This window comes from Leclercia adecarboxylata (assembly GCF_006171285.1).
Taxonomy (GTDB): domain Bacteria; phylum Pseudomonadota; class Gammaproteobacteria; order Enterobacterales; family Enterobacteriaceae; genus Enterobacter; species Enterobacter barmai.
On record NZ_CP040889.1, the window covers coordinates 802,291 to 1,032,455 of the forward strand.

Below are 230,165 nucleotides of genomic sequence, written 5' to 3' on the forward strand. Positions count from 1 at the left end.
CTTCTTCATTGCCAACTAAGTTTGAATCGATATAAGACATTTTTTTATCCATCAAATATTGAGGATAAAATCATAACATCGCATTTCAGATTATTTCCAATTGAAAATCTAGCCACCCATTCCTGTCCTACCTATTCTGGTATAACCCACATCATGGTTTACATCTATCCCAGACGCTCGGGTCTCAGTCACCTTCATTCCTGGCGGAGCATTTTCAAACTGGACAGTCACCTTTCCTTGAGGTTGAGCAGATGCCTGCTTAATCTGATAGGGGTTGTAGCCTGAGCTTGCCACCCCCGCGCCATAAGCACCGTAACCACCCGCCCCCCACTGCGCAGCATTAGCCGCAGCGACGGTATCACTGGCCCCATCACTAAACCACTCGATGATGGGCTTTAATTTGTCCCACATATCCTGGAACCATTTAACAACGGGTCCCCAGTTATTGATGACCATACCAAGGGGAGTCCAGCTGAAAACCTTTTTAAATAGCTCCCATCCCGCATTGAAGTAAGGTCCGATTGTGTCCCATAATTTTTTAAAATAGGGGCCAATTGCATCCCAGTTCGCAATAATCAGCCCTGCAGCAAGAGCAATGCCACGAACAATAAGCCCAACCGGAGAAGCAGTGGCGACGAACGACATCACTTTTAAAGCTGCGCTGGCCCCCATTGCCGCCAGCCGAAGAGTTGCAAAACCAACAGCGGCGCCCAGCAACGCTCTGACCATGCCAGGATTCCGGGAAATATAATCTGTCACCTTATTTATGAGCGGCATCATCCCCCTGGCACTGGCGTTGATTTGCGGCAGCAGCGCATTCCCCAGGGCAACGCCGGCATGAGTAGCCTGATTGCTGAGTAATTGCAGTTGGTTAGCTGTGGTTGCCGCGCGCGCTTCATATTCCTTTTGCATTGAACCGGTGTACTGCGATGCGTCGCCAACCATATTGAAGTTTTTCTTCAACAGGTCCAGGTTTGCCAGCAGGGGAGCTATTGCCCCCATTGATTCCTTACCAAATAAGACGTTAAAAGCGGCTACCTGCCGGGTTTTATCAAGTCTGGAAATTTGCTGCAGCACAGTAAGCATCGTTCCCTGCGCATCTTTCTGCATAGACGCAGCCAGCTTTGTTGATGACAGGCCAAGCTCTTTCAGGCCAGCCTGCTGCTGTTTCGTGGCACTTTTGCCGGCAGTAAGGGCGATCATGAAATTCTTGATACCTGTTGCCGCTACCTCCTGTTCAACACCCACTCCAGCCATTGTCGCGCCAAGAGCAGCGATTTGACCCGATGTAACCCCGGCGATAGATCCCAGCGGGCCGATTCGGGTAACGATGTCGGAAATCTGCTGTGCGTTCGCAGCGCCATTGTTGGACAGATAGTTAATTTTATCCGCCAGCGCCACAACTTCGCCCTGGGTCATTTTGAACGAGGTTCGCCACTTCGCCATCATGTCGCCTGACTGGTCGGCTGACTGGTCAAACGCAACGCCCATTTTCAGGGCGTCTTCAGCAAATTGCCTGAGATCCTGCCGGGCAATGCCCGCCTGACCGCCAGCAGCAACCAGTTTTGCAATATCACTGGCCGCCATTGGCAGGCGATCGGACATTTTTAAGATGTCCTCTCCCATTTCGGCAAATTGCTTAGGGGTGTCAAAATCCACCACTTTCCGCACATCTGCCATCTGCGACTCAAAATCTATCGCGGCTTTAGCTCCGGCAATAAATGGAGCGGCGAGCGCCCCGCCACCAATCAGATCGCCAACAGAGAAATCCGCCAGCCCACTGGATTTAATGCCCTTCTGAAAACCTTTAATCTTCTTCTGCATTGAGGACAACGCAGGAGACAGCTTATCGACCCCGGTGATCAGGGCTTTCAGTTCAAATGTAGCCATCGGATTCTCTGTTAATGCGGTTGGCCTGGGTGGCGAGGAGCTCTAATGCCGAGAACGGCTCGGCAAGGAGATCGATGGGGTTTATTTTCCAGTACTTCGCACAGTCGAAGTAATGGTTCAGGAGTTCTCCTGCGCTGATGTCCCGAGGAAAAAACCAGCCACTTCCCAGCTGATGCTGTTCAGATCTGCAGGAGACATAGCGTCAACAGAACTCAACGGGATACCCGCCAGCCGGGAGACATATTTAGCAATGACGCCGGCATCGAGTTTGATGCCCGCGTCGCCGGTGGTGACGTATGGAAAGCCCAGTTCCCGAACGTCTTTCCCGGTAGGCTCGCGAAGCTCGAGCACAAACAAATCCTCGCCGTGGGCCCGCACTGCGGTTGTAAGCTGGATCTCTTTCATTACTGATAACCTCCCTCTGTTCCGTGGAATTCGAGATCAACCGTGCCTTCTTCCGGGTTGTGGTTGGCTTCGCCATGAAGCCAGGCTTGCGACAACACGTAGACCTGACCATTGGCCAGTTCCGATGTGATCGTCATTTCGGTAGATTCCGTGATTTTGTCCACCGGGAAATCTTTGGGGACTTTCCCGGTAAATTTGGTGTAAGGCGCACGGTGGGTTTCTTTAAAGTCCACCCCACCGCTGAGATCGACAATGTCATCACGCACCTTAAGGTTCATGGGGACTTCAATGCCCCCGGTTGGCGACAGCTGAAGACCGTCGACTTTGATAAAACAGGTACCAGCAATGCGCGGCATTATGCGCTCTCCTCTGCATACTGAAGACGGAACTGGTTAAGCAGCGCGAAGACACGCAGCTGGTTAACGTAGTCAGGTGGGTACAGCACGTTGATGCGGGTCGGATCATTTGCATCGCGCTCAACGATCAGGTGCGCTTTGAACAGGTCATAGTTTTCGACGATCCCCTCGCGTTCCATCTGCCGGTACGTCGACAGCAACTCCCCTTTGATCACCGCCGGGGTGACGATTGCCTGGCCGGGGCCAAAGCGGGTACCGTCGTTCGCCAGCTTATGGCGCCCGTACTTACTGGTGATCACCGTCTTCAGGCGACGCAGGACGTATGCGCTGGTATGAAGCGTTTCACTGTCCAGATAGCTGTTATCGGCAACGCCGTAAGCGTTTTTCTTATAGGTGGTGATATCACGCTGGATGCGCAGCAACCCGCCTTCGGTGTAGGCCGTCGCGATCCCGTGCGTTAACAGGGATTGCTGCTCGGTCTTGATGAAGCGCTTGCCGGTTGGCGGTGGCAGCATGCCCACCAGTTCGCCGGTCTGCGTCGGGCGGGCCGGGTCGATACGCAGGAATACTGCGGCGCGGGCGGTGCGGCTGGCCGCCAGCTCATCAGCGCAGGACTGCACCGTTTTTTCGTACCCGGCGATCGTCAGGTGTGGGTCATTGAACATGTCCCCCACGGTAATCAGATCGCTCACGACGGCAATTTTTGCGGTGTAGACGTGGCCGTAAATCTGGCGTAACCAGCTCCAGCGGCCGCTTGTATCGTTCATTTCCTGGCTGATGGTGTTAACGGACGCCGTATCGTTAAACGGATGGCCGATATAATCGAATGGCTCATCCCCCATCGCGGCGATCGTTCCGGTCAGCACTGGCGCACCGGTACCAGAAACGCCGGTGGCGATCGCGATATTCACGCCAGATGGCAGGGATTCGCCACCGCTAAAACCGTAGTAGTTCAGCGTCACCGGGATGTCATTTGCCCAGGTACCTTTATGGCGCGCTGTCAGGGTAATAACACCCGCAGAAGCCGCAGCGGTATATGGCGTTCGCCCGTCAGCGTTAATGGCGCTGACAATAGAAGCGGCAATTGCCGCCACCGCGTCGCTCGCGCTCACTGATGCCTGAATCCGGCGGTTACCGATATAAATCGAAACCACGCCTGCAGCCAGTGCAGATCCTGTTACCGTCAGGGTGACCGTTGCTGCCGTTCCGCCAGGCTCCGGTACCGCAATAACCCAGAGTTCACCGAAGGGGTCGGTTTTGCGGTACGCCTCAACCATGCGCGCCAGCTGGCTACCGGCACCAGCCACACGAACCGCGTAATCGGCTGACGGCATGAATACCAGCTGGTTGGTTGCAATGCTGGCGCCAGCGTTAGCGTGGCCGATCAGCAGCGAAGGAGCGCTGGTCTGGGCAGTGTTCGCTGCGCTGTTGTCCATCTCTGCATAAAACAGCGGAACGCGGAGATCAGACGGGATGGTGTTCATCGATACAGTCATTTAGTGCTCGCCTTATTTTCCGGTTCGCCGCCTTTCACCGGCTGAACAATTTCAATATCCCCGTCGATTTCCCGACGGTACCAGTACTGGCTGTCTTCAACGTTTCGCCCTTCCTCAGGCAAAAGGTCGCCCCGGGCCGGGTCATGGACAGACCGCCCGTTTTTCGGTTTTACAAACATGGTTTTCCTCAGGTGGGAAGGTTGATTTCAATGTGGTGTTCGATCTCACCGTCCGGCCCCTGGCCCGGATCGATAAAATCAACATCAATTGACAGGGTTTTGAACTCATCCAGCGCGTTCAGATCGTCCTGCTGTCGGGTGTCGTCTTCTGTCAGTTCAGTCTCAACCACGAAGTCGAACTGATAGCTCAGCTCGTGGCGGTTCACATCCAGCAGCGTGCCGCCGTCGTAGGTGATCGGGTTGCCGTGTTCTTCCGGGTTCCAGCCAAGTAGCGCTTTGAATAGTGCCTGGCGAACCTCGTGAACCACGTCGAAAGAAGCAAACTGGCCGCGTTCGTCCCGGCTGTTGCTGACAAACACGATTACAGAGAAGCCCTCACGCAGCGTCTGCCAGTAATCGGTCTGGCTTTTCTGTTCGCCCGGCGAATCATCGCCCGGCACAACATACGCCGCCGGCAGCAGCATCTTGCCGACCTCCGGCAGATCCTTAAATTGCGCGGCACCGGCCACCCGGTTCTGAAATAAAGGGCAGTGGGCACGCAGAGTGGCAATAACGGGCGTCAGTTTCATCGGCGGCGTTTCTCCGGTTTGAGTGAGAGGCGCAGCTCGCGCGCCAGGTAGTAGCGCGTCCACGGGCTGTTTCTTTGTAGCGTTTCGATCATGAAGTTGTTACGCGGCGCCAGCCGCCAGCCACTACCCCCGGAAGCGCCCCGATGGTGCCCGCGCCGACGTTTAGCGCCTCCCCGCACGCCGTAAAACAGGAATGCCGGGTAGAAGTCGCCGGTGATGAGCCGGTTACCCTGCCCGTTTCGCTGGTTTGGCGCGATACGCGTCATAAACCCCGGCCGGTTCTTGCTGGCCCTGGGCACCATGTAGCCGATAGATTTCGCCAGCCGTCCGCTCTGATAACCCGGGTTTTCGCCAGGCTCGGAACGACCGCGGCGCATCACCAGGCGGCGTGCATCACGCATATGGCGCTGCCCGATATGGATGAAGGCCCGGCGGACGCGCGCCCGGTTGAAACGCATCTCCCTGGGCTGCTGAATATCAACGTGAAAAAAGGGAGTTGCCATTAATGTTCCCTCCGGTTGTCGCTGGCTCGGTGCCCAGTTCGGTACACTCGAGCAGCAGATAACGCCGCTTACTGTTCAGATCGCGGGCCCGTCTGACGCGGTACACCTGCTCACCCTGCACCACTTCGAAATCACTGGTGATCCCGCGGCGCCAGCGAACGGTGATGTAGTGCGTGATCGCATTATCGGTCTGGGCCGTTTCCTGGTAAGTGGTTGCACTGGTCTGGACAACCTTTGCCCAGACCGGAAAAGACACGGGGTAATCAGGCCGGGTACCGAGATCAGCCGCTGGCACATCGACCCGTTTCCGGAGCAGCACCCGTTTATCCAGCTCACCCGGATCGGGCAGCAGGTAGGTCGCGCTGGTTTGCGCCTGGCGAAGTTTCATAGCGGTATGAACCGATAGGGGCCGACAAGCCAGGTGAATGACTGCGGCATCTCTGTTTTTTCGACTTCTGAAACAGATGAGCGGTTTTCGTAAAAGTGGGTGGCCAGCAGCAGCATCCCCAGCCGGATATCGTCCGTCATAACCAGCCCATCAGGATCGGTATCCGGGACGCCAGCATCTGCTGCATACAGAGTCCGATTTAGAAAGCTCACCGTTCTGGCCTGAACCGCACTGCCTATCACCGTCAGCAACTCATCCTCTTCGGTGTAATCGTCCTCCAGCCGCAGCTGGAGCTTAATTTCACTCAGTTTGAGCAGCATATAAATCTCCATGCCCGCCAGATGACGGGCATAAAAAAACCGCTTACGCGGCATCATGTAAAACAGGTGCGTTATTACGGTGTAGCCGGCTTGCCCTGCAGTGCCTTGATGGCGGCAGTATCCTCCAGTACGCAGTCGAAGCGGTGGAAAGCCAGGAACGCCGTCTGATCGTATTCGGCGTAACGCTCAACCAGGCGTTTCAGGGTCATATAGGAAACGCGACGAACGATGAAGCGGTTAAAATCCCCCAGGAAAATGAATTTCTTACTCGCTGCCGCCGCATCAATTGCCTGATCGATCACATACGGAATACCCAGAACGGTCGCCGGGGAACCGCCCACAACATCCGGCAGCCACAGCGGGCGTTTCTGATCATCAACCATCTCTTCAATTACCTGAAGCGTACCGTCATTAAATGCCCAACGGAATTTAGGTCCGCCGCGATATGCCGGATCAATTGCATGCTTCAGGCTGTTCATTTCCTGCCAGGTAAACGTTGCCGCCGCTGCCGCAGAGACGGTCCCGGTTACTGAAGCCGCCAGACCCTTTGGCTGCAGCGGTGTACCTGCCCCCGTACCCTGGACCAGGTATTTAGCTTCGCCGCGGCCAATGCGCTGTGCAATACGCCCCGCCAGGTAGGCCTCGATATCTACGCCGCTGTCCTGCAGCAGTTCGTTGGAGACGCGGATGATTTTGGATGACAGCTTTTTGGCGCCCAGGATCGCCGTGCCGAACGTCACATCACCTTCACTGGCCGCAGAGTTTTCTGCGAGCAGTTCGCCTTCTTCTGAGGTACCGTCGGAAGTGGACCAGGTAATATCCTGACCGTTCGAGGTATTGAGAATCTGAGCAACGCTCGCGATCCCGCCATAGGCCTTCATCGCATCGATGATGGTATTGCGCATCTGGGTGGGTACGGTATAGCCCCCTTTATCATCAGGAGACGTACCCTGCGCGCGCAGTTCTTTAACGGCCTGACGCTCTTCGGCAGTGAGTTCACCGAAGCCGTGGCGGAGAAGGCGATCAAATGCTGCGGCGCGGCGCTCATCTGCCTGCTTCTCCGGGTTAATCTGGCGCTGACGCTGCTCCGGCTCCTGCTCGTCAACGTAGCTCTGATCGTGACGGCGCAGCTCTTCTTCGCGGCCGATTTGTTCGTCGAGCGCATCCAGCTCGTGTTTTGCTTTATTCCACTGAGTGCGCTGCTCCTCAGTCCAGGTAGTGTTTTCAGGGATCCCCTCATGCAGCGCACGCATTTCACGGGCGATGGTGTTACGTTTCTGCTTCAGTTCATGCAATTTCATGGTTTTTCCTTACGCGTTAAGAAGAGTCAGCATGCGCTCGCGCGCCGTTCGTTGATTAATGGCTTGCGCCAGCGCGCCGCTGTCGCGCGCCTCCTGCCAGGCTTTCATGGAGCGAACTCCGGAATCGGCATCCTGATAGGCCGGGTAGGTCACCGGGCTTACATCAAAGAGCCGGGAAAAGCGGTTAATCTCGCGAATGACGATACCCTCATCGTCCTGGTACCAGTGCTCGCCGTCGTGGGCGATCCGGAATGCGAAAGACGACTGAGTAATATCGCCGCGCATCATCGGTGCCAGCACCAGATCACGAATGGTCTGGGTGTCAGGGGCCGCGATGTCGTAGCGAAGCCCTTTATCATCGACGCTGACGCTCAACGTACCGGAAGCGCTGCGGCCAAGGATAAAGTTCGGGTCGTGGTTAAACAGCCCACGGATATCGTCGCCCAGCACGTCATCGAAAGCGCCGGGCTTAATAATCTCGCGGAATCCCCATAGGGGTTCGGAGCGGCTGTTAAACACCGATCCGTAACCGATAATGCGCGTGGGCTGTTCCCCCAGCTGTTCGGCACGGACCTCACCGCTGTAACAGCGAGTCTCGCGATCACTCATCGGTTTTTTCCTTTTCGGTTTTGGTGGTTTTGAAATCGTCCACCGAGTTGGCGGCGTTGACGCTGACAAGCATTTCATCCAGGCCGTCGACCGGGTTCATATCCTCGAAAGCGCGGGCTTCGTTGCGGCTCATCCAGCCATCGGTGATCGCAAAGTGGTAGAACTGTGCGCGTTCCTGCGGGGTGCCGCGTAGCAGGCCAGTGAGGTTAAACCTGACGTAATACCCGGCGGCCAGTTCGGCACGGGTAAACAGGCGGCGGTTAAGCTCCTGCTCCCAGTTCGTCACCCAGGGCATCATCGAGTAGCGGACAAACTGAATGGCCTGCTGCGTAATGTTGCTGAAGGTGGCTTTTTCCAGGTCGTTAATCATGTGCGCCGGCACATTAAAGATGCCGGCAATCATCGAACGGTTGAGCTTTGACATGTCGATGATCTGGGCATCAATCGGCGACACGGTCAGCGCCTTGTAATCCAGATCGGCAGGCAGCAGCATGGTTTTGTTTTCCTGGCTGCGTAACGCCTGCGCCGCTTTCTGCCACTGTTCTTTAAGCCAGCCCCAGCTTTCCTTAGTGAGTCCGCTCTTAACGGACACGATCCCCGCCGGGCGGGCATTGCCGCTGAAGAAGCTTTCTGTGTACTTCTGCCCGCTCATACCCATGCCGATCGTTTCGGCGTGCTGCATCACCGGGCTGAGGCCCATTTTCTGGTTATTCCCCAGCGCCCGTATGTGGATCATGTCGTCGGGGCTGATGGCGAATGCCCCCTCTTCGTTGTAGAGCCCGTAGGTATAGCGCCCGCCGGTATTAATCAGGGTCGCTTCCCACGGCATGCAGCAGTCCAGGGAGGTCACTTCACCGCGACGGCTGCGCTTAACCCAGGTGTATCCATTCCCCCAGCCGAGGATGTGGCGTTGCTTCAGTTCGCGCCACTTATAGCTGGTCTGCCAGGTGTTCGGTTCATCATGGACCAGATAAAACGCCGGATGATCCCGCGCTGGCTCGACCCTGCCGTTGTGCTTTCGCATGACATGCAGCGGCATCTGCGCGAGGTTTGATGACAGGACGTAAATGCAGGCATATACAGCCGCCAGCTTCATCGCCGTTTCAGGGCTTACGTACACATCCGCCCTGAATAGCCCCTCCATATCAACTGCATCACCAGTTATTGGCGTGCCGGGATTTTCGAGCGATTCACTTCTGAACAGAGAATCAAGCAGCACGCTTCCCCCTTCTGGCCATAACCAGTCCCGCCACCAGCAGGAGCCCGCCGGAGAACATCAGTGCCGGAGCCAACCCGAACTGCAGGTAAAATCCGGACGTGAGCAGGCCGTAACCGGCCAGCCCGATTACATCGGTGATAAGTGATTTCATAGAATTAAGAACTCTTCGTCTGAATCGAGAGATGAAAGGAAATCACCAGGCTCTTTGAGCATTGCCCGCCCGATCGCCATGATCAGCGCAACCGCGCCGTCGATTTTGTTTTCGTTCTGCTCTTTGATGGGTTTAACCACATCGTCGTTACCAGGCAGATACTTGCCGACGACGTTACTGATACACCAGCTCATGATCGGGTTGCCGTCATGATGAAAGCGACCCGACTCAATGGCGGCTTCCAGCTCCTTCATCGGGTCAGACATATTGGTGTAGTTCTGGATGATGGTGACTGGGTTTAGCCCTTCATCGGCCAGATCGTGTGAAAGGCCGGTAGCGCCAAACGGGTCAATCGGTGACTCACTTACCGGGTTCAGCTTATTCGCCGCCTTCGCCTCTTCAAGGATGTAGCGGTAATCCACCTCCGCCCCGTCAGTTACCGTAAGTAACCCCATCTCTACCCATTTCTGAAAACGTTCAGCAGTCCGGCGATCCTCGTTTTTTTCGACGCTGTAAACCGTGTCATACGGCACCCAGAACCGCGGCGCCACGCAGTAATAATGCGTTTTCCCGTCAATCTCCCGAGTAAACAGTCGCGGCATGCTGTTCATGTCCAGTTTGCGCGCCAGGTCAAACGCCAGTATGCAGGGCTGGCCCTCGAACTGTTCCAGCGTCAGCGTCTTGTCTTCGCAGTTCTGCCAGGACACCAGGTTGAAGAACGCGGCCCGGGCAGCGACCCAGATATTGAGGTGCTTCGTTTTGAACACGCCTGCCTGGCGGGCATTATTGATAGCGCGCTGTTGTTGACTCAGCAGAAAGTCACGGTAGACCGACACTCCCATATTCGGGTTTGCCTTCTCAAGCACCTTCGGGTCGGTCCAGTCATCACCGTCATCGACTGTGTAAACCACGCCGAACAGCTCCTCGTTGGGCACCGAGCCGTTCAGCATCTCAATCACTTCTCGCCGCTTGTCGTAGCAGGGCCCCTCGATGTTATAACCCGCGGTGGTGATCGCCCACATCAGCGGCTGCCGGCGGGCACCCATGCCCGTCAGCATTGTGGTGTACAGCGCATCGGTCGGGTGCTCATGATATTCGTCGACTATCGCGCAGTGTGGCGAGGCCCCGTCGCCAGGGTTGCCGATCAGCGGCTCGAAGCGGGCGCCGTCTTCCGGTCGGTTCAGGTTTGAAGCGTTGACCTCGATGCCGAATGCCTCCACCAGCAGTGGGGTGCGTTTGCACATCAGGCGCGCAGGCCGGAACACTTCCCACGCCTGTTTTTCTGTCGTGGCGCCAGAATAGACCTCGGCACCGAACTCATTGTCACAGGTGAAGCAGTACAGCGCCACGCCGGCAGAGATCGCTGACTTGCCATTCTTGCGGGGGATCTCGGTATAAACCTCCCGGAAACGGCGAAGCCTTGTCCCCTTCTGCACCCAGCCAAAGGCACAGCAGATGATAAAGAGCTGCCAGGGTTCCAGGGTGATCGGCATCCGCTTGAATGCCCACTCCCCTTTGGTGTGCGGCAGCAGTTGAATAAACTTCGCGGCCTTCTCCGCAATGTCTTTGTCAAAGCGGTACCGGAATTTCTTACTCTTTTCGGCCGCCATGTCGTCGATATGGCGCTGGCAGGCCTGAATGACATACTGGCACGCCGGGATCTTCCCCCGCACAACGTTGCGGGCGTACTGATTCGCGGCGTTAACGTTGGGATACGACTTCCGGCTCATGAGCTGATCATCTTCAGGAATGGGTTGGATGTTTTCTTCTGGCCTGCAAGGCCGACCAGACGCTGGCGGCTGCTGGGGTCGAGGCCCAGCATTGAACCGGTAGAACTCATCTCCGATTCCTGTTCTTTCTTCGCGGTCAGCTCAGGGTTCTTTATCTTGCCGCCCATCGCACCGGTTATGGACAGGCCTTCCACGGCGATATTCTTTACCGCCCGGCGCCAGAATTCGTACGCGACACACCAGCGCTCGAGCACGGCGAGATCGGTAACGCAGATCAGGCCCTGTCCGCATAATTCTTTTGTGGTCAGTTCCCACATGATCGCCGCGAGCGGCAGATTCTCTTCTTCAAACCAGTCCGGCGGCGACACACCCTTGATGGGGGTGAACACCGGCTCATCTTTGTTCAGGGCTCGCTTACCGGGGTTTCCGGCCAGCTCCTTGCGCGCCGTTGGCTTTGGGCGGCGCCCGGAACGCCCCGCCGTTCCAGCCATAAGCGACACTCCTGGTTAAATTTGATTTTTCGCGGGTATAAAAAAACGAGGAGGCGGGCAGTCCGGAAGGCGGTCGGCAGCAGGGATTTGACCACCCCCTCCCCGGGCCCGATGCATTCGAGAATCACTCTCATTTGATGCGGTCGCGCGCGGTCTTCTTGGCATGGCAGGACCAGCACAGGCTCTGCAGGTTGGAGTCAGCGTCATTGCCGCCGTGTGCCTTCGGAGTGATGTGGTCAACGCACGAGGCTGACTTAACGACACCCTGCTTCAGGTGGTCCTGGCAAAGCCCTTTGTCACGCTTCAGGATCCGGGCACGGATAGTCTCCCACTTCGTGCCGTAGCCGCGCTGGTGTCGTGTTTGTCCGGGCTTGTATTGTTTCCAGCCTTCACCCTTGTGTGCTTCGCAGTAGCCTGATGGGTCTGTTGTTGTCGATCGGCATCCGCGAACGCGACAGGCCTTTGGTGTGCGTGGCGGCATGATCTCTGACTCCGTTTTAGCCCTTACAGGGTATATTTATGATTTATCCGCTATAGCCATTATTAAGCCCACCAGCCGATGAGCTTTGGAATGGCTACTCTTCAAGCTGAAGCACGCCACCCTCTTCAAAATCGGAGTATGCAATAAGCCCGGTGTAGCCAGGTAAGTTGCCACCATCGTCGGTTTCAAACTCTGGGATTTCAGCCTGAGTAATGGTGTAGGCTGGCTGCCCATCTGCCTCGGCAAATTCAGCGAGGGATTTAATTTGCTCTGCTGTAAGAACTAACGGTGTCATAGCTTCCCCTTCATTGGTCATAAAAAACCTCGCTAATGCGAGGCTCGGTGTTCATTTCACAGCGTTGTACCAGGCCTGCCAGCGATACTTATCGAGGCGCAACTGGCGCAGGCATTCCGCAGTTTCGATATCAGCCTGCAGATCGTCATCGCTATTGGTGCCAGCGTTACTTCCCCTGCACGGCTCCTGCATCAAATCCGCTGATGGAGTTGGCAGCGTCGATTGCACGCTGGCGCAGCTGCACAGCAGCATCGTCAAACTGGCACACAGTACGATCCGGAGACTGAACATATTTCACCACGTCGCGGGTAATGGTCCGGTAAATCACTTTGCTTTCGGCGGTGGCCGCAGCGGCTTTCTCTTCTACCGGCTGAATAATCTTCTCGGCTTTTTCCTTCTTCTTTGCCGCCAGCGCGTTGATATGGTCAGCGTGCGCACTCCAGCCAGAACGCCAGGCGATCGCCCCGGTGACCGAGACAGCGACCACCAGCGCCAGCAGAACGTAACGCAGCTTCATGACAGCGCCGCCAGCGCGCGGCTGTAACGCACCTTCCGGTCAGCCACCCCATTCTGCCCACCGTTGATGATCTGCGTGACACGCACAATATCGCCGGAGTAAAGCAGGCAGCCGCGTAACGCAAAGAACCAGGCAGCCGACCGGGCAGCGTGTCGCTCCTGTACCAACAGCTCCGGCGTGCTTACCAGATCCAGCTTCAGGGCAACTCCGCATTTGGTGTAGTTCTCACGCCCGGTGATCTGCAGCAGGCCACGGCCACGATACTTCCAGCCATCGCCCGGGCTGTTATTGCCCATGCGATCGCCATATACCAGGTTGGCAATCTGCGGCTGGTGGGCAACCTGCTTACCATCAATCCGGCCCAGCATCTCGCACTGGTACGGCGTAAGGCGCTTACCGAAAGTTTTCTTCAGGCCGTCGACCGAATAGTTGAAGCTCTCCACCAGCGAGTTAAAGCCTGCCGACTCGTGGCCCAGCTGCGCGATGAACATGGCCTGATCGTTAACTGCGGTGATACCGAACTCTTTCATTGCCGCGTCGATATGCGGATACCAGCGCGCAGCTAACCCGGCGCTTAGCTCAGCCGCCTTTTGAAATTGTGCCTGATTCATAGGGTTCCTTACTTGGTGTCACCACCAAAGCGGACGTTGATAACTCGGTTTGCCACAGAACGGACCTGCTCGACGCCTACAAAGCCCAGCGCCCCGCCGATTGCAATGGAGAGGGATTGAGGAAGGTTTACGTAATCCAGAGCGGATACAGCCGTTAACGTCATGGCACCGCACATCAGTCCTTCCAGCAGCATCTTTTTCCAGCCACCGCCGCCGTAAGCAATTCTCAGCACTGCCATTACAACCGACAGCAGTACAGCGCCAATAGGTGTTTCACCACGCCACCAGCTGTGGAGCAGATCGATTAACTCCGTCCAGGAGTGAGGGTCATTATGCATTTTCATATCTCTCACCTCGCTGGTGCGCGGGTGTTGTGTTGAAAGGATCAGGCTCTCCGGATGAATTAACGACAAGACGAGTGATGGGGGGATCCGGGAACCTGAAATTAAAAAAGGCCGCCGAATGGCAGCCTGTTTAAGAAATTAATTTTTGCAGATGCGTTTCGTGTGATGGGCTGTGCGTTTGTTTATATTCTGGTAAATGTTAATGGCAATTGCTCATCGTTTGATCCAAATCGCATACACTTTAAAAATTTTTGGATAAAGGTAATGAGCCAGTTTCAGCTGGCTTTACTACACAGGAGCTAAAATGCTTTCAGCAAAAGAAGAAGCTTTTATCTTGAAAAACGACGGAACCAGAGTGGGTCCTTATAAAGCAAAATTTGCCGGAGACACAGTCATAGTAAATGACAAAATGGCTGACGTAGATGATGGTGATACGGTAGTTCGCGTGCTTCCGAACGGAAAAGAAGAACACAAGGAAATTTATAAAGCGAATTTCTACGATACCGGCATAGGAGGGTTCGGTCCTCACTATCAGCTTAAAGTTGGTCCTAAGAAGACCATGCCTGCCTTCTCATCACAGCAGATCAATATTCACGGCGGCAATGTTCAAATTGGTAATCACAATCGTCAGGAGATCACCACTAGCATTGAAACGCTCATTAGCTTAATTGATAACTCAAATGCACAACCACAAGAAAAAGAAGAAGCAATAAGTCTTCTTCGGCGGTTTGCTGAACATCCCTTGGTTACATCTATCGCTGGCGGGGCAATAGGATTGCTTTAAAAATTAAAAACCCGCTTGGTGGCGGGTTTCTTAACTCTGAACATACAACGCCCATCGTTAACGTCAAATTTACACAAAAACGGCAACTTTGCAAGTAACGTGGCGCTAAATAGTGAGATTTATATCGAATTATGCGCTCTAGTTACTTTCTTTAGCTCAGCATCAGCATTGCTTTCTTCCTGAAAACATTTTGTCACCAGGCTTTCATAGAACGGTTTCCAGCTGTAGCGCCATGTACGATCGGGAAGGCTATCCAGCTCGGCCAGAACGCCGCGGTACGCCACTGAGGATTTAGGTCTGCTGTACCCTCTTCCCTCGCACCGTTTGCACTCCTTATAAACGGGTACGCCCTGAAACTCAGTTTCTTTACGGTCGAGGGTTTTCCCCGTTCCGCCACACTGGCAGCGCTTACTCAGTTGGCCCGTGCCGTTGCACTTGCCGCACAGCTGGTGGTCCACATCCTTAACCTGACGGGAGACCTTGAAGTCAGATGGAGACTGGCCCAGATCCTTAGCAAACTGAGGCAGGCGCATGGTGTAATGGCTTTTGGTAATCACGCTGGTTTTGGTGATGATGCCTTTGCCCTGGCATTTTGGACAATCGACACTGTCAGCAGCTGATGAGGCATAGTCTTTGAAGGCGAAACGGGCGAGGATCCGCATGCACAGCGGGAACTTTTTCCCCGCAGCTTTACGCACCGCCATCGGCGCATGCTGTTTGGCGTACTCGGTCAGCCAGGATATCGCGGCTTCTTTATCCTGTGGGCTGATGCCTGCCTTCCCCAGATACATGGCGAGGCCGATCCCGGCATCTGCCTGAGTCATGCCCAGCGCCGCCATAATGTCGGTTACGGTTAACTGATCGCCCGCAGTGGCGCGGACACTATCCGAAATGTGCATACCTTTCGGTGCAAAAAATTTTAAAACTCCATCCAGATTCATCGCGTTCTCCACTCCGTCTACGCCAGTACGCCGATAGCCAGCGCCCGGTCTAATGTTTTCAGCAGCAGCTCCGGCTGCGTGCCGTATTTCGCTTCAAATGCCACGGCGTCAGCGTGTAATTCATCGTGGTGCGCTCTGCACAGCGGGATCACGAACAAATCATGCGCTTTGGTACCCATCCCACCCATGCCGTGACCGATCAGGTGGTGGGGGTCGTCTGCTGGTTTCTGGCAACATGCACACGGCTGCGCCTTTACCCAGCGGGTGTACTTCTCGTTCTGCCAGCGTCGGCGCTTCGGCCTCAGCATGTAGGATTCCGGCGTCTCTGGATCCACCTGCAGCGCCAGCACCTTTTCAACAGCCTCCTCTACAATGCTGGTGGGCGGTACCGACGGCACAATGTCAGCCTCACGCATCACCGACTGCATTTTCTCTGCCGGAATACGCAGGATCTTGCGAGCCACCGTCTCAGGTATGACATGGGCGAGCTTGTTAAGCGTCAGCCACCAGCACAGTTCTGGCAGTGTCACGGCGTGTGAAGCATCGAAACCCAGCCCCGCACGAACAACCGACAGTAGCCAGGCTACCAGGTTCTCCCGCGCAATGCCCGCCAGTTCGTTAGTAAATTGCTCTCGCACCCGGACATCGCAGGCCCAGCACAGCCGCAGCACGCCGGGTGCATGCCTCATGGTGACCATTTCGTGGTGGTGGTAGTCGCTGTGTCGGTACTGGCAGCCAGATTCACGCATCAGCCAACCTTCGAGGCATGACAGTCCACCAGCCCGCTGAATGACATCGGCATGCTCAAACACGGGCACCATTAATGGGTCCTCTGCCAGCGGCTGGCCTGCCGCTGGAAGTTCGCCGGTTGGCAGGTTGGCCAGGCGCTCCGGTTCGTTCTCCAGCAGAATGCGCCCGCGATGGAAATGCGGCATGAGTTCAGGACCAGGCCGGAAAGCCACGATCCCGAACTCCTTCACGACGACAGGGGTAAGTAACGCTCTCACGCAGCATTCCCTTTAGCGATATGCTCTGCCCATAACCCACCAATCCACTTCACCCCTTTAGCCGTGAAGCGCGCCTGACTGAAGGCATGGTTGGAAGTGTTAGAAGTCCCGGTTTTAACTTCAAAACGTCCGGCGTCGATATGCTGGTGCCGCGGCGTCAGCGCGCCGCCGAGCCGGTACATGATGTCGTTCTCGATCAGGAAAAGGCGGAATTCTGTTTCTTTGGCTTTAAGCAGCTTTGCCACCTGGCGGAATGAAAGTGAGCCGTTGGCGGTACAGTAGCGATCGACAAATTCGACTTTTGGTGCCGCGGCGGCCAGCTCCAGCGCCAGCCTCTCTTTTTGCTCGGCAAGATCAGCAGCAAGACGCAGCGCCTCTGGCAGGGTCTGAGGTACGCTCATCTGTTGGCCGCTCTCCAGTTCCTGCCAACGGTCAACCAGGCGGGCAGTAAATTCGGGGCAGAGCTGCGCAACAATCACATAGCTGTCACGCTTATTCACCTGGTAGTGGTGATACTCCTGGCCGTTCTGCGGATGGGTGTACGGCAATGCCGTATACCCATCGATGACTCCTTTACCCATCAGTCGCTCGATAGTAATGCACACATCAGGGTGACGTGAACCTACAAGCGCGGCGATATCCCGGCTGGACATTGTCATTGTCTGGCTTGCTGCTACAGCGTGATGTGTAGCGCAAAGAGTGAATATAGTTGTCTGGTTCATGCGTTTCTCCACTTATCAGGCGGCTGCACCCGCCGGTTCGTACTTACTGATCGTGATTTCGACCTTTCCTTTCTGCGTTACTGGCCCCCACTCCACCAGCATTCGCTTAATCTGGCTGTCGTCCTCCCAGATGCCCGCGTGAGTCAGCGCGTCGAACAGGGCTTTGTTGTAGTTGTCGATGTCGCGGCACCGCGCGTCTGGCGGGAAAAGAATGATCTCCACCGCCGCTGGCGCGCTGCTGGGCTTCGGTAATCTGCGCAGTTGCTCAATGATCGCAGCGCAAGCATCGCTCTGGTACGCACGCCCTTTGGCGCTGATGAGGTGGCGACCGGCCAGCGGCCCCTTATTCGGGGCGCGCCAGTAGGTGTTTACGCTCGGAGGGAACGGCAGCACCAATTTCATTTACCCTCCGGGATCAGCTGAGATGGCTGGCTGTTGATTTTTATGCCGCGATGCGCGCCCGGGACTATCGTTATTGCCTCTTTGCGCTGCAACGCACGCAACTGCAGGGCGGCCGCATTCGGCGACACAACTCCCATCAGGCGGGACAGCTCTGAAATAGTCGGCGGATAACCATGCTCGCTCTGGTATTTCACCAGCAGATCGAAAACCTCCTGCTGGCGCACCGTTAATGATTTATTGGCCACTGCTACCCCCTACATAACCGCAACGATATCGCTGACGGTTTCGCGTGTACTGGATTTACTGGATATCGCGCGCCGGGCGCGGACGTATTTGAGTTCAAAGCCGTGCTGCTGGTACAGATCAATGATGCGGGGCGCTGATGAATTGCTGATCACCACTCTGGCACCCCGCTGGTGGGCGGCAATACAGCACTCCGCCAGGGCAATCTGGTCGTCCCAGCTAAAACCGCCTGGCGCATAACTGGTGAACCCGCTGGTGCCCGGCAGCGGCTCATAAGGCGGATCGCAGTAAACGACATCGCCCTCGCCAGCCAGAGAAAGCGTGCGGCGGAACCCGGCATTCATGAATACGCAGTTGCTCGCCAGCGCAGTGAACGCCTCGATCTCTTTTTCAGGGAAATATGGATTGGGGTATTTGCCCCAGCCAACGTTGAACTTTCCGGCGAGGTTGTAACGGATCAGCCCGTTGAAGCAGTGCCGGTTCAGGTACAGGAAAGCTGCGGCGCGCTCCGACCCGGCCAGCAGCTGCCCGTTGAAATCTTCGGCGACTTCGGCATACCCGGCGGCGCTGTTTTTGGTGCTGAACAACAGGCGGGCTTGATGAATCACGACATCCGGTACCACAGCCAGCATCTGGTACAGGTGGATCAGGTCTGCGTTGATGTCCGCCAGCAGGAAAGTGTCGTGCTTATGGGAGTTGATGAACACAGAACCTCCACCAACAAACGGCTCAATCAGGCGCTGGCCGGTGGGGATCAGGCGGTCGATATCCGACAACTGGTGGTATTTTCCACCAGCCCACTTGAGGAAAGGGCGCTGCCAGGTGCGGGCTGGTGGTGATGCTGGCGACGCAACCAGCTTTGTCTCTGTCAGTTTCGCGGCGATACGCTCACCAATCCAGCGCATCACTGGTACCGCCATGCTGTTGCCGATAGCTTTGTAGCGCGGGCCATCCGGGCAATCATCTGCATCCTTTCCGCGCCAACTGATCAGGGTGTAATTGTCATGGAAACCCTGAAGGCGCTCGCACTCTACCGGCGTTAGTCGACGCACTGCTACGCCATGCATTACCGCTGGAGCAAGGTTGGTTCCACTGCTGGCGCTGGTTAAAGTCGGAGATTGCTCTTCGGCATAACCAATTCCGCCTGCTTTAGCACCCTGCTCAGCCTTGAATGCATACGCAATAGCTGGGGGCTGCCCGCTGTTGGCATGGCTTTTATCGTGGTTGCCTGCGCGAATCGTTGGAGACAGATCCGGCGTCGCATCAGCCCCATTATCTTTGTAACTAAATGCAATGCAGGCGTTTTCCTGTCCATTGTTGCGTCCAAGCGTGTGCGCCAGTTCTCGGTTAGTGTCAGGATCCTGCGTCCCGTGCACTGCGAAGGTTTCCACTTCAAAATCTATTCTCTGTCCTTTCGCAGTCAGGCAAGCAGCAACATCGATGTTTCCACTGGTGTTTCCACCGCCGAAAGCCACAACTGGAACTCCTCTCCCGGTTCCGTCCTCACTGCCATCAAAGCCTTCACCCTTCAATGTGTGGCTAACGTCACCATTAGCGCACTGAGCTATCAGGTGTCCAGCTTGTGCCTGATTGTCGTCTGCGCCACACGTTCCAACGCCTCGTGCAGTAAGGGCGGCAATAGCCTTTTGCGTTTCTCGGCGCGGCGCAGAATCCCGGCGCACGCTGTCGAGCTCAAAAAGTACCGCTGCGGGATCGAATCCTTTTCGAGCACTTGCGACAACGAACACACGGCGGCGGCGTTGGGCCACTCCGAAAAATTGAGCATCAAGGACGCGCCAGGCAATAACCCTTTCTGGTCCAGACACACAACCTGCGTGCGTCCATTTTCCCCCTGCTGGCTGCAATTCACGGCTTTCTCCGGCAAGTCCTGCCAGAAAACACCCGAAGGCATTGTCTTTGCTGCTGAGTACGCCGGGGACGTTTTCCCAGACGATGATAGATTCTGGCTCACCGCGCTCGCGGCGTTTTGCGTCGATTGCATTGGCTAATTCCACGTAAGAAAGGGTTAACTGGCCGCGCGTGTCGGCGAGACCGTTGCGTAATCCAGCAATGCTGAATGCCTGGCACGGTGTACCACCCACCAGTACATCAGGAGCTTCTACGGCACCGACCCGAATGGCCGCCGCAATCAGGGTCATATCGCCCAGGTTGGCAACCTCAGGCCACCGCGCCGCCAGAACAGCTGACGGGAACTTCTCTATCTCGGAGAACCATGCCGCCTCCCAGCCAAGGGATTCCCAGGCAATGCTCGCCGCTTCGATACCGCTGCAAACAGATCCGTATCTCATCCCCGGAACCCCTCTGGAATAGTTTTATCAACAGGGCCGAACTTCATCGGATCCGCCTTACGCTGGCCCCACGTTTCGCGCGCCGGGCGCCCTGCAGCGTTCCACTTGTTCGCCGATTGCAGGTAGCCGGGGAATTTGGAAGGCAGGAACAGGGTCGTTGGGCGAAGATATTCGGCCATTTTCAGATCGTCGCCCCACTTCTCGACGCTGTAATCAACCACCAGCGTAAGCTCGTCAGGCGTAAACCCTTCAGCCAGACGGCCGCGAATGTTTTCCAGGGACGACTTGCAGACCTGGTACCGAGATCCAGTGGTCTGGTTCAGGTGAGATAAAACCTGTTTCGCCTGATCAGTGATCACCACGGCAGGGTCGGGTTGCGGCGCAACCGGACAAGAAGGTTTTTTATCTGATGGATCAGTAGTTGATTTTACTGACGGATCCCCGCCAGATTCTGACGGGTCAAAACCGCCTTTTTGTCCGGATTTTGACGCCTCAAATTTTGACGGGTCAGATTTTGAGGCGTCAGAATTTGACGTGTCAGAATCTGGCAGGTGAGACAGTGCCGCAGTACGGAGCTTTGCCACATTCAGCTGATAGATATTGGATGCGTTACGGTTACCCTGGCGGCGCTGAGTGCGCTTCAGCCAGCCGTCTTTCTCAAGTTTCGCGATCGCCGTTCGCACAGTGCTTGGCCCGGCACCGAGCTGCCGCGCAATAGTTTCGATGGAAGGCCAGCAGACTCCCTCATCGCTGCTGAAATCAGCCAGGCGCGCCATGATCGCCACGCTGGACAATTTCATGCCGGAAGCCGCGCAGCCGTCCCAAACGTAGCTGCTTAATTTAGTGCTCATCCATCAACCCTTTTAAATTTCTCCCGGAACCGGTCAACAGGCTGCATGCATTCATGCTCGTAGCCTTTTCGCAGGAAGATAACTTGCCGCCGTTCGCGGTCGTATCCGATGACATTGACTTCGACTCCTCGGTTGTCTCGGTAACGCCGATCAAGAGGTTCCATGCTTTACGCCCTTGGTCATTCATTGCTGCAAATGTCCCTACCACATCGCTCGGTGACTGGTAGTTGTGGGTACCGTCGGCTGTTTGTATTCTTTCCACATAGCCGAACGGGGCATTTCGCCCTACCAGCGGCGGGCAACGGAATTGCTTAGCTGGTCTGAATCGGTTTAAACTGTTCATGCGTTAGTTTCTCCACTGATACGACACGCCACGACGCCCGGAGCTGCACACTCGCGGGCGTCATTTCTTTTGGCTTTTCTTACGGCTGAACAATGCGACGATTGCGCGAATTTCTTCTTCACGCGCAGCCAGATGGCGTCGGTGATGTTCCTGAATTTCTTCAGCTTCATGTGCTTCGATTACCCCATCTTCCAAAGCAGCCTGGATAATTTGATCTACGCGCCCGCGTGCAGCTGCCGTACGCATGGCTCGAGTAAAAAGATCCACACGGTCGAGATCATCAAGCTGAGGCACATCCACCAGCAGCGCGCCGCGGCGTTGAGCGAAGTAATCAGCCAAAAATGAGGTGTTCGAGATGTCCTCCATCGCCTCCAGCTCGTTCACTTCAAAGAAGCGGCAGCCGTTCTTCTCGTACAGGTTGTTATTGAACTGAGACAGCTTCATACCCAGAGCGCCTGCCATCGCTTCACGCCCGCCCGGATAGGCTTTGCACATCGACTTAACTACATCTTTCAAACTTTGCTCTACCATGTTGTTTTTCCTTTGGTAGTTCATCAATTCGGCTTAATTGTGTAACGTTAGTTACGCACTAAACTCTCGGTTAGCTGTCACGCTTCGGACAGTCTTCCAGCTCTGGCCACATATATTTCCAGCGATCGGGGTGAAGCTTTTTACGAGTTACTTCACCGTTGCTATGCAGCTCGATCGCCACTGAAAGTTCTGTACCCAGAGCCGAGTTTTTTGCGAGTGCCACGCGCAGCGAATTCAGCGTAGTGCCACACTTTTTTGCGAACTCGCGTTGCTCTGCCAGCGTAAGGCTGTTCAGAAAGGCCCTCAGTTCGTCCATTGCTTTTCCTCTTGATGGTTTATGCCCTCAAGAGAATATACCCATAGGTAAAGTAAATTTCAATACCCATGGGTTATTTACCACAAGGTAAACTTCGCTATGCTCATGAGCATGGATAAATACGAAAAACGAAGGCTACGCCTCATTCAGCTGAGGGATGATTACTGCGACGGCAAGGCGGTAAGCATCGCCCGCAAAATTGACCGGGAACCATCCTATGTTTCACGGATGTTATACCCTGAAGGAAAATCGGGTAAGAAACGTATCGCCGATGATATGGTTGAGATAATCGAAAGATCTTTTGACCTACCTCGCGGTTGGATGGATGGACTTGTGGCTCAAGATGTGCAAAACATACGAGTTACAAAGCAACCAAGCCGAATGAAGGGATATCCATTGATAAGCTGGGTTCAAGCTGGGGCATGGTCTGAAGCCCTGGAACCATATTCATTAAACGACATTGACGAATGGCCAGAATCTTCCGCCCATGTAATGGGTCCGGCGTTCTGGCTGAAAGTGCAAGGCGACTCCATGACTTCGCCTGTTGGGCTTAGCATCCCTGAGGGTATGATGATTTTCGTCGACACAGGGCGTGAGGCCGAGAACGGAGACCTCGTGGTTGCTAAGCTTGAAGGCTCTGAGGCCACCTTCAAAAAATTAATCATCGACGCAGGGCAGAAGTACCTTAAGCCTTTAAATCCTATCTATCCCATGATCCCCATTAACGGTAACTGCCGAATCATCGGTGTGGTTATCGAAGCCAGGATCATGCTGAAGTAGTTCTTTCGGCGGCCCAGCGTCGCCGTTTTCCTTCCCCCTTTCTGATTTCCTATAGCGCCATTTTTTAATGGTCGTTTACTCATTCTCAAAATATTTACCCGCAGGTATTGATTTAATTATATACCTGCGGGTATGCTTAAATTCACGACACAACATGTAAGCGCACTCCTTCAAACCAGTTATGGGTGACAGGTGTGAAAACAGCGGAGTGCGCTTCCAGTTGTGGTGAATTGCAGCCGCTCCGACGGCAACCAGAAGATCAGCGTCTGGCCCACAACTTGTAACCTGTAAAAGCTGCGTTGCTGTCTTTGGCGGCATCTGTCTCTACCCGTGAGGATGCCGCAATTTTTTTACGCAACACACAAGAGCATCACCGTAGCGACGGCTCATAACCCAATCGCACGGGCTGTTCCACCAGCAGATGCTCTTCTGTGTTGTGTGGAGAAACTAACCCGGCTGTGTCAGCAGCCTGTTTTCAGAGGGTATACCCGATGAGTAATGAACGTTTGACCGATGTGCCCGAGTTTATGGGCGAACTGGACGGCGGCGTGTTCCAGAACAAGATCGCCGTGGCACTGAGTGAGGTCGCCTTCGGCGTTCTCAACAACGGCCAGAAGGGAAAAGTTACGTTGACGTTTGAGCTGGACCGCATGAGCAACTCAGTCGAAGAGAAGCGCGTGATGATCAAGCACAAGCTGGCTTATGTACGCCCTACCCCTCGAGGCAAATCCTCGGAAGAGGACAGCACCGAAACGCCGATGTACGTCAACCGCGGCGGCAAGCTGACCATCCTGCAGGAAGACCAGGGGCAGCTGTTCAGCCTCAAAGGCGATCCGGATGCGAAGCTGCGCTCGCAGCAGTAACCTACCATTCACCCACGTTAAGGAAATACCATGTCCCACTCTTTAGACTCCGGCGCGATTGAAAAAATCCAGACTCTGGTGTTGTCGCAGTTCGTCGAAGAGAAGTTGTCATCTGTTGACTGCCCGGCTGCCGTCTTACCAGCTGGTGCCAGCATCGAAAACCTGGAGCGCCTGTCGCTGGAGCGCTACCGTTTTCGCGGCAAAATGCAGACCGCCAGCATTGACGACTTTGCCCGCTACTCTATCGGCTATGTAGTTGAGGGTACCCGCTGCTTCATCAATGCCGATGAGATGCGCGCGGCTGCCGTGTTCAACCTGGGCACGCTTAATAATCCGGGCCACGCTGATAATACTGCCCTGCTGGCGCTGAAAAAGACCGCCCCGTTTGCCTCCCTGCTGTCCATCAATGGCTATCGCCACAGCCAGAAAGAACTGGCTGAGTGGCTGGAAGACTGGGCAGAAAATCTGCTCGGCTTTGATGCCGACGGCGAAACGATCGACGCGAAGAAGTCTGCGGCGGCGATCCGCAAGATCACTATCGAGTCCATCCAGAAAGCTGACTACGAGGATCAGGACTTTAGCGGCAAGCGCTCTCTGATGGAAAGCGTTGAAGCTCGCACGCAGGACATCATGCCGGTGGCGTTCGAGTTTCGCTGCGTGCCGTTCGAAGGCCTGGCGGAGCGTCCATTCAAACTGCGGCTGAGCATCATCGGCGGCGATCGCCCTACTCTGGTGCTGCGCATTGTTCAGCTGGAAGCCCAGCAGGAAGATATGGCCACTGAGTTCCGTGATCTGCTGGTCGAGAAGTTCAAAGACAGCCAGGTGGAAACCTTTATCGGTTCTTTCAGCGCTTAATTACGTTGCCTTAAATGCCCCGCATCAGGGGCATTTAGTGAAGCGAAATTAAATTAACGATCGCCAGCAGGCGAGGGATTCGCTCAACCAAAAATCAGGCGCGGTGCAGCGCGTATTAATGGAGAACACGTAATGTCATATATTCAGACACTATCCGGGAAGCATATTAACTACCTCAATATTCATCACGAAGATATCGTGATCGAGGATATTGCCACTGCCCTTTCTCACATCTGCCGCTTTGCCGGCCACCTGCCGGAGTTCTACAGCGTCGCGCAGCATTCAGTGCTGGTCAGCCAGCTGGTACCCGCAGAGTTCGCGCTTGAAGCGCTGCTGCATGATGCTGCTGAAGCGTATTGCCAGGACATCCCGGCGCCGCTGAAACACCTGCTCCCGGATTACCAGCGTATCGAGGCGTATGTCGATAGCGAAATCCGTGCGAAGTTCGGATTACCGACCCACCAGCACGACACGGTTAAGTATGCCGACCTGGTTATGCTCGGTACCGAACGCCGGGATCTCGATATCGACGACGGTACCGTGTGGCCAGTGCTCGAAGGCATCCCAACGACCGACATGTTTACCGTCATCCCGCTTCGCCCACGTCAGGCTTATGGCCTGTTCATGGCCCGGTTCAATGAACTGACGGGGATCCGCAAATGCGCCTGACCAATATCCAGTTAATTCACGCCGCCCACCACGCTGCACGCTATTTGCCGAAAGCGTCGGGAGAACTGGTAAGGGAGCTGGCCACACGACTGGATGTTGCACTGGTGGCGCAACGCGAAGCGACTAAGCAGCGGGATGCGCTAGCGGCGGAGAATGCCGGGCTGAAGCAGTTCCCTGACCAGATTGTTAATTTCATCGGAAAACTTGGTACTAGCGAAATCGGTAGCAGTACGAGAGAGGCGATAGAAACTGGAGCAAAACGAATCAAAACCCCGGCCACCGACGCCCACCAGGCTGAACTACGCGCTCAGGGCGTGGAGATGTTTGCCCGGGAGATACACGCAGACATTAGCGAGGCCGATGCTATCGAGTTCGCCGCCCAACTTCGCCAGGATGCCAACACCACAGAACTGGTAGCCGCTGGCATCCTCGTCAGCATCAACGGGGAGGGCTGATATGATCCACTATCACGGCGGTCCCATTACGCCGGATACGTGCGCGCTGAAGGCGTGGAAAGGACGGCATGCCTTCATCTCGTTCGCACACTCCGGCCAGATCGATCTCGCAGCTGAATACTGTCAGTCTTTTGCCTTGGACAATGGAGCATTCACCGCATGGAAGGCCGCGGGCAAAAACAAAATCGACTGGGGAGACTACTACGCGTTTGTCTCGCGCTGGAAGAATCACCCTGGATTTGACTTCGCCATCATCCCTGACGTTATCGATGGCGGGGAAGAAGAAAACGAGGCGCTTTTACAGGAGTGGCCGCACGGTGAATTCTTCGGTGTTCCGGTCTGGCATATGAACGAGAGTGACGACCGCTTTATCAAGCTATGCAACGAATATCCCCGCGTGGCGATCGGCAGTTGCGGAGACTATGACGTCAAGCGCCCTAATCTCGCTGTGGCTAGGATTAAAGACCTGATCCGCCATGTCACTGATGACTATGGCCAGCCAGTCACGAAGTTACACGGTCTGCGCATGTTAAATCCTTTGATTTTCACAAAACTACCGCTAGCCAGCGCAGACAGTACGAACGTTGCCAGGAATATCGGCATTGATAAGGCCTGGTCTGGGGCGTATGCCCCGGCGTCTAAAGAGACTCGCGCTGCGCTCATGGTAGAGCGCATTGAATCGCACAACAGCCCCGGATCTCTCGCGTATTGCGAGCAGCGTGACCGTTTCGACATGCAGTTGCAATTAGCAGTATAAGGACTCACTCATGACATTCACCAAAGAGCAGTTGATCAATCAGGCGCGTGAAGAAGTTGCTTTCTGGCGCGAGCGTGACGAGCTTATTCCGTCTCAGCAAACAGCTATACGCCTGCGCCTGGCTGAAACCACGCTGGCAGCGCTGACAGCTGAGCCAGTGTATCAACTCATAAACTACGACTGGTACGATACAACCAAAGAAGTTTATCAGAGTGTTGTTAGCGCAGGTGGCAGAGGCCGCATAGTTTACGCAGCCCCTCCAGCGCCGGTAGTGCCGGAAGAAATTAAGCATCGGCTAGGTGGGTTGGATTGGGGTTGGGAGGGCGAATTTAATCGCGGCTGGAACGCCTGCCGCGCGGCGATGCTTCAGGATAAAGCCGAACCACGGCAAGCTGTTCGCATTGAGCATGCAGAATGGTCACAGTCTACGTTTGGCGATGCTGGCCCTGTCGGCCCGCTTAAGCACCTTTCTAAGGAGGCTTTAGAAGCAGCGGCCGAGCCTGGCGACCTCAGCGAGTGGGCTGATATGCAATTCTTGTTGTGGGATGCTCAGCGCCGTGCAGGAGTCACCGACGAACAGATTACCCTGGCGATGATTGAGAAGCTGGCGATCAACAAAGCTCGGCGCTGGCCGAAGCCAAAAGATGGCGAACCACGCCTGCATATTAAAGAAGTACCGCAGCAGGAGGACCCGCAAATAAAAAAGTAAACGGATGTGGTAGTTGTTGTGACTGGTTCCGCAATGGTTGCGGGACCTGTATTTTCAAAGAATGACCGGGTGCAGCCGGTAAAGTGGAGGAATTATGCTGAACCTCGATTGTGTGCCTATCTCAGCTTATTGCAATGAAACTGGTGAGAGCATTGATGCCATTAATAAGCGCTTACAGCGCGGAGTTTGGCGTGAAGGTGTTCAAGTTCTGAAAGTGGAAGGCGTTAAGGAGAGATGGATCGATTTGAGTGAGGTAGCTAAATGGGCAAGACAGAGTCGCCTAAACTCCCGCGCGGCGTGACCATCAGGAAGCACAGCCAGGGTGAAACCATAAATATCACGTTCACTTATAAAGGGGTGAAATGCAGAGAACCCCTTTCAAATTTAGAGGTGAGCGCTAAAAACTTGAAATACGCCGAGCGGACCCTCGGCGAAATTCATAATCAAATCGAGCGTGGAACATTCGTTTATGCAGAATATTTCCCTCGATCTGCACGGTTAAAATTATTTGGCAATGCGGCCGCTGGAAAGACAATAAAAATGTACCTGGACGAATACATTCAAATCTGTGAAACGCGAAAACTTTCGCCGTCTACCATCGGCGGTTATAAAAAATGTCGTAGCGCGCTGGCAGCTCTTCACTCACTACCTGCAAGCGAGCTTACACCGGCTGCAATGAAGGCGTGGATCCAGAGCCGCACCACTACGCTGAAGACAATTCGCAACCAACTTTCTTTCTTGCGATCAGCGCTTGATGAGGCTGTAACAGATGGCGTCCTCCAACTCAATCCTGTATCCCTGATAACGGCATCCCGGTATCAAAGCGACAAATCGACTGCTGACAGCGATTATATTGTCGATCCGCTTTCACCAGCAGAAGTGGATGCCCTCCTCTCCTCTGCCACAAATAAGCAATGGGGCAACCTGTTTATGTTCGCGATCCAGACGGGTTTACGCAGCTCGGAGTTATGCGCACTGCGCTGGCGCGATATAGATTTCATCGGGAAGACGGCGCACGTTCAGAACGCGAGTGTAGTAGGGGTTATTAAGGGGACGAAAACAAAGGCAGGAACGCGCAAGGTGGAACTTAACGATGCGGCGATGGCTGTGCTGGCGAATCAGAAAACCTTCACCTTTATGAAAGACGCCACGATATTCGAGGATCCGAAAACGAATAAGCCATGGGCCAGCGCAGACGCAATCCGCAAAAAAGCCTGGGTTCCGACATTACGTAAAGCGGGGATCAGATACCGTAACCCATACCAGACCAGGCATACCTTCGCGACCCGCCACATCAGCCAAGGCGCCAACCTTTTCTGGCTCGCCGGACAGATGGGGCATAAGGGGCCAGAGATGCTATTCAGGCATTATGGATCATATTTGAAAGAGTACGACGGGAACACTGAGCGAAGACCACTCCTTGCCAGTGGCGGGACGCGAAAGGAGCCGTAAAGGAGCCGCGGCAATTTTCACGGATAATTAATCTTTCTTTATTATACGGTTACGGAGTTTCGGACACGGGTTCAACTCCCGCCAGCTCCACCAAAATTCTTTGTTAACGGTCACCAGAGCCTGATACGAAGTCCTGAAAGCCCGCATGGCGCAAGCCTGCGGGCTTTTTTGTATCCAGAAAAATCAAGACACAAAGCTTATTCCAGCCCCTCTAACGCAAAGACCGCACGTGAAAAAGCATCCAGCGCCAGCGCCACATCTTCAGCATTAACCGACTCTGCGGGATGGTGACTGACTCCCCCTTTACAGCGCACAAAGAGCATTCCCACCGGCCAACGTCCGGCAATAGCAATGGCGTCGTGCCCGGCACCGCTTGGCAAGGTCAGTGAACGTCCCTGCACTGCATGCACCGCGTCGCGGAGTACCTGCTGTAAACGGCTGTCGCAGGCGGTAGCGGAAATACGATAAAACGTCTCGGCGCTAAATTGTAACTGGCGGCGGGCAGCAATCAGCTGCGCCTCAGCCAGTAGCGCATTCAACAGCGAATCAAGCGGCTCGTTAGCTGGCCCGCGAATATCGAGCGTGAGCGACACGTCACCGGGGATAACGTTTACCGCACCCGGTGCGAGGCGCAGCGTGCCCACCGTAGCAACCAGATTTCCGCCCCTTTCGCCGGTCATGGTCTCAATGCGCATCATCCACTCGGCGGCGGCGGCCAGCGCATCTTTACGATGACTCATCGGTACCGTCCCCGCGTGTCCAGCCTCACCGGTAAAGCAGCAGTTCAGGCGACGCGCACCGTTAATCGCCTCGACGACGCCCAGGGCCAGATCTTCCTGCTCCAGACAAGGGCCCTGCTCAATATGCAGTTCGAGATAAGCGGCAAACTCCTCTGCGCGACGTGCAGCATGGCTGATGCGCGCCGGATCCAGCCCTGCCTGCACCATCGCCTGCGCCACGCTAATCCCCTGCGCATCGGTCTGCGCCAGCCAGCCTTCAGGCCAGGTACCGGTCAGCCCCCGACTGCCGAGCAGCGTAATGCCGAATCGCGTTCCCTCTTCATCGCAAAAGCCGACAATCTCTATAGCTTTCTCCAGATGCCGACCCTGCTGATGCAGATTGTGGACCACCTCGATCGCCGTGAGTACGCCCAGCATACCGTCGTAACGCCCGGCATTGCGCACGGTATCAAGATGGGAGCCCAGCAGAATGGCCGGCGCGCCCTCCTGCTGACCTTCGTAACGTCCACAAATATTGCCCACGCTGTCCTGCCAGACGGTCATTCCGGCCTGACTCATCCACAGCGCGACCTGCTGATTGGCCTGAAGGTGTTGAGGCGATAAATAGACACGCGTCAATGCTCCTGGCGTCTCGCTGATGGCGGCCAGCACGTCGGCACGCGCCATCACTCTCGCAGCAGCCTGCTGCCACTCCGCCTGCTGGCGTATTGGTTTACTCATTGCCCGCTCTCAGTACAGTAGTGATCCCATGCAGCCTGCATCGCGGCGCCCTGGGTTGTCGGGAACCTGAGATAGTTCAACACTGATTCCAGCGCGCTGAGGGTCGTCATTACGCACGCTTTACGCGCGTTATAGCCCATGGTGCCAATACGCCACACCTTACCGTGAAGCGGTCCGAACGACGTACCGATCTCAATACCGAAATCGTCGAGCATCAGTTTGCGCACCTGATCCCCGTTGATACCCTGAGGGATCACCACGCCGAGCACGTTATTCATCTTATGTTTGAGGTCGCCGAACGTCTCCAGCCCCATTCCCTGAATACCTTTCACCAGCGCATCACCGTGCAGCTTATGACGGGCAATACCGTTATCCAGGCCTTCCTGAAGGATCAGACGCGCACATTCCCGGGCGGCAAACAGCGCCGACGTGGCTTCAGTATGGTGATTGAGTCGCTCCGGCCCCCAGTAATCCATGATCATCCCAAGATCGAAATAGTTGGAGTACACCATTTCATCAACACCATCGAGATGCGCATCGGTGCGAATACCTTCTTCAACGCATTTGCGGCGGCGAATAACCTCCTCCATGCGTGCGCTGAGCGTAATGGGCGAGGTACCCGACGGACCGCCAAGGCACTTCTGCATCCCGGCCGAAACGGCATCCAGCTGCCAGGCATCGGTTTCCAGCGGATTGCCGCCCAGCGAGGCGGTGGCATCAGTGTAAAACAGCACATCGTAACGACGGCAAATTTCTCCCAGCTCCGCCAGCGGCTGCAGCATGGTGGTGGAGGTATCTCCCTGCACCGTCAGTAGCAGACGCGGACGTACCCGTTTGATCGCGTCTTCAATCTGGTCCGGGGTAAAGACCTCTCCCCAGGGGACGTCGATGGTGTGCACCTCCGCCCGGCAGCGGCGGGCAATTTCGCACAACAGATGGCCGAAGCGACCAAACACCGGCACCAGCACTTTATCCCCGGGACGGATCGCTGAAACCAGAATCGCTTCGATCCCCGCCCGCGAGGTGCCGTCCACCAGCATCGTCCAGCGGTTCTCAGTGCGGAATACGCCACGGTAAAGCGCCATCACCTCGTTCATGTAATGCGTCATCGCCGGATCATACTGACCGATAAGCTGGCTTGACATGGCACGCAGTACACGAGGATCGGCATTAATTGGGCCAGGGCCCATTAGCAGCCGCGACGGCGGGTTGATTTGCGAAAACTGAGAGATATCCATCTGAAAATCCTTACGTTAATTGAGACCGCGCACGGAGGAGATAAACTGCTTCAGTTCGCTGGTCTGCGGACTGGCGAACAGCGTTTTGCTGTCACCCTGCTCCCAGACGCGCCCCTGATGCATAAACACCACGCGGTCGCCCACTTCGCGGGCAAAATTCATTTCATGGGTCACGAGAATCAGGGTCATACCCTCCGCCGCCAGCTGCTCCAGCACCTTGAGTACTTCGCCCACGAGCTCAGGATCCAGCGCTGAGGTGATCTCGTCACAGAGTAAAACTTTTGGCGACATTGCCAGGGCGCGGGCAATCGCCACCCGCTGCTGCTGGCCACCGGAAAGGCTGGAGGGATAGTAATCCAGCCGGTCACCGAGACCGACCTTCTCCAGCATACGTCGGGCCAGGTCACGGCACTCGGCGGCGCTTTTTTTTAGCACCCGACGCGGGGCCAGCATCACGTTCTCCAGCGCCGTCATATGCGGGAACAGGTTGAAGTTCTGGAATACCATCCCAATTGAACGGCTGATTTCCCGCGCCTGGGAATCGCGGTCGGTAATGGTCATCCCGCCGAGCTTGATACTGCCGTCCTGATAACCCTCCAGGCCGTTGATGCAGCGCAGCAGCGTGCTTTTACCTGACCCACTGCGGCCAATAATCGAGATAACTTCACCCATATCGATATCCAGATCGACGCCCTTGAGCACGTGGTTATCGCCGTAATACTTCTGCATCTGGTTAATGGTGATGAGAGGCATTGAATTTATTCTCCAGATAGCGGCTGTAGCGGGACAGCGGGTAACACAGAATGAAGTAGCCCAGCGCCACCAGCGCAAAGACTTTAAACGGCTGATACGTAACATTGGTCAGCATCGTCCCGGCCTTCGTCAGTTCGATAAAACCGATGATTGACGCCAGCGCCGTTCCCTTGATCACCTGAACGGCAAAACCTACCGTTGGGGCGATAGCGATGCGCATCGCCTGGGGCGCAACCACCCGACAAAGCGTCTGACCAAAGCTCAGGCCCAGGCAGCGGGACGCTTCCCACTGCCCTTTTGGCAGGGCACGAATGCTGCCAAACCAGATATCAAGCAGAAAGGCGCTGGTGTAAAACGTCAGCACCATTGACGCTGCGGTCCAGGCTGAAACGTCAATACCAAACAGCGCAACGCCGAAAAAGGCGAGGAACAACTGCATGAGCAGCGGCGTCCCCTGAAACAGCTCGACATAGCCGCGGATCAGGCGTTTCAGCTGACGGCCTCCGGTCAGACGCAGCAGTAAAAGCGGCAATGTGACCAGCCCGCCGCCCACAAAGGCCACCAGGGAGAGCAGCACCGTCCAGCGCCCGGCCAGCAGTAAATTGCGGACAATGTCCCAGTCGGTAAAGGTTGTCATCATGCCTGTACCCCCAGCCATTTTCGCCCCGCCGCCATCAGCAGCTGACGCATCGTTATCGACAGCACCAGATAAATGCCCGTCGTGACCAGATAAACCTCAAAACTGAGGAATGTGCGCGACTGAATCAGGTTGGCAGCGAAGGTCAGCTCTTCATAAGAGACCTGTGACACTACTGACGATCCGAGCATCACGATAATGCACTGGCTAACCAGGGCAGGATAAATGCGCTGTAACGCAGGCGGCAGAACAATCTGGATAAACGTCTGCATCCGGCTCAGCCCCAGTACACGCCCCGCCTCCCACTGCCCTTTTGGCGTCACCTGAATACCGGCGCGGACAATTTCGGTACTGTAAGCCCCGAGGTTCACAATCATCGCCAGCAGCGCGGCTTCGCCGGCGGTCATCTTCAGGCCCAGATTCGGCAAGCCAAAGACGATAAAAAAGAGCTGAACCACAAATGGCGTGTTGCGGATCATCTCCACATACCCGCCCCAAATCCGGCTTAACCACGTAGGGGGCCCGCTACGAATGGCAGCGCCGACAATCCCTGTCAGCAGACCGCCAGCTGTCGCCAGTACGGTCAGCTGAACGGTGACCCACAGTCCCGCCAGCAGCTCCGGCCACAGGGGCCAGAGCGCAGAAAAATCAAGTTGCTCCGTCATGCACCAGCCTTATACGCCGAGGCTGGCAGGCAGCGGGGCTTTCAGCCACTTCTCAGACAGCGCGTTAAGGGTGCCGTCTTTCACTCCCTGTTCAATCAGCGCATCCACCTTCGCCTTGAGCGCTGGTTCGTTCTTTTTCAGGCCGATAAAGCAGGGCGAGTCCTTGAGCATAAAGCTCGGCACCGGGGCTTTGTCGGCGTTCTGCCGGGAAATGGCCGCGACCACCAGATTACCGGTCGCCACGTACTGCACCTGGCCGGAAAGATAGGCCGACAGCGTGGTGTTGTTGTCTTCATAGCGCTTAATCTGCGCCTCTTTCGGCGCTACGCTGCTCAGCACCATGTCCTCCACCGCGCCGCGCGTCACGCCAACGCTTTTGCCGCTGAGCGCCGCCGGATCTTTCAGCTCAGCTCCTGCAGGACCGAACACCCCCAGGAAAAACGGCGCGTAGGCGCGGCTAAAATCAATCACCTTTTCGCGTTCGGCGTTTTTACCCAGGCTTGAAATCACCAGGTCGACTTTATCGGTTTGCAGATAGGGCACCCGGTTGGCGCTGGTCACCGGCACCAGCTGTAGTTTGAGTTTCATCGCCTTAGCCAGATAGCGGGCCGTATCAATGTCATAGCCCTGCGGTTGAAGATCAGTACCCACCGATCCAAACGGCGGGAAATCCTGCGGTACCGCAATGCGGATCACACCGCGTTTTTCAATATCCTGCAGCTGGTCAGCCTGTGCCGCCGAAAGGTGGGTTAACAGGCTGGCAGCCCCAACCAGGGCAATAAGCAATTTCTTCATGAGGGTTCCCCGTTACGTTAGCATGAAACAAAAGATTCTTATGAATCAGTTTTGCAACTAATGTGCCAAAAAGAATTCAGCCTGACGCAAGGGGTATCAATGGGATTAAATGCAGTGAGAACAGAGGGAAGAGACCAAAAAGGAGGAAAGACCGCAGGCATTCCTCGCACTATTTTCGCACCAACAAGATGCAAGGCACCATGCTGGCGCCCCATTATCGGTGTTCGAGTTCATCCAGCTGCTGGTAAAGCGTGGCGATGTCGTGGATCCGCGGTCGGCCTTTATCGAGAATTTCATGCAGGAAGGCGTTCGCCAGCAGATTGATCAAGCTATTGACCGAGGCGTAGCTATCGTAAGCCGATACGCTATCCAGCGGGGCGCAAAGCTGCCAGCGCGCAAGCGGAAAGAGGCCATGCGCCTGCGGCTCGCACATCAGCAGGACCGGAATACCCTTGCTCTGTAGCTGCTGTAACAGCGGACGGATAATGCGCGGACGACGGCGGAACGCCAGCACCACCACCAGATCCTCAGCGGTTAAATCAACCAGCTCTTCACTCAGGCTCTGCCCAGGCTGAGGCAACACCAGCACCTGTCCCCGCGCCTGCAGGAGCTGCTGACGCAGATGCAGCGCCGCAGGCCAGGAGTTGCGCATGCCGACAATAAAGATGCGCCGGGCGGCGACCATAGCCTGAAGCGCACCGGCAAACTGCTGCACATCCAGCGCGTTGACCCACTGGGTCAGATTCGCCATCTCCTGTTTATAATGTCTTGCCAGCAGCGTGTTGCCCTGCACCGCGTCGCGATTGTCGGTAATCGGCATTCCGCTCTGGCGCAGGGTCCGCAGTTCATCCCGCATCTCTTTATATTTTTCATAGCCCAGTCGCTTAAACAGGCGGCTGACCGTCGCTTTAGAGACGCCGCTCAGCTGCGCCAGTTCGGCGCTGTTATAGCTGATGAGATCGTCAAAATGATCGAAGATAAAGTCCGCCACCCGCTGCTCCTGTGGCGATAAAGACGCATACTGCTCTTTCAGGCGTTCATCAAGCTGTTGCATAAGGCCTCTGTAACTTTTGTTTCACTGCACTATACCGTTAACCCCCTTCATAATGCATGCCAGTTCCGCAAAATGCCCTCATTCTGCAGCGAGTGAAACTTTACGTTCAAAAATGGAACAGCTTTTGCAACGCTTCGCACACAAACGGTTATCAGAGGACACGCCATGCAAAGTCATGTTGCCACCCAGGGGATGGCAGTTACTCCCCATCACCTGGCCAGCCAAAGCGCGCTGGCGATTCTGCGTGAAGGAGGCAGTGCCATTGAGGCAATGGTCGCCGCCGCATCAACCATTGCGGTGGTTTATCCGCACATGAACGGCCTGGGGGGCGATGGTTTCTGGCTGATCGTCCCTCCTGATGGCGATCCCATCGCCATCGATGCCAGCGGTGCGGCGGGGGCGCGGGCAACCCCGCAGGCCTATGAGGGGTTGGCGCACATTCCCCATCGCGGCCCGCAGGCTGCGCTTACCGTGGCCGGTACCGTCAGCGGCTGGGAAGAAGCACTCTCGATTTCCCACGATCTCTGCCGGAGCCACCTGCCCCTGACCCGCCTTCTTGAGGATGCTATCGGCTACGCCACTCACGGCATTCCGGTTACCGCCTCTCAGGCCAGGGCCACCGCAAGCAAACTTGACGAACTGCGCCACCAGCCCGGATTCGCCGATACCTTTCTGGTCAACGGACAGCCACCCGAGGCGGGTAGCCGCTTTTTGCAACCGGCGCTGGCAAACACCCTGCGCCGGTTAACGGAGGAAGGGTTAGACAGTTTCTACCGCGGGCCGCTGGCCGGACATCTGGCCCGCGGCATGGAAAGGTGCGGCATGCCGGTTACCCTCAGCGATCTGCATCAGCATCGTGCCCGCCGCCCGCTTCCGCTCAGGCTCGATCATCAGCACGGCGAGCTGTGGAACCTGGCGCCGCCGACCCAGGGGCTGGTCTCCCTGGCGATCCTCGGGATAACCGATCGTCTCGGGATGGCCGATGCTGACGATGCGCTGACCATCCACCGCATTGTTGAAGCCACCAAGCTGGCCTTTGGCCTGCGCGACGCCCACATCACCGACCCACGTCATCTTGATGTTGATATCCAGAGTCTGCTTACCCCTGCGGCGCTGCAGCCGCTGGCAGAGAAAATAGACGATCAACGCGCGGCCCCCTGGGGAGCAGGCAAAGGACCGGGCGATACCGTGTGGATGGGCGTTATCGATAAAAACGGTCTGGCGGTCTCCTTTATTCAGAGCCTTTACCATGAATTTGGCAGCGGCGTGGTCCTGCCGGACACCGGGCTGGTCTGGCAAAACCGCGGAGCCTCGTTCAGCCTCGACCCGGCGCATCTTCTGGCGCTGGCCCCGGGCAAACAGCCGTTTCACACGTTAAACCCCGCCGCGGCACGCCTGAACGATGGCCGGGTCATGGTATATGGCTCAATGGGGGGCGACGGACAGCCGCAAACCCAGGCTGCCCTCTTCACCCGCTACGTCATGCAAAATATGCCGCTGCAGGAGAGTATCTCCCGCCCACGCTGGCTGCTGGGACGCACCTGGGGACAGACATCCGATTCACTCAAGCTGGAAGGGCGCTTCAGCGCAGAGAGCATCGCCCATCTGCGACAGCTGGGGCATGAGGTTGACGTGCTGGCAGATTTCAGCGAAGCCATGGGCCATGCCGGGGCGATTGTCCGCCACCCTGATGGTCTTTTAGAGGGAGCCAGCGATCCGCGCAGCAACGGCTCCGCAGCCGGATATTAGGAGTTCACCATGACGACACCACAAACCGAATGGGATGCTTATCTCGCCCAAATGGAACACTTGCTGGCACTGGAGCTGGACGACGCGCGTCGCGCCGAGCTCAGCGTGCAGTTTACCCGCATTGCGGCGATGGCTGAGCCGTTGCTGGCTTTTTCCCTCGACGACCGCGTCGAAATCGCCGGAGTCTATAAAGTATGAAGCTACCTGAGATGACGATCGAAGAGATACGGCGTGCGTTAACCTGCGGCGAGCTGAGCGCCGTGGAGATTGCCCGCCACACCCTGGAGAATATCGCCCGCGTCAATCCGCATATCAACGCCTGGACCCACATCAGCGAAAAGCGGATGCTGGCTGAGGCGGAGCAGATTGATAGCCTGCGCCGGGACAAGCGCCCCCTGCCCGCGCTGGCGGCTGTTCCCTTTGCGGTAAAAAATCTGTTCGATGTCGCCGGACATACCACCCTTGCCGGAGCAGAATTGTTCAGCAAACGCCCCCCCGCCGTCGCCGACAGCCGGGCGGTGCGACAGCTGCATGGCGCGGGGGCGCTGCTGTCAGGGATGCTGAACATGGATGCCTACGCCTACGGTTTCACCACCGAAAACAGCCACTACGGGGCCACGCGCAATCCGCACGATCTTTCCCGGATCGCTGGCGGCTCTTCCGGCGGGTCGGCAGCTGCGGTGGCGGCCGGGCTGGTCCACTTCTCGCTGGGTAGCGATACCAACGGATCGATACGCGTTCCGGCTTCGCTGTGCGGCATCTTTGGCCTGAAGCCGACCTTCGGTCGTTTGTCCCGCGCCGGCAGCCACCCCTTTGTCGCCAGCCTTGACCACATCGGCCCGTTTGCCCGCCGTGTCAGCGATCTCTCGACGGTATACGATGTGCTGCAGGGCCAGGATCCCGCGGACAGTTTTCAGGCCGACAGGGCCAGCGAGCCCACGGCGAACCGGCTCTGCCGTGGGCTGGAGGGCCTGCGCTGCGCCACGCTTGGCGGCTATTTCTCCACCTGGTGCGATAACGACGCCCGTGCGGCTGTCGCCCGCGTCGCCCGGGCGCTGGGCGTTCAGGAGGAGCTCATTTTCCCGGAAGCGGAGCTGGCCCGCTCCGCAGCCTTTATTATCAGCGCCTCCGAGGGGGGAAATCAGTATCTTCCAGCGCTACGCCGCGAGCCGGAGCGTTTTGAGCCCAACTCCCGGGAGCGCCTGCTGGCGGGAGCGATGATCCCCGCCAGCTGGTATATCCAGGCCCAGCGCTTTCGCAACCATGCCCGGCAGGCGTTTAACGCCCTGTTCGCCCATGCTGAGGTGCTGATCGCCCCCGCAACCCCCTGTGCCGCTACGCCTGTCGGGGCGCAGACCATGGAGATCAACGGCCAGCCCCTGCCGATCCGCGCCAGTATGGGAATGCTGACGCAGCCCATCTCCTTTATCGGTTTGCCGGTCACCACGGTTCCGCTTCGCACGGCGGGCGGGCAGCCGATTGGCCTGCAGTTAATTGCCGCGCCGTTTAACGAGCAGGCCTGCCTGCGCGTGGCCCGGGTACTGGAAGAGATGGGTATCACCGATGCCAGCCCGGCGGAGGTGGCAGCATGATGACCGGAGAAGAGATTAACCGCCCGCAGGTGCTTGCCGAGGTGACGGCGGCGTTTTATCGCTACGAAGAGGCACTGGTCAGCAATGATATTGCCGTACTGGATGAACTTTTCTGGCACGACGCCCGCACGGTAAGGCTGGGGGCCGGGGAAAACCTGTACGGTATCGACGAAATCCGCGCGTTTCGTGCCGCCCGCCCTGCCGCTGGCCTGCAGCGCGAGCTGCGGCATACCACCATCACCACCTTCGGCGAGGATTACGCGGTGTGCAGCACCGAGTTTACCCGCGAGGGCAGCGAGCGTATTGGCCGTCAGCAGCAGACGTGGGTACGCTTTCCCTCGGGCTGGCGAATTGTCGCCGCCCAGGTGAGCCTGATGCTCTAATGTGCTGGAAATACCCTCTTCCTGGACGGGAGAGGGTAAAGACAGGGCTATTGATTTTGTGACGCCTGGTACGGATGAAAGTCACGCCAGCGATCGGCAATCTGCTGACGGGTACAGATCCAGACGTTGTCATGCTGCTGCACATAATCAAGAAAGCGCTGTAGCGCCCGAAAGCGGCCCGGCCGTCCAAGCAGGCGGCAGTGCATCCCAATGGACATCATTTTCGGCGCAGACTCGCCCTCCTCATAAAGCACATCAAAGCTGTCTTTCAGGTATGTGTAAAACTGCTCGGCGGTATTAAAGCCCTGGGCGGTGGCAAACCGCATGTCGTTCGCATCAAGCGTGTAAGGCACAATCAGATGCGGTTTGCGCGTGCCGTCACTGCACGCCACCTCGCTCCAGAACGGCAAATCATCGCCATAATAATCGCTGTCGTAATCAAAGCCGCCGTGCTCCACCACCAGCTGGCGGGTATTGGGGCTGTCGCGGCCGGTGTACCAGCCTGTGGGGGGCTTGCCAAAGAGATCGGTGAAGACCTGCACCGCTTTATTCAGATGCTCACGCTCCTGCTCAATGGGCATGTTCTGGTAATGGATCCAGCGCCAGCCGTGGCTGACCACGTCATAACTGGCCGCTTTGATCGCCTCCACCACATCCGGATGACGCGCCAGCGCCATTGCCACACCGAACACCGTTAGCGGCAATCCACGACGGCTGAACTCCCGGTGGATCCGCCAGAAACCGGCGCGGCTGCCGTACTCATATAATGAATCCATCGACATATGCCGGTCAGGGTAGCTGGCGGCACCGATAATATCGGACAAAAACTGTTCTGAACCGGCATCGCCGTGCAGCACATGGTTTTCGGAGCCTTCTTCATAATTAAGCACAAACTGCACGGCAATCCGCGCGTTGTGCGGCCACTGCGCGTGCGGCGGCTCCCCTGCGTAACCGCGCAGGTCGCGCGGGTAATCGTCTGCCAAAAATGCCATCTCCCACCTCTTCTCGTCAGAATGAATTTAATGTCTGAAATTTGCCGCTTAACGTCTTGGCCTCCGGATAAGCTAAATCGCCCTGCTTACTGGTGGACAGCCCGAGCGCCACCAGCGACTCCACCATCTTCACCGCCGCGCTGACGCCGTCGATCACCGGCACGCGCAGTTCACGGGTCAACGCCTGGGCCAGCGTCGCCATTCCGCCACAGCCCAGCACAATCGCCCCGCAGCCATCCTCCTTCAGCGCCTGGATACAGCGGGCGCGCACTTTCTCCTGCGCCAGCCCGCTGCCATCCTCCAGCGCCAGAACCGGGAGATCGATGGCGTGAAGAGCGGCACAGTGGTGTTCAAAGCCGTACTGACGCAGAAGATGGCGGGCGATAATCAAGGTTCTCGGCAGCGTGGTCACAATTGAAAAACGGGTCGCCACCAGGGTCGCCATATGCATTGCCGCTTCGGCAATGCCTATCACCGGCCCCTGCGCCAGTTCGCGCGCCGCCAGCAGGCCGGGATCGCCAAAGCAGGCAATCACGTGGCCATCCACACCCTGCTCCCGACCGGCTTTGATCTGCTCCAGCACGCCGACCGCGGCGATAGCTTCATCAAAATGGCCCTCAATGGATGCCACCCCGTCTTCGGGACAGACCGCCAGTATCCGGGTGCGCGGCGCGGCAACCGCTCTCGCGGCAGCGCCGATGGTTTCCGTCATGCCCGGGCTGGTATTGGGATTGATCACTTGTATACAAATAGCGGCCATTATTGCTCCTTAAAACCGGCAAACAGCCGGGCGAAATCAGGCAGAGTGACGCCAGAGCGCTCAAAACAGAGGCTGGCGGCGATATGTTCAAAATGGTGCGTCAATGCATCGCTGAGGGGCTGTAGCGCTTTGTCCCGCAGCAGCTGAATAAGCTGGTCGTGATCGTTGCAGCGGCAGCCCTGACGCCATGGCGATCCCCAGGTCGCAATCACTAAGGAGGAGCGCTGACTCAGATGGGTCACCATTTCCGTGAGCACCTGATTGCAGGAGATCGCCTGCAGCTGAATATGAAACCCGGCGGAGTAGCGGAGCGCCGCCGGACCGTCGTAGCGTTCATGGGCCTGCTGCTCCTGGCGGACAATCGCCTCCAGCCCTGCCAGGTGGGTTGGCTGGCAGCGGGCCAGCACATCAGGCAAATTCGCGACCTCCAGCAGGGTACGGGTACGAAAGATCGCCTGCGCCTCTTCAACCGTCGGGCTGGCGACCTGTGCACCACGTTTGGGTGCCAGCGTGACCATTTGCACCGTTGCGAGTCGCTGAAGCACTTTTCTGATCCCCGTCCGGCTTACGCCAAATACCTCCGACAGCGCCTCTTCCGGCAGTCTGCTTCCCGGGGGAAGCTGATGCTCGACAATGGCCGTCATCAGCGCCTGGTAGATGGATTCGTCCTTATCATGCAGCTCTGGCGCGGCCTGCAGACGATGTTGGTTGCTCATTCATTACCCCAGCTTTTACTTTTAGATAGCATCTTGTATACATACGATTAAATTATTGTATACAAAATGAACGATTTCTGGCCTGGATCCTGCAACGCCTCAGTAAGCCACTTAAAACGGGTTTCACTTACAGGAGCAGATTTCATGCCAAACAGACAAAACACGCATCAGGTTAATGACGCCGATCCTCACGCGGGTTACAGCCCACGGCTCTGCAATGAAGATCTGGCCCCGACACGCGATCAAAACTGGAGCTGGTACAACATCTTTTCGTTCTGGATGTCAGATGTGCACAGCATGGGAGGCTACGTGGTGGCCGCGAGCTTCTTTACCCTCGGCCTGGCGAGCTGGCAGGTTCTGCTGTGCCTGCTGGTGGGAATTTGTATCGTCCAGCTGTGCGCTAACCTCGTGGCGAAGCCCAGCCAGATGGCGGGCGTTCCCTATGCGGTGATCTCCCGCCAGGCGTTTGGCGTCTTTGGCGCTAACATCCCGGCGGTGATCCGCGGGCTTATCGCCTTCGCGTGGTATGGCATCCAGACCTGGCTGGCGGCCAATGCGCTGATGCTGGTATTACTGAAATTCTGGCCATCGCTGTCGGCGCTTACCTCAGCCAGCTTCCTGGGTCTGTCCCATCTCGGCTGGCTCTGCTTTGCTACCATGTGGCTGCTGCAGGCGATGGTGTTCTGGCACGGAATGAGCGCGATTAAGCGCTTTATTGATATTGCCGGACCGGCGGTTTATGTGGTGATGCTGGCGCTGGCGGGCTGGATTGTATACAAAACCGGGCTCGACGGGATCTCCTTTACCCTCGCCAGTAAATCCCTCACCACCGGGGAGCAAACCTGGCAGATGATCACGGCCATCGCGCTGGTGGTCTCCTACTTCTCCGGCCCGCTGCTCAACTTCGGCGACTTCTCGCGCTACGGCAAAAGCATGGGCGAGATCCGCCGCGGCAACCGCTGGGGTCTGCCGTTCAACTTCCTGCTGTTCTCTGTCGTTACGGTGGTTATTGTCTCCGGTACTCAGTCCCTGTTTGGCCGGATGATTACCGATCCGATTGAAACCGTCAGCCGCGTAGGCAACGACCTGGCCGTCGCCATCGGCCTGCTGACCATGATCACCGCCACCATCGGGATCAATATCGTGGCGAACTTTGTCTCCCCGGCGTTCGATTTCTCAAACTGTTCGCCGCAGAAGATCAGCTTTCGCACCGGCGGAATGATCGCCGCCGTCGGCTCGGTCCTGCTGACGCCATGGAACCTGTTTAACTCCCCGGAGCTTATCCACTACACCCTCGACGTGCTGGGGGCGTTTATCGGCCCGCTGTTCGGCATTCTGCTGGTGGATTTCTATGTGATTAAGCGCGGTCAGGTTTCAGTTAACGACCTGTTCGACGATACGCCAAAAGGGAAATACTGGTATCGCAACGGCTTCAACCCAAAGGCCATCGCCGCGCTGGTTCCCTCCGTCGCCATTGGTCTGGTCATCAGCTTTATTCCGGCCCTGCATGAAGTGGCTAACTTTAGCTGGTTTATTGGCGTCTTTGTGAGCGCTGCCGCCTACCGATGGATTGCGCGGGAGGATCGCGCCGCTGCGCCTGCCCGTTTTGGCGCCCTTGCCCAGAAAGAGTAATTCAGCCCCGCCGCGGCACTCCGCCGCGGCGCGCCCTCCTTCCGGATAAACTGGCATCAATTTTGCTCGCTCTGTTTACCCTTTCGTTTAGCCACAAGGCAGAGACTGATGGACTACCATATCGCCCTTCGCGGCGCCTTTTTCGACATCGGTACCGTTGCCGATTGCCCTGACGATATCGCCCGTCACGCACGCTACGTGGAGGATGGCTTACTTTTTATCCGGGACGGGTGCATTGTGGCGCTCCTCCCCTGGCTGGAGGGGGAGCAGTACCTGCAGCCACTGAAAGGCTATCGCGATCTGAGCGGGAAACTGTTACTCCCCGGTTTTGTCGATGCCCACGTCCACTATCCGCAAACCGAAATGATTGGTGCTTTTGGCGAGCAGCTGCTGGAGTGGCTCACGACCTATACGTTTCCGGTGGAGGGTCAGTTTTCCGACGCCGGTTACGCCACGGAGATCGCACAGTTCTTTATCAGCCAGCTCCTGAGCCATGGCACCACCACCGCGCTGGTATTTTGTACCCTGCATCCTGAATCGGTGGACGCCCTTTTCAGCGAAGCGCTGAAGCTGAATATGCGCCTGCTTGCCGGTAAGGTGATGATGGACCGTCATGCCCCGGACTATCTCAGCGAAAGCGCGGAGCAGAGCTACCGGCAAACCCGGGAGTTGATTCAGCGCTGGCATCAGCGCGGGCGCCTTGGTTACGCCATTACCCCCCGCTTCGCCCCCACCTCCACGCCAGCGCTGCTGGCTGCGGTGCAACAGCTGCGGGAGGAGTTCCCCGACACCTGGCTGCATACCCATCTGAGCGAAAACCTCAGCGAAGTCGCATGGGTAAAAAGCCTGTGGCCGGAGCATGAACACTATCTTGATGTCTACCATCACTACCAACTGACCGGCGAGCGCAGCGTTTTTGCCCACGGTATCCATCTGGCGGACGCAGAGTGGCAATGCCTGCACGATACCGGTTCCGCCGTGGCCTTTTGCCCCACCTCTAACCTGTTTCTCGGCAGCGGGCTGTTCCGTTTGCCCACCTGCTGGCAGAAAAAGGTGCGAATGGGGATCGGCAGCGACGTCGGCGCAGGCACCACGTTCAGCATGCTGCGAACGCTGGGGGAGGCTTATAAAGTGGGCCAGTTGCAAAGCTATCGCCTGCGTGCCAGCGAAGCCTTCTACCATGCCACCCTCGGCGGTGCGCACGCCCTGCGTCTTGATGACAGGATTGGTAATTTCCAGCCGGGTAAAGAGGCCGATTTTGTGGTCATCGACCCGGCAGTCACGCCGCTGCAACGCTTACGCAGCGGACGCTGCAAAGATATCTATGAGCAGCTGTTCGTGTTGATGACCCTGGGGGATGAGCGCAATATCAGCGAGACCTGGGTGAACGGCAAATGCGTCTGGGGGGAAGCAGAGGGGGAGTAACGAGGGTACCGGCGTCTGACATGACGCCGGTAAAAGACTGCGTTAACTTCCGCGATAGGTAGACCAGCCGCCAGGGGCAATCAAAAACGGCAGATGGTAGCGATCGCCCGCCGTCTCCCGGATGGCAAAATCAATCTGCGCGCTCAGAAAGATCGTCTCCCGGCCACCGGCGGCAAACCACTCTCCAGTCGCCGCCGTCAGGCGGTAGCGCCCTGCCGCCAGTTGCCCGGCGCCGAGCTCGCCGATTCGCCCGTTCTCGTCCGTCACGCCTGCGGCAATCTGCGCGCCTTCCCGCTCCAGCGTCACCTTCACCCCCTGCGCCGGTCGGCCGGTAGAGATATCCAGAATATGGGTGCTTAAGGTACTCATTCGCCAATGGCTCCTTCCAGTCGTAATAACGTAATTTCGCGCAGCTGCGCTAACGCATCCTGCACCTCTGCACTGTCGCTGTTGTCTAAACGGCGCGACAGCGCCTGTAGAATATCCTCCCCGCTGCGCCCTTTAGCGCGGATCAGAAAGACCCGCCCAAATCGCGCCTCGTAGCGGGCATTGCCCTCCCTGAGGGCCCGGGCCAGGGCGGCATCGCCATCGTTAACGCTGGCCTGTTCCTGACGCGACAGCGCCGCGTGCTGCTGCTCACCCGCGGGCTTTTCTCCGATGCGCGGATGGGCGCTCAGGGCCTGGTTCAGCTCAACTTCTCCCCAGGAGGCCATCAGCTGCTGCGCGGCATGCAGCATTGCCTCACGGGAGCGCCAGGGGCGCCCCTCAGCCAGCGCCGTCGCCCAGCCGGGAACGGCGACGCAGGGAGCCAGCAGGGTAGCGGCCTCTGCGACGCTCAGGCGGTTAAAGTGATTCAGCGTGATCATCAGCGCTCCTTTTTACCGCCGCGGCGGTTGATGTCTCTTCCGGGATAATCAGATTGAGGATAATCGCGACCAGACCACCGCTGGTGGCCGCTGAGCCGAACAGGTTCTCAACCACCGGCGGGAAATGGGCCAGGAATTCAGGCACGGCTTCGATACCCAGCCCAAAGCCAAATGCCAGACCGACAATCAGCATATCGCGGCGGGTCAGCGGTTTCTGGGTCACGATGCGGATCCCCGCCGCGACCACGCAACCAAACATCACCATGGTCGCGCCGCCCAGTACCGGCGCCGGGATCTGACGAAGGAGCTCGCCAAAGGGTGGGAACAACCCCAACAAAATCAGGATCCCACCGATATAGCGGCCAACGTAGCGGCTGGCAACGCCGGTCATCTGGATCACGCCGTTGTTCTGCGCAAAGGTGGTGTTCGGAAAAGCGCAGAGCATCGCCGCCACCATACAGCTGATCCCGTCCGCCATAATGCCGCCTTTCAGACGCGTACGAAAGGCACGATCGTCGATGGACTGCTGCGAAATCAGGCTGTTGGCCGTCAGATCGCCGACGGCTTCCAGAATGCAGACCAGCGATACCAGCGCAATGGGCAAAAAGATCGCGCCGTTAAACTCAAAGCCAAACGGGAAGAGCTGGGGCAGGCGGAACCAGACGTCGCCAACGGGCTTAAGCTGGAAACTTCCGCTCAGGGCGGCCGCCAGGCAGCCGACGGCGATGCCTGTCACCACCGACGAAAGTCGCAGCCAGCGGTTTTTCATGCAGCTGAGCAGGACGATGGTGCCCAGCGTCACGGCGCCGAGCGTGATATTGCCCATACTGGCGAACTCTTTTGCATGCTCCCCGCCGCTCCAGTTGACGATGCTGACCTTAATCAGGCTCATGCCAATCAGCGCAATAACGCTACCGGTAATAATCGGGGTAAAAATTCGCTTCAGGGGTTCGATAAAGCGGCTGACGATACAGGGAACCAGTGCGGCAACGAAATTGACGCCAAACAGCATAGCCATAATATCCTGCGGCGTGCCCCCCTGCCCCTTTACCCACATGCCACCTGCGATCGCCACCCCGAGAAAAGCAAAGCTGGTGCCCTGCATACAGATCATGCCGGCGCCAACGCCCCACAGGCGGTTAGATTGTAAAAAGGTGCCGATACCCGATGCCAGCAGGGACATGCTGATTAAATAAGGCAGCCACTGCTCTAACCCTAATGCAGCCCCGATAATCAGCGGCGGCGTAATAATTCCCACCAGCCCGGCAAGCACATGCTGTAGCGCGCTGAAAATAGCCGGAACCGGCGGAATCTGCTGCTCAAGGCCGTACAGTAAGCCACCGTTCTTTTCCTCTGACATAGTCTTTCATCCCGTTGCGAATAAGCGTGCAGTGGCAATTGCATAAACCAGGCCAGATTTGCTCACTTTTTGTCACTACTGGATTTACACCTTTAATATCAGTTAATTAATCGCTTCCTCAGTCAATAACCAGCGGTCTGAAACGCACCTGCCTCATGAAACATTAGATTCTTAATTAGCTTTCAGGAAACTATTGATTCACAAAAGAGCAACATTTACCCCATTACGCCCTCCTTTTGTGCAAACGCCGCCGTAAAAGACGCCGGAAAGCGCCAGATGCCTCCGATCGTCATTGTGGTACGCAAATTGCTCAAGGCTATTACAACGCAAAACAGGAGAAGAATATGAAAGCACTGGTGATTGGGGGCGGGATTGGCGGTCTGAGCGCGGCGGTGGCGCTAAAAAATGCGGGTATCGAGTGCGAGGTCTTTGAGGCCGTAAAAGAGATCAAACCGGTGGGCGCCGCCATCTCCATCTGGCCGAATGGCGTAAAATGCATGCGCCACCTGGGTATGGGCGAAATTATCGACAGCTACGGCGGCCCGATGCATTTTCTGGCCTATAAAGAACACCGCCGGGCAGAGACCCTCACGCAGTTCAGCCTTGCTCCGCTGGTGGAGCGCACCGGCGGACGTCCCAGCCCGATATCCCGTGCAGAATTGCAGCGCGAGATGCTCGACTTCTGGGGACGCGATGCCGTGCAGTTCGGTAAACGCGTGACCCGCTGCGAAGAGAATGCCGACGGCGTCTGCATCTGGTTCACCGATGGCTCAACGGCACAGGGGGATTTCCTGATTGCCGCCGACGGTAGCCATTCCGCGCTGCGCCCGTATGTGCTCGGCTACACTCCGCCGCGCCGCTACGCGGGCTACGTTAACTGGAATGGGCTGGTGGATATTGATGAAACCATCGCCCCCGGCAATCAATGGACCACGTTTGTCGGCGAGGGAAAACGCGTCTCGCTGATGCCGGTCTCCGGCGGCCGCTTTTACTTTTTCTTCGACGTTCCGCTGCCGCTGGGCCTCCCGGAAGATCGCAGTACCCTGCGCGCTGACCTTAGCCGCTACTTCAGCGGATGGGCGCCGCAGGTGCAAAAGCTGATCGCCACTCTCGACCCGCAGACCACAAACCGGATCGAGATCCATGATATCGAACCCTTCGATAAACTGGTGCGCGGGAAAGTAGCGCTGCTGGGGGATGCGGGGCACAGCACCACACCGGATATCGGCCAGGGCGGCTGCGCGGCAATGGAGGATGCGGTGGTGCTGGGGGATCTGTTCCGCCAGAGTCAGGACATTTCACAGGTGTTAGGCCAGTATGAAACGCTACGCCGGGACCGGGTCCGCGACCTGGTGCTGAAGGCGCGCAAACGGTGCGATGTCACCCACGGTAAAGACAGGGCGCTGACAGAGGCGTGGTATCAGGAGCTGAAGGCTGAGACCGGAGAGCGGATCATCAATGGCCTGTGTGAAACCATTCAGGGCGGGCCGTTGGGCTAAACGCGGCGGCTGTTCGGGCTTTTGTGGACAACACCGGTTAGGGCGCAGCCTGCATCATCTCCATAACCCCGGTCAGCTTCTGGATAGCCATCTGCGCCGGGCGGGAAAGCTGGCGCGAGGGTGCGGTGCACAGGGCCAGCGTCAGCGGCCGCAGCAGCTTATTACGCAGCGGTATAAATGCCAGGCGCCCCTCCTTCACCTCATCCAGAACATCCAGTCGGCTAAGGACGGTAACGCCGCTGCCTTTCAACAGCAGCGATTTAATCAGCCGGATGTCGTTGCAGCGCACGCTATTTGCCGGGGAAAAATCATAATGGCGATAGAGCATCGACACCCGCTCATGCACGATGAGCGGTGCCCCGGCAATGATATGCCGCTCGTCGCTTAATTCCCCCAGTGAGAGCATCGCAGCCTGAGCCCGGGGATGATCCGGGCGCATCACCACCCCCATCTCCAGCTCGGCAAATGCCAGCACGCTCAGTCCGGCCTGGCCTTCGGGATCGAGGATCAGGCCAAAATCGAGATCCGCCTGCCGCACCCGCTGGCTGACGGTATGGCTGTCCGCCACCTGCAGGTTCAGCTCCAGCCAGTGCCAGCTGCCAATAATCTCCGCCAGCGCGGCGGCAAAACATCCTTCCGCCAGGGCCTGCACCATGCCGACGCTGACGGTGCCGCGCTTCAGCCCCTGAAGCTCATCAAATTTCTGCCGCGTAAGCTGAAACTCCTTTTGCCAGCGCAGCAGATTTTCATACAGCAGCTCGCCAGCCGTGGTCATACGCAGCCCTTCGGGCAGACGCTCAAACAGCGGCGTACCGAACGCCTCCTCGGCCTGCAAAATTTGCCGGTTAATCGCCGAGGCGGAAATATGCAGTTTTTCCGCCGCCCGGCGCAGGCTACCGCTGCGGGCCACTTCGGTAAAATAGACAGCAAAACGCGAAAATGGACTCATTCTGGCCTGTTCTCTTTTTTGCAACGCATAGCTGAATTAATGGCGATGGATGTCAACACCCTAATATGGCAACAATAAACTCACAACAATTAAACAATTATTTGTGTGAGCAGGAAAAGACGCCATGAACAGAACGCAACCCACGCCCCCCGCCCATTGCACCTTTGAGCCTGACGACTGGCTGCGTCTGGCGAAATGCTGGCACCCGGTCGCCCGCGCCTGCGATATCGGCCCGGCGCCAGTAAAAGCCACCCTGCTGGATGAGCAGCTGGTGATCTACCGCATTAAAGGCCAGGTGGTGGTAGCCCGCGATGTCTGTCCCCATCGCGGCGTACCGCTGACGCTCGGTTTTCACGATGAAGAGGGGATCGTCTGCCCCTATCACGGGCTGCGCTTCGGCGAAGAGGGCCGCTGCAATCGCATCCCCTCCAGTCCCGATCAGCCGGTTCCGGCTAAGCTTCATCTCACCGCATTTGCGGTGGAGGAGCGCTACGGCCTGATCTGGACCTGTCTGGACTTCGATCCGCAGGATCCTGTGCCGCTGCCGGTCATGCCGCACTGGCACGATGAGGGCTTTCAGCAAATCAACTGCCCGGGGTTTGAGGTCAAGGGTTTTGCCGGTCGTCAGGTCGAAGGGTTTCTTGATGTGGCCCACTTCGCGTGGATCCATACCGACACCTTTGCCGATCCGGATAATCAGGTCGTGCCGACCTACAGCACCCAGGAGACACCGTCAGGCTTCAGTGCCGATTACTGGAGTTCGGTGAGCAACTATCCCCCGAGCGCCGGTTTTCGGGCGCCGGAGGGTTTCCAGTGGCTACGCCATTTTGAAATGCATCTGCCCTTTACCGCCACCCTGACCATCCATTTCCCCGGCGATGATCGGCTGGTGATCATGAACGCCGCCTCGCCGGTCTCCTCGCGGATCACCCGCATGTTTGCGCCCATCGCGCGTAATTTCGATCTGCACGTGCCGGTGGAAGAGGTGCACGCCTTCAATCTGCGCATCTTTGAGGAGGATCGCCTGATGGTGGAGACGCAGCGTCCGGAAAGATTGCCGCTGGATTTAACCCTTGAGGCCCACATTCCCGCCGACCGCAGCTCCATCGCCTACCGCCGTGGTCTTAAGAAAATGGGTTTCGGCGACTTTTTCCTTGTCTGAAGGAGCACCATCATGAGCGAACTACTCGATGTTGTTGTGGACGGCCTCTGGCGACAGGGGAGCCACAGCCTCGCCGTCAGGCTGGTGGCCGAAAACGGTTTGCCGCTCCCCGTCTGGCAGCCCGGCGCGCATATCGATGTGCATCTGCCCTGCGGGCTTATCCGCCAGTATTCCCTCACCGGAGCGCAGCGCGAGCAGGACGGGTATCTGATTTGCGTGGCGCTGGAGAGCGGATCCCGCGGCGGGTCCCGCTATATTCACCAGCAGTTGCGCCCCGGCCAGAGGCTGGCTATCTCCCGCCCGCGAAATCTGTTCCCTTTACTGTCGGCAGAACGGGTGATGCTGCTGGCGGCCGGGATTGGCATAACGCCGCTGTATGCCATGGCATTGCAGCTGGAGGCGCAGGGGGTGCCCTTTACCCTGCACTATTATCTGAAAACCCGTCATCACGGGGCCTTTGTCAGGGAGCTGCAGCAGGCGTTCAACATCGGGAGTGTAGTGATTCACTGTTCGAGTGAGGGGAGCAGCGCCCGCCATCACCTGTCCGCCGCGCTGGCAGAATCAACATCCGGGACCCCGATTTACCTTTGTGGACCCGCTGGCTTTATGGCGCATGCACGTCACGCCGCGCTGGAACAGGGCTGGCCGGAGACGCTGATCCACAGCGAAGCCTTCCAGCCCCTCGCAACGCCTGCCGACGCGCAGGCGGGAGAGACCTTCTGGGTGACCCTCGCGTCATCCGGTGAACGGTGGCCAGTGCCCCCGCATCAAACCATCGCCCAGGTCCTTCAGGAGAACGGCATCGACGTTCCCCTCTCCTGCGAGATGGGGATTTGCGGGGCCTGCCTGACCCCGGTGCTGGAGGGGATTATTGACCACCGCGACACCGTCCAGTCGGCGGCTGAAAAATCGGCCAGCACACAGCAGATTGCCCTTTGCTGCTCGCGCAGCCGGTCAGCGGATCTGCGTCTGGATATGTAAGTGTTCCGGCGGCGTCTGCGTCAGAACCCTTCCAGCACAATCTTCCCGACCGCACGCCCGGTCTCTAACTGAGCATGGGCTTTCTGCAGATTTTCCGCCGAAATCGCCCCGTAGTGTTCACCCAGCGTCGTGGTGATAATTTTATCGTCAATCAGCCCGGCAACCCGGGTCAGCAGTTGGTGCTGCGCAACCATATCGGCGGTCTCAAACATAGACCGGGTGAACATAAACTCCCAGTGCAGGGAGATGCTTTTTGCCTTCAGCGGGCGGGCGTCCAGCGTCTCGGGATCGTCAATCAGCGCCAGTTTCCCCTGCGGTGCCAGGGCCTTAATGATCTCCGCGTAGTGCGTCGCGGTGTGGTTAAGGCTGGCGACGTGGGTCACCTCTTTGATTCCTGCGGCGGCGAGGGCTTCCGACAGCGGTTTGCTGTGATCGATAACATGATGCGCCCCCGCCTCCTGCACCCATTTCTGGCTTTCGGGACGTGACGCCGTACCTACGACGGTCATTTTCGTCAGCTTACGCGCCAGCTGGACCAGGATCGAACCCACCCCGCCTGCGGCACCGACGATCAGCAGGGTATCGCCTTCGTTACCCTGCTCCTGAACGCCCAGGCGATCGAAGAGCATTTCCCACGCGGTGATGGCGGTTAACGGCATCGCCGCGGCAGCAGCGTTATCCAGGGTTTTGGGCTTCAGGGCCACAATACGCTCGTCCACCAGCTGGAACTCGCTGTTGCTGCCCGGCCGTCCCAGCGCCCCGGCGTACCAGACTTCATCCCCCGGGGCGAAAAGCGTCACCGCTTCGCCCACCGCGGCAACAACCCCTACCGCATCCCAGCCGAGCACCCGTGGGGTATCGCCGCTAAACCCGGCGCGGACCTTGGTATCCACCGGGTTAACGGAGATAGCTTTTACTTCAATCAGCAGATCGTGACCTGTCGCCACCGGCTGCGGCACTTCGATATCCTGCAGGTAGGCGATGTTGTCAGGGGCGGAACGGGTAATGGCAATGGCTTTCATAATCTCTCCGGCGTTTTATCGTGTGAGTCGCAATAATTTGATGGTAAAGCGAAGCTGTGACGGGAAAAATAGCCTCGCGGAGACAAGACTTATACTCGGGAGATGAAAATGTTTCGGCTTGAAGATTTGTTACTGTTCGTGCGGGTCTCGGCGCTGAGCAGCTTCAGCGATGCGGCGCGTGAAGCGGGCGTCCAGCCGGCGCAGGTCAGCTCCGCCATCAAACGGCTGGAGTCGTCTCTCGGCATCCGGCTCTTTGCGCGCTCCACCCGCAGCCTGCGCCTGACGCCGGAGGGCGAAGCCTGGCTTCCCTACGCGCGCCAGATGCTGGATGCGATGTACGCCGGAATGCAAAAAATACGCGCGCCCGAAGAGGAGATCTCCGGCACGCTGCAGATTGCCGTCCCGTCGGATCTGGGCCGCCATCTTCTGCTCCCGGTGTTTCAGGCGTTTGACCAGCGCTACCCGGCATTGCGGCTGCGCATCTTTTTCTCCGACCAGGTGGCCGACGTGTTTAAAGATCCGGTTGATATCGCCTTTCGCTACGGCACGCCGGAAGATGCATCGTACATTTCGCTCCCGGTCGCGCCGGATAACCGCCGCGTGCTGGTGGCCTCTCCGGAGTGGGTCGCCCGCCACGGTGAGCCCTCGCACCCCGATGAGTTAAGCCGGGTCAACGCCCTTACCTTTGTCCTGCGCGGTCGCCTTCACGATCGCTGGACCTTTTTCCGCGACGGCGAAACCCACAGCGTGAGCGTCAGCGGCACCATGATGAGCGATGATGCCGAGGTCATCCGTCGCCTGGCGGTCTCCGGGGCGGGCGTGGCCTATAAATCCAGGCTGGACGTCGCAGAAGATCTCCGCGCCGGTCGGCTGCAGATCTTGATGAAGGGGTATGAGGGGGAAAGCGTGCCGCTGAATATGATCTGTCCGCACCGCAAACAGCTGTCTGCGGGGGTCAGATTATTGTATGAGGCGGTTAAAGCGTGCTGTGAAGGTCAGTCAGCGCACGATGATGTAATTTGATCACCGCTTTTTTGACCGTCCCGGGGTGAGTGGTAAAACAGCCCGGCTTATGGGGTTCGCCCGGCATAAAAATGGCAAACATCCCCGGCTTCAACGTTACGGACTGCTGATGTTCAATGCGGTCGCAGAGCTGATAGTCCTCCTCCTCGTGCCACTCATCACAGTCCCGGGCGCTTCCCGCCAGGCCGAAATAGATGTGCTCTTCCCCCTCCAGCAGGATCTGAATATCGATATACGCGCGGTGCAGCTCCGCGCGTTTTTCCTCTGCGCGCTGGGTCGCAAACTGCATCACATTCACCCACATCTCTTCACCCTGCAGCGGATAGCTGCCCGGTGCCAGCTGCGACAGCCCCGCGCTCAGCACCTGGTCGATCGCCTGACAGAACACCGCCGACAGACCGGCAGCCTGCATGCGGTTGATATCCCCCAAAATCATTGCCACGCTCCTTTTGCCCACAATGCCGCGCCCAGCAGCCCCGCGTCGCCGCGATGGCGGGCTGAACAGAGTTCGGTCTGATAAACGCCTGGCTCCTGCGCCAGGTAGTGCTGCACCTGCGACAGATAGCCGTCGGCGAGGCCAATACTGCCGCCAATCACCACCCGCTGGCAGTCGGTCAGGGCTTTCAGATCGGCAATTAACCGCGCCAGCGTGCGGGCAGAGCGCGCAATCAGCGCCACCGCCTGGGCATGCCCCTCTGCGGCATGGGCAAAAATGGCTTTCGCATCCAGCCCGCAAAGCTCTCCTTCTGCCGCCGCGGCGATGCCCCGGCCCGAGGCGATGGCTTCCACGCAGCCGATCCGCCCGCAGCCGCAGCGCGGCCCGTTCGGGTCGGCCAGGGTGTGGCCGCAGTGCCCGGTCAGCCCGCCGGAGCCGGTCACCAGTTTGCCGTTATGGACAACCCCGCCCCCCACGCCGGTCGACACGGTGATAAACACCATATCGCGGACGGCGTGCGGCATGTGCTGATACTCCGCCAGCGCCGCGGCCTGGGCATCGTTCAGGGCTACGCCGGGAAGCCCGGTCAGAGCCGACAGATATTTCACCAGCGGGAAATGCGACAGCCCGCCGAGGTTTGCCGGGTTAATCGAGGTGAGCACGCCCTCCTGAATAATCCCGGTCGAGGCGACAGCGAAGTGCTGCGCCCGCGGGTAAAGCGGCGTCACCAGTTCACTCATCGCCGCTTCCAGCGCATCCGGCGTTTTGCTGGCGGGAGTGGGGATCTCCCGGCGCTCAATAATCTTCAGCTCGCTGTCCACCAGCGCCGCGGCGAGTTTGGTCCCGCCGATATCCATCGCCAGCGTAATCATTTTGTTGCTCCCTGCAGGGCATCGCGATACCACTGGCAGATATGCTCCAGCCGGGTGATGGCAGAGCCGACCGTCACGGCCCATGCCCCGTGCTCAATGGCCTGCGCCGCCAGCTCCGGTGAGTTGTAGCGCCCTTCGGCCACCACCCGGCAACCGGCCTGACTCAGGGTAGAAACCAGCGCCAGATCCGGCTCGACGGGGGTGACGTCTGAGGTGTAGCCCGAAAGCGTAGTGCCAATCAGCTCAACCCCCAACTGGCGGCAATACAGCCCGTCCTGCTCTGAGGAGCAGTCTGCCATGGCGATCAGCTGATGGTGGCGAATGCGCGCCAGCAGGGCCTCAACCGGTACAGGGCGCGGGCGCTGCGTACCGTCAAAGGCAATGATGCTGGCCCCCGCCTCGGCCAGCGCATCCACATCCTCCAGCCACGGCGTAATGCGCACCGGGGTGTCGGGCAGATCGCGCTTCACGATGCCGATAACCGGCACGCTCACCACTGCGCGTACCGCCCGCAGGTTTTCAATCCCTTCGATGCGCAGCCCCACGGCACCCGCCTGCTCTGCCGCCAGCGCCATCGCCGCCACAATCTCCGGCTTATCCAGCGGGCTGTTGGGTACCGGCTGACACGAGACGATCAGCCCGCCCCGGGCCTTAACGTTTGCATCCAGTTCATCAAGGAACGACATAACTCCTCCGTTAAAAATTCAGCCTTTGTGTCTGGCGAGCTGGCTGGCTTTGTCGCCAGCGATAATGGCGCCGCTGAACGGTTTACCGTCGATGGCATCGTGGGTACGCAGGGCTTCAGGATGCAGCCAGCGTTGAACGCGGGACGGCATATCAAAGCCAATCAGCAGGATGACGACGAACGTCAGGCCAAACGACAGCGAGCAGAGCGCGGTGCCCAGATCCAGACGCTGGGCGATAAACGCCCCCAGAACCGGGGCCAGTGCGCCGCCGAGCGCGCCGACGTTATAGGTAAACCCGAGCCCCGCCGCGCGCTGTTCGGTATCAAAGTAGCCACCGATCAGTTTAGGCAGGATCCCGGAGATACCCTGGCCAAGCATCTGCTGGAAGAAGAGCAGCAGGCCCAGCACCCAGACGCTGCTGCCGCCAATGGTGAAGACCGGAACGATCAGCAGCTGGGAGGCCAGCAGGCTACAGACATAGGCCTTGCGCGTGCCCAGCCAGTCGCCAAGGAACCCCCCGGCGCAGCAGCCAGCCGCCGCGCCAAAGCCGCTGAAGAACAGCACCTGGGCAACGGTTGCGGGGTCGTAAGCCAGATCGGTTTTCAGATACGTCGGCAGCAGGGCCTGAATCGGCCAGGAGTATAAGAAGGCAAACAGCACCACCACCATCAGGGTGACGCCGGTCGGCCAGCGCTTGCCGCTGCTTTGCACCATAAAACTGATGAAGATCCCCGCGCACAGCAGACCGAGAATGGCCACAATCGCGGCGCTCTCCAGCTGGCCTGCGAAGCAGAACCACAGCGAAACGGCGGCCACCAGGGTCATGGCGATGTTGATAAACCGGTGTTCGCCGCGATAGAGAATATCCACCATGGTTTTCACCGGCGTATTGCTCTGCTGCTTCTCTTTCCAGTCTTCCGCCTCCGGGATATTTTTTCGCAGCCAGAGGGCAAACACGATTGGCAGAATGCCGATGAAGAACAGCGCCCGCCAGCCCCACTCCGGCACCACCAGGCTGTAAACCTGCGCCGCCACTACCGCGCCCACGGAGAAGCCCGAGATCAGGAAACCGCTGGCTTTATTACGCAGGTGTTTGGGCCAGCTTTCGATCACGTAGGTGGCGCTGGAGCCATACTCCCCCGCCATCCCCATGCCGATCACCAGCCGGGCGATAAACATGGTGGTGTAGCCCTGGGCCAGACCGCAGGCCAGCGTCCCGACGGAAAAGAGAACAATGCTGCTGACCATCGCCAGACGACGACCGTAGCGATCCCCCATCGCGCCCAGTACCAGGCCGCCGAACCAGCGGGAGATAAAGGCGGCGGAGATCAGACTTGCGGCGTGCAGGGTGGTCAGGCCGAATTCGGTTTTTATATCGGTTAAAACAAGGGCGATGAGGACAAAATCAAAACCATCAAGAACATAACCGACCCAGGCGGCAGAAAACGCGCGCCACTGCTGACGGTTAAGGCAACGATACCACGGGACATTTTGTGTCATTGTATTCATGTCAGTCTCCGCAATGGGTAAACCCATACGCTGTTTTGTAGGATACAGCTTCAGTGATGCCGGGTATGCCCGGCATCCGGCGTTGTCTTATTGTTGTTCTTGTTCCTGCTGGAGCAGCTGCGCTAACGCCCGCAGCTCAGGCAGGTACTTCTCATCCACAGGGGAAAACGGCTTGCGGCACAGCGGAACATCAATCACGTCCATATAGTGCAGCACCGTTTTCAGGCCACGGAACACGCCCACTTTGATCAGCAGGTCGATGACCTCGTTACATTTTGTCTGCAGCGCGCTGGCGGTGGCGATATCCCCCTCCTTCAGCGCTTTAACGATCCCCTGATAGCGCCAGCCCATGATGTTATAGGTGCTGCCGATCCCGCCATCCGCGCCCGCAAGCAGGCCGGAGGCGAAGATCTCATCGTAACCGTTGTACAGCACCAGATCCGGATGCGCCCGGCGGATCTGCTCCATCTGGAAAAGATCGCCGGAAGTCTGCTTCAGCGCGCCGACGCCCGGCAGGGTCACCAGGGTGTTGATCTGATCGAGCGAGAGCTTGACCCCGCTCAGGGCCGGAATGTTGTACACCACCATCGGCAATCCATCCGCCGAATCAATAATTCCCCGGTAGTGATCGCAATGCTCTTCAAAGCTGAACGGATAGTAGAACGGCGTGACGGCAGAGACGGCGTCATAGCCAAAACGGCTGGCGACCTGGGCCAGCTGCTGGCTCTCATGGGTGCTGACGGTGCCGACATGGGCAATCAGGGTCACTTTGCCTTTGGCCTCTTCGGCGACAATCTCCAGCACTTCCTGACGTTCGGCACTGTTCTGCACAAAGGCTTCACCGGTGGAGCCCCCGACATACAGGCCGTCTATCCCCTGAGCGATGTTGAACCGTACCAGCTGGCGCAGGCTTTGCGTATCCAGCTTCTGCTGGCGATCGAAGGGGGTAAGAAGCGCGGGCATAACCCCTTTAAGCGTGACGGACATAGATACCTCGAATGTGTTGTGATGACGTTTTAACGGTAGACCTTTATACCTGTTATACCAGACAGATTAAAAACAGCGCGATCGAAATGCGCGGAACGCGATCTACTTCACTAAACGATCGAGGTTATTTACGGCGCTTTTTGCCCTGCTCGAAGGCGTGCCAGGTGGCAAAAACGCTGGTGAGGTGGGCCTGTAACGCCTGTTCAGCGGCATCGGGATCGCGGCTGCGGATGGCGTTAAAGATGGCGATATGTTGTTGATAGCTGGTGTTATTGTGCTCGTGCAGCGCCTGCTCAGGTACGGCAGGACGGGCGGCGATCAGCCAGTCGATCAGCGCCACGTGGATCGACATAAAAATAGGGTTGTTGGGGATCTCCGCCAGCACGCGGTGAAACTCCACGTCGGAGCGGATAAACAGGGCATTGTCATCCAGCGACTGGCTGTTCAGCTCCAGCGCTTTTTCCAGCAGGGCAATCTGTTCATCGCTGGCATGCTGGGCGGCGTGGCGCACCAGGCTGGATTCAAAGAACAGGCGCAGCTGCTCAAAATGGGCAATCCCGCCCGGATGGGCGAGAAAATCTTTCGCCATACCGGAGAGTTCGCTGATGATGGTATCCGCAGACGGACGCGAAATACGGGCGCGCTCGCCGTTCTGGATCTGCACCAGCCCTTTACGCTTTAACGCCGCCAGCGCTTCGCGCACCGAAGGCCGCCCGACGTTGAAAAAGGCCATCAGTTCGCGTTCGGAAGGCAGCTGCTCCCCTTCGGCGAACTCGCGGCGGCGGATCATCTGCTCCAGCTCTTCTTCCACCATCTCGGACAATTTTTTGCGCGCCAGCGGGCGGCGACGCAAGGTGCGCCCAATGGTCTCAGAGGAGATTTCTGTCTGTTTTTCGCTGGAAAGAGTCATAGACGTTACATCGTAAGAAGTTGAGTTAAGGAGTTCTTTATCATACCACAGGCGTTTGTGCCAGGTGTTATGGGTTACGCAGGCGGCGGGGATAACTGTAGTGCAGACATCGACTTATATAGCGCTGGGCCCGGGAATATTGCCAATGGTATAATATCGGAATAATTCTCAATTGCAGATATTACTCTTTTTAAATATCGCCCTCGCCATTTAAAGATTATTAAACTTGACCAGGCGTTCAAATATTACTTCGCAGAGTAATATTGTTTCCCAACCGAAAAATTTAAAATAAATTTGCACGCTAAATAGCCCCAGGTTTTTTAAAGCCGAATAAAAAAAGAATTTCTGAAATATAGACAGCAAGAATAAAGATGTACAACTCCGCGCAACCGGTTTCAACGGTGCGCACTCGCACGCCCGTTGTCGCGCCGGGCATGACAGCTTTTTTAATAAGCAGGCGAAGCAATGTAAATGCCCCTGCGCTGCCTCTTAAATAAATTTAACAACGGCAACAACGGGGTAGAAAAATAATAAACAAACTTTCAGGCGCTCATAAAAAAGTATTATTGTCGGAAGATAAAGACATTCCATAGTTATCTCCATAGCGGGACTGTAACATGTGATAACACTTTTACACATCCGTTAAGCCACGCTAAAACATTGTCATCTCTGTGACCCTAACCCTTTGAATATCTCTGCATATTCTAAGCGCCGAGTCCGTTAGTGATTTTATTTATCTCTCCGCGGGAGGGATAAATAAACTTACCCAAAATTCTTTCCCGACCACCCAGAAATATTGGGCGAAAGCGTATTGTCATTAACGACTTAACACGGAGCACATTAATGCCATCGCAAACATAAAAATCAATCCCGTACGACCCGGCGCATTCTTTTCGCACAATTTTTAAACAGCGAAAACGAATGATGATAGCGATCCAAGCTTGAGGTAATTATTTATGGCCGAACAATATGATTTTACTGTCACGCTGCATGACCTCGAATTTATTCTGAAGCAGATCAAGATCTCCGAATCGGCCACCAAAGCCGACGGGACGATCGACGGCGACGCGCTGCGTGATGCGGTGGGCGACCCGCTTCTCCCCTACGGCATACGTACCGTCGACGGCTCCTGGAACAACCTGATCCCCGGCCAGGAGATGTACGGCTCAGCCGACCAGAATATGCCAAGGCTGGTGCCGCTGGATCTGGAGGCGATTAAAAACGACCCCGAGCTGGCTAAATACCTGACCGCCTCCGGCCCGAACAGCATGGTGACGGACTCCGACCCGCGCACCATCAGTAATATTATCTCCGACCAGACCGCCAGTAACCCGGCGGCGGTCGAGGCGGCGGAAGGGCTGAAAGACGCCCCCGGCGGCGGCACCAGCGAGAACGGCAGCCTGTCGATCCCTAACCTCTCCCCGGACGTTGGCCTCTCTCCGGCCTTTAACGGCTGGATGACCTTCTTCGGCCAGTTCTTCGACCACGGTCTGGATCTGATCCCCAAAGAGGGCAACGGGATCGTGTTTATCCCGCTGATGCCTGACGATCCGCTGTATGTCCCCGGCTCCCCGACCAACTTCATGCTCCTCACCCGGGCGAAGGTGGACGCCACCCACAACACCGTGAACACCACCACCCCGTGGATCGACCAGAACCAGACCTACACCTCCCATCCGTCGCACCAGATCTTCCTGCGCGAATACACCTTCATCGATGGCAAACCGGAGCCAACCGGTCATCTGCTGGATGGCGTACACGGGATGGCTACCTGGGGTGAAGTCAAAGCGCATGCCCTGCAGTTCCTCGGCATTCAGCTGACCGATGCGGATATCTTCAACGTGCCGCTGCTGGCTACCGACCGCTACGGCAACCTGATGCTCAGCGCCAGCGGCAAGGTGCAGATCGTTACCGCTCACGGGCTGGTGGAGGCCGACGGCGGACGCCTGCCGCCGGACACGCTGCGTACCGGCCACGCCTTCCTCGATGATATTGCCCATACCGCGGTGCCAAAACTGGACGCCAACGGCAATCTGCTGGCCGATACCAATGATGTGATCGGCGGCGCACCGGAAGCGGGCACCTACGATAACGAGCTGCTCGATCGCCACTTCATCACCGGCGACGGTCGCGGCAACGAGAACATCGGCCTGACCGCCGTCCACTCGGTGTTCCACGACGAACATAACCGCCTGGTGGAGCAGTACAAAGCCACTATTCTCGGGTCAGGCGATATCAGCGTGATCAACCAGTGGCTGATGCCAAACCATCAGATCACCGAGATCCCGGCGGATACCAGCACCCTGGTGTGGAACGGCGAATACCTGTTCCAGGCCGGTCGCTTCACCACCGAGATGGAATACCAGCACCTGGTCTTCGAAGAGTTCGCCCGTACCGTCCAGCCGGCGGTCGACCCGTTCGTCTTCTCGAACACCGCCGACATCAACCCGGCGATCTTCGCGGAGTTCGCCCACGTGGTGTACCGCTTCGGCCACTCGATGCTCACCGAGACCGTGGATCGCACCACCTTTGACATGCAGAGCGACGACCTCGGGCTGATCCAGGCCTTCCTCAATCCGCTGGCCTTCGATAACAACGGATCGCTGGATAATCAGGCGGCCATCGGGGCCATCGTGCGCGGCATGACCCGTCAGGTGGGGAACGAGATCGACGAGTTCCTGACCGGGGCGCTGCGTAACAACCTGGTCGGCCTGCCGCTGGATCTGGGGGCACTTAACATCGCCCGCGGCCGCGACACCTTCATGCCGACCCTCAACCAGGCCCGGGAACAGTTCTTCACCCTCACCGGCAACAGCGAGCTGAAACCCTATGAGAGCTGGGCAGATTTCGCCGCGAACCTGAAAAACACCGCCTCGATCCTCAACTTTATGGCCGCCTACGGCCAGCATCAGCTGATCCTCAATGCCACGACCATCGCCGAAAAACGGGCTGCGGTTGAGTTCCTGCTGTTTGGCCCGGCCGATGACGCCACCCGCGCCGATGCCTTTGATTTCTTCAACAGCACCGGGGCGTGGGCGACCAAAGAGTCCGGCCTGAACATGGTCGACTTCTGGATTGGCGGCCTGGCGGAACGGAAAATGGAGTTCGGCGGCATGCTCGGCTCCACCTTCAACTTCGTCTTTGAGACGCAGATGGAGATGCTGCAGGACGGCGACCGCTTCTACTACCTGAGCCGTACTCAGGGGCTGAACATGCTCAACCAGCTGGAGGCCAACTCGTTTGCCGCGCTGGTGATGCGTAACAGCGACCTCGGCGACGAAGGCTCGTCCCACGTCCATGCAAAACTGTTCATGACCCCGGACCATGTCCTGGAGGTGAACACCGGAGTGCAGCTCGGCGCCGATCCAAAATGGGGTAACGCGCTCAAGGATCTGCTCACCCCGCTGGTGATACGTAAAGCGGCCGGGGCGGATGTTGACGGCGACGGCAAAGCGGACGGGGCCTACCTCAAATACTCCGGTCCCGGCCATGTGGTGCTCGGCGGCTCGGCCGGGAACGACACCTTAATCGGCGGCCTGGGCATCGACAGCCTGTGGGGTGACGGCGGCAACGACCGTCTCGACGGCGGCGACGAAGCCGATACCGTTCACGGCGGCGACGGGGACGACATCATCACCGACACCGGGACACCGGTGGGCGGCGCTGACTTCCTGCACGGCGATGCCGGGAACGACGTCATCTTCTCCGGCAACGGTAACGACCTGAGCTTCGGCGGCAGCGGTCAGGACTTTATTGTCGTCGGCGAAGACGCGCAGGAGGTGTTCGGCGGGCTGGATAATGACTTCATCCTCGGCGGCTCCGGCGGCGACGCGCTGCTGGGCAACGAAGGCGATGACTGGATCGAAGGCGGCGACGGCTTTGACTCCCTGACGGGCGAAAACTCCGAGCTGTTCTTTAACAGCACCATCGTCGGCCACGACGTGCTGAACGGTCAGGGCAACGACACCGACTACGACGGCGAAGCGGGCGACGACATCATGGTGCAGGGCGCTGGCATCCAGCGTAACAACGGTATGGCGGGCTTTGACTGGGCGATCCACAAGGGCGACGTGGTGGGGGCCAACTCTGACCTTGGCATCCCGATCTTCGTTAACCAGCAGGAGTTTATCCTGCGCGATCGCTTCGACCTGGTGGAAGGCCTCTCCGGCTGGAAGTTTGACGACGTGCTCACCGGCACCGACCAGCCTGTGGGTACCGCGCCGGTGCAGGGCACCCCGCTCTCCAACAACCTCACCCTGGAAGGTGTCGCCCGCATCAACGGGCTGGATAAGGTGGTCGGCAGCACTCTCATCAACGGGGCCGTGGATGGCGTGGTGCTGAACCCGGACAACGGGGCGGACATCCTGCTTGGCGGCGGCGGCAGCGACCGCATCATGGGTAAAGCGGGTGATGACATCATCGATGGCGACGCCTGGCTGAACGTGCGGATCGAAGTCAGAGACAAACTGGATCCGACCAAAGTGATTAAAAGCGTCGACAGCATGAACGAGCTCAAAGCCGAGATGCTGAATGGCACCCTTAATCCGGGCCAGCTGCACATCGTGCGTGAGATCCTCTATGACGGCAACAAGGGCGAAACCGACGTGGCGCTCTACCGCGACGTGAACGGTAACTACAACTTTACCCGCAACGTCGACGGCAGCCTGACGGTCAACCATGCCACCGTTTCAGCCAACCTGCCGCTGGGTGACGGCACCGACCGCCTGCTCAATATCGAGCAGCTGGAGTTTGGCGATGGCGTGAAGCTGAAAGTGGCCGCGGAAAAAGCCACCGGTAACGTCAACATCAGCAGCCAGGCGCCGGGCGTGGGCGATCTGCTGCGCGTCAACACCGTGGACCTGCTGGATGCCAACGGTCTGGCGGACAACCTCCCCATCACCTACACCTGGCAGGCGCTGATTAACGGAGAGTGGCGCGACCAGGCCACCGGCACCGAGTTCCGGGTGGGCAACGGTCTGGCCGGACGGCAGCTGCGGGTCACCGCCAGCTTCACCGACCGGATGGGCGATGCGGAATCCCTGGTATCGGCGGTGACAAGCGCAGTAGGCCCTCGCGATCAACCGACCCAGGGCGTGCCGGTGATCAGCGACCTGACCCCAACCCGCACCCTGGCCCTGACGGCTGACGTGTCGGGCATTACCGATGGCGACGGCCTGACCAACGGCAACAACTTCCGCTACCAGTGGCAGGTGAGTCTCGGTCTGGGCTTCGTCAACATTGCCGGGGCAACGGCCGCCACCTACACCCCAACCCAGGCGATGGTGGAGCAGCGGCTGCGGGTGATCGTCACCGTCACCGACGATGAAGGCAACCCGTCCGTCACCCTCACCTCCGCCCCAACCCAGGCGGTCGGCAACATGCTGGTCGGCACCAACGGCGCGAACACCCTGTTCGGTACCGCGGGCAGCGACTACATCGACGGCGGCGCGGGCAACGACACCCTGTTCGGGCTGGCGGGCGACGACGTGCTGATTGGCGGCACCGGCAACGACGCCCTGGACGGCGGCGCGGGTGCCGACCAGATGACCGGCGGCGTCGGGAACGACACCTACTACGTGGATGATGCGGGTGACGTGATTATCGAGGGCGTCAACGAAGGGACCGACAGCGTCAACGTGACCGCCGCCAGCTACGTGATGGGCAATAACCTGGAAAACCTGACCTACACCGGGACAGGCAACTTCAACGGCACCGGTAACGCACTGGCTAACACCATGACGGGCGGCAGAGGGAACGACACCCTGAACGGGATGGATGGCGACGACACGCTGTTCGGCCTGGCCGGTAACGACACCCTGATTGGCGGCAACGGTAACGACGGCATTGACGGCGGCCAGGGTGCCGACGCCATGACCGGCGGTCTGGGGAACGACACCTACACCGTGGACAACGCGGGCGATACGGTCGTTGAGGGGGCAAACGGCGGCAACGATGCCGTGAGAACCACCCTGACGACCTACACCCTGGCGGAAAACGTGGAAGTGCTCTCCTTTACCGGCATCGGCGGCTTCAACGCCACCGGTAACGCCCAGGCGAACACCATCACCGGCGGCACCGGCGTAGACCGGATCAACGGTGGAGGCGGGAACGACACCCTGACCGGTAACGGCGGCAACGACGTCTTTGCCTTCGGCGCCAGCTTCGGGCAGGACGTGATTACCGACTTCGACAGCAACGCCGCAGGGGGCCAGGACTTCATTAACCTGGCAGGAAGAGGCCTGACGGCGGGCAATTACCTGAACAGCATCTCGGTAACGGCCAGCGGTACGTCGACGGTCCTGAACTTCGCCAGCGGGGAGCGGATCACCTTAATGAACACCACGGTGAGTGCGATAACGGCAACGGACTTCCAGTTCAGTTAACGCACAGCGTAAACCCATAACAAGACCTCATTGATGTAATAAGGAGCACCCTATGCCGCGCCAGTATAAGTCAACAGAACTGAAAAATGCCCTGAGGGGAACCAGGCCTGCATTTATTACCCTGCTGTTTTTTGGCAGCGTCATAAATATGCTTATGCTGGCGCCGGCAATTTATATGCTCCAGGTGTACGACCGGGTTCTGGCCAGCCAGAACACCACCACCCTGCTGATGTTAACCCTGCTAATCGTCGGGTTATACGTGGTTATCGGGATGATTGAGTTCGCCCGTTCCAGCGTGATGACCCGGCTCGGCAACCGGCTGGACGTCAAATTAAACCAGCTGGTCTTTAATGCCGCCTTTAAGCGCAAAATTGCGACCGGGGATAATAACCCGGCGCAGGCGCTGAACGAGCTGGCCCAGATTCGCCAGATCCTCTCCGGCAACAGCTTATTTGCCCTGCTCGATATTCCCTGGACGCCGTTCTATTTACTGGTGGCGTTCCTGGTGCATCCGCTGCTGGGCTATTTATCGCTGGGCGGGATCCTTATTTTGCTCTGCCTGACTGTCTTAACGGAACTCTCCACCAAAACGCCGATTCAGCAGGCGCATATGTTAAGCGTCAGCAATTCGATCATCCTCAATAAGCAGCTGCAGAACTCCGACACCATCGAAGCCATGGGGATGCTCGCCACTCTGAAAAACCACTGGCTGGAGGGACACAGCAAAGTGATGGTGCTCCAGACGCGCATTGCCGATAAATCTGCGGTCTACAGCAGCCTGAGCCGGTTTGTCCGCGTGCTGCTGCAGTCCATCTCGCTGGGCGCAGGGGCTCTGCTGGTCATCGCAGGCGAGATCACCCCTGGGCTGATGATTGCCGCCTCGATTATCCTCGGTCGCGTGCTGAGCCCGGTGGAGCAGATCATCGGCAGCTGGAAGCAGTTTGTGCAGTTTCGCAGCGCGTGGAAACAGCTGACGAAGCTGCTGGAGGAGTACCCGGCCCCCAAAGCGAACCTCACCCTGCCGACGCCGAAAGGCATCATCAGCGTCGAAGGGATCTTTGCCGCCCCTCCGGGGCAGAAAATCGCCACCCTGCGTAACGTCTCGTTCCAGCTGGAACAGGGCGAAGTGCTGGGGATCATCGGGCCGTCCGCCTCCGGCAAAAGCTCGCTGGCGAAACTGCTGGTAGGCGTATGGCACCCGCTAAGCGGCAAAGTGCGGCTGGACGGGGCCGACATCTGCCAGTGGGATAAAAACCTGCTCGGCCCGTCGATGGGCTATCTGCCGCAGGACGTGGAGCTGTTTGACGGCAGCATCGCCCAGAACATCGCCCGCTTTGGGCCCGCCGACAGCGAACTGATTGTCGCCGCCGCCCAGCTTGCCGGGGTCCACGAGATGATTTTACGTCTGCCGCAGGGCTACGACACCCCGCTCGGTGCCAGCGGCCACCAGCTCTCCGGCGGGCAGCGCCAGCGCATCGGCCTGGCGCGGGCGGTGTACAACAACCCGGCCTTTATCGTTCTTGATGAGCCCAACGCCAACCTCGATGACGCCGGGGAGATGGCCTTAATCAAAGCGATTACCGTCCTGCGCGAGCGCGGGCAAACGGTGGTGCTGATCTCCCATCGCCCGACCCTGCTCGGGGTGGTGAATAAAGTGCTGCTGATTAATGAAGGTGCCGTCCAGGCGTTCGGCCCGCGCGAACAGGTCTTTGCCAACCTGCGCCAGGCCAACATGCTCAAATCGGTTCCCGTCGCCCCCGCCGCGGAAGGCCAGCCAGAGACCCAACAACCACCCCGTGAGGCATTATCATGAAAAACGATAACAAGAGCTCAGCAATGCCAGACGCCGAGATTGTCGATATCAATATCTGGCCGCCGTTGATTCGCGGTCTTGCGGTAATAATCATTGCGGTCGGCGGCTTTCTGCTCTGGGCGGTAAAAGCCCCGCTCGATGCCGGGGTGGTGGCCGACGGCACGGTGACGGTCTCCAGCAACCGCAAAACCATTCAGCATCTCAGCGGCGGTCGGGTGACCGACATCTATATGAAAGAGGGCGAAGTGGTGAAAAAGAACCAGGTTCTGATGCGCCTCGACACCCTGCAGCTGGACATGCGCTACAGCGCGTTAAGCGCCCAGTATATTTCGGCGAAAACCAGCGAGGACCGCCTGCTGGCGGAACGCAACGGCGACGACACCATTACCTTCAGCGACGGGCTGGTGAAAAACTTTGCCGGGAATAAACGCCTGGCCGAGAGCCAGCAGCTGCAGGCCAAACTTTTCGAGACGCGGCGCAAGAACATTCAGGACGAGCTGTCGATGATCGACGAGTCCCTTGACGGTCTGGTCGGGCAGACGGAGAACCTGAATAAAATTAAAGGCTACCGCGAGCATCAGTTCACGCTCATCAATAAAGAGCTGGGGGCCATCCGGGCGCTCAGCGAGAAGAACTACTACCCGAAAGCGCAGCTGATGGTGCTGGAGCGCGAGGCGGCGGAGATCTCCAGTACCGTGTCGGAGGATATTCTCAACATCGCCAAACTGAAATCCCAGCAGAACGAACTGCGGATCAAAGCCTACCAGGTGCAGCACCAGTACCTGCGGGAGGTGGAGTCTGAATTAACCCTGAAGCAAAAAGAGGTGGCGATGCTGGAGGACGAGCTGCAGTCCACCCGTCACGAGCTGGATAACACAGTGATCCGCTCCCCGATTGACGGGGTGGTGCTCGACGTCAAAGTCAGCACCGTGGGCGGGGTGATCCAGCCGGGCGAACACCTGATGGATATCGTCGCCGCCGGCCAGCCGCTGCAGATCGACGCTAAAATCCCGGTGCAGGCGATTGATAAAATGGCCCCCGGGCTGACCGTCGACGTGATGTTCCCGGCCCTGAACCACGCCCTGCTGCCGACGGTGCCGGCCCGGGTGCTGACGGTCTCGGCCGACCGCCTGACCGATAAAGTGACACAGCAGCCCTATTATCTGGCCGAAGTGCAGGTCTCCCCGGAAGGGGTGCGCCTGCTGCGCGATCACAAGATCAAAGCCGGGATGCCCGCCAGCGTGACGATAAAAACCGGAGAGCGCACTTTCCTGAGCTACCTGTTTAAACCGCTGATGGCAAGGCTGGAGCTGGCGTTTAAGGAGATTTGACGCGGTGAAATGCCGGGGGCGCTTCGCTTGCCCGGCCTGGAAGGTCTGAGGATGATGCCTAACGCCGGGGGCGCTTCGCTTGCCCGGCCTACAGGTCTGGTTTCGTAGGCCGGGTAAGGCGTAGCCGCCACCCGGCGATGTCTTACCGGTGCGGCCTGATCCCCTCACCCCAGCCCTCTCCCATAGGGAGAGGGAGCAAACATTAAAAACGGCAACGTCGTTGCCGTTTTGCATTTACCTCCGCTCCAAAAACTTTCCAGAACTGTGACCTCACCACAAACGCATAAATGACAATGCCCTGAAAACCCTTGCCGACGCGCTTGCGCCTTTCTACGCTTATCTCACGCAGGGCAACCCCTTACACCGAATAAACCTGCCACCTGATGCGTTAACTTTTATCTGTGAAAGGGAGAGCCCCTATGCTGCGCCTCGTTCTTCTGCTGGTCGTCACGCTCGTTTGCCCGTCGCTCTACGCGGCTCCCCTGGTATACACCATCGACACCCAGAAGACCGCCATCAAACTGTCGTGGCGCGCGTTCGGCGGGATCCCGTCGTGGGCGAATCTCAATGGCGTGACGGGGACGGTGACGCTGAACCCGGACAACGAATTTGACGATCGTATCCAGGTGACGGTTCCGGTCGCCACGCTTAAGGCCTCCAACAACCTGCTCACCTGGCAGCTGAAGAGCAACATGTTTTTTGACGCCGCGCGTTATCCGACCATCACCTTTTCCAGCACCCGGGTGGTGAAGCTCAAAGAAGATCACTACCGCGCGTTCGGCACGCTGACCGTGCGGGATCTTAGCCGTCCGGTGATCCTGGAAGCCACGCTCGATCCCCTGCCGGGTGAGGCGATCGCCCTGCACGCCACCACCGCTATCTCACGTTCGGCCTATAAGATGGATCGCTTTGCGTTGGTGGTTGATGATCGCATCGCCATTGCCATTGATATCCAGGCGAAACCGTCCCGCGCCTTATGACAGCGCGGCCTGATATTCACTTTATTCGATAATATTTATTAATAATTGACCCGGCAAAAACCGTATATTTACTCTATACTGCCTGACCACAAAGTGCGGCAAGAGATAAAATAATACGAACGTCGTAGGGCACCCCGCAAAATACGTTATTTACAGGAAGAAAAATCATACTTTTGTATTATTACAAATCTCAGCGGCAACTCTATTAGCTAACCTGAAAAAGATGTCAACACCGCAAATAAGAATCACCAGGCCTTTATAAATATAATGCACATAATACTGCCCTGCTCCGCATTTAATTAATAAAAACGGCAATTTTATCGCGATAAATTGTGATCGACCGCAATCTCCACAACCTGAAATCTCTATGAGGTAATCACCGCAAAGCCACACCCGGCAAGGCCTGCGGACTTATCACCCTCTGTAAGTCGCCTTCTTAACTGTGCTACATAAAAGGTGAACGATCGGCTATCCTTTATTTCACCGCTTCGTCATTTGCGCTTTTAGTCCTTTCTGTCTATATCCTTTTAAAGCAATAATGAGACGCTAACAATATTAATAACAGGGATGACAAACCTGTCCGGCAGCACAAAAAACATTACAGCAGGTCACTATTTCTAACAAATAGTGTCTCCTTCGGGACGCTTAAATTCTGCTGACCAAAAACGAATTTATACACACAGCATGTCATTACACTCTGGTGGGAGTAATACAAATGAGTAAATTCACTGTCATCTCCAGACTGACGCATCAAGAAACCGTGGCAGAAGGCAACCAGATCGTTCTGGGCGAAGATTCCGTCATTAAGCTCCAGGCTGGCAGGGGTGATATTGCCAGTTATTCCCGCAGCAATAACGATCTTCTGGTCAGAATGACCAACGGCGAAACCGTGACCCTGAAGAACTATTACGTCAATAACCACAAGCTGGTGCTGGATGAAAACGGCGCGCTGTGGTGGATTGACGATCCGCTGGCGGTAGAGCGTTACCAGTCGATCCCCTCCACCGATGCGCTGATTGCGGGTAACGTCAGCAACTCATCAAGTGATACGCCAATCTGGCCGTGGGTGCTCGGCGGCGTGGCCGCAGCGGGCGGTATTGCCCTGGCAGCAGGCGGAGGTGGCGGCGGTGGCGGCGGCGGCGGTAGCGATCGAATCGATCCAGGTCCGGCCGTGCTGGATACCACGCCACCCGGCGCGCCGACCAACCTGCACTTCGCCAACGGTAACACCCAGCTTCTCGGCAGCGCCGAAGCCAACAGCACGGTAACCATCACCGATGCCAGCGGTAACGTAGTGGGTAAAGCCAAAACCAACGGCAACGGCGAGTTCACCGTCGAGCTGGGTACGCCTTACACCAACGGCGAAACCCTGACGGCGAAAGCTACCGACGGCTCCGGCAACGTCAGCCCGCCAACCAGCATTACCGCGGCGGACACCACGGCCCCGGATGCGCCAATGATCATCATCGCTGACGATGACGTCGGCAGCATCACCGGGGCGCTGAACAGCGGCGCGACCACCGACGATCCGCGCCCGGTCTTTAGCGGCAGCGGCGAGGCCGGTTCGACCATCACACTCTATGACAACGGCAAAAACATCGGCAGCACGGTGGTGAACAGCGACGGCAGCTGGACGTTTACACCAACCTCCGATCTGGCTGAAGGTCTGCATCAGATCACCGCCAGCGCCACCGACCCGGCAGGCAATACTGGACCGGACTCCGAGGACTTTATCCTCACCATCGATACCATTGCGCCAGATGCGCCGGTGCTGCAGGTGATGGACAGCGTGGGCAACATCCAGGGGTTCGTCACCTCCGGCGGCTTTACCGATGCCACCCAGCCGGTGCTGAGCGGCACGGGCGATCCCGGCAGTACCATTACCCTCTACCATAACGAGCTGCTGCTGGCGGAGATCATCGTCCCGGACAACGGCTCCTGGAGCTACACCCCTGTTGAGCCGCTGATTGAAGGGGAGCACAGCTTCACCCTGACGGAGACGGATGTCGCGGGCAACCTGAGCCCCACCTCCGCGCCGTTTGAATTTACCGTTGACCGCACGCCACCGGCCGCGCCGAGTGGCCTCGCGATCAATGCCACCGGCACCATCCTCACCGGCAGCGCCGAGCCCAACTCGACGGTCACGGTCACCAATAACCTGGGCGAAAGCCTCGGCACCGCCACCGCCGACGTCAACGGAGCGTTCACGCTGACCCTGACTACCCCGCAGACCAACGGCGAAACGCTGAGCGCCGTTGCCACCGACCGGGCGGGTAACGAAGGCCCTGAGGCCCCGCTGATCGTACCGGATACCACCGCCCCGGCGGCGCCGACCGCCCTTGTCGTCGCCGAGACGGGGGACAGCGTGAGCGGTGAAGCGGAAGCCAACGCCCGCATCTCGATTCGCGACGCCACCGGCCAGGAGATTGGTACCGGCACCGTGGAGGCCGACGGCAAGTTCACCGTCAACATCTCCCCTAACCAGCTCAACGGCGAAGTGCTGACGGTCTACGCCTTCGACACCGCCAATAACCAGAGTCCGCCTGCTCAGGCCACGGCTAATGACTCCACGCCGCCGGCCCCGCCTGCCGGACTGGATGTTTCTGACGATGGCCTGGCGCTCACCGGCACTGCGGAAGCGGGCAGCACCGTGGTGATCATGGAAGGCACCAATAAACTCGGCGAAGTGGTGGTTAGCGAAACGGGGAGCTTCTCCTTCACGCTGCCTGTCGCCAAGCTGAACGGCGAGATCATGAGCCTGACCGCCACCGATCACGCGGGCAACACCAGCGATCCGAGCACGGTTGAAGCCGATGACATCACGCCACCGGCCACACCAATCATCACCAACGTGGCGGATAACGTGCCGGACATAACCGGTACCGTGGTGAGCGGAACCTTAACCGACGACCGCACGCCGCTGATCTCCGGCACAGGTGAGATCGGCACCAAAATTTTTGTCTACAGCGAGGCCATTCAGATCGGGATGACGGAGGTGGATTCGTCGGGCAACTGGTCGTTCCAGGTGCCCGCCAGTCTGACCGATGGGATCCACTCACTGACCGCCGATGCCGTTGACCGCCGGGGCAATCACAGCCTGATCTCCGAGACCTGGACGATAGACGTTGATCCGGCGGCCCCAAATCCGCCGACCACCACGACGACCGCCGCGGCGTTTGCCCTGAACGCAGAGCCCACGGGTGAAACGCTGATTTACAACGTGCTCAGCGACAACGGCGGCGATCACGTCAGCAACTTCTCGCTGGCGGAGGGCGATAAAATCGACATCAGCCAGCTGCTGGTGGGGTGGAATGGCGATCGCGGCACGCTGGGGGAATATCTCCAGGTCAACAGCAGCGATGGCAACACGGTGATCAGCATCGACCGGGATGGGACGGGCACCAGCTATGCTCCGGCCACGCTGGTGACGCTGGACGACGTCCAGACCACCTATGAGGAACTGGTGAACCAGAATCACATTATTACCGGCTAGTACGGACGATCCCCTCTCCCCTGCGGGGAGAGGGTTAGGGTGAGGGGCATCAGGCCGCACTGCAGCGCCGGATGGCGGAGGTAAATGTAAAACGGTAACAACGTTGCCGTTTTTAATGTTTGCTCCCTCTCCCCATGGGAGAGGGTCGGGGTGAGGGTATCAGGCCGCACTGCAGCGCCGCCGGGCAATACACCGCGCACGACATTAAAAATATATCCCCCCATTAAATCAATAAATATCCTGACATTTATCACAATAATATCATTGCTACTAAATACCCTGGTTGCCTTAACTTATACCCTCATCTAAATAGCACAACACTTTATTATTTCAACCCCTGTAATTTACCCCTCCAAATATATCATACTGACTATCAAGTTCATTACCGCTTAATTATTAATTCAGCCACGATGAAATATTCACCAAGGTTATTTCATCATGCATAACATTCCCATCTTATTAAATTTCCAGAATAAAACCGCCGTCACGCCTTGGTCCAGACGCCCAGCGAACCCGCACCGCGCCTGACCCCTTCTTTACCCCTTTGTAAAAAAATAACATTTTCAATCCTGCTAAACACTTATTCATTCCGGCTTAATTTGCGCTTCTGGTACTTTCTGGCTATATCAAAGTTAGTCAATCACGAATTCTCGCCATTATTTAAGACAAGGATTTTACCACCAAAAATATATTCCCAACCGAATTACCCATTAAGAAGCTAGGGCTATATACCGCTGCCACCATCGCTATATCGGCAGCCCGTAATCACTTTTAAATAATTACCCTGGGTCACTGTTTTAAATAAACACTTTCCCTTCGGGTGGAGCTCAATCTGCTGAAAAGAAATGGCTAAAAATGCGCGCCATTTCACTGCACACTGCCGGGAGTAACACACATGAGTAAAATCACTGTCATCTCCAAACTGACGCACGTGGAGACGGTAACCGACGGGTCTCAGGTGACACTGAACGACTCCTCCATCGTGAAAATTAACGCCGAACGGGCCGACATTCTCGAGTACAACCGCAACGGTAACGACCTGATTATTAAGCTGGTCGATGGCGAAACCATTACCGTCAAAAATTTCTATGTCAGCGGAGATCAGGGCATCAGCCAGCTGGTGCTGGAAGAGAATAACGGCGCGCTGTGGTGGATTGCAGACCCGATGGCAGGGGAAAGTTACCAGTCGATTGCTTCCATTGACGCCCTGCTGGCGGGCACTACCGCATCAACAAGCGAAGGCGCGGCGATCTGGCCGTGGGCGCTGGGCGGGGTGGCGGTTGCAGGGGGTATTGCCCTGGCCGCAGGTGGCGGCGGCGGCGGTGGCGGCGGTGGGAGCGACAGCGACGGCGGCAATAACAACGGTGGTGGCGGTGACAACGGCAACGGCAATGGCGGTAACCCAACCCTGCCGGGCACCGACCCGAACGACACCACGCCGCCGGGCGCGGCAGGCAACCTCAGATTCTCAGCAGACGGCACTAAACTTAGCGGGAGTGCCGAAGCCAACAGCACCATCACCGTGACCGATGCCAACGGCAACGTCATCGGCCGTGGCCAGACCAACGGCAACGGTGAATTCACCGTCGATCTCGGCAAGCCTTACACCAACGGCGAGACCGTCACCGTCACGCCGACCGACGGGGCAGGCAACGTCGGCCCGGGCACCCCGGTGACCGCCGCAGACACCACCCCTCCTGTCGCGCCGGTCGTTGCCAGCGTGACGGATGACGTGGGCAGCGTAACCGGATCGCTCACCAGCGGCCAGACCACCGATGACGCCCGCCCGACCTTTAGCGGCAGCGGCGAACCGGGTTCCACCATCACGATTTACGACAACGGCAACGCCATCGGCACCGCGCAGGTGAACACCGACGGCAGCTGGACCTTTACCCCGGCCACCGCACTTGGCGACGGGGCGCATCAGATTACCACCCGGGCTACCGACAGCGCGGGCAATACCGGACCGGCCTCCCCGGCCTTCAGCCTTACCGTTGATACCGTCGCGCCGAATGCGCCATCTGGCGTGACGGTGAATGACACCACCGGCAGCGTGCAGGGGCAACTTACCGCCGGGCAGAGCACCGACGCCAACCGCCCTTCCCTCAACGGCACCGGCGAGGCGGGCAGCACCATCAGGATTTATGACAACGGTCAGCTGGTAGGCCAGGCCACCGTGGGCGAGGACGGCAAATGGAGCTTCACGCCGGATAACCCGCTTGCCGACGGGCCGCACGCCATCACCCTGACGGAGACCGATCTGGCGGGCAACACCAGCGCCGCCTCCGAGCCGTTCGCCTTCACCATCGACCGCACGCCTCCGGCCCTGCCGACCATCAGCCTGATCCCTGGCGGCACCGAGGTCATCGGCACCGCCGAGCCGGGCAGCACCATCACCATCACCAACGGTGCAGGGCAAGAGATTGGCACCGGTATAACCGATGCTAACGGCGAATTCCGGGTGGAGCTCAGCGAAGCGCAAACCGAGGGGAATACCCTCAACGTGGTGGCCACCGATGCCGCCGGGAACGCGAGCCAGCCCGCTAACGTAGTGGTGGGCGATGTTACCCCGCCTCTCGCCCCGACCGACCTTGCGATCTCAGAGGACGGCTCCAGCGTCACCGGCAGGGCCGAAGCGGGCAGCACCGTCACCATTCGCGACGGCGATGACGTGATCGGCAGAGGCGTGGCTGATGCCGACGGTAACTTCGATATCATCCTCTCCACCCCAAGACTGAACGGCGAAGAGCTGGCGGTCACCGCCACCGATGCGGCGGGCAATACCGGGCCGGAAAACACCGTGACCGCCCCGGACGTCACCCCGCCTGAGGCCCCGGTCATCACAAGCGTAGTGGATAACGAGGACGACATCACCGGCGTGGTTCTCGACGGGCAGGTCACCAACGACACCCATCCGGTCATCAGCGGCACCGGTGAACCGGGCACCACCATTTACATCTACAGCGGCGAGGATCAGGTTGGTTTCGCCGAAGTGGACGCCGAGGGCAACTGGTCTACCGAGCTGCTGCTGGTCGACGACGGCGGCTACGTCCTGCGGGCGGAAGCGGTTGACCGTTACAACAACCACAGCCAGCCGTCCAACACCTGGAGCATCATTGTCGATGCCACCGCGCCGGACGCCCCGGCCATTACCCAGGTGATTAACGATCTGCCTGACTCCGCTGGGGTGATTACCAACAACAGCACCACCAACGACAACCGCCCAACCCTGTACGGCACCGGTGAGGCCGGGTCAACCATCAGCATTCGCGTGGACGGCGTGGAGGTCGGCACCGCGCAGGTGGGCAACGGCGGCGAGTGGAGCTTCACCCCCGCCACCGCCCTTGAGGATGGTCCGCACGACATCAGGGTGGTGGCGAAAGATGCCGCCGGTAACAGCAGCGCCGAATCCGGTGCCTTTACGTTAACCGTGGATACCACCGCCCCTGAGGTGCCGGTCATTACCCGGGTGGAAGATAACACCGGCAGCGTGCAGGGCGATGTGACCAACAACGTGCCGACCGACGAAACCCGTCCGGTGATCCACGGCACCGGCCCGGCAAACTCGCAGATCAGCCTCTATGAAGGCACCACCCTGCTCGGCACCGTTACCACCAATGGCGACGGCGTCTGGAGCCTGCAGCTGGCCACCCCGCTGGTAAATGGCACCCACGCGATCGTTGCCACCGTCACCGACGCGGTGGGCAACACCTCCACCTCGGAGAGCTTTAACCTGGTGGTGGATACCCTGGCTCCGGGCACCCCGGCGTTGCCGACGATCACCGTCAACCCTGACGGCGGCGAGCAGCAGCCTCTCTCCCCCGGCGGCAGCACCCGCGACACCACCCCAACCCTGAGCGGTACCGGCACTGAAGGGGATGTCGTCACCATCTACAACGGCACCACCCCTATCGGCGAAACTACCGTGCAGCCGGACGGCACCTGGACCTGGACCCCGCCGGACGGGCTGCCGAATGGCACCTACGATCTCAGCCTGACCGTGACCAACAAAGACGGCGCGGGTAACGAGAGCGCCCCGTCGCAGTCGGTGAGCATCACCATCGATACCGAGGCCCCGGACCAGCCTGACGCCCCGGTCATCACCGATAACGTCAGCGAAATCACCGGCCCGGTGGGCAACAACGGCGCGACCAACGACACCCGCCCGGTGATCAGCGGCACCGGCACCCCGGACGACATCATCAGCATCTATGACCAGACCGCGGCGGGCAACGTCAAGGTGGGCGAAGCGGTGGTCGACGTCAACGGCAACTGGAGCTGGCGTCCTGCCGATGAACTGGCCCAGGGGCAGCACAGCTTTACCGTCACCGCCACCGACGAGGCGGGTAACGTCTCGGTGGTCTCTAATACCGTCACCGTGACCGTCGACAGCCAGATCCCGGCGATCCCGACTATCGGCAGCGTGGATGACAACGTTGGCCCTGTCACCGGCAACATCCCGGCGGGGAGCAGCAGTAACGGCAATACCCCGACCGTGACCGGCACCGGCGAAAACGGCACCACCGTGATCCTTTACAGCAACGGCGTGGAGGTCGGGCGTGGCCTGGTCACCAACGGCAGCTGGAGCATCACCACCCCGGAACTGAAAGATGGCCCGACCACCCTGACCGTGGCGGCGGTGGATGCCGCCGGCAACGTCAGCGGTCAGGGCAGTGATTTTGCCTTCACCGTCGACACCGTACCGCCGGGGATCCCGCAGCTGCTGGAGATCTCCAACAGCATCCTCGCCGACGGCACCCTGTACGTGAACAACGCCACCCCAACCCTGAGCGGCAGCGGTGAGCCTTTGAGCACCATCACCGTCTTTATCGACGGCAATTCCGTGGGCCAGGTCCAGGCCAACGCCGAGGGTCAGTGGACGCTGCCGCTGCCTGAGGGCACCGTGCTGGCGAATGACAACCACACCATCACCGTGGTGGCGAGCGACGCGGCGGGCAACACCAGCGAAAGCACCCCGGTCAGCGTGGTGGTGGATACGCTGCCACCGGCCGATCCGGTGGTCACCGGCATCGTCTCCGGCGGCACCCCGCTGAACGGCACCGCCGAAGCGGGCTCCACCGTGACGGTAACCGGCCCGGGCGGCGTGGTGCTGGGCACCGGCGTCGCTAACGAACAGGGGGAATTCTCCGTCGCCCTGACCCCGCCGCAAAGCGACGCGGTGACCCTGAGCGTGACCGCCAGCGATCCGGCGGGCAACGTCAGCGATGCGGTGGACTTTGATGTGCCCGCCACACCACCACTGCCTGCGGTTCCGGTCATCAACGAGATCCTGGATGACAACGGCACCGCTGGCGACGTGAACGTCAAGGGCGGCAGCTCCAACGACACCACCCCAACCCTCACCGGTACCGCCATTGCGGGCAGCCTGGTGACCATCTACCTCGACGGCAGCGCTACGCCGCTGGGCACCGTCACCGCCGACGCCGAAACCGGGGCCTGGACATTCCCGATTGAAACCGCCCTGAGCGCAGGCAACCACAGCTTCACCGTCACCGCTACCGTGGGTGCGGAAACCAGCGGCCAGTCGCCGGGGGCGACGGTCAATATCGATCTTACTGCGCCAACCGCTCCGGCGTTTGGCACCGTCATTGACGACGTCGGCACCGTTTCGGGCGCTATCGTTAGCGGCAGAGCGACTGACGATGACCTGCCGACCTTCAACGGCACGGCGACCCCGGGGGATGTCATCACCCTCTACTCGGGGGATACCGTGCTCGGTACGGCAACGGTGGGCAACACCGGGGCCTGGAGCATCACCCTCGCCCAGCCGCTGGACGACGACACCTACAGCCTGACCCTCACCGCCACCGATCCGGCGGGTAACGAGAGCCCGCGCTCGGCGCCGTTCACCCTGGTCGTGGACACCACCGCGGGCGAAGTCCTGATCACCGGCGCTAGCGACAACGTCGATCCGGTCAGCGGCAACGTGGCCGACGGCGGCAGCACCAACGACAACACCCCAACCCTGACCGGCACCGCGGAAGCGGGCAGCAGCGTGGCGATCTACGATGGCATTAAGCTGCTTGGCACCGTCACCGCCAGCGCCCAGGGCACCTGGACCTTCACCCCTACCAGCGTGCTGGCGGAAGGTCAGCACGTCTTTACCGCGGTCGCCACCGACAGCGCGGGCAATGTCACCCCGGTATCAGGAACCTACACCCTCACCGTCGACATGACCCCACCGGCCACCCCGGCGATCGTCAGCATTAGCGATGACGTGGAGGGCAGTACCGGCCTGCTGACCAACGGCCAGGTCACCAACGACACCCGCCCGGAACTGACCGGTACCGGCGTGGCGGGCAGCACCGTGCATATCCTGGATAACGGTCTGGAGATCGGCACCGCGCTGGTGAGCTCTACCGGCAACTGGAGCTTTACCCCTGCCAGCGATCTGGCGCCGGGGCCACACGACCTGCGCGTCAGCGCCACCGATGCGGCTGGCAACGTCTCGGGCACCTCGCCGGTCTTTAGCATAAACATCGATACCGCCGCCCCACTGGCACCGGTACTGCTCACCGCCGTGGATGATGTCGGCACCACCACCAGCACCCTGGCAAGTGGCGATACCACTAACGACGCCCGCCCAACCTTCACCGGCAGCGGCGAAGTGGGTGCCACTATCCATATCATTGTCGACGAGCAGGAGATCGGCACCGCTGTGGTGAACGCCACGGGCAGCTGGACCTTCACCCCTGAAGCACCACTCGGGGAAGGCACCCGCAGCATCCGCTTTACCGCCACCGACACCGCCGGGAACACCGGTGAGGCCAGCGAGCCGTTTATCCTGACGGTGGACACCGTTGCCCCTGCGGCACCGACCCTGACCGCCATCAGCGATAACGTCGGCCCCATCCAGACGCCGATCGCCACCTCCGGCCAGACCACCGACGACACCACGCCGACCCTGACCGGCCGCGCCGAAGCCAACGCCACGGTCACGATCTACGACAATGGCGCGGTGCTAGATACCGTGCAGGCTAACGAAACGGGCGACTGGACGTACACCCCAGCCGAGGCCCTCAGCAGCGGCAGCCACACCTTTACCACCCGCGCCACCGACGCGGCGGGCAACCTCAGCGAGCTCTCGCCGGGCTTCACCCTGATTGTCGATACCCTGAAGCCGGTTGCGCCAACCATCGCGCTGGCCCAGGACGACGTCGCCCCGGTGACCGGCTCCCTCACCAGCGGGAGCAGCACCAACGACAACCTGCCGGTGCTCACCGGCACCAGCGAACCGAACGCCCGGGTGCAGATCTTTGAAGGAGATACCCTGCTCGCCGAAGGCGTGGCCGATGCCAGCGGCAACTGGTCCATCCCGCTCACCGAAGCGCTCAGCGATGACCAGCATACCTTCACGGCGGTGGCGATCGATGCGGCAGGCAACGCCAGCGATCCGTCTGCTACCTTCATCCTGACGGTGGATACCGTGACGCCAGAAGCGCCGGTGCTGGTGTCGGTCACCGATGACGTCGGCACCACCGTAGTGCTCGATAACGGCCAACTGACCAACGACGCTAACCCGACCCTGCGCGGCACGGCGGAAGCCGGGTCGACGGTGAGCGTGTATGACGGCACCACCCTGCTGGGCACCGCCCTTGTCGGGGCCGACAACGCCTGGATCTTTACCCCGCTCAGCCCGCTGGGTGACGGGGAGCATACCCTGACGGTGACCACCACCGATGCGGCAGGCAACGTCAGCCCGCCGACCGGCGGATTTGTGATCAACGTGGATGCCACCGCCCCGGTTGCCCCAGCCATCGTCTCGATTGTGGATGACACCGGCTCGGTACAGGGGCCAGTCCTCAGCGGCGCTCCGACCAACGACACCCGTCCGACCCTCAACGGCACCGCCGAAGCGGGTGCCATCGTGCGCATTTACGACGGCGACACGCTGGTGGGCGAGACCATCGCCAACGGCGAGGGCCAGTGGACCCTGACCCAGACCACTACCACCCTCACCGACGGGGTGCATAACTTTACCGCCACCGCCACCGACCCGGCGGGCAACATCAGCCCGGCGTCGCCGGTGACCTCCATCACCGTTGACACCATCGCCCCGGGGGCACCGGACAGCTTCACTATCCTCAATAACGGCAACACCCTTACCGGCCGGGGCGAAGTGGGCAGCACCATCACCGTGCGTGACGGCGACACCGTAGTGGGTACCGGGGTAGTCAATGACGACGGTAGCTTCTCCCTCACTCTCACCACGCCGAAACTGAACGGCGAACTGCTGACGGTAACGGCCACCGATATCGCCGGGAATACCGGCGCGGAAGGTCAGGTAACCGCGCCGGACACCACGCCGCCGGCCGTTCCGGTGATTACCGACGTGGTGGACAACGTGACCGACTTCACCGGCACCGTTAACGACGGGCAGACCACCAACGACAACACACCGCTGGTGCGCGGGACCGGCGTTGCCAACGCCACCATCCTGCTCTACAGCGGCACGGAACTGATTGGCACCACCCAGGTCAGCGCGGGCGGTACCTGGGAGATCCAGCTTACGGCCCCGCTGCCTGATGGCGGCCACGTCCTGACCGCGCAGTCGGCGGACGCTGCGGGCAACAACAGCGCGCCGTCCAACAGCTGGAGCATTGTGGTTGACGCCACCGCCCCGGACGCGCCGGTCATCACCCAGGCGATCAACGATCTCTCCGGCACCCCGGTGGCGATCGGTAACAACACCGCCACCAACGACACCCGGCCAACCCTGAGCGGTACCAGGGAGGCGGGCACCACCCTCAGCATCCGGGTGGATGGCGTGGAAGTGGGTACCACCCAGGTGGGGGCGGGAGGCGAATGGACCTTTACGCCTGAGGATCCTCTCGGTGAGGGGCTGCGGGTCATCACCGTGGTGGCGAAGGACGCCGCGGGCAACACCGGCGAGCCGTCCGTAGCCTTTAACATCACCATCGATACCGTGCCGCCTGCCGCGCCGGTTATCACCCTGGCGGAAGACACCACCGGCACCGTGACCGGCGACGTAGTCAGCGATCAGCCGACCGACGAAACCCAGCCGCTGATCCGCGGCACCGGCCCGGCGAATTCGCAGATTAACCTCTACGAAGGCACCACGCTGCTCGGCACCGCCACCACCAGCGCCACCGGGGCATGGAGCATACAGCTCGCCACCCCGCTGGGGAACGGCACCCACGCCCTGACCGCGACGGTGACCGATGCGGCGGGCAACACCGCCACCTCCGGCACCTTCAACCTGGTGATTGATAACGTGCCGCCTGCCACGCCGGACATCCCGGCGATCACCGTCAACCCTGACGGCGGCGGCGAAACCACCCTCACCGGCGGAGGCAGCACCCGCGATACCACCCCAACCCTGAGCGGCACCGGGAACGAGGGCGATATCGTTACCATTTACAACGGCACCGATCCTATCGGCCAAACCACCGTCCAGCCGGGCGGGACCTGGACCTGGACGCCGCCGGATGGGCTGCCGAACGGCACCTACGATCTCAGCCTGACCGTCACCAACAGCGACGGCGCGGGCAACCAGAGTGCGCCATCCCAGCCGATAAGTATCACCATCGATACCGAGGCCCCGGATGCGCCGGAACTGCCGGTGGTCACGGATAACGTCAGCGACATTACCGGCCCGGTTGATAACAACGGTGCCACCAACGACACCCGTCCGGTGCTGAGCGGCACCGGCACGCCGGACGACGTCATTACCATCTATGACCAGACCACAACCGGTAACCTCGCGGTGGGCGAAGTGGTGGTCGACATCAACGGCAACTGGACATGGCGTCCGGATCTGCCGCTGAGCGAGGGTTCCCACAGCTTCACCCTCACCGCCACCGATCCAGCAGGCAACGAATCGCCGGTGTCGGGCGCCATGACCGTCACCGTCGACAGCCTGGTGCCGGATATCCCGGTTATCAGCAGCGTCAATGACAACGTCGGTCCGGTCACCGGCAACGTCACGGCGAACGGCAGCAGCAACGACAACACCCCGACCGTGACCGGCACCGGGGAGAACGGCACCACGGTCATTCTTTACAGCAACGGCGTCGAGGTGGGACGCGGCCTGGTGAGCGGCGGCACCTGGACCATCACCTCGACGGCGTTGAGAGATGGCCCAACCACCCTGACCGTGGCGGCGCTGGATGCCGCCGGGAACCGCAGCGAGGCGGGGAGCAACTTCGCCTTTACCCTCGACACCGTACCGCCGGCTATCCCGCAGCTGCTCGACATCTCTGACAGCACCCTGGCGGGCGGGCAGCTCTACGCCAACAGCAGCACGCCAACCCTGAGCGGTACCGGCGAGCCGCTCAGCACTATCAGCGTCTATGCCGACAACACGCTGATCGGCGAGGTACAGACCAACGCCCAGGGCCAATGGACGCTGCCGGTCCCGGCCGGGACGCCGCTCACCGATAACCCGCACACCTTGACCCTGGTGGCGAGCGATGCGGCGGGCAACACCAGCCAGAGCACGCCGGTGAACGTGATTATTGATACCCAGGCACCGGGCGTACCGGTGGTGACCGGGATTGTCTCCGGCGGTACGCCGCTGAACGGTACCGCCGAAGCGGGCTCCACTATTACGGTGACCGGCCCGGGCGGCGCGGTGCTGGGCACCGGCGTCACCAACGATCAGGGGCAGTTCTCCATCGCCCTGACTCCGCCGCAAAGCGACGCGGTCACCCTGAGCCTGACCGCCAGCGACGTGGCGGGCAACGCCAGCCTGCCGGGATCCTATGAGGTTCCGGCTACGCCAGCCCTGCCGGACGTGCCGGTTATCGACGCCATTGTGGATGACAACGGCACCGGCGGCGGCGTTAACGTGAAGGGCCTCAGCTCCAACGATGCGACGCCAACCGTGACCGGTACGGCGATCCCGGGCAGCGTGGTCAGCGTGTATCTCGACGGCAGCACCACGCCGCTGGGGACCGTCACCGCCGACGCCACCACCGGGGCCTGGTCGTTCCCGATTACCACGGCCTTGGCTGAAGGCAATCACAGCTTCAGCGTCACCGCCACCGTGGGCGCAGAAACCAGCGGCCAGTCGCCGGGGGCGACGGTGAATATTGACCTCACCCCGCCTGCCGCACCGACTCTCGGCAGCCTGGTGGACAACGTCGGCACCGTGACCGGATCGGTGGTCAGCGGCACGCCGACCAACGACAACCAGCCAACCCTGAACGGCACCGCGACGCCGGGCGACGTGATCACCATCTACTCTGGTGACACCGTCCTTGGCACCGTACCGGTGAGCGCCACCGGGGCGTGGAGCTTTACGCCGCCAGCAGCGCTGGACGATGGCACCTATACCCTGCTTATCACCGCCACCGATCCGGCGGGCAACCAGAGCCCGCCTTCTGCACCGTTCTCGCTGGTGGTGGATACCGTGACGGCGACCCCGGTCATCACCGGTGCCAACGATGACGTCGGGCCGGTGACCGGCAACGTGGCCAGCGGCGGCGTCACCAACGACAACACCCCAACCCTCTCCGGCAGCGCGGAAGCGGGCAGCAGCGTGTCCATTTATGAAGGCACCCGTCTGCTCGGCACCGTGGTCGCCAACGACAGCGGGATCTGGAGCTTCACCCCAACGGTGGTGCTGGCCGAAGGCTTGCACAGCTTCACCGCTATCGCCACCGACGTGGCGGGCAACGTCAGCACCGCGTCCGGGGCCTACACCCTGACCGTCGACATGACGCCACCGGCAACGCCTGTACTGGTGAGCGTTAACGACGACGTGGCGGGCAACACCGGGGTGCTGGTCAGCGGCCAGCTCACCAACGACGCCCGTCCGGAGCTGATCGGTACCGGCGTGGCGGGCAGCACCGTGCACATTCTGGATAACGGCCAGGAGATCGGCACCGTGCTGGTGGACGGCACCGGCAACTGGCGCTTTACCCCGACCAGCGATCTGGCCCAGGGGCCGCACGAGCTGCGCATCAGCGCCACGGATGCCGCAGGCAACCTGTCGGGCACCTCCCCGGCCTTCTCCCTGACCGTGGACACCGTCGCCCCGCTGGCACCGGTTCTGGCAACCGTCGTGGATGACGTCGGGACCGTCACCGGCCCGGTGAACAACGGCGGCGTCACCAACGACACCCGCCCAACCTTCAACGGCACCGGCGAAGCGGGCTCCATCGTGAGCATTCTGGTTGACGGCCAGGCGATCGGCACCGCGGTGGTTAACGCCTCGGGAAGCTGGACCTTCACCCCGGACACCGCCCTCGCCGAGGGGCTGCGCAGCGTCACCCTGACCGCCACCGATCCGGCGGGCAACACCGGGCCTGCCAGCGCCGCCTTCACCCTGACGGTGGATACCACCGCCCCGACGGCTCCGACCATCGTGGCGGCGGCCGATAACGTGGGCAGCATCCAGACGCCAATCACCGTCTCCGGCCAGGTGACGGACGATGCGACCCCAACCCTGACGGGCCGCGCGGCCGCCAGCGCCACGGTGACCCTCTATGACAACGGCGTATTGCTTGGCACCGTGCAGGCCAGCGCCGCAGGGGACTGGACCTTTACCCCTGAGAACGCCCTCGGCAACGGCAGCCACACCTTCACCGCCAGCGCCACCGACGCGGCAGGCAACCTGAGCGAAGCCTCGGCGGGCTTCACCCTGATTGTCGATACCGTCAAACCGCTCGCGCCGGTCATTACCCTGGCGCAGGATGACGTCGGCACCGTAACCGGATCGCTGATTAGCGGCCAGCGCACCGACGACACCCTGCCGGTGCTCACCGGGACCAGCGAAGCGAATGCCCGGGTGCAGGTCTTTGAAGGCGACACCCTGCTGGGCACCGCTACCGCCGATGCCAGCGGCAACTGGACCCTCCCGCTGACCACGCCGCTCACCAACGCCACGCACAACTTTACGGCGGTGGCGACGGATGCGGCGGGCAACGTCAGCGATCCGTCCAGCACCTTCAGCCTGACGGTGGATACCCTGCCGCCAGCGGTGCCGGTGCTGGTATCGGTCGTGGATGACGTCGGCACCGTAACCACGCTCACCAGCGGCCAGTTGACCAACGACGCGAAACCGACCCTCAGCGGCACGGCGGAAGCGGGTTCGACGGTGAGCATTTACGACGGCGCCCTGCTGCTTGGCAGCGTGGTCGCCGACGCCAACAGCGCCTGGAGCTTTACCCCGGCGAATCCGCTGGCCGACGGCCTGCACAGCCTGACGGTGACCGCCACCGACGCGGTGGGCAACGTCAGCCTGGCGACCGCGGGCTTTACGGTTAACGTCGATGCCACCGCCCCGACCGCGCCGGTCATCACCTCGGTGGTGGACGACGTGGGCACCATTCAGGGGCCGGTGCTCAACGGCAATCCGACCAACGACACCCGTCTGACCCTCAACGGCACCGCCGAAGCGAACAGCGTGGTGCGCATTTACGACGGCACCACCCTGGTGGGCGAGGTGACGGCCAACGCCCAGGGTCAGTGGACCCTGGCGCAGACCACCACCACCCTCACCGACGGGGTGCATAACTTCACCGCCACCGCCACCGACGCGGCGGGCAACCTGAGCGCGGCGTCACCGGTGACGGCGATCACCGTAGATACCATAGCCCCGGGGGCACCGGGCGGCTTCAGCGTGCTGGAGAGCGGTGGCCGGGTTAACGGCACCGCCGAGGCGGGCAGCACCGTCACCATTCTCGGCACCGACAACGTCACCGTGCTGGGAAGCGGCGTGGCCGACGCGAGCGGGCGCTTCAGCATCGCGCTTACCACGCCGCAGGTTAACGCCGAGCTGCTGCACGTCTTCGCCACCGACCGGGCCGGTAACGCGGGCCTGACGGTGGATCTGCGGATGCCGTACTCGGTGATCCCAACGGCACCGGTTATCACCAGCGTCAACGACAACGTCGGCAGCATCATCGGCAATCTGCTTAACGGCCAGAGCACCGACGACACCACCCCAACGCTGACCGGGACCGCGCAGCCGCTCTCCACCATCACTCTGTACGACAACAACGTGCTGTTAGCCACGGTGACCACCAACGCGGCCGGGGTCTGGACCTACACCCCAACCGTGCCGCTGGGTAACGGCTCCCACGCCTTTACCGCCACCGCGGGCAATGCGGTCGGCACCAGTCCGGTCACGCCGCTGAGCACGGTGATTGTGGATACCGTTGCGCCGGGCACGCCGCAGGGAACCTTCAACGCCGACGGCAGCGTTCTGAGCGGGACTGCCGAAGCGGGCAGTACCATCACCCTGCTGCTGAGCGATAACAGCGTGGTCACCACCACCGCCAACGCCCAGGGCGGCTGGAGCTACACCTTCCTCGACAAGCAGTCCGAAGGGGAGCGGATCACCCTTTCCGCCACCGATGCGGCGGGCAACACCTCCGCGACCGGGACGGTGATTGCGCCAAACCTGCCGCTGTCGGCCAGTGACAACGTGGTGGGTCTGGCCCTGACCACCAACGCCACCACCAGCACCGCCCAGTACAGCGACTACGGCGTGCAGCTGGTGGGCGGCGTCGGCAACGTACTGTCGCTGCTGGGAGATAACTCCGCCCAGGTGACCTTCACCGTGCCAACCGGCGGTAGCGCGGATATGGAGATCAACGCGAGCGCCACCGGCATCGTGCTCTCCCTGCTCAACACCCTGGAGATCATTGTCCAGCGCTGGAACGGCACCACCTGGACCACCGAAGTGGATACCGGCCTGCCGCAGTTCGCTAACCTGCTGACGCTCGGGGCCAGCGGCGTCACGCTGAACCTCACCGGGATGCAGGGCGGGCAGTACCGCGTCCTGAGCTACAACTCCAACCTGCTGGCGACCGGGTCCTACACCAGCCTCGACGTGGACGTGGTTCAGACCACCGCGGGCACCCTGAGCGGCTCGCTGGTGACAAGCGGTAACGTCATCACCGATACCGATCCGGTCAGCGGCAGCGACAGCGCGCCGAACGGCACGGTGGTCACCAGCATCACCAACGCCAGCGGCGTCACCGTCAACGTGGCGGCGGGCGCGGCGGGCACCACCATCAACGGGCTCTACGGCACCCTGACCCTGCACGCGGACGGGAGCTACACCTACACCCTGACCAACACCAGCGCCTCGGTGCTGGGCCGGACCGACACCTTCACCTACAACATCGCCGGGAAAGGAGCGACGGACGACGCCCGCCTGGTGATCACCCTGGGTGAAAACACGGTGCGCAACAGCGTGACGGCGGTGGACGATACCGCCTCCCTGACCTTTGGCACCGAAGTCCACGCCATCGACTACGGTCCATCGAGCCAGGGCGGCTTTACCGTAGTGGGCGTCAACCTGGGTAACGTGCTGAACCTCAACCTGCTGGACGATCGCAGCGAGAGCGTGAAGTACAGCGTGGCGGAGGGCACCACCCGCACCATGACCATTCAGAGTACGGTGGGTGGGGTTGCTCTGGCCTCGGTGTTTGACCTCTATATCTACAAGTTCAACCCGGCGACCCAGAGCTACGAGCGGATGCGTACCGAAGCAGGCTGGCTGCGCGCGCCGCTGCTGGGCGGCTCCTCAGCGCCGCTGACCCTGACCCTGCCGGCCGGGGATTACATCTTCCTGTTGAACACCGTCTCGGGGATCACCGCCCTGACCGGCTATCGTCTGAACGTGCTTGAGGACCACGTTTATGCCGTGACCAGCACCACTGCCGCCACCACCGGGGACGTGTTGCAGAGTGACATTGTTCCGGCAGGCACCCATGTGACCCAGGTGAACGGCGTGGACGTGAACGCCACCGGCACCACCCGCATTGACGGACAGTACGGCACCCTGCTGATCGACGCCGACGGGAAATATACCTACACCCTGCGTGCCGGGGTGGGCGCGGACCTTATCAGCACGCCGGACACCTTCGTCTATACCGTGACGGCACCGAACGGCGATAAGGACACCGCTTCACTCAACATCACCCCGACGCCAGTGGCGCTGGATGCGGTCAACGACGTCAGCCGTGAGATGGTGGTGGATGCCACGCCGCAGGTCGCCGCCTATCGCGATGATACTGTGGGTGTTGCCACCTGGAACGCGGCCCTGCTGGCCTCTACTTCAGGCCGGGGCAGCGGCACGTTTGAGGTGGCGGCCAACACCGCCCTGCATGACGTCGTCCTCCACTTTAACGTCGCCTCCCTGTTGTCGCTGGGCGGCCTGAATGTGACCTGGACCATTACCGGGGCAGGGGTGACCCGAAGCGGTTCCTTCAACGGCGGTCTGCTGCTGGGGGGCACAGCCACCATCAACCTCCCGGATCTGGATCTGAACGCCGGGACCTACACCCTGAGCTTTACCGGGTCTATGGGTCCGCTGGGGGTTGGCCAGATCTCCATCACCCCTTACGTCACCGGTACCACTCTGTACCTGAACAATGAGCTCACCACCGCGGGCCACACCGTCACCGGCAATATCTTCGACGGTACGGATTCGCTGGGCGTGCTGGATCAGGTGCATTCGGTGGACAGCCGTCTGAGCATTACCGGCTATAACGGCACCACCACAACGCTGGATCCGTACACCACGGCCACCGCCACCGCCACCGTTCAGGGGCATTACGGCGTGCTGACCATTGGGGTGGACGGCAACTACACCTACGCCCTGAACAGCGGCGTGTCGCTGGCATCAATGACGAGCAAGGAGACCTTTACCTACAAACTGACCGGCGATAACGGCACCTCCGATACCGCCACCCTGACCATCAACATGGCACCGAAATTTGTCAGCTCGGAGCATAACGATACCTTCACCGGTAGCGCCTATGGCGACACGCTGATTTACGAAGTGCTGAACAACACGGCGGGGAACGGTACGGCAGGCAACGGCGGCAACGACCACTGGACCAACTTCTCACTGACACAGGGAGACAAGATCGATATCAGCGATCTGCTGGTGGGCTGGAACGGTGATAACGCGACGCTGGGTAACTATTTGCACGTCACCAACAGCAATGGCAATACCGTGATCTCCGTCGACAGAGACGGAGCGGCAAATACTTACACGAATACTACACTTGTAACACTGGATAACGTTCAGACAACCTACGAGGAGCTGGTTAACCAGAATCATATCATCACCGGATAGCGCTAATAACAAGACCCGGGCGCCTGTCGCCCGGGCTTAACATTATAAAGTTGTTCAGTTTTTTTAGGGATAATGCCATGAACAAAGTACCTTGCTGGTGGCTTGGGTGCTGCCTGTTGTCTGCGCAGGTCCTGGCCGCCGACTCGCCTGCGGTCATCAGCTTTGGGCAATTAAATGAAGATCGGGAGCTACCCGCCCTGGACGGACGGGTCGCCCTGCCGACCAGCCAGGCCGCACCCGGTACCTTAACGCTGGGCGATGCGGTGACCCGCGCCGTTAACTGGCATCCCACCATTCGCGAAGCGGTGGGCAAACTTTACGAACAGATCCAGCAGGTGGATGTCGCCAAATCGAAATATTACCCGCAGATCAGCGCCGGGTTAGACAACGGCTACAGCAACAACTCCAGCGATACCGGCTTTACTCCTTCCGTGGTGGTCTCCCTCTCCCAGATGCTCTATGACTTCGGCAAGGTCGCCAGCCAGGTGCGCGCCGAAGACGCGGGCGTGGTCCAGCAGCAGGCCAACGTTCTGCTGAGCATCGACACCATCGCCCGGGACACCGCCACCGCGCTGGTGCAGGTGCAGATGTGGCAGCAGATGGTGGAGACCGCTCAGGAGCAGCTTGAGGCGCTGGGCGCCATTGGCAGCCTGACCCGCCAGCGTAACGACGAAGGGGCAACCTCGCTCTCGGACGTGGTGCAGACCGACGCCCGTATCGAAGGGGCGCGCTCGCAGCTGATGCAGTATCAGGCCAACCTCGACAGCGCCCGCGCGACGCTGATGAGCAACCTCGGCTGGAGCAACCTGAACGGGGTCAGCAACGCCTTCCCGGAAAAACTCACCCGCAGCTGCGACATCAAAGAGCCGGACGACCGGCTGGTGCCTGCGGTGCTCGCCTCCTGGGCGCAGGCCAACGTGGCGCAGGCGAACCTCGATTACGCCAACGCCCAGATGACCCCCACCGTCTCCCTTGAGCCGCAGGTGCGTCACTACATGAACAACCGCTACCCCGGCCACGACACGCTGGACAAAACCCAGTACAACGTCTCGGTGAACGTCGAGATGCCTATCTACCAAGGCGGCGGCCTGAACGCGCGGCGTAATGCCGCCAGCCACGCGGTGGAGGCGGCGCAGTCCAATATTCAGCGCACCCGGCTGGACGTGCGGCAAAAGCTGCTGGAGTCCAAAAGCCAGGTGATGAGCCTGATGAGCACCCTGCAGATCCAGTCCCGCCAGGAGACGCTCAGCCAGCGCACCCGCGAGCTCTATCAGCAGCAGTATCTGGATCTGGGCTCCCGCCCCCTGCTGGACGTGCTGAACGCCGAGCAGGAGGTCTACCAGGCCCGCTTTACCCAGTGGCAAACCGCCGGGCAGCTTCGCCAGCTGCAGATCAACTGCCTGTATAACACCGGGCGGATGCGCAATGCCTTCGGCCTTGAAAACCACACCATTCAGTCAGTGGAGATCCAGCCATGATCCGAGACGATATCCTTTACGAGGACACACTGACGCAAGAGGCGCTGGAGCACTGGGCGCAGGCGTTTGGCTATGTCGCCACCCGCTACCGGGTGGCCTGCTCCCCCGGCGCGCTGGTGGCCGGTGCCCCCTGGCTGCAGGGTAAAAGCAAAATCCCGGCGCTGACCGGGCTGGCTCGCGAGGCAGGGCTCTCCTTTCAGCTGCTGACCAACGGCCAGGAGTCGATCAACAGCTGGCGTCTGCCGGTGGTGGTGGAGCTGGATGACGGCAAGATCGGCGTCATTGAGCACTTCGACGGCGAAGATATGCTGGATGTCTGCTTCTTCGACGGCAAGGCGCAGACCAACCGCATCTCGCTGGCGAAGATGTTACCGGCCATTCACCAGGTGGTGGCCCTGCGTCCGCTGGCGGCGCTGAAAGACAGCCGCGTGGATGCCTATATCTCAAAGTACCGCCCGGACTGGCTCTACCGGCTGGTGATGCGCGACCTGCGCCCGTACACCTACGTGATGCTGGCGGCGCTATTCATCAACCTGCTGTCGCTGGCGGGTATTCTGTTTTCGATGCAGGTCTATGACCGGGTGATCCCCGCCCAGTCCTACCCCACCCTGTACGTGCTGACCATCGGGGTGCTGATCGCCACCCTTTTCGGTTTTATTTTGCGCATTGCCCGCTCCCACATTATGGATCTGCTGGGCAAACGCGCCGACATGCGCGTCTCTGACCGGGTATTCGGCCACGCCCTGCGCCTGCGTAACAGCGCGGTGCCCCGCTCCACCGGCAGCTTTATCTCCCAGCTGCGCGAGCTGGAGCAGATCCGCGAGATGGTCACCTCCTCGACCATCTCCACCATTGTCGACCTGCCCTTCTTCTTCCTGTTCGTGATTGTGCTGGCGATCATCGCCCCGTCCCTGGCGTGGATCGCCCCGGTGGCGGCGGTGCTGATGGTGCTTCCGGGCCTGCTGCTGCAGAAAAAGCTGGCGGCGCTGGCGAAGCAGTCGGCCCATGAATCGACCCTTCGCAACGCCGTGCTGGTGGAGAGCGTGCAGGGGCTGGAGGATATCAAGCTGATGCAGGCGGAGAACCGCTTCCTGCAACAGTGGAACAGCTACATTCAGATCACCGCCGAGTCGGGCCTCAAGACCCGCGAGCTGACCCAGGGCTTAATCAGCTGGGGGATGACCATTCAGAGCCTGGTCTACACCGCGGTGATTGTGGTGGGTGCCCCGATGGTGATCGAAGGTGAAATGACCACCGGTGCGGTGGTGGCCGCCTCGATGCTGGCCTCACGGATGATCGCCCCGATGGCGACCCTCTGCGGCGTGCTGGCCCGCTGGCAGCAGGTGAAGGCCGCCAAAGAGGGGCTGGACAACATTATGCAGCTCCCCACCGAGAACCAGCGCGAAGAGACGCCGATCCGCCAGGACGTGCTGCGCGGCCACTACTTCTTCGATCAGGCGCAGTTTGCCTACGCCGGTGAGGTGCAAACCCCGGCGCTGCGCATCAACCGCCTGGAGATCAAACCCGGCGAGCACGTGGCGATCCTTGGCCGTAACGGCGCGGGCAAATCAACCCTGCTGCAGGCGATGGTCGGCGGGATGGATCTGATCGGCGGCGAGCTGCGGCTCGACAACCTCAGCCTGCCCCATCTCGACATGGCGGACGTGCGCCACAACGTCGGCCTGATGAGCCAGAACGCGCGGCTGTTTTATGGCACCCTGCGCGAGAACATTACCCTCGGGATGCCGCGCGCCACCGACGAGGAGATCTTTGCCGTGCTGGAGATGTGCGGCGCGGCGAGCTTTGTGCAGAAGCTGGCGAAGGGGCTGGATCACCCGATTATGGAGAACGGCGTCGGGCTCTCCGGCGGCCAGCGCCAGTCGATTTTGCTGGCGCGTATGTTCCTGCGCGATCCCAACGTCGTCCTGCTGGACGAACCGACCGCCTCGCTGGATGAACACACTGAACGGGAATTTATCCAGCGTCTGGGCCAGTGGCTGGGCAACCGCACCCTGATCGTCGCCACCCATCGCGTACCAATGCTGGAGCTGGTGGATCGCGTGGTGGTGCTGAAAGAGGGAATGCTGGTGATGGACGCGCCGAAGGCGCAGGCGCTGAGCAACAGCCGAATGCAGCAGCAACAGCAGGCGAATGGCCGGGAGTGGAAAAATGAAAACCAATCAGCGTGACGTTGCGGCGATGGACGACCTGGATAACGCCCTCGGCTCCGAGAGCGGCTATACCGGGGCAAGAAGCATTGTGTTATTCAGCCTGCTGCTGTTTGTCGCCGCCGGGGTGTGGGCGTGGTTCAGCATTCTGGATGAGGTCTCCACCGGCACCGGCAAGGTGATCCCCAGCTCCCGCGAGCAGGTGTTGCAGTCCCTCGATGGCGGGATCCTCGCCGAGCTGAAGGTGCACGAAGGCGACCAGGTGCAGGCCGGTCAGGTGCTGGCGCGCCTCGACCCGACCCGCTCTGAATCCAACGTCGGCGAAAGCGCCGCCCGCTACCGCGCGTCGCTGGCCTCCAGCGCCCGTCTGCATGCGGAGGTGAACGATCTGCCCCTGACCTTCCCAGCGGAGCTGAAGAAATGGCCCGATCTGATCGCGGCTGAAACCCGGCTCTACAACTCCCGCCGCGAGCAGTTAGAAGACTCCCGTCGCGAACTGCGCCAGGCGCTGGAGCTGGTGAATGCCGAGCTGGCTATCACCCAGCGTTTAGTGAAAACGGGTGCCGCCAGCCACGTCGAGGCCCTGCGTCTGCAGCGCCAGAAGAGCGACCTGGAGCTGAAGCTCACCGACCTGCGCTCGCAGTATTACGTTCAGGCCCGGGAGGCGCTGTCCAAATCGAACGCCGAAGTGGACATGCTCTCGGCGGTGCTGAAGGGCCGTGAAGACTCGGTGACCCGCCTGACGATGACCTCCCCGGTGCGCGGCATCGTGAAGAACATCAAGGTGACCACCATCGGCGGCGTGATCCCGCCGAACGGCGAGGTGATGGAGATAGTGCCGGTGGACGACCACCTGCTGATCGAAACCCGCCTGTCGCCGCGCGACATCGCCTTTATCCACCCCGGCCAGAAGGCGCTGGTGAAGATCACCGCCTACGACTACGCCATCTACGGCGGGCTGGACGGCGTGGTGGAGACCATCTCCCCGGACACCATTCAGGATGAAGCCAAACCGGAAGTGTTCTACTACCGGGTGTTTATCCGCACCAGCCAGGATTATCTGGTGAACAAGGCGGGCAGGCACTTCTCGATTGTGCCAGGGATGATCGCCACGGTGGATATCAAGACCGGCGAGAAATCGGTGATGGATTATATGATCAAGCCGTTTAACCGTGCGAAAGAGGCGTTAAGGGAGCGATAGCGGAGGTAAAGGCAAAACGGCAACCTTGTTGCCGTTTTAAGTGTTTGCTCCCTCTCCCGGTGGGAGAGGGTCGGGGTGAGGGCATCAGGCAGCACCGTGGCGACCGCCGGGTGGCGGCTACGCCTTACCCGGCCTTAGGCCACTAGCCTGGGTTGTAGATCCCTGCAGTGGACTGTGCCGTCTCTAAATTTGCCAACAGCGCCACGGTAATGAAGTGACCTTTACTGTTCATGTAACGAGGGATTACTTCGGCGATATCCATCGCGACGACGATAAAGATTCCTTTCATCTCTTATCGCCCCACATCCATGTCACAGCGCATACGATCCCAGCCGGTATAGTTTTTCACTTCGGGGACTGTATCGGGTAAATCCTGCCAGTTCGTTTTAAGTTGTTGCGAACTGCCTTCAAGCCCTTGCTTAGTCATGTAGATCATCCCCCAGGACCAGCCAGGAGATTGGGGTTCCAGTTTCCCGTGTACATTATTTCCCATACCGTCATCGACGGTATATTTAATCCCAGGTCCACCAGGCAGAATACGCGGATCTTCAAACGGCTTTGACGACATATAGAGCCGATGTTTGGTCTGCAAAAAGCCCTGATCGTTGACAACGGTAAAAGATACGGCATCTTCGGCAGGCGCTCTGTTATCCCCGTTCGGTTCATTATGTCCGGGAGCAAAGCCAACCGCCCTCCAGGTTTCGCCATAATCTTTCGAAACAAGGAATCCATCTACCTCCCAGTTTGGGATAGAAATATAACGTTCTGAAGGATGAATAAATTTGCGGGTGAATATTCGATAAAACTGAAAGTAAGGCTGTGAATGAATGCCACGCTTTGTATCGGTATACCAGAGCTCTCCCTGACAATCCCAGCCTTTGAGTTCCAGATAGCGATGGTTATCGAACCGATAAACCACCTGAGTCGGCGGCTCTTTCGCGATACCCTTCGCAGTCAGTAGAATAGTCATCACTGCGAGAACAGCACATAATCCTTTCATCTCTTATCGCCCCGCATCCATGTCACAACGCATACGATCCCAGCCGGTATAGTTTTTCACTTCAGGGACTTTGTCGGGTAGGCCCTGATAGTTTACTTTAAACTGGGCCGTATCATCTTTTAGAGCTTGTTTAGTAATATAATCCAGCCCCCAGGCAAGGCCAGAAGAGCCAAGTTTCAGTTTCCCATGTACAGTGCCTCCCATACCATCGTCTACAGTATATTCAATGCCTGGGCCGCCAGGCAGAATACGCGGATCTTCAAACGGCTTTGACGACATATAGAGCCGGTGTTTGGTCTGCAAAAAGCCCTGATCGTTGACAACGGTAAAGGACACGGCATCTTCGGCAGGCGCTCTGTTATCCCCGTTCGGTTCATTATGTCCGGGAGCAAAGCCAACCGCCCTCCAGGTTTGACCATAATCTTTCGAAACAAGGAAGCCATCTACCTCCCAGTTTGGGATAGAAATATAACGTTCTGAAGGATGGATAAATTTACGGGTGAATATTCGATAAAACTGAAAGTAAGGCTGTGAATGAATGCCCCGCTTTGTATCGGTATACCAGAGTTCCCCTTCACAACCCCACCCCTTAAGCTCCAGGTAACGATGATCATCAAACCGATAAACCACCTGCGTAGGTGGCTCTTTCGCCAAACTATTCGCAGTCAGTAAAATAGTGGCCACTGCGAAAACTATACATAGTCCTTTCATCACTTATCGCCCCGCATCCATGTCACAGCGCATCCGATCCCAGCCTGTGTAGCCTTTAACTTCAGGTACTTTGTCGGGTAGGCCCTGATAGTTTTGTTCATGGCTTACCACTTTTCCTTCAAGCCATCCCTTTGTGAAGTACACCATTCCCCATTTCCAACCGGGAAAGTCTGGGCTTATTGACTGGACGGTTCCATCTTCAAGGGTGTATGTGATACCTGGACCACCGGAGACAACGCGTGGATCATCAAACGGCTTTGACGACATATAGAGCCGATGTTTGGTCTGCAAAAATCCCTGATCGTTGACAACGGTAAATGATAATACGTCTTCGGCGGGAGCGTAATCATCACCATTTGGTTCATTATGCCCTGGAGCAAAGCCAACCGCCCTCCAGGTTTCGCCATAATCTTTCGAAACAAGGAAACCATCCACTTCCCAGTTTGGGATAGAAATATAACGTTCTGAAGGATGAATAAATTTGCTGGTGAATATTCGATAAAACTGAAAGTAAGGCTGTGAATGAATGCCCCGCTTTGTATCGGTATACCAGAGTTCCCCTTCACAACCCCAGCCCTTTAGCTCCAGGTAACGATGATCATCAAACCGATAAACTACCTGCGTCGGCGGCTCTTTCGCGAAGCTATTCGCAGTCAGTAAAATAGTGGCTACTGCGAAAACAATACATAATCCTTTCATCATTTATCGCCCCGCATCCATGTCACAGCGCATCCGATCCCAGCCTGTGTAGCCTTTAACTTCAGGTACTTTGTCGGGTAGGCCCTGATAGTTTTGTTCATGGCTTACCACTTTTCCTTCAAGCCATCCCTTTGTGAAGTACACCATTCCCCATTTCCAACCGGGAAAGTCTGGGCTTATTGACTGGACGGTTCCATCTTCAAGGGTGTATGTGATACCTGGACCACCGGAGACAACGCGTGGATCATCAAACGGCTTTGACGACATATAGAGCCGATGTTTGGTCTGCAAAAAGCCCTGATCGTTGACAACGGTAAAAGAGAGAACATCTTCATAGGGCGCATAATCATCCCCATTCGGTTCATTATGACCTGGCGCAAAGCGCACACCTGCCCAAGTTTTTCCATAATCCTTCGATACGCGAAAGCCATCTGCGCCCCAACCAGTTATTGCAATATAACGTTCTGAAGGATGGATAAATTTTCGGGTAAATAGACGATAAAATTGCGAGAAAATTTGTGAACGAATCTTTTTTCGGGTGTCTGTATACCAGAGTTCACCTTCGCAATCCCAGCCTTTCAGCTCAAGGTAACGATGATCATCAAACCGATAAACCACCTGCGTAGGTGGTTCTTTCGCGAAACTATTCGCAGTCAGTAAAATAGTGGCCACTGCGAAAACTATACATAGTCCTTTCATGCTCAATCCTTAAGCCAACTGGCTGTCACTTTTAGGTTTTGGCAATTCCCATTGCAATAACTTCCTTTCCTGAAAGTCTTCTGTTTTGAAAACGCCCATATCGACATACTTTGGGTTACGAACATTAGGTCGGATACCGGCATAATCATTCTTTACGCCGTAATTACCTTGAGGCAGCACTTCATCAGGTCTATTCATATAGTTTTTAGTGGTACCTATTGGTAACCTACCTGTCCGAAAGTACTCTTTAACTTCACTATTTTTATTTAATGGATCTCGCCAGTCCGCCAGATGTAACAACTCCTCCCAGAACTTCCCTGCCTTAAAATCAAACGATTTGCACTGCCCAATCGCAAGGTCAAAGGCCATCGCCTGAGACGGCGCAAACTCGCTCATCACTATGGAAGAGTGCTGGCTGTACCCTACCGGGTCGGTTTTCTGCCACTCTTTTTCCAGCTCTTCACGGGTTTTTAACCAGGTAACAGACAGTACCGGATACTCTTTTGAACCCGTAACCTTGCCTTCAATGACTGTATGTTTACGGGCAATACTTTCAATCTCAAGTTCATCAGGCGTTAAGACATGCCCCGGCTTCCAGCTAATACGCTGATAGCTGTTGAGCATATACATTGCACAGTCCGTGCGCTTAATAGCGCTGGCTTTGGCGGAATAGGAGATGTAAGCGTCCGGACTGTCCGGATCGATATAATAGGTATAAGGTTTGTCACTGGTTTTTGGATCGTTATCAGGACGGTTATCCTGCCCCTGGAGTTTAAACATAAACGGCTCCGGTAATTCCTCGCCATTAATCACCACATCACGAAAGTTATAACTGCTGTTCGTCAGGAATGCATATTCTGCATCCCCCTCCTTTTGTGGCGGTAACTTAAAAGGATTTGCGTCCGGGGCTTTTCCCACCTCACCGTGCTGGTAAAAGACGCGCTGATACAGATTAGGAATATCACGGGCTATTTTCTGAGGGATGCCCCGCCAGCCGAACCCCTGCACATTCTCCAGCGACACGACGCCGTCGTTCGGGCAAAAGTAGTTGTACACCTTGCCGTCATTGCTCCGGCAATATCGGTCATCGGTTCGCAGCGGGTTATCGGAAGGTTTACGCAGGGTACAGGAGGCTTCAAGCGCCAGTATTTCACTCTCCGATATATTCCCCCCCCCTTTCCATTGCGTATACATCAGGTTGCAGAAGTTTTTGAAGGTGTTCTGTCTTGCGGCGTTGGTCTGTTGGTATCCAGGCTGAATATTTTCAGCCACGCGTGATTCCAGAGAGTATGGGGAGTGGTTAAGAATGACACAATTTACCGGATCATATCCGGCTTGTTTAACCAGCATATTTGCAAGCATAGTAATAATCGTGCCCTGACTGTGCGCAACGATATTGATTACGTCGTTGCGCGTCACCAGCGGCTGACGAATCTGAATAATCAAATCCGCCAGTCGTTGAGCGGCAAAAAACTGATAAATGCGGTGCGGGTTTTCATAAACAGGATGCGTAAAGTCCCCTCCATTCAAGTGCAGAGAAGCAAATCCCGCTGCGGCCACACCGAACCCACCCGCACCCGGCCCTAACATATCCGGGATAGTGGTGGTGGCATTAGCGAAGGTCCCGCCATTTTTGGCAAAGTGCATATCGAGCACATTTTTGAAGTTATCGTTCTGGTACTTAAAGGGTCCTATACCATCATTACCCAGCGCCTTTTTATTCTCCGGGTTATGTTCCTGATACGCATCATAGGGCAGACGGGCGTTATCACTCAGCTTTCCGACCTCTTCCCGGTAGCGCTTCTGGTCTGCCCGGTAGTCGTCAAATGTCACCGGTTTATATCCCCAGTAAAACGGGATGATGGGCGAGCGACCGGGGTCGGCGATTCGGTAGTCTTTCCATTCATGGGGATAAAAATCCTGCCGGTTAAGCCGTTTCCCCAGTCCTTTAAGAATTCCCTTCTCCTGATTCTGGTAGGCTTCACCCACGTCGTTCACCCCGTGAACCAGAATCACGATACCCGGCATCGGGCGCGGCACCCCGACACTTCGCGTCTGCGCAACTTCTCCCAGACTTTTATGTACCGGAATATCGCCCTCAGAAATCACACGCGGTGCGTAGGGTCTGGTCTTCGTCTCCGTCATTCCATCAGCTCCATTTTGTAATAATAGTCTCTGTCCAGCGAAGGCTCGCTTAATTCCTCTGTTCCTGTAAATGAATGAACATCAGGAATAATGTTTTTGTTATGAGTTATATATAATAAATATCGATTTAGATGGCCTACTGCTGAACTGCTTCGGTTTCCCTGCCATAGTCGAGCATCCTTTAATAAATGGTAAGTTTATTTTAAATAATAAACCCAAGCCTGTTATTAAAATATGATTTAGATAAGCAGAATCAGATATTGTCGAGATAAAGGCATTCACTCAATAAATTTACAACAATAGATTAATTGCGCAAATATAAAAATAAGCGCCTTCATAACCAATTTAAATAACAAAATGATGAACAGATTATTTAACCGGCAGCTTCATTCGCCGGGTGGCGGCTGCGCCTTACCCGGCCTACGAAAATGCACGCCCTTGTAGGCCGGGCAAGCGAAGCGCCGCCCGGCAAACAGACCGCACCCAAGCTAGATCCTTTCCTCAAACCGTAACAAACGCCCCGCATTCCCCAGCACCAGCAGGGTACTCATATTATGCAAAATCGCGGCGATCACCGCGCCGGAAGCGCCTAACCAGCCAAAAGCGGCGGCGGCGACGATAACCAGCGTCCAGCCGAGGCCTATCATCACGTTGATTTGCAGGGTGCGGCGACAGCGGCGGCTTAAGCGCACGCAGGTCCCGAGACGGCGCAGGTCGCCGCCAATCAGCACGATATCCGCCGATGCCATGGCGATATCCGACCCGCCCGCCCCCATCGCTACGCCGACCACGCCCGCTTTTATCGCCAGCGAATCGTTGATGCCATCCCCGACCACCATCGGGCGAAAGCCGTTGTCGATCTGCACTCTCACCTGATGCAGCTTGTCAGCGGGCAACGCCCCGGCAATCACCTGCTCAATGCCAACGCTGCTGGCGATGCGCTGCGCCACCGTCTCGCGATCGCCGGTGAGCAACAGCTGCTGCTGAAGCCCCAGGTCGCGCAGCTGCGCCATCGCGTCGGGCGCCTCGTCGCGCAGGCTGTCGGCAAGCAAAATCCAGCCCAGAAAACGCCCCGCCAGCGTCAGGCCCACTATCGGCCCGTCGTGGATCGGTTGTGGCGGGATATCCACGGCCCGGGTGGTTAATAATTCAGGCCTGCCGAGACAGGCCTCCCCCGCCGCTGTCGTGGCGGAGACGCCCAGCCCCTGATGCTCGCGCACGTTTTCAAGCGGCGGCCAGGCGCTTTGTGGCGCGATGCTGACCAGCGCCCGGCTGACCGGGTGGCTGCTGGTGGCACCGAGACTGGCCGCCAGCGCCGCCAGCACTTCCGGCGACTCACCCGCCTGCGGGCGCAGGGCATGAAGCTGCAGTTTGCCGTGGGTGAGCGTGCCGGTTTTGTCGATAATCACCGCGTTGAGTTCGGCGAGCTCTTCGAGGAACGCCGCGCCGCGAATCAAAATACCGTGGCGCGCGGCGACGGTCAGACCGGCGACAGAGGTCGCAGGCGCCGAGAGCACCAGCGCGCAGGGGCAGGCAGCAACCAGCACGGCGAGCATCGCCTGGTTATCCTGGGTCAAAAACCAGGTGCTGGCGGCGATCAGCAACACCAGCAGCAGGTAGCGCGCCGCGTGGCGCTCCAGCAGGCGGGCGATCGGCGGGCTGGCCTGCTCCGCGCTCTGCATCAGGGCGATAACGCGCCCGAGGGTGGAGGTTTCACCGGTGCGCGTCACTTCGATACGTAACCGCCCGTCGAGGCTGATCGCCCCGCCGTAGACCTCCATACCCGGTTTCACCTCCAGCGGCACGGATTCCCCGGTGATCGGCGCGGTATCGAGGCTCGCCTGCCCGTCCAGCACGCGGCCGTCGGCGGGCAAGCGGTCCCCCGCCCGCACCTCAACAACATCCCCCGCCACCAGCTCCTGATTGTCGATATCCTGCAAATTGCCGTCGGCATCAACGCGCCGGGCGCGGCTGCGGGTGAGTTTGCTGAGCGCCTCAATCGCCTCCTGCGAACCCATCACGCTGCGCTCTTCAAGAATATGCCCGACGGTCATGATCAGCGGCAGCACCGCGGCGGTAAGCAGATCCCCGGTCGCCCACGAGCCCAACAGGGCCAGCGCCACCAGTTGATCGGTGATGCCGTGCAGGCTGGGATGACGCAGGCTGTAAAAGGCGTGGCGCAGCAGCGGAATGCCGACCATCAACGAGGCGACCCCCAGCAGCACATCCGCGACGGCAACCTGTTCCGGCGCCAGCCCGCGCCACAGCAGGCCGAGAATTAAGGTGCCGCTGGCAAACAGGGCCAGAACCAGCTGACGGGCGATGTTGCGCTGTTCCTGATGGCTTAACGCACTTCCCGGCGTGAGAGAATCAATGCTCATTTTGAAGAGGGTTCCTTTTGCCCGGCCGCCTGCAGGATCAGGTTTGCATCATCCTGCGGTGAAACGGTAATGACGGAGGCGGCCTGGGCGAGGATCGCCGCCATGCGTTCACGGTACACGCGCGCCAGCAGGTCCGGGTCGTGCGGCGCGTTGGCTAATCGGGTGATCATCGCGGTGTCGGCCTCGGCTTTGGCGACCTTTTCTCGCGCCTGCGCCTGGGCGGCCTGGCGCGTCTGGTCGGCCTGCTGCGTGGCTTTTTGCCGGATGACGGACGCATCGGTACTGGCGGTGGCTATCGCCTGAGACGCCTTCTGGCTGGCGGTGAGTACCGCATTAAACGCGGCGACCGTGGTGGCAGGCAGCGTTGACTGCACGGTGACGCGCTCCAGGGTAATGCCGGGCGAACTGCCCGCCTGGGCGAGGCGCTGCAGATTTTGCTCGATATTACGCTGCACGTCGCTACGCAGACGTTCACGCTGCCCGGCGAGGTTGGTCTCGTTGCTGACCATTTCCGGGCGTGCCACCAGGATGGTATCGAGATCGCGCCCGGCGCAGACCGCCACCGCCGCGCGCTCCACCAGCCGGTCGAGGGCGGGGATCACATGTTCCCCCTGCAACACATACTGCTCAGGGTCGTTGACGCGGTAAAACACGCTGATATCCAGCTGCACCACCCCCGCATCTCCGGTCAGCAAATAGCCCGAACCGGCTAACGCATCGCTGTTGTTGTCATCGCGCATATCCGCATGCAGCGCCTCGGGGGAGCGCAACAGGGCGCTAACGCGATGCTCGATCACGCGATCCGGTGCCGGAACCATCACCACCTCATCAACCGGCTTCGGCCAGCTCAGCAGTAAGCCGGGTTCGGCGACACGCTGCAGAGCGCCAAAATGCAGCACCACGGCGCGGCTGTCAGCGGGCACCTGGCGGATATTCGAAAACAGCCAGCTTGCGGCAGCCAGAAGGGTCAACCCGAGCAGGGCATAAAAGGCGAGCCGGATGGATTGCGTCCAGGGCCCGGCAGGCGTTGGCATCTCACTCATGGGTTTTATCCAGCTTCGGGCCATCCACTAACAGATGGAACGGCGCGGCATCGGTGCGCAACACCAGCCGGGTACTGGAGTTCACCACTCCGCTCAGGGCATCGAGCTGGCGTAACAGGCTGTAAAGCTCTGGCGAGCTGGCGTAAGCCTTGCCGTAAATGTCCGCCGCCTGCGCCTGAGACTGCGCTTCAATCCCGGCGGCCTGAACCTGGGCCTGGGCCTGCAGAATGCGCGCATCGCGCTCTGCCGCCGAGCGGATCTCTGCCGCGGCACGTTTGCCTTCGGCGGTGCGCTCGGTGGCGATGGTTTCACGCTCGGCGCGCATCCGGTCGACGGTGGCGCTCAGCGTAACCGCCGGGAGCGTCAGGCGTTCGGTGCCCACCTGCACCAGGCGAATACCGTAGCTTTCCAGCAGCGGCTGGCCGATCTGGTCCTGCAGATGGGATTCAAACTGGCCGAGCTGCACCTGCTTACCGTCGGTATTCACCAGCTGCGACAGGGAAAAACCGCTGGCGGTGGTCTCCAGCGCCGATCCTAAATAAGCCCGGATCTGCCGGGCCGCCTCGTCGGGCTGATTCTGTACTGCCCGCAGGAAGCGCTGCACATGTTCCGGCGTGTTATCGACCTGCCAGATAGCGTAAGACTGGACGATAATGCGCAGCCCGTCGCGCGTGCCGACATCCTGCAGGCCGCTCGAAGTGGTGCGCATGCGTAAATCCACGGCTGTGGCCATTTCAAACGGCGCGGGCAGACGCCACGCCAGGCCCGGGTTGAGCAGCACGCGCACCGGGTTGCCAAAGCGGGTGATAATCAACGACTCCCCCGAGCGGACCTGGACCAGACTGGCCGCCGCAATAAGCAGCAGCACCAGCAAACCGGCTCCGGCAAGGCGCTTCCAGCCGCCCGTTGCAGGCGTATCAGCGTGATGGCTGTGGCTACAGCCGTGGCTGCAACCGTGATGATGTGAATGGCTCAACGGGAAGGCTCCTGGGTCGGTTTTGCAGGCGCATCGCGGCGGGCTGCATCGTTCAATGTGGGAAAGTCGCGCAGGTCGATGGTCGGTGGCGTGCCCGCACCAATGCGGCTGTCGATAATCAGCAGCGGGCTGTGGCCGAGCGTCTGGCGCAGCTGGCTAAACCATAATTCGTCGATAAAAACCTGGCCGGATTGCGCGGCGGCCTGCTTTTGCGCCGCAAAGCGCACCGCCGTGGCCTGCGCCGTGCTGACGGCATCGGCGGCGTTCATCTGCGCCTGATTCTGGCGGGTGGTCGCCTCGATTTGCGCGCTGGCCGCCAGGTCTGCGGCATGTCCGCGCTCGCGTGACACCAGCGCCTGAGCGGAAATTTGTGCCGCCTGCACGCCGTGAAACGCATCGGCGGCCCCGGCCGGCGGGTGAATGGCTTCGACCACGGTGGAGAGCAGCTCCACACCGCTGTGCAGGGCGTTGAGTTTTTGCTGCACCGCCCGGTTAATCTGGCTGGCCAGCAGGTTGCGCTGCTCGCCAAGGAGCTGTTCCAGCGTCATGGAGGAAAACTGATGCACCAGCACCTGGCTGGCGGTGCTGCGGATAAGCGCGGGCAGATCGTTGCTGCGATAGGTGGCGGCCAGCGCGGCGTCATCGCTTAAGCCGATGCGCCACATAAACCGCACGTCGCTGTTGATGATCTGCAGGCTTTGCTGGTCATCACTCTGGCTGGCGATGATCTGGGCTTTATCAAAGCTGTGGATAGCATCCCAGAGCCGGTCCGCACTTTGCGGGGCGTTACCTTCGGCGCTGGTCAGCGGCTCGGCGGCGGTATCCGGCTCTTCTCCGGCGGCCAGCTCATGCACCTGACCGTTCTCGGTCAGCATCACCCGGCCAAAAGGCCACGGCAGCCCGTAATGCAGCCCGGCGGGTAACACGGCCACCGGCTTACCAAAGCGTTCGTAGATCCCGCGTTGGGTCGTGGCAACCTGCTGGAAGCCGGTCAGCAGCCAGCCGCAGATCGCCATTATCGTCATCACCGGAATAAACGCCCGCTTCAGCACCCTGAGCGCCCAGAACTGGCGCAGGTCGATGCCGAAACGCTGATGGATCTCGTGCTGTAAAAACAGCAGCGGGCGCGGGGGCCAGACAAGCTGTGCGGCAAGCTGGCTTTTAGCCAGATAAAGGGGTTCAGCCCCTTCTGCTCTGGGAGGCATAAACAGCGAGAACATGCCGCGCAGCAAAAACTCCAGCGCCACCAGCAGCACCAGAACCGCGGGCAGATTAATCAGCAGCGCCGTGTTGAGCGTCGGGAAAACGAACGCCGGTAACGAGAGGCACTGCACCGCCATCACCAGGCGCAGCACCGGCGCGATAGCCTGTGCTTCCGGCCAGGCCTCGCGGGATGTGGCAGCCAGATGACGTTCGGCGACCAGGGTGATGAATATCGCTGCGGCAATCACCCCCACCGCAATCCAGCGCAGCCTGCCGTCATCCAGCGCGACGTAATGGCTGCCCCACCCTGCCAGCACGATAAACATCACAATGGCGGCCATCATGACGAGTACAGGTCCGTCGCTGGTTAGCAGGACACCGAGGCGCTGATAAAGCCATGACGGCGGGGGTGTGTCTTCCGGCGCGTTCTCAGGGTTCGGCGGATCGACGATATTCGCGCGCCACTGGCAAATTCGCTGGGTGTGATACCACGCGACGGCTAACAGCGTCAGCGCGGCGGCGTTGCTGCTCAACAGCGAAGGCCAGCGCGAAGATGGGGCAAAGAATTGCACCATCAGCGCGGCGAGCAGCATGAGGAAAACGATTGTGCCGAGCCCAAAAACTACCCGGGCGGCAAGCCTGGCCTGCGAGGACGCTAATGAATATCGAGCAGAGGAGTGCATGAGGTTTTACTTTCAGACGCAAAAGGTGTGCGTCACCGTGGCTTATTGTTACCGTATAACGTATCACGACCATAAATAAGCAGTAAACGAAGCGCAAGTAACCATTTGTACAATGTGGAGGTAAATGCAAAACGGCAACACAGGTTGCCGTTTTTGGTGTTTGCTCCCTCTCCCCGTGGGAGAGGGCCGGGGTGAGGGCATCAGGCCGCGCCGTGGCGACCGCGGTATCGCCGGGTGGCGGCTACGCCTTACCCGGCCTACAAAACCCTGACTTTGACCTTGTAGGCCCGGCAAGCGCAGCGCCGCCGGGCGTTGCCGCATCCGGCACGGAATAACCTCCAGTGCAGCATGTTCCCCTCACCCCAGCCCTCTCCCCAAAGAGGAGAGGGAGCCGACCGTGCCAATATTTACCCACGGGAGGGCATCAGGCCACACCGCTGAAGCGCCGCCGGGCGTTGCCGCATCCGGCACGGAATAACCTCCAGTGCAGCATGCTCCCCTCACCCCAGCCCTCTCCCCAAAGAGGAGAGGGAGCCGACCGTGCCAATATTTACCCCCGGGAGAGAGCATCCCGCCTGGGATATCACCGAAACATCAACGGCAAGGTTTCGCCAGGCTTCTGCGCTCGGGATGCCCCTGCCTTAAAGGATGGTTCGATAAAATCAGGGTGATGAACAATATGATTCGTCGCCAGATTAAGCGCGCAGTTCATCTCATACAGCAGCCTTTCCTGTTCAGAGGCGCTGCTGCCCGCCAGGTTTTGCGTATACCCTTTCACCTGTATCAAATTTTCCGTCATGCGCAGGTTCGCCAGCTTGCACTCCTCGGCGTGCTGACCGGCGGACTTCAGCTGTCCCCGGCTCTCTTCCAGCGCCGTTTCAAGCTTATCAACCTCATTGGTGAGTCGGGAAACCATCAGGAAGAGGATGGCGACGCCTGCAAGGACCGGAACGATTAACCACCATGACACAAACATGTGAATCACCCTGAAAGATAATTAGCGTAGTTACAGTCTTATTAGCAGGGTGATTTAGAGCAATAATAGGAATTCATTAGAAGCGCCCGCGCGCCTTTACTTCTTCACCGCAGATTGCCAGTACAGCGGCGTGCCGAAAAATTCCACGTAGTAATCAATCACCGCCCGCACATTTAACGGCGGGTGCCGCGCATTGGGGTAGATCGCCGAGATGTTCTGCGGCTCGGTATTGATAGCGGCCTCGTGGCCCGGCAACAGTTTCACCAGCTCCCCGCTCCTGAACCGGTCGCCGATAAGCCAGTCCGGGAACAGCACCATCCCCATCCCGCCCAGCGCCGAGGTCAGCAGGGTTTCCGCGTTATTCGATGACAACAGCGGCGACACGGGATAGTGAACCCACTCCCCGCCGGGCTCGCGCAGCAGCCAGCGGTTTGGACCGGACGAACCGCGATAGACAAGGCATTTGTGACGGGTAATGTCATCCGGCACCTCAGGCGCACCGTATTTGCGCAGGTACGCAGGCGCGGCGGCGAGGTGATAAAACTGCGGCCCGAACACCCGGGCGTGAAAAGAGGAGTCGGTCAGCATGCCGATGCGAAAGATCAGGTCGGCGGCATCCCGATGGGGATCGATATAGTCATCCGTCAGCGTCAGCTCAATGCTGAGCCGGGGATAGCGCTCCGCCAGGCCCGCCAGCCCGGGGGCGATATGCCGCTGGCCGAAAAATACCGGGGCGTTGATGCGCAGCAAACCGGACGGCTCCTGCTTGCGCTCATCCAGCTCCCGCCGCGCGTCGTCAAGATTGCCGAGCATCAGGCGGGCATAGCGGATAAAGAGATGGCCGTTTTCGGTGGGAATGATCGCCCGCGTGTTGCGGTAGAAAAGCTGTTGGCCGAGCGCGTCCTCAAGCTGATGGATAACCCGCGAAACCTGCGACGCGGCCATCCCCTCCCGGCGCGCCACCACTGAAAAGTTCAGGGATTCATAGACCTCTTTAAAGATAAGCAGCCAGCGGATGCTGATGTTGGCGGTGTCTGGCATTGATGCATTTCCTGCACAAGTGTTTAGTGCATTATGGCATTTTTCTCACGGATGTTCAGGGGTACGCTTCCCGGCCTGAATACAAGAGAAGAGTCACTATGCGACATCTATTGATTTTACTGGTTATTGCCGGCGGGATGGGCCTGTCCGTCGAGGCGGGCTTACTGGGGCCATTGGGAGGTGAAGTGGGCGATCTGTGGGCAACGTTCAGCATTTTCGGCGTCGGTGCCGCCCTAACGTTTCTGCTGATGCTGTTTTTCAGCCCCCGCAACAGCCCATCGTTTTTCGCACAGCCTGCATGGCAGCTGCTGGGCGGCGTCCTCGGGCCAATCTACGTGGTTATTCTCACCGTGGCGACGCCTGCGATCGGGATCGCCATGACCATGATTGGCATCCTGGCAGGCCAGGTGTTTAAAAGCCTGATCATCGACCACTATGGCCTGCTGGGCACGCCACACCGAAAAATTGACACCAGACGCATCATCGCGCTGATATTTATTATTGCTGCGCTGGTTCTGGTTGCACAGGGGTAACACTATGACATTTATCATGATTATTCTGGCGGTGATTGGCGGCGCCACGCTGAGCGTTCAGGCCGCCATCAACGGACAGCTGGGCAGCAAAGTGGGCGTGTTCAAAAGCGCATTCCTGACCTTTTCCGTCGGCGCGCTTATCACCGCCCTGCTGATCGTCTTCTTTGAAACCCCGCATGCCGTCACGCTGATGGACGTGCCGAAATGGCAGTTGCTTGGCGCCCTGCTCGGCGTGCCCTATATCGTGATTATGGTGCTGGCCGTGCAGCGGATCGGGACCGCCGTCGCCACGGTGGCGGTGATCTTCGGCCAACTGACCATGAGCATGCTGATCGACAATTTTGGCTGGCTGGGCAATGCGGCTATCCCCTTCTCGATGAGCCGCCTGGGGGCCGTGGTCTGTCTGGGACTTGCGCTGTGGTTTATCTACTCCAGCAGCAAAGTGCCAAAAACTGAAGAAAAGGTATCTGTCAAAGAGGATGCTTGTTCATAATAGCCAACGTGAATCCCGCGAAATGGCTAAAAAGGTGTTGATGTGATGGAAGAATCCACATTAGAAGATGAGTTTAACCGCCGTGTTAAGCAGCTTAGCGAGCGCGCGAAAGCAGCCGGTACCAACGTCAGCGAACTGTGCCGCATAGCTGGCGTCAGCCGCACTACGCCCGAGCGGTGGAATAAACGGGTTCCGAAGTCCATCACCATTTTTGATTCGGTTTTCCAGGCTCTGCTGGATCTCGAAAGAGCCAAAGGAGAGGAGGAAGAGGCGTTTAAAAATCTCCCGCTTCGCGAGCAGGAACGCCTTAAAGCCCAACGAAAAGAGCTCGAACGGGAAAAAGAAAAAGAGCACCGTTTAAAGCGCAATGAGGCGCGCAGGGAAAGCCGCGCGCGACTGAAAAACGCGCAGCAAGACTAAGGGCGACGCAGGCTTATCTTGTGGATAGCCCAGCAAGTACGCAGGTTGCGGCCACGCTATAAAGTTACTTGTAATATTTGCTACTGATGAGAGCCCTCATTTATCATCTGACTTTATATTCAGATGCCGCAATATTGCCGGCACATAGCTGCGACTTATTATCAGAAGTGGATTAATAAATGAACAGACTCGCTCTCATTGCGTGCAGGCGCATACTTTTCCTTGAGGTTGAGGAGGCGGCGACCCACATTGCCGAAGTCTCTCAGCGCACCTGGCGTTACTATGAGTCTGGTCGCACCCAAATTCCTGGCCATCTTGCTGAGAAAATGGAAAAACTTCTCCAGTATCATACTGTTATGAAAGATCGCATGTCGAAAGAAGCGGACGAATATCGTCAGAAAGGGGAAGGCAGACAGGCCGTTCCGTATTATCTGACCTTCGAGGACTATCAAAAAGAGACGGGTCTCGATGATGTGATCGCTTTTCGTCTCGATCAGTCGGTTAAGGCTGCGCTCTACCTGGAAGATAAAGTCGTCTTCTATTAAACGTTAACCAGCCGCACTACTGCGCGCATGACTCCTTCGCTGTAACTCTCTTTATCGCTCTCTGCCTGCTCTCACCACACTTCTGATTTCCGTTCTCCGCACGGGCCCTGCTCCTGGCTTGCCATCCTGGCAAACCGCTGTGCCAACGTGGCACAACCTTTCACATCTTAATTGTATATATTTGTAATCGTCACACTTTAATTAATCATAAAAGATAAATATAAAGTTCCTAAAATGGAACTTTAACAATAGATGTTAAATAAAGAAATGTTTCTATAACAGATATGTTATTGCCAGCACCCTGCCGAAAATCACGCAAACTCTTTTTAATCATTTCATTCGAAGATTCTCTACAGCCAGCAATGACAAGGCCTTAAGATTAAGCCATACAAATAAAATGTTTTGAGAAATTATTAAGTTAGTTGAAAGGCTATTTTCAAAAGTAAAAAATCATTAAAAAGGATATTGCCGCCCTACAAAATTACGAGCAGTCTCCGTTCCGCTTATGGAACACCCAGTCAGCCTCCTGCAAAACGGAGCATGACAAATGGCCGCAACACGTGGCGTTCGGGCGGGAGTATCGGCAAATGCGAACAGTGAATGGGTCGTGTTTACCGCGAAATTGCCCCAGGCATTAAAGAAGAAATTAAAGATTGCAGCCGCTGAATGCGGCCAGAAGCAGCAAGAGATTGTTGCTCAGGCTGTTGAGATGTGGATGGCGGCGAACGGCTTCAATAAGTAACCGACAGATTAGTAGTAACCGACAAAACAGTAGTAACCGACAAAACCGACAAGAAACGAAGATATCAAACATGAAAAAAACAGTATTAGCAGTGCTCGTTGCCACCGCGACAGCCTCTGGTGCAGCCCAGGCATCTAACGTTGATGTGGACAATGTCATCAATACGGTTGGTGCAGGCACTAGCAACATCTCTGCTCCAGTCACGCCGACGCAGGCAGAACTTAAAGCCCGCTTTGCAGAGTTGAAGCACCAGCAATTCGAAGGTAAATCCCGCGAAGCGCAGAACCGTATGCGTGTTGAGGCCCAGGGCCAGCACGTTGATTACAACGCGGTGGTCGTGGCGGCTCACGATGCTCAGGCTCAGATTGTGAAAAGCAATATTGAAGCAGCCCGCATCAAGGCTGCTGATACTGCGAAAGGTGAAGCCCTCACTCAGGACAATATCGACCGCACTGCGTCTCAGAATGGCGCACTGGCTAACGCCCGTGAAGCGTCTCGCATTCAGCCCCAGATTGATGCGAAAGAGCGTGTTGTTGGTCTGGCTAAAAAAATAGACAACGTGAACCGTAACCACGATCAACTCGTTGCCTTAATGCAGGCGCAGGAAGTTTCTCGAACTGCCAGCCAGCGTGTAAACGTTGACCAGGCTGCTGCTGATGCCCGCCTGAACAGCATGAAGCCGGTTGTTGACCAGGCGGCGGCTGATTCTCGTCTGGAGAGCATGAAGCCGGTTGTCGGCGAAGACGCCGCTGTTTCCCGTCTGAACAGCATGAGCGTCGATCCTAATGCGAAGATCGTGGCTGCGCATGATGCCGAAGTTTACCGCGTCACGACTCAGAATCAGGCCCGCACTGACCGCCTGAACAGCATGAAGCCGGTTGTTGACCAGGCGGCGGCTGATTCTCGTCTGAACAGCATGAAACCTGTTGTCGGCGAAGACGCCGCTGTTTCCCGTCTGAACAGCATGAGCGTTGATCCTAATACGAAGATCGTGGCTGCGCATGATGCCGAAGTTTACCGCGTCACGACTCAGAATCAGGCCCGCACTGACCACCTGAACAGCATGAAGCCGGTTATCGGCGAAGATGCCGCAGTTTCCCGTCTGAACAGCATGAGCGTCGATCCGAATGCGAAGATCGTTGCCGCGCTGATCGTCTGAAGTGAAGCCGTTGCGAAGGCCGCTGACCGCCTGAACAGCATGAGCGTCGATTAATGATCGTGCCGCGTGTGCGCATGAAGGGGGAGCGCCCGATCGTCTGAACAGCATGAGCGGTTGTCGGCGAAGATGCCGCAGTTTCTCGTCTGAACAGCATGCCGAGCGTCGATCAGCCGAAGTGCCGCCCACGATGCGAAGACCGTGTCACCACGCAGAACGGGCGCGCCGATTCTCGTCTGAACAGCATGAAGCCGGTTGTCGGCGAAGATGCCGCAGTTTCCCGTCTGAACAGCATGAGCGTCGATCCGAATGCGAAGATCGTGGCCGCCCATGATGCCGAAGTGTACCGTGTCACCACGCAGAACCAGGCCCGCGCTGATCGTCTGAACAGCATGAAGCCGGTTGTCGGCGAAGATGCCGCTGTTTCCCGTCTGAACAGCATGAGCGTCGATCCGAATGCGAAGATCGTGGCTGCCCATGATGCCGAAGTGTACCGTGTCACCACGCAGAATCAGGCTCGTGCTGACCGTCTGGACAGCATGAAACCTGTTGTTGACCAGACTGCAGCTGATTCTCGTCTGGAGAGCATGAAACCGGTTGTTGGCCAGGCAGCTACTGACTCTCGTCTGAACAGCATGAGCGTCGATCCAAATGCGAAGATCGTTGCTGCGCATGATGCCGAAGTTTACCGCGTCACGACTCAGAATCAGGCCCGCACTGACCGCCTGAACAGCATGAAACCAGTTGTTGATCAGACTGCTGCTGATTCTCGTCTGGAGAGCATGAAGCCGGTTGTTGGCCAGGCTGCTGCTGACTCTCGTCTGAACAGCATGAAGCCAGCTGTTGACCAGACTGCTGCTGACTCTCGCCTGGACAGCATGAAGGTTGATCCGAACGCCGAAGTCGTCGCGGCGCAGGATACCCAGGCTTATGAAGCGGCTCAGGGTGCGGCACGCCAGGCGGATAACGCTAACCGTACCTCAACCATGCAGGCTGATACCAACGCGGTCGCTATTGCTGACACCGCTGCGGGTGTAGCGGCCAACAAAGCGGGTGTTGAGCAGACCAACGCAAAAATTGACTCTGTGACTTACGATATCGCTGGTAACCGTCGTGCGATCTCCAGCCTGGCGACTCGCGCCGCTGATACCGATGCCCGTATCGCGGAAACGAAAGCTGAACAGGCTAAGACCAATGAACGCGTATCAGCTAACAGCGCGGCCATCGCTGACCATGAAAGCCGTATTGAATCTCTGGAAAGCGAAACCACCAGCAAATTCTCCAGCCTGAAAAATCAGGTTGATGACAACCGCAAACGCGCCTCCGCAGGTATTGCTGGCGTCGCAGCAATGGCGAACATCCCGCAGGTTATTCAGGGTCAAACCTTCTCTGTTGGCGCAGGCGTGGGTAACACTGACGGCGAAAGCGCACTGGCTGTGGGTATGTCTGCACGTGCTGGCGAAAATGTCGTTGTTAAAACGTCTGTCTCTAACGACACCCAACACAACTTCGTCGTTGGCGCAGGCGTGAGCTACGGCTGGTAAGTCTTAACGCCCCGCGTCGGCGGGGCTATTAGCTCTCACGAGCGATCAAAAGTGCCTTGTGATTACGTACTGCTAACCCTCAATCCACCGCAGTAATAAGTCATCAACATGCAAGATTTCCCCGTCTTCGGACGGGGCTTTTTTTCTACAGACGAAAAAAAGGCCAGACAAGCTGGCCTTCTTTCCAAATTAGTAACCGACAAGAAACTAACTTTGTCCGATGCGCATCGGACGGCCAGAAGAATATCGCATTCCCTGGTGCAGCGCAAATCAGGCCCCCTGTCAGGATCTGAATGCCGCCGGACACCCGTTCCCCAGCCCGATTCGCCAGCCCCCTTCGAATTAGTTATGATCCCCCTCTTTTTTGCCTGCGGTTAGCCTGATGTCTGTGATTATCGATAATTTTATTGCTCCGCCCTGTCATGAGGCGATAGAAACACTCTGGCAGGACGAGCATCTGGTGCTGATCAATAAGCCCAGCGGGCTGCTCAGCCTGTCGGGCAAAAACCCGCAAAACCTCGATTCGGTGCATCACCGGCTGGTACAGATCTTCCCCGGCTGCACTCTGGTGCATCGCCTCGATTTTGGCACTTCCGGGGTGATGGTGATTGCCCGCAACAAGGCGATCAACGCCGTCCTCTGCCAGCAGTTCAGCCAGCGCAGCGTGACGAAAATTTACACTGCCCTGCTCTGCGGGCATCTGCCTGACGACGAAGGGGTGATAGATGCGCCGATTGCCAAAGATCCGGCGCTGTTCCCATTGATGTCGATTTGCGCCCTTTACGGCAAGCCCGCCCGCTCCCGCTATCGGGTCACTGAGCGTTTTTATTATCAGGGAGGCGTGCCGGTGACGCGGGTTGAGCTGACGCCTGAGACCGGGCGCACCCACCAGCTGCGCATTCACTGCCGGGAGCTGGGCCACCCGATTTTAGGCTGCGATCTGTACGGCGGTTTGCTGATGCCCGGTACAGAAAACACGCCGCGCCTGATGCTGCACGCCAGCGAGCTTCGGTTTGCGCATCCGGTGAGCGGGAAGGCTGTTCACGTTCATAATGCCAGTCCGTTCTGATATCTGCGTTTTTGAAACACGGGGTCAGCTGATATGGTGAGATGTCCTCTGCATAACCCAGGTAAAAAACAATGCCAGAAGCGCTGAAAGATAACGATATCAACACCCTGTTTCAGAAACTGAACGCCATTGCCCAGACCGGATTGACCTATTCCAGAGATGTGTTTGACCAGGAGCGCTATGAGGCGCTGCGCCAGATCGCTACCGAGCTTGTCGGGACGCGCTTTAAGATCGACGGCGAGACGCTGCATCACGTCACCGAGTCCGGTTACGCCACCCCGAAAACGGATGTCCGCGCCTTTATTCTGCGTGACGGCAAGCTGCTGATGGTCCGGGAAGCGGAAGACGGCCTGTGGAGCCTGCCCGGCGGCTGGGCGGATGTGGGCGACACCCCTTCCACCGCCGTCTGCCGGGAGGTTGCCGAAGAGACGGGGCTTGAGGTTAAGGCCACCAAACTGCTGGGCGTCTGGGACCGCAATCTGCATGGCCATCCGCCCCTGCCGTGGCATGTCTACAAGCTCATTTTTCTGTGTGAAGAGACCGGCGGCAGCCTGGCGGTAAATCACGAAACCACCGGCATCGGGTTCTTTGACATTAATGAACTGCCCGATTTATCGCTGACGAGAATTGTGGCGGAAGAGCTGGAAGTGAGTATGGCGATCGCCACCAGCGATCGCCCGACCTGGTTTGACTGAGGCTGACTAATGAAAAGACGCTATGCCGTTGCTGATGTATTTACCGATCAACCCTTCCTGGGCAATCCCGTCGCGGTTGTTTTAGATGCAGAAGATCTGAGCACAGAGCAAATGCAGCGGATCGCCGTGGAGTTTGGCTACAGCGAAACGACCTTTGTGCTGCCGCCGGAGGATGCTGCCCACACGGCGCGGGTGCGGATTTTTACCCCCTCGCGTGAAATTCCTTTCGCGGGCCATCCTAACGTCGGTACGGCGTATGTGCTGGCAACCTGTGATTCGTCGCTGCCTGACACGCTGCTGTTCGAGGAGATTGCGGGTCTGGTTCCCGTCAGGCTGTTAAAAGAGAACGGCACGGTGACGGGCGCGGAGTTACTTGTGCCGGAAGCCTTATCCTGTCGCTCAGAAGTCCGCCCGGAACAGGTCGCCGCCTGCCTGTCGTTAACGGCAGAGGATATCCGCACCGAAGTTCATAACCCTGTTGTCGCGTCGGTTGGCCTGCCGTTTCTGGTGGCCGAGCTTGCAACGCGGGATGCGCTTCGCCGCTGCGTGCCGAATTTACAGGGATTTCGCGCGATACTACCGCTTGATGGCGCAGTCTCGATTTATGCCTATACCCTGGATAAGGATGCCAGTGAACAGGGCGATATTCAGGCGCGGATGTTCACGCCCCGGATGACGGAAGATCCGGCGACCGGCAGCGCCACCGCAGCGGTAACCGCTCTGCTGGCACTGCATCAGGATAAAACCACGCTCTCTCTTGCGGTCAACCAGGGGGTGGATATGGGCCGGGCCAGCGTGCTCCGTTCAGGGTTTGATGCCTCATCCGGAAAGGCCGTTGTACGCGTGGGCGGCAGCTGCGTTATCACCATGGAAGGGACGTTCAGGTTGTAACCTTGTGCCAGCCATTGCCGGGTGGCGGCTGCGCCTTACCCGGCCTACAAGGGCTTTTGACCCTCCAGGCGCAGCGCCATGGGGCAATCAGGCGGTACCGGTGCAGAGATGCTGGCGAAGAAAAAGGCGCAGTCTGTGGCGTAGCGTTGTGGCACATCCGTGAGCGGGCCCATTATTTCCTCCCCCTTCGTTTACTCTCTTAGAAGTAGCATTTTCATGAGTGACTGTAATCCATACATAATATACACCGCCGCTTCGCATGATTATTTTTCATCCAATCAACAGGGCGACTAATAATATATAAAAAACCAATTAAGATTATTCCCAAGTACATCTAATTAATATGCACTATACGCTCGATGACCCATTTGTAAACTTGCGTAAAGAGCCCCGTCACGCCTGGACTCGACCGTTTCAGCGAAACATAAAAAAAGCGAAAAAGCAGAAGTGTCGGAAGGTCGTTTGTTTACATCACCTTGGCGGTAAATATTTATAAAACAAACGAAGCGTCATTTTCAGTTAAATCTTAAAATGAAAAGGATATTATTTAAAAAAGCCAGTTTGACTCTTCGAAAATAGGGGCTAAATTTAATCCTGAACGACAACGGATACGAATACCAACGTATCTTAACTGACATAAATGATGTAAACGAGGAAACATAATATGGCAGAGCAACGTGGTTCAGGTAATTCTTCGCAGGATCGTGAAAGAGCCTCAGATACGGGTAAGAAAAGCGGACCGCAGAGCGGCGGTAATTTCAAAAACGATCCGCAGCGTGCTTCCGAAGCAGGTAAAAAGGGTGGTCAGCACAGCCATGGCGGCGGACGTAAGTCTGACAACTCTTAATTCATCTCATTATTAAAGCCTGTTCTTCACTTTAATCGGAAATCTGCGAGTCCGCGGGCTCGCAGAATTTTTACGTCACTGGAGAAAATTTATGAATATGAAAAGTATAGAGGATGTTTTTATTCATTTACTATCCGATACCTACAGTGCAGAAAAACAGCTTACCCGCGCGCTGGCTAAATTGTCCCGCGAAGCGTCCAGCCCTGAATTAAGCGCTGCGTTTAAAGCGCACCTGGAAGAGACCCACGGCCAGATTGAACGTATCGATCAGGTAGTGGAAAAAACGCCTAACCTTAAACTGAAAAGAATGAAGTGTGTGGCGATGGAAGGCTTAATCGAAGAAGCCAACGAAGTCATTGAAAGCACAGAGAAAAATGAAGTGCGCGATGCGGCCTTGATCGCAGCGGCGCAAAAAGTCGAACACTACGAAATTGCCAGTTACGGCACGCTCGCCACCCTGGCAGAGCAATTAGGCTATACCCAGGCAGTGAAATTATTAGCCGAGACGCTGGAAGAAGAGAAATCCACCGATCTTAAACTCACCGATCTGGCCGTCGGTAATATTAACCAGAAAGCAGAAAAGTAAGTCTGAATTAACCGAACCCGAGGAAGAAAATATGAATCACGTAGAACACTACCATGACTGGCTACGCGATGCTCACGCCATGGAAAAGCAAGCCGAATCTATGCTCGAATCAATGGCGAGCCGCATCGATAATTACCCTGATGTACGCGCCCGAATTGAGCAGCATATTTCTGAAACTAAACATCAGATTACCCTGCTGGAAGAGATCCTCGACCGTAACGATATTTCCCGCTCGGTTATTAAAGACTCCATGAGCAAAATGATGGCGTTCGGTCAGTCGATGGGCGGCATGATGACGTCCGATGAAATTGTGAAAGGCTCTATTAGCGGCTACGTTTTTGAGCAGTTCGAAATTGCCTGCTACACCTCCCTGCTGGCCGCGGCGAGAAAAGCCGGGGACGTGGCGTCGATCCCTGCCATCGAATCCATCCTCGCGGAAGAGCAGCGCATGGCCGACTGGCTGATCCAGCATATCCCTGACACCACTGAACAGTTCCTGCTGCGTTCAGATGCAGACGGCGTGGAAGCAAAAAAATAACTCAGGAGTGAGCCTATGTTTCGACACGTAAAGCAGTTGCAGTACACCGTCCGCGTTGCCGAGCCTAATCCAGGCCTGGCAAACCTGCTCCTTGAGCAGTTTGGCGGCCCTCAGGGCGAGCTGGCCGCCGCCTGCCGCTACTTCACGCAGGGGCTGGGCGATGACGATCCGGGCCGCAGAGAGATGCTGATGGATATCGCCACCGAAGAGCTCAGCCATCTTGAGATCATCGGCACGCTGGTCGGCATGCTGAATAAAGGCGCCAAAGGCGAGCTGGCCGAGGGGACGGAAAGCGAAGCGGAACTTTACCGCTCGCTGACGGCCAACGGCAACGACAGCCACATTACCTCCCTGCTGTACGGGGGCGGGCCATCGCTGACCAACTCCGCTGGCGTACCCTGGACCGCAGCTTACGTCGACACCATTGGGGAAGCCACCGCCGATTTACGCTCGAATATCGCGGCGGAAGCGCGCGCTAAGATCATTTATGAACGCCTGATCAACGTCACCGACGATGTCGGAGTGAAAGATGCCCTGGCGTTTCTGATGACCCGTGAAGCCGCGCACCAGCTCTCGTTTGAGAAAGCATTGCAGTCGATTCGCAACAATTTCCCACCGGGGAAACTGCCGCCAATCGAACAATATGCGACCACCTACTACAATATGTCTGCAGGTGACGATCTTCGCGGCAGCTGGAATAGCGATGAAAACTTTGAGTACGTTGCCGATCCGCAACCCGCCGTTGACGGTGGAGACGGCAGTGCTCAGGTCAAGCTCTCGAAGGAGCAGACTGCTCTGCTCAAAGCGATGGCGAAACGCACCGAGTCGGATCCGAAAGCCGATCCACTCACTGGCGCTGAGCTGGGTGCCGGAAAGAAAAAACCGTAACCCTGCCCGATAAGCTGTACCACGATGCCCCGTTTCTTACGGGGCATTTCGCTGACAGGGGATAACGATGCTGGAACTCGATGCGTTTCATCTCGCCAGGCTTCAGTTCGCCTTCACGGTCTCATTTCACATTATCTTTCCGGCGTTGACCATCGGCCTTGCCAGTTATCTGGTGGTGCTGGAGGGGATGTGGCTGAGGACCAAAAACGACGTCTGGCGCTCGCTGTACCACTTCTGGTTAAAAATCTTTGCCGTTAACTTCGGGATGGGCGTGGTCTCCGGCCTGGTGATGGCCTACCAGTTTGGTACCAACTGGAGCGGCTTCTCGCAGTTTGCCGGGAGCATCACCGGCCCGCTGCTCACCTATGAAGTGCTCACCGCCTTCTTCCTCGAAGCGGGTTTCCTCGGCGTGATGCTGTTCGGCTGGAATAAGGTCGGGCCCGGCCTGCATTTTTTTGCCACCTGCATGGTGGCGCTGGGCACCTTGATGTCCACCTTCTGGATCCTCGCCTCCAACAGCTGGATGCATACCCCGCAGGGCTTCAGCATTGAGAACGGCCAGGTGATCCCGGAAGACTGGTTCGCCATCATCTTTAACCCCTCCTTCCCGTATCGCCTGATCCACATGTCCATCGCCGCTTTCCTCAGCAGCGCCCTGTTTGTCGGTGCCTCCGGGGCGTGGCATCTGCTGCGCGGCAATGACACCCCGGCGGTGCGCAAGATGTTCTCGATGGCGCTGTGGATGGCGCTGCTGGTCGCGCCGATCCAGGCCTTTGTCGGGGATATGCATGGCCTGAACACCCTCGAACACCAGCCGGCTAAAATTGCCGCCATCGAAGGCCACTGGGAAAATCCGCCCGGCGAGGCTACGCCCCTGCTGCTGTTTGGCGTGCCGGATATGGAGGAGGAGCGCACGAAGTACGGGCTGGAGATCCCGGCGCTTGGCAGCCTGATCCTCACCCACAGCCTGGACAAGCAGGTTCCGGCCCTGAAGGATTTCCCGAAAGATGAGCGGCCCAACTCGCTCATCGTCTTCTGGTCGTTCCGCGTGATGGTGGGCCTGGGGCTGCTGATGATCCTGATGGGGGTCACCAGTCTGTGGCTGCGCCGCCGTCGCCGACTGTACCACTCCCGACCGTTCCACTGGTTTGCCCTCAGCATGGGACCTGCTGGCGTGCTGGCGATCCTGGCGGGCTGGATCACTACCGAAGTGGGCCGCCAGCCGTGGGTGGTGTATGGCTATCTGCGCACCATTGACGCGGTGTCGCTGCACAGCACGCTGCAAATGAGCATCAGCCTGCTGGCGTTTATCGTGGTCTACTGCTCGGTGTTCGGCGTGGGGCTCGTCTATCTGGTGCGGTTGATTAAAAAGGGACCGCAGCCTGTCGACAACCTCTCAGTGAAGACCGACGGCAGACCGGCACGTCCGCTCTCGGCGGCAGAACCGGTACCGGAAGAGGAGAAACTGTAATGGGCGTCGATATCTCAGTCATCTGGTTTGCGATCATCGTTTTCGCCACCCTGATGTACATCATTATGGATGGTTTCGATTTGGGTATCGGCATGCTCTTCTACTTTGAGCGCGACCCGGAGGCCCGCGACGTGATGGTCAACAGCGTCGCTCCGGTATGGGACGGAAACGAAACCTGGCTGGTGCTGGGGGGCGCAGGGCTGTTTGGCGCCTTCCCGCTGGCCTATGCGGTGATCATCGATGCCCTGACGATCCCCCTCACCGCCATGCTGATCGGCCTGATCTTCCGCGGGGTGGCGTTCGAGTTTCGTTTTAAGGCCACGCCATCGCACCGCGCCTTCTGGGATTACTCCTTCGCTGGCGGCTCGCTGCTGGCGACCTTCAGCCAGGGGATTGTGGTGGGGGCGATGATTAACGGCTTTGACGTCGAAGGCCGCCGCTTTGCCGGTTCGGCGCTGGACTGGCTGACGCCGTTTAATCTCTTTTGCGGCCTGGGGCTGATGGTGGCCTACACCCTGCTGGGCACGACCTGGCTCATCATGAAAAGCGAAGGGGCGCTGCAGAACCATATGCGCGATCTGACCCGCCGCGTGCTGCTGGCGCTGCTGGGCGTGGTGGCGGTGGTGAGCATCTGGACGCCGCTCGGCTGGCAGTTCGTGGCCGACCGCTGGTTCACGTTGCCGAACTTCTTTTACTTCCTGCCGGTGCCGCTGCTGGTGGGGCTCTTCGGGCTGTGGATCTGGCGACTCACCCGCAACCCGCACAGCCACACCCGGCCGTTTATTCTGACGCTCGGGCTGATCTTCCTCGGCTTTAGCGGGCTGGGCATCAGCCTGTGGCCGAATATTATTCCGCCGCGCATCACCATCTGGGACGCCGCCGCACCGCCGTCCAGCCAGCTGTTTATGCTGGTGGGAACGCTGCTGATCATCCCGTTGATTCTGGTCTACACCGCCTGGAGCTATTACGTGTTTCGCGGCAAGGTGACTGACACCGAGGGGTATCATTAAGCATAGCGGCATTGCGCGCAATAAAACGCCGGGTGGCGGAGGTAAATGCAAAACGGCAACTCAAGTTGCCGTTTTTAGTGTTTGCACCCTCTCCCAGTGGGAGAGGGCCGGGGTGAGGGCATCAGGCCGCACCCGGCCTACAAAACTTTAGACCTTGTAGGCCGGGCAAGCGAAGCGCCCCCGGCATTTGACACCGACAGGAACCTAAGGTGAACGGAACCACCACCTCATCCGCATGTTCCCCTCACCCCAGCCCTCTCCCCAAAGAGGAGAGGGAGCCGACCGCGCCAATATTTACCCACCAGGAGAGAACAAATTTATTTCCGCCGGGTAATAAGCCTGCCGACCAGCAGCAGCCCCGCCAGCGCGGCGCTACCCAGCAGCACCTTCCCCGGCACGCCGGAGGTGATGGCCGTGGCGCGGGTTCTGGCCTCGCTGGAGAACCGTCCGTGCACCTGATGCATACCGCTGACCGGGGCGGAAAGGTCATCCTGCCGCCCGGGAGGATTGAGCTCGCTGGTCATCTGCCCTTCCCACGCCTTTTTCACCATCATGCGGTCGAGAAAACTGGGGAACAGGAACTGGCCGATAATCGCCTGCACGGTGCTGCGCCCAACCCATAGCTCCCGCACCGGACGCCGGGTGATGTTGAAAATCGCCTCGGCGGCCACCTCCGGTTCATAGACCGGCGCGACCGGACGCATGGCGAAGGCAAACTTATTCCGCGCCCAGTTAAACTGCGGCGTATTGAGCCCCGGCATCTGCACCATCGACAGCTGAATGTTGATCCTCTCGTGGATAAGTTCGGTGCGCACGGCATCGGTAAAGCCGCGGATCGCCGCTTTCGCCCCGCAGTAGGCCGACTGGAGCGGGATCGAGCGGTAGGCCAGCGCGGAGCCGACCTGGATAATCTGCCCGGTATCGCGCGGGGTCATTACCGCCAGCGCCGCCCGGGTGCCATTGACGTAGCCGAGATAGGTAACGTCCGTGACCCGACGAAACTCGTCGTCGTTCATGGTGCGAAACGGCGCCAGTACCCCGCACATGGCGTTGTTGACCCACACGTCGATCGCCCCGAGCTGCTGCTCGAATTCGTTCGCCGCCGCCATGATAGCCGACGCGTCCGCCACATCAGCATTTACCGCGTGGCACTTTACGCCGTAATATTCGATTTCGCCCCGCGCCACCTCCAGGCTGTGGTCATCGCGGGCGATAATCCCCACGTCATAACCCGCCTCTGCAAATCGCAGCGCCGTAGCCTTGCCTACGCCAGCCGTCGCTCCGGTGATCACCACAACGCTCATCATGCTCTCCTTAATGCAGTTGCTTTTTCCAGTGCGGGATCTGCCGCAACAGTTCGGAAAGCGCATAGCGAACCGCTTTCTCAATCACGTCTTCACACTCGCCGGTGAAATGCTGTACGGCGGTGGTGACTTCGCCGTGAAAACACCAGCCAAACCAGACCGTGCCTGCCGGAGTGCCGTCCTCACCGCCGTCCGGCCCGGCATAACCGCTGATGGCAATGCTGATATCGGCGTCGGCAAGCTTCAGCGCCCCTTCGGCCATCTCGCCCACCGTCTGGCTGCTGACGGCGGTGTATTTTTCAAGGGTGGCGTTACTGACGCCCAGCACCTTGTGCTTGGCTTCATTGTTAAAGGTGACCACGCCGGTACCAAAGAACGAGGCGGTATCCTCTTCTGCGCACAGCGCCGAAGCCAGATTGCCGCCGGTGCAGGACTCCGCCGTGGTAAGCAGCCAGCCCAGGTCGATCAGAACGGTGGCAACCTGGCTTGTGAGCTCCTTGGTGGTTTTAGCCTGGTTCCAGATATTGTCTTTCATGATGCACTCTCTTCAGGAACAATCGAAATATGACCATTACGTTCAAGTATGGCGTATTTAATTTTTTTCAGTTCCGTTATGCCATGATTCTGACGGGCAGAGACCAGAATATCGTCGCAGGAAACATCCACCTTTTTTAATTTTTCATTTTGCAATTCACCGTGAACCACCAGAATAACCGGGGAGCCATCGAGCATCGATTCCGCACCGGAAATATATTTTTTCACCATGCCGAACAGCATATCCACCACCACCAGCGTAATAATGGTGAGCATGGCGCCGGTGACGGAAAAATCGTCCCCCAGCAGCGCCTGCTGGGTGGCTTCGCTGATAATTAACAACAGAATAAGATCGAAGCTGGTCATTTGCAGCAGCGCCCGTCTCCCGGCAATTTTAAATACCACCAGCAAAATCAGATAAATCGCCACCGCCCTGAGTATCATTTCCATACTGTTGCCTTAGGGATAGATAAATTGCCAGAAAGAGAGAGCCGGTTGATTATTGACCGTCACAGAGGTATTGGTTTTACCCGGGCGATGCGGCGTGGTGTAAAGCCAGACGGTAAAATCCCGGCGCGGCTTCTGATAAACCAGCACCATCTCCCCGCCCTCGCTGTACATTGCGTCGGGCTGCGGCCAGATATTATCGGTCTGAATTCGCGCCATATAGTCACCGCCAATACGCAGCGCCAGCGGAGCAGGATCCGCGCCCGGAACGGTAATTTTTAACTCGACGGGGGTTTGCAATCGGCCAAAACGCTGATATTCCACCTGCAGGCTATTTTCAGCGCTGCTTTTTGTCGCCTCGCTAAAATAGCCGCCGGAAAAAAGCCCCAGCAGCGCAGCGGCAATAATGAGTAATAACAGAACAAAACCGAAGCGGTGGGCATCGTATTCAAACTGCAGGGCGGCATGGCTTTGTTTCACGCCGGGCAAAGCGGGGGGATTTTCTTTTGCTTTTGCCATATATCACCTCACCGTCTCGTTAATTAATATTATGCAGCCAGATGATTTTTATCGATAAATTTGATTAAGACAGTTCCTGTTTGCAAAATAAAAAATAGCAACCAGGCTTAATCTGTCAAGCAGGCTAAACCAAGGAGGTCGTATGAAATTATCCGTCGCACCCTTATTGTGTTGTCTAATAATTCCGGCAGCCTATGCCGATGATAACGGTGGACTGAAGAAAGATACTGCCCCTCCTCCACCGCACGCGCTGGATGACGGTTACCGCGGCACCGAGGATGCCCGAACCATGACCGTAGAGCAGGCAAAAGAGATGCACGACGGGGCAACCATTTCCCTGCGCGGTAATCTTATTGACGGCTCCGGCGGCGACAAATTTAAATTCCGCGATAAAACCGGCACCATTGATACCATTATTCCCCAGGCGGTATTTGATGGCCGCAAGGTCCAGCCCGATAATATGATCAGCATTAACGGCAGCCTGGACAAAAAATCCTCGCCTCCGGTGGTTCGCGTCGACCGCATTCAGAAATAGCCATAAATTTCACTTAAGTTTCTCGTGGATATTTCCTGATATCCACGAGTAACCTGCGTTATATATTCTCCACGCCTGAACCTACCAGATTTAAGGAGCCTCAAACTCGGATAATTCCGGGCTTTAGGATTAATCCCCCTTTCATTCCCGCCCTAATACTTAAACAATTTTACACAAATTCACATTGTATTCACTTTGCTTACACAGCACGGATTCGCCGATGATCGCCCGACACAATATCGCCATAATAATAGCGACAGCCGCTGGCCTGCCTTTAATTCTCCCTGCCCATGCCGCGCCGCCGGATAATCAATTCATTATTCAGCAACAGCGCCAGAGAGCCCTGGAGCAGCAATTAACCCCGCCGGTGCCGGACGTGCGTCTTTCTGAGCCCGCCTCCGGCTTTGGCAGAATTGCCTTTCCGACCGAAACCCCCTGCTTCCCGATCAACCGCGTCGAGCTGAGCGGTCAGGAGGCCCTGCCCCACTGGGTGCCGCTGCAGCGTATCGCGGATCAGGCCCGGGGGCGCTGTCTGGGCGGTAAAGGGATTAACCTGCTGATGAGCACGATGCAGAACCGCATCGTCGACCACGGCTGGATCACCACCCGCGTGCTGGCCCCGTCTCAGGATCTGAAAAGCGGCACCCTGAAGCTTGCCATCGTGCCGGGCACCGTCCGCCAGGTAAAACTGACGCCAGAGAGCGACGACTATATCCAGCTGTACAGCGCCTTCCCGGCGCATGAAGGCGAGCTGCTGGATCTGCGCGATATTGAACAGGGGCTGGAAAACCTGCAGCGCCTGCCGACGGTCGAGGCCAACATGGAGCTGGTGCCTGGCGAAAACCCGGGCGAGACCGACGTGGTGATCAGCCGTAAGCAGAGCAAAATGTGGCGCATCGGCCTGTCGCTGGACGATGCCGGAACCGAAACCACCGGGCGTTATCAGGGCGGCGTGACCCTGTCGCTGGATAACCCCTTATCCCTGAGCGATCTGCTCTATGTCTCCGCCAGCCACGATCTGAATGACAAGGGCGGCAAAGGCAGCAAAAACGTTACCGCCCACTACTCGGTGCCCTTTGGCTACTGGCTGCTGGGCGTCACCGGCAGCGACTACGACTACCACCAGACCGTTGCCGGCCTGAACGAGGACTATCGCTACAGCGGTAAAAGTAAAAACCTCGACGTTCAGCTCAGCCGGGTGCTGCACCGCAGCGGCTCGCAAAAGACCACCTTTACCTACGACGTGCTGGCGCGGGAAACCCGCAACTATATCGACGATACCGAAGTGGGCGTCCAGCGCCGTCAGACCGCGGCCTGGCGCATCGGGCTGGATCATCGCCACTACATCGGCCAGGCGACCCTGGACGCGGGCATCAGCTATCAGCGCGGCACCCGCTGGTTTGGCGCGCAGCCTGCACCGGAAGAGTACTGGGGCGATGCCACGGCGCTCAGCAAAATTACCCTGTTGAGCGCCCAGCTCGACCTGCCGTTTGCCATCGGCACGCAAAACTTCCGCTATAACGTGCAGTACCTGCGCCAGATCAGCAACACGCCGCTGACGCCGCAGGATCAGTTCGCCATCGGCAACCGCTGGACGGTGCGCGGCTTTGACGGCGAGCGCACCCTGAGCGCCAGCCACGGCTGGTACGTGCGTAACGATATCGCCTGGCGCACGCCGCTGCCGAACCAGGAGTTCTACCTGGGTGCCGACTACGGCGAAGTGGGCGGTTACAGCTCCGATCTGCAGGTGGGCAAACACCTGGCGGGCGGCGTGGCGGGCCTGCGCGGCAATGCCTTTAACACCGGCTACGACCTGTTCGCCGGCACGCCGTTCTCGAAGCCGGACGGCTTTGAAACCAGCGATCTGACGCTCGGCTTTAACCTCAACTGGAGCTGGTGATGCGCGTCGGCAATCTGGATATCAAAGCGCCGCTGATCCTCGGCGGAGAAGAGAGCGAGGCCGAGGTGCTCGGCGCTACCGTCTGGCTGTGGATGCACTCCCCGATGCACCGGGATGCGCCCCTGCACGCCCTGCCCACCCTGCTGCTGCCGATCATCAAGCGCCGCCAGTACGTGCTGGTGAGCGAAAACGGCCGGCCGATCTTTTTCCTCAGCTGGGCCTGGCTGAACGAGGAGGCGGAAGCCCGCTACCTCACCCGCCCCGCTATCGAAATGAAAGAAGCGGACTGGGACAGCGGGGATCGGATCTGGTTCTGCGACTGGATCGCCCCCTTCGGCCACACCGCCGCGATGTATAACCTGATGCGCCGCGACATCTTCCCCGACCACGTCTGTCGTGCCCTGTATCACCGGGGCGCGGAGCGTGGCAAGCGCGTGATGCTGTTCCACGGCAGTCACGTCAGCCGTCAACATGCCAGAGAGTGGCAACAGAATCACCCGCTAGCTGTGCGCCTGCCGGAAGCGTTTAAAGGAACGAACCATGAATAAGAACCTGTACCGAATTGTCTTTAACAAAGCGCGCGGCATGCTGATGGTGGTGGCAGATATTGCCCGCTCCGGCCGCGCCGGTTCGTCCCGTTCTTCCGGCATCGGTCATACCCACAGCCAGCTTATCGGCAAGGTGAGCGCCCTGAGCTTCAGCCTGTGGCTGGCGATGGGGGCGGTGCAGACGGCGCAGGCCAACATCGTGGCCGACGCCGGTGCGCCCAAAAACCAGCAGCCGACGGTGATTAACAGCGCCAACGGCACGCCGCAGGTCAATATCCAGACCCCGTCCAGCGCCGGGGTATCGCGCAACAACTACACCCAGTTCGACGTGGATCAGAAAGGGGCGATCCTCAACAACTCGCATAAAAACGTGCAGACCAACCTCGGCGGCATGGTGGCGGGCAACCCGTGGCTGGCGAAAGGCGAAGCCAAAGTGATCCTCAACGAGGTGAGCTCCCGCGATCCGAGCAAGCTGAACGGCATGATCGAAGTGGCGGGTAAAAAAGCCCAGGTGGTGATCGCCAACCCGTCGGGCATCACCTGTAGCGGCTGCGGCTTTATTAACGCCAACCGCGCCACCCTCACCACCGGCCAGCCGCAGATGAAAGACGGCGCGCTGACCGGGTTCAACGTCGAGCGCGGCGAAGTGGTGGTCGACGGCGCGGGGATGGATACCTCCGGCGCGGATTACACCGACATCATCGCCCGCTCGGTAAAGGTGAATGCCGGACTGTGGGCCAACGACCTGAAGGTAACTACCGGGCGCAACAAGGTAGATGCCGCCCACGAGGTCATCGAAAAAGGCAGCGACGATCCGGCCACCCGCCCGCAGCTGGCGGTGGACGTGGCCAGCCTCGGCGGCATGTATGCGGGCAAGATCCGCATGGTGGGCACCGAGCGCGGCGTCGGGGTGCGTAACGCCGGAGCCATCGGCGCCCAGGCAGGCAGCGTGACGATCTCCGCCGACGGACGCATCGAAAACAGCGGCACCGTGCGGGCGGCAGAGAGCGCCAGCCTGCAAACCGCAGGCGAACTCAACAACAGCGGCGTAATCACCGCCGCCAGTAACGTCCGGGCGAACGCGGCCAGCCTCACCGGCAGCCAGCAGAGCGTGCTCGCCGCCGGGGTGAAGAGCGACGGCACCTTCGCCGATGCGGGCGATCTGGAGCTGAGCACCAGCGGCCAGCTGAGCGCGCACGGGCAAACCCTGGCGGGAGGCAATCTCAGCGCCAGCGGTCAGGGAGTGGACGTCAGCGGCGGCCAGACCCAGGCCAAACGCCTGCTGCTGGACGGCGGCGCGGGGGATGTGAACACCGCCAGCGCGAAGGTGAACGCCAGCGAACTGACTATCCGCAGCGAGAAGTTGCTCAACAACAGCGGCGGCAGCCTGAGCGCGGAGACAATTAACGTCAGCGCTCACGACCTCAACAACCAGAAGGGCAAAATCGTCCAGCGCGGCAGCGACGCCCTGCGGGTGGATCTGCCGGGCAATCTCGATAACCAGCAGGGGCAGATTGGCGCGGCAAACGGCGTGCAGCTGAAGGCGGCGACGCTCGACAACACCGCCGGGCAGATCGTGGCGGTGGCGGGCACTACCCGTCTCAACGCCGACACGGTGAACAACCAGCAGGGGCTGATCTCCGCCGCGGCGGGTGACGGTGAAATTACCAGCCAGCAGGCCGTCAACAACGCCAAAGGCCGCATCGAGGCGGCGAAAACCCAGCGCATCAGCGCCGGGAGCCTGAACAACCAGCAGGGGGTGATTGTCGCCGACGGCGCAACCCTGGCCCTCAACGGCGGCGAGTTTGATAACCGTTCCGGCTACCTGCTCTCTCAGGGCGGGCTGAGCGTGGAGAGCGGTGCCCTGAATAACCAGAGCGGCTTCCTGGCGAGCGACGGCGACTTTAGCCTGCGCGCCGGGAACATCGACAACACCGACGGTCAGATTGGCGCTAACCAGAGCTTAAGCGCCAGCTTCGACGCCCTGAGCAACGACGGCGGCGCGCTGAAATCGGTCGGGGCCATGACCCTGTCCGGCGGCCTGCTGGACAACCGCCACGGCACCACCTTCTCCGGCGACAGCCTCAGTTTCAACGGCGGCACGCTGAACAACGCCGCCGGGCAGCTGGCGGCGACAGACAGCGTCTCCCTGGGCACCTCGCAGCTTATCAACGCGCGCGGCGTGCTGCAGGGCGATGGGATCAACGTCACCACCGGCTCGCTGGATAATGCCTCGGGCACCCTTAACAGCCTGGGGGCGCTGAACCTCTCGGCGGACAGGCTCGATAACCAGGCGGGCACCCTGGCGGCGAGCGGCGCGGCGGACATCGCGGCCACGGAACTCGATAACCGCAACGGCGGGCGCATCATTGGCGAGGCCGATACCGCCCTGCACACCACCGACCTGCAAAACGGCGGCGGGCAGATCCAGTCGGTGGGCGATCTGCTCCTCGACAGCGCCCGGGGAACCGTGGATAACGTCTCCGGGCTTATCCGCAGCGGCAAAAGCGTGACCCTGAATGCCCTGAACTTTGTTAACCACACCACCCTCGGTAGCAATCAGGGGCTGGAAGGGCAGAGCCTGACCCTCAACACCGACACGCTGGATAACCAGAGCGGCAGCATCCTGGCTAATCACGCGCTGAACATTGATACCCGCGGCGTGCTGAACAACAGCGCCGGAGCGCTGGCATCGGGCGAAACCCTGAGCCTGAGCGGTGACGGGCTGAAGCTGATCAACGCCGGGGGTACCCTCAAGGCGGGTGAGAACCTGAGCGTGGAGGCGGCGTCGCTGGACGCCAGCGGCCAGCTGCTGTCGCTGGGGGATATGACCCTTCACAGCATCAGCGGGGTGAACAACAGCGGCACCACCCTTGCCAACGGCAACCTGAGCTTCTCCACCGACGGCGATCTCACCAACAGCGGCCAGCTGATGGCGGGCAGCGCCCTTAACGTGCAGAGCGCGAACCTGAATAACCTCGCCAGCGGCGAAATTAACGCCGGAAGCACCACCCTGAACACCGCAGGCACCCTGGTTAACCGGGGCCTGATCGACGGGATCGCCACCCGCATCAACGCCAACACCCTGACCAACACCGGCACCGGGCGGATCTACGGCGATGCGGTGGGGATCAATGTGGATACCTTTAACAACCTCGCCGAAAACGGCACCGCGGCAACGCTGGCCGGACGCGAGCACGTGAGCCTGGGCGTGCAGACCCTGAACAACGCCGACCACGCCCTGATCTACAGCGCGGGCAGCATGAGCATCGGCGGCGCGCTGGACGACAACGGCGCCGTCACCGGCCGCGCGGGCACGATCAATAACCACAGCTCGACCATCGAGTCTGCCGGGGATATGGCGATTGCCGCCGGGCAGATCAACAACATCAACGATCGCTTCTCCACCGAGGTGGTGCGGGTCTCCGAGGAGGAGCTGACGGATTATCAGCACTCCGGGTCAACCAACCGCTGGAGCTCGACGGAGAACGGCGTCTGGGTGGATGACAACTCGTCTGACGGCCTGAAAAACCTCAACACCCCGGAGCGCTCCGGCCACGGCAACGACAATTTCAACCAGTACGACTACACCCGCACGATTGACGAAACGCGCATCAAAGAGAGCGACCCGGCGAAGATCCTCGCCGGGGGCAACCTGCTCCTGACCGGCGACAAGCTGTTTAACGACAAGAGCCAGGTGATCGCCGGCGGCACCCTGGCGATTGACCAGTTGGGCAGCGTGCAGAACGACGACGTAACCGGCCAGCGCTTTACCACCGACGAGGGCACCGTCACCCACTACTACCGCATTCGTCACAAAGGCGACGATGAGCAGGGGCGCGATCGCACCGCCTATACCCCGCCGACCACCATCCAGAGCATCTCCCTGAAGCCGGGCCAGCTGGTCAGCAACGGCAGCGTCGAGGGCAGCAACCTCAGCATCACCCCGCTGGTACTGCCGGGTACGGACGTGGCGATTGGTCAGGCCGCGGGCGTTACCCCTGCGCCGCAGCAGACCGTCTCGCCGGGCGAGCCGGTGACGCCGCCTGCCGGTCAGCAGTTTGAAGTGACCCCGGCCGACGGCGCGATCCGCATTATCGGCCCGAATACCACCCTGCCGGACAACAGCCTGTTTAAGGTGAACCCGTCGGCGGAGGTGCCGTATCTGGTGGAGACCGATCCGCGCTTCACCAACGAGCGCCAGTGGCTCGGCAGCGACTATATGCAGGACGCCTTTACCACCGATGGCGACATGACCCAGAAACGGCTGGGGGATGGCTACTACGAGCAGCGCCTGATCCGCGAGCAGGTAATCGGCATCACCGGCCAGCGCTATCTGGACGGCTACAACAATGACGAAGAGCAGTACAAAGCCCTGATGGATCGCGGCATCACCTTCGGCAAGCAGTATGACCTGAAGATCGGCGTGGCGCTGACGCCAGCGCAGATGGCGCTGCTGACCGGGGATATCGTCTGGCTGGTGAACACCCGGGTGAAAATGCCGGACGGTTCGATGGAGAACGTGCTGGTGCCGCAGGTCTACGCCAAAGTGAAAGCGGGCGATATTGACGGCTCCGGGGCGCTGATTGCCGGGAACAACGTCTCGATCAAGCTCAACGGCGACCTCTTTAACCGTGGGACCATTGCCGGGCGCAAAGTGCTGCAGATCGACGCCGACAACATCACCAACCAGACCGGCACCATTCAGGGGGCGGACGTTAACCTCAACGCCCGCACCGATATCAACAACCTCGGCGGCGCGATGGTGGGCGACAGCAGCCTGCTGGCCAGCGCCGGGCGCGACATCAACCTCTCCACCACCACCACCAGCGCGTCCAGCGTCAACGGTGAGAACAGCTTCGCCCGCACCACCATCGACAGCGTGTCGGGCATTTATGTCCAGGGTGACGACGGCAAACTGGCGCTGCAGTCCGGGCGGGATATTAACCTGACCGGCGCGCAGGTGATCGCCAGCGGCGAGAACGGTAACGCCCAGCTGGTGGCCGGGCGCGACATGAACCTCAGCACGGTGCAGACCGCCAGCCGCGATAACCTGGTGTGGGATGCCGACAACAGCCTGAAGCAGGGGCAGACCCAAACCGTCGGCAGCGAAGTGACCGGCAAAGGCGACGTGACCCTGGCGGCGGGCAACGACCTCAACGCCCGCGCCGCTGCCCTCTCCGCCGGCGAGGCGCTGAACGTCAGCGCCGGGAATAACCTGACCCTGACGGCGGGTGAAAACACCCAGGATCTGGACGAACGGCACAAAGTGGTGGGCGGTAACGGCTTCCTGTCGAAAACCACCACCACCACCCGCGACCAGATCGCGCGTCAGACGGTGCAGAGCAGCGAGCTGAACGGCAACACGGTAAACCTCACCGCCGGAAACGATCTCACCGTGCGCGGCAGCAACGTGGCGGGTACCGGCGATGTCGCCCTGCTGGCAGGCAACAACCTGAGCGTAGAGACCCAGGCCGAACGCAATAACGAGCTGCATCAGAAGCAGGAGAAAAAATCGGGGCTGCTGAGCTCGGGCGGGATCGGCTTTAGCGTCGGCACCCAGAGCATCAAAACCACCGACACCGGGGCGGACGCGACCCAGGCGGGCAGCACCGTAGGCAGCGTCAACGGCGATCTGACCCTGCGGGCGGGGGATCGCCTGACGGTGAGCGGCTCGGATCTGGTGGCCGGTCAGGATATGACCCTCAGCGGCAAAAACGTCGATATCACGGCGGTGAATAACCGCAGCCAGCAAACCCACGAGGTGGAACAGAAAACCTCCGGCCTGACCCTGGCGCTCTCCGGCACCGTCGGCAGCGCGCTGAACAGCGCCGTCGAGGCCTCCCAGCAGGCGAAATCCTCCGGCAGCGGCCGCCTGCAGGCGTTGCAGGGCGTGAAGGCGGCGCTCTCCGGCGTGCAGGCCGCGCAGGCCGCGCGGATGGATCAGGCCCAGGGCGCGGACGCTGGCAACACCAACACCGTGGGTATCAGCCTCTCTTACGGCAGCCAGTCGTCGAAATCGACCCAGACAAGCGAGCAGAACACCGCGCAGGGCAGCACCCTGAACGCCGGGCGCGATCTCAGCGTGATCGCCACAGGCAGCGGCGAGCGCGGCGTGGACGGGGATCTGACCGTGGAAGGCAGCCAGCTGAAAGCGGGCAACGACCTGACTCTCGCCGCCAACCGCGATCTCTATCTGCGCTCGGCGCAAAACACCCAACTGCTGGACGGCAAAAACGAGAGCAAGGGCGGCAGCGTGGGCGTGGGCATCGGCGTGGGCTCCGGCGGCTTTGGCCTGAACATCTCCGCCAGCGTCAACCGTGGCAAAGGCAACGAGAGCGGCAACGGCACCACCCACAGCGAAACCACCGTGGACGCGGGCCGCCAGGTGAATATCCTCACCGGACGCGACGCCACCCTGACCGGCGCCCAGGTGAGCGGCGAGACGGTGAAAGCGGACATTGGCCGTAACCTGACGCTCACCTCCGAGCAGGACAGCGATCGCTACGATTCAAAACAGCAGAACGCCAGCGCGGGGGGCAGCTTCAGCATCGGCTCTATGACCGGCTCGGCCAGCGTCAACCTCAGCCGCGACAAGATGCACAGCAACTACGACTCTGTCGTGGAGCAGACCGGGATCTTCGCCGGGAAAGGCGGCTACGACGTGACCGTAGGCGAACATACCCAACTCAACGGGGCGGTGATTGGCTCCACGGCGACCGCCGATAAAAATCGTCTCGATACCGGCACCATCGGCTTTAGCGATATCGAAAACCGCGCCGATTTCGAAGTGGAACACCAGAGCGTGGGCATGAGCACCGGGGGCAGCATCGGCAGCCAGTTTGCCGGGAATATGGCTAACGGCCTGCTGGTGGGCGCGAACCGCGACGGGCACGACAGCAGCACCACCCACGCGGCGGTATCGGACGGCACCCTGATTATCCGCAATCAGGATCGTCAGGTTCAGGATGTGAATCAGCTCAGCCGCGACGTGGAGCACGCCAACCAGACGCTCTCCCCTATCTTCGATAAAGAGAAAGAGCAGGAGCGGCTGCAGCAGGCGCAGCTCATCGGTGAGATTGGCAATCAGGTGGCGGATATTGCCCGCACCGAGGGCAGCATCCGCGCCACCAACGCGGCGAAAGAGAAGCTGAAAAACGTCAACGCGCAGGATCTGCTGGAGGCAAAAGCGGCGTGGGAAAAAGCCAATCCGGGCAAAACCGCGACCCTGGAAGACATCAACGGCCAGATCTATCAGAAAACCTATAACGACGCGCTCAGCGCCTCCGGCTTTGGCACCGGCGGGCAGTATCAGCAGGCGATCCAGGCAGCGACGGCAGCGGTTCAGGGGCTGGCCGGGAGCGATCTCAGTGCCGCCCTCGCGGGCGGTGCCGCGCCGTACGTGGCAGAAGTGATTGGTCACTACAGCGGCCTGAACGACGCGGGCAAAGTGGCGGCCCACGCGGTGGTCAACGCTGCGCTCGCCGCCGCCCAGGGCCAGGACGCGCTGGCGGGAGCCGCCGGAGCCGCCACGGGCGAACTGGTGGGGATGATTGCCACTGATATGTACGGGAAACCGGCCGACGAGCTGGACGAAACCCAGAAGCAGACGGTCTCAGCGCTGGCGACGCTGGCGGCGGGATTGTCCGGTGGACTGGTGGGCGACAGCTCTGCCTCCGCTGTGTCGGGAGCGCAGGCGGGTAAAACGACGGTTGAGAATAACTATTTGAGTACGGCGGAAGCTCGCCAGTTGGATAAAGAGCTGCTGGAGTGTAAAGCCTCCGGCGGTGACTGCATGAAAGTGGTTGAGAAGTACCTGGCAATCAGTAATGAGAAAAGTAAAGAACTTGTGGACGCCTGTACTGGCGGAGGAGTGACCTGTGTCACCTGGCAGGAGCTAATCCAGGCCTCGACTAACGTGGCCAACGATCCGCAGCCGGGCCAGTTCCGCCTGGATGAAAAACTCAAAGATCCGACGGCGGCAGCACTGGTGAATTATCTTAACGGCGCGGACCTGAAATTCCTGCAGGACAATATCACCACGGGAGATCGCGTTCTGTCTGTGGTTATGGATCCTACCTCCTGGCCGGTGATCGTCATGGGCGGTCGGGCAATTCTGACCAACGCCGTAAACAACAGCAAAGAGCAGCTTATCGCTGTGGGCGTGGGTGTCGGTTTAGGCGCGGGTATTCAGTACAAGACAACGGGTGAAGTCAAACTTGCCGATCTCATTGGGTCCGGCATTATCGGGGCGATCACTGCGGGTAAAGGCTACAACCCAACCGTGACATGGAACGCAGCAGGTGGTTACTATCAGGCTAAAATCAATGGCGACGATCCTATGCTCGCGGCTTTACTGAGTAAAGCGGGTGCCTCTGCAGGTTTTGCTACAGGGAACTTGATCAAAGTGCCGTTTGATAAAATCTTCAATCCGGTATCAAAACAGTACGAGTGGGTTCCAACAGGCGTCTGGACAATCACCAAACCTGTACCACAACACCCGTTACCTTCAATACTGGGTAACGCAGGGGACTCTGCAATGTCGGGTATGGTTTCAGACAAGCTGAAAGAGAGCGATAGTAAGAATGAAAAACAGCACTAAATCGTTTATTAACCTTGTTTACCTGTGCTGTGCGATAGGTCTGGCCGTGTTTATCCTGACGCTCTTTGGCCGTTTGGTTGGCGCAGCGTTAGCGTGGAATGTGAAGGAGGGTTTTCCCTTCTCTTTCCGGGACGTGCTGATATGTCTTGAGCTAACCTGGCTGGGACTGCCTGCGGGATTGGTTATCTGGTTTTTTTATCACCGGTAAAAAGCTCAGGGAAGAGAGCATTGTCAATCACCCCGCCCCTTCCGGCGGGGATAGGTATATTTCAGGCGTCACCGGAGATGCGTTGCAGATAAAAGAATCAGGTTGTGAACATGCAGCTAAATAAATCCAGAAAATCCATCTGGGTACTTATGGGCATATGCTTTTTAATGTGCATTGCTTTGATGATGATTGGAACGTTTTCTTATCTTCTGAAAGGCTGGTTGATTTGGGACTTTGAGAAGCCCCTTCCTTTCGGAAAAAAAGAAATTATGACTATCCTAAAAATCAGTTTCTTAGGTATACCAATGGGGATGGTGTTCTGGATTTTTGGCATTCGTTAAGACCATGAGAAGCCGCGAAAGCGCCAACCGGGAAATGCAATTAACCACCTGATATATTTGAGCTTCTTATCATAAGGCGACGCAAATGAAAACATTCCCAATCTTGTTCTGTTTCATGCTCAGCGGCTGTGTTGTCGGCAATATGGACTCAACCGACTACCAATATGTTCGCTATGCGCAAACTTTTCAGAAGCCAGGTCCCGGCGGTTACACCGATAATGAACAGCGTAAAAAAGATCTCTACAGCTGTGGTGTACCCAAATACGCCAATCTCGATGATGGCAGCTGGAACAACGGCAGCGCTCGCCCGGAGCAAACGCTTCAGGATATCGTTGCCAGGAATGATAAAATCTCAGGCTGCATGAAAAGTAAAGGCTATAAGGTTTACGGTTACGATGCGTGCGGCCCACTTAAAGCGCCGACCGGACTTTGCCCTAATTAATATCACCAGCCAGGATAGACTTTTCCTGTGCTGATTAACAGCTAATATGTTCACACTAAATTAAATTAATGGAAAATAAATGGAAGAATTAGACCATTTGCATAATAAAATAGCGCAAACATTAGTTGATGCCGGTCCTGCTGATGCGAAGAAAATCATTGCACGCGCAAAATTAGCACTGGATGGAGAGTCATGTGAGTATGAATATGATTATGTTGATCAACAGGATAAGGAAAACTGGTTCATTCCGGATAAGTTAGTCAGTTACCACCTGAGACTCTTGTTAGTTACGATGCGGGATTATTATATGCAAAATAATATGACCAATGGCAATATACCATGGACCGGTTGCGAAATGATCGTTGAAATACCCGCTGAGAAAACAATCATCAACCTTAAATATGATGAATAGTTGTGTTGCCCTACCAATATAGGGGAGGCAAATTCCAGGACTATTCCGGCCTTTAAGATTATTCCCTATTTCATCACCCGCTAAAAAATCCAACAATTTTATCGCTTTATTTGCAGTGGAATATCTTCGGTCTCACGAAAGAATATATCCAATAAAACACACAAAAAATGGCGACAAGGATTACGGAAAGTGAAAAAAATAACTCTGGCGGTACTGGTTGCGGCAAGTCTGGCAAGTGGCGCTGCGCTGGCAGATAATCACACGGTCTCGGTAGGTTATGCGCAGAGTAAAGTCGAAGACTTTAAAAATATCCGCGGCGTGAACGTGCAATATCGCTACGAGTGGGAATCCCCGCTCAGCCTGATGGGTTCATTTACCTATATGAGCGGGGATCAGGACGAGCATTATTATCTGTTCTCTGACTCCGTTAAAAACCACGTCGACGTGAAATATTACTCCCTGCTGGCAGGCCCGGCGTATCGCATTAATGATTTCGTTTCCCTGTACGCGCTGGGCGGTGTGGCTCGCGTGAAAGCCGACGGCCATACCACCTGGGTGAACGGCGGTGACAACTACACCCAGCGCGACGGCATCGATGAGAAATCTACCTCGTTTGCCTACGGTGCGGGCGTGCAGTTTAACCCGACGCCTGAACTGGCAATCCACGTTGGTTACGAAGGCACAACGGCCGACCTGGGCGATGATTACGGGATCAACGGCTGGAACCTGGGCGTGGGTTACCGTTTTTAACCCTCACCCTAACCCTCTCCCTGGAAGGGAGAGGGGACAGTCTGTGCATGCTTCATGATGTGGGCGATAAATTGGGTCAACTTCGGCAACGGGCGTAAATCCTGACGCCACAAAAGATGCACCGGTCGGGGCTGTGGCGTGTAATTTTCTAAAACACGAATCAGCCGACCACTCGCCAGTTCGTCCGCCACCAGCACCTCCGGTTGTAACAATAACCCAGCCCCGGCAATCGCCGCCATTCGCAGCCCGTATCCGTCGTTACAGCGCAAAATCACGTCGCGCTTCCAGCGCACCTCCCCTTCCATGCCCGGCAGTCGCCACTCATTGCGCGCGGTCCAGACGGTGTGGGACAGACAGAGATGATCCACCAGATCACTCGGCGTTTGCGGCGTGCCGTGGCGGGCTAAATAGTCCGGCGCGGCGCAGATCACCATCCGGTACGGACAGAGGTATTTCGCCACCAGATCGTCGTTATGGATGTCGCCAATGCGGATCGCCAGGTCTACCCCCTCCTCCACCAGATCCACCATCCGGTTGGTCAGATCCAGCTCGACGCGCACCTCCGGGAAGCGCTGTAAAAAAGTGGCGGTCAGCGGGGCGATCACGCAGCCGCCGAACGACGTGGGCGCGGTCACCCGCAGCGTGCCCGCAGGCGCCGTACGTAAGCGCTCCACCGCGCTTTCGGCGATGGCGACCTGCTCCAGCGCCCGCTTCGCCTCGTCAAAGTAGACCCGCCCGGCATCGGTCAGGCTCTGGCGGCGGGTGTTGCGCTCCAGCAGACGGGTACCGAGCTGGCTCTCCAGCTGGGCGATGGACTTGCCCACCATCACCGCCGAAACCGACAGCCGCGCAGCGGCACCGGTAAAGCTGCCGCTCTCCACTACCGCGATAAAGGTCTCCATGCCGCGAAACTTATCCATATTACAAACCTCTGGTTAGTGATGTTCTAACTTTAGCCCAGTTTATCCGGCTGCAGGTTTGTTAAACAATGAGGACTCACAACATGAAGGAGTCGGCTATGAAAATCGTCATTATTGGTGCCAGCGGTACGGTGGGTCGCGCAGTCACAGAGGAGTTGAGTCGTCGTCATGAAGTCATTCGCGTGGGTCGCACTAAAGGCGACGAGCAGGTGGATATCACCTCCCAGGCCAGCGTCCAGGCGCTGTTCGAAAAGATCGGTCCGGTGGATGCCATTGTCTCCGCCAGCGGCGGGCTGCATTTTGGCCCACTCTCTACCATGACCGATGGCGAGTTTAACCAGGGGCTACAGGACAAGCTGCTGGGCCAGGTGCGGCTGGCGCTCACCGGCCAGCACTACCTGAACGAAGGCGGGTCGATCACCTTAATCAGCGGCATCGTTGCCCACGAGCCTATTGCCCAGGGGGTGAACGCCACCACGGTGAACGCCGCGCTGGAAGGGTTTGTCCGCGCCGCCGCCTGCGAGCTGCCGCGCGGGATCCGCATCAACCTGATTAGCCCGACGGTGCTGACCGAATCCGCTGAAGCCTATGATGGTTTCTTCCCGGGCTTCGAAAGCGTGCCCGCTGCTAGCGTGGCGCTCGCCTATCGCCGCAGCGTCGAAGGGGTGCAGAGCGGGCGGGTGTATAAGGTGGGGTATTGAGTCGCTTGTGGTTGCCGGGGGCGCTTCGCTTGCCCGGCCTACAAAGGCTGCCGCGATGACGTAATTAATGGAAATTAATATGTTACAGCCACGCCCTGGTCCGGCTGTAAATCGCTGAGGCGTTTCCTGAAGGCCGGGACGAGGCGCATGGATGCGCCGAGAGGGCGTGACCTGCATGGATGCAGGATCGCGCCCGACCCGAAGCCGGAAGGAATAAGCCGAAGGTATCGCGTAGCGACGATTTTCTTGCCGGGAGCCCGGGTTGCCAGGGCGGCGGCGATTGAGCCGCCATGGCACGTTCACCGGTTCGGTCATTTCAGAGTAGCAAGGAAGGTAAAGTGAACGGAACCACCACAGGTGCCAGTATGTTCCCCCTCACCCTAACCCTCTCCCTCAAGGGAGAGGGGATCGTCCGAGTCCTCAACCCACCGTACCCCACACCAGATTCCCGTTATGGAAGGTTGCGGTGCGCGGGGAGATGCGCGCCACCGCTTCGGCGGAGCAGGAGGCATCCACCAGCACAAAGCTGGCGGCATCCTGCGCTTTCGGCCACACGCGCTCGCCGTTGTCGTTCAGCGGCAACACGTCGCCGGTGGCGATACCTAATGCGCGCGACAGCGTCTGCTCGTTCGGGCGGATGTAGAGCTGGGCGTAAAGGTTGGCTTTTTCCAGCATGTCGCCGAGTCCATACGGCGACCAGTGGTCGATCACGCTGTCGGTGCCGGTCATGACAAATACGCCCTTATCGCGCAGCTGTTTGAGCGGCATATGCAGGGTGCCAATCGGCACCGTGGAGGCGATAGTCACCTGCTGCGCCGCCATGCGGGTGGCGATCTCATCCACCTGCTGCTCGTTCATCGTCGCCAGGGCAAAGGCGTGGCTGATGGTCAGCTTGCCCTTCAACGCCGGGGTTTTCTCCACGGTCTGCACCATGTAGTTCACCGCCGCCACGCCCGCCGGGCTGGTTTCGTGCAGATGAATGTCCACCCCTTTGTCGTAATCCAGCGCAATCTGGAACATGGTGTCGAGGGATTTCTCCATCGCCCCGTCGACGCTGGTCGGATCCAGGCCGCCGACGTAGTGCGCCCCGGCCTGCATTGCCTCGCGCATCAGCTTTTCAGAATTAGAGAGCAGTAAACCGTGCTGCGGGAAGGCCACGATCTCGCAGTCGAAACCTGCGCGTCGCCGCGCCAGAACCGCCTGTAAATTTTCCAGATTTTTCAGCCCGGAGACCGGTTCGATATTGCAGTGGCTGCGGGCGATGGTGGAGCCCTTCGACTGGATGAGGTCGATCAGCTTTTCCGTCCGCTCCTGGGTGTGGGGCTGTAACTCCGGGAGCAGCTTTTGCTCCAGGCGGATCATGTCCTGAATGGTGGTCCCCGCCGGACGATTGAGCGAACGCCACGGGCCGCCGTAGAAGGTTTTATCCAGATGGATGTGCATGTCGCGCATCGCCGGAAGCAGCAGTTTGCCGCCGGCATCGTAGTGCGGCAGGGTGGCGTCGGTGTGGCTTTTATTGTCCAGCTGCGCGGCGATCTTTCCGTCCTTGATCTCCAGCGTTTTCAGCTCGGTACGGGTGCTGACGGCCACGTTGCCGTCGAAGTTAAACCCGGCCTCCAGCAGCACGTTGTCCAGATAGTAGTGAGTCGCGGTGATGTTCATCGGTTTGCCCGTCTCGCAGGTCGGTTTGGCTGTGTCAGCAGCATACGCGACGGAGCCGGTCGCGCCAAACAACGCGCAGGCGGTGGCAGCGGTGGCGATTTTGCCGCTCTGGCTGAGAAACTCCCGGCGGCTTTTATTCTCTGTCATTGTCTCTTCCTTTTACTCAAGTATTCGTACCCGACGGGCTGGAAGCCCGCCGGGGTTAGGCCACGATGTGTGTCCCGGTTTCCCCGCGCAGCGCGGCGGGCAGGCAGTCCGGCGAGGTGATGATCACCCGCTTGCCGCCGTGGCGCAGGAATTCCAGGCTGGCATCAATTTTCGGCAGCATGCTGCCCGCCGGGAAGTGGCCCTCTTCCCTGTAGCGCGTCATCTGCGCCACGTTGACCGTCTCCAGCGCCTGCTGGTTCGGCGTGCCGAAGTTAATGCACACTTTCTCCACCCCGGTGGTGATCACCAGCACGTCGGCGCGGATCTCCCGGGCCAGCAGCGCGGTGGAGAGATCTTTGTCGATCACCGCGTCCACGCTCTGGTAGTCGCCCCCGGCAGTGCGCACCACCGGAATGCCGCCGCCGCCCGCACCGATCACCACAAAGCCTTTTTGCGTCAGGGCCTTGATGGCATCGGCTTCGACGATGCGTACCGGCTGCGGCGAGGCCACCACCCGGCGGTATCCGCGCCCTGAATCCTCGACGAAGTGCCAGTCGGGATGGGCGAGCTGCAGTTCATCCCGCTGGGCTTCGCTGAAGAACGCCCCAATGGGTTTGGTGGGATGGGTAAAGCCGGGGTCGTTTTTATCCACCTCCACCTGTGTGACCACCGTCACCGCCTTTTGCTCGCCGCGGGCGGCAAGACGGTTATTGAGCGCCTGCTGGATCAGGTAGCCGATGCCGCCCTGGGTATCGGCCACGCAGTTTGCCAGCGGGGTGAGCGGCAGCCCTTCCCGCTCGTGCGCAATCTCGGCCCGGCGCAGATCCAGCCCCACCTGGGGGCCGTTGCCGTGGGTGAGGACGATGTCATAGTCCGAGGCCAGCATCTCCAGCACCGACTCCGCGACCGCTTTCAGCGCCTGGGCCTGATGTTCAATCGACTGGCTGGCGTTATCTTTGATAATGCTGTTGCCGCCGATGGCAACGACCATGAGTTCTTTCATGTGTTTTCCTTTGGGAAAAGTGCGGTCTGGGCCCCTCACCCCGGCCCTCTCCCCATAGGGGAGAGGGAGATGGTAAGGGGACAAATCAGGCTTCAGAGATCGGCGTAGCGGCTCGCGCCTCTTCCCGGCTGTCCAGGACATGCTTCACCACAAACATGCCGCTCATCATCAGGTAGGCCAGCACGAAGGTCAGCGAACTGCCTTCCGCGAAGCCCACTACCGGGGCGTGGATCACCCCGAACAGCGCCAGCAGCGCGCCGACGGCGGCGGCAACGGCTCCGCGCAGCGGTTTGTTGACGATGGCGAAGATGGCGATACAGCCCCACAGCATGCTGGCGAGCGGCGCGCCGTTCCCCAGATGCATCAGCCCTTCGTAGTAAATCCCTTTGCTGTGCAGGACGTCGGTGCCAATTTTCGCCGCACTGGTTCCCGCCGCCCCCATCACGCTGTTCATCATGGTCAGCGCCCAGTTGGCGATCCACGGGAACAGACAGATAAAGATGACGGGTACCTCCACTTTGGGCGTTTCCCTCACCACCTGGTTGGCGGTGACCACGCCGATAAAGACCAGAATCGGTACGATGGCGGTCATCGGGATGATGGCGAGCATAAAGGCCCCCAGCCCGAACAGCGGAACGATAAACATGGTGACGCCGGACGCCAGGGTGTAACCGATGCTTGCCCCCATCGCTTTCCAGCCCGCGTGGCCGACGTAGACCGTCACCGGGAACGGGTTGCCCATCAGGCAGCCGAGCATCGAGGAGAGACCGTTAGCCAGCATCACCTTGCGGGTCGGGTACTCGTCCCCCGCCGCGTGGGCGCTTTCGATGTTCTCGAGGTCAAAGATGTAGTTCGCCAGCCCCAGCGGAACGGCAGAGGCCAGGTACGGCAGCGCGTGCGGCAGACCCTGCATAAAGCTGTCGATATGCACTTCCGGCGGGTTAAAGCCGAAGGAGGACATCGAGGCCTTGATCGCTTCCGGGCTTTGCAGGCCGGAGATCCACGCCAGGGCGGTACCGGCGATCAGCAGCAGCAGGCCGGTAGGGATGCGGGCGAAGATCGGCTTTTTGCCAAACCAGTTGATGAAGATCAGCAGCAGCACGATGAAGGAGACCGTCGGCGCTTCGAACGCCTGCAGCATCGGGTTCATCGCCAGCAGCAGCAGGCCCAGACCGGACAGGCACGACAGCAGCACGGTACGCGGGATCATCTTGCGGATGGTTTCCCCTAAAAACGAACCGCCCGCGAGGATCATCGCCTCCACGAAGCACCACACCAGGCCAATCTGGATGGCAAAGTCGGCGTCGCCGGTCTGCTGATAAACCGGCATCAGCACCAGAAAGGTAACGGTGAAAATCGACGGCGCGCTGGGCCCCGACGGTAGCGCGGTGACGTCGCTACGCCCGGTCTGGCGCGCCATTTGTAAACCGAACCACGCGTAGCAGATGCTCGCCACCAGTACCGCCAGCCCGAAGGCCGGCGCAATACGTCCATAAACAATCTCTTTCGGGATGCCGACGACAAAAATGAGCAGCCCCATCATGGTCAGCAGGTTCGTCAGGTTGTTGGTCATCAACCCGAAGTACGCCGCCCAGTCACCTCTTTTCCACTCCAGTTTCATGCTTTTCATGGATGCTTACCTTATAAGAAGTAGCGATCGCGGAAGGTCAACAGCGCCTTTTCAAAACAGCTAAACGGCGGGTGAACGATGCCCGCCCCAATCATGCCGATGCCCGCATCTTTGTGGGCGATGGCGGTGTTGATCACCGGCAGGATGCCGCTGCCCGCGACTCTGGTGATGTCGATGGCGGTCGGGATCCCCATAAACGAGAGCAGCGGAATGGTGACGTTCGGGTTTTCGCCCAGGGTTATCTCGCGCATCTGGCGGGAGAAGTCGATGGCTTCTTCCACCGTGCCGCCCACCAGGGCCACAATCGCCGGGGCCGTCGCCATGGCAAAGCCGCCGATGCCGTAGGTTTCGGTGATGGCGCTGTCGCCGATATCCAGGCCGGAGTCCTCCGGCTTGTAGCCCGCGAACATCGGGCCAATCACCTGCTGCGCCGGGCCGGTGAACCACTGCCCCGGCAGGCCGGAGACGCGCAGGCCAAACTCGTAGCCGTTACGCGCCATGGTGGTGACCACGGTGCTGTACTCGATGCCGTGGGCGGCATCCAGCGCGGCTTTACACATTGCCATCCACGTCGGGCCGGAGAAGTAGTCGCTGCTGGCGACAAACTCAAACACCTGGTGCTGCTGCTCCACCGGGTAGCCAGCCTGGATCAGCCCCGGCGTCAGGGCCTGGATCAGCAGCGTGGTGCCCGCGTTGTTGCGGTTGTGGCACTCGTCGCCCATGTGTAGAGCCTGGGCCAGCATCAGGCGCAGGTCGATTTCGCCGATGATTTTCATCGCATCGCGCAGCATCGGGCCGAGCACGTCGCGCATCCAGTTCAGACGGTCGATGACGCTCTGGTCGTTGGCCCCCATGCGCAGAATCTTCGCCATCTGCTCGCTGAGGTTGGTGAAGGCGCGGTTGCCGTAGGTTTTGTTCTCGACGATATGCATAAACATCGACGCCGAAGTGACCCCCGCCATCGAGCCCACGCAGTCATGCTCGTGGCACGGCGAGAAGGTGATTTCCCCGGAGGCCGCCAGCCGCGCCGCGTCTTCCAGATCGGTTGCCAGCCCTTCAAACACCAGCGCCCCGGTCACCGCCCCTTTCATCGCCCCGCACATGTTCTCCCAGGCCACCGGCGGACCGGCGTGCAGGATGGTGGTGCGGGTCATGCCCGGCACAACGTTGATCGCCTGATCGAAGCCCACCAGCACCGGATGGGACTGAATAATGCGCTCCAGGGCGAGTTTGTTGGCGGCGGCAATTTTTTCCGCCAGCGGTTTATCCGCCAGCTGATCCAGCGCCTCCACCACCTGCATATTGCCCTGCCCCGGCGGGGTCCAGTCGAGATGGGTAACCGGGACGTGCTGCTTCTTCAGATCGTCGCTGAACATCGCGATACCCACGTTAATGACGTTCAGCGGCTGGTTAAATAAGGTGGTCATCAGGCTTTCTCTCCTTTGAAGACAAATTCACGTGCCAGTAATCCGGTGTTGGTGCTGCTGCTGGCCCAGATCACGCCCGCGTCGGTCAGGAGCTGGCACTGCTGGCTCAGGGACGGGGTATCCTGGTCGGTGCCGAGCACGTAGCCGAGGATCTCCAGCGGGCGGTTATCGGCTTTGGCGATCGCCTGCGCCTCCTTGATCGCTTCGATCATCACGCCTACCGGATCCTCGTGGGATCCGAAGCCGAGGACGAAATCCATCACGATCACGCCCACTTCTGGATCGCGCGCCTCCTGCAGCAGGCGGCTGATGCGGTTGGTCGGGTCGATCATCGGGTGCGGCTTGCCGTTGGTGAAGTCGTCATCGCCAAAATCGAGGAAGGTGTGGGCCTGGCTGACGTTGATATCCGCAAGCCGTCGGGTTGGGTCCGGCTGGATGTTGCTGTAGACGTCATCGTATTTTTCCAGCGCGGCGAACATCGCTTCGTCGCACAGGGTGCCGCCGCAGAACAGGCCGCGAATGTACTTCTGCTGCGGGGTCAGGCGGGCGCGCACCTCTTCGATCAGCGGCCAGTTGAGCGGATGCAGATCCAGCGACTCTTTTTTGATCCCGGTGAGCAGAACCGCTTTCAGCGCCGCCTCTTTGGTGCCGCGGGCAAACTGCAGCCCCTCTTCATCGGCCGGGGGTTGGTTGCGGCCGAGGAAACAAACAATGACCGGTTTGCGGCAGGCGCGGGCGCGGGCCAGCACTTTCTCGGCCACCGCAGGCGCAGGGGGTTTGGAGATGAGTGCGATGACCTGGGTGGCGTCGTCCGCCTCCAGCATCGCGATGGCGTCGAGCATCATCAGGCCGCCGATCTTTTCGCTGAGATCGCGACCGCCAGTGCCTATCAGCTGGGAGATGCCGCCGCCGAACTCGTGGATGCGTGCGCTCAGCTCCTGGCTACCGGTGCCGGAGGCACCCACAATCCCAATAGGGCCGCGGCGCACCGCGTTGGCGAAGCACAGCCCGGCACCGTTAATAATGGCGGTGCCGCAGTCCGGCCCCATCATCAGCAGCCCTTTCTCGTGAGCCAGTTGTTTCAGCGCCAGTTCGTCGTCGAGGGAGACGTTATCCGAGAACAGCATCACGTTAAGATCGTTCTCCAGCGCCTGACGCGCCTCGCGGGCGGCGAAGGTGCCGTTGACCGAGATCACCGCCAGATTACTCTCCGGACGATGGGTTTTAGCGCTGGCGAGGGTGGCGTAGCGCGATTCGTGTGAGCCCGCGCTCTCTTTGCGGGTGAACAGCGCCTCGATAGCGGCAAGGGTTTCGTCGTTCGCGGCCTCGCCTTTAATGACGATCATCAGGTCGCCGTTTTTAGCGTCCTCTAACTCCGGCGTCAGCAGGCCGAGATTTTTTAAGACGCCTTTATTCATTTCGGTGGCCATCGCCACGAAAGCCTGCTCGACGCCGGGCAGCTTATTGGCTTTGGTGGAAACCGACATCAGCGAAACAGAATCAAAATATGTGTTCTTTTTTATGACGATTTTAGTGGGCATTACGTCCTCCTGAATGCGGGCAAAAGGGGGCCATATCACGCCCGAAGGCATGATGGGGAAAGGCTATTTTTATTTCAGGCCAGCGCGAAACGGCTGGCCACAGGGTTTACGCGCCGGCGGCGATCAGCAGGTCGGCAATGTCGCTGAAACCTTTTTCCCGCGCCAGTTCGAGGGGGGATTTGCCGTATTTATCGGTCATGTGCGGGTTGGCGCCGTGGTCGAGCAGCAGCTTAATAATCGCCTGCTGGCGAGGGCCGCCGTCGTTTAGCACTATGGCCTCCAGCAGCGGCGTCCAGCCAACAAAGTTGGTGTGGTTGACGTTGATGTCGGTGTGGGCCAGCAGCTCCTGCACCACCTCCAGATGGCCTTTCTCGCTGGCCGGGGTGATCCCCACGCCGCCAAAACGGGTCAGCCTGTCGAGGTCCGGTTTGGCCGGCAGCACCAGGCGCAGCAGGGTGATATCGTTGGTGAGGCAGCTAATCAGGAACGGGTTGAAACAGGTCTCATCCTGCTGGTCGATATTGGCGCCTGCGGCAATCAGCAGCTCCACGCAGGAATAGTGTTTATTCAGGCTGGCGATAATAACGGCAGTTCTTTTCTGCCGGTTGGTGGCGTTAATATCCACCCCTTTCCCCAGACAGGCTTTTAACGCGTCGGCATTACCCTGTTCGGCAGCTAACAGAAATTCGGTAACGAGTTCATTGTTGGACATTTCCACACTCCTGGTTTTCCTTTCTGATGGACTGAGCATAGCAACGGCCTGGTCAGAAAAGAATCCGCTTAAAAATGATTCATCGACAGGCAATTCATTGTTGAGATAAATTTAACAGTCCGGTCAAAATGTGCGTCTGTGCAATCTTTTCCTTATGTTTTGCCGCTATTTAGCCTCGCAGGCTGCATTCTGCTTATGTTTACGCAGACCTTGTCCGACGCGGCTCTCAGCTATTTGGCAGAACTGTGATCGGCTTCAAATGCGTTGTAACCACTTTGTTAAAATATGTTCAAAACTGATGGGTGCCGGGAGCGATAATATGAATTCCATCTTTACCGAAGAGAACCTGCTGGCGTTCACCACTGCGGCACGTTTTGGTAGCTTCAGCAAGGCCGCCACCGAACTGGGGGTGACCACTTCGGCCATCAGCTACACCATCAAGCGCATGGAGACCGGCCTCGACGTGGTGCTGTTTGTGCGCAACACCCGCAGCATCGAGCTCACCGAGTCGGGCTTCTACTTCTACCGTAAAGCGATCGATCTGCTGAACGATTTCCATGCCATTAAACGTGGGATAGATACCATCTCTCAGGGGATCGAAACGCGGGTGCGGTTCTGCATCAACCAACTGCTCTACACCCCGCGCCACACCGCCCGCCTGCTGCAGGTGCTGAAGAAACAGTTTCCCACCTGCCAGATTACGGTGACCACCGAGGTGTATAACGGGGTCTGGGATTCGATCATCAATAACCAGGCGAATATCGCCATTGGCGCGCCTGATACCCTGCTGGATGGCGGCGGGATCGATTACACCGAGATTGGCGCTATTCGCTGGGTGTTCGCCATCGCCCCGGATCATCCCCTGGCGCTGGCCCCGGAGCCGCTGGCCGAGAGCCAGCTGCGTCTGTATCCCAACATCATGGTCGAGGACACGGCGCACACCATTAACAAGAAAGTGGGCTGGCTGCTGCACGGCCAGGAGGCGATCCTGGTCCCGGATTTTAATACCAAGTGCCAGTGCCAGATCCTGGGGGAAGGGATCGGTTTTTTACCGGAGCATATGGCCAGAGAGGCCGTAGACGCAGGGCTGCTGGTGACGCGGCGCATCAATAACCCGCGCCAGGACTCGCGCATGCTGCTCGCCACGCAGCATGCGGCAACCGGCCTGGTCACCCGCTGGATCAAACAGCAGTTTGCGCCCCAGGGGGTGCTGACCGGGATCTACAGCGATTTGCTGTGGCGGGATTAGCCGCGGCTCTGCACCCAAAACGCGTGGATAAGACCGGGGATGTAGCCCAGCAGCGTCAGGATGACGTTGAGGATAAACGCCCAGCCAAACCCTTTGCCCAGCAGGACGCCAAGCGGGGGAAGCAGGATAGTAATTACGATACGCCAGAAACCCATAAATTCTCCATACAAGCAATCAGGTCATTGTAAAAAAAGAGATTTTCTCTTTAAGAGTAGCGAGTCTACGCACGGCTGCCAGCGCTGGCGCGAAGTTTTACCCTCTTTTACCCTCTTTACACAGGTTTAGGCAGACGATTAAGGGGTATTCCCCCTGCAACCCTGTACCGCGGCCTGCGCCTGGGCTAAGCTCGGAGCTCATCCATCATAAGGAGGTAACTATGTTTTCTGTTGGCGATCTCGTTCAGCCGCGCATGGGCGGACCAAAACTTAAAGTGATCGAAGTGCATGAAGATCAGATTGTGGCGGTGCAGGCAAGCAACGAAGACGGGGATAAATACACCCTGAAGGCAGCGGATGTGACGCTGTATAAAGAAGATGGCGATTTTGGCGTCTGCTGAGAGCAGCCGCTACCGGGCGGAATAACGCCGCCCGGTCTGCACGGATTAAATCAGGAAATCATCCAGCGTTTTTCCCTCTGCCAGTGCAGTGGCGATTGGCTTCGGCGTACGAACCTGGCCGGTCCAGGTTTTTTCGCTGCCGTCGGCATCGGTATAGCGATATTTTGCGGCACGCGGTTTACGTTTTTTAGGCTGCGCGCTGGTGTTCAGCAGCTCAGAGCCCAACAGGTCTTCAGCAGAAATACCGTCGGCTTTCATCATCTCCAGCAGGGCGCTAATTTTCTGCTGCTGTTCGGCACGCTCCTGCTCCAGTTCAGACTGTTCATTACGTTTTTCTTCTGTGACGATGCGCAGCTTTTCCAGCATATCTTCCAGTACGTCCAGTGAGAATTCACGCGCCATCGCACGGAGTGTACGAATATTATTAAGATTCTTTAATGTCGAAGTCATATAATATGAAAACCTTTTCAAAGTCGTTTAAATAATCAATTCCCGGCCATGGTAATTCATTTGTTTATGAACATCCAGACGAAACCGCACGAAAATATAATACAGGTCAAAGGTGGGGGAATTAACAATATATAATGACGATTATTTTCACTTTGTATGATTTATTCAGAATAAGCGTTTAAGCATTATTTATTTTTACTGTGATATAACCGCCGCCTGAGGCAGTTCCCCTCTCACTCCACAATGAATACCCATTCATATAACCTGCATAGAACACAACAACCCAATCCAGAGCATTACGCTGGATAACATCCATTTAGCAACATAACCCGCAACAAAATCGCCGCATTCTGCTCACCGGAAGGCAGGTCATGCGGTGCGCGATAAAAATAAAACTTAACTAATTGTTTATTAACATAAAAAATGACAAACAAAAAGAAAATAACGCAATGCTGGTAAAACCGGTTCGTTTAGAGAATTTTACGGACAAAACGCCAGTAAATAAAAATTTATCGCTAATTGAGAGTTTTAATGTAGAGCGATACGCTATACACGAAAAAAAAAGCAAACTAAAGCACTATTCAGAAGCGCTTTAGCCTCTTCATCGTATCATTTTCAGGAGTCAGAACATGTTCTCACGGCAGTCTCGCCTGCGCCACGCTGTAGCGGACACATTTGCAATGGTGGTCTACTGTTCGGTGGTGAACATGCTGATTGAAATATTCCTCTCCGGAATGACCTTCGAGCAATCACTTTCCTCGCGCCTGGTGGCCGTCCCGGTGAACATTCTTATTGCATGGCCGTACGGTTTCTATCGCGATGCGGTGATGCGTTTTGCCCGCCGCTACTCATCCACCGGCTGGATGAAAAATCTGGCCGACGTGGTGGCGTACGTCACTTTTCAGTCACCGGTATATGTCGCGATTTTATTAACGGTGGGGGCAGACTGGCACCAGATCGCCGCTGCGGTAAGCTCAAATATTGTGGTGTCGATGATGATGGGCGCGGTGTACGGCTATTTCCTCGATTACTGCCGACGTCTGTTTAAAGTGAGCCAGTACCATCAGGTCAAGGCGTAAGGCACGGCGACTGGCGAAAGCCAGTCGCGTCGTTATTGCGAGTCGCCAAACAGGCCTTTAAGAAAGCGTTCCAGCGCCATGCGGGAACTGAATCCATGCGGAATACCATAATGTTCCTGATTATTGCCCCCTAAATAGAGCGGGAACTGCTGGTAATGGTCGCTGGTTTTCATCTCTGAAGCAGGCTCCGCGAAGGAAAGACTTCTCTCTTTCAACGTCGGATGAATGATCAGCGCAGTGCGCCCCATGCGGGCTTCACGGTTCACATAAACATAATTATCGCCGCGACGATAACCGTATGCTTTTTGTGTTACCACATCCACGGTAAATCCCGCTTTTTCCAGTTCGCGCGCAACCTCATCGGGTCGTAAATACATATTCTTTCCTCGTTATCATTTCCTGCCGGGCAACCTTACCGTATTCAGCATTAGCAGTGCTTTCAGAAAAATCCATAAACGGCCTGATAAGCCGTGACCGGCTTCAGATATTAAAAAGGTGGTCTAAACTGTTAATTACCGCAAATTCAAGGGAGAACTTTATGTTTAGCCGATCAAACCGAAATGACGTTGATGACAATGTTCAGGATATCCAAGACGATGTGAGGAAATTAGCGGATTCGCTGGAAAGCGTTTTGAAATCCTGGGGATCGGATGCGAAGGGCGAAGCGGACGACGCCAGACGTAAGGCCAAATCGCTGCTGCGAGAAACCCGTGCGCGCCTCCAGGGCCGCTCTACCGGCAAGCAGGCCGCCTGCGATGCCATCGGCTGCGCTAACACCTTTATCCGTGAACGCCCGATGTGTGCAGTAGGTACCGTTGCGGCGGTCAGCATCTTCATCGGCGCGCTGCTCGCTCTGCGTAAGTAACGCCCGTCTCTGACCTGTCCCCTGTGACCCCAATGCCCTGCGGTGTTGGGGTTTTTCTTTTTTAAGCCCATAGCAATCCCTCTCCCGTTGAGCTCATCACCGGCAGCAAACCTATCTGATTTTCCCATATCTTGTGTGGTTGAAACTTTAGATAACTACATCTAGTATTCCTTTTAGCAAGACAGACTCCTGGTGACGCGTTGAATCGCGTCGGACACCTATTCTAAATGGAAATACGAATCATGCGCATTATTATTTACACTCGTAACGACTGTGTGCAGTGCCATGCCACCAAACGCGCCATGGAGAGCCGCGGTGTGAGCTTCGAAATGGTGAATGTAGACCTGGAGCCGGACGCGGCAGAGACGCTGCGTAACCTGGGGTTCCGCCAGCTTCCCGTGGTGATCGCCGGGGAGACCAGCTGGTCGGGGTTTCGTCCGGACCTGATTAATCGTCTGCAACAGCCTGTGCAGGCCGTCCGGGCATGAGCCTGCTCGTCTACTTCTCCAGCAGCTCGGAAAACACGCACCGCTTTATCGGGCGCCTCGGGCTGCCCGCCGTGCGTATTCCGCTGAACGAGCGGGAGCGGATCCAGGTGGACGAGCCTTTTATTCTGGTGGTGCCGAGCTATGGCGGCGGCGGAACGGCCGGGGCGGTACCGCGCCAGGCGATCCGCTTTCTCAACGACCCGCATAACCGGGCGCTTATCCGCGGGGTGATCGCCGCCGGCAACCGTAATTTCGGCGATGCCTTCTGCCGCGCCGGGGATGTCATTTCACAAAAGTGCGGCGTGCCGTACCTCTATCGCTTTGAGCTGATGGGGACGGAGCAGGACGTCGACAACGTGCGTAAAGGAGTGAACGAATTTTGGCAACGACAACCGCAGAACGCGTGATGCAGGGCTCGCAGGATTTCCATGCCCTGAACGCCATGCTGAACCTGTATGATGCTGACGGGAAGATCCAGTTCAGCAAAGACGGTGAGGCGGTGGACGCCTTTTTTAACGCCCACGTGCGCCCCAACAGCGTGACCTTCGCCAGCACGCAGGCGCGTCTTGACTACCTGGTCAGCGAGGGCTACTACGACCCCCGCGTGCTGGCGCGCTTCGACAGCAGCTTTGTGCTGGGTCTTTTTGACCACGCCCACGCCAGCGGTTTTCGTTTCCAGACCTTCCTCGGCGCGTGGAAGTTTTACACCAGCTATACGCTGAAAACCTTCGACGGGAAGCGCTATCTCGAGAGCTTCGAGGATCGGGTGGTGATGGTCGCCCTGACCCTGGCTCAGGGGGATGAAACCCTGGCCCGCCAGCTGACGGACGAGATCCTCGCCGGGCGTTTTCAGCCCGCCACGCCCACCTTCCTCAACTGCGGCAAGGCGCAGCGCGGGGAGCTGGTCTCCTGCTTCCTGCTGCGCATTGAAGACAACATGGAGTCAATTGGCCGGGCGGTGAACTCCGCCCTGCAACTCTCCAAGCGCGGCGGCGGGGTGGCCTTTTTACTCTCGAACCTGCGGGAAGCGGGCGCGCCCATCAAGCGCATCGAGAACCAGTCCTCCGGGGTGATCCCGGTGATGAAGATGCTGGAAGATGCTTTCTCCTACGCCAACCAGCTCGGGGCGCGTCAGGGGGCGGGAGCGGTTTATCTCCATGCCCATCACCCGGATATCCTGCGCTTCCTCGATACCAAACGCGAAAACGCCGACGAAAAAATCCGCATCAAAACCCTTTCTCTGGGGGTAGTGATCCCGGATATCACCTTCCGGCTGGCAAAAGAGAACGCCGAGATGGCGCTGTTCTCGCCTTATGACGTGGAGCGCATCTACGGCAAGCCGTTTGGTGATGTGGCGGTGAGCGAACTGTACGACGAGATGGTGGCGGATACGCGGATCCGTAAAAAATACCTGAATGCCCGCGACTTCTTCCAGCGGCTGGCCGAGATCCAGTTTGAGTCCGGCTATCCCTACATCATGTATGAGGACACGGTGAATCGCGCCAACCCCATAGCCGGGCGCATCAACATGAGCAACCTGTGCTCGGAGATTTTGCAGGTCAACAGCCCCTCGACCTATGACGAGAACCTGGACTACGCCCGCACCGGGCATGATATCTCCTGTAATCTGGGCTCGCTGAATATCGCCCACACCATGGACTCGCCGGACTTTGGCCGCACCGTCGAAACCGCGGTACGCGGCCTGTCGGCGGTATCGGACATGAGCCACATTCGCAGCGTGCCGTCGGTGGAGGCCGGGAATGCCGCCTCGCACGCCATCGGCCTCGGGCAGATGAACCTGCACGGCTATCTGGCCCGGGAAGGCATTGCCTACGGCAGCCCGGAGGGGCTGGACTTCACCAACCTCTACTTCTACACCATCACCTGGCACGCCCTGAATACCTCGATGATGCTGGCGCGGGAAAAGGGGCAGCGGTTTGCGGGCTTTGAGCAGTCCCGCTATGCCAGCGGAGAGTACTTTACCCAGTACCTTCGCGACGACTGGCAGCCGAAAACGGAATCTATGGTCACTCCCGTTTTTGCAACACCGATTTTGACGACAAGTTGGCTTGCTTGAATCTATCCGGCGTCTGAATGGGATTTTATTCCCGCGCCTTGATGAGTTCCGCGCCTGATGAACCTCCAGAAAATATACGGCTTCAATGAGCCTTTCCGTTTTACAGGTTCCTCAACAGGCCGGTGGGCCGTTAGTATCATCAATATCAGTATTCGCAAAACCAGATCAGTAATTCTTTAAACCGGTGTATTTCTGCCGTTATGCTACATAAGTTTGCTGTCGTGCCGTTAGGGCCCAGGCTATTCTGGCCAGCTTATTTGCCAGAGCACAAGTGACGACAAAGTTGCTTTTCCGGCACAGTAAATCCCTGACCCAATCGGCCAATTTGCCAGACTGGTGTTCCAGTTTTTGTATGAATACCCTGGCACATTGAACCAACAAAGTTCGGATCTTTTTATTACCTCGCTTACTAATTCCCAGCAATGTCGTCCTACCTCCCGTGCTGTACTGCCGAGGTACAAGCCCTGTTGCCGCCGCAAAGTCACGGCTGCTGGCGTACTGCTTCCCGTCGCCAATCTCAGTTGAAATAGTACTCGCTGTCAGTGTTCCGACGCAGGGAATGCTCAGCAAGCGCTGTCCAACCTCATCTTCGTCCAACTTTCGTTTCAACTGGGATTCCAAATCTTTAATCTGCTCAACAAGATAGTGATAATGCTGTTGTAATTTCAGCAATAACTGGCTGAGGTAAAGAGGCAAACTATTATCCTCAAGAATGGTACTCAGTCGGCTAATAACGGCAGCTCCTCGGGGAACGCTAATGCCAAATTCCAGCAGAAAAGCATGCATTTGATTGGTTGTTTTACCTTATCCTGAACCAGGGATTCACGGACACGATGCAGAGCCCGCATTGCCTGCTGAGATTCCGTTCTGGGCTGCACAAAACGCATAGACGGACGCGATGCAGCTTCACAAATAGCTTCGGCGTCGACAAAGTCGTTTTTATTGCTTTTAACGAACGGGCGGACAAATTGTGGTGATATCAGCTTTGGGGAATGCCCCAACTCTTCCAACTTGCGTGCCATAAAGTGAGAACCGCCACAGGCTTCCATTGCGATGGTTGTAGCGGGGCATGTCGCCAAAAATTCGATCAACTTTGGCCGGGTAAATTTTTTACGGTAAACAGCCTTCCCGCGACGATCCTGGCAATGAATATGGAAAGAGTTTTTACCCAGATCGATACCAATGAGCGCAATGTTTTCCATGATAGTTCTCCGAATGAAAGCCTGTCCTCAGCATAGTACCGGGAAGGAGGGAGTGACCATCTCATTAAAAGTGCGCGCGCTATTTGCCCGCGCCGGGGTCAGCTTGCCGACGCGGGCGATGTGGCAGCAGCTGCGCGACGACGTGATGCGCTACGGCATCTATAACCAGAATCTGCAGGCGGTGCCGCCGACCGGGTCGATCTCCTACATCAATCATGCCACCTCGAGCATTCACCCTATTGTGTCGAAAATTGAGATCCGCAAAGAGGGCAAAACCGGGCGCGTCTACTACCCTGCCCCCTTTATGACCAACGAGAATCTGGCCCTGTATCAGGACGCCTATGACATCGGCCCGGAGAAGATTATCGATACCTACGCCGAGGCGACAAAACATGTCGATCAGGGGCTGTCGCTGACGCTCTTCTTCCCGGATACCGCCACCACCCGCGACATCAACAAAGCGCAGATCTACGCCTGGAAGAAAGGGATCAAGACTTTGTATTACATTCGCCTGCGCCAGCTTGCGCTGGAAGGCACCGAAACAGAAGGCTGCGTGTCCTGCGCGCTGTAAGGAGAGAGCATGAAACTGTCACGGGTGCACGCCGTTAACTGGAACAAAATTGAAGATGATAAAGATCTGGAGGTTTGGAACCGCCTGACCAGCAACTTCTGGCTGCCGGAGAAGGTGCCGCTGTCGAACGACGTTCCGGCGTGGGAGACGCTAAGCCACGCCGAGCAGCAGCTCACCATCCGCGTCTTTACCGGCCTGACGCTGCTCGACACGGTGCAGAATACGGTGGGCGCGCCTGCGCTTATCGCCGACGCGCTGACGCCACACGAAGAGGCGGTCATGTCGAACATCAGCTTTATGGAGGCGGTGCATGCCCGCTCCTACAGCTCTATTTTCTCGACCCTCTGTCAGACCAAAGACGTGGACGCCGCCTACCGCTGGAGCGAAGAGAGCGACTCTCTGCAGCGTAAAGCCCAGCGGGTGCTGGAACATTATCGCGCCGATGAGCCGCTGAAGAAGAAAATTGCCAGCGTGTTTCTGGAGTCGTTCCTCTTCTATTCCAGCTTCTGGCTGCCGATGTACTGGTCCAGCCGGGGCAAGCTGACCAACACCGCGGATCTGATTCGGCTGATCATCCGGGATGAAGCGGTACACGGCTACTATATTGGCTATAAGTATCAGAAAGGACTGGAGAAAGTCAGCGAGGCCGAGCGCGAGGCGTTAAAGGGTTTTGCGCTGGATCTGCTGATGGATCTGTACGACAACGAGCTGAGCTATACCGATGAGCTGTACGCCGGAACCGGCTGGGAGGAGGACGTGAAGGCGTTCCTCTGCTACAACGCCAACAAGGCGCTGATGAACCTCGGTTACGAGGCGCTGTTCCCGCCGGAAATGGCCCAGGTGAACCCGGCGATCCTCGCCGCGCTCTCGCCGAATGCCGACGAAAACCACGACTTTTTCTCGGGGTCGGGCTCGTCGTATGTGATGGGCAAAGCGGTAGAAACTGAAGACGAAGACTGGGATTTTTAAGCGAAATATAACGATCGTTAATTTACGATATATTACGTTATTGCCTGACAAATATTTCTCTGTGTTCTACGCTGTAATTCTGCGGTCATATTCGCCTGAATCCTTGTGATCCAGGCGAAATTCCCCGGCCGCGTCATAAAAATCTCAAAAAAATTCATTTCCCGCTCAGCCCTTATCTCATGGGAAATTCAGCGATATTATCCGCATGCAAACCACGGCAAAATTCGTGCCACACGCGGCGCAAGGGTTGTCTCAGATTCTGAGTATGTTAGGGTATGGCCTGCTTATTATTTCACTGGTAATTCTATCGACTTAAATAAATAACGGGACATTCTCTATTGCATGGCAATTAAATTAGAAGTGAAAAATCTCTACAAAGTATTTGGCGAGCACCCGCAGAGGGCTTTCAAATATATTGAAAAAGGTCTGTCAAAAGAACAAATTCTGGAAAAAACCGGGCTGTCGCTTGGCGTTAAAGACGCCAGTCTGGCCATTGAAGAAGGCGAGATTTTCGTCATCATGGGGTTATCCGGTTCGGGTAAATCCACTATGGTTCGCCTTCTCAATCGCCTGATTGAACCCACCCGCGGACAGGTGCTGATTGACGGCGTGGATATCGCCAGAATATCGGACGCCGAGCTTCGCGAGGTGCGCAGAAAAAAGATCGCGATGGTGTTTCAGTCATTCGCTCTGATGCCGCATATGACGGTGCTAAATAACACCGCCTTCGGTATGGAATTAGCGGGTACTCCTGCCAGTGAGCGCCAGGAAAAAGCCCTGGATGCGCTGCGTCAGGTAGGGCTGGAAAATTACGCTCATGCTTATCCGGATGAACTCTCCGGCGGCATGCGTCAGCGTGTGGGATTAGCCCGCGCATTAGCGATCAATCCCGATATATTATTAATGGATGAAGCCTTCTCGGCGCTCGATCCATTAATTCGTACCGAGATGCAGGATGAGCTGGTAAAACTGCAGTCCCGGCATCAGCGTACCATTGTCTTTATTTCCCATGACCTCGATGAAGCCATGCGAATTGGCGATCGTATTGCCATTATGCAAAACGGCGAAGTGGTTCAGGTGGGCACCCCGGATGAAATTCTCAATAATCCGGCAAATGATTATGTGCGCACCTTCTTCCGCGGCGTGGATATTAGCCAGGTGTTCAGCGCCAAAGATATTGCCCGCAGAACGCCTAACGGCATTATCCGGAAAACGCCAGGTTTCGGCCCACGCTCGGCGCTGAAGCTGCTACAGGACGAAGACCGTGAATACGGCTATCTGGTTGAACGCGGCAATAAATTTGTCGGCGTTGTCTCCATCGACTCCCTGAAAACCGCCCTCGGCGAAAATCTGGGAATCGATGCGGCGTTAATCGACGCACCGCTTGCCGTGGACGCCGAAACGCCGCTCAGCGAGTTGCTCTCACACGTAGGCCAGGCACCGTGCGCGGTACCGGTGGTCGGAGAGGAACAACAGTACGTCGGCATCATCTCAAAACGCATGTTGCTGCAGGCTTTAGATCGCGAGGGGGCAAACAATGGCTGATCAATCTAACCCGTGGGGTACCACAGAAGCGGCGGACAGCGCGGCGCAATCCGCAGACGCGTGGGGTTCTTCTACACCCGCACCCACTGACGGCGGCGGGGCCGACTGGCTGACCAGCGCCCCTGCCCCCGCGCCGGAACATTTCAATATTATGGATCCGTTCCATAAGACCCTGATCCCGCTCGATAGCTGGGTGACCGAGGGGATCGACTGGGTGGTGACCCATTTCCGTCCGGTGTTCCAGGGCATTCGCGTCCCGGTGGATTACATCCTCAACGGCTTCCAGCAGCTGATGCTGGGGATGCCTGCTCCAGTGGCTATCGTCCTCTTCTCGCTGATTGCCTGGCAGTTTGGCAGCGCGGGGATGGGCGTGGCGACATTAATCTCGTTGATCCTGATCGGCGCGATCGGGGCGTGGTCCCAGGCGATGATCACCCTGGCGCTGGTGCTGACTGCCCTGCTCTTCTGCGTGGTGATCGGCCTGCCGATGGGGATCTGGCTGGCGCGCAGTCCGCGGGCGGCGAAAATTATCCGCCCGCTGCTGGATGCGATGCAGACCACCCCGGCGTTTGTCTACCTGGTGCCTATCGTGATGCTGTTCGGCATCGGTAACGTGCCGGGCGTGGTGGTGACCATCATCTTCGCCCTGCCGCCGATTGTGCGTCTGACCATTCTTGGCATCAACCAGGTGCCGGCGGACCTTATCGAGGCCTCACGCTCGTTTGGCGCCAGCCCGCGCCAGATGCTGTTTAAAGTTCAGCTCCCGCTGGCGATGCCCACCATTATGGCGGGTGTGAACCAGACCCTGATGCTGGCCCTGTCGATGGTGGTGATCGCCTCGATGATCGCCGTGGGCGGTCTCGGTCAGATGGTGCTGCGCGGCATTGGCCGTCTCGATATGGGGCTGGCAACCGTCGGCGGCGTCGGGATCGTGATCCTCGCCATTATTCTTGACCGCCTGACTCAGGCTGTCGGTCGTGATTCACGCAGTCGCGGCAACCGTCGCTGGTATACCACCGGCCCAGTCGGGTTAATCACCCGCCCATTCATAAAATAAGGAACAACGATGCGACATAGCGTAATTTTTGCCACAGCGTTTGCCACCCTTGCCTCCACCAGCGTGTTTGCTGCCGATCTGCCGGGCAAAGGTATTACCGTGCAACCGGTACAGAGCACCATCTCCGAAGAGTCGTTCCAGACCGGGCTGGTCAGCCGGGCGCTGGAGAAGCTGGGCTATACGGTCAATAAGCCAAGCGAAGTGGATTACAACGTGGGCTATACCTCGATTGCCTCTGGTGATGCCACCTTTACCGCCGTCAACTGGCAGCCGCTGCATGACGATATGTACAGCGCTGCGGGCGGCGACAAAAAGTTCTACCGCGAAGGGACCTTTGTCACCGGTGCGGCCCAGGGCTACCTGATCGACAAGAAAACCGCCGACCAGTACCACATCACCAATATTGAACAGCTGAAAGATCCGAAGATTGCCAAACTGTTCGATACCAACGGGGATGGCAAAGCCGACATGATGGGCTGCTCCCCAGGCTGGGGCTGCGAAGCGGTGATTAATCACCAGAACAAAGCCTTCGACCTGGCGAAAACGGTGGATGTGAGCCACGGCAACTACTCCGCGATGATGGCCGACACCATCGCCCGCTTCAAAGAGGGCAAACCGGTCATCTATTACACCTGGACACCGTACTGGGTGAGCGACGTGCTGAAGCCGGGTAAAGATGTGGTCTGGCTGCAGGTGCCATTCTCCTCCCTGCCGGGCGAGCAGAAGGATATCGACACCAAACTGCCGAACGGCATGAACTACGGCTTCCCGGTGAACACCATGCACATCGTGGCCAACAAAGCCTGGGCTGAGAAAAACCCGGCGGCGGCGAAGCTGTTCTCGGTAATGAAATTGCCGCTGGCGGATATCAACGCGCAGAACGCGATGATGCATGCGGGCAAATCCTCTGAAGCCGATGTTCAGGGTCACGTCGACGGCTGGATCAAAGCCCACCAGCAGCAGTTTGATGCGTGGGTAAATGAGGCGCTGGCCGCGCAGAAGTAAGTGCTCGCGTTTCCCCTCACCCCAGCCCTCTCCCCATAGGGGAGAGGGTGTAAAGCAGATCGAGCACAATCTAAAACCCCGCGCCGGACTGTTCCCTCTCCCCTATGGGGAGAGGGTTAGGGTGAGGGGCTCAAACCGCACAATCCATCACTCAACAACTCCCCGCCTCCTTCATTCATCCGTTATTATGGTTTACGAAAAAATAATCACTTAACTAATGATTTCGAAACCAAATGACAAAAACAACTCAAGGGCTTAGCCCCGCACTTATCCTGCTGATGTCAGTGGCAACCGGTCTGACTGTGGCCAGCAACTATTACGCTCAACCGCTTCTGGAAACCATCGCCCGCAACTTCTCGCTCACCGCAAGCTCGGCTGGTTTTATCGTTACCGCCGCTCAGCTGGGGTATGCGGTTGGCCTGCTGTTCCTTGTGCCGCTGGGAGATATGTTCGAACGTCGGGCGATGATTGTCTCCATGACCCTGCTGGCCGCAGGCGGGATGCTGATCACCGCCTCCAGCCAGTCGCTGAGCATGATGATCCTCGGTACGGCACTGACCGGGCTGTTCTCAGTTGTAGCGCAGATCCTGGTCCCGCTCGCCGCCACCCTCGCCTCGCCGGAAAAGCGCGGCAAAGTGGTTGGCACCATCATGAGCGGCCTGCTGCTGGGGATTTTACTGGCGCGTACGGTTGCCGGATTGCTGGCGGGCATCGGCGGCTGGCGCACCGTTTACTGGGTGGCCTCGGTGCTGATGGTGGTGATGGCGCTGGCGCTGTGGCGCGGCCTGCCGAAGGTGAAGTCAGAAACCCATCTCAACTATCCGCAGCTGCTGGGCTCCGTGTTCAGCCTCTTCATTAAGGACAAACTGCTGCGCACCCGGGCGCTGCTGGGCTGCTTCACCTTCGCGAACTTCAGCATTCTCTGGACCTCAATGGCCTTCCTGCTGGCCTCGCCGCCGTTTAACTATTCCGAAGGGATGATTGGCCTGTTTGGTCTGGCCGGTGCTGCGGGCGCGCTGGGCGCGCGTCCTGCGGGTGGTCTGGCGGATAAAGGCAAATCTCACCTGACCACCACCGTCGGGCTGGTGATGCTGCTGCTCTCCTGGGCGGCGATCTGGTACGGGCATGTTTCAGTGCTGGCGCTGATTGTCGGCATTCTGGTGCTCGACCTCACCGTCCAGGGGGTGCATATCACCAACCAGACCGTGATTTACCGCGTCAAGCCGGACGCCCGTAACCGCCTGACGGCCGGGTACATGACCAGCTACTTTATCGGTGGTGCCGCCGGGTCGCTCATCTCGGCCTCGGCGTGGCAGCATGGCGGCTGGGCGGGCGTGTGTGCGGTAGGGGCAGTGATGGCGGTGCTTAACCTGCTGGTGTGGTGGCGCGGCTACCACCTTCAGGAAGCCATTCAGTAACGTTTACATAAGTTGGGGCTTCTCAGGGTGTTAAGGAGCCCCTCAGTCTGTTAAGGTACGGAATCATTTATACCGGAAATTTTTGTGTGGGTAACATATTAGAATACCGCATGAATAGCGTATGCCCGAAGACCCATCCCCGTTTTGCCAGTGCCATCCCCTCTTTTCTGTGCTTACCGGGTCACGGATCAACCCGGCTCTTGATGACGGTGAAATTTGTCTTGTGGATTTTAGCCGCACAAATAATTCATTTACATTATTTGTCACTGTCGTTACTATATCGGCTGTAATTAATGAGGTTATGCCCAAATGGATAGTTCGTTTACGCCCATTGAACAAATGCTTAAGTTTCGCGCCAGTCGCTATGCAGATTTCCCTTATCAGGAGATCCTGTTAACGCGTCTCTGCATGCACATGCAGGGTAAGCTGCTGGAAAATCGCAATAAAATGCTGAAAGCTCAAGGGATTAACGAGACGTTGTTTATGGCGTTGATTACGCTGGAGTCTCAGGAAAATCACAGCATTCAGCCTTCAGAACTGAGCTGCGCGCTGGGTTCGTCCCGTACTAATGCCACCCGTATTGCCGATGAGCTGGAAAAACGTGGCTGGATTGAGCGCCGCGAAAGCGACAACGACCGCCGTTGCCTGCATCTGCAACTGACCGAGAAAGGTCACGAATTCCTGCGCGAGGTGCTTCCACCTCAGCACAACTGCCTGCATCAACTCTGGTCGTCTTTAAGTAACGCCGAGAAAGATCAGCTCGAGCATATCACCCGCAAGCTGCTCACCCGTCTGGATCAGATGGATGAAGATGGCGCTGTTCTTGAGGCGCTGCGCTAACGCGACGACACGCTCCAAAAATCCAGATTAATAAGAAAACCGACAGGCCAGCACGTCATACTGCTGGCCTTTCTGATAACAGGTCGGCTCAGCCGATGTGAAATAATAAGATCGTGGAGAAAAACATGAGCGCAAATGCGGAGAACACTACCCCGCAGCAACCGGTCAACAAGAAAGGCAAACGCAAGCGCGCCCTTCTGCTGCTGACTTTGCTCTTTATTATCATTGCCGTGGCATATGGGATCTATTGGTTTTTAGTACTGCGTCATAGTGAAGAGACGGATGACGCGTATGTGGCAGGGAACCAGGTTCAGATTATGGCGCAGGTGTCGGGCAGCGTGACGAAAGTCTGGGCTGATAATACCGACTTTGTGCAAAAAGGCGACGTGCTGGTGACGCTTGATCCGACCGATGCCCAGCAGGCGTTTGAAAAAGCGCAGACTGAGCTGGCGTCAAGCGTGCGTCAGACCCGTCAGCAAATGATCAACAGCAAACAGCTGCAGGCCAGTATCGACGTGCAGAAAACCGCCCTGGCGCAGGCTCAGAGCGATCTTAATCGTCGTGTTCCCCTGGGCAGTGCTAACCTGATTGGCCGCGAAGAGCTGCAACACGCCCGAGACGCGGTTGCCAGCGCCCAGGCCCAGCTGGATGTCGCTATTCAGCAATTCAACGCCAACCAGGCGATGGTGCTGAATACCACCCTCGATCAACAACCGGCGGTGAAACAGGCGGCGACCGAAGTGCGCAACGCCTGGCTGGCGCTGGAGCGAACCAAAATCGTCAGCCCGATGACCGGCTACGTTTCCCGTCGTTCCGTACAGCCTGGTGCACAGATCACCTCCTCTACCCCGCTGATGGCGGTGGTGCCGGCAACCAACCTGTGGGTGGATGCTAACTTCAAAGAGACGCAGCTGGCGCATATGCGTATCGGCCAGACCGCGACGGTCGTCAGTGATATCTACGGGGACGACGTGAAGTACACCGGCAAAGTTGTCGGGCTGGATATGGGGACCGGCAGCGCCTTCTCCCTGCTGCCTGCACAGAACGCCACCGGGAACTGGATCAAAGTGGTTCAGCGTCTGCCGGTACGTATCGAGCTGGATGAGAAGCAGCTGGCGGACCATCCGCTGCGTATTGGCCTCTCCACGCTGGTCACGGTCGACACCTCGAACCGCGACGGCCAGATGCTGGCAAACCAGGCACGTTCGAACCCGGCCTACGAAAGTAATGCCCGCGAGATCAGCCTTGAGCCGGTGAATAAGCTGATCGATGAGATCGTGAAGGCGAACGCCGGTTAATCCGAAGGTGAGCGTTATGCAACAGCAAAAACCGCAAAAACCGTTGGAAGGGGCGCAGCTGGTCATCATGACCATTGCGCTTTCGCTGGCGACATTCATGCAGGTGCTGGACTCCACCATCGCGAACGTGGCGATCCCGACTATCGCCGGAAACCTTGGCTCATCCCTGAGCCAGGGGACCTGGGTGATCACCTCGTTCGGGGTGGCGAACGCCATCTCCATTCCGATCACCGGCTGGCTGGCAAAGCGCGTCGGGGAAGTGAAACTATTCCTCTGGTCAACCATCGCCTTCGTGCTGGCCTCCTGGGCATGTGGGATGTCCAGCAGTCTGACCATGCTGATTTTCTTCCGCGTGATCCAGGGGATTGTTGCCGGGCCGCTGATCCCGCTGTCGCAGAGTCTGCTCCTCAACAACTACCCGCCCGCCAAGCGGTCTATCGCGCTGGCGCTGTGGTCGATGACGGTGATTGTCGCCCCGATCTGCGGCCCGATTCTGGGCGGCTACATCAGCGATAACTACCACTGGGGCTGGATCTTCTTTATCAACGTGCCGATTGGTGCGGTGGTGGTGCTGTTGACCCTGCAGTCGCTGCGCGGTCGCGAAACTCGTACCGAGCAACGGCGTATTGACGGCGTCGGGCTGGCGCTGCTGGTGCTGGGCATCGGCAGCCTGCAGATCATGCTCGATCGCGGGAAAGAGCTGGACTGGTTCGCCTCGCAGGAGATCATCGTTCTGACGGTCGTGGCGGTGGTGGCGCTCAGCTTCCTGATTGTGTGGGAGCTGACGGACGATAACCCGATAGTCGATCTGTCGCTGTTTAAGTCGCGCAACTTCACCATAGGGTGTTTGTGTATCAGCCTTGCCTATATGCTCTACTTCGGCGCGATTGTTCTGCTGCCGCAGCTGTTGCAGGAGGTGTATGGCTATACCGCCACCTGGGCGGGGCTGGCGTCGGCACCGGTCGGGGTGATCCCGGTTCTGCTGTCGCCGATTATCGGCCGCTTTGCCCATAAACTCGATATGCGTCGGCTGGTGACCTTCAGCTTCATTATGTATGCGGTGTGCTTCTACTGGCGCGCCTATACCTTTGAGCCGGGTATGGACTTTGGCGCATCGGCGTGGCCGCAGTTCATTCAGGGCTTTGCCGTGGCCTGCTTCTTTATGCCACTGACCACCATCACCCTCTCCGGTCTGCCGCCGGAAAGGATGGCGGCGGCGTCGAGTCTGTCGAACTTTATGCGTACGCTGGCGGGCTCCATTGGGACCTCGATGACCACCACCATGTGGACCAACCGGGAGTCGTTGCACCATGCGCAGCTGACCGAGTCGGTGAATGTGTTTAATCCCCAGGCGCAGGAGGTTTACAGCCAGCTGCAGGGAATGGGCATGACCGAGCAGCAGGCGTCCGGGTGGATAGCACAGCAGATCACCGCGCAGGGCTTGATTATCTCGGCCAACGAGATCTTCTGGTTATCGGCTGGGGTGTTCATTGTGCTGCTGGGGCTGATCTGGTTCGCCAAACCGCCATTCGGGGCGGGAGGCGGGGGCGGCGGCGCCCACTGAGTGGCCTGTCTGAAAATAAAAACGGATCTGCATGCAGATCCGTTTTTTTTATGCCTGTCGTTAATGCTACTTCACGCCGACAATTTTAATGGTAATGATGGAGATAGTGCCAGGCGGCACAAACCCAGGCACACCGGCTTCACCGTAGGCCTGCTTTGCCGGGATGTGGATTTTTGCCACCCCGCCCAGCCCCATCTTTTTGACAACCGTCTGGAACAGAGGAGGAAGATCTTTCACCCGGCTGGCGCGCAGCTCTTTACTGGAGATAACCTTCCCGGTACCGAGCACTTCATCCAGTTCGGTGATGAGCTCGTTATCGGCAAGGATCAACGGCGCTTCACCCTTCTGCACTATCCTGTAAACGGAACCATCCGCTACCTTGACCGCGCCAGGCTCTTTTGCCGCCTTTAACATGAGCGCTTTGCTCTGCTTTTCATTTTCACTTTGCGTCGCGGCAAACTGCTTTTTGTGCAGCTTATCAAGCCCGATCAGTTCGCTGGAGAGCTTATCCGGCGTCATCTGAGGCTTTTTATTAACCGAGTCGTTAAAACCCTGCATAAAGGCGGGAAGATCCAGCGTCTTACCGAGGCTTGTCATCTTCTCTTTTTCGCGCGTGGCGCTGTCGCCATACCATGTCCCGACGGCGTAGCTGGTACGCGTATCTTTTGCTGTCTTCGCATCTATTTTAATGACGTTAGCCGTGGCGACGGGTGGAGTTTCGGCGGGTTTAGCCTTAAGCGCAGCCACTTCTGCCTGCGACGCCTCAAGCTGTTTTTTTAGGCTGGCCAGGGCTTCGTCAGCGCTCTTAAGCTTACTTGCCGTCTGGCTGCTGCTCTCTTTATCTGCACCCGATTCTGCTTTCCGACTTGCCAGCTGCGCCTGCTGCGTGGCGATAACGGTTTTCGCATCTTCCAGCTGGCTGGTAAAGATTTCGTGCTTTTGCCGCTCGTTTTTGAGCGCCGTTTCCGCGTCCAGCTTCTGTTTCGTCAGCGTTGCTACCTGACTATCCAGCGCGCTCGACGCCTTTTTCATCTCCGCTAACTGTTGGGTAAGTGCAGTGGACTGCGCCGTGGTTTCATTCAGCTTTTGCGTCAACTCAATGTTTTTTTGCTTATCGCCCGTGCTGTTGCTCTTCAGCGCAGTCAGCCGATCTTCAAGGCTCTTTTTCTGCCCCTGCAGTTCTGCAAGCTGTTTGCTCAACTCATCGCTGCGGGCGGTGGCTTTGCTCAGTTGCCCGTTCAGCTCAGCGCTTTTCTTCTGGCCGTCGCTGCTGCTGGTCATCAGGGATGCCAGCTGCTGCTCCTGCTCTTTCTTCTGCAGTTTGAGGTCGGTAAGTTCTTTCAGCAGCGTGGTGATCTGTGCGTTGGCTTTATTCAGCTGCTCAGCCATCTGCGTGCTTTTCGATTGATCGCCGGTGGCGCTGGTCTTGAGTGCGGCCAGCCGATCCTCAAGGCTCTTTTTCTGCCCCTGCAGCTCAGCAAGCTGTTTGCTCAACTCATCGCTGCGGGCGGTGGCTTTGCTCAGTTGCCCGTTCAGCTCAGCGCTTTTCTTCTGGCCGTCGCTGCTGCTGGTCATCAGGGATGCCAGCTGCTGCTCCTGCTCTTTCTTCTGCAGTTTGAGGTCGGCAAGCTCTTTCAGCAGCGCGCTGGTCTGTTCGTTCGCTTTATTGAGTTGCTCAGCCATCTGCACGCTTTTCGATTGATCGCCGGTGGCGCTGGTCTTGAGTGCGGCCAGCCGATCCTCGAGGCTCTTTTTCTGCCCCTGCAGTTCTGCAAGCTGTTTGCTCAACTCATCGCTGCGGGCGGTGGCTTTGCTCAGTTGTCCGTTCAGCTCAGCGCTTTTCTTCTGGCCGTCGCTGCTGCTGGTCATCAGGGATGCCAGCTGATCCTCAAGACTCTTTTTCTGACCCTGCAGGTCAGTAAGCTGTTTACTTAGCTCATCGCGATGGTCGATCGTTTTTTTTAGCAACACTTCACGCTGCGCTGAACGGGCTTTCTCACCCTCAGCGGCCAGGTTGAGCGTTGCGATAACGCTTTCCAGCGCCAGCGTCTGCGCACTGGCATTTGACAGTGGCCTGCCGGTGCCGGTCTTTCGCGTTGCGCGGTTGCCGCCTTTTCGAGGGCGGCTTTTTGCTGTTCAACAGCAGCCAGCTGCTGATTGAGGCTAGCGAGATGATCATTCGCTTTTTGTAAATCGGCGTTCAGGCGCGCGATTTTTTCCCGCGCCACAGCAGCATTTAGTGCATCCTTTGCCGCCAGCTGACGAGGTGTGGTATCAGCAACGCACACAGGCTTTACTTTTGGCAATGCCGGTGTCGCTTTCGAAGGGGCGTCTGGCCGGGATGGTGTCGCTTCAGGTGCACTAAAAGGATTAACGGAATCAGTACCGATAATTTTCTCCCGGCTCAGCTGTTCCAGTAATTCTGTGCCTGAAGAATATGATTTTCCAGCCGCAAACAATAATCCGCAGCAAAGCGCTGCACTAAAGTATTTATTCATAACTGATTCATTTCATTTGCGCGTTTCATCATATTGGAATAGACGGTATTGCGGATCCTGACGCAAACCAGAGAGAGTTTTTTGTTAATTTCGGTCAGCATGACTTCAGAGGCATTATTATCGACAAGAGATTTGTTAGCCTCATAAATTTTATAGTTTTTGTTAATGCTGTCGAACTGCTGGCGGTAAGATTCGTAGGCATTAGGGTCCAGTTTTTGCAGCGCGGAGAACTCCTGATAGCACTGTACCTCCTGCTTACGCTCTTCCGGGGCTTTTGCGATGGTAGGCGTTTTAGAGTTAGGGGCGGAACTGCATCCGCAAAGCAAAAAGACAGACAAAAGAACTGCGGAACCGGCAAAGTAAAATTTCATAAATCCCTCTGAATCATTATCCATTCCATGAATATAAGCACAGCTAAAATTATTAGAACTTAATAATTGCCAGGCAATTATTCACAGGCATGATATATACAAATAACTACCCTGTTATGCTCGCAATAATAGACATATAGAAAAGGATTAACAACGAGAGTTGGTTTTTTGGGAATTTATAAAGAAACTAATTACAATGGTAATTATAAAACACCCGGCACGCCAAGATGACAGGCCGGGTAAATGACTAGATGTGCAGTTCCTGCAGCTTTTCTTTAGGCAGCGCCAGCTCGTCGTTGCTGTTCACGCGAACGTCACGCTCAAGAATGTGACGGGCAATATCCTGCGCTTCTTCCAGAGAGTGCATCTGGTAAGTGCCGCACTGGTAAACGTTCAGCTCAGGGATTTGATTCTGCTCTTTCACCTTCAGCACGTCTTCCATCGCTGCTTTCCACGCATCTGCGACGCGTTTCTCTTCTGGTACACCAATCAGGCTCATATAGAAGCCGGTACGACAGCCCATTGGAGAGATATCGATGATCTCAACGCCGTTGCCGTTCAGGTGATCGCGCATGAAACCAGCGAACAGGTGCTCCAGGGTATGAATGCCTTTTTCCGGCATCACTTCTTTATTCGGTACGCAGAAACGCAGGTCGAATACAGTGATCGTGTCGCCGTGCGGGGTATGCATGGTCTTCGCAACGCGTACAGCAGGTGCTTCCATACGGGTATGGTCGACAGTAAAGCTATCTAATAACGGCATACGTCACCTCCGATAGTGATTTTTTATAAAAAAAATGAACTCTTCTGTTCAACGCGAGTCTGAGTATATGAAAGACGCGCATTTGTTATCATCATCCCTGTTCTTCAGAGATGTTATTTTGGCCACAGCGATGTGGCCTTTTTCTTTTCTGTCAGGCCTGTTTAGCCAGGTACTCAGCAAACGACTCGGTATCCGCCGCCTCAATTTCACTCTGACGCACCAGTGACGCTTCGCGTTCCGCAGCAAAATCCGCTTCGCTTAACACTTCCAGCGGCTCCTGGCGCAGCATATCGCGATACTCCGCCGCCAGCGCGCGACCGGTGCCACCGATGCCCTGATCAATCATAGAACGCAGAATGCGTGCCGAGAATGTCAGGTCAGGATTATCGAAACTTTCCACCAGCTGCTCGCAAACTTTTTGATACTCATCGCCACCATAAACGCTGTCGAGCGTGTGGGCGACGCGTTTGAGATCGCGGAACAGATCTTTACCTACCTGCTGCAGCGGGAACTGTGCCGTCTGGCAACCCATGCCCAGCGTCAGGCCAGGCTTGCGCCCTTCGAGGATCACCCGGTTCCAGTTCATGCGGGTGCAAAGCAGTTCGTCAGAACTCATTTCCGGCGCATCCGCCAGCACGCACCAGACCATAAACAGATCGAGGAAGCGCACCTGCTGCTCATCCACGCCAATCGGCGAGAACGGGTTGATATCCAGGGAGCGTACTTCGATGTACTCAATCCCGCCGCGCTGTAACGCATCCGACGGCGTTTCACCGCTGCGCGTGACGCGTTTCGGACGGATAGGCGCGTACAGTTCGTTCTCAATCTGTAGAACGTTACTGTTGATTTGCAGACGCTTACCGTCTTTCTCAAGACCGATCTCTTCGTAGGCTTCCGATGGCGTTTTGATCGCCCGCTTCAATCCTGCCACATACTCGTGCAGATCGTTAAACGTAATTCCGAGATTGCTTTGCGACTTATTGGTATAACCCAGGTCGCTGAGGCGCAATGAGGTAGCGTACGGCAGGTAGTACATGCCGCATTCGGTTTTCTCAAACGGCAGCGTAGTCGGTTTGCCCTGCAGGAAAGAGGAGCAAATCGCCGGGGATGCACCGAACAGATACGGGATGACCCAGCCGAAGCGATAGTAGTTACGAATCAGGCGGAAATAGCCTGCGGAAATTGCTTCTTTATCCGTTTCACCGCACTTCGCCTGCCAGAATGCCATCGGCAAGGAGAAGTTGTAGTGCACGCCAGAAATCGTCTGCATCAGCGCGCCGTAGCGGTTTTTTAACCCTTCGCGATAGAGCGTTTTCAGACGGCCGATATTAGACGTGCCGTACTGCGCCAGTTCAATATCCTGCCCCTGCTCGATATAGCAAGGCATGCTCAGCGGCCACATCCGCTCATCACCCAGATTGCGGGCGCTGTAGCGGTGAATGTCACGCATGATTTTCAGCATGTGGTCAATATCGCCGTCTACCGGCGTAATGAACTCAAGCAGCGCTTCGGCGAAATCAGTAGTGATCCATTTATGGGTCAGCGCCGAACCTAACGCCTGCGGATGGCCCGTCGTTGCAAGACTGCCATCTGCATTAACGCGCAGCGTTTCGCGCTCAAGACCGCGCTGAATACCCTTCAGAGCCTGAGGGTGGTTTTCCAGCCAGGCCAGTGCCTGTGATACGTCCGGGATCAATTCGACCTCCCGCCTGTCAAAATCATTTTATTTAGCATAATTGTAATGGTTTCTGGTCACAAACAGTCCAATTAGTGCCACCACGTCATACCCTGCAAAGTTGCAACCGCTACAAGAATGTAGCGCAACGCCTTGCCGAGGCATAAAAAAAAGAGCACGGGCCCCCAGGAGATGCGCATCCATCCCGCCAGCAGGCACAGTAAATCACCGATTACCGGCATCCAGCTTAGTAAAAGCGTGGCAGCGCCATAGCGTTTTAGCCAGCCGACTGCCTTTTCCTGCCAGCGCGACGTTTTGCGTAGCGGAAAGAATCGCCCAAGAATAACGTTAGTCAGCCCTCCAAGGCTATTACCCATTGTTGCTATTAACACGAGCAACCAGGGCTGACTGACGCCGGACAAGAGCATCGCCACCAGCACCACTTCCGAGTTTCCGGGCAGGATCGTGGCACTTAAAAAACTGCTGGCGAATAAGGAAGCAAGTGACAGCGCGTCACTCACAGTAAGCGAACATCCACCGCGGCCATACCGGCATCCCGTGCCGCCTGAATACCGAAATCGGCATCTTCAAACACGACGCATTTTGCAGCTGACACACCCATCAGCTCTGCGCAAAGCAGGAAGGTGTCTGGGGCAGGCTTGTGGTTTTTAACATGATCGGCCGCGACCACGGCAGAAAAATAGTGGCGCAGACCAAGGTGATTGAGCAGAGCCTCAGCGATAGCGCTTTCGCTGCCCGTGCCGACGGACATAGGACGACGTCCGTGCCACTCCTTCACCACTTCAATTAAAGGCAAAGGACGTACGGTGTCCAGCAGCATGGCTTTAACCGCATCGGTTTTTTCACGCGCGAGCAGGTGTGGGTCGAGATCGGCCTGATTCAATTCAATCACGGCCTGCGCAATACGCCAGGTTGGAGATCCGTTGAGGGCAATCATCGCCTGTAAGTCGAAACGCATACCGTATCGGCCCAGGACTTCTGTCCAGGCTTTGCGATGCGTTGGCTCGGTGTCCAGGATGGTGCCATCCATATCGAAAATCAAACCGTCATACTGTGCGTACATCGTGCTCTCGCGAAAGGATTACAAAGCGTTACTTTAACGTAAACAAGGCGTTTTGTCGCTGCTTCTGGCGGGCTTTAGATTGGGAGTGCTGAAGAAATAAACTACAAAGGGAATATCGAAAGGATGGTGCATCCGGGAGGATTACTCGGCTGTGCCTTGCCCTGCGGGCCGTTGCTAAAGCAACGTTATCCTCCCTGGTGCTTGCGATTAGCTTGCAGACCATGAAACAACAGTATGGCTGTTATCTCGGAGAATATGGTGCATCCGGGAGGATTCGAACCTCCGACCGCTCGGTTCGTAGCCGAGTACTCTATCCAGCTGAGCTACGGATGCATCGGGATTTACTATTGTACTGCTCGATATTCATATCACTTCTAAAGCAATATGAAGTAATAGATGGTGCATCCGGGAGGATTACTCGGCTGCGCCTCGCCCTTCGGGCCGTTGCTAAAGCAACGTTATCCTCCCTGGTGCTTGCGATTATCTCGCAGACCTTGAAACAACAATATAGCTGTTATCTCGGAGAAGATGGTGCATCCGGGAGGATTCGAACCTCCGACCGCTCGGTTCGTAGCCGAGTACTCTATCCAGCTGAGCTACGGATGCATCAGGATACTGCTTTCAGGAATAGTAAATGGTGCATCCGGGAGGATTCGAACCTCCGACCGCTCGGTTCGTAGCCGAGTACTCTATCCAGCTGAGCTACGGATGCATCGGGATTTACTATTGTACTGCTCGATATTCATATCACTTCTAAAGCAATATGAAGTAATAGATGGTGCATCCGGGAGGATTCGAACCTCCGACCGCTCGGTTCGTAGCCGAGTACTCTATCCAGCTGAGCTACGGATGCATCGGGATTTACTATTGTACTGCTCGATATTCATATCACTTCTAAAGCAATATGAAGTAATAGATGGTGCATCCGGGAGGATTCGAACCTCCGACCGCTCGGTTCGTAGCCGAGTACTCTATCCAGCTGAGCTACGGATGCAAAATGGCGGTGAGGCGGGGATTCGAACCCCGGATGCAGCTTTTGACCGCATACTCCCTTAGCAGGGGAGCGCCTTCAGCCTCTCGGCCACCTCACCACACAACGCCTCTTTCGAGTGCTTCGAGTAACTCGTTAAGAGCTTCTCGTCGCTGCGTGGCGCATATATTACTTTCTGGGACTTATAAGTCAAACAATTTTCCACAAGCTTTTATCGTTTGCACAAATCACAGGCAATTCGCATGTAAAACCCGCAAAGAGGGTGTTTTATAAACGGATTTTGCGCTTCTTTCTGCACTCTTCTACATGAAGAAAGATGGATTTTGCCGAAGTAAAAGCGTTGGGAGTGGTTAAAAACAGAGCGAACGAAACAAAACGGTAACTTTAAGAAGGGAGAATGACAGGAGGGTTGCGTCTCGCCAGACAGCGAGACGCGATAATATCAGTAACTGGACTGCTGGGATTTTTCAGCCTGGATACGCTGGTAGATCTCTTCACGATGAACAGAGACTTCCTTAGGGGCGTTCACACCAATACGTACCTGGTTGCCCTTCACCCCTAAAACTGTCACGGTGACCTCATCCCCAATCATGAGGGTCTCACCAACTCGACGAGTCAGAATCAGCATTCTTTGCTCCTTGAAAGATTAAAAGAGTCGGGTCTCTTGTATCCCGGCATTATCCATCATATAACGCCAAAAAGTAAGCGATGACAAACACGTAATGTGTAGGTAGTCACGGCATCACAATCTGTTAAACGTAAGTTTAGCCGATATACACAAACTCAACCTGACTTTATCATTATCGATAGCGTAGAGCGCAGTACGCCATAACGTCGTCGTTATGGCGTCTGAGTACGCTTTGTAGTTATTACAGTTTCGAACTTACCCAGCTTTCTACACTGGCTAGTGCTGCCGGGAGGGCTGCTGCGTCCGTACCGCCGGCTTGCGCCATGTCTGGACGACCACCACCTTTGCCACCCACTTGCTGGGCGACCATACCAATCAGTTCCCCTGCTTTCACACGGTCGCTCACGTCCTTAGATACGCCCGCAATCAGAGAAACCTTACCTTCCGCTACCGTTGCCAGAACGATAACCGTTGAACCGAGCTGGTTCTTCAGATCGTCGACCATGGTACGAAGCATTTTCGGCTCAACGCCCGCCAGTTCGCTGACCAGCAGCTTAACGCCTTTAATTTCAACCGCTTTGCTGGAGAGGTTTGCGCTCTCGGCAACCGCAGCCTGCTCTTTCAGCTGCTGCAGCTCTTTTTCCAGCAGACGGGTGCGTTCCATTACGCTGCGCACTTTCTCGCCCAGGTTCTGGCTGTCACCCTTTAGCAGCTGTGCGATGTCGTGCAGCTGATCGCTCTCGGCATGCAGGCTGGCAATCGCGCCTTCACCGGTGACCGCTTCGATACGACGAACGCCTGCCGCTGTACCGGATTCGGACAGGATGCGGAACAGACCGATGTCGCCCGTACGGCTGGCGTGGGTACCACCACAAAGTTCGGTGGAGAAATCACCCATACTCAGCACGCGTACACGTTCGTCATACTTCTCGCCGAACAGCGCCATTGCGCCTTTATCTTTTGCCGCGTCGAGATCCATGATGTCGGTTTCGATAGGCAGGTTACGGCGGATCTGGGCATTGACCAGATCTTCCACCGCACGGATTTCAGACGGTTTCATCGCTTCAAAATGCGAGAAGTCGAAACGCAGCACTTTGTCATTCACCAGCGAGCCTTTCTGCGCAACGTGCGTGCCCAGAACCTGGCGCAGCGCGGCGTGCATCAGGTGCGTCGCGGAGTGGTTAAGACGAATACGTGCGCGGCGCGCTTCGTCAACGATAGCCTGAACGCCCTCGCCCACTTTCAGTTCGCCGGATGCCAGGGTACCCTGGTGACCAATCGCCTGACCGTATTTTTGCGTGTCGCTGACCGCAAAGCTGAAGCCATTGCCTTTCAGCTCGCCTTTATCGCCAACCTGACCGCCAGATTCAGCGTAGAACGGGGTCTTATCCAGAACCACAACGGCAGTCTGGCCCGCGCTGATGCTGTCCACGGCTTTGCCGTCAACAAACAGGGCAGTCACTGTGCCGTTGGTTTCCAGATGCTCATAGCCTTCGAATTCGCTGCTGCCATCAACGCGGATCATCGCGTTGTAGTCGGCACCAAAACCGCTGGACTCACGCGCGCGGCGGCGCTGTTCTTCCATTGCGGCTTCGAAGCCCGCTTCGTCAACTTTGATGTTGCGCTCGCGGCAAACGTCTGCCGTCAGGTCAACCGGGAAGCCATAGGTGTCGTACAGACGGAAGGCGGTTTCGCCATCCAGGGTGTCGCCTTTAAGCTTAGACAGTTCGTCGTCCAGCAGAGTCAGACCACGCTCCAGCGTACGGGCAAACTGCTCTTCTTCGGTTTTCAGAACCTGCTCAACCTGCGCCTGCTGGCGTTTCAGCTCTTCACCGGCAGCGCCCATGACGTCAACCAGCGGACCCACCAGCTTATAGAAGAAGGTGTCTTTCGCGCCCAGCATGTTGCCGTGACGGATCGCGCGACGAATGATGCGGCGCAGCACGTAGCCACGGTTTTCATTCGATGGGATCACGCCGTCAGCGATCAGGAAGGCACAGGAGCGGATATGGTCGGCAATAACGCGCAGGGATTTGTTGCTCAGATCGGTCGCGCCAGTCACTTCGGCAACGGACTTAATCAGGGTGCTGAACAGATCGATGTCGTAGTTGGAGTTAACGTGCTGCAGTACTGCGGCAATACGCTCCAGACCCATACCGGTATCGACGGATGGCTTCGGCAGCGGCTCCATGGTGCCGTCGATCTGACGGTTGAACTGCATGAAGACGATGTTCCAGATCTCGATATAGCGGTCGCCATCTTCTTCTGCGCTACCCGGAGGGCCGCCCCAGATGTGATCGCCATGATCGTAGAAGATTTCGGTACATGGACCGCATGGACCGGTGTCGCCCATCTGCCAGAAGTTGTCAGAGGCGTAAGGTGCGCCTTTGTTATCGCCGATACGAATAATACGTTCGCGCGGAATACCGACCTCTTTTTCCCAGATTTCATAGGCTTCATCGTCGGTTTCGTAGACGGTAACCCACAGACGCTCTTTCGGCAGGTTGAACCAGTTTTCACCGGTCAGCAGTTCCCATGCGTACTGGATTGCGTCATTTTTGAAATAGTCGCCGAAGCTGAAGTTACCCAGCATCTCGAAGAAGGTGTGGTGACGCGCGGTATAACCGACGTTTTCCAGATCGTTGTGTTTACCACCCGCACGTACGCAACGCTGGGAGGTGGTCGCGCGGGAATAATTACGCTTGTCGAGACCAAGGAAAACATCCTTGAACTGGTTCATCCCGGCGTTGGTAAACAGTAAAGTTGGATCGTTGTTCGGTACCAGGGAGCTGCTGGCAACAACCTGATGTCCCTTACTATGGAAAAAATCGAGAAACGCCTGTCGGATCTCAGCGGTGCTCTTGCTCATAATTATCCTGAAATCAAGCTAACGAAATGTCACAGCGGGCCACTACACAACCTTTGTTGGACGGACCAGCTACTGGAAAAAGTGGGAATAAGATAAGTTTTCTTTAGAGGGAAGTAAAATCCCGCATGCGTTCAATCAGTAAAATTACGCCAGATCTCCTGAATATCTTCCATAAGATACCCGCGGTAGAGCAAAAAGCGCTGGATTTTAACTTTTTCTGAAAACTCACGCGGCAGCGGATCGCCGTACTTCCGCACCGCCTGTTCCCGCGCCAGTTCACACCAGTCAATTTCGCATTCACGCATCGCCTTTTCGCTGGTTTCGCGCGCGATACCTTTTTGATTTAGCTCCTGGCGGATACGTGCCGGGCCATAGCCCTTGCGGCTACGGCTGGCAATAAAGCGTGAGACGAAGCGGATATCGTCCAGATAGCCATGTTCATAGCACCAGGCGATCACCTTGTCGTAATCTTCTTCCGTCGCATCGATGGCTTCGGGTCCGTTTTTGCTCATAACGGGCTCGGAGAGTTTGCGACGAAGTTCCTGTTCGCTGTGGTCACGGACGGCAAGAATGCGTACCGCCCGATCCAGCAGGCGGTTATAGGCAGGACGACGTGCCGGGGATTCATTCATAGATAAACCTGCTGCAGTCAAAAAGCAAAAAGGCCGCATTAAGCGACCTTTTTATTACACTCGATTATCAGAAATCTTCGTTGGTTTCTTCAACGTCCTGACCATCAACCGCGAACTGCGGTTTAGAGTCCTGATTGCCCAGCAGCAGATCGCGTACTTTCTTCTCGATCTCTTTGGCTGCCGCCGGGTTCTCTTTCAGCCAGGAGATAGCATTCGCTTTACCCTGACCAATTTTGTCGCCGTTGTAGCTGTACCAGGCGCCCGCTTTCTCAATCAGCTTCTCTTTCACGCCGAGGTCAACCAGCTCACCGTAGAAGTTGATACCTTCACCGTAGAGGATCTGGAATTCAGCCTGTTTAAACGGCGCAGCGATTTTGTTCTTCACAACCTTCACGCGGGTTTCGCTACCCACCACGTTCTCACCGTCTTTCACGGCACCGATACGGCGGATATCCAGACGCACAGAGGCGTAAAATTTCAGCGCGTTACCACCGGTGGTGGTTTCCGGGTTACCGAACATCACACCAATCTTCATACGGATCTGGTTGATGAAGATCAGCAGCGTGTTGGACTGCTTCAGGTTACCGGCCAGCTTACGCATCGCCTGGCTCATCATACGTGCCGCGAGGCCCATGTGAGAGTCGCCGATTTCGCCTTCGATTTCTGCTTTCGGGGTCAGCGCTGCAACGGAGTCGACGATGATTACGTCAACGGCGCCAGAGCGTGCCAGTGCGTCACAGATTTCCAGCGCCTGCTCACCCGTATCCGGCTGGGAACACAGCAGGTTGTCGATATCCACGCCCAGCTTACGTGCGTAGACCGGGTCCAGCGCGTGCTCGGCATCGATAAAGGCACAGGTTTTACCTTCACGCTGTGCAGCGGCCACAACCTGTAAAGTCAGAGTGGTTTTACCGGAGGATTCTGGCCCGTAGATCTCTACGATACGACCCATAGGCAGGCCGCCAGCACCCAGTGCAATATCCAGAGAAAGCGAACCGGTGGAGATAGTTTCTACATCCATGGAACGATCTTCACCCAGGCGCATGATGGAACCTTTACCGAATTGCTTTTCGATCTGGCCCAGTGCTGCCGCCAACGCTTTCTGTTTGTTTTCGTCGATAGCCATTTTTTCCTCTCATGCCGGGTGAAACAACTGCGCTTCACCGTGGATTTCTGTTCTGTTGGGGCAATTATACTGTATGCTCATACAGTATCAAGTGTTTTGTAGAAATTGTTGCCAGAGCGTTTTTAACGCATATTCTGTTGCCTGACGGCGCACGCTTTCCCGGTCGCCGCTGAAGCACTCCCGGCGGGTAATCCCCTCGCCCTGCGCGGTCGCAAAGCCAAACCAGACCGTCCCGACAGGCTTTTCCGCGCTGCCGCCGTCCGGCCCGGCGATACCACTAACAGAGATAGCATAATCCGCCCGGGCAGCACGTAACGCGCCAATCGCCATCTCGATAACCACTGGTTCACTGACCGCGCCATGCTCGATAAGCGTGGGCTCACGTACCCCAATCATTTGCGCTTTCGCTTCATTACTGTAGGTGACAAATCCGCGTTCAAACCAGGCGGAGCTGCCCGCAATATCGGTGATGACTTTCGCCACCCAGCCGCCGGTACAGGACTCAGCCGTCGTTACCGTTGCCCCGCGCTGTTTCAGCGCCTGCCCTACCCGCTCACTGAGCTGCATCAATTCATGGTCAGTCATGTCGTTTTGGCTCCTGAAAAACATGCAGCACAAGATAGCACTTTAGTCTGTAGATATGAGGATGAGGTGGAGGTTTTACGAGGGGGCTTCAGAAAAAATAACCTGCCAATGTGCTGAAGTTTAAAAGTGAGTGGCATGAGCCACTCACTTTTTTATCCCTTAACTGAACGGGGATGACGCCCGCGCCTGGGATACCGCGAGCCCCAGCTGCCAGACCGCCATCGCATAGTGCGTACTGTGGTTGTAGCGGGTGATGGTGTAGAAGTTTGGCAGACCGTACCAGTACTGATACCCGGTACCAATATCCAGACGCAGCAGGCTGACCTTTTGATTGCCATTCAGCGGCTGCTGTGGCGTTAACCCGGCAGCGGTAAGCTGTGCCGCGCTATAGCTGGTTTTAAAGCCGTTCTCCAGACCCGGCGCCTGGCCGTTTGCGAGGATGGCTACCGGCTCGCCCTGCGTCCAGCCATGGCCTTTGAAGTAGTTGGCAACGCTGCCAATCGCATCTTCAGGATCCCACAGGTTGATGTGACCGTCCCCGTTGAAATCAACCGCGTACTGCTTATAAGAGGACGGCATAAACTGGCCGTAGCCCATCGCACCGGCAAAGGAGCCTTTCAGATCCAGCGGATCGTCCTGCTCGTCGCGCGCCATCAGCAGGAAGGTCTCCAGCTCGGAGGAGAAGTACTCCGCGCGACGCGGGTAGTTAAAGGAGAGGGTCGCCAGCGCATCGAGAATGCGGGTTTTGCCCATCACCCGGCCCCAGCGGGTCTCCACGCCGATAATCCCGACGATGATCTCCGGCGGCACGCCGTAAACCTGTTGGGCGCGGGTCAGCGCATCCTGATATTGGTTCCAGAACGCCACGCCGTTTTGCACGTTGTCCGGAGTAATAAACTGGTTACGATAGCGCAGCCACGCGCCGTTCGGCCCGGCTGGAGGCTGGGTGGTCGGCGCCTGACGATCCATCAGTCGCAGCACATAGTCCAGGCGTTTCGCCTGGGAGAGGATCTCCTGCAGCTGGGCTTTATTAAACCCGTGCTTGCTCACCATTTTGTCGATGAACTGCTCCGCTGCAGGGTTGCTGGCAAAGTCGCCCCCCATCTGCATCACGTTATGCTGGGGTTCCAGCAGGAAGCCGCCGGAAGGCGCTCCCGCCGTTTGCTGAACCTCTTCGGACTTCGGTTTACTACTGCAGGCAGAGAGCAGGATAAGCGCAGGGAGTAGCGCTGCGTAACGACGCTTAAACATGACACATCCATTCAACGAATTCGATAAGTGGCAAGTATGGTAAAGCATCCGGGATGCCTCAAGGAAGGGGCGCACGCGTACCCGGCAAAATCTTTACGCGCTTAAAGGCAAATTCGTTCTCTTCTGAACCATGCAACCCTCTCTTCGCTTGTTATCTTTCAAAATAATCCATTTTTCTTTCATTGTGAGATCTATTTAACACTTTAAAACCTTTCAAAGTGATTATTATTACTCCGCCAGAGAGAACTCACCCTACAGGAGAAAACAATGATAGAAACCATCACCCACGGCGCCGAGTGGTTTATCGGGCTGTTTCAGAAAGGTGGCGAGGTCTTTACCAGCATGGTCACCGGCATTCTGCCGCTGCTGATCAGCCTGCTGGTGATCATGAATGCGCTAATCAACTTTATCGGCCAGCACCGGATCGAAAAGCTGGCCCAGCGCTGCGCCGGGAATCCCGTGTCCCGCTACCTGCTGCTGCCCTGCATCGGCACCTTTGTGTTCTGCAACCCCATGACCCTGAGCCTCGGACGCTTTATGCCCGAGCGCTACAAACCGAGCTACTACGCGGCGGCATCCTACAGCTGCCACTCAATGAACGGTCTTTTTCCGCACATCAACCCCGGCGAGCTGTTCGTCTATCTGGGGATCGCCAGCGGCCTGACCACCCTCGGCCTGCCGCTCGGCCCGCTGGCGGTAAGCTACCTGCTGGTCGGCCTGGTAACCAACTTCTTCCGCGGCTGGGTGACCGATCTCACGACCGCCATTTTCGAAAAGAAAATGGGCATCCAGCTTGAACAGAACGTCCAGCTTAAGGGAGCCACAGCATGAACCGTATCCGGATTGAAAAAGGCGTTGGCGGCTGGGGCGGCCCGCTGGAACTCGATGCCAGCGGCGAGAAAAAGATCGTCTATATCACTGCGGGCACCCGCCCGGCCATTGTCGACAAGCTGCGCGAACTCACCGGCTGGGAAGCGGTGGACGGCTTTAAGGAGGGCGAGCCGCCGGAAGCGGAGATCGGCGTAGCGGTGATCGACTGCGGCGGCACCCTGCGCTGCGGCATCTACCCGAAACGGCGCATCCCCACCGTCAATATTCATTCGACGGGCAAATCCGGCCCGCTGGCGCAACATATTCTGGAGGACATTTACGTCTCGGGCGTGAAGGAAGAGAACATTACGCTGGTGAACGACACCGCTGCGGCGAAAAAGAGCGCGCCGCGCGAATACGACACCAGCAAGAAGATCACCGAGCAGAGCGACGGCCTGCTGGCAAAAGTAGGTATGGGGATGGGCTCCGCGGTTGCCGTGCTGTTCCAGTCCGGGCGCGACACCATCGATACGGTGCTGAAAACCATCCTGCCGTTCATGGCCTTCGTTTCGGCGCTGATCGGCATCATCATGGCTTCCGGCCTTGGGGACTGGATCGCCCACGGCCTGGCCCCGCTGGCCAGCCATCCACTCGGGCTGGTGACCCTGGCGCTGATCTGCTCCTTCCCGCTGCTGTCGCCGTTCCTCGGCCCCGGCGCGGTCATCGCCCAGGTGATTGGCGTGCTGATTGGCGTGCAGATCGGGCTCGGCAATATTCCCCCGCACCTCGCCCTGCCCGCGCTGTTTGCCATTAACGCCCAGGCCGCCTGCGATTTTATCCCGGTGGGACTGTCGCTGGCCGAAGCGCGCCAGGACACCGTGCGCGTCGGCGTGCCTTCGGTGCTGGTGAGCCGCTTCCTGACCGGCGCGCCAACGGTGCTGATTGCCTGGTTCGTCTCCGGCTTTATTTATCAATAAGAGGTTTATGTGATGAGCGTGATATACCAGACCACCATTACCCGTATCGGCCAGAGCGCCCCGGATGCGCTCTGCGACCAGATGCTGATTACCTTCCGTGAAGGGGCCCCGGCAGATATCGAAGAGTTTTGCTTTATCCATTGCCACGGCGAGATGAACGGCGAGCTCAAGGCCGGTAGCCATCTGGAGCTGGGTGAGACGCGCTATGCCGTGACCGCCGTCGGCGACGTGGCCGGACAGAACCTGCGCGAGCTGGGCCACATCACCCTGCGTTTTGACGGCCAGCCGCAGGCGGAATATCCCGGCACGGTTCACGTGGATGGCCCGGTTCCGCAGGCTGTTACCCCAGGCTGCACATTAAAGTTTGTTGCGTAATTAAGGAGAGAAATATGAGTCAGGTTGCCGTTGTCATTGGTGGAGGACAAACCTTAGGCGAGTTCCTCTGCCGTGGGCTTGCCGCAGAAGGTTACCGCGTGGCGGTTGTCGATATTCAGAGTGAAAAAGCCGCCCGCGTGGCGGACGCCATCAACACCGAGTTCGGTCAGGGGATGGCCTGGGGCTTTGGCGCAGACGCCACCAGCGAGCAGAGCGTGCTGGCCCTCGCCCGCGGCGTGGACGAGATTTTTGGTCGCACCGACCTGCTGGTCTACAGCGCCGGGATCGCCAAAGCGGCGTTTATCAGCGACGTGGAGCTGGGGGATTTCGACCGCTCGTTGCAGGTGAACCTGGTGGGCTATTTCCTCTGCGCCAGGGAGTTCTCGCGCCTGATGATCCGCGACGGCATTGCCGGGCGCATCATTCAGATCAACTCCAAATCCGGCAAAGTGGGCAGCAAGCACAACTCCGGCTACAGCGCGGCTAAGTTCGGCGGTGTGGGGCTGACGCAGTCCCTGGCGCTGGATCTGGCGGAGTACGGCATCACCGTGCATTCGCTGATGCTCGGCAACCTGCTGAAATCGCCGATGTTCCAGTCCCTGCTGCCGCAGTACGCGACCAAACTGGGCATTCATGAGGATCAGGTGGAGCAGTATTACATCGATAAAGTGCCACTGAAGCGCGGGTGCGACTACCAGGACGTGTTGAATATGCTGCTGTTTTACGCCAGCCCGAAAGCATCTTATTGCACCGGGCAGTCGATAAATGTCACCGGCGGGCAGGTGATGTTCTGATTGTGCATAAACGCCCGGTGGCGCTTCGCTTACCGGGCCTGGAGAAGCCAACCGTAGGCCGGGTAAGGCGCAGCCGCCACCCGGCAATTCCACAGGAGCTACATATGGTCACTACTCTGATTACCGTCGCCGTTATCGCCTGGCTCGGCCAGCTGGCGCTGGGCGGCTGGCAAATCCACCGCTTTAACCGCGCGTTTGACGCGCTGTGCCAGCGTGGTCGCGTGGGCGTCGGGCGTTCCGGCGGACGCTTCAAACCCCGGGTGATCGTCGCCATCGCGCTGGATGAAAACAACAACGTCTGCGACTCCCTGATCATGCGCGGGATGACGGTCTTTGCCCGTCCGACTAAAATCCAGGCAATCAACGGCATGTCGTGGCAGGAATTAGAGCCCGATGTGATCTTTCCCAATGATTCACTCTGCCAGGATGCACTATCATTAGCGCTTAAATTGAAACATGGATAATTTCGTTGTGAACGTTATAAGCTTGCGAAATTATCATTTCGCAACCTGAGGAATTCAACGCCTATGAAACCCCGCCAGCGGCAGGCGGCCATACTCGACCATCTGCAAAAACAGGGAAAGTGCTCGGTTGAGGATCTGGCCCACTACTTTGACACCACCGGCACCACGATCCGCAAGGACCTGGTGATTCTGGAAAATTCCGGGGCGGTGATCCGTACCTATGGCGGCGTGGTGCTGAATAAAGACGAGGCCGACCCGCCTATCGATCACAAGACGCTGATCAACACCCATCAGAAAGCGTTGATCGCCGACGCCGCGGTAAAATTTATCCACGACGGCGACTCGATTATCCTCGATGCAGGCAGTACGGTCCTGCAGATGGTGCCGATGCTGAGCCGCTTTAATAACATCACGGTAATGACCAACAGCCTGCATATCGTCAACGCCCTGTCCGAATTCGATAACGAACAGACCATCCTGATGCCCGGCGGCACCTTCCGTAAAAAATCCGCCTCGTTTCACGGTCAGCTGGCTGAAAACGCCTTCGATCATTTCAGCTTCGACCGGCTGTTTATGGGCACCGACGGCATCGATCTCAATGCGGGCGTGACGACCTTCAACGAAGTGTTCAGCGTCAGTAAAGCGATGTGCAACGCCGCCCGGGAGGTGATCCTGATGGCGGACTCGTCGAAGTTTGGCCGTAAAAGCCCGAATATTGTCTGTAGCCTGGAGAGCGTCGATAAGCTGATCACCGACGCGGGTATCGATCCGGCGTTCAAAAAAGCGCTGGAAGAGAAAGGAATCGACGTGATTGTAACCGGAGAGAGAGATGAGTGATTTTCTGTTAAACGCGGGACGCCAGACCTTACTGCTGGAACTGCAGGAAGCCAGCCGCCTGCCGGACCGTCTGGGCGAGGAGTTCGTGCGCGCGGCCAACACCATTATTCAGTGCGAAGGGAAAGTGATTGTCTCGGGCATCGGTAAATCCGGGCATATCGGCAAGAAGATTGCCGCCACGCTGGCGAGCACCGGCACGCCGTCCTTTTTTGTTCATCCCGCTGAAGCGCTGCACGGCGATCTGGGGATGATCGAAAGCCGCGACGTGCTGCTGTTTATCTCCTACTCCGGCTCGGCAAAAGAGCTGGATCTGATCCTCCCCCGTCTGCAGGAAAAATCGGTGGCGCTGCTGGCGATGACCGGCAAGTCCCGCTCGCCGCTGGCGCTGGCCGCCAAAGCCACGCTGGATATTTCGGTTGAGCGCGAAGCCTGCCCGATGCACCTCGCCCCGACCTCCAGCACCGTCAACACACTTATGATGGGCGATGCGCTGGCGATGGCGGTCATGCAGGCGCGCGGCTTTAATGAAGAAGATTTTGCCCGCTCTCACCCGGCGGGGGCCCTTGGGGCGCGTTTGCTGAATAAGGTGCATCACCTGATGCGTACCGACGAGGCCATCCCGCAGGTGAAACTCAACACCAGCGTGATGGATGCGATGCTGGAGCTGAGCCGTACCGGGCTGGGGCTGGTGGCGGTCTGCGATGACGACCAGCAGGTCAAAGGGGTCTTCACCGACGGCGACCTGCGCCGCTGGCTGGTGGGCGGCGGCAAGCTGGAGATTGCGGTCAGCAGCGCCATGACCACCGGCGGCCTGACCCTGAACGCCGAAAGCCGCGCCATTGAAGCCAAAGAGCAGCTGATGAAGCGCAAGATCACCGCCGCGCCGGTAGTGGACGGCAATGGCCGCCTGTGCGGTGCCATTAACCTGCAGGATTTCTACCAGGCAGGCATTCTCTAGCCCTTCAGACCCAGACGTTTAGCCAGCCGGTGCAGGTTGGCGACGTCTGTCTCCAGCGCCCGGGCGCTCGCCGCCCAGCTGCGGCTGTTCTGATCCAGCGTCCGGGCGATCATCTGACGCTGAAATTCCTCCGTCGCTTCGCGCAGGTTCTGGTTCGCAATCACCGGCGTTTCAGTCATCGTCACGGGCGTGCTCTCATCATGCAGGGCAAAATGCCGGGCGTGGATCACCACTTCATCCCCTGCCCGCGCCGCCCGGGCCAGCACTACCGCCCGGTGAATGGCATGTTCCAGCTCGCGCACGTTTCCCGGCCAGCCGTAGCTCAGCAGATGCGCCCGGGCACCCGGGCTCAGCACCACCCGGGATAATCCCATCCGCAGCCGGCACTGCTCGCAGAAATAGCCCGCCAGCAGGACCACATCTTCACCACGCTCGCGCAGCGGCGGCACCGAAAGCGGAAACACGCTCAGACGGTGGTACAGGTCGGCGCGGAAGTTCCCGGCCAGCACCTCTTCGCGCAGATCGCGGTTGGTGGCTGCCAGCACCCGCACGTCAACCCGCAGGCTTCGGTCATCCCCCACCCGCTGGATATCGCCATACTGCAGCACGCGCAGCAGCTTGGCCTGCAATGCCAGGGACAGCTCGCCAATCTCATCAAGAAACAGCGTGCCGTTATCGGCCATTTCAAACTTGCCGCTGCGGTTGCTGATGGCGCCGGTAAAGGCCCCTTTGACGTGGCCGAACAGCTCGCTCTCCGCCACGCTTTCCGGCAGCGCGGCGCAGTTGAGATAGACCAGCGGATTCACCGCCCGGGGAGAAGCCTCGTGGATGGCTTTTGCCACCAGCTCTTTACCGGTGCCGGTTTCGCCCTCGATCAGCACGTTGAGGTCAGAGGCGGCAACGATCTCAATCTCTTTTTTCAGGCTCATCATGCCCGGCGACAGGCCGATCATCTCGGTGCTTTTCACCGGTTCAAATCCCGCCGGGCGGGTGGAGAGGCTGTTCTGGCTCTCCAGCTGTTCAATCAGCAGGGCATTATTCAGCGCCCCGGCGGCCAAAGCGGCAATCAGACGGAGCTCTTCATCGCTGAAGGTATCGAACTGGTCCGGCGACATGCCGTCGAGGGTCAGGGCACCAATCAGGTTCTGCCCGGCAAACAGCGGCAGGCCGATACAGGCGTGCACTTTCAGGCTCTCCTGGCCGGGGATCAGGCCATCGTAAGGATCGGGCAGGTCGCTGTCGGCCGGGAAACGCACCACGTCCCCGGCGCGGGCGATGGTCTCCAGCCGGGGATGGCCCTCAAGGGTAAAGCGCCGCCCCAGTACGTCCTGCGCCAGCCCGTCGATGGCCAGCGGAATAAACTGCCGCCCTTCATAGCGCAGCAGCGCCGAGGCATCGCAATCCAGCACGTGGCGCAGGGTGGAGATCAGCCGCTGAAAGCGATCCTGATGACCGATCCCGCTCTGTAATTCAATGGCGATTTTCGCCAGTACCTCTACAGAAAAACTCATTCTCGCCTCACTGTCATTTTGACAATGCATAATGTCATATTGACTGTATCAGAGAGAGTCAAATTGACTACCCTTAAAGCGGTGTTATTTTTAAAAGCGTTATGAATTAATGAGTTAAAAAACTGGCACGCAACCTGCAATTACCCTTACATCTTTCGTTTAATTTCGCTGTATTAAGTTGAGGTTGCTATGTCTATTCTGGTTAAAAATAATATTCATTGGGTTGGCCAACGTGACTGGGAAGTTCGTGATTTTCACGGAACGGAATACAAAACGCTGCGCGGCAGCAGCTACAACAGCTATCTCATCCGGGAAGAAAAAAACGTCCTGATCGATACCGTCGATCATAAATTCAGCCGTGAGTTCGTGCAGAACCTGCGCAGCGAAATCGACCTGGCCGATATCGACTACATCATCATTAACCATGCGGAAGAAGACCACGCCGGGGCGCTGACCGAACTGATGTCCTGCATCCCGGACACCCCAATCTACTGCACCGCTAACGCCATCGACTCCATCACCGGTCATCATCATCACCCGGAGTGGAATTTCAACGTGGTGAAAACCGGTGACTCACTGGATATCGGCAACGGCAAACAGCTGATCTTCGTTGAAACCCCGATGCTGCACTGGCCGGACAGCATGATGACCTACATGACCGGCGACGCGGTGCTGTTCAGTAACGACGCCTTCGGCCAGCACTACTGCGACGAACGTCTGTTCAATGACGAAGTGGATCAGGCCGAACTGTTCGAGCAGTGCCAGCGCTACTACGCCAATATCCTGACCCCGTTCAGCCGTCTGGTCACGCCAAAAATTACCGAAATCCTCGGCTTTAACCTGCCGGTGGATATGATTGCTACCTCCCACGGGGTGGTATGGCGCGACAACCCAACCCAGATCGTCGAGCTGTACCTGAAATGGGCGGCGGACTATCAGGAAGATCGCATCACCATTTTCTACGACACCATGTCGAACAACACCCGCATGATGGCCGACGCCATTGCCCAGGGCATCAACGAAGTTGACCCGAACGTGGCGGTGAAGATCTTCAACGTGGCCCGCAGCGACAAGAACGACATTCTGACCAACGTCTTCCGCTCCAAAGGCGTGCTGGTGGGGACGTCCACTATGAACAACGTGATGATGCCGAAAATTGCCGGCCTGGTTGAAGAGATGACCGGCCTGCGCTTTCGTAACAAACGCGCCAGCGCGTTCGGCTCCCACGGCTGGAGCGGTGGCGCGGTAGACCGTCTCTCCACCCGTCTGCAGGACGCCGGTTTTGAGATGTCCATGAGCCTGAAGGCGAAGTGGCGTCCGGATCTGGATGCGCTGGAAGTCTGCCGCCAGCATGGCCGCGACATTGCACGTCAGTGGGCGCTCGCTCCGCTGCCTGAAGCGACCCGCCAGGCTACACCAGCTCAGAGCGCCTGTGCCGCGGCTGCGGACCTTGGCCCGCGCATGCAGTGCAGCGTCTGCCAGTGGATCTACGATCCGGCAACAGGTGAGCCAATGCAGGATGTCCAGCCAGGCACGCCGTGGAGCGAGGTACCGGATAACTTCCTGTGCCCGGAATGTTCCCTCGGTAAAGACGTCTTTGACGAACTGGCAACGGAGGCAAAATGAGCCACGGGATCGTGATTATCGGCTCGGGCTTCGCCGCCCGCCAGCTGGTGAAAAATATCCGTAAACAGGATGCGAACGTTCCACTGACGCTGATCGCCGCGGACAGTATGGATGAGTACAACAAGCCAGACTTAAGCCACGTTATCAGCCAGCGCCAGCATGCCGACGACCTCACCCGCCAGACGGCGGGGGAGTTTGCCGAACAGTTCAATCTGCGCATGTTCCCGTATACCTGGGTCACCGACATCGATGCCGCAGCGCACGTGGTGAAAGGCAAAGATAACCAGTGGTCCTATGACAAACTGGTTCTGGCCACCGGGGCTTCGGCCTTTGTGCCGCCCGTTCCCGGTCGCGAGCTGATGCTGACCCTGAACAGCCAGATGGAGTACCGGGCCTGTGAAACCACCCTGCGTGACGCACAGCGCGTGATGATTGTCGGCGCGGGGCTTATCGGCAGCGAACTGGCGATGGATTTTTGCCGGGCCGGGAAAGCGGTCACCCTGGTTGACCATTCCGCCAGCATTCTGTCGGCGCTGATGCCAGCCGAAGTGAGCAGTCGCTTACAACATCGGCTGACCGATATGGGCGTGCATCTGCAGTTAAAATCGCAGCTGCAAAGCCTGACCCAAACCGATAACGGAATCTGCGCCCTGCTGGACCGCGACCGCTGCATTGAGGTGGATGTGGTGATTGCCGCCACCGGCCTGCGTCCGGAAACGGCGCTGGCCCAGCGCGCGGGGGCCGAAACAAATCGTGGCGTGAAGGTCGACAGCTATCTGCAAACCACCCAGCCGGACATCTATGCCCTGGGCGACTGCGCCGAAATTAACGGTCAGGTGCTGCCATTCCTGCAGCCGATCCAGTTAAGCGCCATGTATCTGGCGAAGAACCTGCTCGGGGCCAACACCCCGCTGAAACTGCCCGCCATGCTGGTGAAGGTCAAAACGCCGGAACTCCCGCTGCATCTGGCGGGCGAAACCCAGCGTCAGGATTTGAACTGGCAGCTAGCCATCGAAGCGCAGGGAATGGTGGCGAAAGGCGCCGACAGCGAGGGCAATTTACGCGCCTTCGTGGTCAGTGAAGATCGCATGAAGGAGGCCTTCGCCCTGCTGAAAGCATTACCGGTTTAACCCTCAAACTCTTGCTCTTTCTCGTTGTATGCTTGTCAGTCTTTGCAATTTGCAGCCCCGGTGCCCGGGGCTTTTTTAATGCGGAACAGCTGTAAAACCGCGTCCTGTTTTAATCCTGTTTTCGGGCCTACGCTGTAGCGGTATTCCTTAGCCGGAGACCACACAAATGGCCAACTTCACCAAAGAAATTAACTATCTCGCTGCCTGGTTCAGGCAGGTAAAGCAACATGAACATATTCTGTTTCGCTGGCTGTATCTCAGCCCGGAAGCGCGCGTTGAGCGCCTGCGCGAGCTTATGATGCCGGTCAGCAAGCGTTGATTGCCTTGCATGAACCAAAGGTTTTGTAGGCCGGGTAAGGCGTAGCCGCCACCCGGCAAAACAAACCGCACTGTTTATTATCCCGCAAAACCCCCTACACTCTTCGCAACGCCATTGTCAGGGATGCCGCCATGCGCCAGCTCCAGAAGATCCGTCAGTATCAACGGCTGTATCAGCACTACGGCGCAGAGCCTGAGCTCACCACTCTCGCCGAAGTGGCCGAGGTGGCGCTGTGCAGCGAACGCCACGCCCGCACGCTGCTGCGCCAGCTGGCCGAAAGCGGCTGGCTAAGCTGGCGCGCCCAGGCGGGGCGCGGGCATCGCGCCACCCTGCACTGTCTGGTCACCACCAGCGAACTCAGCGCCCCGCTGATGCATGCCTGCCTGGAGAAAGGAGATTATCAGAGCGCGCTACAGCTGGCGGACGGCGACCCGGCCAGCCTGCACCACATCATCACCCCGTTTCTCGGCGGCAAATGGCTCAAGCACCAGCCGACGCTGCGCATTCCCTGGTACCGCCCGCTCACCTCGCTGCATCCGGCGCTCCACCGACGGCGCGCCGAGCAACATATCATCTGCGCGGTCCACGCCGGATTAACCCGCTATGAACCAGGCCAGGCGCAGCCGGTTGCCGACCTGGCGCACCACTGGGCCTGCTCTGACGACGGCCTGCGCTGGCATTTTTACCTGCGCAGCGGCGCGCACTGGCATAACGGCCAGCCGGTCAGCGATGACGACATCCTGAGCGCGGTCCAGCAGCTTTTGGGCGATCCGGCCCGCAGCAGCGGATTACTGCATATCGACGCGGTCACTCTTGCCGCCCCCTGGTGTCTGGCGGTGTACCTGCATGCGCCGGATGCCCTGCTGGCCCATCGCCTGGCGCATCCTGTCTGCCGTCTGCCGCATCCCCGACAGCCTGAGGTGGGTGCAGGGCCGTTCGCCATTGCCCGCCACCACTCGCATTTTCTGCGCCTCGAGCGCCAGCCCTGGTACTTTGCCGGCCACCCGCTGCTGCACGCCATTGAGTTCTGGCGTACCGGCATGGCGACCGATAAACCGGCATGGATAACGGTGGGTAAAGGCAACGCCCCGCAGGAAGCGGTCACCTCCACCAGCGGTGGATTTGCGTGGTTGATGGTCAATGCAAAGGTGCCCGCCGCGCTTGCCGCCTGGCTGCGCCAGAGCCTGCTGACCCTCAACCAGCAGTGCTTCGACTGGCGAGAAGATCTTCAGACGCAGACCGAGATTCTTCCCGGCTTGCAGGTTCCCGACCTGCCCGCCGGGCCCGATATCGCGCTGCCGCCCCATTTGAGGCTGGTGTGCTATAACACGCCGGAATTGCGCGAACTGGCAGAGAAGTGGCGGGTTCAGCTGCATCAGCGCGGCTGCGAGCTGCACACCGACTGGAAAGATCGTGACGGCTGGTACGCCCCCGATACGCTGGCGGATGCCGATCTGCTGCTGGGGGATCATCTGGCGACCGGGATGGCCGGGTTTGCGCTGGCGGAGTGGTTTATCTATGAGCCGGCCTGGGCTACGGCACTGGGGGAGGATCGCTGGCAGCAGGAGAAAGCGCGCCTGATGCAACACAGCCACAGCGAAGCGCAGTTTGACGCGCACCTGACGCCCTTTTTCCAGCGCCTGCTGGCGGAAGGCCGCTGCACGCCGCTGTTCCACTATCGCTACCGGATCAACGCCCTGGAAAACGTGCAGGATATGGTGCTGACCGCGGGGGGCTGGCTCGACTTTACCCGCGCCTGGCTGCCCCCGGCTGCCCTGTAGATCAGCGGTGCGGACCGGGGATGGCGGAATCCCGCAGGATCAGCTCTCCGGCGAAGGTCTGGCGGAAGGTGAAGTCCCCGCCATCGAGCATAAAGATCAGACGGCTGATGGTCTCTTTCACCATCTCGGTCACCGGCACGCGCACGCTGGAGAGCGACGGCACAATGTACGGCGCCATCGCAATGTCATCGAAACCTATTACCGATACCGCTTCCGGTACGGCAACCCCGCTGTCGTGAAGCTGTTTGATGGCGCCAATCGCCATATCGTCATTACTCGCCACCAGCGCGGTAAAGCGCTCGCCGCGCGCCAGTAGCGTTGCCACGCCAGCCGCGCCGCTGGCAGGGTTCCATTTGCCTTCGACAATCAGCGATTCGCGCAGGGGAATACGGTGGGCAGCAAGGGCATCTTTGTAGCCGGAAAGACGTTCAATCCCGGTGGGGGAATCCAGCGATCCGGTAATAAACGCGATATCGCGATGGCCCTGTTCGATAAGGGTTGATACCGCCGCCTGGCTGGAGGCTTTATGATCTGACCAGACGCAGTGGCTGCTGTTTTTGCGCAGACGACGGTTGAGCACGATCACCGGCTGCTCGTGCTTCTGGATGATCTCGTCCATCTCATCGACGCTGAGAAAACGCGGATAGATGATGATCGCATCGCAGCGCATATCCAGCAGATACTGGATCGCGGCCCGCTCTTCATCGGCGCTGTGCTTGCCGTCGGCGAGGATCAGCTGACGCCCTTTTTCCTCGGTCATTCGCGCCGCGTGGAACAGCAGTTCGCTGAAATAGACCCCGTGGTAGAGGGTGTTGGTCACCACCAGCCCGAGGGTCTGCGTGCTTTTGGTCGCCAGGTTGCGCGCCAGCAAGTTGGGCCGGTAGCCGCTCTCTTCAATCGCCTGAAAAACCCTGTCTTTTGTCTCCTGGCTCACGTAGCCATTGCCCGAAAGCACCCGGGAAACCGTCGCCTTCGAGACCCCTGCCCGCTTCGCCACTTCCAGCATCGTGGTCATGCATCTGTTCCGTCTGAATCTGATGAGCGGCAGTGTACTGCACCGCGTGAAAATTGTCGCAGCGTCGATCGCAGGCTTTTTAACGTCACAGGTGATCGCCGTCACGAATCTAAAAAATGGCTAAAACGTGATCTTGTTTGATCACATGAAACTCTTCATGATTTTGTGGAACCGGTTTCCTATATAAGTTTCATCGCTCACCCCGATGAAGACGTACCTTACTGATAAAACAGGATACAACCCGATGGCCAAAAACTATGCTGCGCTGGCGAATGCCGTTGTCAGCGCGCTCGGCGGCAAAGACAACATTGTCGCCGTCACCCACTGTATGACCCGGCTGCGCTTCGTGGCGAAAGACGAGAGCCTGATCGACAGCGCCACGCTTAAGAGCATCAGCGGCGTGCTGGGGGTAGTGCGCAACGACAACCAGTGCCAGGTGATCATCGGCAATACCGTTTCTCAGGCGTACCGCGAGGTGGTGAGCCTGCTGCCCGCCGGGCTACAGCCTGCCGCGCCGCAGGGGCCGCAAAAGCTGACCTTCAGACGCGTTGGCGCGGGCATTCTTGATGCGCTGATCGGCACCATGTCTCCGCTGATCCCAGCGATCATCGGCGGGTCGATGGTCAAACTGCTGGCGATGATCCTTGAGATGACCGGCGTGCTGACCAAAGGCGAACCAACGCTGACCATTCTGACGGTGATCGGCGACGGCGCGTTCTTCTTCCTGCCGCTGATGGTGGCCGCCTCTGCTGCCGTGAAATTTAAGACCAACATGTCGCTGGCGATCGCCATTGCGGGCGTGCTGGTTCACCCAAGCTTTATCGAGCTGATGGCCAAAGCGGCGCAGGGCGAGCACGTTGAGTTCGCGTTTGTGCCGGTAACGGCGGTGAAATATACCTACACGGTGATCCCAGCGCTGGTCATGACCTGGTGCCTGTCGTATATCGAGCGCTGGGTGGACAGAATTACCCCGGCCGTTACCAAAAACTTCCTGAAGCCGATGCTGATCGTCCTGATCGCCGCCCCGCTCGCCATCGTCCTGATTGGACCGCTGGGGATCTGGATCGGTAGCGCCATCTCCGCGCTGGTTTACACCATCCACGGCTATCTGGGCTGGCTCTCTGTCGCCATCATGGGCGCACTGTGGCCGCTGCTGGTGATGACCGGGATGCACCGCGTCTTTACCCCAACCATCATTCAGACCATTGCCGAAACCGGCAAAGAGGGAATGGTGATGCCGTCTGAAATCGGCGCCAACCTGTCCCTCGGCGGTTCATCGCTGGCGGTCGCATGGAAAACGAAAAACCCGGAACTGCGCCAGACGGCGCTGGCGGCAGCGGCTTCCGCGATTATGGCGGGGATCTCTGAACCGGCGCTGTACGGCGTGGCGGTTCGCCTGAAACGTCCGCTCATTGCGAGCCTGATCAGCGGCTTTATCTGCGGCGCCGTCGCCGGGATCGCCGGGCTTGCCAGCCACTCGATGGCGGCACCGGGCCTGTTTACCAGCGTCCAGTTCTTTGACCCGGCTAACCCGATGTCCATCGTCTGGGTATTCGGGGTGATGGCCCTGGCCGTGGTGCTCTCTTTCGTGCTGACCCTGATCCTGGGCTTTGAAGATATCCCGGTTGAAGACGAAGCAGAAAAAGCCCGCGCGCTGCAATCCGCACCGGTTCAGGCCAAAGCAGCACAAGCATAAATTTATAGCGAGGTAAGAATGTCAGTTTTTCCACAAGGATTTTTATGGGGCGGCGCACTGGCCGCTAACCAGAGCGAAGGCGCGTACCGCGAAGGCGGCAAGGGCCTGACCACCGTCGACATGATCCCCCACGGCGCCAACCGTCTGGCGGTGAAGGTCGGCAAGGAAAAACGCTTTTCGCTGCGTGACGACGAGTTCTATCCCAGCCACGACGCGATCGATTTCTACCATCGCTATAAGGAAGATATCGCCTTAATGGCCGAGATGGGCTTCACGGTCTTTCGCACCTCGATTGCCTGGAGCCGTCTCTACCCGAACGGCGACGAACCGCTGCCTAATAAAGAAGGCATTGCCTTTTACCGGGCGGTATTCGAGGAGTGCAAAAAGTACAACATCGAGCCGCTGGTGACCCTGTGCCACTTCGACGTGCCGATGCATCTGGTCACCGAATACGGCTCCTGGCGCAACCGCAAGATGGTCGACTTCTTCGCCCGCTATGCGCGCACCTGTTTCGAGGAGTTCAACGGGCTGGTGAAGTACTGGCTCACCTTCAACGAGATCAACATTATGCTGCACAGCCCGTTCTCCGGTGCAGGGCTGGTGTTTGAGGAAGGCGAAAACGAGGATCAGGTGAAGTACCAGGCGGCGCACCACGAGCTGGTTGCCAGCGCGCTGGCAACCAAAATCGCCCACGAGGTCAACCCTGAGCACCAGGTCGGCTGCATGCTGGCGGGGGGCAACTTCTACCCGTACTCCTGCAAACCGGAAGACGTGTGGATGGCGCTGGAAAAAGATCGTGAAAACCTGTTCTTTATCGACGTCCAGGCCCGCGGCAGTTACCCGGCCTACTCAGCCCGCGTGTTCCGCGAAAAAGGGGTGGTGATTGTCAAAGATCCTGGCGATGACGAGCTGCTGAAAAACACCGTCGATTTTGTCTCGTTCAGCTATTACGCCTCGCGCTGCGCCTCGGCGGACATGAATGCCAACAACACCAGCGCGGCCAACATCGTTAAATCCCTGCGTAACCCGCACATTGAGGTGAGCGAGTGGGGCTGGGGCATCGACCCGCTGGGCCTGCGTATCACCATGAACATGATGTACGACCGCTACCAGAAGCCGCTGTTCCTGGTAGAGAACGGTCTGGGAGCGAAGGATGAGATTGACGCTAACGGCGAGATCAATGACGACTACCGCATCAGCTACCTGCGGGAGCATATCCGCGCGATGGGCGAGGCGATAGAAGACGGCATTCCGCTGATGGGCTACACCAGCTGGGGCTGTATCGATCTGGTGGCCGCGTCAACGGGCGAGATGAGCAAGCGCTACGGCTTTATCTATGTCGATCGCGATGATGCCGGCAACGGTACCCTCGATCGCAAACGCAAAAAATCGTTCTGGTGGTATAAAAAAGTGATCGCCAGCAACGGTGCCGATCTGGATTAACCCGCCCTTTTTGCCGGGCGGCGCTCTGCTGCCCGGCCTACAAAACCCATCCAAAATTTATAATTTCAGTGCGTTACTATCATTCATTGACACCATGAATATATCATTGTATAAAACTCCGCCGTAATAAATGATATTCATTCTCAGCCAGGCTTCGGGCTGTCATAGATAAATTAATGAAGGATAGCGTTTCATGAAAAAGGTCATCAGCGCATTAGGATTGCTGATCGCGACAGCCGGTTCTGCCTTTGCGACCACATACCCTCTGACGATTGAGAATTGCGGATATAAAGAAACCTTCACTAAAGCACCGGAACGCGTGGTCGCGCTGGGGCAGAACACCGTAGAGATTCTCCTGCTGCTGGGCCTGGAAGATAAGGTCGCCGCCAGCGCCTTCTGGCCGACCAAAGTGCTGCCTGAACTCGCTGAGAAGAACAAGAAAGTCAAAACGCTGACCGTCGAGATCCCGACCCTGGAATCCATCCTGGCGCAAAACCCGGACTTCGTTCCGGCGCAGCTGCCGCTGCTGCTGGGGCCAGAGAGTAAAGTCGCCAAACGCGAAGATCTCGCCACCGTCGGCGTGAACAGCTATATGTCGCCGGGCATGTGCGCCACCAAAAAAGAGATTGGCGATATGTACGGCAGCCGCCAGAAGCTGTGGGACATGAGCTTCCTGTATAAAGAGATCGAAGATTTCGCCAGAATCTTCAACGTCGAAGATCGCGGCCAGGCCCTGATCGCCGATTTCAAAAAGCGCGAAGCCGACCTGCGCGCTGAATTCAGCAAAAGCAAAAAAGACCTGTCGTTCGTCTTCTGGTTCTCCAGCTCCTCCCCTTCCTCTGACGCCTACGTCGGCGGGAAAAACAGCGCCTCCGGCTTTATCGCCAACGTGCTGGGCGGCCACAACGCCATCACCTCCGAAACCGAATGGCCGACCGTGGGCTGGGAGAGCATTATCGCCGCTAACCCGGACGTGATCGTGGTCTCCAGCCTCGACCGCAACCGCTGGGCGCTGGATAACGCCGAGGAAAAAATCAAATTCCTGAAGAGCGATCCGGCCGTCAGCCAGCTGGATGCGGTGAAAAAAGGTCACATTGTGGTGATGGACGGCCAGGCCATGAACCCGACCATCCGCACCATCTACGGCGCGGAACAGATTGCTGAACAGCTCAGAAAGATGGGACTGAATTAATGACCGCCGTGGTTCAACAGACCCGGCTGAACTGGCTGAGGCCGGCGTCGGGTCTCCTGGCAGTGGTGGCGCTGCTGCTGGTTATCGCCTTTGGCGTCAGCGTGGGGGAACTGGCAATCCCCCTGCAGAGCGTGTTCTACGCCATTACCAATAAAATGGGCTTAACCGCGGAGCCGCTCAATCGCATCTACGAGAGCGTGATCTGGGATTTTCGCCTGAGCCGGGCATTGGTAGCGGCCTGCTGCGGTGCCGGTCTGGCTATCTGCGGCGCGGTGCTGCAAAGCCTGCTGAAAAACGCCCTCGCCGAACCTTACGTGCTGGGCGTTTCAGCCGGGGCGTCAACCGGTGCGGTCTCCGTGGTGGTGCTGGGCATTGGCAGCGGTGCCGTTACCCTTTCCGCCGGGGCCTTTGCCGGGGCGTTTACCGCCTTCGCGTTTGTGGCCCTGCTGACCAACGGCGCCCGTGGCGGCAGCGAGCGCACTATTCTTGCCGGGGTCGCCGCCTCGCAGCTGTTTAACGCCATTACCGCCTGGACCGTCAGCACCTCGGCCAGCGCGCAGCAGGCACGTGACGTGATGTTCTGGCTGCTGGGCAGTTTTAGCGGCGTGAGATGGCCGGAATTCCAGCTGGTTCTGGTTGCGGTGCTGGTGGGTCTGGCGATCTGTCTTTATTACGCCCGGGCGCTGGACGCCTTCACCTTTGGCGACGATGCCGCCGCCTCGCTCGGGATCGCCGTGCCCTGGGTACGCCTGATCCTGTTTATCGTCACCGCCTTAATGACGGCAACCATCGTCAGCATGGCGGGCTCCATCGGCTTTGTCGGCCTGGTGGTACCGCACATGATGCGCTTCTTCTTTGGGCCGTTGCACCGCACACTGCTTATCGCCAGCGCGCTGGCGGGTGCCATCCTGATGGTGCTGGCGGATATCGCCTCCCGCCTGCTGATCGCCCCGCAAAGCCTGCCGGTCGGCGTCGTCACCGCGCTGGTGGGCGTGCCGTTCTTTGCCGTGATTATCTATCGTTCAAGGAATAAGTGATGAGCATCACTGCTGAAAATATCACCTGGAAGGTGGGTAAAAAGGTCATCGTTGATAATGTCTCGCTGTCGGTATCCCAGGGGCAGACCGTGGGCCTGCTGGGGCCAAACGGCTCCGGCAAATCGTCGCTGCTGCGGATCCTGGCTGGTTTACGCCGCCCCCATAGCGGCACCGTCGCGGTGGACGGCAAAAGCATCACCGGCATCCCGAAAAAACAGCTCGCCCGTCGGGTCGCTTTTGTGGAACAGCACGGGATGACCGACGCCAACATGCGCGTGCGTGACGTGGTCAAGCTGGGGCGTATTCCGCACCACTCCCCGTTCTCCGGCTGGACGGCGCAGGATGACGAAACGGTCACCCAGGCGCTGAAGACGGTGGATATGCTGCATCACAGCGAGCAGGGCTGGCTGAGCCTCTCCGGCGGTGAGCGCCAGCGGGTGCACATTGCCCGGGCGCTGGCGCAGATGCCGACCGAAATCCTGCTGGATGAACCCACCAACCACCTCGACATCCACCATCAGATGCAGCTGATGCAGTTGATCAGCCAGCTTCCGGTCACCAGCATCGTCGCCATTCACGATCTTAACCACGCCTCCATGTTCTGCGATGCGCTGATCGTGATGCAGAAAGGGCGCGTGGTGGCCAGCGGTACGCCGCAGGCGATCCTGACCGAAGAGCTGCTGTGGGAGATATTCCGGGTGAAAACCCGTATTGAACTCTCCCCCGACCATGGCAAAAAACATATCCACTTCCTCGTCTGAGGCGAGGTAACAGGTGACAGTGATTCGTCCCGCCACGCAACTCTGGCCGCCCGTTCTGCTGGGCAGCCAGTTTGTTTTCAACATTGGTTTTTATGCCGTCGTCCCCTTTCTGGCGATCTTTTTGCGCGACGATATGCTGCTCTCCGGGGGGCTTATCGGCCTGGTGCTCGGGCTGCGCACCTTCTCGCAGCAGGGGATGTTTATCGTCGGCGGTGCCCTCTCCGACCGCTACGGCGCGCGCGTCATTATTCTGTGCGGCTGCGTCGTGCGGGTGGTGGGCTATCTGCTGCTGGCCTTTGGCTACAGTCTGCCGGTGATTATCGCCGGGGCGTGCCTCACCGGGATCGGCGGCGCGCTCTTCTCCCCCTCCATCGAAGCGTTACTGGCAAAAGCCGGAACCCGCAGCGAGGCGCAGGGCAAACGCAGCCGCGCCGAGTGGTTCGCCCTGTTTGCGGTGTGCGGCGAGCTGGGGGCGGTGCTTGGCCCGGTCGCGGGCGCGCTGCTCACCGGTCTCGGTTTTCGCCAGGTGGCGCTGGCGGGTGCCGCGGTCTTTGTGGTGGCGCTGATTGTGCTGTTCTTCTGTCTGCCTGCGGGGACACACAAAAATCAGGCGCTGCACATCACGCCATGGTGGACCACCTTTCGCCAGCCGCGGTTCGTGGCCTTTATCATCGCCTGGAGCAGCTGGCTGTTAAGCTATAACCAGCTCTATCTGGCGCTGCCGGTGGAGATCCAGCGCGCAGGGGGCAGCGAGAAAGATCTCGGCCCGCTGTTTATGCTGGCGTCCGGGCTGGTGATCCTCTTTCAACTGCCGCTGGCACGCTTTGCCCGGCGGGTAGGCGCGGTGCGCATCCTGCCGGTGGGATTTTTGCTTATAGCAAGCGCGTTTCTGAGCGTCGCGCTGTTTGCGTCCTCAGAACCAGCAACCGGGTTGCTGCGTCTGCTGCCTGCCGCCTGCTTTGTCACGCTGCTCACCACCGGGCAGATGCTGCTGGTACCTGCGGGGAAAGACGTGGTGCCATGGTTTGCCAGCGAGTCGACCTTAGGCGCGCACTATGACGCACTGGCCACCGCAGGCGGCTGTGCGGTACTGGCGGGGAATTTACTGCTTGGCGATCTGCTTGACCAGGCGCTGACCCCGTCCGTCGGGGCGATCGTTCCGTGGCTGGTGCTGGCGGTGTTCCCGCTGTGCAGCGCCATCGCCATGGTGATTATTTGCCGTCCGATGCGCAGACCAGGAGCCTGAGGGATTATTTTTTTGGGCGGTACTTTTCCGGAAGCTCAGGCACCGGGCGGCGATCGTCGATCAGATGGCGCACGGTTAAAATCGGGTGACGCCACAGCATGCGCGGCCCCGCCCAGCGCATCACCTGTTTCATCTCTTCACGTTTAGCCGGCTGATAGCAGTGGACCGGGCACTGCTTGCAGGCCGGTTTCTCTTCGCCAAAGACGCATTTATCCAGCCGCTTGTCGGCGTACTCGTTCAGCGCCGCGTAGTGTCCCGCCTCTTTCGACGCCTGCGGGCACTGCTTTTCATACAGCGCGATCATCTTACGGATGGTCTCTTTCTCGCGTGCGATGCGTTTTCCTGACATAGCCTGATACCTGATTATAAGTTGTATCAATAATACGCCTTTCAAATCCGATGTTCAGCCCGATTTCATCTTTTACATTCCATTTCCTGAAGACGCCTCGCAGTTATGCATTTGTCGCCAGCGTGTTTTACTGGCATTTTATACAGGTGTTTTATCACCGGATCCTTGCCTGAGAAAAAGGAGTTTTTATGTCAGATATCTGTATTTCCAGACCCCACCGTCAGCTCACCGTGGGCTATTTCAGAAAGCGTCACGAAGATCGCAAGACCAAGATCCCGACGCGCTACAGCGTACACGCCGCGCTGAGCTTAAAGGGCGACTGGCTGGAGGAGGCTGGTTTTAAAACCCACTCCCGGGTACGGGTGCAGGTGGAACAGGGGAAATTAGTGATTGAACTGGTTGCGGAAGAGGCCTCGTAAAGTCGCGACATTTTGCTGCGCCGGGTCTTTTTTTCATGCGACAATAGCGCCATTACACGACCCTGACGTCGCCTGAAACGCACTATTTTCAAAGAAATGGACATCATCATTCCATGACCACTACTGATAATTTTGACGCCCATACCCCGATGATGCAGCAATACCTGAAGCTGAAAGCTCAGCATCCGGAGATCCTGCTTTTTTACCGGATGGGCGACTTTTACGAACTGTTTTATGACGATGCGAAACGCGCCTCGCAGCTGCTCGACATCTCCCTGACCAAACGCGGAGCCTCGGCAGGTGAACCTATCCCGATGGCCGGTATTCCGCACCATGCGGTAGAGAACTACCTGGCGAAGCTGGTGAATCAGGGGGAGTCGGTCGCCATCTGTGAACAGATTGGCGATCCGGCCACCTCGAAAGGCCCGGTCGAGCGCAAGGTGGTGCGCATCGTCACCCCTGGCACCATCAGCGATGAAGCGCTGTTGCAGGAGCGCCAGGATAATCTGCTCGCCGCCATCTGGCAGGACAGCAAAGGCTTCGGCTATGCCACGCTGGATATCAGCTCCGGGCGCTTTCGCCTGAGTGAACCGGCCGACCGCGAAACCATGGCCGCCGAGCTGCAGCGCACCAATCCTGCGGAACTGCTGTATGCCGAAGATTTCGCCGAGATGGCGCTGCTGGAAGGCCGTCGCGGCCTGCGCCGCCGTCCGCTGTGGGAGTTCGAAATCGATACCGCGCGCCAGCAGCTCAACCTGCAGTTTGGCACTCGCGATCTGACCGGCTTTGGCGTTGAAAACGCGCCGCGCGGCCTATGCGCCGCGGGCTGTCTGCTGCAGTACGTCAAAGATACCCAGCGCACCGCCCTGCCGCATATCCGCTCCATTACCATCGAGCGCCAGCAGGACAGCATCATTATGGATGCCGCCACCCGCCGCAATCTGGAGATCACCCAGAACCTCTCCGGCGGCGTGGAAAACACGCTGGCCTCGGTGCTCGACAGCACCGTCACCCCGATGGGCAGCCGCATGCTCAAACGCTGGCTGCATATGCCGGTGCGCGATACCGCCACGCTGACCGGACGCCAGCAGACCATTGGCGCACTGCAGGATCGCTACAGCGAGCTGCAGCCGGTGCTGCGTCAGGTCGGCGATCTGGAGCGTATTCTGGCGCGACTGGCGCTGCGTACCGCTCGCCCACGCGATTTAGCCCGCATGCGTCATGCCTTCCAGCAGTTGCCTGAACTGCGCAGCCAGCTGGCGGAGATCGACTGCGCCCCGGTGCAGAAACTGCGCGACACCATGGGTGAATTTAGCGAACTGCGCGAGCTGCTGGAAAAGGCCATCATCGATGCCCCACCGGTACTGGTACGCGACGGCGGCGTTATTGCCCCAGGTTACAATGAAGAGCTGGATGAGTGGCGCGCGCTGGCCGATGGCGCGACGGATTATCTGGATAAACTGGAGATCCGCGAGCGCGAGCGGCTCGGGCTGGACACCCTGAAAGTGGGTTACAACGCGGTCCACGGCTACTTCATTCAGATCAGCCGCGGGCAGAGCCATCTGGCGCCTATCCACTACGTGCGCCGCCAGACGCTGAAAAACGCCGAGCGCTACATTATTCCTGAGCTGAAAGAGTACGAAGACAAGGTGCTCACCTCCAAGGGTAAAGCCCTGGCGCTGGAAAAGCAGCTGTATGACGCCCTGTTCGATATGCTGATGCCGCACCTTGCGGATTTACAGCAGAGCGCCGCTGCGCTGGCGGAGCTGGACGTGCTGGTCAACCTGGCAGAGCGCGCCGAGACGCTGAACTACTGCTGCCCGACCTTTACCGATAAGCCGGGCGTACGCATTACCGAGGGGCGACATCCGGTGGTGGAGCAGGTGCTGAACGAACCGTTTATCGCCAACCCGCTGAACCTGTCGCCGCAGCGCCGGATGCTGATCATTACCGGGCCGAACATGGGCGGTAAAAGTACCTATATGCGCCAGACCGCGCTGATAGCCCTGCTGGCCTACATCGGCAGCTACGTTCCGGCGCAAAAGGTGGAGATTGGCCCGGTGGATCGCATCTTTACCCGCGTAGGCGCAGCGGACGATCTGGCGAGCGGTCGTTCCACCTTTATGGTGGAGATGACCGAAACCGCCAACATTCTGCACAACGCCACGGAATACAGCCTGGTGCTGATGGATGAGATTGGCCGCGGAACCTCTACCTATGACGGGCTCTCGCTGGCATGGGCCTGTGCCGAAAGCCTGGCCAATAAGATTAAGGCGCTGACCCTGTTTGCCACCCACTACTTCGAGCTGACGCAGCTGCCGGAGAAAATGGAGGGCGTGGCGAACGTTCATCTGGATGCGCTGGAGCACGGCGATACCATCGCCTTTATGCACACCGTGCAGGATGGCGCGGCGAGCAAAAGTTACGGCCTGGCCGTGGCGGCGCTGGCAGGCGTGCCGAAAGAGGTGATCAAGCGTGCGCGCCAGAAACTGCGCGAGCTGGAGAGCCTGGCACCAAACGCGGCGGCCACCCAGGTGGACGGCACCCAGATGTCGCTGCTGGTGCCTGCGGAAGAGACCTCCCCGGCCCTGGAAGCGCTGGAGAACCTCGACCCGGATTCCCTGTCGCCGCGTCAGGCGCTGGAGTGGATCTACCGGTTGAAGAATTTAGTGTAGATCTCCGCGGTCTGTATCGCCCGGCGGCGCTGCGCTTGCCGGGCCTACGAGACTTGTGTAGGCCGGGTAAGGCGCAGCCGCCACCCGGCTTTTTTATCAGGCATTTAGTCCACAAATGATGTTTAAGGAGAAAGAGTGACCTGCTACGAAAACGAAATTATCGATGCTCACATCGCGTTAGAAAACTGGTTAGGCCAGGGAGAAGGCGATCTCGATGCCCTGCTCGCCCGTTTTCGCGAGGGCTTCCTGATGATCGCCCCCAGCGGCGCGCACCTGGATTACCCCGCGCTGGCGCGTTTCCTTGAAGACCAGCGCGGCAGCCGTCCGGGGCTGAAAATTGCGATTGATGAATTAACGACATTACAGACCTGGGACAACGGCGCGGTGCTTCACTACCGTGAAACGCAGACCCGCCCGGATCAGCCGGTAAACGTGCGCTGGTCCAGCGCCGTTCTGAATCAGGAAGGCGATGCCATTACGTGGCGTCTGCTGCACGAAACCGCGCAGCCGTGACACAAAAGAAAAAGGCCCGTCTCTCGACGGGCCTTTTTTGACGAAAAGGTGCTTACTCGCGGAACAGCGCTTCGATATTCAGACCTTGCCCCTGCAGGATTTCACGCAGGCGACGCAGACCTTCAACCTGAATCTGACGAACACGTTCACGGGTCAGGCCGATTTCACGACCGACATCTTCCAGTGTCGCAGCTTCATACCCCAGCAGACCGAAACGACGTGCCAGCACTTCACGCTGTTTGGCGTTCAGTTCGAACAGCCATTTGACGATGCTCTGTTTCATATCATCGTCCTGCGTGGTGTCTTCCGGACCGTTGTCTTTTTCATCGGCCAGGATGTCCAGCAGCGCTTTCTCGGAATCGCCACCCAGCGGGGTGTCGACGGAGGTAATACGCTCGTTGAGACGCAGCATACGGCTGACATCATCAACAGGTTTATCAAGCTGTTCGGCAATCTCTTCCGCGCTTGGCTCGTGGTCCAGCTTATGGGACAACTCGCGTGCGGTACGCAGATAGACGTTCAACTCTTTAACAATGTGAATAGGCAGTCGGATCGTACGGGTCTGGTTCATGATTGCCCGTTCGATGGTCTGTCGGATCCACCAGGTCGCATAAGTTGAGAAACGGAACCCACGCTCTGGGTCAAATTTCTCTACTGCGCGGATCAGCCCAAGGTTGCCCTCTTCAATCAGATCCAGCAGAGCCAGACCACGATTGCTGTAACGACGGGCAATCTTAACCACCAGACGCAGGTTACTTTCAATCATGCGACGACGTGAAGCCACATCACCACGTAATGCCCGGCGCGCGAAGTAAACTTCTTCTTCGGCTGTTAACAGTGGGGAATAACCAATCTCCCCAAGGTAAAGCTGAGTCGCATCCAGCACACGTTGTGTGGCGCCCTGCGATAACAGCTCTTCTTCAGCTAAATCGTTATCACTGGGTTCCTCTTCTACTAAGGCTTTTTCGTCAAAAGCCTCTGCTCCGTTCTCATCAAACTCCGCGTCTTCATTTAAATCATGAACTTTCAGCGTATTCTGACTCATAAAGGTGGCTCCTACCCGTGATCCCTGGGCGCAACATATCAAAAGATATGTCCCGCCAAATTATCGCTGCGGCAAATACTGCAGCGGGTTTACGGATTTCCCCTTGTAACGAATTTCAAAATGCAAGCGTGTAGAACTGGTTCCGGTGCTACCCATAGTAGCTATTTTTTGCCCCGCCTTAACTTCTTGTTGTTCCCGGACCAGCATCGTATCGTTATGGGCGTAGGCACTCAGGTAATCATCGTTGTGTTTGATGATAATAAGATTACCGTAACCGCGCAGAGCGTTACCGGCGTATACAACACGACCATCTGCGGTCGCGATAATAGCCTGTCCCTTACTCCCTGCGATATCGACCCCTTTATTTCCCCCCTCGGAGGAAGAAAAGTTCTCGATAACCTTGCCTTCAGTCGGCCAGCGCCACGACGAAATCGTTGAGCTGGACGTCACACTGCTGGCAACGGGTGCGGTAGAGCTAACCACAGGTGCCGTAACGGGCGCTGTGACAACGGTCGCAGTCCCCTTATTATTCGGCAACATCTTGTTAGCACTCTGTTCACCTGAATCCTCAGAATACGTAATTGTCGGTTGCGACGCAACCACTGTGCTTGATTTTTGCACAGGCATCACACTGTTATTTTGCGCCGTTACGTCAGCCGCAGAAACGGTGTTGCCAGGCGTGAGCGGTTTACCCGTTGCGTTACCCACCTGCAGCGTCTGGCCAACTTCCAGGCCATACGGGGCCTGGACGTTATTTCGTTGAGCAAGGTCACGGAAATCGTTCCCGGTGATCCAGGCAATATAGAAGAGGGTATCGCCGCGTTTTACGGTGTACGTGCTACCGCCGGTATAGCTTCCTTTCGGAATGTTCCCATACTTACGGTTATACACAATGCGGCCATTTTCGGTCTGAACAGGCTGATCCACTGGCTGAATCTGAGTTGGCTGGGTAACCGGTGTCTGAACAGGCTGGATTTGCGGAGTTTGCTGTGCCGCCGGGGTACCCATCTTCGGTGGAGGGGTGATCAGCATGCCGCCGGATGGATTGCCCGTACTGGTACCATTGCTGCCGCCAACCGAACTGACAGGCGCAGGGGCATTATTCGATGTACAACCGGCCAGCCAGATGGAAACCAGTGACAATGCCGCAACACGGCTGATGGTGAATTTTGGGCTTCCCGCGCTCATTTATCCCCCAGGATTATTTTTAGTTACCAGTGACTTAAAATTACCGTAGTGTCACAACGTTTTGCGCCACACCATACGCTGAATTTGCCTGAAAAACCCTGGAATAATCCGAGTCTCAGGCCAGCTCTCCTTTCACCAGAGGCACGAAACGTACGGCTTCTACGGTATCGATGATGAACTCGTTGCCCCGTCGACGAACACGCTTCAACAGCTGATGTTCATCGCCCACCGGTAAAACGAGGATCCCGCCGTCATCCAGCTGCGCCATCAGCGCATCCGGGATCTCAGGCGGTGCAGCCGTCACGATAATGGCATCAAACGGGCCGCGTGCCTTCCAGCCCTGCCAGCCATCCCCGTGACGGGTAGAAACATTGTGTAAATCGAGCTGCTTCAGGCGACGGCGCGCCTGCCACTGCAGCCCTTTGATGCGTTCAACCGAGCAGACATGATGCACCAGGTGCGCCAGAATGGCGGTCTGGTATCCCGAACCGGTGCCAATCTCCAGCACCCGCGAGTCCGGGGTCAGCTCCAGCAGCTCGGTCATGCGCGCCACCATATATGGCTGGGAGATAGTTTGCCCCTGCCCTATCGGTAACGCGACGTTTTCCCATGCTTTGTGCTCAAACGCCTCATCCACGAACTTTTCCCGCGGCACCCGCGAGATGGCGTCCAGCACCCGCTCGTCAGCAATACCCTGACTGCGTAATTGATTCAGAAGAGTTTGTACACGATTGCTTACCATTGCGAGCTCACCCCGGCACGATCCAGCCAGCCTGAAACCACATCCTGCGCGTTATGCGCGGTCAAATCTACGTGCAGCGGGGTGACGGAAACGTAGCCTTCATCCACGGCGGCAAAATCAGTATCCGGCCCGGCATCGTGTTTTTCGCCCGGCGGGCCAATCCAGTACAGCGTGTTGCCGCGCGGATCTTCCTGCGGAATCACTTTATCCGCCGGGTGGCGGCTACCGCAGCGCGTCACGCGGATGCCTTTGATTTCATCCAGCGGCAGATCCGGCACGTTGATATTGAGGATGCGTCCGGTGCGCAGCGGCTCGCGGCTCAGGGCCCGCAGAATGGCGCAGGTGACTGCGGCGGCGGTGTCATAGTGCTGATGGCCGTTGAGCGAGACCGCCAGGGCAGGAAAGCCAAGGTGGCGTCCTTCCATTGCGGCGGCTACCGTTCCGGAGTAGATCACGTCATCGCCCAGGTTGGGTCCGGCATTGATGCCGGAGACCACCACGTCCGGGCGGGGACGCATCAGCGCATTGACGCCCAGAAAGACACAGTCGGTCGGAGTGCCCATCTGAACGGCGATATCGCCATTGTCGAAGGTAAAGGTGCGAAGAGACGACTCGAGGGTTAACGAGTTAGAGGCACCGCTGCGGTTACGATCGGGAGCCACCACCTGCACCTCGGCGAACTCACGTAGCGCTTTAGCCAGCGTCTGAATGCCTGGCGCATGGATCCCGTCATCGTTACTCAGCAATATTCGCATAGTCACCCGAAGTGTTGATAAGTTCCCTGACAACACTGGTGGCAAAGCTGCCAGCCGGCAGCCAGAAACGTAGCTCGACGGTTACGTCATCCCACCAGTTCCAGCTCAACTGTTGCGGATAGAGCAGCATCGCCCGGCGTGCCGCTTCGACTTTTTCCCGCTCCAGCAGTGAGCATAACTCTGTTTCATCGGCGATAGCAGCCTGCTCAAAACGCAGCGCATCACCCTGCGGACCCCAGTCGCCGGTACCCGGCAGGGCCGCAGTGATCAGCAGAGTTTTCGCATTGACGCGCGCCTGCACATCGCTCATTTCTTCATCAGTGGCGACAAACCAGCTGCCGCGTCCCGCTAATTGTAGCGCATCGCCGACAACAACTTGATTCGTGTCTGTTTTTTTCAGCCGCTCGCTGACGATTTGATTAAACAACGCGCTGCGGGCTGCCGACAACCAAAAACTGCGTTTATTGCGATCCCGCACCGGGGCATTGCTTTGCGCCCAGCGCAGGGCGCCCTGCAGGTTACTGCCGCCAATGCCAAAACGCTGTGCGCCGAAATAGTTCGGCACGCCCTGCTCGTTGATTGCCGTCAGACGCTGTTCAACCTCATCGCGGTTGCTCACCTCGCGCAGCACCAGGGTAAAGGCGTTGCCCTTAAGCGCTCCGAGACGCAATTTGCGCTTGTGACGGGCGTATTCCAGCACCTGACAGCCTTCAAGCTGGAACTGGCTTAAATCGGGCATCCCATTACCCGGAACCCGGGCGCAGAGCCACTGTTCCGTGACGGCGTGTTTGTCTTTCTGCCCGGCAAAGCTCACTTCACGGGCGTGAATTTTCAGAAACTTTGCCAGCGCCTCGGCGACAAAACGGGTGTTGCAGCCGTTTTTCAGGATCCGCACCAGAATGTGCTCGCCCTCGCCGTCCGGCTCAAAGCCCAGATCTTCTACCACCACGAAATCTTCCGGATTGGCCTTCAGCAGGCCCGTGCCCTGCGGCTTACCGTGCAGGTACGTCAGGTTGTCGAAGTCGATCATTTGGCCGCCTTCACCAGCAGCGCCACGGCTTCACAGGCAATGCCTTCACCGCGACCGGTAAAGCCGAGCTTCTCGGTAGTGGTCGCTTTGACGTTGACATCGTCCATATGGCAGCCGAGATCTTCGGCGATAAACACGCGCATCTGGGGGATGTGCGGCAGCATTTTCGGCGCCTGGGCAATAATGGTCACGTCCACGTTGCCGAGGGTGTAGCCTTTGGCCTGAATCCGGCGCCAGGCTTCGCGCAGCAGCTCGCGGCTGTCGGCGCCCTTAAAGGCCGGATCGGTGTCCGGGAACAGTTTGCCGATATCGCCCAGCGCCGCCGCACCGAGCAGCGCGTCGGTTAACGCGTGCAGGGCAACATCGCCATCAGAATGCGCCAGCAGTCCTTTTTCATAAGGGATGCGTACGCCGCCAATGATAATTGGGCCCTCGCCGCCAAAGGCGTGTACGTCAAAACCATGTCCAATTCGCATTATGCCTTCTCCTGATGGGTCGAACGGGTAAGATAAAATTCTGCCAGCTGTAAATCTTCGGGGCGCGTCACTTTTATATTATCTGCGCGCCCTTCAATCAGTTCCGGGTGAAAACCGCAGTACTCCAGCGCCGAAGCTTCGTCGGTGATAGTTGCGCCTTCGTTCAGCGCACGGGTTAAGCAGGCGTGCAGCAGCTCGCGAGGGAAAAATTGCGGCGTGAGCGCATGCCAGAGGTCAACGCGCTCCACGGTGTGCGCGATGGCCTGTAGCCCCGGCTCGCCGCGTTTCATGGTATCGCGAACCGGCGTCGCCAGAATGCCGCCCACGCGGCTGGTTTCGCTGATCGCCAGCAGCCGCGCCAGATCGTCCTGATGCAGACACGGACGCGCCGCATCATGCACCAGCACCCACTGCGCGTCACCGGCGGCCTGTAATCCCGCCAGCACCGAATCGGCACGCTCTGCGCCGCCGTCAACCACGGTCACCTGCGGGTGAGCTGCAAGCGGTAGCGCGGCAAAGCGGGCGTCGCCCGGGCTGATAGCGATAACGACCCTCGTCACGCGTGGGTTCGCCAGCAGCGCCGCCACGGTGTGCTCAAGGATCGTTTTATCACCAATTGAAAGGTATTGTTTAGGACATTCAGTCTGCATGCGCCGGCCAAACCCGGCGGCTGGCACAACGGCGCATACGTTCGAAAAAGTTACTGCCATGGCGTAATCCTGGGCCTGATTATCGAGTGTTTTGTACTGAGCCCTGGTTGCGTTTAGACGCATCCGGCACCAGACGATAGAAGGTTTCGCCCGGCTTAGTCATGCTGAGTTCGTTGCGCGCGCGCTCTTCAATGGCTTCCTGGCCGCCATTGAGATCGTCAATTTCCGCAAACAGTTGATCGTTTCGCGCTTTAAGTTTGCCGTTTGTAGCCTGCTGCGCCGTCACGTCATCGCTGACGCGACTGTAATCGTGAAGGCCGTTCTTACCGAACCACAGCGAATACTGAAGCCAGACCAGCAGAGCCAGCAACAGCAGCGTAAGTTTACCCATCCTGCCCCCTGAAAAACGGCATCATCATCCCATAACTTTCCCCACGACTCTACATCGGGGCTACAGAGATGCCGCAACATTGCGGGCAAATGTACCACATTTTTTTTGCAGATTCGCGCAAGCCAACAATGTCACATAGTTGGTTACGGTTTGAATTATGGATGAACTTATCCCATGAGCCACAAAAATAACAGTCCGACCATTGCCACCACCGTCATCACGGTGCAAAGCGAGCTGTAGAGCAGCTTGCCGTTAAGCAGAGAGTGCAGCGCGATCCCCACCACAACGGCAACGGGCATCAGTGCAAGGAAGAAAGGCCAGGTATAAAGGAAGAAAAACAGCGTGTTGCTGCCGTAAAACAGGAAAGGGATCCCCAGTGCCATCAGCCATGACGCAAAGCCGACAAACGCCCCAGGAAAAGACCAGGTCGTCTCGTCATTTGCCGATACTGTGTCCGACCCGGTGATGATGTAGTTTTCGCTGTTCCGCATAGCTGATCCTGTGACCGTGACATATTGACGGGAGTTATTCGCTCCCCTCAATACCATCTCAGGATCTGATAATATCGCCCTGCCGGAGCAGGTCTAATAATTGGCCTACTAAATTTGTTACCAATTGTTGACCTTCAAGGTGGATATCCGGGGTTTCCGGCGCTTCGTAGACCGCATCGATGCCGGTGAAATTCTTCAGCTCGCCGGCGCGGGCCTTTTTGTAGAGTCCCTTCGGATCGCGCTGTTCGCAGATTTCCAGCGGGGTATCAACAAACACCTCAATGAAGCGGCTGTTACCCACCCGCTCACGCACCATCTGCCGCTCGGCGCGATGCGGTGAGATAAAGGCGGTTAACACCACCAGCCCGGCATCGGCCATCAGGCTGGCCACTTCGCCCACCCGACGGATGTTCTCTTTGCGATCCGTATCGCTAAAGCCGAGATCGCTGCACAGCCCGTGGCGCACGTTGTCGCCATCCAGCAGATAGGTGCTGACGCCAAGTTTGTGCAGCGCCTCTTCCAGCGCGCCCGCGACGGTGGACTTACCTGAACCCGAGAGCCCGGTAAACCACAGCACAACCCCACGATGACCGTGGAGTTGTTCGCGTTCGGCCACCGTGACCGGATGAGGATGCCAGACGACGTTCTCATCATGCTGCGCCATTACTTGCCTCCCAGCAGATCGCGCGCGCCCCAATGCGGGAAGTGTTTGCGTACCAGCGCGTTCAGCTCCAGCTCAAAGGCGCTGAATTCCGACGGCACCGCGCTCGCCTGCGATTTAGGCTCGCGCACCATTCCTGCGCCAACGGTGACGTTGGTCAGACGGTCGATAATGATTAAGCCCCCGGTCACCGGGTTCTGCTGATACCGATCCAGCACCAGCGGTTCGTCGAAGGTGAAATCCACCAGCCCGATGCCGTTCAGCGGCAGTTCAGTGACGCTGTGCTGTGCCAGGTTGTTGATGTCGACCTGGTACTGAACGCCGTCCACGCGGGCGCGGGTTTTCTTGCCGGCAATCTTGATGTCGTAGCTCTGGCCCGGGCTCAGCGGCTGTTCAGCCATCCACACCACATCCACAGAGGCGCTTTGCACCGCAGGCAGCGTCTCCTGCGCATCTACCAGCAAGTCGCCGCGACTGATATCAATTTCGTCTTTCAGCACCAGCGTTACCGCTTCCCCTGCCCCGGCTTCCTGCAGATCGCCGTCAAAGGTAACGATACGGGTAATCGCTGATTCCACGCCGGATGGCAGGACTTTCACGCGCTGGCCGACCTGCACGTTGCCGGAGGCAATAGTGCCGGAGAAGCCACGGAAATCGAGGTTCGGGCGGTTCACGTACTGCACCGGGAAGCGCATCGGCTGCGTTTCCACGCTGCGCTGGATCTCAACGGTCTCCAGCACTTCCAGCAGCGTCGGTCCGCTGTACCACGGCATGCTGACGCTCTGGGACGCCACGTTATCCCCTTCCAGCGCCGACAGCGGCACAAAGCGGATGTCGAGGTTGCCCGGCAGCTGCTCGGCAAAGGTGAGGTAGCTTTCGCGGATCTCGTTAAACTTCTCTTCGCTGAAGTTGACCAGATCCATCTTGTTGACCGCCACCACCAGGTGTTTGATCCCCAGCAGCGTGGAGATAAAGCTGTGGCGACGGGTCTGATCCAGCACCCCTTTACGGGCGTCGATCAGCAGGATCGCCAGGTCGCAGGTGGATGCGCCGGTCGCCATATTGCGGGTGTACTGCTCATGCCCCGGGGTGTCGGCGATAATAAATTTACGCTTCTCGGTGGAGAAATAGCGATAGGCCACGTCGATGGTGATGCCCTGCTCGCGCTCCGCCTGCAGGCCATCCACCAGCAGGGCCAGATCGAGTTTCTCGCCCTGGGTGCCGTGACGCTTGCTGTCGTTGTGCAGTGATGAGAGCTGATCTTCATAGATCTGACGGGTATCGTGCAGCAGACGGCCAATCAGGGTGCTTTTCCCGTCGTCCACGCTGCCGCAGGTCAGGAAACGCAGCAAACTTTTGTGCTGCTGGGCGTGCAGGTAGGCTTCGACGCCGCCTTCATTGGCAATCTGTTGAGCAATAGTGGTATTCATGGCGGCTCCTTAGAAATAACCCTGACGTTTCTTCAGCTCCATCGAGCCTGCCTGGTCGCGGTCAATCACGCGCCCCTGTCGCTCGCTGGTGGTTGAGACCAGCATCTCTTCAATGATCGAAGGCAGCGTCTGCGCGTCAGACTCCACCGCGCCGGTCAGCGGCCAGCAGCCGAGGGTACGGAAACGCACCATCCGCTTTTTGATCACTTCGCCAGGCTGCAGATCGATACGATCGTCATCCACCATCATCAGCATGCCGTCGCGCTCCAGCACCGGGCGTTCAGCCGCCAGATACAGAGGAACGATCTCGATATTTTCCAGATAGATGTACTGCCAGATATCCAGCTCGGTCCAGTTGGAGAGCGGGAACACGCGAATGCTTTCGCCTTTGTTAATCTGGCCGTTGTAATTGTGCCACAGCTCAGGACGCTGGTTTTTTGGATCCCAGCGATGGAAGCGATCGCGGAAGGAGTAGATACGCTCCTTGGCGCGGGATTTCTCTTCATCGCGGCGGGCGCCGCCGAACGCGGCATCAAAGCCGTATTTGTTCAGCGCCTGCTTCAGCCCTTCGGTTTTCATGATATCGGTGTGTTTACCGCTGCCGTGCACGAACGGGTTAATGCCCATCGCCACCCCTTCCGGGTTTTTATGCACCAGCAGTTCGCAGCCGTACGCTTTGGCGGTGCGGTCACGGAACTCATACATCTCGCGGAATTTCCAGCCGGTATCCACATGCAGCAGCGGGAACGGCAGCGTGCCCGGGTAAAACGCTTTACGCGCCAGGTGCAGCATCACGCTGGAGTCTTTCCCGATGGAGTACATCATTACCGGATTAGCAAACTCAGCGGCCACTTCGCGGATAATATGAATACTTTCCGCTTCCAGTTGCCGCAGGTGCGTCAGTCGTTTTTGATCCATAACCGTTCCTTAAGCCAAATTTACGACCGAAGAGCCAAACCCTTCGGTGTCGGTAGTGTTTTGAAACCAGGCGAGCGTGCTGTGCAGCTGCACCACTTCCCCCACCACAATCAGGGCGGGCATCGGGGCGTCTTTCGCGAGGCTTGCAAGGTGTTGTAGTGTTCCGGTGGTCACGTTCTGATCGACACGCGTGCCGCGGGATATCACCGCCACAGGCGTAGTCGCATCGCGCCCGTGGCGAATCAGTTGTTCGCTAATTTCCGCCGCTTTCATGGTGCCCATGTAGATGGCGAGGGTCTGACGGCTTTGCGCCAGATGCGTCCAGTCAAACGGGGTGCTGTCGGCCTTGTAGTGGCCGGTGACAAAAGTGACGCTCTGGGCGTAATCGCGGTGCGTGAGCGGAATACCGGCATAGGCCGTGACCGCCGAGGCTGCGGTGATCCCCGGTACCACCTGGAAAGGTACACCCGCTTCGGCTGCCGCCTGCAGCTCTTCGCCGCCGCGACCGAAGATAAAGGGATCACCCCCTTTCAGGCGCACCACGGTTTTGCCCTCTCTGGCCGCCGCAATCAGCATCTGGTTGGTGTCGTGCTGGGGAACAGCGTGTCCGCCCGCGCGTTTGCCTACGCAGATCTGCTCAGCGTCGCGACGAATCAACTCGCGCACGCCGTCGCTCACCAGATGGTCATAGAACACCACGTCCGCATCCTGCAACACCTGCAAACCGCGCAGGGTCAGGAGGCCAGCATCACCCGGCCCCGCTCCGACGAGGATGATCTCCCCACTGGTGCTGCCCGGGTTATCCAGCTCGTCTTCGAGAATTTGCTGCGCCGCCGTCTCATTACCGGCCTGCATCAGGCTGGCAAAGCGCCCGCGAAACACGCGCTCCCAGAAGCGACGGCGTTCCGTCACGCTGGTCAGGCGGGTTTTCAGGTGGTTGCGCCAGTAGCTGGCCTTCTCGGCCATCCGGCCCAGGCTTGTCGGCAGCAGCGCTTCGATTTTTTCCCGCAGTACGCGGGCCAGCACCGGAGCAGTGCCGCCAGAGGAGATGGCCACCAGCAGCGGCGAGCGGTCCACAATAGACGGAAAGATAAAGGAGCAAAGCGGCTGGTCGTCCACCACGTTCACCAGACGGTGACGGGCATGGGCAGCATCCGAGACGCGCTGGTTGAGAGCCCGGTTATCAGTGGCGGCAATGACCAGCACCACATTGTCGATTTGCGACTCAGCAAAATCCGCTTCGGCGACAACTTGCACGCGCGCGCCAGCCCGGTGTAAAAAGGCAATTTTGCGCTCAGCGATTTCGCCGGTGCCGACAACCAGCACCGGGCGGTCTTTTACGGCAGCGAATAAAGGAAGGTAATCCACAATGCTACAACTCGCTAACAACCAGGAATAGTGGGACTATAGGGGGCGGCTACGAGCGAATGAAATTACGAATTGGAATGAGTAGTTACTCAATGGAATAACGCCCTGGAAAAGCTCATATCAAAAAGTGCTTAACGCGCGTGATTCCGGGCATTTAAGAGCAAATCAAATTGTGTAAGCGCAGTCACAGTTTCATACTAAGCGCGTTAAAATTTTGCGTTATTTTTTTAAGGACTCACTATGTTTTCCGCAATGCGCCACCGATACGTTGCCCTGGCGCTCGGCGTTTGCTTAATCGGAACGGTTCAGGCTAAGACGCCGCCTCTGGGCGAAGTTGCCGCGACGCAGGCGCGTCATATTGCCACCTTTTTCCCGGGTCGGATGACCGGCACCCCCGCTGAAATGCTCTCCGCTGACTATGTGCGCCAGCAGTTCGCCGGTATGGGCTACCAGAGCGATATCCGCACCTTTCAGAGCCGCTACATCTATACCTCCCGTAATCTGAGCAAGAACTGGCACAACGTGACCGGCAGCACCGTGATTGCTGCCCACGAAGGTAAAGCCGCCCAGCAGATTATTATTCTGGCGCATCTCGATACTTACGCCCCGATGAGCGACAGCGATGCCGACAACAACCTCGGCGGCCTGACCTTACAGGGTATTGATGACAACGCCGCTGGCGTCGGGGTGATGCTGGAGCTGGCCGACCAGCTGAAAGATATTCCCACTCAGTACAGCATCCGCTTTATCGCCACCAGCGGCGAAGAAGAGGGGCGGCTGGGCGCCGAGAATGTCCTCAAACGCATGAGCGCGGCAGAGAAGAAAAACACCCTGCTGGTGATCAACCTCGATAACTTAATCGTGGGGGATAAGCTCTATTTCAACAGCGGCAAAACCACGCCCGGGCCGGTGCGTAAGTTAACCCGCGACCGGGCACTGGCCATTGCCCGCGCCCACGGCATCTATGCTGCCACCAACCCGGGCGGCAACGCCGCGTATCCGAAAGGAACCGGCTGCTGCAATGATGGCGAGGTGTTCGACAAAGCCGGGATCCCGGTGCTGTATGTCGAAGCGACCAACTGGTCCCTGGGCAAAAAGGATGGTTATCAGCAGCGGGCAAAATCGAAGGCGTTTCCGGAAGGAACCAGCTGGCATGACGTCAGGCTGGATAATCTGCAACACATTGACGAGGCACTGCCGAAGCGGATTGAACACCGTAGCCGGGATGTGGTGCGGGTGATGCTGCCGCTGGTGAAGGAGCTGGCGAAGGCGGGGAAAGTGTAGCGCCGTGAGTTCCCCTCACCCCGGCCCTCTCCCCAAAGGGGCGAGGGAGAAAAGACGGCACCGAACGATCCCCTCTCCCCTTTGGGGAGAGGGTTAGGGTGAGGGGCAATAAATCACCCTTCGTGCAATCCGCACTCGCGCTTGAGGCCAAAGAAGCGGGTCTCTTCTTCTGCCATACCCGGCTCCCATTTACGGGTGGTATGGGTATCGCCCACCGACAGATAGCCCTGATCCCACAGCGGGTGATACTTCAGGCCGTGCTGCTGCAGGTACTGGTAAACGGTACGGTTGTCCCAGTCGATAATCGGCAGCACTTTGAACACGCCACGCTGGATCGCCAGCACCGGCAGTGACGCCCGGCTACCGGACTGATCCCGGCGCAAACCGGCAAACCAGGTTTTGGCGTTGAGTTCAGAAAGCGCCCGGTTCATCGGCTCGACTTTGTTGATGGCATTATATTTCTCAATGCCCTCAACGCCCTGCTCCCACAGCTTACCGTAGCGCGCTTCCTGCCAGGCCGGGCTCTGCTCTGCGCGATAGATCTTCAGGTTCAGCTTGAGCTTGTCCGTCAGCTCATCAATAAACTGGTAGGTTTCCGGGAACAGGTAGCCGGTATCGGTGAGGATCACCGGAATGTCCGGGCGGATCTTATTCACCAGGTGCAGGCTGACCGCCGCCTGAATACCAAAGCTCGACGAGAGCACGTGTTCACCCGGCAGGTTTTCCAGAGCCCAGGCGACGCGCCCTTCGGCGTCCAGCTTCTCCAGCTGCGCGTTGGTTTCGGCCAGCGCCAGAATGCGTTCGACTTTTGGCAGATCGTTAAGGGCGTTTAGATCGAGTACGGACATAGGAACCTCATTTGTCTGTTTTGCCGGGCGGCACTGCGTTTGCCCGGCCTACAAAACCCGTGCGGTATTACTCCCAGAAATCCCGGGCGGGATCGAGCACCGGGCGAATGATGCCCGCACGCACCGTAAAGTCGCCGAAGCCTTCACCCGCTTCGCGCTCTTTCGCCCAGCGCCCGACTAACTCATCAATCGAGTTGAGAATTTCAGGTTCCGTGATGTTCTCGCGATACATACGTGGAATACGCGTTCCGCTGCGGTTACCCCCCAGGTGCAGGTTGTAACGACCCGGCGCTTTACCCACCAGACCCAGCTCGGCGAGCATCGCGCGGCCACAGCCGTTCGGGCAGCCGGTGACGCGCATCACGATATGCTCATCCGGAATGCCGTGTTTTTCCAGAATCGCTTCCACTTTGTCAGTAAATGACGGCAGGAAACGTTCCGCTTCGGCCATCGCCAGCGGACAGGTCGGGAACGACACGCAGGCCATGGAGTTTTCACGCTGCGGCTTCACCGCGTCCATCAGGGCATGATCCCGCGCCAGCTTCTCGATCTTCGCCTTCTGGCTTTCCGGCACGCCGGCAATAATCAGGTTCTGGTTGGCGGTGATACGGAATTCACCTTTGTGGATCTTCGCGATCTCCAGCAGGCCGGTTTTCAGCGGACGGCCCGGATAATCCAGGATACGGCCGTTTTCAATAAACAGCGTCAGGTGCCATTTATTGTCGATACCTTTAACCCAGCCGATGCGATCCCCGCGACCGGTGAATTCGTACGGACGGATCGGCTCAAGCTTAATGCCCGCGCGACGCTCCACTTCGGCTTTGAAGGTCTCAACGCCCACGCGCTCGAGGGTGTATTTGGTCTTGGCGTTTTTACGATCGGTACGGTTACCCCAGTCGCGCTGGGTGGTGACGACCGCTTCCGCCACCGCCAGAGTGTGCTCTAGCGGCAGATAGCCAAACTCGCTCGCGGTACGGGCGTAGGTGTTCTTGTTACCGTGCTCAATAGAGAGACCGCCGCCCACCAGCAGGTTAAAGCCCACCAGCTTGCCGTTCTCGGCAATCGCCACAAAGTTCATGTCGTTGGCGTGCAGATCGATATCGTTCTGCGGCGGGATGACCACCGTCGTTTTGAACTTACGCGGCAGGTAGGTCTGGCCGAGGATCGGCTCTTCGTCCGTGGTCGCGACCTTCTCCTGGTCGAGCCAGATCTCAGCATAGGCGCGGGTACGCGGCAGCAGATGCTCGGAGATCTTCTTCGCCCACTCGTACGCTTCAGCGTGCAGCTCGGACTCGTACGGGTTAGAGGTGCAGAGCACGTTACGGTTCATGTCGTTGGCGGTTGCCAGCGCGTCCAGCCCGACGGAGTGCAGCATCTGGTGTACCGGCTTCACGTTCTTCTTCAGGATGCCGTGAAACTGGAAGGTCTGACGGTTGGTCAGACGGATGCTGCCGTAGATAGTGTTGTCATGGGCGAACTTGTCGATCGCCTGCCACTGTTTGGTGGTGATGATCCCACCCGGCAGACGGCAGCGCAGCAGCATCGCATGACGCGGCTCCAGCTTCTGTTCAGCACGCTCGGCGCGAATATCGCGATCGTCCTGCTGGTACATACCGTGGAAACGGATCAGCAGGAAGTTGTCGCCTTTAAAACCGCCGGTCAGACCGTCATTTAAATCTTCGGCAATGGTGCCGCGCAGGTAGTTACTCTCAACCTTCATGCGCTCGGCATCAGACAGTTTGCCTTCGACCACCAGAGGGCCAGGATGTTTTTCGCTCATTAGTAGACATCTCGCTGATAACGGCGCTCGACGCGCAGCTCACTTAAATATTCATCCGCCGATTCAGTATCCATGCCACCGAATTCAGCAATCACTTCCAGCAAAGCCTGCTCAACGTCTTTCGCCATGCGATTGGCGTCGCCGCAGACATAAATGTGGGCACCGTCATTGATCCAGCGCCACAGCTCTGCGCCCTGTTCGCGCAGTTTGTCTTGTACGTAGATTTTTTCTTTTTGATCGCGGGACCAGGCCAGATCGATACGGCTCAGCACGCCCTCTTTAACGTAGCGCTGCCACTCCACCTGATAGAGGAAATCTTCGGTGAAGTGCGGGTTGCCGAAGAACAGCCAGTTTTTGCCCGGCGCTTCGTCGGCAGCACGCTGCTGCATAAAGGCGCGGAACGGCGCGATGCCGGTGCCCGGACCAATCATAATGACCGGGGTTTCCGGGTTGGCAGGCAGACGGAAGTTGTCGTTGTGCTCGATAAAGACCCGCACCTCGCCCTCTTCTTCCACGCGATCCGCCAGGAAGCTCGATGCGCCGCCGGCACGGGCACGACCTTCGATGTCGTAACGCACCACGCCTACGGTGACGTGAACTTCGCTTTCCACCTCGGCCTGCGCGGAGGCGATAGAGTACAGACGCGGCGTCAGCGGACGCAGCAGGCTGGTTAACGCCTCAGCATCCAGCTGGGCTGGCGAGAAACGAACCATATCGACGATGGGCGTCGTGGCTGCGTAGTGTTGCAGTTTGGCTTTGTCGCCCACCAGCGGCAGCAGGGATTCGCTGCGGGTCAGGGTGGCGTAATTCTCCACGATGTTCGCGGTGTTCACGGTCAGCTCGAAATGCCACTGCAGCGCTTCAGAGAGCGGCAGCGTTTTGCCGTCCAGGGTGACCTGCTCGTCGCCTTTCAGCCACAGCAGTTCAACCAGCTCTTTCACCAGGGCCGGATCGTTCTGGTACCAGACGCCCAGGGCATCGCCCGGCTGGTAGCGCAGGCCGGAGTCGCCCAGATCGATTTCGATGTGGCGCACGTCTTTTTCAGAATCACGACCGGTGATTTTCTGGTTCACCGACAGGCTCGCCGTCAGCGGGGCTTCTTTGGTGTACGGGCTGGTGTGAATGTCGTTGACCACGCCAGTGGCAGTGGCTGCCGCCTGGGCTGGCGTCTCGGTCGGGACGCGGGCTTTCAGCACATCGACAATACGTGCGCGCCATTCGGCCGCCGCGGTCTGGTATTCAACGTCGGTATCAACGCGATCCAGCAGGCGTTCAGCGCCCAGTTCGGCCAGCTTGTTGTCAAAATCTTTGCCCGACTGGCAGAAGAATTCGTAGGAGGAGTCGCCCAGGCCGAAGACCGCAAACGCGGTGCCCGCTAGTTTTGGCGCCTTTTTCGAGAACAGGAACTTATGCAGCGCAACCGCTTCTTCAGGCGGCTCACCTTCGCCCTGGGTAGAGGTCACAACGACAACCAGTTTTTCTGACGCGATTTGCTTAAATTTATAATCCCCGGCGTTCACCAGGTTCACGTTCAGTTTGGCTGCGAGCAGATCGTCACGCAGGGCTTCAGCCACGCGGCGGGCATTGCCGGTTTGCGAGGCGGAGATAAGCGTAATCGCCGGGATCTCAACGGCCGCAGCCGGTGCACTCGCCACAGCCCCCGGCTGTTGATTGAGCATTCCCCAGAAATAACCGGATACCCAGGCAAGCTGGGTGGGCGAGAAATCAGTGGTGGCCGCCTGCAGGCGTGCCAGTTGCTCCGGGTTCAGGGGAAGCAAATTTGAAGGTGGGGCCTGTGTTGTCATGCGTCGTTATGTTCCAGTAGCAAAGCTGAATTTTTATCTGAAAGACAGAACAGAGTGTAAGGTTAACGGCGCGGATCATAACAATTAAAGAAGGGATGGAAATAATAAATAACCAAATGGACTAACCTCTTTTAGTTATTGTTCTTAACGATAAAACTGATTAATTATCCGATTGAAAAATATAGAGAAAAAGAGTGGTTATACTGGCTACCCGGTGCCCTCCCTATAATGACCGTTTTAGTTAATGATAAAAAATGTACTTTCCGGTACTCTACGCCGGTTTTTTCCGCATTTTTGAGAGTCCACGATGTCCACCACGCTGTTTAAAGATTTTATGTTCGAAGCCGCCCACCATCTGCCTCACGTCCCGGAAGGGCATAAATGTGGTCGCCTGCATGGGCACTCCTTTATGGTGCGTCTGGAGATCACGGGTGAAGTCGATCCGCATACCGGCTGGATTATGGATTTCTCCGAACTGAAAGCGGCGTTCAAACCGACCTATGACCGCCTCGATCACTACTATCTGAATGATATTCCAGGGCTGGAAAATCCGACCAGCGAAGTGCTGGCGAAGTGGATCTGGAATGAGATGAAACCGCTGGTGCCGCTGCTGAGCGCGGTGATGATCAAAGAGACCTGCACCGCCGGCTGCATCTATCGCGGCGAGTGATCCCCCTCATGAGGAAGCAACGGCGCGAGCTCAAAGAGCATAAGCGCGTTGCTTTCCAGCGATTCCGCTATCTGCCAGCCTTCATGAAGCCGTTCATCATGCATTGACAGCATTGGACGCGCTTTATGCTCAACCCAGCGCCACATCTCTTCGTCCGGCCCCCTTTCACTGCGCACGCCTTCAATTAAGGGGTACAGCGCGCCGTTGTGCTGATCAAACAGGTGGCACTTAATCCGCCATCTGCCGCTTAATCCCTTCAACTGGACATGGTACTGCTGGCGAAAACGCTGAATAAAAGCCTCTTCGCTGGAGAGCAGCGGGTTAAATACCACCGTATTGCACAGTAACAGCTGATATCCGTTGTGGTGGCGCAACAGCAGAAGGTTCTTTTCGTTTACCAGCATTTCACCGCGCAGGCGTCGCCACAGCCAGAGCACCCAGTAGATGGGGCGAGGCAGGCCGTGGTTGTACTGCAGGGCAAGGCTCGACGTATCGATGGTGTTGTTGGCCCGCGCTTCGCCCTGTAAGCCTGAATTAAGCCAGAACCCCGCCAGCCAGACCTGCTCCGAAAGCCCGAGCAGGTTTTGCATCAGCAGTGCCCCGCGGAAAAACCCGCCGTTGGTCGTCCGGGTATTCCCGGTGAGGGTGTTCCACGACAGCAGCCATAGCGGAAGAGAGATCTTGCGCTGGCGAAGCGAGGTCAGGATCTGCCGGATCTTCTGTACCGGATAATTTTCTGAGGAGGAGAGATGGGCCGGATCCAGCTGCGCCAGATCGAGAAGCTCGTTGGCATCGGCCGGACAGGCCAAAAAATCGGCCTGCGTAAGAAGAGTGGAGTTCAGCAGCGCCTCGTCATTTTGCGCACCATGGCCGGGGGAAAAGCGGTGCCAGATGCCGAACGTCGCCTGCGGCAGATACTCGCGAAGCGTCGCCCGCTGGGCCTGCCAGACCTGTGACCGCGTCTCCTCGCTCGCCTGCGTCGACCAGTGCATCACAAACTGCCAGCTGCCGGTGATATCGGGTGAAAAGTGATTAACCGACTGCTGTAAAAAGCGTGCAAGCAAATCAGTGCGGGTGGTCAGGCCGGTATGCAGCAGCACCGCCCACTGTTTTTGCCCAAGCCAGGTGAAGACCTGATGAAGGTTGTACCAGCAGGCATACCCCGCCATCTGCGGATCGTCCCAGCCGCTGGCAAACAGGCGGCTGCTGAGAAAGGGTTCCGCGATATCGATCCCGTAAACGGGCATCGCCTCCCCGAGCTTTTCCAGCTCCCGACGCACGTCCTCACGCAACAGATCGTCCAGCTCACGCACCGTCACCACCATTCGGGTATGGCGCAGCGGCGCGGAAGGTTTGAGAAGGGGCAGATCGAGTACTCTCTCCTGCACCGGATGAGGGGTTAATGACGACGGCTCCCGGCCGCGCGTTTCGGGTTGATTCAGCAGGCTGAAAAGCCTGTCCACCGCCACCGGGTAGAGCTGCTCCCCGTTGCTCTGGCGTAAACGGGGCGTACCGGGGTGAGAACGTCGTTGTTTACGAAACTCTCCCGGGGCCATCTGGTAATGACGCCGGAACAGATCGCTCATCATGCGCGTACTGGCGAATCCCTGCTCCAGCGCAATCTGGTGCAGCGGTCGACTGGTCAGGCGAAGCGCATCGGCGGCCTTTTCCAGCCGCAGGGTCGTAATGTACTGCATAAAACTGACGCCCATCTCTTTACGAAAAAGACGGGAGAGCCAGGCTTCCGAGACAAATTCACTTTCGGCGATTTCTGCCAGGGTAATGCGTCGGGTGTAGCTGGCGTTGATGCGTTCCACCACCCGGGCGATACGTTTGCTTAAGCCCGGATGGTTTTCCCGCAGGATCAGGCGGGCGGGCTGCTGGAACCGGCTGGTCAACAGCAGCAGGATCTCGCTCAGCCAGCGGATTGCTTCCAGCCGGTAGCGATGCTGCTCGTTGATGAGGGTGCTTGCCAGCAGCTGGCGCAGGAGATGGCGTAGCTCATCACACTGGGGCCAGCCGCCCCCGGCGTCGGACGGAATGGCGTAATCGTGGGCGAAAAAGTCGCGGCAAAGCTGCTGGATCCAGCGTCCGGAAAGCACAACGCACATCGTCGTATTCCCGCTCTCGCTGGTGAGCTGCCAGCGTTGATTAGGGTTGACGATGGTCAGGCTATCCGCCTCCAGAGTCACCTGCCGCTGGTCGGTTTTCAGTTCCGCGCTGCCTTCCAGCAGCCACAGCAGGGTCAGTGCATCGTCCTCCTCCTGATGAAACTGACGAATGTCCTGCACCTTCACCGAAAATTCGCTACCCCGTTGCTCCATTTGCCCCTCCCGGGAAGACAAATAATGACGCGCTGTTTTTTGTCATAACAGAATTGTATGAAAAACAATCAGAAATAAAGCGTCGCTTCACAACAAAAAAGTGCATTTTCCGTCGCTGCGATCGGCATAAACTCGAAATTAGCATTGTTTGATAAAAAAAGGATAACAAAAATGACACATCCGATTGTTGAAGCACTGCAGCGCAACGAGGCGCAGTTTATTGAGCTGCGCCGCCATTTTCATCAGCACCCCGAAATCGGTTTCGAGGAGCAACAAACCAGCCAGCGCGTCGCAGAGTTGCTCCAGCAGTGGGGTTACGACGTGCATCGCGGAATGGCGAAAACCGGAGTGGTAGGCACCCTGAAAGTGGGCAACGGCAGCAAACGCCTGGGCCTGCGCGCCGATATGGATGCGTTACCGATGCAGGAGGACAGCGGCAAAGCCTGGAGCAGCACCGTTGCGGGCAAATTCCACGGCTGCGGCCATGACGGCCATACCACCACCCTGCTCTATGCCGCCGAATACCTGGCGCGCACCCGCAATTTTAACGGTACGCTGCACCTGATTTTCCAGCCGGCTGAAGAGCTGCTGTACGGCGGGCGGGTAATGGTCGAAGATGGCCTGTTTGATACCTTCCCCTGCGACCATATTTTCGGTCTGCATAATATGCCCGGGCAAAAGCTCGGCAAAATTGGCCTGCGCGATGGCGCCATGATGGCCTCCTCTGACACCCTGCACATTGAAGTTAACGGCGTCGGCGGGCACGGTGCCCTGCCGGAACATACCGTCGATGCCACGCTGGTGGCCTGCCACATCACCCTCGCCCTGCAGTCGATTGTGTCGCGCAATATCACCCCGTTTGAGCCTGCGGTGGTCACCGTCGGCAGTATTCAGGCCGGACATGCGCCCAATATCATCAACGAAAAAGTGCTGATGAAGCTGACCGTGCGCACGCTGAACGAGAAGGTGCGCCAGACCGTTCTGCAGCGTATCCACGACATCGCGGTTGCGCAGGCAGAAAGCTTCAACGCCACGGCCACAATCCGGCATATCAACGGCAGCCCGGTACTCACCAATAACCCCGCCGCCAACGAGATGGTGCGTACCGTCGCCCAGGATCTGTTCGGACAGGATGCGGTCGCCACCGTGGGTGCATTTATGGGCAGCGAAGATTTCGCCTTCATGCTTGAGAAGAACCCCGACGGCTGTTACTTCACCATTGGTGCCGGCGACGAAGCGGATCGCTGCATGGTGCATAACCCGGGCTATGACTTTAACGACAAGATCCTGCTCACCGGTGCCGCGCTCTGGAGCGCCCTGACCGAACACTATCTGCGTTAATCGCGTATCCCCAGGAGGGCTGCACAATGAGTACCGTTCCCCTGACAGGCACCCCGGCTTTTGCAGGTAACGATCGACTGCTGGCGGGTATTGTTCTGAGCGTTCTGACATTCTGGTTATTTGCCCAGTCGGTGATCAACGTGGTGCCGGCCATGAAAAATAGCCTCGACATTTCCCTGGAGACGCTCACGCTGGCGGTCAGCCTCAGCGCGTTATTCAGCGGCTGCTTTGTCGTTGCCAGCGGCGGCTTTGCCGATAAGTTTGGTCGCGTGCGCCTGACGGTCATCGGCCTGGTGCTGAGTATTGTCGGCAGCGGCCTGCTGTTTATGGCCCGGGAGCCGGTGCTCTTTCTGCTGGGACGGGCGATCCAGGGGCTGTCGGCGGCCTGCATTATGCCCGCCACCCTGGCGCTGATTAAAACCTGGTACGAAGGCAAAGCGCGCCAGCGGGCGATCAGTTTCTGGGTAATTGGCTCCTGGGGTGGTAGCGGCCTGAGCTCGTTTGTGGGCGGCGCGATCGCCACCAGCCTGGGCTGGCGCTTGATATTTATTTTCTCCATCGTGATGGCTCTGGCGGCTCTGCTGCTCATCCGCGGTACGCCCGAAAGCCGGAGCGCCAGCGCTGGTCAGCATAAGCTGGATATTGGCGGGCTGGTGAGTTTTGTCTTTATGCTGGTGCTGCTCAACCTGTTTATCAGCAAAGGGCACAGCTGGGGCTGGAGTAGCGGCCTGTCGCTGGCGGTGCTGGGGGCGGCGATCCTGGCGGCGCTGGGCTTTATCATAACCGGCCTGCGTAAAGGCGATGCGGCGCTGATTGATTTTGCGCTGTTTAAAAACCGGGCCTACAGCGCGGCGGTGCTCTCCAACTTCATGCTCAACGGCTGTATTGGCACCATGATGATCACCAGCATCTGGCTGCAGCAAGGTCATCATCTGACGCCTTTGCAAACCGGGATGATGACCCTGGGGTATCTGGTGACCGTGCTCGCCATGATCCGCGTGGGGGAGAAACTGCTGCAACGCTATGGTGCCCGCCTGCCGATGATGACCGGGCCCGTGCTGACCGCGATCGGCATTACCTTTATCTCCTGCACCTTCTTAAGCAAAGAGATCTATATCGTCACCGTCTTTTTGAGCAACGTCCTGTTTGGCCTGGGATTGGGCTGTTACGCCACGCCATCGACTGACACGGCGGTGATGAACGCGCCGGAGAGTAAAGTCGGCGTGGCGTCCGGGATCTACAAGATGGGGAGTTCGCTGGGTGGAGCAATGGGAATCGCCGTGACGGCTTCGCTGTATGCCCTGCTGCTGCCGCTGGGCATGGCCAGCGCCGCCCAATACGCGCTGCTGTTTAACAGTGCGATTTGTCTCGGCTCGGCGGTAGTGACCTGGGCGTTGTTACCCAGACTGCGGGCCCCTTAATCACAGGGGCCGCAGGGCTGTCAGGCGATATTCAGATATTTGTGCGTCTGCATCGACAGACGCCAGTTCCGCGCGATACAGGTCTCGATACACAGGCGCGTGGCATCTTCTTTCTGAGAGATCGGCTGCAGGGCAATCACCCGCTGCTTATCGTCCGTTAAGGTTTCCAGCAGTTCATCCAGCGCTTCGATATCGCGTACGCGGCCGACCGGGTGTTTAATCTCGTCCGCGCGTTCCAGCGCCTGGGACAGCACGTCATACCCGCCGCGCATATTCACTTTTGGCGATACCGTCACCCAGGTGGTGTGGGAGCAGCGTACTTCGTGGGTGCCGCTGGTTTCAATCTGGCAGCTAAAGCCGTTGCTTTCCAGCAGCATGGTCAGCGGCATCAGGTCGTGAATGCAGGGTTCACCGCCGGTGATCACCACATGGCGCGCCGTCCAGCCCTGACGACCAATGATCGCCAGCAGATCGTCCGGGTTTGCCGAGCCCCATTTGTCGCTCTCTTTAGTTTTCGCCAGAATGCTGAACAGTGAAACTTCCCGATCGCTGAGCGTTTCCCAGGTATGTTTGGTATCACACCAGGCACAGCCAACCGGGCATCCCTGCAGACGAATGAAGATAGCGGGAACGCCGGTGAAGTAACCCTCGCCTTGCAGGGCCTGGAACATCTCGTTAATCGGGTACTGCATAGTTATCTCTGGTCAGATTTACGGGGGGGCATTATTGCAGATCGCACATAATCAGGCAAAACAACCCCGGCCACGATTTAATTCCTGTCAGTTTAAGGATAGCCAGGCTAACGGCATTAGGGTGGAAAGCCGTTGTCAGAAGGCAATGTTAAAAACATAAAAACTTACGCTACGCTTTTAAGATATCCCCCACCCGGCTCGCGTCGACGTTAACCCCCTTGACTGAGTCGCCATCAGAATACTGGACAAGCAGAATGAGCCATTTTGCGGTAATAACGCTACCGTTATACAGCCATATGCAGGCTATGGAAGCACTGGCGAAACACCTTATCGTGCGCGGTCATCGGGTCACTTTTTTTCAGCAGGAAGAGGCTCGCTCGCTGCTCAGGGAACCGCAGGCGCACTTCATCCCGGTGGGTCACCCCACGCCGTCTGGGATGCATGAGCCGGGATTTTTTCGCCTGATATCAGGTATGGCAAGCGTTACCGATATGCTGTGCCGTGAACTGCCCCATGCCTTCAGACAACACAATATTGACGCCGTGATTGTCGATCAGATGGAGCCAGCAGGAGGGCTGGTCGCACAAGCGCTCAACCTGCCCTTTATCTCCATCTGCTGCGCCCTGCCGGTAAACCGGGATAGCACCATCCCCTTGCCGGTGATGCCTTTTCGCTATGGCACCAGCGATCGCAGCCGGAAATTATACGCCTCCAGCGCGGATGTTTATGACTGGCTAATGTCGGGACAGGGGCGGGTCATTGCCCGTCATGCCCGGGCGTTTGGTCTGCCCGCGCGTAACAGGCTGGATCAATGCCTGTCGCCATTGGCGCAAATCAGCCAGACCATCCCAGGCTTTGATTTTCCACGCACCTTGCCCGCCTGCTTCCATGCGGTAGGTCCGCTACGCCACGATCCGCCAGGGGTCTCTTCCGGCAATAAAAAGCGGTTTGTTTTTGCATCATTAGGCACGCTGCAGGGCTACCGCTATGGACTGTTCCGCAAGATTACCCGCGCCTGCCGGGAGGCTGGCGTGCCCTTGCTTATTGCCCACTGTGACGGGCTAAATGCCAGTCAAACCGCCCGGCTGGCGCGTGCGGGGGCGCAAACCGTAGGATTTACCGATCAGCTGGCGGTATTACGCGATGCCAGCGCCGTCATCACCCATGCAGGGCTGAATACGGTGATGGATGCCATCGCCACCGCCACGCCGATCCTCGCCGTGCCGCTGGCGTTTGATCAGCCAGGCGTCGCCGCCCGCGTGGTTTTCAGCGGCATTGGCCTTAAGGCCTGCCGTTTTTCGCCGAGCCATACGCTCAGCCAGCATCTTCTCGAGCTGCTGGAAAACAAGCAGTACACGCAGCGCATCACCGCCCTCCAGACTCAGCTGATAAATGCCGGAGGGGCAGCACGGGCTGCCGAAATTATTGAACACGCGGTACGCACACGTCATAGCGTCCCGACGGCGTGATGACATAAAAAAACCCGCCGAAGCGGGTTTTTTCTAAAGATTAAGGTTCAGTATGAATTACTGACCTTTGATCTCTTTACGACCGTTGTATGGTGCTTTTTCGCCCAGCGCTTCTTCGATACGAATCAGCTGGTTGTATTTAGCAACACGGTCAGAACGGCTCATAGAACCGGTTTTGATCTGGCCTGCAGCGGTACCAACAGCCAGGTCAGCGATGGTAGCGTCTTCAGTTTCGCCTGAACGGTGAGAGATAACGGCAGTGTAGCCAGCGTCTTTCGCCATTTTGATCGCAGCCAGAGTTTCGGTCAGAGAACCGATCTGGTTGAATTTGATCAGGATGGAGTTAACGATGCCTTTCTCGATACCTTCTTTCAGAATCTTGGTGTTGGTTACGAACAGATCGTCACCAACCAGCTGGATTTTGTCGCCCAGAACTTTGGTCTGGTATGCGAAACCAGTCCAGTCAGACTCGTCCAGACCGTCTTCGATAGAGACGATTGGGTACTGTTTGGTCAGGTCTTCCAGGAAGTGAGTGAACTCTTCGGAGGTGAATGCTTTGTTGCCTTCGCCAGCCAGAACGTATTTACCGTCTTTG

General features: G+C 58.1%; 208 protein-coding genes, 6 tRNA genes and 4 pseudogenes (2 of these 218 only partly in view). 96 read left to right on the top strand and 122 right to left on the bottom strand.

Going from position 1 to position 230,165, the window contains the following annotated elements; translation table 11 throughout:
• From FHN83_RS05600 to FHN83_RS05700, 22 genes are all read right to left on the bottom strand, one after another.
• A protein-coding gene (locus tag FHN83_RS05600; RefSeq protein WP_032675068.1) for a PH domain-containing protein crosses the window boundary here: on the bottom strand, nt 1–40 show its start. Its footprint begins 377 nt before the window's first position; 40 of the gene's 417 nt are visible here — the first part of the coding sequence; the start codon lies at nt 38–40; its stop codon lies off the left edge, out of view.
• A gap of 68 nt (nt 41–108) precedes the next feature.
• Nucleotides 109–1,890, bottom strand: coding sequence for a phage tail tape measure protein (locus FHN83_RS05605; RefSeq protein ID WP_032675069.1), 1,782 nt, complete (start codon nt 1,888–1,890; stop codon nt 109–111).
• 117 nt (nt 1,891–2,007) lie between these two features.
• Entirely contained in the window at nt 2,008–2,295 is a 288-nt protein-coding gene (locus FHN83_RS05615; protein WP_032675070.1) for a phage tail assembly protein, read from the bottom strand.
• Entirely contained in the window at nt 2,295–2,651 is a 357-nt protein-coding gene (locus tag FHN83_RS05620) for a phage tail tube protein (RefSeq protein WP_032675071.1), read from the bottom strand. The genes FHN83_RS05615 and FHN83_RS05620 overlap by 1 nt, the downstream gene beginning before the upstream one ends.
• On the bottom strand, nt 2,651–4,147 hold the full coding sequence (locus FHN83_RS05625) for a phage tail sheath subtilisin-like domain-containing protein (protein ID WP_139563412.1): 1,497 nt from the start codon (nt 4,145–4,147) through the stop codon (nt 2,651–2,653). The genes FHN83_RS05620 and FHN83_RS05625 overlap by 1 nt, the downstream gene beginning before the upstream one ends.
• Entirely contained in the window at nt 4,144–4,326 is a 183-nt protein-coding gene (locus FHN83_RS05630; protein WP_032675073.1) for a DUF2635 domain-containing protein, read from the bottom strand. Before FHN83_RS05630 ends, FHN83_RS05625 begins: the two co-directional genes overlap by 4 nt.
• 8 nt (nt 4,327–4,334) lie before the next feature.
• Nucleotides 4,335–4,895, bottom strand: a complete 561-nt coding sequence (locus FHN83_RS05635) for a phage tail terminator protein (RefSeq protein ID WP_139563413.1) — start codon at nt 4,893–4,895, stop codon at nt 4,335–4,337.
• A complete protein-coding gene (locus FHN83_RS05640; protein WP_139563414.1) occupies nt 4,892–5,398 on the bottom strand; it encodes a hypothetical protein in 507 nt (168 codons plus the stop codon). The genes FHN83_RS05635 and FHN83_RS05640 overlap by 4 nt, the downstream gene beginning before the upstream one ends.
• Nucleotides 5,373–5,786 carry a phage head closure protein gene (locus FHN83_RS05645; RefSeq protein WP_139563415.1) on the bottom strand — a complete coding sequence of 138 codons (414 nt, stop codon included), beginning with the start codon at nt 5,784–5,786 and terminating at the stop codon, nt 5,373–5,375. Before FHN83_RS05645 ends, FHN83_RS05640 begins: the two co-directional genes overlap by 26 nt.
• Nucleotides 5,783–6,106 carry a head-tail connector protein gene (locus FHN83_RS05650; protein WP_139563416.1) on the bottom strand — a complete coding sequence of 108 codons (324 nt, stop codon included), beginning with the start codon at nt 6,104–6,106 and terminating at the stop codon, nt 5,783–5,785. Before FHN83_RS05650 ends, FHN83_RS05645 begins: the two co-directional genes overlap by 4 nt.
• A 74-nt stretch (nt 6,107–6,180) precedes the next feature.
• Entirely contained in the window at nt 6,181–7,407 is a 1,227-nt protein-coding gene (locus FHN83_RS05655) for a phage major capsid protein (protein ID WP_139563417.1), read from the bottom strand.
• A 9-nt stretch (nt 7,408–7,416) separates the two neighbouring features.
• Complete coding sequence (locus FHN83_RS05660) at nt 7,417–8,016, bottom strand: HK97 family phage prohead protease (protein ID WP_114386596.1); 600 nt, start codon at nt 8,014–8,016, stop codon at nt 7,417–7,419.
• The gene (locus tag FHN83_RS05665; protein WP_139563418.1) at nt 8,009–9,235 is read right to left on the bottom strand and encodes a phage portal protein; all 1,227 of its coding nucleotides are present in this window, start codon (nt 9,233–9,235) and stop codon (nt 8,009–8,011) included. The genes FHN83_RS05660 and FHN83_RS05665 overlap by 8 nt, the downstream gene beginning before the upstream one ends.
• Entirely contained in the window at nt 9,225–9,386 is a 162-nt protein-coding gene (locus FHN83_RS28150; protein WP_032675082.1) for a hypothetical protein, read from the bottom strand. Before FHN83_RS28150 ends, FHN83_RS05665 begins: the two co-directional genes overlap by 11 nt.
• Nucleotides 9,383–11,116, bottom strand: a complete 1,734-nt coding sequence (locus FHN83_RS05670; RefSeq protein ID WP_139563419.1) for a terminase large subunit — start codon at nt 11,114–11,116, stop codon at nt 9,383–9,385. The genes FHN83_RS28150 and FHN83_RS05670 overlap by 4 nt, the downstream gene beginning before the upstream one ends.
• On the bottom strand, nt 11,113–11,607 hold the full coding sequence (locus FHN83_RS05675) for a phage terminase small subunit P27 family (RefSeq protein WP_139563420.1): 495 nt from the start codon (nt 11,605–11,607) through the stop codon (nt 11,113–11,115). Before FHN83_RS05675 ends, FHN83_RS05670 begins: the two co-directional genes overlap by 4 nt.
• A gap of 130 nt (nt 11,608–11,737) precedes the next feature.
• Complete coding sequence (locus tag FHN83_RS05680; RefSeq protein ID WP_139563421.1) at nt 11,738–12,088, bottom strand: HNH endonuclease; 351 nt, start codon at nt 12,086–12,088, stop codon at nt 11,738–11,740.
• A gap of 94 nt (nt 12,089–12,182) precedes the next feature.
• Complete coding sequence (locus tag FHN83_RS05685) at nt 12,183–12,383, bottom strand: hypothetical protein (RefSeq protein ID WP_139563422.1); 201 nt, start codon at nt 12,381–12,383, stop codon at nt 12,183–12,185.
• Nucleotides 12,384–12,434: 51 nt separating this feature from the next.
• Nucleotides 12,435–12,575, bottom strand: a complete 141-nt coding sequence (locus tag FHN83_RS28155) for a hypothetical protein (protein ID WP_176556473.1) — start codon at nt 12,573–12,575, stop codon at nt 12,435–12,437.
• The gene (locus FHN83_RS05690; protein ID WP_139563423.1) at nt 12,550–12,900 is read right to left on the bottom strand and encodes a hypothetical protein; all 351 of its coding nucleotides are present in this window, start codon (nt 12,898–12,900) and stop codon (nt 12,550–12,552) included. The genes FHN83_RS28155 and FHN83_RS05690 overlap by 26 nt, the downstream gene beginning before the upstream one ends.
• The gene (locus FHN83_RS05695) at nt 12,897–13,511 is read right to left on the bottom strand and encodes a glycoside hydrolase family 19 protein (protein ID WP_139563424.1); all 615 of its coding nucleotides are present in this window, start codon (nt 13,509–13,511) and stop codon (nt 12,897–12,899) included. The genes FHN83_RS05690 and FHN83_RS05695 overlap by 4 nt, the downstream gene beginning before the upstream one ends.
• Nucleotides 13,512–13,519: 8 nt before the next feature.
• The gene (locus FHN83_RS05700) at nt 13,520–13,855 is read right to left on the bottom strand and encodes a phage holin, lambda family (RefSeq protein ID WP_032651393.1); all 336 of its coding nucleotides are present in this window, start codon (nt 13,853–13,855) and stop codon (nt 13,520–13,522) included.
• 304 nt (nt 13,856–14,159) lie between these two features.
• On the opposite strand from FHN83_RS05700, the gene FHN83_RS05705 reads away from it, so the two are divergent.
• Entirely contained in the window at nt 14,160–14,639 is a 480-nt protein-coding gene (locus FHN83_RS05705; protein ID WP_139563425.1) for a hypothetical protein, read from the top strand.
• A gap of 119 nt (nt 14,640–14,758) precedes the next feature.
• Here FHN83_RS05705 and FHN83_RS05710 read toward each other — a convergent pair whose 3' ends face one another.
• The 10 genes from FHN83_RS05710 to FHN83_RS05755 form a co-directional block, all read right to left on the bottom strand.
• Nucleotides 14,759–15,580 (bottom strand): antitermination protein, encoded by an 822-nt coding sequence (locus FHN83_RS05710; protein WP_139563426.1) that lies wholly within the window; start codon nt 15,578–15,580, stop codon nt 14,759–14,761.
• A gap of 17 nt (nt 15,581–15,597) precedes the next feature.
• Nucleotides 15,598–16,587, bottom strand: coding sequence for a DUF968 domain-containing protein (locus FHN83_RS05715; protein WP_139563427.1), 990 nt, complete (start codon nt 16,585–16,587; stop codon nt 15,598–15,600).
• The gene (locus FHN83_RS05720) at nt 16,584–17,240 is read right to left on the bottom strand and encodes a phage antirepressor KilAC domain-containing protein (RefSeq protein WP_419146413.1); all 657 of its coding nucleotides are present in this window, start codon (nt 17,238–17,240) and stop codon (nt 16,584–16,586) included. The genes FHN83_RS05715 and FHN83_RS05720 overlap by 4 nt, the downstream gene beginning before the upstream one ends.
• Before the next feature lie 84 nt (nt 17,241–17,324).
• Nucleotides 17,325–17,711, bottom strand: coding sequence for a RusA family crossover junction endodeoxyribonuclease (locus tag FHN83_RS05725; protein WP_139563429.1), 387 nt, complete (start codon nt 17,709–17,711; stop codon nt 17,325–17,327).
• Nucleotides 17,708–17,956 carry a hypothetical protein gene (locus FHN83_RS05730; protein ID WP_139563430.1) on the bottom strand — a complete coding sequence of 83 codons (249 nt, stop codon included), beginning with the start codon at nt 17,954–17,956 and terminating at the stop codon, nt 17,708–17,710. Before FHN83_RS05730 ends, FHN83_RS05725 begins: the two co-directional genes overlap by 4 nt.
• Nucleotides 17,957–17,965: 9 nt before the next feature.
• Nucleotides 17,966–20,263, bottom strand: a complete 2,298-nt coding sequence (locus tag FHN83_RS05735) for a Dam family site-specific DNA-(adenine-N6)-methyltransferase (protein ID WP_139563431.1) — start codon at nt 20,261–20,263, stop codon at nt 17,966–17,968.
• Complete coding sequence (locus FHN83_RS05740; RefSeq protein WP_139563432.1) at nt 20,260–21,114, bottom strand: conserved phage C-terminal domain-containing protein; 855 nt, start codon at nt 21,112–21,114, stop codon at nt 20,260–20,262. The genes FHN83_RS05735 and FHN83_RS05740 overlap by 4 nt, the downstream gene beginning before the upstream one ends.
• A complete protein-coding gene (locus FHN83_RS05745) occupies nt 21,111–21,278 on the bottom strand; it encodes a DUF4222 domain-containing protein (RefSeq protein ID WP_139563433.1) in 168 nt (55 codons plus the stop codon). Before FHN83_RS05745 ends, FHN83_RS05740 begins: the two co-directional genes overlap by 4 nt.
• 239 nt (nt 21,279–21,517) lie before the next feature.
• Nucleotides 21,518–21,988 (bottom strand): YmfL family putative regulatory protein, encoded by a 471-nt coding sequence (locus FHN83_RS05750; protein WP_139563434.1) that lies wholly within the window; start codon nt 21,986–21,988, stop codon nt 21,518–21,520.
• A gap of 70 nt (nt 21,989–22,058) precedes the next feature.
• Nucleotides 22,059–22,304, bottom strand: coding sequence for a YdaS family helix-turn-helix protein (locus FHN83_RS05755; protein WP_139563435.1), 246 nt, complete (start codon nt 22,302–22,304; stop codon nt 22,059–22,061).
• A 111-nt stretch (nt 22,305–22,415) separates the two neighbouring features.
• Between FHN83_RS05755 and FHN83_RS05760 the strand changes: the two genes are divergently transcribed.
• The 9 genes and pseudogenes from FHN83_RS05760 (at nt 22,416) to FHN83_RS05800 (ending at nt 28,844) form a co-directional block, all read left to right on the top strand.
• Nucleotides 22,416–23,084, top strand: a complete 669-nt coding sequence (locus FHN83_RS05760; protein WP_419146407.1) for a LexA family protein — start codon at nt 22,416–22,418, stop codon at nt 23,082–23,084.
• 491 nt (nt 23,085–23,575) lie between these two features.
• Nucleotides 23,576–23,947: a hypothetical protein gene (locus FHN83_RS05765; protein WP_114316997.1), complete on the top strand. Its 372-nt coding sequence runs from the start codon at nt 23,576–23,578 to the stop codon at nt 23,945–23,947.
• A gap of 30 nt (nt 23,948–23,977) precedes the next feature.
• Nucleotides 23,978–24,802, top strand: coding sequence for a YfdQ family protein (locus tag FHN83_RS05770; RefSeq protein ID WP_139563436.1), 825 nt, complete (start codon nt 23,978–23,980; stop codon nt 24,800–24,802).
• Between the two features lie 132 nt (nt 24,803–24,934).
• Nucleotides 24,935–25,471 (top strand): HD family hydrolase, encoded by a 537-nt coding sequence (locus FHN83_RS05775; protein ID WP_139563437.1) that lies wholly within the window; start codon nt 24,935–24,937, stop codon nt 25,469–25,471.
• A complete protein-coding gene (locus tag FHN83_RS05780) occupies nt 25,462–25,926 on the top strand; it encodes a hypothetical protein (protein ID WP_139563438.1) in 465 nt (154 codons plus the stop codon). The genes FHN83_RS05775 and FHN83_RS05780 overlap by 10 nt, the downstream gene beginning before the upstream one ends.
• Before the next feature lies 1 nt (nt 25,927).
• The gene (locus tag FHN83_RS05785; RefSeq protein WP_139563439.1) at nt 25,928–26,683 is read left to right on the top strand and encodes a hypothetical protein; all 756 of its coding nucleotides are present in this window, start codon (nt 25,928–25,930) and stop codon (nt 26,681–26,683) included.
• Nucleotides 26,684–27,059: 376 nt separating this feature from the next.
• Nucleotides 27,060–27,362, top strand: a pseudogene (locus FHN83_RS28510) (dATP/dGTP pyrophosphohydrolase domain-containing protein); the annotation flags it as partial.
• Nucleotides 27,363–27,486: 124 nt separating this feature from the next.
• The gene (locus tag FHN83_RS28515) at nt 27,487–27,693 is read left to right on the top strand and encodes an excisionase (RefSeq protein ID WP_103822585.1); all 207 of its coding nucleotides are present in this window, start codon (nt 27,487–27,489) and stop codon (nt 27,691–27,693) included.
• Entirely contained in the window at nt 27,654–28,844 is a 1,191-nt protein-coding gene (locus tag FHN83_RS05800; protein ID WP_139563440.1) for a site-specific integrase, read from the top strand. The genes FHN83_RS28515 and FHN83_RS05800 overlap by 40 nt, the downstream gene beginning before the upstream one ends.
• Before the next feature lie 197 nt (nt 28,845–29,041).
• On the opposite strand, the gene hpxK is transcribed toward FHN83_RS05800, so the two are convergent.
• The 7 genes from hpxK to hpxU all read right to left on the bottom strand — a co-directional run bounded on the left by hpxK (nt 29,042) and on the right by hpxU (nt 35,446).
• Nucleotides 29,042–30,304, bottom strand: coding sequence for an allantoate amidohydrolase (gene hpxK, locus FHN83_RS05805; protein WP_139563441.1), 1,263 nt, complete (start codon nt 30,302–30,304; stop codon nt 29,042–29,044).
• Entirely contained in the window at nt 30,301–31,542 is a 1,242-nt protein-coding gene (locus FHN83_RS05810; protein WP_138371004.1) for a pyridoxal-phosphate-dependent aminotransferase family protein, read from the bottom strand. Before FHN83_RS05810 ends, hpxK begins: the two co-directional genes overlap by 4 nt.
• Before the next feature lie 15 nt (nt 31,543–31,557).
• A complete protein-coding gene (locus tag FHN83_RS05815; RefSeq protein WP_039030081.1) occupies nt 31,558–32,295 on the bottom strand; it encodes an amino acid ABC transporter ATP-binding protein in 738 nt (245 codons plus the stop codon).
• On the bottom strand, nt 32,276–32,932 hold the full coding sequence (locus tag FHN83_RS05820; protein WP_176556535.1) for an amino acid ABC transporter permease: 657 nt from the start codon (nt 32,930–32,932) through the stop codon (nt 32,276–32,278). The genes FHN83_RS05815 and FHN83_RS05820 overlap by 20 nt, the downstream gene beginning before the upstream one ends.
• On the bottom strand, nt 32,932–33,597 hold the full coding sequence (locus FHN83_RS05825; protein WP_139563443.1) for an amino acid ABC transporter permease: 666 nt from the start codon (nt 33,595–33,597) through the stop codon (nt 32,932–32,934). The genes FHN83_RS05820 and FHN83_RS05825 overlap by 1 nt, the downstream gene beginning before the upstream one ends.
• Before the next feature lie 9 nt (nt 33,598–33,606).
• Nucleotides 33,607–34,392 carry a transporter substrate-binding domain-containing protein gene (locus tag FHN83_RS05830; protein WP_039030079.1) on the bottom strand — a complete coding sequence of 262 codons (786 nt, stop codon included), beginning with the start codon at nt 34,390–34,392 and terminating at the stop codon, nt 33,607–33,609.
• A 214-nt stretch (nt 34,393–34,606) separates the two neighbouring features.
• Entirely contained in the window at nt 34,607–35,446 is an 840-nt protein-coding gene (hpxU, locus tag FHN83_RS05835; RefSeq protein ID WP_039030078.1) for a MurR/RpiR family transcriptional regulator HpxU, read from the bottom strand.
• Between the two features lie 165 nt (nt 35,447–35,611).
• Between hpxU and hpxW the strand changes: the two genes are divergently transcribed.
• From hpxW to hpxZ, 4 genes are read left to right on the top strand one after another with little or no spacing between them, the layout of a single operon-like run.
• Nucleotides 35,612–37,195, top strand: coding sequence for an oxamate amidohydrolase (gene hpxW, locus FHN83_RS05840; protein ID WP_138371008.1), 1,584 nt, complete (start codon nt 35,612–35,614; stop codon nt 37,193–37,195).
• A gap of 9 nt (nt 37,196–37,204) precedes the next feature.
• Nucleotides 37,205–37,393, top strand: coding sequence for an oxalurate catabolism protein HpxX (hpxX, locus tag FHN83_RS05845; protein WP_139563444.1), 189 nt, complete (start codon nt 37,205–37,207; stop codon nt 37,391–37,393).
• The gene (locus tag FHN83_RS05850; protein ID WP_139563445.1) at nt 37,390–38,787 is read left to right on the top strand and encodes an AtzE family amidohydrolase; all 1,398 of its coding nucleotides are present in this window, start codon (nt 37,390–37,392) and stop codon (nt 38,785–38,787) included. Before hpxX ends, FHN83_RS05850 begins: the two co-directional genes overlap by 4 nt.
• A complete protein-coding gene (hpxZ, locus tag FHN83_RS05855) occupies nt 38,784–39,170 on the top strand; it encodes an oxalurate catabolism protein HpxZ (protein ID WP_139563446.1) in 387 nt (128 codons plus the stop codon). Before FHN83_RS05850 ends, hpxZ begins: the two co-directional genes overlap by 4 nt.
• Nucleotides 39,171–39,217: 47 nt before the next feature.
• Here hpxZ and puuE read toward each other — a convergent pair whose 3' ends face one another.
• From puuE to FHN83_RS05870, 3 genes are read right to left on the bottom strand one after another with little or no spacing between them, the layout of a single operon-like run.
• Entirely contained in the window at nt 39,218–40,162 is a 945-nt protein-coding gene (gene puuE, locus FHN83_RS05860; protein WP_139563447.1) for an allantoinase PuuE, read from the bottom strand.
• A 16-nt stretch (nt 40,163–40,178) separates the two neighbouring features.
• Entirely contained in the window at nt 40,179–40,922 is a 744-nt protein-coding gene (gene hpxA, locus FHN83_RS05865; RefSeq protein ID WP_139563448.1) for an allantoin racemase, read from the bottom strand.
• Entirely contained in the window at nt 40,922–41,638 is a 717-nt protein-coding gene (locus tag FHN83_RS05870; protein ID WP_139563449.1) for a GntR family transcriptional regulator, read from the bottom strand. The genes hpxA and FHN83_RS05870 overlap by 1 nt, the downstream gene beginning before the upstream one ends.
• Nucleotides 41,639–41,782: 144 nt before the next feature.
• Here FHN83_RS05870 and FHN83_RS05875 point away from each other — a divergent pair, with 144 nt between their 5' ends.
• Complete coding sequence (locus FHN83_RS05875) at nt 41,783–43,270, top strand: NCS1 family nucleobase:cation symporter-1 (protein ID WP_039030070.1); 1,488 nt, start codon at nt 41,783–41,785, stop codon at nt 43,268–43,270.
• Nucleotides 43,271–43,375: 105 nt separating this feature from the next.
• Nucleotides 43,376–44,695 (top strand): guanine deaminase, encoded by a 1,320-nt coding sequence (gene guaD / locus FHN83_RS05880; protein WP_139563450.1) that lies wholly within the window; start codon nt 43,376–43,378, stop codon nt 44,693–44,695.
• Between the two features lie 42 nt (nt 44,696–44,737).
• On the opposite strand, the gene uraH is transcribed toward guaD, so the two are convergent.
• From uraH to FHN83_RS05895, 3 genes are read right to left on the bottom strand one after another with little or no spacing between them, the layout of a single operon-like run.
• On the bottom strand, nt 44,738–45,064 hold the full coding sequence (gene uraH, locus FHN83_RS05885) for a hydroxyisourate hydrolase (protein WP_039030068.1): 327 nt from the start codon (nt 45,062–45,064) through the stop codon (nt 44,738–44,740).
• Nucleotides 45,061–45,561, bottom strand: coding sequence for a 2-oxo-4-hydroxy-4-carboxy-5-ureidoimidazoline decarboxylase (gene uraD / locus FHN83_RS05890; RefSeq protein WP_139563451.1), 501 nt, complete (start codon nt 45,559–45,561; stop codon nt 45,061–45,063). The genes uraH and uraD overlap by 4 nt, the downstream gene beginning before the upstream one ends.
• A complete protein-coding gene (locus tag FHN83_RS05895; protein WP_139563452.1) occupies nt 45,539–46,921 on the bottom strand; it encodes a nucleobase:cation symporter-2 family protein in 1,383 nt (460 codons plus the stop codon). The genes uraD and FHN83_RS05895 overlap by 23 nt, the downstream gene beginning before the upstream one ends.
• 344 nt (nt 46,922–47,265) lie before the next feature.
• Between FHN83_RS05895 and hpxO the strand changes: the two genes are divergently transcribed.
• Nucleotides 47,266–48,420 carry an FAD-dependent urate hydroxylase HpxO gene (gene hpxO / locus FHN83_RS05900; RefSeq protein WP_139563453.1) on the top strand — a complete coding sequence of 385 codons (1,155 nt, stop codon included), beginning with the start codon at nt 47,266–47,268 and terminating at the stop codon, nt 48,418–48,420.
• A gap of 37 nt (nt 48,421–48,457) precedes the next feature.
• On the opposite strand, the gene hpxR is transcribed toward hpxO, so the two are convergent.
• Nucleotides 48,458–49,369 (bottom strand): LysR family hpxDE operon transcriptional regulator HpxR, encoded by a 912-nt coding sequence (gene hpxR, locus FHN83_RS05905; protein ID WP_138371019.1) that lies wholly within the window; start codon nt 49,367–49,369, stop codon nt 48,458–48,460.
• Between the two features lie 124 nt (nt 49,370–49,493).
• Here hpxR and hpxD point away from each other — a divergent pair, with 124 nt between their 5' ends.
• Together hpxD and FHN83_RS05915 are read left to right on the top strand one after the other, a co-directional pair.
• Nucleotides 49,494–50,531, top strand: coding sequence for a molybdenum cofactor-independent xanthine hydroxylase subunit HpxD (hpxD, locus tag FHN83_RS05910; protein WP_039030063.1), 1,038 nt, complete (start codon nt 49,494–49,496; stop codon nt 50,529–50,531).
• A gap of 12 nt (nt 50,532–50,543) precedes the next feature.
• Nucleotides 50,544–51,512, top strand: coding sequence for a PDR/VanB family oxidoreductase (locus FHN83_RS05915; protein ID WP_139563454.1), 969 nt, complete (start codon nt 50,544–50,546; stop codon nt 51,510–51,512).
• Nucleotides 51,513–51,532: 20 nt separating this feature from the next.
• On the opposite strand, the gene FHN83_RS05920 is transcribed toward FHN83_RS05915, so the two are convergent.
• Nucleotides 51,533–52,534, bottom strand: coding sequence for a zinc-binding alcohol dehydrogenase family protein (locus tag FHN83_RS05920; protein WP_139563455.1), 1,002 nt, complete (start codon nt 52,532–52,534; stop codon nt 51,533–51,535).
• 108 nt (nt 52,535–52,642) lie between these two features.
• On the opposite strand from FHN83_RS05920, the gene FHN83_RS05925 reads away from it, so the two are divergent.
• On the top strand, nt 52,643–53,557 hold the full coding sequence (locus tag FHN83_RS05925; protein WP_139563456.1) for a LysR family transcriptional regulator: 915 nt from the start codon (nt 52,643–52,645) through the stop codon (nt 53,555–53,557).
• Here FHN83_RS05925 and nanQ read toward each other — a convergent pair.
• From nanQ to FHN83_RS28160, 7 genes are all read right to left on the bottom strand, one after another.
• Complete coding sequence (gene nanQ, locus FHN83_RS05930; protein WP_139563457.1) at nt 53,511–53,993, bottom strand: N-acetylneuraminate anomerase; 483 nt, start codon at nt 53,991–53,993, stop codon at nt 53,511–53,513. The two genes, FHN83_RS05925 and nanQ, sit on opposite strands and share 47 nt — an antisense overlap.
• Nucleotides 53,990–54,865, bottom strand: coding sequence for an N-acetylmannosamine kinase (nanK, locus tag FHN83_RS05935; RefSeq protein ID WP_139563458.1), 876 nt, complete (start codon nt 54,863–54,865; stop codon nt 53,990–53,992). The genes nanQ and nanK overlap by 4 nt, the downstream gene beginning before the upstream one ends.
• The gene (locus FHN83_RS05940; RefSeq protein WP_139563459.1) at nt 54,862–55,551 is read right to left on the bottom strand and encodes an N-acetylmannosamine-6-phosphate 2-epimerase; all 690 of its coding nucleotides are present in this window, start codon (nt 55,549–55,551) and stop codon (nt 54,862–54,864) included. The genes nanK and FHN83_RS05940 overlap by 4 nt, the downstream gene beginning before the upstream one ends.
• An 18-nt stretch (nt 55,552–55,569) precedes the next feature.
• Nucleotides 55,570–57,060 carry an MFS transporter gene (locus tag FHN83_RS05945; RefSeq protein ID WP_139563460.1) on the bottom strand — a complete coding sequence of 497 codons (1,491 nt, stop codon included), beginning with the start codon at nt 57,058–57,060 and terminating at the stop codon, nt 55,570–55,572.
• An 87-nt stretch (nt 57,061–57,147) separates the two neighbouring features.
• Nucleotides 57,148–58,047, bottom strand: a complete 900-nt coding sequence (gene nanA / locus FHN83_RS05950; RefSeq protein ID WP_139563461.1) for an N-acetylneuraminate lyase — start codon at nt 58,045–58,047, stop codon at nt 57,148–57,150.
• A 124-nt stretch (nt 58,048–58,171) separates the two neighbouring features.
• Nucleotides 58,172–58,957 carry a transcriptional regulator NanR gene (gene nanR, locus FHN83_RS05955; RefSeq protein ID WP_138371028.1) on the bottom strand — a complete coding sequence of 262 codons (786 nt, stop codon included), beginning with the start codon at nt 58,955–58,957 and terminating at the stop codon, nt 58,172–58,174.
• A 301-nt stretch (nt 58,958–59,258) separates the two neighbouring features.
• A complete protein-coding gene (locus FHN83_RS28160) occupies nt 59,259–59,423 on the bottom strand; it encodes a hypothetical protein (protein WP_176556474.1) in 165 nt (54 codons plus the stop codon).
• A gap of 490 nt (nt 59,424–59,913) precedes the next feature.
• On the opposite strand from FHN83_RS28160, the gene FHN83_RS05960 reads away from it, so the two are divergent.
• The 9 genes from FHN83_RS05960 (at nt 59,914) to FHN83_RS06000 (ending at nt 94,887) form a co-directional block, all read left to right on the top strand.
• A complete protein-coding gene (locus FHN83_RS05960; RefSeq protein WP_139563462.1) occupies nt 59,914–65,340 on the top strand; it encodes a peroxidase family protein in 5,427 nt (1,808 codons plus the stop codon).
• 52 nt (nt 65,341–65,392) lie between these two features.
• Nucleotides 65,393–67,153 (top strand): type I secretion system permease/ATPase, encoded by a 1,761-nt coding sequence (locus FHN83_RS05965; RefSeq protein WP_052246187.1) that lies wholly within the window; start codon nt 65,393–65,395, stop codon nt 67,151–67,153.
• The gene (locus FHN83_RS05970; protein WP_139563463.1) at nt 67,150–68,484 is read left to right on the top strand and encodes an HlyD family type I secretion periplasmic adaptor subunit; all 1,335 of its coding nucleotides are present in this window, start codon (nt 67,150–67,152) and stop codon (nt 68,482–68,484) included. The genes FHN83_RS05965 and FHN83_RS05970 overlap by 4 nt, the downstream gene beginning before the upstream one ends.
• 419 nt (nt 68,485–68,903) lie before the next feature.
• The gene (locus tag FHN83_RS05975) at nt 68,904–69,464 is read left to right on the top strand and encodes a YceI family protein (protein WP_139563464.1); all 561 of its coding nucleotides are present in this window, start codon (nt 68,904–68,906) and stop codon (nt 69,462–69,464) included.
• A gap of 715 nt (nt 69,465–70,179) precedes the next feature.
• Nucleotides 70,180–72,957 (top strand): Ig-like domain-containing protein, encoded by a 2,778-nt coding sequence (locus FHN83_RS05980; RefSeq protein ID WP_139563465.1) that lies wholly within the window; start codon nt 70,180–70,182, stop codon nt 72,955–72,957.
• A gap of 895 nt (nt 72,958–73,852) precedes the next feature.
• Complete coding sequence (locus FHN83_RS05985) at nt 73,853–90,040, top strand: BapA/Bap/LapF family large adhesin (protein ID WP_139563466.1); 16,188 nt, start codon at nt 73,853–73,855, stop codon at nt 90,038–90,040.
• A gap of 77 nt (nt 90,041–90,117) precedes the next feature.
• Nucleotides 90,118–91,518, top strand: a complete 1,401-nt coding sequence (locus tag FHN83_RS05990) for a TolC family outer membrane protein (RefSeq protein WP_039030048.1) — start codon at nt 90,118–90,120, stop codon at nt 91,516–91,518.
• Nucleotides 91,515–93,707, top strand: coding sequence for a type I secretion system permease/ATPase (locus tag FHN83_RS05995; RefSeq protein WP_139563467.1), 2,193 nt, complete (start codon nt 91,515–91,517; stop codon nt 93,705–93,707). Before FHN83_RS05990 ends, FHN83_RS05995 begins: the two co-directional genes overlap by 4 nt.
• A gap of 10 nt (nt 93,708–93,717) precedes the next feature.
• Nucleotides 93,718–94,887, top strand: a complete 1,170-nt coding sequence (locus FHN83_RS06000) for an HlyD family efflux transporter periplasmic adaptor subunit (protein ID WP_139565423.1) — start codon at nt 93,718–93,720, stop codon at nt 94,885–94,887.
• A gap of 142 nt (nt 94,888–95,029) precedes the next feature.
• Here the strand turns inward: FHN83_RS06000 and FHN83_RS28165 are convergent, their stop codons facing one another.
• The 12 genes from FHN83_RS28165 to FHN83_RS06055 form a co-directional block, all read right to left on the bottom strand.
• Complete coding sequence (locus FHN83_RS28165) at nt 95,030–95,176, bottom strand: hypothetical protein (protein ID WP_176556475.1); 147 nt, start codon at nt 95,174–95,176, stop codon at nt 95,030–95,032.
• 3 nt (nt 95,177–95,179) lie between these two features.
• Nucleotides 95,180–95,887 (bottom strand): T6SS immunity protein Tli3 family protein, encoded by a 708-nt coding sequence (locus FHN83_RS06005; protein WP_139563468.1) that lies wholly within the window; start codon nt 95,885–95,887, stop codon nt 95,180–95,182.
• A gap of 3 nt (nt 95,888–95,890) precedes the next feature.
• Nucleotides 95,891–96,598 carry a T6SS immunity protein Tli3 family protein gene (locus FHN83_RS06010; RefSeq protein WP_139563469.1) on the bottom strand — a complete coding sequence of 236 codons (708 nt, stop codon included), beginning with the start codon at nt 96,596–96,598 and terminating at the stop codon, nt 95,891–95,893.
• A gap of 3 nt (nt 96,599–96,601) precedes the next feature.
• The gene (locus FHN83_RS06015) at nt 96,602–97,297 is read right to left on the bottom strand and encodes a T6SS immunity protein Tli3 family protein (RefSeq protein WP_139565424.1); all 696 of its coding nucleotides are present in this window, start codon (nt 97,295–97,297) and stop codon (nt 96,602–96,604) included.
• Nucleotides 97,298–97,300: 3 nt separating this feature from the next.
• Nucleotides 97,301–97,996 (bottom strand): T6SS immunity protein Tli3 family protein, encoded by a 696-nt coding sequence (locus FHN83_RS06020; RefSeq protein ID WP_139563470.1) that lies wholly within the window; start codon nt 97,994–97,996, stop codon nt 97,301–97,303.
• A 9-nt stretch (nt 97,997–98,005) separates the two neighbouring features.
• Complete coding sequence (locus FHN83_RS06025; protein ID WP_139563471.1) at nt 98,006–100,141, bottom strand: effector protein Tle3 domain-containing protein; 2,136 nt, start codon at nt 100,139–100,141, stop codon at nt 98,006–98,008.
• A 488-nt stretch (nt 100,142–100,629) separates the two neighbouring features.
• A complete protein-coding gene (locus tag FHN83_RS06030; RefSeq protein WP_139563472.1) occupies nt 100,630–102,522 on the bottom strand; it encodes a heavy metal translocating P-type ATPase in 1,893 nt (630 codons plus the stop codon).
• Nucleotides 102,519–103,565 carry an SPFH domain-containing protein gene (locus FHN83_RS06035; RefSeq protein WP_139563473.1) on the bottom strand — a complete coding sequence of 349 codons (1,047 nt, stop codon included), beginning with the start codon at nt 103,563–103,565 and terminating at the stop codon, nt 102,519–102,521. Before FHN83_RS06035 ends, FHN83_RS06030 begins: the two co-directional genes overlap by 4 nt.
• Complete coding sequence (gene hflC, locus FHN83_RS06040) at nt 103,558–104,541, bottom strand: protease modulator HflC (RefSeq protein WP_139563474.1); 984 nt, start codon at nt 104,539–104,541, stop codon at nt 103,558–103,560. Before hflC ends, FHN83_RS06035 begins: the two co-directional genes overlap by 8 nt.
• On the bottom strand, nt 104,538–106,427 hold the full coding sequence (gene hflK, locus FHN83_RS06045; RefSeq protein ID WP_139563475.1) for a protease modulator HflK: 1,890 nt from the start codon (nt 106,425–106,427) through the stop codon (nt 104,538–104,540). Before hflK ends, hflC begins: the two co-directional genes overlap by 4 nt.
• 583 nt (nt 106,428–107,010) lie before the next feature.
• The gene (locus FHN83_RS06050) at nt 107,011–107,403 is read right to left on the bottom strand and encodes a hypothetical protein (protein ID WP_139563476.1); all 393 of its coding nucleotides are present in this window, start codon (nt 107,401–107,403) and stop codon (nt 107,011–107,013) included.
• Between the two features lie 96 nt (nt 107,404–107,499).
• The gene (locus FHN83_RS06055; RefSeq protein WP_139563477.1) at nt 107,500–108,444 is read right to left on the bottom strand and encodes a LysR family transcriptional regulator; all 945 of its coding nucleotides are present in this window, start codon (nt 108,442–108,444) and stop codon (nt 107,500–107,502) included.
• Nucleotides 108,445–108,542: 98 nt separating this feature from the next.
• On the opposite strand from FHN83_RS06055, the gene FHN83_RS06060 reads away from it, so the two are divergent.
• The 16 genes from FHN83_RS06060 (at nt 108,543) to cydB (ending at nt 121,872) form a co-directional block, all read left to right on the top strand.
• Entirely contained in the window at nt 108,543–108,977 is a 435-nt protein-coding gene (locus tag FHN83_RS06060; RefSeq protein ID WP_139563478.1) for a DMT family transporter, read from the top strand.
• A gap of 4 nt (nt 108,978–108,981) precedes the next feature.
• Nucleotides 108,982–109,470: a DMT family transporter gene (locus FHN83_RS06065; RefSeq protein ID WP_139563479.1), complete on the top strand. Its 489-nt coding sequence runs from the start codon at nt 108,982–108,984 to the stop codon at nt 109,468–109,470.
• Between the two features lie 45 nt (nt 109,471–109,515).
• Entirely contained in the window at nt 109,516–109,890 is a 375-nt protein-coding gene (locus FHN83_RS06070) for a hypothetical protein (protein ID WP_139563480.1), read from the top strand.
• 179 nt (nt 109,891–110,069) lie between these two features.
• Entirely contained in the window at nt 110,070–110,435 is a 366-nt protein-coding gene (locus FHN83_RS06075; protein ID WP_139563481.1) for a DUF1870 family protein, read from the top strand.
• A 547-nt stretch (nt 110,436–110,982) separates the two neighbouring features.
• Nucleotides 110,983–111,177 carry a hypothetical protein gene (locus FHN83_RS06080; RefSeq protein WP_138371047.1) on the top strand — a complete coding sequence of 65 codons (195 nt, stop codon included), beginning with the start codon at nt 110,983–110,985 and terminating at the stop codon, nt 111,175–111,177.
• Between the two features lie 70 nt (nt 111,178–111,247).
• Entirely contained in the window at nt 111,248–112,336 is a 1,089-nt protein-coding gene (locus tag FHN83_RS06085; protein ID WP_139563482.1) for a hypothetical protein, read from the top strand.
• 152 nt (nt 112,337–112,488) lie between these two features.
• Entirely contained in the window at nt 112,489–113,877 is a 1,389-nt protein-coding gene (locus tag FHN83_RS06090) for a YadA-like family protein (RefSeq protein WP_139563483.1), read from the top strand.
• A gap of 382 nt (nt 113,878–114,259) precedes the next feature.
• A complete protein-coding gene (locus tag FHN83_RS06095) occupies nt 114,260–114,946 on the top strand; it encodes an RluA family pseudouridine synthase (RefSeq protein WP_139563484.1) in 687 nt (228 codons plus the stop codon).
• A 71-nt stretch (nt 114,947–115,017) separates the two neighbouring features.
• Entirely contained in the window at nt 115,018–115,641 is a 624-nt protein-coding gene (locus FHN83_RS06100; RefSeq protein WP_052246184.1) for an NUDIX hydrolase, read from the top strand.
• Between the two features lie 9 nt (nt 115,642–115,650).
• On the top strand, nt 115,651–116,532 hold the full coding sequence (locus FHN83_RS06105; RefSeq protein ID WP_139563485.1) for a PhzF family phenazine biosynthesis protein: 882 nt from the start codon (nt 115,651–115,653) through the stop codon (nt 116,530–116,532).
• A gap of 664 nt (nt 116,533–117,196) precedes the next feature.
• Nucleotides 117,197–117,379, top strand: coding sequence for a general stress protein (locus FHN83_RS06110; RefSeq protein ID WP_039030032.1), 183 nt, complete (start codon nt 117,197–117,199; stop codon nt 117,377–117,379).
• A 91-nt stretch (nt 117,380–117,470) separates the two neighbouring features.
• Nucleotides 117,471–117,965, top strand: coding sequence for a ferritin-like domain-containing protein (locus FHN83_RS06115; RefSeq protein ID WP_039030031.1), 495 nt, complete (start codon nt 117,471–117,473; stop codon nt 117,963–117,965).
• Between the two features lie 31 nt (nt 117,966–117,996).
• Complete coding sequence (locus FHN83_RS06120; protein ID WP_039030030.1) at nt 117,997–118,503, top strand: ferritin-like domain-containing protein; 507 nt, start codon at nt 117,997–117,999, stop codon at nt 118,501–118,503.
• 15 nt (nt 118,504–118,518) lie between these two features.
• Nucleotides 118,519–119,391 (top strand): manganese catalase family protein, encoded by an 873-nt coding sequence (locus FHN83_RS06125; protein WP_138370603.1) that lies wholly within the window; start codon nt 118,519–118,521, stop codon nt 119,389–119,391.
• 67 nt (nt 119,392–119,458) lie between these two features.
• Nucleotides 119,459–120,862, top strand: a complete 1,404-nt coding sequence (locus FHN83_RS06130) for a cytochrome ubiquinol oxidase subunit I (protein WP_039030028.1) — start codon at nt 119,459–119,461, stop codon at nt 120,860–120,862.
• Nucleotides 120,862–121,872, top strand: coding sequence for a cytochrome d ubiquinol oxidase subunit II (gene cydB, locus FHN83_RS06135; RefSeq protein WP_039030027.1), 1,011 nt, complete (start codon nt 120,862–120,864; stop codon nt 121,870–121,872). Before FHN83_RS06130 ends, cydB begins: the two co-directional genes overlap by 1 nt.
• Nucleotides 121,873–122,189: 317 nt before the next feature.
• On the opposite strand, the gene FHN83_RS06140 is transcribed toward cydB, so the two are convergent.
• From FHN83_RS06140 to FHN83_RS06155, 4 genes are read right to left on the bottom strand one after another with little or no spacing between them, the layout of a single operon-like run.
• Nucleotides 122,190–123,176: an SDR family oxidoreductase gene (locus FHN83_RS06140; RefSeq protein WP_139563486.1), complete on the bottom strand. Its 987-nt coding sequence runs from the start codon at nt 123,174–123,176 to the stop codon at nt 122,190–122,192.
• A gap of 10 nt (nt 123,177–123,186) precedes the next feature.
• Nucleotides 123,187–123,711 (bottom strand): 2-oxo-tetronate isomerase, encoded by a 525-nt coding sequence (locus FHN83_RS06145; protein WP_039030025.1) that lies wholly within the window; start codon nt 123,709–123,711, stop codon nt 123,187–123,189.
• On the bottom strand, nt 123,708–124,160 hold the full coding sequence (locus FHN83_RS06150) for a DUF421 domain-containing protein (RefSeq protein ID WP_039030024.1): 453 nt from the start codon (nt 124,158–124,160) through the stop codon (nt 123,708–123,710). Before FHN83_RS06150 ends, FHN83_RS06145 begins: the two co-directional genes overlap by 4 nt.
• 9 nt (nt 124,161–124,169) lie before the next feature.
• The gene (locus tag FHN83_RS06155; RefSeq protein ID WP_139563487.1) at nt 124,170–124,676 is read right to left on the bottom strand and encodes a hypothetical protein; all 507 of its coding nucleotides are present in this window, start codon (nt 124,674–124,676) and stop codon (nt 124,170–124,172) included.
• Between the two features lie 142 nt (nt 124,677–124,818).
• Between FHN83_RS06155 and FHN83_RS06160 the strand changes: the two genes are divergently transcribed.
• The 8 genes from FHN83_RS06160 (at nt 124,819) to FHN83_RS06195 (ending at nt 138,414) form a co-directional block, all read left to right on the top strand.
• Nucleotides 124,819–125,211 (top strand): YdeI family stress tolerance OB fold protein, encoded by a 393-nt coding sequence (locus FHN83_RS06160; protein WP_039030022.1) that lies wholly within the window; start codon nt 124,819–124,821, stop codon nt 125,209–125,211.
• 220 nt (nt 125,212–125,431) lie between these two features.
• Nucleotides 125,432–127,111 (top strand): ShlB/FhaC/HecB family hemolysin secretion/activation protein, encoded by a 1,680-nt coding sequence (locus tag FHN83_RS06165; protein WP_139563488.1) that lies wholly within the window; start codon nt 125,432–125,434, stop codon nt 127,109–127,111.
• On the top strand, nt 127,111–127,659 hold the full coding sequence (locus FHN83_RS06170; RefSeq protein ID WP_139563489.1) for a toxin-activating lysine-acyltransferase: 549 nt from the start codon (nt 127,111–127,113) through the stop codon (nt 127,657–127,659). The genes FHN83_RS06165 and FHN83_RS06170 overlap by 1 nt, the downstream gene beginning before the upstream one ends.
• Entirely contained in the window at nt 127,652–136,261 is an 8,610-nt protein-coding gene (locus FHN83_RS06175; protein WP_139563490.1) for a hemagglutinin repeat-containing protein, read from the top strand. The genes FHN83_RS06170 and FHN83_RS06175 overlap by 8 nt, the downstream gene beginning before the upstream one ends.
• 318 nt (nt 136,262–136,579) lie before the next feature.
• Nucleotides 136,580–136,810, top strand: coding sequence for a hypothetical protein (locus tag FHN83_RS06180; RefSeq protein WP_139563491.1), 231 nt, complete (start codon nt 136,580–136,582; stop codon nt 136,808–136,810).
• An 85-nt stretch (nt 136,811–136,895) separates the two neighbouring features.
• Nucleotides 136,896–137,252, top strand: coding sequence for a hypothetical protein (locus FHN83_RS06185; RefSeq protein ID WP_139563492.1), 357 nt, complete (start codon nt 136,896–136,898; stop codon nt 137,250–137,252).
• A gap of 79 nt (nt 137,253–137,331) precedes the next feature.
• Nucleotides 137,332–137,664: a hypothetical protein gene (locus tag FHN83_RS06190; protein WP_139563493.1), complete on the top strand. Its 333-nt coding sequence runs from the start codon at nt 137,332–137,334 to the stop codon at nt 137,662–137,664.
• 189 nt (nt 137,665–137,853) lie between these two features.
• Nucleotides 137,854–138,414, top strand: a complete 561-nt coding sequence (locus FHN83_RS06195; RefSeq protein WP_139563494.1) for an Ail/Lom family outer membrane beta-barrel protein — start codon at nt 137,854–137,856, stop codon at nt 138,412–138,414.
• 8 nt (nt 138,415–138,422) lie between these two features.
• On the opposite strand, the gene FHN83_RS06200 is transcribed toward FHN83_RS06195, so the two are convergent.
• The gene (locus FHN83_RS06200; protein WP_139563495.1) at nt 138,423–139,334 is read right to left on the bottom strand and encodes a LysR family transcriptional regulator; all 912 of its coding nucleotides are present in this window, start codon (nt 139,332–139,334) and stop codon (nt 138,423–138,425) included.
• 98 nt (nt 139,335–139,432) lie between these two features.
• On the opposite strand from FHN83_RS06200, the gene FHN83_RS06205 reads away from it, so the two are divergent.
• The gene (locus tag FHN83_RS06205; protein WP_138370596.1) at nt 139,433–140,035 is read left to right on the top strand and encodes a short chain dehydrogenase; all 603 of its coding nucleotides are present in this window, start codon (nt 139,433–139,435) and stop codon (nt 140,033–140,035) included.
• Nucleotides 140,036–140,455: 420 nt separating this feature from the next.
• Here FHN83_RS06205 and FHN83_RS06210 read toward each other — a convergent pair whose 3' ends face one another.
• From FHN83_RS06210 to FHN83_RS06235, 6 genes are all read right to left on the bottom strand, one after another.
• Nucleotides 140,456–141,844, bottom strand: coding sequence for an amidohydrolase family protein (locus FHN83_RS06210; RefSeq protein ID WP_139563496.1), 1,389 nt, complete (start codon nt 141,842–141,844; stop codon nt 140,456–140,458).
• A gap of 55 nt (nt 141,845–141,899) precedes the next feature.
• On the bottom strand, nt 141,900–142,847 hold the full coding sequence (locus tag FHN83_RS06215) for a carbamate kinase family protein (RefSeq protein ID WP_139563497.1): 948 nt from the start codon (nt 142,845–142,847) through the stop codon (nt 141,900–141,902).
• An 85-nt stretch (nt 142,848–142,932) separates the two neighbouring features.
• Nucleotides 142,933–144,477 (bottom strand): xanthine permease, encoded by a 1,545-nt coding sequence (locus FHN83_RS06220; protein WP_138370594.1) that lies wholly within the window; start codon nt 144,475–144,477, stop codon nt 142,933–142,935.
• An 11-nt stretch (nt 144,478–144,488) separates the two neighbouring features.
• Entirely contained in the window at nt 144,489–145,904 is a 1,416-nt protein-coding gene (locus FHN83_RS06225; protein WP_176556477.1) for a DUF1116 domain-containing protein, read from the bottom strand.
• On the bottom strand, nt 145,904–147,445 hold the full coding sequence (gene fdrA, locus FHN83_RS06230; protein WP_139563499.1) for an acyl-CoA synthetase FdrA: 1,542 nt from the start codon (nt 147,443–147,445) through the stop codon (nt 145,904–145,906). The genes FHN83_RS06225 and fdrA overlap by 1 nt, the downstream gene beginning before the upstream one ends.
• Nucleotides 147,446–147,551: 106 nt before the next feature.
• Nucleotides 147,552–148,157, bottom strand: coding sequence for an ankyrin repeat domain-containing protein (locus FHN83_RS06235; RefSeq protein WP_139563500.1), 606 nt, complete (start codon nt 148,155–148,157; stop codon nt 147,552–147,554).
• A 319-nt stretch (nt 148,158–148,476) separates the two neighbouring features.
• On the opposite strand from FHN83_RS06235, the gene FHN83_RS06240 reads away from it, so the two are divergent.
• On the top strand, nt 148,477–149,406 hold the full coding sequence (locus tag FHN83_RS06240) for a LysR substrate-binding domain-containing protein (RefSeq protein WP_139563501.1): 930 nt from the start codon (nt 148,477–148,479) through the stop codon (nt 149,404–149,406).
• Here the strand turns inward: FHN83_RS06240 and FHN83_RS06245 are convergent.
• Nucleotides 149,403–149,561 (bottom strand): YqaE/Pmp3 family membrane protein, encoded by a 159-nt coding sequence (locus FHN83_RS06245; protein WP_039030008.1) that lies wholly within the window; start codon nt 149,559–149,561, stop codon nt 149,403–149,405. The genes FHN83_RS06240 and FHN83_RS06245 overlap by 4 nt on opposite strands.
• A 221-nt stretch (nt 149,562–149,782) precedes the next feature.
• Here FHN83_RS06245 and FHN83_RS06250 point away from each other — a divergent pair, with 221 nt between their 5' ends.
• Nucleotides 149,783–149,962: a hypothetical protein gene (locus FHN83_RS06250; protein WP_039030007.1), complete on the top strand. Its 180-nt coding sequence runs from the start codon at nt 149,783–149,785 to the stop codon at nt 149,960–149,962.
• A gap of 45 nt (nt 149,963–150,007) precedes the next feature.
• Here the strand turns inward: FHN83_RS06250 and stpA are convergent, their stop codons facing one another.
• A complete protein-coding gene (gene stpA / locus FHN83_RS06255) occupies nt 150,008–150,412 on the bottom strand; it encodes a DNA-binding protein StpA (RefSeq protein WP_139563502.1) in 405 nt (134 codons plus the stop codon).
• Nucleotides 150,413–151,041: 629 nt separating this feature from the next.
• Between stpA and alaE the strand changes: the two genes are divergently transcribed.
• Nucleotides 151,042–151,491, top strand: coding sequence for an L-alanine exporter AlaE (alaE, locus tag FHN83_RS06260; protein WP_039030005.1), 450 nt, complete (start codon nt 151,042–151,044; stop codon nt 151,489–151,491).
• Between the two features lie 32 nt (nt 151,492–151,523).
• Here the strand turns inward: alaE and FHN83_RS06265 are convergent, their stop codons facing one another.
• The gene (locus FHN83_RS06265; RefSeq protein ID WP_039030004.1) at nt 151,524–151,868 is read right to left on the bottom strand and encodes a DUF2002 family protein; all 345 of its coding nucleotides are present in this window, start codon (nt 151,866–151,868) and stop codon (nt 151,524–151,526) included.
• A 161-nt stretch (nt 151,869–152,029) separates the two neighbouring features.
• Here FHN83_RS06265 and FHN83_RS06270 point away from each other — a divergent pair, with 161 nt between their 5' ends.
• The 4 genes and pseudogenes from FHN83_RS06270 to nrdE all read left to right on the top strand — a co-directional run.
• Nucleotides 152,030–152,356 carry a DUF883 family protein gene (locus FHN83_RS06270; RefSeq protein ID WP_039030003.1) on the top strand — a complete coding sequence of 109 codons (327 nt, stop codon included), beginning with the start codon at nt 152,030–152,032 and terminating at the stop codon, nt 152,354–152,356.
• 227 nt (nt 152,357–152,583) lie between these two features.
• Entirely contained in the window at nt 152,584–152,844 is a 261-nt protein-coding gene (nrdH, locus tag FHN83_RS06275) for a glutaredoxin-like protein NrdH (protein ID WP_072036662.1), read from the top strand.
• The gene (gene nrdI / locus FHN83_RS06280; protein ID WP_039030001.1) at nt 152,841–153,251 is read left to right on the top strand and encodes a class Ib ribonucleoside-diphosphate reductase assembly flavoprotein NrdI; all 411 of its coding nucleotides are present in this window, start codon (nt 152,841–152,843) and stop codon (nt 153,249–153,251) included. The genes nrdH and nrdI overlap by 4 nt, the downstream gene beginning before the upstream one ends.
• Nucleotides 153,224–154,861 (top strand): annotated as a pseudogene (nrdE, locus tag FHN83_RS06285) (class 1b ribonucleoside-diphosphate reductase subunit alpha); the annotation flags it as partial. The gene nrdI and the pseudogene nrdE, both read left to right, overlap by 28 nt.
• Before the next feature lie 258 nt (nt 154,862–155,119).
• On the opposite strand, the pseudogene FHN83_RS06290 reads toward nrdE, so the two are convergent.
• Nucleotides 155,120–156,123, bottom strand: a pseudogene (locus tag FHN83_RS06290) (IS110-like element IS4321 family transposase).
• A gap of 67 nt (nt 156,124–156,190) precedes the next feature.
• Between FHN83_RS06290 and FHN83_RS06295 the strand changes: the two are divergent.
• The 9 genes and pseudogenes from FHN83_RS06295 to emrB all read left to right on the top strand — a co-directional run.
• Nucleotides 156,191–156,694 (top strand): annotated as a pseudogene (locus tag FHN83_RS06295) (ribonucleotide-diphosphate reductase subunit alpha); the annotation flags it as partial.
• A gap of 9 nt (nt 156,695–156,703) precedes the next feature.
• Complete coding sequence (nrdF, locus tag FHN83_RS06300) at nt 156,704–157,663, top strand: class 1b ribonucleoside-diphosphate reductase subunit beta (protein ID WP_139563503.1); 960 nt, start codon at nt 156,704–156,706, stop codon at nt 157,661–157,663.
• Nucleotides 157,664–158,005: 342 nt separating this feature from the next.
• Nucleotides 158,006–159,208, top strand: a complete 1,203-nt coding sequence (proV, locus tag FHN83_RS06305; RefSeq protein WP_039029998.1) for a glycine betaine/L-proline ABC transporter ATP-binding protein ProV — start codon at nt 158,006–158,008, stop codon at nt 159,206–159,208.
• Nucleotides 159,201–160,265 (top strand): glycine betaine/L-proline ABC transporter permease ProW, encoded by a 1,065-nt coding sequence (proW, locus tag FHN83_RS06310; protein ID WP_039029997.1) that lies wholly within the window; start codon nt 159,201–159,203, stop codon nt 160,263–160,265. The genes proV and proW overlap by 8 nt, the downstream gene beginning before the upstream one ends.
• Before the next feature lie 9 nt (nt 160,266–160,274).
• Nucleotides 160,275–161,270 carry a glycine betaine/L-proline ABC transporter substrate-binding protein ProX gene (proX, locus tag FHN83_RS06315; protein ID WP_039029996.1) on the top strand — a complete coding sequence of 332 codons (996 nt, stop codon included), beginning with the start codon at nt 160,275–160,277 and terminating at the stop codon, nt 161,268–161,270.
• Nucleotides 161,271–161,503: 233 nt separating this feature from the next.
• Entirely contained in the window at nt 161,504–162,688 is a 1,185-nt protein-coding gene (locus tag FHN83_RS06320) for an MFS transporter (RefSeq protein WP_039029995.1), read from the top strand.
• Nucleotides 162,689–162,997: 309 nt separating this feature from the next.
• Nucleotides 162,998–163,528 (top strand): transcriptional repressor MprA, encoded by a 531-nt coding sequence (gene mprA / locus FHN83_RS06330; RefSeq protein WP_039029994.1) that lies wholly within the window; start codon nt 162,998–163,000, stop codon nt 163,526–163,528.
• A 125-nt stretch (nt 163,529–163,653) separates the two neighbouring features.
• Nucleotides 163,654–164,826 carry a multidrug efflux MFS transporter periplasmic adaptor subunit EmrA gene (gene emrA / locus FHN83_RS06335; protein ID WP_138370584.1) on the top strand — a complete coding sequence of 391 codons (1,173 nt, stop codon included), beginning with the start codon at nt 163,654–163,656 and terminating at the stop codon, nt 164,824–164,826.
• A 16-nt stretch (nt 164,827–164,842) separates the two neighbouring features.
• Nucleotides 164,843–166,390: a multidrug efflux MFS transporter permease subunit EmrB gene (emrB, locus tag FHN83_RS06340; protein ID WP_039029992.1), complete on the top strand. Its 1,548-nt coding sequence runs from the start codon at nt 164,843–164,845 to the stop codon at nt 166,388–166,390.
• Nucleotides 166,391–166,456: 66 nt separating this feature from the next.
• Here the strand turns inward: emrB and FHN83_RS06345 are convergent, their stop codons facing one another.
• From FHN83_RS06345 to mltB, 19 genes are all read right to left on the bottom strand, one after another.
• Nucleotides 166,457–168,358 (bottom strand): FKBP-type peptidyl-prolyl cis-trans isomerase N-terminal domain-containing protein, encoded by a 1,902-nt coding sequence (locus FHN83_RS06345; RefSeq protein WP_139563504.1) that lies wholly within the window; start codon nt 168,356–168,358, stop codon nt 166,457–166,459.
• On the bottom strand, nt 168,352–168,888 hold the full coding sequence (locus tag FHN83_RS06350) for a hypothetical protein (RefSeq protein ID WP_139563505.1): 537 nt from the start codon (nt 168,886–168,888) through the stop codon (nt 168,352–168,354). The genes FHN83_RS06345 and FHN83_RS06350 overlap by 7 nt, the downstream gene beginning before the upstream one ends.
• Nucleotides 168,885–169,259, bottom strand: a complete 375-nt coding sequence (locus tag FHN83_RS06355; RefSeq protein ID WP_052246182.1) for a hypothetical protein — start codon at nt 169,257–169,259, stop codon at nt 168,885–168,887. The genes FHN83_RS06350 and FHN83_RS06355 overlap by 4 nt, the downstream gene beginning before the upstream one ends.
• Before the next feature lie 247 nt (nt 169,260–169,506).
• Nucleotides 169,507–170,022 carry an S-ribosylhomocysteine lyase gene (gene luxS, locus FHN83_RS06360; protein WP_039029990.1) on the bottom strand — a complete coding sequence of 172 codons (516 nt, stop codon included), beginning with the start codon at nt 170,020–170,022 and terminating at the stop codon, nt 169,507–169,509.
• Between the two features lie 151 nt (nt 170,023–170,173).
• Complete coding sequence (gshA, locus tag FHN83_RS06365) at nt 170,174–171,718, bottom strand: glutamate--cysteine ligase (protein WP_139563506.1); 1,545 nt, start codon at nt 171,716–171,718, stop codon at nt 170,174–170,176.
• A gap of 71 nt (nt 171,719–171,789) precedes the next feature.
• Nucleotides 171,790–172,218: a YqaA family protein gene (locus FHN83_RS06370; protein ID WP_039029988.1), complete on the bottom strand. Its 429-nt coding sequence runs from the start codon at nt 172,216–172,218 to the stop codon at nt 171,790–171,792.
• Entirely contained in the window at nt 172,215–172,781 is a 567-nt protein-coding gene (gene yqaB, locus FHN83_RS06375; RefSeq protein ID WP_139563507.1) for a fructose-1-phosphate/6-phosphogluconate phosphatase, read from the bottom strand. The genes FHN83_RS06370 and yqaB overlap by 4 nt, the downstream gene beginning before the upstream one ends.
• 256 nt (nt 172,782–173,037) lie before the next feature.
• Nucleotides 173,038–173,114: transfer RNA gene (locus FHN83_RS06380), tRNA-Arg, on the bottom strand.
• Between the two features lie 196 nt (nt 173,115–173,310).
• Nucleotides 173,311–173,387 (bottom strand) — tRNA-Arg (locus FHN83_RS06385).
• 29 nt (nt 173,388–173,416) lie between these two features.
• A tRNA-Arg gene (locus tag FHN83_RS06390) sits at nt 173,417–173,493 on the bottom strand.
• Between the two features lie 64 nt (nt 173,494–173,557).
• Nucleotides 173,558–173,634: transfer RNA gene (locus tag FHN83_RS06395), tRNA-Arg, on the bottom strand.
• A 64-nt stretch (nt 173,635–173,698) separates the two neighbouring features.
• A tRNA-Arg gene (locus tag FHN83_RS06400) sits at nt 173,699–173,775 on the bottom strand.
• A 4-nt stretch (nt 173,776–173,779) separates the two neighbouring features.
• Nucleotides 173,780–173,872 (bottom strand) — tRNA-Ser (locus FHN83_RS06405).
• A 342-nt stretch (nt 173,873–174,214) separates the two neighbouring features.
• On the bottom strand, nt 174,215–174,400 hold the full coding sequence (csrA, locus tag FHN83_RS06410; protein ID WP_000906486.1) for a carbon storage regulator CsrA: 186 nt from the start codon (nt 174,398–174,400) through the stop codon (nt 174,215–174,217).
• Between the two features lie 241 nt (nt 174,401–174,641).
• Entirely contained in the window at nt 174,642–177,269 is a 2,628-nt protein-coding gene (alaS, locus tag FHN83_RS06415) for an alanine--tRNA ligase (RefSeq protein ID WP_139563508.1), read from the bottom strand.
• Nucleotides 177,270–177,400: 131 nt separating this feature from the next.
• Nucleotides 177,401–177,901, bottom strand: coding sequence for a recombination regulator RecX (gene recX / locus FHN83_RS06420; RefSeq protein ID WP_139563509.1), 501 nt, complete (start codon nt 177,899–177,901; stop codon nt 177,401–177,403).
• 67 nt (nt 177,902–177,968) lie between these two features.
• Nucleotides 177,969–179,027 (bottom strand): recombinase RecA, encoded by a 1,059-nt coding sequence (gene recA, locus FHN83_RS06425; RefSeq protein ID WP_039029984.1) that lies wholly within the window; start codon nt 179,025–179,027, stop codon nt 177,969–177,971.
• An 87-nt stretch (nt 179,028–179,114) separates the two neighbouring features.
• Nucleotides 179,115–179,612 carry a nicotinamide-nucleotide amidase gene (gene pncC, locus FHN83_RS06430; RefSeq protein WP_139563510.1) on the bottom strand — a complete coding sequence of 166 codons (498 nt, stop codon included), beginning with the start codon at nt 179,610–179,612 and terminating at the stop codon, nt 179,115–179,117.
• Nucleotides 179,613–179,771: 159 nt separating this feature from the next.
• A complete protein-coding gene (gene mltB, locus FHN83_RS06435; protein ID WP_176556478.1) occupies nt 179,772–180,863 on the bottom strand; it encodes a lytic murein transglycosylase B in 1,092 nt (363 codons plus the stop codon).
• A gap of 267 nt (nt 180,864–181,130) precedes the next feature.
• Here mltB and srlA point away from each other — a divergent pair, with 267 nt between their 5' ends.
• The 7 genes from srlA (at nt 181,131) to gutQ (ending at nt 186,078) form a co-directional block, all read left to right on the top strand.
• Nucleotides 181,131–181,694: a PTS glucitol/sorbitol transporter subunit IIC gene (gene srlA, locus FHN83_RS06440; protein WP_039029981.1), complete on the top strand. Its 564-nt coding sequence runs from the start codon at nt 181,131–181,133 to the stop codon at nt 181,692–181,694.
• Nucleotides 181,691–182,650, top strand: a complete 960-nt coding sequence (locus FHN83_RS06445) for a PTS glucitol/sorbitol transporter subunit IIB (RefSeq protein WP_139563512.1) — start codon at nt 181,691–181,693, stop codon at nt 182,648–182,650. Before srlA ends, FHN83_RS06445 begins: the two co-directional genes overlap by 4 nt.
• Before the next feature lie 12 nt (nt 182,651–182,662).
• Complete coding sequence (gene srlB, locus FHN83_RS06450) at nt 182,663–183,025, top strand: PTS glucitol/sorbitol transporter subunit IIA (RefSeq protein ID WP_039029979.1); 363 nt, start codon at nt 182,663–182,665, stop codon at nt 183,023–183,025.
• 14 nt (nt 183,026–183,039) lie between these two features.
• Complete coding sequence (gene srlD / locus FHN83_RS06455) at nt 183,040–183,819, top strand: sorbitol-6-phosphate dehydrogenase (RefSeq protein WP_039029978.1); 780 nt, start codon at nt 183,040–183,042, stop codon at nt 183,817–183,819.
• A gap of 104 nt (nt 183,820–183,923) precedes the next feature.
• Nucleotides 183,924–184,283, top strand: coding sequence for a transcriptional regulator GutM (gutM, locus tag FHN83_RS06460; RefSeq protein WP_039029977.1), 360 nt, complete (start codon nt 183,924–183,926; stop codon nt 184,281–184,283).
• Between the two features lie 63 nt (nt 184,284–184,346).
• Nucleotides 184,347–185,120, top strand: coding sequence for a glucitol operon DNA-binding transcriptional repressor SrlR (gene srlR, locus FHN83_RS06465; protein WP_039029976.1), 774 nt, complete (start codon nt 184,347–184,349; stop codon nt 185,118–185,120).
• Entirely contained in the window at nt 185,113–186,078 is a 966-nt protein-coding gene (gene gutQ, locus FHN83_RS06470; protein ID WP_039029975.1) for an arabinose-5-phosphate isomerase GutQ, read from the top strand. Before srlR ends, gutQ begins: the two co-directional genes overlap by 8 nt.
• Here gutQ and norR read toward each other — a convergent pair.
• On the bottom strand, nt 186,075–187,589 hold the full coding sequence (gene norR, locus FHN83_RS06475; RefSeq protein WP_039029974.1) for a nitric oxide reductase transcriptional regulator NorR: 1,515 nt from the start codon (nt 187,587–187,589) through the stop codon (nt 186,075–186,077). The genes gutQ and norR overlap by 4 nt on opposite strands.
• Nucleotides 187,590–187,778: 189 nt before the next feature.
• Between norR and norV the strand changes: the two genes are divergently transcribed.
• The 4 genes from norV to FHN83_RS06490 all read left to right on the top strand — a co-directional run bounded on the left by norV (nt 187,779) and on the right by FHN83_RS06490 (nt 192,445).
• Nucleotides 187,779–189,215 carry an anaerobic nitric oxide reductase flavorubredoxin gene (gene norV, locus FHN83_RS06480; RefSeq protein ID WP_139563513.1) on the top strand — a complete coding sequence of 479 codons (1,437 nt, stop codon included), beginning with the start codon at nt 187,779–187,781 and terminating at the stop codon, nt 189,213–189,215.
• Entirely contained in the window at nt 189,212–190,345 is a 1,134-nt protein-coding gene (norW, locus tag FHN83_RS06485; protein ID WP_139563514.1) for an NADH:flavorubredoxin reductase NorW, read from the top strand. The genes norV and norW overlap by 4 nt, the downstream gene beginning before the upstream one ends.
• 166 nt (nt 190,346–190,511) lie before the next feature.
• Nucleotides 190,512–190,664 (top strand): hypothetical protein, encoded by a 153-nt coding sequence (locus FHN83_RS28170; protein WP_176556479.1) that lies wholly within the window; start codon nt 190,512–190,514, stop codon nt 190,662–190,664.
• A gap of 131 nt (nt 190,665–190,795) precedes the next feature.
• Nucleotides 190,796–192,445, top strand: a complete 1,650-nt coding sequence (locus tag FHN83_RS06490; RefSeq protein WP_139563515.1) for an SgrR family transcriptional regulator — start codon at nt 190,796–190,798, stop codon at nt 192,443–192,445.
• A gap of 1 nt (nt 192,446) precedes the next feature.
• On the opposite strand, the gene FHN83_RS06495 is transcribed toward FHN83_RS06490, so the two are convergent.
• On the bottom strand, nt 192,447–193,460 hold the full coding sequence (locus FHN83_RS06495; protein WP_039029970.1) for a LacI family DNA-binding transcriptional regulator: 1,014 nt from the start codon (nt 193,458–193,460) through the stop codon (nt 192,447–192,449).
• 244 nt (nt 193,461–193,704) lie between these two features.
• Between FHN83_RS06495 and ascF the strand changes: the two genes are divergently transcribed.
• The 6 genes from ascF (at nt 193,705) to FHN83_RS06525 (ending at nt 200,835) form a co-directional block, all read left to right on the top strand.
• Nucleotides 193,705–195,156: a PTS cellobiose/arbutin/salicin transporter subunit IIBC gene (gene ascF, locus FHN83_RS06500; RefSeq protein WP_039029969.1), complete on the top strand. Its 1,452-nt coding sequence runs from the start codon at nt 193,705–193,707 to the stop codon at nt 195,154–195,156.
• Nucleotides 195,157–195,174: 18 nt separating this feature from the next.
• Nucleotides 195,175–196,599, top strand: a complete 1,425-nt coding sequence (locus FHN83_RS06505; RefSeq protein ID WP_138370567.1) for a 6-phospho-beta-glucosidase — start codon at nt 195,175–195,177, stop codon at nt 196,597–196,599.
• Nucleotides 196,600–196,792: 193 nt separating this feature from the next.
• On the top strand, nt 196,793–197,791 hold the full coding sequence (locus FHN83_RS06510) for an ABC transporter substrate-binding protein (protein ID WP_039029967.1): 999 nt from the start codon (nt 196,793–196,795) through the stop codon (nt 197,789–197,791).
• A complete protein-coding gene (locus tag FHN83_RS06515) occupies nt 197,791–198,828 on the top strand; it encodes a FecCD family ABC transporter permease (RefSeq protein ID WP_139563516.1) in 1,038 nt (345 codons plus the stop codon). The genes FHN83_RS06510 and FHN83_RS06515 overlap by 1 nt, the downstream gene beginning before the upstream one ends.
• Complete coding sequence (locus FHN83_RS06520; RefSeq protein ID WP_139563517.1) at nt 198,828–199,589, top strand: ABC transporter ATP-binding protein; 762 nt, start codon at nt 198,828–198,830, stop codon at nt 199,587–199,589. The genes FHN83_RS06515 and FHN83_RS06520 overlap by 1 nt, the downstream gene beginning before the upstream one ends.
• 13 nt (nt 199,590–199,602) lie before the next feature.
• The gene (locus FHN83_RS06525) at nt 199,603–200,835 is read left to right on the top strand and encodes an MFS transporter (RefSeq protein ID WP_139563518.1); all 1,233 of its coding nucleotides are present in this window, start codon (nt 199,603–199,605) and stop codon (nt 200,833–200,835) included.
• Between the two features lie 4 nt (nt 200,836–200,839).
• Here FHN83_RS06525 and FHN83_RS06530 read toward each other — a convergent pair whose 3' ends face one another.
• On the bottom strand, nt 200,840–201,184 hold the full coding sequence (locus tag FHN83_RS06530) for a nitrous oxide-stimulated promoter family protein (RefSeq protein ID WP_039029963.1): 345 nt from the start codon (nt 201,182–201,184) through the stop codon (nt 200,840–200,842).
• 188 nt (nt 201,185–201,372) lie between these two features.
• On the opposite strand from FHN83_RS06530, the gene FHN83_RS06535 reads away from it, so the two are divergent.
• The 3 genes from FHN83_RS06535 (at nt 201,373) to FHN83_RS06545 (ending at nt 204,791) form a co-directional block, all read left to right on the top strand.
• Nucleotides 201,373–201,603, top strand: a complete 231-nt coding sequence (locus FHN83_RS06535) for a SymE family type I addiction module toxin (protein ID WP_139563519.1) — start codon at nt 201,373–201,375, stop codon at nt 201,601–201,603.
• A 113-nt stretch (nt 201,604–201,716) separates the two neighbouring features.
• The gene (gene mutS / locus FHN83_RS06540; protein ID WP_039029961.1) at nt 201,717–204,278 is read left to right on the top strand and encodes a DNA mismatch repair protein MutS; all 2,562 of its coding nucleotides are present in this window, start codon (nt 201,717–201,719) and stop codon (nt 204,276–204,278) included.
• Nucleotides 204,279–204,413: 135 nt separating this feature from the next.
• Nucleotides 204,414–204,791: a DUF4440 domain-containing protein gene (locus FHN83_RS06545; protein WP_139563520.1), complete on the top strand. Its 378-nt coding sequence runs from the start codon at nt 204,414–204,416 to the stop codon at nt 204,789–204,791.
• A gap of 52 nt (nt 204,792–204,843) precedes the next feature.
• Here FHN83_RS06545 and rpoS read toward each other — a convergent pair whose 3' ends face one another.
• On the bottom strand, nt 204,844–205,836 hold the full coding sequence (rpoS, locus tag FHN83_RS06550; RefSeq protein ID WP_039029959.1) for an RNA polymerase sigma factor RpoS: 993 nt from the start codon (nt 205,834–205,836) through the stop codon (nt 204,844–204,846).
• A 60-nt stretch (nt 205,837–205,896) separates the two neighbouring features.
• Nucleotides 205,897–206,964, bottom strand: coding sequence for a murein hydrolase activator NlpD (gene nlpD / locus FHN83_RS06555; protein WP_231568132.1), 1,068 nt, complete (start codon nt 206,962–206,964; stop codon nt 205,897–205,899).
• Between nlpD and FHN83_RS28520 the strand changes: the two genes are divergently transcribed.
• A complete protein-coding gene (locus tag FHN83_RS28520; RefSeq protein ID WP_231568129.1) occupies nt 206,867–207,073 on the top strand; it encodes a hypothetical protein in 207 nt (68 codons plus the stop codon). The genes nlpD and FHN83_RS28520 overlap by 98 nt on opposite strands.
• A 66-nt stretch (nt 207,074–207,139) precedes the next feature.
• Here FHN83_RS28520 and FHN83_RS06560 read toward each other — a convergent pair whose 3' ends face one another.
• The 11 genes from FHN83_RS06560 to cysG form a co-directional block, all read right to left on the bottom strand.
• Nucleotides 207,140–207,766: a protein-L-isoaspartate(D-aspartate) O-methyltransferase gene (locus tag FHN83_RS06560; protein ID WP_039029957.1), complete on the bottom strand. Its 627-nt coding sequence runs from the start codon at nt 207,764–207,766 to the stop codon at nt 207,140–207,142.
• Nucleotides 207,760–208,521, bottom strand: a complete 762-nt coding sequence (surE, locus tag FHN83_RS06565; RefSeq protein ID WP_039029956.1) for a 5'/3'-nucleotidase SurE — start codon at nt 208,519–208,521, stop codon at nt 207,760–207,762. The genes FHN83_RS06560 and surE overlap by 7 nt, the downstream gene beginning before the upstream one ends.
• Entirely contained in the window at nt 208,502–209,551 is a 1,050-nt protein-coding gene (gene truD / locus FHN83_RS06570) for a tRNA pseudouridine(13) synthase TruD (RefSeq protein ID WP_139563521.1), read from the bottom strand. The genes surE and truD overlap by 20 nt, the downstream gene beginning before the upstream one ends.
• Complete coding sequence (gene ispF / locus FHN83_RS06575) at nt 209,548–210,027, bottom strand: 2-C-methyl-D-erythritol 2,4-cyclodiphosphate synthase (protein WP_006811766.1); 480 nt, start codon at nt 210,025–210,027, stop codon at nt 209,548–209,550. The genes truD and ispF overlap by 4 nt, the downstream gene beginning before the upstream one ends.
• Nucleotides 210,027–210,737, bottom strand: a complete 711-nt coding sequence (ispD, locus tag FHN83_RS06580; RefSeq protein WP_039029954.1) for a 2-C-methyl-D-erythritol 4-phosphate cytidylyltransferase — start codon at nt 210,735–210,737, stop codon at nt 210,027–210,029. Before ispD ends, ispF begins: the two co-directional genes overlap by 1 nt.
• Nucleotides 210,738–210,756: 19 nt before the next feature.
• On the bottom strand, nt 210,757–211,068 hold the full coding sequence (gene ftsB, locus FHN83_RS06585) for a cell division protein FtsB (RefSeq protein WP_039029953.1): 312 nt from the start codon (nt 211,066–211,068) through the stop codon (nt 210,757–210,759).
• 167 nt (nt 211,069–211,235) lie between these two features.
• A complete protein-coding gene (locus FHN83_RS06590) occupies nt 211,236–211,559 on the bottom strand; it encodes a DUF3561 family protein (RefSeq protein ID WP_039029952.1) in 324 nt (107 codons plus the stop codon).
• Between the two features lie 58 nt (nt 211,560–211,617).
• Entirely contained in the window at nt 211,618–212,223 is a 606-nt protein-coding gene (cysC, locus tag FHN83_RS06595; protein ID WP_138370558.1) for an adenylyl-sulfate kinase, read from the bottom strand.
• Nucleotides 212,223–213,650 carry a sulfate adenylyltransferase subunit CysN gene (gene cysN / locus FHN83_RS06600; RefSeq protein ID WP_039029950.1) on the bottom strand — a complete coding sequence of 476 codons (1,428 nt, stop codon included), beginning with the start codon at nt 213,648–213,650 and terminating at the stop codon, nt 212,223–212,225. The genes cysC and cysN overlap by 1 nt, the downstream gene beginning before the upstream one ends.
• A 9-nt stretch (nt 213,651–213,659) precedes the next feature.
• Nucleotides 213,660–214,568, bottom strand: coding sequence for a sulfate adenylyltransferase subunit CysD (cysD, locus tag FHN83_RS06605; protein WP_039029949.1), 909 nt, complete (start codon nt 214,566–214,568; stop codon nt 213,660–213,662).
• Between the two features lie 9 nt (nt 214,569–214,577).
• A complete protein-coding gene (gene cysG / locus FHN83_RS06610; RefSeq protein WP_039029948.1) occupies nt 214,578–215,936 on the bottom strand; it encodes a siroheme synthase CysG in 1,359 nt (452 codons plus the stop codon).
• A gap of 240 nt (nt 215,937–216,176) precedes the next feature.
• Here cysG and FHN83_RS06615 point away from each other — a divergent pair, with 240 nt between their 5' ends.
• Entirely contained in the window at nt 216,177–217,220 is a 1,044-nt protein-coding gene (locus tag FHN83_RS06615) for an aminopeptidase (protein ID WP_039029947.1), read from the top strand.
• A 113-nt stretch (nt 217,221–217,333) separates the two neighbouring features.
• Here FHN83_RS06615 and cysH read toward each other — a convergent pair whose 3' ends face one another.
• The 3 genes from cysH to cysJ all read right to left on the bottom strand — a co-directional run bounded on the left by cysH (nt 217,334) and on the right by cysJ (nt 221,653).
• Entirely contained in the window at nt 217,334–218,068 is a 735-nt protein-coding gene (gene cysH / locus FHN83_RS06620; protein ID WP_139563522.1) for a phosphoadenosine phosphosulfate reductase, read from the bottom strand.
• Nucleotides 218,069–218,135: 67 nt separating this feature from the next.
• Nucleotides 218,136–219,848 (bottom strand): assimilatory sulfite reductase (NADPH) hemoprotein subunit, encoded by a 1,713-nt coding sequence (gene cysI, locus FHN83_RS06625; RefSeq protein WP_139563523.1) that lies wholly within the window; start codon nt 219,846–219,848, stop codon nt 218,136–218,138.
• On the bottom strand, nt 219,848–221,653 hold the full coding sequence (cysJ, locus tag FHN83_RS06630) for an NADPH-dependent assimilatory sulfite reductase flavoprotein subunit (protein ID WP_138370555.1): 1,806 nt from the start codon (nt 221,651–221,653) through the stop codon (nt 219,848–219,850). Before cysJ ends, cysI begins: the two co-directional genes overlap by 1 nt.
• 307 nt (nt 221,654–221,960) lie before the next feature.
• On the opposite strand from cysJ, the gene queD reads away from it, so the two are divergent.
• Entirely contained in the window at nt 221,961–222,323 is a 363-nt protein-coding gene (gene queD, locus FHN83_RS06635; RefSeq protein ID WP_039029943.1) for a 6-carboxytetrahydropterin synthase QueD, read from the top strand.
• Here queD and FHN83_RS06640 read toward each other — a convergent pair.
• Nucleotides 222,308–224,647, bottom strand: a complete 2,340-nt coding sequence (locus FHN83_RS06640) for a helix-turn-helix domain-containing protein (RefSeq protein ID WP_139563524.1) — start codon at nt 224,645–224,647, stop codon at nt 222,308–222,310. The genes queD and FHN83_RS06640 overlap by 16 nt on opposite strands.
• A gap of 171 nt (nt 224,648–224,818) precedes the next feature.
• Between FHN83_RS06640 and FHN83_RS06645 the strand changes: the two genes are divergently transcribed.
• Complete coding sequence (locus FHN83_RS06645; protein WP_138370553.1) at nt 224,819–225,988, top strand: M20 aminoacylase family protein; 1,170 nt, start codon at nt 224,819–224,821, stop codon at nt 225,986–225,988.
• A 26-nt stretch (nt 225,989–226,014) separates the two neighbouring features.
• On the top strand, nt 226,015–227,409 hold the full coding sequence (locus tag FHN83_RS06650; RefSeq protein ID WP_139563525.1) for an MFS transporter: 1,395 nt from the start codon (nt 226,015–226,017) through the stop codon (nt 227,407–227,409).
• Nucleotides 227,410–227,429: 20 nt separating this feature from the next.
• On the opposite strand, the gene queE is transcribed toward FHN83_RS06650, so the two are convergent.
• Entirely contained in the window at nt 227,430–228,101 is a 672-nt protein-coding gene (queE, locus tag FHN83_RS06655) for a 7-carboxy-7-deazaguanine synthase QueE (protein ID WP_139563526.1), read from the bottom strand.
• Nucleotides 228,102–228,355: 254 nt separating this feature from the next.
• Here queE and FHN83_RS06660 point away from each other — a divergent pair, with 254 nt between their 5' ends.
• Entirely contained in the window at nt 228,356–229,570 is a 1,215-nt protein-coding gene (locus FHN83_RS06660; RefSeq protein WP_139563527.1) for a glycosyltransferase, read from the top strand.
• Nucleotides 229,571–229,627: 57 nt separating this feature from the next.
• Here FHN83_RS06660 and eno read toward each other — a convergent pair whose 3' ends face one another.
• On the bottom strand, nt 229,628–230,165 hold the final stretch of the coding sequence (eno, locus tag FHN83_RS06665; RefSeq protein ID WP_039029937.1) for a phosphopyruvate hydratase. It continues 758 nt past the right edge of the window; only the last 538 of its 1,296 coding nucleotides appear in the window; its start codon lies beyond the right edge, outside the window — the gene reads right to left on this strand; its stop codon occupies nt 229,628–229,630.

What these genes read in the sequence shown, in the direction of transcription:
- FHN83_RS05605 (WP_032675069.1), bottom strand. Translation starts at nt 1,890, where the DNA reads ATGGCTACATTTGAACTGAAAGCCCTGATCACCGGGGTCGATAAGCTG.
- FHN83_RS05615 (WP_032675070.1), bottom strand. Translation starts at nt 2,295, where the DNA reads ATGAAAGAGATCCAGCTTACAACCGCAGTGCGGGCCCACGGCGAGGAT.
- FHN83_RS05620 (WP_032675071.1), bottom strand. Translation starts at nt 2,651, where the DNA reads ATGCCGCGCATTGCTGGTACCTGTTTTATCAAAGTCGACGGTCTTCAG.
- FHN83_RS05625 (WP_139563412.1), bottom strand. Translation starts at nt 4,147, where the DNA reads ATGACTGTATCGATGAACACCATCCCGTCTGATCTCCGCGTTCCGCTG.
- FHN83_RS05630 (WP_032675073.1), bottom strand. Translation starts at nt 4,326, where the DNA reads ATGTTTGTAAAACCGAAAAACGGGCGGTCTGTCCATGACCCGGCCCGG.
- FHN83_RS05635 (WP_139563413.1), bottom strand. Translation starts at nt 4,895, where the DNA reads ATGAAACTGACGCCCGTTATTGCCACTCTGCGTGCCCACTGCCCTTTA.
- FHN83_RS05640 (WP_139563414.1), bottom strand. Translation starts at nt 5,398, where the DNA reads ATGGCAACTCCCTTTTTTCACGTTGATATTCAGCAGCCCAGGGAGATG.
- FHN83_RS05645 (WP_139563415.1), bottom strand. Translation starts at nt 5,786, where the DNA reads ATGAAACTTCGCCAGGCGCAAACCAGCGCGACCTACCTGCTGCCCGAT.
- FHN83_RS05650 (WP_139563416.1), bottom strand. Translation starts at nt 6,106, where the DNA reads ATGCTGCTCAAACTGAGTGAAATTAAGCTCCAGCTGCGGCTGGAGGAC.
- FHN83_RS05655 (WP_139563417.1), bottom strand. Translation starts at nt 7,407, where the DNA reads ATGAAATTGCATGAACTGAAGCAGAAACGTAACACCATCGCCCGTGAA.
- FHN83_RS05660 (WP_114386596.1), bottom strand. Translation starts at nt 8,016, where the DNA reads ATGAGTGATCGCGAGACTCGCTGTTACAGCGGTGAGGTCCGTGCCGAA.
- FHN83_RS28150 (WP_032675082.1), bottom strand. Translation starts at nt 9,386, where the DNA reads ATGAAATCACTTATCACCGATGTAATCGGGCTGGCCGGTTACGGCCTG.
- FHN83_RS05670 (WP_139563419.1), bottom strand. Translation starts at nt 11,116, where the DNA reads ATGAGCCGGAAGTCGTATCCCAACGTTAACGCCGCGAATCAGTACGCC.
- FHN83_RS05675 (WP_139563420.1), bottom strand. Translation starts at nt 11,607, where the DNA reads ATGGCTGGAACGGCGGGGCGTTCCGGGCGCCGCCCAAAGCCAACGGCG.
- FHN83_RS05680 (WP_139563421.1), bottom strand. Translation starts at nt 12,088, where the DNA reads ATGCCGCCACGCACACCAAAGGCCTGTCGCGTTCGCGGATGCCGATCG.
- FHN83_RS05685 (WP_139563422.1), bottom strand. Translation starts at nt 12,383, where the DNA reads ATGACACCGTTAGTTCTTACAGCAGAGCAAATTAAATCCCTCGCTGAA.
- FHN83_RS28155 (WP_176556473.1), bottom strand. Translation starts at nt 12,575, where the DNA reads ATGCAGGAGCCGTGCAGGGGAAGTAACGCTGGCACCAATAGCGATGAC.
- FHN83_RS05690 (WP_139563423.1), bottom strand. Translation starts at nt 12,900, where the DNA reads ATGAAGCTGCGTTACGTTCTGCTGGCGCTGGTGGTCGCTGTCTCGGTC.
- FHN83_RS05695 (WP_139563424.1), bottom strand. Translation starts at nt 13,511, where the DNA reads ATGAATCAGGCACAATTTCAAAAGGCGGCTGAGCTAAGCGCCGGGTTA.
- FHN83_RS05700 (WP_032651393.1), bottom strand. Translation starts at nt 13,855, where the DNA reads ATGAAAATGCATAATGACCCTCACTCCTGGACGGAGTTAATCGATCTG.
- FHN83_RS05705 (WP_139563425.1), top strand. Translation starts at nt 14,160, where the DNA reads ATGCTTTCAGCAAAAGAAGAAGCTTTTATCTTGAAAAACGACGGAACC.
- FHN83_RS05710 (WP_139563426.1), bottom strand. Translation starts at nt 15,580, where the DNA reads ATGAATCTGGATGGAGTTTTAAAATTTTTTGCACCGAAAGGTATGCAC.
- FHN83_RS05720 (WP_419146413.1), bottom strand. Translation starts at nt 17,240, where the DNA reads ATGTCCAGCCGGGATATCGCCGCGCTTGTAGGTTCACGTCACCCTGAT.
- FHN83_RS05725 (WP_139563429.1), bottom strand. Translation starts at nt 17,711, where the DNA reads ATGAAATTGGTGCTGCCGTTCCCTCCGAGCGTAAACACCTACTGGCGC.
- FHN83_RS05735 (WP_139563431.1), bottom strand. Translation starts at nt 20,263, where the DNA reads ATGAGATACGGATCTGTTTGCAGCGGTATCGAAGCGGCGAGCATTGCC.
- FHN83_RS05740 (WP_139563432.1), bottom strand. Translation starts at nt 21,114, where the DNA reads ATGAGCACTAAATTAAGCAGCTACGTTTGGGACGGCTGCGCGGCTTCC.
- FHN83_RS05745 (WP_139563433.1), bottom strand. Translation starts at nt 21,278, where the DNA reads ATGGAACCTCTTGATCGGCGTTACCGAGACAACCGAGGAGTCGAAGTC.
- FHN83_RS05750 (WP_139563434.1), bottom strand. Translation starts at nt 21,988, where the DNA reads ATGGTAGAGCAAAGTTTGAAAGATGTAGTTAAGTCGATGTGCAAAGCC.
- FHN83_RS05755 (WP_139563435.1), bottom strand. Translation starts at nt 22,304, where the DNA reads ATGGACGAACTGAGGGCCTTTCTGAACAGCCTTACGCTGGCAGAGCAA.
- FHN83_RS05760 (WP_419146407.1), top strand. Translation starts at nt 22,416, where the DNA reads ATGGATAAATACGAAAAACGAAGGCTACGCCTCATTCAGCTGAGGGAT.
- FHN83_RS05765 (WP_114316997.1), top strand. Translation starts at nt 23,576, where the DNA reads ATGAGTAATGAACGTTTGACCGATGTGCCCGAGTTTATGGGCGAACTG.
- FHN83_RS05770 (WP_139563436.1), top strand. Translation starts at nt 23,978, where the DNA reads ATGTCCCACTCTTTAGACTCCGGCGCGATTGAAAAAATCCAGACTCTG.
- FHN83_RS05775 (WP_139563437.1), top strand. Translation starts at nt 24,935, where the DNA reads ATGTCATATATTCAGACACTATCCGGGAAGCATATTAACTACCTCAAT.
- FHN83_RS05780 (WP_139563438.1), top strand. Translation starts at nt 25,462, where the DNA reads ATGCGCCTGACCAATATCCAGTTAATTCACGCCGCCCACCACGCTGCA.
- FHN83_RS05785 (WP_139563439.1), top strand. Translation starts at nt 25,928, where the DNA reads ATGATCCACTATCACGGCGGTCCCATTACGCCGGATACGTGCGCGCTG.
- FHN83_RS28515 (WP_103822585.1), top strand. Translation starts at nt 27,487, where the DNA reads ATGCTGAACCTCGATTGTGTGCCTATCTCAGCTTATTGCAATGAAACT.
- FHN83_RS05800 (WP_139563440.1), top strand. Translation starts at nt 27,654, where the DNA reads ATGGGCAAGACAGAGTCGCCTAAACTCCCGCGCGGCGTGACCATCAGG.
- hpxK (WP_139563441.1), bottom strand. Translation starts at nt 30,304, where the DNA reads ATGAGTAAACCAATACGCCAGCAGGCGGAGTGGCAGCAGGCTGCTGCG.
- FHN83_RS05810 (WP_138371004.1), bottom strand. Translation starts at nt 31,542, where the DNA reads ATGGATATCTCTCAGTTTTCGCAAATCAACCCGCCGTCGCGGCTGCTA.
- FHN83_RS05815 (WP_039030081.1), bottom strand. Translation starts at nt 32,295, where the DNA reads ATGCCTCTCATCACCATTAACCAGATGCAGAAGTATTACGGCGATAAC.
- FHN83_RS05820 (WP_176556535.1), bottom strand. Translation starts at nt 32,932, where the DNA reads ATGACAACCTTTACCGACTGGGACATTGTCCGCAATTTACTGCTGGCC.
- FHN83_RS05825 (WP_139563443.1), bottom strand. Translation starts at nt 33,597, where the DNA reads ATGACGGAGCAACTTGATTTTTCTGCGCTCTGGCCCCTGTGGCCGGAG.
- FHN83_RS05830 (WP_039030079.1), bottom strand. Translation starts at nt 34,392, where the DNA reads ATGAAGAAATTGCTTATTGCCCTGGTTGGGGCTGCCAGCCTGTTAACC.
- hpxU (WP_039030078.1), bottom strand. Translation starts at nt 35,446, where the DNA reads ATGCAACAGCTTGATGAACGCCTGAAAGAGCAGTATGCGTCTTTATCG.
- hpxW (WP_138371008.1), top strand. Translation starts at nt 35,612, where the DNA reads ATGCAAAGTCATGTTGCCACCCAGGGGATGGCAGTTACTCCCCATCAC.
- hpxX (WP_139563444.1), top strand. Translation starts at nt 37,205, where the DNA reads ATGACGACACCACAAACCGAATGGGATGCTTATCTCGCCCAAATGGAA.
- FHN83_RS05850 (WP_139563445.1), top strand. Translation starts at nt 37,390, where the DNA reads ATGAAGCTACCTGAGATGACGATCGAAGAGATACGGCGTGCGTTAACC.
- hpxZ (WP_139563446.1), top strand. Translation starts at nt 38,784, where the DNA reads ATGATGACCGGAGAAGAGATTAACCGCCCGCAGGTGCTTGCCGAGGTG.
- puuE (WP_139563447.1), bottom strand. Translation starts at nt 40,162, where the DNA reads ATGGCATTTTTGGCAGACGATTACCCGCGCGACCTGCGCGGTTACGCA.
- hpxA (WP_139563448.1), bottom strand. Translation starts at nt 40,922, where the DNA reads ATGGCCGCTATTTGTATACAAGTGATCAATCCCAATACCAGCCCGGGC.
- FHN83_RS05870 (WP_139563449.1), bottom strand. Translation starts at nt 41,638, where the DNA reads ATGAGCAACCAACATCGTCTGCAGGCCGCGCCAGAGCTGCATGATAAG.
- FHN83_RS05875 (WP_039030070.1), top strand. Translation starts at nt 41,783, where the DNA reads ATGCCAAACAGACAAAACACGCATCAGGTTAATGACGCCGATCCTCAC.
- uraH (WP_039030068.1), bottom strand. Translation starts at nt 45,064, where the DNA reads ATGAGTACCTTAAGCACCCATATTCTGGATATCTCTACCGGCCGACCG.
- uraD (WP_139563451.1), bottom strand. Translation starts at nt 45,561, where the DNA reads ATGATCACGCTGAATCACTTTAACCGCCTGAGCGTCGCAGAGGCCGCT.
- FHN83_RS05895 (WP_139563452.1), bottom strand. Translation starts at nt 46,921, where the DNA reads ATGTCAGAGGAAAAGAACGGTGGCTTACTGTACGGCCTTGAGCAGCAG.
- hpxO (WP_139563453.1), top strand. Translation starts at nt 47,266, where the DNA reads ATGAAAGCACTGGTGATTGGGGGCGGGATTGGCGGTCTGAGCGCGGCG.
- hpxR (WP_138371019.1), bottom strand. Translation starts at nt 49,369, where the DNA reads ATGAGTCCATTTTCGCGTTTTGCTGTCTATTTTACCGAAGTGGCCCGC.
- hpxD (WP_039030063.1), top strand. Translation starts at nt 49,494, where the DNA reads ATGAACAGAACGCAACCCACGCCCCCCGCCCATTGCACCTTTGAGCCT.
- FHN83_RS05915 (WP_139563454.1), top strand. Translation starts at nt 50,544, where the DNA reads ATGAGCGAACTACTCGATGTTGTTGTGGACGGCCTCTGGCGACAGGGG.
- FHN83_RS05920 (WP_139563455.1), bottom strand. Translation starts at nt 52,534, where the DNA reads ATGAAAGCCATTGCCATTACCCGTTCCGCCCCTGACAACATCGCCTAC.
- FHN83_RS05925 (WP_139563456.1), top strand. Translation starts at nt 52,643, where the DNA reads ATGTTTCGGCTTGAAGATTTGTTACTGTTCGTGCGGGTCTCGGCGCTG.
- nanQ (WP_139563457.1), bottom strand. Translation starts at nt 53,993, where the DNA reads ATGATTTTGGGGGATATCAACCGCATGCAGGCTGCCGGTCTGTCGGCG.
- nanK (WP_139563458.1), bottom strand. Translation starts at nt 54,865, where the DNA reads ATGATTACGCTGGCGATGGATATCGGCGGGACCAAACTCGCCGCGGCG.
- FHN83_RS05940 (WP_139563459.1), bottom strand. Translation starts at nt 55,551, where the DNA reads ATGTCGTTCCTTGATGAACTGGATGCAAACGTTAAGGCCCGGGGCGGG.
- FHN83_RS05945 (WP_139563460.1), bottom strand. Translation starts at nt 57,060, where the DNA reads ATGAATACAATGACACAAAATGTCCCGTGGTATCGTTGCCTTAACCGT.
- nanA (WP_139563461.1), bottom strand. Translation starts at nt 58,047, where the DNA reads ATGTCCGTCACGCTTAAAGGGGTTATGCCCGCGCTTCTTACCCCCTTC.
- nanR (WP_138371028.1), bottom strand. Translation starts at nt 58,957, where the DNA reads ATGACTCTTTCCAGCGAAAAACAGACAGAAATCTCCTCTGAGACCATT.
- FHN83_RS05960 (WP_139563462.1), top strand. Translation starts at nt 59,914, where the DNA reads ATGGCCGAACAATATGATTTTACTGTCACGCTGCATGACCTCGAATTT.
- FHN83_RS05965 (WP_052246187.1), top strand. Translation starts at nt 65,393, where the DNA reads ATGCCGCGCCAGTATAAGTCAACAGAACTGAAAAATGCCCTGAGGGGA.
- FHN83_RS05970 (WP_139563463.1), top strand. Translation starts at nt 67,150, where the DNA reads ATGAAAAACGATAACAAGAGCTCAGCAATGCCAGACGCCGAGATTGTC.
- FHN83_RS05975 (WP_139563464.1), top strand. Translation starts at nt 68,904, where the DNA reads ATGCTGCGCCTCGTTCTTCTGCTGGTCGTCACGCTCGTTTGCCCGTCG.
- FHN83_RS05980 (WP_139563465.1), top strand. Translation starts at nt 70,180, where the DNA reads ATGAGTAAATTCACTGTCATCTCCAGACTGACGCATCAAGAAACCGTG.
- FHN83_RS05985 (WP_139563466.1), top strand. Translation starts at nt 73,853, where the DNA reads ATGAGTAAAATCACTGTCATCTCCAAACTGACGCACGTGGAGACGGTA.
- FHN83_RS05990 (WP_039030048.1), top strand. Translation starts at nt 90,118, where the DNA reads ATGAACAAAGTACCTTGCTGGTGGCTTGGGTGCTGCCTGTTGTCTGCG.
- FHN83_RS05995 (WP_139563467.1), top strand. Translation starts at nt 91,515, where the DNA reads ATGATCCGAGACGATATCCTTTACGAGGACACACTGACGCAAGAGGCG.
- FHN83_RS06000 (WP_139565423.1), top strand. Translation starts at nt 93,718, where the DNA reads ATGGACGACCTGGATAACGCCCTCGGCTCCGAGAGCGGCTATACCGGG.
- FHN83_RS28165 (WP_176556475.1), bottom strand. Translation starts at nt 95,176, where the DNA reads ATGAAAGGAATCTTTATCGTCGTCGCGATGGATATCGCCGAAGTAATC.
- FHN83_RS06005 (WP_139563468.1), bottom strand. Translation starts at nt 95,887, where the DNA reads ATGAAAGGATTATGTGCTGTTCTCGCAGTGATGACTATTCTACTGACT.
- FHN83_RS06010 (WP_139563469.1), bottom strand. Translation starts at nt 96,598, where the DNA reads ATGAAAGGACTATGTATAGTTTTCGCAGTGGCCACTATTTTACTGACT.
- FHN83_RS06015 (WP_139565424.1), bottom strand. Translation starts at nt 97,297, where the DNA reads ATGAAAGGATTATGTATTGTTTTCGCAGTAGCCACTATTTTACTGACT.
- FHN83_RS06020 (WP_139563470.1), bottom strand. Translation starts at nt 97,996, where the DNA reads ATGAAAGGACTATGTATAGTTTTCGCAGTGGCCACTATTTTACTGACT.
- FHN83_RS06025 (WP_139563471.1), bottom strand. Translation starts at nt 100,141, where the DNA reads ATGACGGAGACGAAGACCAGACCCTACGCACCGCGTGTGATTTCTGAG.
- FHN83_RS06030 (WP_139563472.1), bottom strand. Translation starts at nt 102,522, where the DNA reads ATGAGCATTGATTCTCTCACGCCGGGAAGTGCGTTAAGCCATCAGGAA.
- FHN83_RS06035 (WP_139563473.1), bottom strand. Translation starts at nt 103,565, where the DNA reads ATGAGTGAGATGCCAACGCCTGCCGGGCCCTGGACGCAATCCATCCGG.
- hflK (WP_139563475.1), bottom strand. Translation starts at nt 106,427, where the DNA reads ATGCACTCCTCTGCTCGATATTCATTAGCGTCCTCGCAGGCCAGGCTT.
- FHN83_RS06050 (WP_139563476.1), bottom strand. Translation starts at nt 107,403, where the DNA reads ATGTTTGTGTCATGGTGGTTAATCGTTCCGGTCCTTGCAGGCGTCGCC.
- FHN83_RS06055 (WP_139563477.1), bottom strand. Translation starts at nt 108,444, where the DNA reads ATGCCAGACACCGCCAACATCAGCATCCGCTGGCTGCTTATCTTTAAA.
- FHN83_RS06060 (WP_139563478.1), top strand. Translation starts at nt 108,543, where the DNA reads ATGCGACATCTATTGATTTTACTGGTTATTGCCGGCGGGATGGGCCTG.
- FHN83_RS06065 (WP_139563479.1), top strand. Translation starts at nt 108,982, where the DNA reads ATGACATTTATCATGATTATTCTGGCGGTGATTGGCGGCGCCACGCTG.
- FHN83_RS06070 (WP_139563480.1), top strand. Translation starts at nt 109,516, where the DNA reads ATGGAAGAATCCACATTAGAAGATGAGTTTAACCGCCGTGTTAAGCAG.
- FHN83_RS06075 (WP_139563481.1), top strand. Translation starts at nt 110,070, where the DNA reads ATGAACAGACTCGCTCTCATTGCGTGCAGGCGCATACTTTTCCTTGAG.
- FHN83_RS06080 (WP_138371047.1), top strand. Translation starts at nt 110,983, where the DNA reads ATGGCCGCAACACGTGGCGTTCGGGCGGGAGTATCGGCAAATGCGAAC.
- FHN83_RS06085 (WP_139563482.1), top strand. Translation starts at nt 111,248, where the DNA reads ATGAAAAAAACAGTATTAGCAGTGCTCGTTGCCACCGCGACAGCCTCT.
- FHN83_RS06090 (WP_139563483.1), top strand. Translation starts at nt 112,489, where the DNA reads ATGCCGAGCGTCGATCAGCCGAAGTGCCGCCCACGATGCGAAGACCGT.
- FHN83_RS06095 (WP_139563484.1), top strand. Translation starts at nt 114,260, where the DNA reads ATGTCTGTGATTATCGATAATTTTATTGCTCCGCCCTGTCATGAGGCG.
- FHN83_RS06100 (WP_052246184.1), top strand. Translation starts at nt 115,018, where the DNA reads ATGCCAGAAGCGCTGAAAGATAACGATATCAACACCCTGTTTCAGAAA.
- FHN83_RS06105 (WP_139563485.1), top strand. Translation starts at nt 115,651, where the DNA reads ATGAAAAGACGCTATGCCGTTGCTGATGTATTTACCGATCAACCCTTC.
- FHN83_RS06110 (WP_039030032.1), top strand. Translation starts at nt 117,197, where the DNA reads ATGGCAGAGCAACGTGGTTCAGGTAATTCTTCGCAGGATCGTGAAAGA.
- FHN83_RS06115 (WP_039030031.1), top strand. Translation starts at nt 117,471, where the DNA reads ATGAATATGAAAAGTATAGAGGATGTTTTTATTCATTTACTATCCGAT.
- FHN83_RS06120 (WP_039030030.1), top strand. Translation starts at nt 117,997, where the DNA reads ATGAATCACGTAGAACACTACCATGACTGGCTACGCGATGCTCACGCC.
- FHN83_RS06125 (WP_138370603.1), top strand. Translation starts at nt 118,519, where the DNA reads ATGTTTCGACACGTAAAGCAGTTGCAGTACACCGTCCGCGTTGCCGAG.
- FHN83_RS06130 (WP_039030028.1), top strand. Translation starts at nt 119,459, where the DNA reads ATGCTGGAACTCGATGCGTTTCATCTCGCCAGGCTTCAGTTCGCCTTC.
- cydB (WP_039030027.1), top strand. Translation starts at nt 120,862, where the DNA reads ATGGGCGTCGATATCTCAGTCATCTGGTTTGCGATCATCGTTTTCGCC.
- FHN83_RS06140 (WP_139563486.1), bottom strand. Translation starts at nt 123,176, where the DNA reads ATGAGCGTTGTGGTGATCACCGGAGCGACGGCTGGCGTAGGCAAGGCT.
- FHN83_RS06145 (WP_039030025.1), bottom strand. Translation starts at nt 123,711, where the DNA reads ATGAAAGACAATATCTGGAACCAGGCTAAAACCACCAAGGAGCTCACA.
- FHN83_RS06150 (WP_039030024.1), bottom strand. Translation starts at nt 124,160, where the DNA reads ATGGAAATGATACTCAGGGCGGTGGCGATTTATCTGATTTTGCTGGTG.
- FHN83_RS06155 (WP_139563487.1), bottom strand. Translation starts at nt 124,676, where the DNA reads ATGGCAAAAGCAAAAGAAAATCCCCCCGCTTTGCCCGGCGTGAAACAA.
- FHN83_RS06160 (WP_039030022.1), top strand. Translation starts at nt 124,819, where the DNA reads ATGAAATTATCCGTCGCACCCTTATTGTGTTGTCTAATAATTCCGGCA.
- FHN83_RS06165 (WP_139563488.1), top strand. Translation starts at nt 125,432, where the DNA reads ATGATCGCCCGACACAATATCGCCATAATAATAGCGACAGCCGCTGGC.
- FHN83_RS06170 (WP_139563489.1), top strand. Translation starts at nt 127,111, where the DNA reads ATGCGCGTCGGCAATCTGGATATCAAAGCGCCGCTGATCCTCGGCGGA.
- FHN83_RS06175 (WP_139563490.1), top strand. Translation starts at nt 127,652, where the DNA reads ATGAATAAGAACCTGTACCGAATTGTCTTTAACAAAGCGCGCGGCATG.
- FHN83_RS06180 (WP_139563491.1), top strand. Translation starts at nt 136,580, where the DNA reads ATGCAGCTAAATAAATCCAGAAAATCCATCTGGGTACTTATGGGCATA.
- FHN83_RS06185 (WP_139563492.1), top strand. Translation starts at nt 136,896, where the DNA reads ATGAAAACATTCCCAATCTTGTTCTGTTTCATGCTCAGCGGCTGTGTT.
- FHN83_RS06190 (WP_139563493.1), top strand. Translation starts at nt 137,332, where the DNA reads ATGGAAGAATTAGACCATTTGCATAATAAAATAGCGCAAACATTAGTT.
- FHN83_RS06200 (WP_139563495.1), bottom strand. Translation starts at nt 139,334, where the DNA reads ATGGATAAGTTTCGCGGCATGGAGACCTTTATCGCGGTAGTGGAGAGC.
- FHN83_RS06205 (WP_138370596.1), top strand. Translation starts at nt 139,433, where the DNA reads ATGAAAATCGTCATTATTGGTGCCAGCGGTACGGTGGGTCGCGCAGTC.
- FHN83_RS06210 (WP_139563496.1), bottom strand. Translation starts at nt 141,844, where the DNA reads ATGACAGAGAATAAAAGCCGCCGGGAGTTTCTCAGCCAGAGCGGCAAA.
- FHN83_RS06215 (WP_139563497.1), bottom strand. Translation starts at nt 142,847, where the DNA reads ATGAAAGAACTCATGGTCGTTGCCATCGGCGGCAACAGCATTATCAAA.
- FHN83_RS06220 (WP_138370594.1), bottom strand. Translation starts at nt 144,477, where the DNA reads ATGAAAAGCATGAAACTGGAGTGGAAAAGAGGTGACTGGGCGGCGTAC.
- FHN83_RS06225 (WP_176556477.1), bottom strand. Translation starts at nt 145,904, where the DNA reads ATGACCACCTTATTTAACCAGCCGCTGAACGTCATTAACGTGGGTATC.
- fdrA (WP_139563499.1), bottom strand. Translation starts at nt 147,445, where the DNA reads ATGCCCACTAAAATCGTCATAAAAAAGAACACATATTTTGATTCTGTT.
- FHN83_RS06235 (WP_139563500.1), bottom strand. Translation starts at nt 148,157, where the DNA reads ATGTCCAACAATGAACTCGTTACCGAATTTCTGTTAGCTGCCGAACAG.
- FHN83_RS06240 (WP_139563501.1), top strand. Translation starts at nt 148,477, where the DNA reads ATGAATTCCATCTTTACCGAAGAGAACCTGCTGGCGTTCACCACTGCG.
- FHN83_RS06245 (WP_039030008.1), bottom strand. Translation starts at nt 149,561, where the DNA reads ATGGGTTTCTGGCGTATCGTAATTACTATCCTGCTTCCCCCGCTTGGC.
- FHN83_RS06250 (WP_039030007.1), top strand. Translation starts at nt 149,783, where the DNA reads ATGTTTTCTGTTGGCGATCTCGTTCAGCCGCGCATGGGCGGACCAAAA.
- stpA (WP_139563502.1), bottom strand. Translation starts at nt 150,412, where the DNA reads ATGACTTCGACATTAAAGAATCTTAATAATATTCGTACACTCCGTGCG.
- alaE (WP_039030005.1), top strand. Translation starts at nt 151,042, where the DNA reads ATGTTCTCACGGCAGTCTCGCCTGCGCCACGCTGTAGCGGACACATTT.
- FHN83_RS06265 (WP_039030004.1), bottom strand. Translation starts at nt 151,868, where the DNA reads ATGTATTTACGACCCGATGAGGTTGCGCGCGAACTGGAAAAAGCGGGA.
- FHN83_RS06270 (WP_039030003.1), top strand. Translation starts at nt 152,030, where the DNA reads ATGTTTAGCCGATCAAACCGAAATGACGTTGATGACAATGTTCAGGAT.
- nrdH (WP_072036662.1), top strand. Translation starts at nt 152,584, where the DNA reads ATGGAAATACGAATCATGCGCATTATTATTTACACTCGTAACGACTGT.
- nrdI (WP_039030001.1), top strand. Translation starts at nt 152,841, where the DNA reads ATGAGCCTGCTCGTCTACTTCTCCAGCAGCTCGGAAAACACGCACCGC.
- nrdF (WP_139563503.1), top strand. Translation starts at nt 156,704, where the DNA reads ATGAAACTGTCACGGGTGCACGCCGTTAACTGGAACAAAATTGAAGAT.
- proV (WP_039029998.1), top strand. Translation starts at nt 158,006, where the DNA reads ATGGCAATTAAATTAGAAGTGAAAAATCTCTACAAAGTATTTGGCGAG.
- proW (WP_039029997.1), top strand. Translation starts at nt 159,201, where the DNA reads ATGGCTGATCAATCTAACCCGTGGGGTACCACAGAAGCGGCGGACAGC.
- proX (WP_039029996.1), top strand. Translation starts at nt 160,275, where the DNA reads ATGCGACATAGCGTAATTTTTGCCACAGCGTTTGCCACCCTTGCCTCC.
- FHN83_RS06320 (WP_039029995.1), top strand. Translation starts at nt 161,504, where the DNA reads ATGACAAAAACAACTCAAGGGCTTAGCCCCGCACTTATCCTGCTGATG.
- mprA (WP_039029994.1), top strand. Translation starts at nt 162,998, where the DNA reads ATGGATAGTTCGTTTACGCCCATTGAACAAATGCTTAAGTTTCGCGCC.
- emrA (WP_138370584.1), top strand. Translation starts at nt 163,654, where the DNA reads ATGAGCGCAAATGCGGAGAACACTACCCCGCAGCAACCGGTCAACAAG.
- emrB (WP_039029992.1), top strand. Translation starts at nt 164,843, where the DNA reads ATGCAACAGCAAAAACCGCAAAAACCGTTGGAAGGGGCGCAGCTGGTC.
- FHN83_RS06350 (WP_139563505.1), bottom strand. Translation starts at nt 168,888, where the DNA reads ATGAATAAATACTTTAGTGCAGCGCTTTGCTGCGGATTATTGTTTGCG.
- FHN83_RS06355 (WP_052246182.1), bottom strand. Translation starts at nt 169,259, where the DNA reads ATGAAATTTTACTTTGCCGGTTCCGCAGTTCTTTTGTCTGTCTTTTTG.
- luxS (WP_039029990.1), bottom strand. Translation starts at nt 170,022, where the DNA reads ATGCCGTTATTAGATAGCTTTACTGTCGACCATACCCGTATGGAAGCA.
- yqaB (WP_139563507.1), bottom strand. Translation starts at nt 172,781, where the DNA reads ATGTACGCACAGTATGACGGTTTGATTTTCGATATGGATGGCACCATC.
- csrA (WP_000906486.1), bottom strand. Translation starts at nt 174,400, where the DNA reads ATGCTGATTCTGACTCGTCGAGTTGGTGAGACCCTCATGATTGGGGAT.
- alaS (WP_139563508.1), bottom strand. Translation starts at nt 177,269, where the DNA reads ATGAGCAAGAGCACCGCTGAGATCCGACAGGCGTTTCTCGATTTTTTC.
- recX (WP_139563509.1), bottom strand. Translation starts at nt 177,901, where the DNA reads ATGAATGAATCCCCGGCACGTCGTCCTGCCTATAACCGCCTGCTGGAT.
- recA (WP_039029984.1), bottom strand. Translation starts at nt 179,027, where the DNA reads ATGGCTATCGACGAAAACAAACAGAAAGCGTTGGCGGCAGCACTGGGC.
- pncC (WP_139563510.1), bottom strand. Translation starts at nt 179,612, where the DNA reads ATGACTGACCATGAATTGATGCAGCTCAGTGAGCGGGTAGGGCAGGCG.
- mltB (WP_176556478.1), bottom strand. Translation starts at nt 180,863, where the DNA reads ATGTTTAAGCGTCGTTACGCAGCGCTACTCCCTGCGCTTATCCTGCTC.
- srlA (WP_039029981.1), top strand. Translation starts at nt 181,131, where the DNA reads ATGATAGAAACCATCACCCACGGCGCCGAGTGGTTTATCGGGCTGTTT.
- FHN83_RS06445 (WP_139563512.1), top strand. Translation starts at nt 181,691, where the DNA reads ATGAACCGTATCCGGATTGAAAAAGGCGTTGGCGGCTGGGGCGGCCCG.
- srlB (WP_039029979.1), top strand. Translation starts at nt 182,663, where the DNA reads ATGAGCGTGATATACCAGACCACCATTACCCGTATCGGCCAGAGCGCC.
- srlD (WP_039029978.1), top strand. Translation starts at nt 183,040, where the DNA reads ATGAGTCAGGTTGCCGTTGTCATTGGTGGAGGACAAACCTTAGGCGAG.
- gutM (WP_039029977.1), top strand. Translation starts at nt 183,924, where the DNA reads ATGGTCACTACTCTGATTACCGTCGCCGTTATCGCCTGGCTCGGCCAG.
- srlR (WP_039029976.1), top strand. Translation starts at nt 184,347, where the DNA reads ATGAAACCCCGCCAGCGGCAGGCGGCCATACTCGACCATCTGCAAAAA.
- gutQ (WP_039029975.1), top strand. Translation starts at nt 185,113, where the DNA reads ATGAGTGATTTTCTGTTAAACGCGGGACGCCAGACCTTACTGCTGGAA.
- norR (WP_039029974.1), bottom strand. Translation starts at nt 187,589, where the DNA reads ATGAGTTTTTCTGTAGAGGTACTGGCGAAAATCGCCATTGAATTACAG.
- norV (WP_139563513.1), top strand. Translation starts at nt 187,779, where the DNA reads ATGTCTATTCTGGTTAAAAATAATATTCATTGGGTTGGCCAACGTGAC.
- norW (WP_139563514.1), top strand. Translation starts at nt 189,212, where the DNA reads ATGAGCCACGGGATCGTGATTATCGGCTCGGGCTTCGCCGCCCGCCAG.
- FHN83_RS28170 (WP_176556479.1), top strand. Translation starts at nt 190,512, where the DNA reads ATGGCCAACTTCACCAAAGAAATTAACTATCTCGCTGCCTGGTTCAGG.
- FHN83_RS06490 (WP_139563515.1), top strand. Translation starts at nt 190,796, where the DNA reads ATGCGCCAGCTCCAGAAGATCCGTCAGTATCAACGGCTGTATCAGCAC.
- FHN83_RS06495 (WP_039029970.1), bottom strand. Translation starts at nt 193,460, where the DNA reads ATGACCACGATGCTGGAAGTGGCGAAGCGGGCAGGGGTCTCGAAGGCG.
- ascF (WP_039029969.1), top strand. Translation starts at nt 193,705, where the DNA reads ATGGCCAAAAACTATGCTGCGCTGGCGAATGCCGTTGTCAGCGCGCTC.
- FHN83_RS06505 (WP_138370567.1), top strand. Translation starts at nt 195,175, where the DNA reads ATGTCAGTTTTTCCACAAGGATTTTTATGGGGCGGCGCACTGGCCGCT.
- FHN83_RS06510 (WP_039029967.1), top strand. Translation starts at nt 196,793, where the DNA reads ATGAAAAAGGTCATCAGCGCATTAGGATTGCTGATCGCGACAGCCGGT.
- FHN83_RS06515 (WP_139563516.1), top strand. Translation starts at nt 197,791, where the DNA reads ATGACCGCCGTGGTTCAACAGACCCGGCTGAACTGGCTGAGGCCGGCG.
- FHN83_RS06520 (WP_139563517.1), top strand. Translation starts at nt 198,828, where the DNA reads ATGAGCATCACTGCTGAAAATATCACCTGGAAGGTGGGTAAAAAGGTC.
- FHN83_RS06530 (WP_039029963.1), bottom strand. Translation starts at nt 201,184, where the DNA reads ATGTCAGGAAAACGCATCGCACGCGAGAAAGAGACCATCCGTAAGATG.
- FHN83_RS06535 (WP_139563519.1), top strand. Translation starts at nt 201,373, where the DNA reads ATGTCAGATATCTGTATTTCCAGACCCCACCGTCAGCTCACCGTGGGC.
- mutS (WP_039029961.1), top strand. Translation starts at nt 201,717, where the DNA reads ATGACCACTACTGATAATTTTGACGCCCATACCCCGATGATGCAGCAA.
- rpoS (WP_039029959.1), bottom strand. Translation starts at nt 205,836, where the DNA reads ATGAGTCAGAATACGCTGAAAGTTCATGATTTAAATGAAGACGCGGAG.
- FHN83_RS28520 (WP_231568129.1), top strand. Translation starts at nt 206,867, where the DNA reads ATGCCGCCGGATGGATTGCCCGTACTGGTACCATTGCTGCCGCCAACC.
- FHN83_RS06560 (WP_039029957.1), bottom strand. Translation starts at nt 207,766, where the DNA reads ATGGTAAGCAATCGTGTACAAACTCTTCTGAATCAATTACGCAGTCAG.
- surE (WP_039029956.1), bottom strand. Translation starts at nt 208,521, where the DNA reads ATGCGAATATTGCTGAGTAACGATGACGGGATCCATGCGCCAGGCATT.
- truD (WP_139563521.1), bottom strand. Translation starts at nt 209,551, where the DNA reads ATGATCGACTTCGACAACCTGACGTACCTGCACGGTAAGCCGCAGGGC.
- ispF (WP_006811766.1), bottom strand. Translation starts at nt 210,027, where the DNA reads ATGCGAATTGGACATGGTTTTGACGTACACGCCTTTGGCGGCGAGGGC.
- ispD (WP_039029954.1), bottom strand. Translation starts at nt 210,737, where the DNA reads ATGGCAGTAACTTTTTCGAACGTATGCGCCGTTGTGCCAGCCGCCGGG.
- ftsB (WP_039029953.1), bottom strand. Translation starts at nt 211,068, where the DNA reads ATGGGTAAACTTACGCTGCTGTTGCTGGCTCTGCTGGTCTGGCTTCAG.
- FHN83_RS06590 (WP_039029952.1), bottom strand. Translation starts at nt 211,559, where the DNA reads ATGCGGAACAGCGAAAACTACATCATCACCGGGTCGGACACAGTATCG.
- cysC (WP_138370558.1), bottom strand. Translation starts at nt 212,223, where the DNA reads ATGGCGCAGCATGATGAGAACGTCGTCTGGCATCCTCATCCGGTCACG.
- cysN (WP_039029950.1), bottom strand. Translation starts at nt 213,650, where the DNA reads ATGAATACCACTATTGCTCAACAGATTGCCAATGAAGGCGGCGTCGAA.
- cysD (WP_039029949.1), bottom strand. Translation starts at nt 214,568, where the DNA reads ATGGATCAAAAACGACTGACGCACCTGCGGCAACTGGAAGCGGAAAGT.
- FHN83_RS06615 (WP_039029947.1), top strand. Translation starts at nt 216,177, where the DNA reads ATGTTTTCCGCAATGCGCCACCGATACGTTGCCCTGGCGCTCGGCGTT.
- cysH (WP_139563522.1), bottom strand. Translation starts at nt 218,068, where the DNA reads ATGTCCGTACTCGATCTAAACGCCCTTAACGATCTGCCAAAAGTCGAA.
- cysI (WP_139563523.1), bottom strand. Translation starts at nt 219,848, where the DNA reads ATGAGCGAAAAACATCCTGGCCCTCTGGTGGTCGAAGGCAAACTGTCT.
- cysJ (WP_138370555.1), bottom strand. Translation starts at nt 221,653, where the DNA reads ATGACAACACAGGCCCCACCTTCAAATTTGCTTCCCCTGAACCCGGAG.
- queD (WP_039029943.1), top strand. Translation starts at nt 221,961, where the DNA reads ATGTCCACCACGCTGTTTAAAGATTTTATGTTCGAAGCCGCCCACCAT.
- FHN83_RS06640 (WP_139563524.1), bottom strand. Translation starts at nt 224,647, where the DNA reads ATGGAGCAACGGGGTAGCGAATTTTCGGTGAAGGTGCAGGACATTCGT.
- FHN83_RS06645 (WP_138370553.1), top strand. Translation starts at nt 224,819, where the DNA reads ATGACACATCCGATTGTTGAAGCACTGCAGCGCAACGAGGCGCAGTTT.
- FHN83_RS06650 (WP_139563525.1), top strand. Translation starts at nt 226,015, where the DNA reads ATGAGTACCGTTCCCCTGACAGGCACCCCGGCTTTTGCAGGTAACGAT.
- queE (WP_139563526.1), bottom strand. Translation starts at nt 228,101, where the DNA reads ATGCAGTACCCGATTAACGAGATGTTCCAGGCCCTGCAAGGCGAGGGT.
- FHN83_RS06660 (WP_139563527.1), top strand. Translation starts at nt 228,356, where the DNA reads ATGAGCCATTTTGCGGTAATAACGCTACCGTTATACAGCCATATGCAG.